The following is a 229,631-nucleotide window of genomic DNA, read 5'->3' as shown; positions in this document are numbered from 1 at the left end:
GCAGGGGAGGTCCTTGAACAACATTCCCAGGGGCTTGATGACCGTCTGGCTCTCACCATGGAGGGTATCCACGACCAGGCCCACCTTGCCCTGCTGGTACTGGACGATGACCATGCTCTCGCGCGGCGGCGCCACCGTGTCGTGGGAGAAGAGGTGGCGCAACCGGAGGAAGGGGATGGGCTCGCCCCGCAGGTTCAGCACGCCATCTCGCTCCCCGGCCCGCTCGTGCGTGCTCTCGGGCAACTCGACACACTCGTGGACGGCATCGAGCGGCACGACGTACGTCTCCGAGCCGACGCCCACCAGGAACCCATCGATGATGGCGAACGTGAGCGGGAGCCGGAGGCTCACCGTGACACCCTGTCCCTCCCTGCTCTGGACGGTGACCTTTCCCCGCAGGGCCTCCACGTTGCGACGCACCACGTCCATCCCCACGCCCCGGCCCGACGTGGGAGTGATCTCCTGAGCGGTGGAGAAGCCCGGCTCGAAGATCAACGCGAAGAGCTCCTCATCGGGTAGCGCCTCGGGCTCGCGCGAGAGACCCAGTGCGCGGGCGCGCTCGATGATCCGCGCCTTGTCCAGGCCCGCCCCGTCGTCGATGACCTCGATGCGGATGCTGCCGGAGTCATGGGAGGCGCGAAGCTTCAGCTGGGCGAGCTCCGGCTTGCCCCTCGCCCGGCGCACGGCCGGAGTCTCGATGCCGTGGTCGATGGCGTTGCGAATCATGTGCAGCAGCGGATCTCGCACGTTGTCGACCACCGTGGTGTCCATCTCCACGTCCTCGCCCTCGAAGACGAGCTCGACCTGCTTGCCCTGCGCCGAGGCCAGGTCCCGCACTGTGCGCACGTACTGGCGGAACGTGGGGCCGAGCGGCACCATCCGCACCTTCATCACCAGCTCCTGGAGCTCGCGCAGCAAGCGCTCGCCCGCGCGGTTCGCCTCGAGCAGCTCCTCGCGCGACCGCCACCTGTCCCCCTCGAGCATCGCGGTCACGCCGCCCTGCGCGATGGAGAGCTCGCCGATGAGGTCCACCATCCGGTCCAGCTTGTTGATGCCCACCCGGAGGTTCCTGGCCCGCTCCTCCTCGGCCAGGGGCTTGCGCCCGGGTTGCTCGGGAAGGGGGCTCGTGGAGGAGTCCCTGGCGTCGACAACCTCTCCACCGGCCACGAGCTCCTTCCGGGCCCATCGGGTCATGAGCGCCATCAAGCCGCGCTGATGCGCCGTCAGCATCACCTGCCCGCCCGGCACCCGCTCCCGCAGCTCCCGCATCGCATCCACGGCCGAGAGCAGGAGTGACACGAGCTCATGCGACACGCCCAGCTCCCCCGTGCGCAGGCGCTCGAGCAGATCCTCGACCACGTGGGCGAACTCCGCGAAGGAGGGAAGCGCCACGCACGTGGCATTGCCCTTGAGGGTATGGGCCGCGCGGAAGATGGTCCGCAGCCGCTCCGGATCCGGCTGCTGCTCCAGGCCCACGAGCTGCTCTTCCATGAGCGCGAAGAGCTCATCGCACTCGACGAGGAAGGCCTTCAGGAGCGCGTCATGATCGATTTCCATCGGGCTCCGTCTCGGACGCGGCCAGGACCAGGCCGGCTTGATTCTCCAACAGCGCGAAGAGCTCCCGGTCCCCGTCCTTCAACGTGGGCTTCTGCGGCAGCAGGCCGAAGATGGCGATGACGCCCCAGACGCGGCTGCCACAGCGCAGCGGGATGCAGGCGGTCAGGTTCGACTCGCTCCCGGTGGCACGGGGGCCCGGGCCTTCACCCGCGACGAAGCGCTCGCCGGTGAGGGCCGTGTAGCCGATGACTCCCTGGTCCAGGGGAATGGACTGGAACCGATCCGGCTCGATGCCCATCGAGTGCACCAGCGACAGCATCGAGCGCTCCGCATCGAGCTCGAAGATGCCCAGCTCCTCCGAGCCGACGATGTTGTTGATGATCTCCCGGATGATGTCGAGCAGGGCGCGGCGATCGGCGGTCTCGTGCAGACGGTGGCTGGCCACGCAGAGGTTCACCAGGTTCGTCATCTGCACATCCGCGCTGGAGAGCTTCTCCTCGAGGCGGACCCGCTCCTGACGCAAGCTGTCCACCTGGGTGCGCAGGGACGCGTTCTCCGCCTCCAGCTCTCCCAGGGATTCTTCGGTGAGCCGGAGCATGTCGTGGGCGGAGTCCTTGGGGTCGCGGGGTGGATCCGAGCTCATGAGGGATGCGGGTGCGGGCGTCCGTCTACTCGCCCAGGTGGTTGCGAAGCTTCTGCATCAGCTCGCCCTTGTCGAACGGCTTGGTGATGTATTCGGTGCAGCCGCTCTCGTAGCCCGCCTGCACGTTGTGCGGCTCTCCACGGGTGGTGACCATGATGATGGGGGTGGACTTCATCTCCGGGCTCTCGCGAATCCGCTTGCAGGCCTGCAGGCCATCCATCTGCGGCATCATGACGTCCATGAAGATGAGATCCGGCCGCTCGCGCAGCGCCAGGTCCACCGCCTCCACACCGTTGCGAGCGATCAGCAACTCGTAGCCCCCACCACTCAGCATCATCCGGTGCATGAGGATGACGGTGTTGGAGTCATCCACGAGGAGGATCTTCTTTCGTGTCATCGTCACGGTTCTCCAGACGGAGCAAGCCACTCAACCCGGCTTGCTCATGGTGGGATCCGCACCGCACAGCTCGCGGAGCAGCGCGAGCCCCTTGGGGCTCATCCCGAGGAATTGCACGCCCATGCCTATTGGATAGGAATAGGCCTTGCGGTCGGCATACGTGTTGGCCCAGGCCACGACCCCCGAGCCCAGCAGCTCCGTGCGGTGGGTGGTCAGGTGGATCTTCAGCTCCACCGCGGAGCCCGGACGGGCCGGAACGAGCGTGCGCAGGAAGATGCCCCCGGGGCTGAGATCGTAGGAGTAGCAGGAGTTCCAGGTGCCAAAGATGTTGCCCGCCTCGCGGTACTCGACGGGACAGAAGAAGGGCACGCGCGACTCGGGCCGAAGGGCATCGCTGGACCTGGAGAACCAGGCATTGGCCTTCTGGACGATGTGCTCCGGGAAGATCTGGTCCATGTCGAGGCCAGCCATCAACCCACCGCCAGAGTGGGAGACGAGGTCACCGGGTCCCCCGGAGCAGATGAGGAACCCCCGCGCTCCCGGGGGCATCCCCGCCGGGAGGTGAAGTCGGAGTGCACGGGCAAGCGCCTCGCGGGAGTCGGTGCAGAAGATGTGGAGGTCGATGCCGGACGCGTCCCGCTGCACGTGCTCATCCCCGATGGAACCGTAGAGCACATGATAGCCGCTGTGCTCGAACAGCTCTCCCGTCCGCCAGGCGAAGCCCTGCCGCCCATGGAGGATGGAGACGACCTTCGGGCCCAGGCGCCCCAGTGAAGAGGGGTTCACGGGGGGCCTGGGTGCGGAGACGACCTCGATGCGTGACTGGAGCTGGTGGGGCCGCAGCGGCTTGAGCAGGCAGTCGTCCGCGCCCACCTGGCTGAGACTCTCAATGAACTCGGTGGGTGTCTCGAGATTGGCCAGGAGGACCAGGGGGACGCCTACCCTCCGCCGCATCTCCTGGAGCTGGGAGAGGGCGCCCTCATCCGCCGGCATGAAGGACGAGCAATCCAGCATGAGCATGAGCGGACGTCCCTTCTTCGCCTCCGCCTCGGCCTCCTCGAGGTCAACGACGGCGACGCACTCACAGTGGATGGCCTGGAGCGCCTGGATGGTCAGCATCCGTGAAGGGCTCGCGCCTTCGATGAGGATGACCCCGCCACGCACACTCATGGCCTCCTCCGCCCCCGTCCAGGACCGAGCCCCATCTTCCAAGGTTCCGCGATACTTCCCTCGCTGATGGCAGGCTTTTTCTTCGGTGTCAAACCAACGTCCTCCCCGACCCCGGTCTGTCCGTATGGCTTTGGTACACCCCTCGCGCGACCGCTCGACGGAGTAGCCGCCCATCAAGCCCGAGGAGCCAGGGCCTCCGCGCGCAGCAGGTCGCGCGTCAGCTCGGCCAGCCGCGCCTGACGTGGGGCCTCTGAATCGAAGGGCACCCGGCCCATGTCCTCCTGGGCGGCGCGAGCGACACGGGCCACGCCATCCCGGGCGATGACACGAGAAGGTCGGAGGTGCGCCGCTCGTCGTGCCGGTCGGTGTGGCCGGTCATCAACGAGCGGAGCATCTGGAGCTCCCGGGCAACGGCGTTCGCGTCCATACGGACAGCCTACCGCGAGCCGCCCTCCTCACCGCCAGCGGTCCCGCTCGGAGCGGGCCCCGCGAAACCACCAGGGCCGCCTGGTCCCGCCAGACTCGCGCTCGGCGCGGGCCCTCCAGGCCCCCCGGGCCCGATGGTGGTGGTGCTCGGCGCGGGCCCTCCAGGCGCCCCGGGCCCGATGAGCCCCGGCAGCGACAGGGAGAGCGGAGCCGCCTGCTGCGGGCCTCCCATGTAGATGTTGATGACCAGGGACTGGGGCGAGAGCGGTGCCCCTCCTCCCGCCGCGGGCGCCGGGCTCGTCACGCCCAGGGGGGCCGCCGTGAGCGTGCTCAACGGAACCTCGGTCAGGTCTCCCGCTTCACCCAGTCGCTCCAACCTCACGGCCGCACCCGTCGCCGAGTCGACCGTCAGCAGGTATCTCGTCTGCTTCGACATCTCCCCTCCCTTTGGTTGTGTCAGTGGGCTCTCGCGAGCCGCTCCATCCTCAAGCCGTCCGGAAGCATCGCCAACGTCACCAGGAGCGAGCCCACGCTGGCGATGATGCCTCGCTCGAGCAGCCGGGCCAGTTCCCGCTCCAGCGCCTCGGGGGCCGAGGCTCCGGTGGCCCCCGCCGCGGTCCTCAGCGCCTGCTCGCGCGAGGTGGGCGCGTCACACGCCAGCAGCAGCGCCACCGTGGCCTCGGCGAGGCGCTCGCTGGCGGGCGTGACGTTGAAGCGGCTGTCGACGAGGACGAAGCCTCCCTGCCAGTGCGGCTTCACGGCCAGCTCGCCGTTGTCGCGCCGGTGGTGGCGCTCCTGCCACTGGGAGATGAAGGACCGGAGCGCCGCGCCCCGTTCGAGCACCTCGTTCCAGCGCGGGTGCTCGTAGTCGAAGTAGTAGGCCAGCTCGTGGAGCGTCTCCTCCGGGAAGGGGAAGACGTGCCGGTAGGCCGGCATGGGCCGGATGCCGGAGAACCCCTGCTCGCGCCAGCTCGCGTGGTTGGGGCTGAAGCGGTCCATCCGGATGGGCGAGCAGATGTCCGGGGGCCTCAGGTGCGCCAGCTTCTGGAGCAGCGCGAGCGTCCGCGCGTAGTCCTCCGGATCCTCGCGCGGAAACCCGTAGATGACGTTCCAGAGCGAGTCCACGCCCAGCTCCTGGCACCAGCGCAGCAGCGCCACGTTCTGCGCACCCGACACGCCCTTGCGCATCACCCTGAGCGTCCCGTCCGCGAGCGTCTCCACGCCGGCCTGCACGCGGGTGATGCCCGCCTCGCGAAGCAGGCGCACCTGGCGGCGCTTGAGGTTGGATTTGATCTCGAAGAACTTCTCCGTCCGCTCGGGCCGGGCCGCCCAGTGGGGGAGCAGGTCCTTGAAGTAGTCCATCGCCAGGATGTTGTCGGCGTACTGCACGGGCGCGGCGCCGTGACGCCGGCCCACCTCCTCCAGCTCGTCCACCACCCGCCGCCAGCTCTTGCGGCGGAAGGTCATCGCCTCGCCGTTGAGGCCGCAGAACGTGCAGTGCGAGTGCTCGCCCCACCAGCAGCCCCGTGAGGCCTCCAGGGGCAGCCACATCCCGGCCGCCAGCTCGGGCGCGCTCGTGCGCACCAGGCGGAAGAAGTCCTCGTAGTCCGGCGTGGGCAGCGCATCCAGGTTCGCGTAGCCCGGCTCCTTGCGCCGGGGGGACTCGCGCACCACACCGCCCTCCCGGTAGAGGAAGCCCGGGGGCACCTCGTCGCGGCCCTCGCGCAGGTTCTCGCACAGCTGGGGGAAGGAGACGTCCGCCTCGCCCGTGGCCACGTAGTCGAGGAACCCGAAGCGCTCCATGTACTGCCGGCCCATCCCCGCCTCGAAGTTGGCGCCACCGGCCACCAGCTTCACCCGGGGGTAGCGCTCGCGAATCATCCGCGCCAGGCACAACGAGGGCATCGTCTGCTCGAAGGTGCTGGTGAAGCCCACCAGGTCGTACTGGCCCCAGTCACAGGACTCGAAGGCCACGCGCAGGAACGCGGGCGCCACCTCCTCCAGCGCCCACACGTGCTCGCGCGAAGCGGGCGACATGCCCCACACCGGATGGTCCAGCACCTCGCGTGCGTAGGCCTCCCGCGCCCCCTCGCGGCGCCCGTGGAAGGCCTGCGCGAAGGCCCACTCCCCCGCCAGCGCCGTCATGGGCGCCTCCTGACAGAAGAAGCGGTAGGACTCCGCGCCCAGCATCTTCCAGAGCGTGACGTTGAAGTATTTGGTGTGGCACTCGTGGCCCCGCGCCTTCACCGCGGCCTGCAACAGACCCGCCGCGAGGCTCGGGCGATGAACCGCCGCCAGCGGCATCACGACCAGGGCGACCCTCATGGGTCGCGCAGCATAGGGGAGCCCTCCGGGACCGCCAATGCGGGTCCCTCTATAGGGGATGAGGGGGATGGAGGCGGGGCCCCACCTCGCCGGTCTCGTTCATCTACTGTGGAATTCCACCCATACCGTTCCTGGATTCCCTTGGAGATGTCGCCCCGGAGGACGAAGGTGAGCCGGTAGCCACCTCGTGACGGCGCGTGTGGCACAATCCGCGCCGCGACCCCCCCGGCGTCCGGAACGACTCCGATGACCCAACCTGGCAGCGAGCGGCTCTTCGTGGGCCGCTACAAGCTCCTGAGGTCCATTGCCCTGGTGGGGCAAGACGAGACGTTCGAGGCGCTGGATGTGCAGCGTGAGCAGCGCGTCACGTTGAAGATCGTCCGGTCGAGCACCCGGGACGCGCGGGCGCTGGAGCGCGTCGAGCGCGAGCTGCACCGGGCCCGGGAGGTGGTGAACCCCCACGTCCAGCGGATCCTCGACGTGGGCCGCCACGCCGAGGACACGTCCGGAGTGGAGCTGCCCTTCCTGACCACGGAGCTGCTCGAGGGGGAGTCCCTGGAGCAGCGGCTCCTCCAACAGGGCCCGCTGACACCCCAGGAGGCCCTCCCGCTGGCGCGGCAGATGTGCGAGGGGCTGGCCGCGCTGCATGACGCGGGGCTCGTCCAGGGAGATCTCCGGAGCGCCCGGGTGATGCTCGTCCCGGCCCCCGAGGGAACGCGCGCCGTGCTCGCCGCCCCCCTGTGCGCGGGGGATGACGGGAGCCCACCGGCCGCCGCTCCGCACCTGGCACCCGAGCAACGCAAGGGCGCCGCCCCCACGACCGCGTCGGACCTCTACTCGCTGGGGCTCGTCCTGCTCGAGCTGCTCGCCGGTGCGCTGTCCTCACCGGACTCCGAGGCGAAGACCCTGTTCACGCAGCTGCGCCGCGGCGCGCTGGCCCCGGCCGTCCATCTGGGCCTGCCCCACCGCTGGGAAGTCGTCATCCGCCGCTGCCTGGACCCGAACCCGCGCAAGCGCTTCACCAGCGCCCGCGAGGTGGTGCGCACACTCGTGCAACCCAGCCGGGTCCCCCGCCCGCTCGACGAGCCGAGCGTCGCGTTGCGCACCGTGCTGCTGCTCGACCTCGTCGAGAGCACCCGGCTCGTCGAGACCCTGGGAGATGCCCGCGCCGCCGAGCTCTTCGCCCGGCATGATCAGCTCGCCCGCGAGCTGCTGCACCTCCACGCCGGACAGGAGATCGACAAGACCGATGGCTTCCTGCTCCTCTTCGAACGGCCGGTGGACGCCGCCCGCTACACGCTCGCCTACCACGAGCGGCTCGCCCTGCTGTCACAGGAGCTGGGGGTACGGCTCGAGGCCCGCGCGGGCATCCACCTGGGCGAGGTGGTGCTGCGCGAGAACCCCCCCCACCTGGTGGCCCAGGGCGCCAAGCCCGTGGACGTGGAGGGGCTCACCAAGCTGATCGCCGCCCGTATCATGCCGCTCGCCCAGGGAGGGCAGACGCTGATGACGCGCGCCGCCTTCGACATCGCCCGCCGCGCCTTCGTGGGAAGCCAGGGAGAGGGAACCGAGCTGGCCTGGCGCGCCCATGGCTTCTACCTGCTGGCCGGGGTGGAGGAGCCGGTGGAGGTGTGCGAGGTGGGTGTGCCGGGCAGGGCGCCGCTGGTGCCGCCCTCGGACACGGCCAAGGCCCGGCGCGTCACCCACTCGAGCCCGTCGCTGCCCTCCGTCTCCACGACGGCGCCCAGGCCCGGGCGGGGCTGGCGGCTGCGCGTGGTGTTGCTGGCGCTGTGCGGGCTCGTGCTGGCGGCGGTGGCGGGCTATTCGCTCCGAGGGGAAAGCCCCTCCCCTTCCTCCGAGGAGGCCCGGCAGGTGAAGCCGCGCCGCTCGGTGGCGGTGCTCGGATTCAAGAACCTGTCCGGGCGGCAGGAGTCGGCGTGGCTCACCACGGCCTTCTCCGAGATGCTCACCGCCGAGCTCGCCGCGGGGGAGGATCTGCGCATGGTGGCGGGCGAGACCGTCGTCCGGATGAAGCGCGAGCTGTCCCTGGCCGACAGCGAGAGCCTGGCGCCGGACACGCTCGCCCGCATCCGCGCGCACCTGGGCGTGGACTACGTGGTGCTCGGCTCCTACCTGGCGCTGCCGGAGGAGACAGGGGGCCAGCTCAGCCTCCTGCTGCGGCTGCAGGACGTCTCCACGGGTGAGGAGATGGCCATCCTCAAGGAGACAGGGACGCAGGCCGGCATCCTCGGGCTCGTCTCGCGCATGGGCGAGCGGCTGCGGGGCAGGCTCGTCACGCACGGCACGGAGGGAACGGGCACCGGGTCTCCCACCACCACCGTGCTGCCCGCCAACGCCACCGCGCTCCGGCTCTACGCCGAGGGCCTCGCCAGACTGCGCGCCTACGAGCCACTCGATGCCCGGGAGTTCTTCACCCAGGCCATCGACGCGGATCCCCGCTTCGCCCTGGCCCACTCCGCGCTGGCGGAGACGTGGGCGGTGCTCGGCTACGACACGCGCGCCCTCGAGCAGGCCCGCAGGGCGCTCGCGCTCGCGGAGGGCCTGTCCCGCGAGGAGCGGCTGTTGGTGGAGGGCCGCGTCCACGAAATGGAGAAGGACTGGGCGAAGGCGGTGAACGACTACCGCACCCTCTCCAGCCTCTTCCCCGACAACCTCGACTACGGCCTGCGGCTCGCCAGCGCCCAGTCCGCCGCGGGACAGGGCCGGGACGCGCTCGCCACGCTCGCCGCGCTCCGCCGCAGGCCGCCGCCGGCCTCGGAGGACGAGCGCATCGACCTGACCGAGGCCCAGGTGCGGCACAGCCTCTCGGACTACCAGGGCGTGCTTCCCCTGGCCACCCGGGCCGAGCAGAAGGGCACCACGCGCGGCTCCCGCCTGCTGGTGGGGAGGGCCCGTCTGGCCCGGTGCAACGCGCTCCTGCGACTGGGGCACCACCAGGAGGCGAGCGCCGCCTGCCAGGAAGCCCGCGGCATCTTCGTCGAGGCCGGGGACCCGGGCTCCGAGGCCGAGGCGCTCAACCGGCTGGCCAACGTCGCCTACGAGGAGGGCAACTACGAGGAGGCCAAGCGCGTCTTCCACGAGGCGCTGCGCATCTGGAAGGACCTCAACCACCGGGGCGGCATGGCCGTGGCGATGCAGAACATCGCCGACACCCTCCTCATGCAGGGCGAGCTGGTGGAGGCGGAGCCCCTCTTCGAGCAGGCGCTGGAGCTCGAGCAGGAAATCAACGACCGGCGCAACGAGGGGCTGACGCGGACCAACCTCGCCCAGCTCCGGCTGATGCGCGGAGAGCCGGCCCGGGCCCGGCCACAGGGTGAGGAGGGCGTGCGCCTGAGCCAGGAGACGGGCTACCGCTACGCCCTCATCATGGGGCTGTGGACGCTGGGCAACATCTCCCTGGCGGAGGGCAACCCCGTCCGGGCGCGGCAACACTACGCGGAGGGGCTCGCCCTGGCGGGGCAGATGAAGGACCACCGCTATGCCGCCTACCACCTGCACGGCGCTGGCACGGTGTCGCTGATGGAGGGAGACCTGACGCGCGCGCGCAGCCAGTACGAGGAGGCGCTGGAGCTGCGCCAGAAGCTGGAGGGCCGCGGCGAGGTGGCCGAGACGCAGATCGCCCTCGGGCTGCTCGCGGTGGAGGAGGGCCAGCCGGAAGCCGGGCTCGAGCCGCTGCACGCGGCGGTGGAGACGCTGCACGGGTTGGGGCTGCCGGACGGAGAGGCCCAGGCCCACACCGCCCTGGCGCAGGTGTACCTGGCGCGGCGCCAGCTCTCGGAGGCCCGCGCGGCGAGTGCCCGGGCGGAAGCGATGGCGGCCCGGAGCCAGAACGCCCAGACGCGGCTCGGCTCGGCGGTGGTGGCGGCCCGGGTGCTCACCGCGGAGGGCAGGTCCCGCGAGGCGGCGAGGCGACTGAATCGGGTCCTCACCGAGACGCGTGACAAGGGGCTCGTCCTCCTGGAGTACGAGACCCGGCTGGCGCTCGCGGAGGCGGAGCTGGCGCTGGGTCGGCTCTCCCTGGCCTGGCAGCGGATGCAGGTGCTGGCGGAGGAGGCGCGGGCCCGGGGACTGGCGGGCTTCGTCCGCAAGGCCGAGTCCCTCAGTGGGGCGGCCCCTCGCGTGGAAGCCCGGCCGTGAACCCGCGTCGGCCCCTCACGCGGCGTCCCCACCCGGAGCGGTACCAGGTGGGGTCCCCGTGGCGATGGGCAGCCCGGAGATGAAGTCCTGGAGATCCGCGGGCAGGGGCGAGTCGAAGGTGACGCGCTCCCCCGAGCCCGGGTGGGGAAAGGAGATGCGCGTGGCGTGGAGGGCGTGTCGGGGCAGGCGCAGGCGGACCCAGGCCTCGGGCTCCAGGCAGCGCTTGCTGAAGCGGTCGAAGTAGCCGGGGTCCGGGCCGTACATCTTGTCGCCCACCAGGGGGAAGCCGGCCTCGCGCAGGTGGATGCGTATCTGATGCTGACGTCCCGTCTCCGGATGGCAGCGCAGCAGGGCGAAGGGCGCGCCGTCGCGGGTGAAGCGCTGGAGCACCTGGAAGCGGGTGCGGCTCTCCTTGCCCGCCACGGGGTCGATGCGCACCGCGATGCGGATGAGCTCGGTGCCCTCGGCGATGGGGGCATCCACGAAGAAGGAGTCCTCGGGGGGATGGCCCTCGCAGACGGCGAGGTACTCCTTGTCCACGTCGCGGGAGACGAAGAGGCGACCGAGGACGCGGCAGGCCTCGGTGGTGCGCCCACAGACGACGAGGCCACTCGTCTCGCGATCCAGACGGTGGGCGGGCTCGGCGAAGGCCTCGCCGAAGCGCTCGCGCAGCAGGGAGACGAGCGTGCCCTTGTGGTAGCGAGCGGTGGGGTGGATGGGGAGTCCCGCGGGCTTGTCGAGCACGAGCAGCCAGTCGTCCTGGAAGAGGACGGGCAGCTCCGTGGGCGTATCCGGCTCCGCGCTGGCGGGGCGGCGGATGCGGAAGGACAGGCCCGGGTAGACGGGGGTGGAGGGCTTGAGACGGCGCTCCTCGCACAGCACGCCCCGCTGGATGATGCCGTGCAGGCGCTCGCGCGTCAGGCGGCGGAGCTTCTCGGCGAGGTAGCGGTCGAGCCGCCAGCCGGCGTAGTTCGGCTCGACGACGAACGGGATGTCGACATAGCCCTCGGGTGCTTCGTCGGAGGGGGTGGGAGTGTCCTCGCGGTGCTCTCTCATGCGGCCGTCTCCGCTTAACACAGCGGGCGGCTGTTGGAATTCGTACACGAGCCTCTTGCCGCCCGAGGGCTCCGCATGGAATCCATCCTCCGTGACCGACGACGAGAAGCACATGAAGGGCCCGACCGCCGAGCCGGGCGAACCGCCACTTGGCTCCGACGAGGAGCTGAGACACCGGCAGTCCCTGCTCGTGGAGACGGACGCCGTGCGCGGGGTGCTCTTCAACGCCGTGCTGGAGGTGGCGAGGAACCAGGGGGGTGATGCCGCGGCGCAGCGGTGTCTGGAAGCGGGTGGGGAGAAGAAGTTCCTGGACTTCTTCAGCTATCCCTCCAGCAAGTACCTCGAGGTGCTCTACACGGCGGCCCGGTTGCGCAGCGAGGGCCAGGAGGACTTCGAGAAGGCGCTGCGGCACCTGGGACGACAGGCCGCGGAGAACTTCCTGCTGTCCGCTGCGGGGAGGACGCTGCTGGTGCTGGTCCAGAAGGATCCGCACCGGTTGATCAACACCCTGCCCTGGGCCATCCAGGTGGGAATCAGTGGCGTGCAGGTCTCCGTGAGGAGGACCGGACCCTGGAGCGGCATCCTCACCGTCCATCGTGACTTCAGCCCCCGCCCCTTCGTGGAGGAAGGAATCCTGGCGACGTTCATGGCCGCCAGCGTGAAGGGCACGAGGATACGCTCGTGGCCCACGGGACCGGGCACCAACGAGTACGAAATCTCCTGGCTGTAGAAGCCCGTCTCACGGCGGGGCGGCTACACGGCCGCGAGCCTGGGCGTATCGCCCACCCCGAGGAACTGCTCGTACACCTGGGCGATGCGCTCGCCGGAGCGCCCGTCCCACAGGTCCGGGATGCGGCCCTTCTTCCCGTGGCCATCGAGGATGCGATCCGCGGTCTGCTGGATGCGGACCGGGTCGGTGCCCACGACGACGTTGGTGCCGATGTCCACGGTGATGGGGCGCTCGGTGTTCTCGCGCACGGTGAGGCAGGGAATGCCGAGCACGGTGGTCTCCTCCTGGAGGCCGCCGGAGTCGGTGAAGGCGAGCCGGGCCTGGGACGTGAGCGCGAGGAACTCCAGGTAGCCCATGGGGTCCACCAGGCGCAGGCCCGGGGTGCGCTCCAGCGTGGGCGCGAGCCCCAGCTCCGAGATGCGCTTGCGGGTGCGCGGGTGGACGGGGAACACCACGGGCAGCCGGCTGGCCACGTGGCCGAGCGCGGACAGCAGCCCGGAGAACACCTTGGCGTCATCCACGTTGGAGGCGCGGTGCAGGGTGCACACGGCGTAGCCACGCGGCTCGAGGCCCAGCTCCGAGAGCGTCGGCAGCCGCAGGGCCTTCTCCCGGGCGGCCAGGAGCGAGTCGATCATCACGTTGCCCACCAACCGGATGCGCGCGGGCTCCAGGCCCTCGCGGATGAGGTTGGCGTCCGCGTCGGCCGAGGGCGTGAGCAGCAGGTCCGAGATACGGTCGGTGAGGACGCGGTTGATCTCCTCGGGCATGGTGCGGTCGAAGCTGCGCAGACCCGCCTCCACGTGGGAGATGGGGATGCCCATCTTCGACACCACGAGCGCGGCGGCGAGGGTGCTGTTGACGTCGCCCACGACGGAGACGAGGTCCGGCTTCTCGCGGGCGAACACCTTCTCCAGCTCGATCATCACCTTCGCCGTCTGTTCCGCGTGGCTGCCCGAACCGATGCCGAGGTGGATGTCCGGAGCGGGCATGCCCAGGTCGGTGAAGAAGACGTCACTCATCTTCACGTCGTAGTGCTGACCGGTGTGGACCAACGTCTGCGTGAGCGAGCCGCGCTCGGAGATGGCCCGATGGATGGGGGCCACCTTCATGAAGTTGGGACGAGCGCCGACGATATGGAGAACCTTCTTCATGGTGGCGGGAAGCTAGGCACTGCCCCCGGGGTGACCAGTGCCCCCTCCCCCCTGGGCTCCCCCTGGTCCCTTGCAGCGTCCTGAATCTGATAGACAGCGCGGCACCATGTCCGCCCCTCGCACCTTCGCCGTCATTCCCGCCCGCTACGCCAGCACGCGGTTTCCCGGCAAGCCGCTGGCCCTCATCGCCGGCCGGCCGATGATCGAGCACGTGTGGCGCCGCTGCCAGGAGGCGCGCGTCTTCGACGAGGTGGTGGTGGCCACCGACGATGTCCGCATCCAGGAGACGGTGATGCGCCTGGGCGGCGTGGCGGTGATGACGTCGCCCGATTGCGCCACGGGGACGGATCGGGCGGCCGAGGTGGCGCGGGCCCGCCCGGAGGTGGACGTCTGGGTGAACGTGCAGGGCGACGAGCCGCTGGTGGACCCGGATTCACTGCGGGTTCTGGCGGGCCTGTTCACGGATCCGGCGGTGGAGATGGGCACGCTGGTGCGCCCGCTCGAGGCGGCCGAGGTGGACAGCCCACACGTGGTGAAGGCGGTGCTGGCGCTGAACGGGGACGCGCTCTACTTCAGCCGCAGCACCGTGCCCTACATCCGCGAGCCGGGTGAGGCGGGGGCGGTGAAGCGCTGGGCGCACCTGGGGCTGTACGGCTACCGGCGCGACACGCTGTTGAGGCTCGCGGGCCTGGGTGCCACGCCGCTGGAGCAGGCGGAGAAGTTGGAGCAACTCCGAGCGCTGGAGCACGGCATCCGCATCCGGTGTGGACGGGTCGAGGGTCGCACGGTGGCGGTGGATGTGCCCGAGGACGTGGCGCGGGTGGAAGCGGCGATGAGAGGCGGCTGAGCCCGCGTCCTCGCCATCCAGGTAGGCATGCGGCGGGACCCATCCCGCGTTAGTCTGCGCGCGTGTCCGACGCCCCCCAGAAGCCCGACGCCCCCAAGAAGCCGAAGTTCTCCCGCGTGACGATGCGCCGCATCATGAGCCTCGCCCGGCCCCAGGCGCGCAGGATCATCGGCGGCACCTTCTTCCTGCTCATCGCCAGTGGCCTGGGCCTGGTGTACCCGAAGGTCATCGGCGACATCATCGATCAGGCGCTCAAGGCGGGGGACCGCACCCGCATCGACAGCATCGCCCTGAGCATGGTGGTCGTCTTCCTGGCGCAGGGCCTGGCCATGGCGATGCGCTACTACCTCTTCACCACCGCGGGAGAACGCGTGGTGACGCGGCTGAGGCAGGATCTCTTCTCCAGCCTCATGTCCCAGGAGGTGGGCTTCTTCGACGAGCGCAAGACGGGTGAGCTCACCAACCGGCTGGCCTCGGACACCACGGTGCTGCAGAACACGGTGAGCGTGAACATCTCCATGGGCCTGCGCAACGCGGCGCAGGCGCTGGGTGGCATCGCGCTGCTCCTCTACACCTCGCCGATGCTCACGGGGTTGATGCTGGCCATCGTGCCCCTGGTGGCGGTGGGGGCCGTGACGTACGGCCGCAAGGTGCGAGGGCTCTCCAAGCAGACACAGGACGCGCTCGCCGCCGCCAACGAGGTCGCCGAGGAGGGCCTCTCCGGCATCCGCACCGTGCGCTCCTTCGCGGCCGAGCGGCACGAGGTGGAGCGCTACCGCTCCGCCACCGAGCGCGCCTATGACATCGCGCGGAACCGGGCGCGGCAGTCCTCGTTCTTCCTGGCCGGGGCCTCCTCCGCCGGCTACCTCTCCTCGGCGGTGGTGCTCTGGTACGGCGGCCGGCTGGTGTTGGACGGCACGCTCACCGTGGGCAACCTCACCTCCTTCCTCATCTATTCGTTGATGGTGGCCATCTCGTTGGGAGCGCTGACGGACCTGTGGGCGGACTTCATGAGGGCCTCCGGCGCCGCCGAGCGCGTCTTCGAGCTCATCGACCGCCAGCCCGCCATCCCCGCCTCGGGTGGCGAGCGCCCGGCATCCGTCCAGGGCCGTGTCGATTTCCAGCAGGTGAGCTTCGCCTATCCCTCGCGCCAGGACGTGCCGGTGCTCCAGGGTGTCGACCTGAAGCTCGCCCCGGGCGAGGTGGTGGCCATCGTCGGCCCCTCGGGCGCGGGCAAGTCGACCATCGCCGCGCTGCTGGCGCGCATGTATGACCCGCAGAACGGGCGCGTGCTGTTGGACGGCAAGGAACTGCGCTCGCTGGACCCCGAGTGGCTGCGGCAGCGGGTGGGCACGGTGGCGCAGGAGCCGATGCTGTTCGCCTCCTCCATCGCGGACAACATCCGTTACGGCCGCATGGACGCCACCGACGCGGAGGTGGAGGCCGCCGCGCGCGCCGCCAACGCGCACGAGTTCATCTCCCGCTTCCCGGAGGGCTACCACACCCTGGTGGGGGAGCGCGGCGTGCAGCTCTCCGGTGGCCAGAAGCAGCGCATCGCCATCGCCCGCGCCGTGCTCAAGGATCCGCGCCTGCTGGTGCTGGACGAGGCCACCAGCGCCCTGGACGCGGAGAGCGAGCACCTGGTGCAGGAGGCCCTGGAGCGCCTGATGCAGGGCCGCACCACGCTCATCATCGCCCACCGCCTGTCCACGGTGATTGGCGCGGACCGGGTGGTGGTGATGGAGGGTGGCAAGGTGGTGCAGAGCGGCGACCACGCCACGCTCATGGGTCAGGAGGGGCTCTACCGCCGCCTGGTGGAGCGCCAGTTCGTGGCCGCCTGAGCAACGCACGTCCTCTCGCCTGCCCTGCCTCCAGGCTCCTCCCGGCACTCACGCGGAGTGGCGCGGCGAAAAACCCGCCATTACGTAAGCCGCCGCAGAAAGGAGGTGATGCCTTGACCGACAGCAAGAGTCAGGCGTCCACCTCCGCTCGTATGGCTCGCTGAAGAAGCACCATGCGGCGGAAGTGTTGACGCTGGCAGTTCTGGCCCGCCCGTTCCGTGCACCCCTCCACGCTGGGGCCACGGAGCGGGCGGGCCTTTTTTTGCCTGCTTCTCGGGAATGCGCGCGCGACAACCCTGTTGCAGCCGCCGGGGGGGGAAGGCCCGTTTCAGCCGCCTGGAGGCCCTGACCTTGTCCATCACACCCTGTCCGAGCCCTCTGCCCTCCGCTCTGCGTGACGAGTCGGCGGTGGAAGGCCAGCGAAACCTGTTCTGCTTCAACTATGACGCCTGCCTGCACCTCGCGGTGAAACGGGGCTGGGAGGGCTGGAGCTGCCGGCACTGCCCGCTGCGCGACCATCGTGAGAGCGAACCCCGGGCCCGGGACTACGCCGAGTCCCGTCCAAGGACCCAGGGGCACGACTGACTTGCGTCCCTTGCTGGACTTCCGGGACCAGGCGGGCATCCGCGCCGTCTGACAGAATCATTGACGCACCCGGGGTCTCTTGGCAGGAAGGGTCATGCGCTCCAAGAAGACCAAGTTCATCTTCGTGACCGGCGGAGTCGTGAGCTCGCTGGGCAAGGGGCTCGCCTCTGCCTCCATTGGCGCCCTGCTCGAGAATCGCGGGCTCGACATCACGCTGCTCAAGCTCGACCCCTACATCAACATCGATCCGGGGACGATGAGCCCGTTCCAGCATGGAGAGGTCTTCGTCACCGATGACGGTGGTGAGACCGACATGGACCTGGGCCATTACGAGCGCTTCACCAACGCGCGGATGTCCCGGCTCAACAACTTCACCTCCGGCCGCATCTACCACTCCGTCATCCAGAAGGAGCGCCGGGGCGAGTACCTGGGCAAGACCGTCCAGGTGATTCCGCACATCACCGATGAGATCAAGTCCTGCATCCGCCAGGCGGCGCAGGGCATGGACGCGGTCATCGTCGAGGTGGGCGGCACCGTGGGTGACATCGAGTCGCTGCCCTTCCTCGAGGCCATCCGCCAGATGCGCTACGACGTGGGCAGCGGCAACGCGGTCTACATGCACCTGACGCTGCTGCCCTATATCGGCGCGGCCGGCGAGGTGAAGACCAAGCCCACGCAGCACTCGGTGATGAAGCTGCGGGAGATCGGCATCCAGCCGGACTTCCTCATCTGCCGCACGGACCGGGAGATCAGCCGCGAGCTCAAGGACAAGATCGCCATGTTCTGCAACGTGGACAACGGCAACGTGTTCACCTCGCCGGACGTGAGGAGCATCTACGAGCTGCCGCTGGAGCTGCACCGCCAGGGCATCGACGAGCGGCTGGCCGAGACGCTCAACATCTGGACGCGCGCCGCCCGGCTGGACCGCTGGGAGGACATCCTCCGCAAGGTGTACTCGCCGGGCCGGGGCGAGGTGAAGGTGGGCATCGTCGGCAAGTACGTGGACCTCACGGAGAGCTACAAGAGCCTCAACGAGGCCCTGCTCCACGGCGGCATCGCCAACAACGTGAAGGTGGACCTGCAGTTCGTGGACTCGCAGGACGTGGAGGAGAAGGGCCCCGAGGCGATGCTCTCCGGGGTGGACGCCATCCTGGTGCCCGGCGGCTTCGGGGTGCGCGGCACCGAGGGCAAGATTGCCGCGGTGCGCTACGCCCGGGAGAAGCGGGTGCCCTTCTTCGGCATCTGCCTGGGTCTGCAGATGGCGGTGGTGGAGTTCAGCCGCAACGTGCTGGGCCTGGCCAACGCCAACTCGCTGGAGTTCAACGAGCACACCCCCCACCCGGTGGTGACGCTCATGGAGAGCCAGGTGAAGGTGCTGGACAAGGGTGGTACCATGCGCCTGGGCAGCTACGCCTGCGCGCTCAAGCCGGGCACGCAGGCGCACAGGCTGTATGGGGAGGACGTCATCCACGAGCGGCACCGCCACCGGTACGAGGTGAACAACGCCTACCGCGGCAGGCTACAGGAGGCGGGCCTGGTCGTGTCCGGCCACAATCCCGAGCTCAACCTCGTGGAGATGATCGAACTGCCGGATCACCCCTACTTCGTGGGTTGTCAGTTCCACCCGGAGTTCAAGAGCAAGCCCTTCGCGCCCCATCCGCTCTTCTCCGGCTTCATCGGCGCGGCCCTCGCGCAGCGTGACGCGGAGAGGACGCAGGCATGAGCCAGACCATCGAGCTGTGCGGCCACAAGGTGGGCCCGGGCCAGAAGCTCTTCGTCATCGCCGGCCCGGACAGCATCGAGTCCGAGGAGATGGCGCTGCGGCACGCGAAGCTCCTCAAGGAGATGACGTCGCGGCTGGGCGTGCCGTATGCCTTCAAGTGCTCCTACGACAAGGCCAACCGCACCAGCGGCAAGTCCTTCCGGGGGCCCGGCCTGAAGGAGGGCCTGCGCATCCTCGCCCGCGTCAAGCGCGAGGTGGGCGTGCCCATCCTCACGGACGTCCACGAGACGAGCCACGTGGGCCCCGCCGCCGAGGTGGTGGACATCATCCAGATTCCCGCCTTCCTGTGCCGCCAGACGGACCTGGTGGAGGCGGTGGCGCGCACCGGCAAGGGCGTCAACCTCAAGAAGGGCCAGTTCGTCGCGCCCAAGGACATCGTCCACTCGGCGCGCAAGGCCGTGGAGACGGGCAACCCCAACGTGCTCGTCACCGAGCGCGGCGCCACCTTCGGCTACAACAACCTGGTGGTGGACATGCGCGGCTTCCTGCAGATGCGCGAGGCCGGGCTCGTCGTGTGCTTCGACGCCACCCACTCCGTGCAGCTGCCCTCGGCCGGCAACGGCGAGACGGCGGGTGAGCGCAAATTCGTCTCCCTGCTGGCCCGGTCCGCCGCCGCCGCCGGAATAGACGCGCTTTTCACGGAAGTGCATGAAGACCCGGATCGTGCCCTGTGCGACGGTCCGTGCTCGCTCAATCCCCAGATGTTCGAGGACGTGCTACGTCAGGTGCTCGCCATCCGGCGGGCGCTGGGACATGAGCCGGCGTAGGAGTCGCGGTACGCAGTGAGGAGAAGTCGTGGGGAGGGAGTACAAGGGGACGCGACATGACGGAGCTGCCGCCCAAACCGAGCAGGGACGAGCTGACGGAGCGCGCGGCACGCGTCCGTCTGCTCGTCTTCGACGTGGACGGAGTGCTCACGGACGGTGGCCTGTACTACGGTGACGGCGGCGAGCTGATGAAACGCTTCGACGTCAAGGACGGCCACGGTCTGGTGATGGCGAGGATGGCGGGGTTGAGCACCTCCATCCTCACCGCGCGCACGTCCTCCATCGTGGAGGTGCGTGGGCTCGAGCTGGGAGTCACCGCCGTCCTCCAGGGTCGCAAGAACAAGGCCGCGGGTTTCCGTGAACTGTTGGCCCAGTTCGAGGTCTCTCCCGAGGAATGCGCGTACATGGGAGACGACGTCAACGACCTGGCCCCCTTGAGCATGGCGGGCCTGTCGGCCTGCCCCGCGGATGCCGCCCCCGAAGTACGTCAGGAAGTGCATTACGTGGCGCGGAGCCGGGGTGGACACGGCGCCGCACGCGAGCTGGTCGAGCTGTGCTTGAAGGCATCGGGACGGTGGGAGGCCACCGTTCAACACATGAGGGACCCTGATGCCCTACAAGCTGTCAAGTTGTGAAATCGAAGAATTTTCGCTTCCCGCTTAGGTGTCTTATCCTATGAAGGCCGGAAGCCAGCAGTGCAGAGTGAGGGGAGTTCGATGACGGATCAGCTCTACACGACCCACGACATCAGCCGGTTGCTCCAGGTGGACCCGTCCACGGTGAGCAAGTGGATCGACCGCGGCATCCTCATGGCGTTCCGGACGCCGGGTGGCCACCGGCGCGTGCGCTCGGCGGATCTCCGCACGTTCCTCATCACCCACCAGATGCCGGTGCCCGAGGAGCTGGGCAGCAGCACCGTGCGGCTGCTGGTGGTGGATGACGAGCGGCAGGTGCTCGATGCCATCAAGCGTGCCTTCAAGCCCTACGCGAATCAGGTGGAGCTGCAGACGACCACCAGCGGCGTCGAGGCGCTGCTGCTGGTGAGCGAGCAGAAGCCGCACGGCATGCTCATCGACCTGAACATGCCGGACATCGACGGTATCGAGGTGTGCCGCCGCATCCGCGCCCGCAAGCAGATGGAGGGCGTGCGGCTCATCACCATGACGTCCGCCCACTCGCCCGAGGTGGTGGAGAGTTCGAAGCAGGCGGGCGCCGTGGCGTGCCTGCCCAAGCCGCTGGACGTGCAGCAGGTGCTCGACCTCTTCCGCGTGCCGCTGGCCCTCGGGGCCAACACCGCCGTCAAGCGCTAGGGCGCCTGAACGACGAAGGCGGCGAAGCGTCTCCAGGGGGCCTGGTTCCGGGGCTCCCATGTGATGGCGCACCGCCGCGCGTGTATCCACGAAGCCCGAAGTGGAAGGGACGCGCCCCCTCTCAGGAGCCCGTCCCCGCCGGGCACTCCGCGCACCGCACTAGCCGTTGTTGACCTTCACCTCGACCACGCGAGGCCGGGCCTCCTCACGCCTCGGCAGCGTCAGGGTGAGCACGCCGTTCTCGTAGCGGGCCTCCACCCTGGACGTGTCCACCGTGCGCGGCAGCACGAAGGAGCGCGTGTACACACCGAAGCTGCGCTCCAGGCGCCGCGCGCCGTCCTTGTCCGGGCGCTCCACCTTGCGCTCCGACTTGAGGGTGAGGGTGTCGTTCTCCACCTTCACCTCGATGGCCTTCGGATCATGTCCCGGCAGGTCCACCTGCAGGGTAATGCCCTCGGCCGTCTCGTAGATATCCGCCGGAGGGACGAGCTCGCGCGCACCGCCCTGGCGCACGGACAGCTCACGGAAGAGCTGGTCGAACTCCTTGAAGGGCCCCAGCGCCACGGCACCATTGCTCATCTCGATGAACGGATTCCAACGGGTCAGCATGGACGTCTCCTTCTCGCGTCGCACTCCTCGCGGAGCAGCGGCGCGTTGGTTGTCTTGAAAGTGATGGGTTGTCTGTCCACGCCGTGCCCTCGCTCGGGGCCCGGCGTCTCTCACAGCCTCAAGAGAACCATGCTTTGGAACGTGTCAAGGCGACGGCTCAGTCGTCCTCGCGCCCCAGGTGGACGAAGACGTCCTCCTCCTCGCGGGAGACGTGCACCACCCACGGCCGGCAGCACACCGGGCAGTCTTCCACGTACGTCTCCGAGGAAGGTCCTCCGGGGTCCACCGTCACCTCCACCTGCTCGCCGCAGTAGGGACACAGGAGCAGAAGCCCATCGGCGAAGGGCTGCATCAGCGCTCTCCTTCCTGCCGGGCCACCAGCCGGGCGAGCAGGGGCCGGGTGCTGTCTCCGCCCTCGCGCCAGCGCGCCACACGGGGGCGCAGGCCCTCCACGTCCACGCCTTCACAGGTGGGGGGGAGGGACTCGAGCCGCTCGAGGGCGCGGGAGAAGAGCGTCCACGCGCCAAGGACATTGCCCGCGTCCCGCTTCAGCCAGCCCGCCGCCACGAGGATGAGACCCTGTAGCAGCAGCCGGCGAGGGCCGCTCTCGCGCCGCCAGGCCTCTTCCCAGACCTCGTGGGCCTCGTAGAACGAGCCGGCGTCGAAGAGCGCCACCCCTTCTTCCAGGCAGGTATCGAATCCGCGCGGCATCGAACGCGACTCCGGGCTCCTTCCTCCGTAGACTGGCGATCATGGCCGCACCTCGCAACCGTATCGGAGAGATTCTCGTCAAGGCCCGCGTCATCGACGAGATGCAGCTGCGCAGCGCCCTGGCCCAGCACGATCAGTGGGGCGGACGCCTGTCACGCATCATCAGCGACATGGGCCTCGCCGCGGAGGACACCATCACCGAGGCCATTGCCCGGGGCCTGGGCGTGCAGCGCGTCCAGCTGGGCACCGCCAAGGACGCTGGCGCCCTCGCGAAGCTGGACGTCGGCTTCGCCGAGCAGAAGAGCATCTTCCCCGTGTCCCTGCGCGACAACGGCAAGACGCTCGTGCTCGCCATGGCGGACCCCACGGACCTGCAGACCATCGACCAGGTGGCCGCGCGCAGCCGTACGCGCGTCATCCCCGTGGTGGCCGGTGACCGGGAGATCCAGAACGCCATCCTGCGCCACTACCGCAACCAGGATCCGGTCTCACACAGCTCCCACGCGGCCACGAGCGGGGGGAGCGGCGGCGCGGGTGACGAGGACGAGTTCAAGATCGTCGACATGAGTGGCAAGACGGTGAGGAAGTCCATCGCCGACATCGCCCCGAACATGGCGAGGGAGGACGCCGCCCGGAAGGCGGGGCCCGCCACCACCCCCGCGCCCGTGCCGCGCTCCGGCGGTGGAGCGAGCGCCGCGGACCTGCTCGATGAGATCCTCAGCGCCGCGCCCTCCCCGGCCGAGGTGTTCTCTCCCGAGGAGATGCAGCGGCTGCAGGCGGTGCAGATCAACCAGGAGAAGAGCTCCAAGATCCTGCGTGCCCTGCTCGAGCTGCTGCTGGAGAAGCGCACCATCCAGCAGCGGGAGCTGGCGGCGCGCATGCGTCCCTCCTGAGCCGCCCTACCCCAACACCTCCTGGACCTCGCGCCGCGTGAGTCCCAGGAGGTAGAGGATGGTGTCCAGGCCGCCGGCGGAGATGGAGGTATCGGCCGCCTGGCGCAGCTTGGGCTTGGCGCGGAAGGCGATGCCCAGACCCGCGCGCTCCAGCATCAACAGGTCATTCGCGCCGTCACCCACGGCGATGACCTGGTCCAGGAGGATGCCCTCCGCCTGGGCGATGCTCTCCAGCAGCTCCGCCTTGCGGCGCGCGTTGACGATGGGCCCCAGCGTGCGGCCGGTGAGCTTGCCGTCCACCTCCTCCAACACGTTGGAGTGGGCGTAGTCGATGCCCAGCCGGTTCTTGAGCGCCTCGGCGGCCACGGAGAAGCCGCCGCTGAGGATGGCGGTGCGGTAGCCCAGCCGCTTGAGCACGCGGATGAGCGTCTCCGCGCCCTCGGTGAGCGGGAGGTTGGCGGCGATGCCGTGCAGCACCTTCGCGTCCAGCCCCTCGAGCAGGGCCACGCGCTGGCGCAGGGACTCGTCGTAGTCCATCTCCCCGTGCATGGCGCGCTCGGTGATGCGCGACACCTTGTCGCCCACACCATAGGCCCGCGCCAGCTCGTCGATGACCTCGATGCGGATGAGCGTGGAGTCCATGTCCATCACCACCAACCGCTTGCTCCGCCGGTAGATGCTCTCGAGCTGCAGCGCCACGTCGAAGGCGTTGGAGGACATGGCCAGCTCCAGCAGCGAGCGCTTGAGCTCCTCCGCGTCCCGCTCCGGCGGCAGGGCGATGTGGACCTCGATGGAACCGAGCTCCGCCTCGGACAGGCGGTTGATGCGCTCGATGTTGGCCGCGTGCCGGGCCAGACGCTCGGCCACGGCGTGCAGCTCGCGCGCGCCCAGGGAGCGGCCCACCACGGTGACGACATGGCGGCTGGGAGCCCGGGCGGCCGGGAGCTTCGGCGAGGCCACGGGCTGGAAGTCCAGCGACACGCCCAGCTCGCGAGCCGCGAAGAGCAGCTCCTTGAGCACACCGCGCGTCTCGGGCAGGCGCACCAGGAGACAGAGGGTGAGCTGCCCCTGCACCACCACCTGCTCGATGTCGAGCAGCGCCGCGCCCATCTCGGCGAGGATGCCGGTGAGGCGGGCGGTGATGCCGGGCTGGTCCCTTCCGGTGACGGTAACGAGGATGGAGTCCTGGGGATTCGGGCTGTCGCTCACGCTACTGGGGCTCCGAGGAGAGGATGAGGTCTCCCTTGGCGAGGAACTGCGCATCGGTGAAGGACTTGTAGAAGTCCTCCAGCATCGCGTCGATATCCGGGTAGCGCTGCTCCACGCGGTCGTGGGTCATCTTGTCGAAGATGGCGTCCAGGCCGGCGGGGGCCTCGGGGTTGACCTCGGAGGGCAGCGGCGAGCGGCGGCCCGGAATCTGTCCGGTGAGCATCTCGTAGAGGAGGATGCCCAGCCCGTAGACGTCGGAGGCGGGGCCGGCGTCCTTCGCGCGCTGCGGCTGGATGAGCTCGGGGGCCAGGTACACCATGCCGCTGGCGCCCACGAAGACCTGGGGCAGGCCCTTGGAGGCATCCTGCTCCACCACGCGGCCGAGGCCGAAGTCCCCCAACTTCGCGTTGCCGTAGATGTCGAAGAGGATGTTCTCCGGCTTGAGGTTGTGGTGGGTGAGGCCCACGGCGTGCGCGGCGCGCAGCGCATAGGCGACCTGCAGGAAGCAGCGCATGGCCACGGGCACGGGCACGCCCTGTCCCCCGCCTTCCTCCAACCTGCCCTTGAGGCTGCCGTGCAGCAGCTCGAGCACGTAGTAGGGCCGGGCCGTCTCGGTGTTCTGGTCCAGCACCTGGATGATGCCCGGGTGGCGCACCTGGGCCTGGGCGCACAGCTCCCTCTTCAGGCGCTTGAGCACCTCGCCACGTTGGAGGAAGGAGAAGTAGCCGAAGATGTCCTTCAGCTCCTTGATGCAGATGTCCAGCCCGAGCGCGTTGAGCCGCCCCTTGTACGCCGTTCCCAGCGGCCCGGACCCGAGGGCCTCGAGCTTCTGGTAGCGCTGGTCCAACAGCTCCCCGGACCTCGAGGGCTCCGCGAGCTTCGAGGAGGTGGTGACCGGCGGCGACACGGACGCGGAGACGGGGGCGGGCATCGGAGTGGGAGGTGCCATGGGGGCGACGGGGGGCACGGGCGCAGCGGGTGGCACGGGCGCCGCGGGTGGCAGGGGGATGGCCTCGTTGCGCACGCTCGCCACCGGGGGAGGCATGGACACCGGCGTCGGCGCGGGAGGCGGCACCTCGAACGGCGCGGACACGCGGGGGCGCGGCAGGGCGGGAGGCTCCGCGTGCCGAACCACCTCCGCCTCATCGAGCAGGATGTCCGGCGGGGGGGGAGGCATCGTGGGGTCGGCCTCCTCCTCACCGCCCTGGACGACGGGCGCGTCTCCGGCGAGCTGCTCGGCGAAGAACTCGTCCACCTCCATGGCGAACTTCTCCTGCAGCTCGCCGTCCACCATCCGCTCGCCCAGCTCGGTGAGGCGCAGCTGCGCTTCCCGGTGGTCCAGCGCGATGTAGAGGTACTTGCGGAGGAAGAGGTAGTAGCTGTCGAACTCCAGCGAGACGGACGGCTCGAGCGCGGCCTTCACATCGGCCAACTTGTTCGAGCGTCCCAGGCGGCTGTTCTCCCTCAGGGTCTGGAGGATGAACAGCGCCTCGCCGCAGACGGTATCGCGGTGGGTGGAGGACTTGGACATGAGCGCCGGACTCTACGCGTCCCAGCGCCCTGCCTCAAATCAACCCCGGGCCGCCTGTCAGGGAATGTGAAGCAGCTGCTTCACCGTCTCCAGCACTTCCTGGAAGCGCACGGGCTTGCGCAGGTAGATGTCCACGCCCAGCTGCATGGCCCGCTCGCGCGCCTCGGGACCGCCCGCGGAGATGGCCACCACCGGAATGGACTTGAGCGACTCCTCGGCGCGGATGCGTTCGATCAGCGCGAAGCCGTCCATCACCGGCATGTACAGGTCCGTCATCACCAGGCTGAAGCGGCCCCGCTTCTCCTGCAGCTGCTGCAGCGCATGGTGGCCATCCGGGGAGAAGTGCACTTCGAGCGGCACCTTGCCCGCCAGCTCGCCGCTCGCCAGCTTCTTGAGCACGTAGCTGTACATCTCGACGATGTGCGGGTTGTCCTCGACGATGAGGACACGGTAGCCCTCGGCGGGGGGAGTCGTCTGGTCCGACGCGCGGGTCTGTCCTGCCGAGCTCAAGATTTCACCCAATCGCTGCCGGTCCTGATCGCGAACCACCCGGATGCCGACACCACCCGGCGCCTCGGCCGACGCTGGCCGTACCCAGGCCACCGTCCCCACGACTTGTACCGGATTCAGGAGCCCCGGGAAAGAAAGTGCCAGGCCCACTTCCTCTCCGGGCGTGAAGGCACGGTCGGTCTGCACGAAGATCCCCCCCTTGGAGAGGTTCTCCGTGACCTCCGTCATCCGGGCCTGATCCGGGAACTGCACTCGCAGCACGAGCGGCACTCGGGGACCGTCTCGCTTGTCGTCTGATCCCCGATTCATAACAAGGGGTTGAAATCGCTCGGCATTTCGCTGATGGAGCGCAGTGTAGCGCCGTGGGTTTATGTTGACAACGTAGCCTTTCGGGCCTTACGAAGCCCCCGCCATGGCGGAGCCCCTGTTCACCCCCGAAGAGCAGAAGAAGTTCGACGCGGAGATCGCGGAAATCCTCTCGCACTACCCCGCGGATCGGAAGAGCGCCGCGATGCTCCCCGCGCTGCGGCTGATGCAGGACCTGAAAGGCTGGCTGCCCCCCGAGGGGCTCAAGCTGGTCGCCAGCCGGTTGGGCGTCACTCCCGAGCGCGCCTACGAGGTGGCGAGCTTCTACGTGATGTACCACCTCAAGAAGCCCGGGAAGTACACCGTCGACGTCTGCACCAACCTCTCCTGTGCCCTCTGGGGCGCGGAGAAGATGCTCGCCTACCTGGAGCAGAAGCTCGGGTTGAAGGCCGGTGAAGCCAACGAGCGCTTCTTCCTGCGCGAGACCGAGTGCCTGGCCTCTTGCGGCACCGCGCCGTGCCTGCAAATCAACGAGGAGCACCACGAGAGCCTGACGAAGGCCAAGGTCGACGCGATCTTCGACAAGCTCCCCTGAACTCCTGCATCAAGGAACCTGATTTCATGGCCACAACGGCATTTGAACCGCTCATCTCGAGCGCCTGGGGAAAGCCCAACTCCTGGACGCTCGATGAGTACCGGAAGCGCGGCGGCTACAAGGGTCTGGAGAAGGCCCTGGAGCTGACGCCGGCGCAGATCATCGACGAGGTGAAGAAGTCCAACCTCCGCGGGCGCGGAGGCGCGGGCTTCCCCACCGGTCTCAAGTGGAGCTTCGTCCCCAAGGACAGCCCCAAGCCGAAGTACCTGGCGGTCAACGGCGACGAGTCCGAGCCGGGCACCTTCAAGGACCGCTACATCCTCGAGAACGACCCGCACATGATGCTGGAGGGCATCGCCATCGCGTCCTACGCGCTCGGCGTGCACACCTGCTACGTGTACCTGCGCGGCGAGTTCAAGTTCCAGGCGGAGCGCGCCAACGCGGCCATCCGAGAGGCCTACGCCGCGGGCATCTTCGGCAAGAAGGTGCTGGGCAAGGACTACCAGCTGGACTGCTACGTGGTGCGCGGCGCGGGCGCCTACATCTGCGGCGAGGAGACGGCGCTGCTGGAGAGCCTCGAGGGCAAGAAGGGCTGGCCCCGCCTCAAGCCGCCGTTCCCCGCGGTGGTGGGCCTGTTCGGCTGCCCCACGGTGGTGAACAACGTGGAGACGCTCGCCAGCGTGCCCCACGTCTTCACCCGCGGCGCGAGCTGGTACGCCGGGCTGGGCACCGACAAGTCGGGTGGAACCCGCCTGGTGTGTCTCTCCGGCACGGTGAACCGGCCGGGCGTCTACGAGGTGTCGCTGGAGACGACCTTCAACCAGCTCATCTTCGACGACAAGTACGGCCGGGGCCTGCCCGCGGGCCGCAAGGTGAAGGCCGTGATTCCGGGTGGCTCGTCGGCGCCCATCCTGAGCCCGGACGAGCTGGACATCGCCATGGAGTTCGAGGCCGTCAAGGTGAAGCAGACCATGGCGGGCTCCGGCGGCGTCATCGTGATGGATGACACCACCTGCATGGTGCGCAGCCTCTGGCGCGTGGCGCGCTTCTACGCCGAGGAGTCGTGCGGCCAGTGCACGCCGTGCCGCGAGGGCACCCCGTGGCAGACGCGCCTCCTGCGGAAGATCGAAGAGGGCCGTGGCGAGCCGGGGGACGTGGAGATCCTGAGCAACGTGGCGTCCTCCATCGCGCCCTATCCGCCCATCGGCCTGGGCAACACCATCTGCGCGCTGGGCGATGCCGCGGCGCTGCCGACCCATTCCTTCCTCATGCGCTTCCGCGACGAGTTCGAGGCGCACATCCGCGAGCACCGCTGCCCGTTCGGCGACAAGCCCTGGGGCGCGTTCGGAGACTGGTCGTGAACATCGAGCTGGTTCTCTTCGGAGCCTTCGCGCTCCTGACGCTGCTGTCGGCCGGTCTGGTCATCTTCGCCAGGAGCCCCATCAGCTCCGCCATGTCGCTGGTGGCCACGTTCTTCTTCCTGGCCGGCATCTACGTGCTGCTGTGGGCCCACACCGTGGCGGTGCTGCAGGTGCTGGTCTACGCGGGCGCCATCATGGTGCTCTTCCTCTTCGTCATCATGCTGCTCAATCTGGGCGAGACGTCCTCGTCCGGGCCGCGGATGACGATCTCGCGCATCGCCGGTGGGGCCGCCGCGGCGGGCCTGCTGGTGGTGCTGGTGATGGCCATCTGGCGGATGCCGACCACCGGGACGTTCACGGGAGCGCAGGCCGTGCAGTCGGGCTTCGGCACGCTGGCGGTCATCGGACAGACCATCTACACCAAGTGGCTGCTGCCCTTCGAGGCGGTGAGCCTGCTGCTACTGGTCGGCATGGTGGGCGCGGTCGTGGTGGCCAAGTCGAGGATCTGAGCACATGGTTCCCATCTCCTACTATCTGATCCTCGCCGCCGCCCTGTTCTGCATGGGCATGTTCGGCGTCCTGGTCCGCCGCAACGCGCTGGTCGTCTTCATGTGCGTGGAGCTGATGCTCAACGCGGCGAACCTGACGTTCCTCGCCTTCGCCAAGGCGAGCGGCGATGTGTCTGGCCACGTGTCCGCCTTCTTCGTGATCGCGGTGGCCGCGGCCGAGGCGTCCATCGGCCTCGCCATCGTCATCGCCGTGTTCCGCAGCCGGGGCACCATCAACATCGAAGAAATCCGGACGATGAAGCACTGACGCTCCGGCCTCCCCTTCCGCCAAGAGAGCCCCCCTTCCCATGGATGCCCTCAAGCAATACTTCATGACCGCGCCGGTGGACCCCGCCATCTTCGCGCAGTCGTTGTGGCTCATCATCGCGCTGCCCCTGTTGGGGGCCTTCGTGTGCGGCGTGTTCGGCAAGATGCTGGGCCGCGGCAACGTCAACCTCATCGCGTGCGCGACGGTGGCCGGCTCGTTCGTGCTGTCGGTGGTGGCCTTCTGGTGCGTCAACCACGCGCCTCCGGGCACCACCCCCGTGGCGATGGAGAGCGCCTTCTCCACCAGCGCCATCCGCTACGCCATCGGCTACGACTACGGGACGTGGTTCTCCGCCGGGACCTTCCGGGTGAACTTCGGCCTGATGGTGGACCACCTGTCGGGGACGCTGCTGCTGGTCATCACCGGCGTGGGCTTCCTCATCCACCTGTACTCCACCAGCTACATGGAGCACGACGAGAGCTACTGGCGGTACTTCGCGTACCTCAACCTCTTCGTCGCCGCGATGCTCACGCTGGTGATGGCCGACAACCTCGTCCTGCTCTTCGTGGGCTGGGAGGGCGTCGGTATGGCCAGCTACCTGCTCATCGGCTTCTGGTACTCGGACACGGCCAAGGCGTGGGCCGGCCGCAAGGCCTTCGTCACCAACCGCATCGGTGACTTCGCGTTCCTCATCGCCTCCTTCCTCATCGTGCTGCTGGTGGGTGCGTTCAACAGCCAGGCGAACACGGGCAACTTCGCCGCGGCGGCCGGCAACGCGGAGACCGCCCAGGTGCGCTACCGCGAGGGCCTGCAGATGAAGGGTCCCCTGGCCTTCCAGGGCCTGGAGGTCATGGCCAACGCGCTGCCCTCGGCGGAGGGGACGCAGGCGGCGGTCAGCCTGGCGACACCCATCAAGGAGGGTCCGCTCGAGGGCCGTACCTTCGGCGGCGTGCTGACGGTGGCGCTGCTGCTGTTCCTGCTGGGCGCGGCGGGCAAGAGCGCCCAGTTCCCGCTGTACGTGTGGCTGCCGGACGCCATGGCCGGCCCGACGCCGGTCTCCGCCCTCATCCACGCGGCGACGATGGTGACCGCGGGTGTCTACCTCTTCAGCCGCATGAGCTACCTGCTGGTGATGAGCCCCACGGCGATGATCACCGTGGCCATCATCGGTGCGATCACCTCGCTGCTCGCGGCGCTCATCGCCTTCGCGCAGGACGACATCAAGAAGGTGCTCGCCTACTCCACGGTGTCCCAGCTGGGCATCATGTTCATGGGCGTGGGCGTGGGCGTGTTCTGGGCGGCGGTGCTGCACCTGGTCACCCACGCCTTCTTCAAGGCCTGCCTCTTCCTCGGCGCCGGTAGCGTGATGCACGGCAACGCGGACGAGACGGACATCAAGAAGCTGGGCGGCCTGCGCCACGAGATGAAGTGGACGTGGGGCACCTTCCTGGTGTCCACGCTGGCCATCACCGGTATCGTCCCGCTCTCCGGCTTCTTCTCCAAGGACGCCATCTTCCACGGCGTGCACGCCAACTACCTGCACGGCTACGAGACGGCCACCCACGTGCTCTACTACGTGGGCCTGGTCATCGCGGCGTGCACGGCCTTCTACATGTCGCGCGTGTACCTGCTCACCTTCGAGGGCAAGCGCTCGCCCGAGGCCAAGATTCCCCACGCGCACGAGAGCGTCTGGCAGATGACGCTGCCGCTGGTCGTCCTGGCGGTGCTCAGCGTGGTGGCGCTGGTGTACGCGCTGCCGCTGATGCCGGGCCGCAATGGCATGCAGCCGGTGATGGAGAACTTCCTGGGCCCGGTGTTCGCCAGCGCCGAGCGCATCGCCGCGCGCGGCGGGCTGGTGAAGCTGGACCACACCCTGCCCACGCTCGGCAGCTACCTGGTGGCATGGGTGGTGGCGGTGTCCGGCGGTGCGGCGGCGGCCTTCATGTACATGAAGTTCTTCCCCTCGCGGGTGGGCCAGCCGGCTCCGGCCTTCGCCCGCTCGGTGCGTCGCTTCACGCAGAACAAGTTCTACGTGGATGAGGCCTACGAGTTCCTGGTCATCCGGCCGGTGAAGAACGTGAGCGCCATCCTCTTCAAGCTGGTGGACAGCCTCCTCATCGACACGGTGGCGGTGCGTGGCACGGCGTGGGTCACGACCCGCCTGGGCAGCGCCCTGCGCTACGTGCAGACGGGAGACGCACAGGCCTATGCCGCGGTGATGGCGCTGGCCCTGCTCGGCGGCGCGGTGTACGCGCTCATCCAGGTGCTGCAATGAGCTTCTTCGAAACCCATCTGCTCAACCTCGTCGTCTACCTGCCGCTGCTGTTCGCGGCGCTCATCTGCCTGCTGCCCTCCGGAGAGCGCGGGCAGATCCGCACCATCACGTTCATCGGCATGCTGGTGGACCTGGTGTTCGGTGTGTGGGCCTACCTGCGCTTCCAGCCGGGCGGCGCCGAGTTCCAGCTCGAGTACCGCACCCGGTGGCTGGAGCAGCTCGGGGTCAGCTACCACATCGGCGTGGATGGCCTGGCCATCAGCCTCATCCTGCTGACCGTCTTCCTGGGGCCCCTGGTGGTGATGGCCTCGCAGACGTACATCACCGAGCGCGTGAAGGAGTTCCACCTCGCGCTGCTCGTGCTGCAGACGGTGATGCTGGGGGCGCTGGTGTCCCTGGACGTGCTGCTCTTCTACATCTTCTGGGAGGCGATGCTCATCCCCATGTACCTGCTGGTGGGCGTGTGGGGCGCCGAGGATCGCCAGATGGCGGCGGTGAAGTTCTTCCTCTACACGCTGGTGGGCTCGCTGCTGATGCTGGTGGCGATCGTCGCGCTCTACTTCATCAGCAGCACGCCGGGGAACCGCTCCTTCGACTACGCCACCATCTACAACAGCCTGCTGGCCGCCAACCGGGAGATCTCCACCTGCATGGGTGACGGGGACTGCTCGCGGCTCACGGGCATGGCCAGCATCCTGTACCGTTGGGGTCCGTGGATGTTCGCCGCCTTCGCCCTGGCCTTCGCCATCAAGGTGCCGATGTGGCCGGTGCACACGTGGTTGCCGGACGCCCACGTCCAGGCGCCCGTGGCGGGCTCGATGATCCTCGCCGGCGTCATGCTGAAGATGGGTACCTTCGGCTTCTGGCGCTTCGCCATCCCGTTCTTCCCGGCGGCCGCGCAGCAGGCCCGGCCCTTCCTGGCCGTGCTGGCGGTGATTGGCATCGTCTACGGCGCGCTCATGTGCCTGGCGCAGCGGGACATCAAGAAGCTCATCGCCTACTCCTCGGTGAGCCACCTGGGTTACTGCATGCTGGGCATGCTCGCCTTCACCGGAGAGGGCGCCACCGGTAGCGCCTACCAGATGCTCAACCACGGCGTGTCCACGGGCGCGCTGTTCCTCCTGTTCGGCTTCCTGTACGAGCGGCGCCACACCCGCCTGATGTCGGACTACGGCGGCATCGCCAAGGTGCTGCCGGTGTTCACGACGGCCTTCCTCATCATCACCTTCTCGTCCGTGGCGGTGCCGGGTACCAACGGCTTCGTGGGTGAGTTCCTGGTGCTGCTGGGTACCTTCAAGAGCAGCCTGGGCCTGGGCTTCGGCGTGTTCGCGGCCCTGGGCGTCATCCTCGGCGCGGCCTACATGCTGTGGATGGTGCAGAAGGTGTTCTTCGGCCCGCTCACCCACCGTGAGAACCAGCACCTGTCGGACCTGAACCTGCGCGAGTTCGCCACGGTGCTGCCCTTCCTCGTCCTGGTGGTGGTGATGGGCCTGATGCCCCAGCCCTTCCTGGACCGAATCAACCCGTCCACCGAGCGTTTCGTCAGCCGCGCCAGCCTCGGCATCCCCCACAGCCGGGTGCAGCCGAGCGACGTGCGGATCACGGTGATGGACCTGCCCCCCTCGGGCATGGCCGCCGCCCCCAACGCCCTGCCGGCGGGTCCCCTCGCCGACCGGCGCTAGTCGAGAGCCTCCAACCATGAACCTGCCCAACCTCACCTCGGCAGACTTCCTCCCGCTCATCCCCGCCATCATCCTGGTGGTGGGCGCGTGCACCCTGCTGATTTCGGAGGTATTCCTCTCCGCCCACGCGTCGCGCGGCTACCAGGCGGTGCTGTCCACCGCCACGTCCGTCATCGCCGGCATCGTGTCGCTGTCGCTGCTCACCGAGCCGGCCCGCGAGGTGTTCCTCGGCTTCGGGGCGCTGGATCCCTTCTCCAGCTTCCTGACGTTCATCGTCTGCGTGGCGCTGGCGCTGGCGTCGCTCACCGCGGCCGGCTTCCTGCGTACGCGCGGAGCCGAGCGCGGTGAGTTCTACGCGCTGATGCTCTTCTCGGGCGCGGGCATGAGCCTGCTGGGACTGTCCAACGAGCTCATCACCCTCTTCGTCAACGTCGAGGTGCTCTCCATCGCCACGTACGCGCTGACGTCCTACCTGCGGCGCGGCACGCGGCCGAGCGAGGCCGGCTTCAAGTACTTCATCCTCGGTGCCTTCTCCTCGGCGGTGCTGCTCTACGGCTCGGCGCTGCTGTACGGGGCCACCGGCACGACGCTGCTGTCGGAGATGGTGCAGCCGCTGCGCAACGCGATGGGCGACAACCGCTCGGCGCTCGTCTACACGGGCGCGGTGCTGGTGGCCGCCGGCTTCGCCTTCAAGGTGGCCGCGGTGCCCTTCCACATGTGGACGCCGGACGTGTACGAGGGCGCGCCCACCCCCGTCACCGCGCTCATGAGCGCGGGCGTGAAGGCCGCCGCCTTCGTCGCCATGGTGCGCGTGTTCGTCACCGTGGGCAGCGGCATCAACGCCAAGCTGCCCTTCGTCATCTTCTCCACCCTGGCGCTGCTCACCATGGTGGGTGGCAACCTGCTGGCCCTCCCGCAGCGCAACGTGAAGCGCATGCTGGCCTACTCCTCCATCGCCCACGCCGGCTACCTGCTGCTGGGCGTGGCGGCCCTCTTCGTGGTGCAGCCGGGCCAGGAGTTCAAGCTGCTCGGCGCCACCGCGCTGGTCGGCGCCAGCCCCGAGGCCATGGCCCGCGTCGAGGCCCTGCGCGGCATCCTCTTCTACCTGCTCGCCTACACCGTCACCGCGGTGGGCGCCTTCGGCATCATCTCCATGCTGGAGCGCCGCGAGGACGAGGAGAAGGGCACCGCGTGGGACCTGGAGCGCTTCAGCGGCCTGGCGCAGCGTCGCCCGGGTTGGGCCTTCGCCATGGCGGCCTTCATGCTGTCGCTGGCCGGCATTCCGCCCACTGTCGGCTTCCTCGGCAAGCTCATCCTCTTCCGCGCCGCCGTCGACGCGGGCCTCGTCGGCCTCACCATCGTCGCGGTGCTCGCCAGCGCGGCCGGCGCCTATTACTACCTGCGCGTGGTCGTCTACATGTACATGCGGCCCGTGCCCGAGGGCGCGAACATCCTGGAGCGCAACTGGATGACCGAGTTCGCCCTGGTGGTCTCCACCGTCGCCGTGGTGGTGCTCGGCATCGTCCCCGGCCCCGTGGCCGAGTGGATCGCCCAGGCCGGCACGCTGCTCAGCCGCTGAAGCACCCACGCTTCCGGATTCACCAACGCCCGGGCGGCTTCCGCCCGGGCGTTTTCGTTTCGTGGGCTCGAGCTTCGCGCTTGCCCGCGGCTCCCGCTCGCGCAGCTCCCGCGCGCTGAATCCACGAGCGCGAAGCCCGGGGCCCCAAAAAGAAGGCGGCCCGGCATCCTCAGGAAGGACACCGGGCCGCAGGTCTTCTCAAAAGCCCACCGGAAGTGCTGAAGAAGGTGGGGGGGAACCTTCTTCAGCCTCACTTCGACGTGCTCCGAGACCATCCTTTAGCACCCGCCATGCCAGCCCGGCCTGCCCCTGAAAGTGCCGTGATTTCAAGCACCTGGCGCGCTGGCCACGTCCAACGGACCTGGCTGCTTTCAGCCCTGCATTGCAGCCCTGAAATCCCCTTGCAGATCTGCAAACCGCCGCATTCTCCAGCCCTACCGGAAGCCAGCGGAGCCCAGGGCCCGAAAAGAAGGAAGCCCGGTACCCTCAGAAAGGGGACCGGGCCTCGGGTTCTTCTCAGGAAGCTCACCGGAAGTGCTGAAGGCGGTGGGGGGGAACCTCCTTCAGCCTCACTTCGACGTGCTCCGACTCCATGCTTTAGCACTCGCCATGCCAGCCCACCCTCGCCCCAATTGCCTCGTGTTTCCGGGCACCTGGCTCCCGGGGCCCTCCCGGGGCCCTCTTCACGGTTTCAGCCCTGCATTGCAGCATTGAAATCCGCTTGCAGATCTGAAGAGGCGAGCGCGAAGCCCGGGGCCCAAAAAGAAGGCGGCCCGGCATCCTCAGGAAGGACACCGGGCCGCAGGTCTTCTCAAAAGCCCACCGGAAGTGCTGAAGAAGGTGGGGGGGAACCTTCTTCAGCCTCACTTCGACGTGCTCCGAGACCATCCTTTAGCACCCGCCATGCCAGCCCGGCCTGCCCCTGAAAGTGCCGTGATTTCAAGCACCTGGCGCGCTGGCCACGTCCAACGGACCTGGCTGCTTTCAGCCCTGCATTGCAGCCCTGAAATCCCCTTGCAGATCTGCAAACCGCCGCATTCTCCAGCCCTACCGGAAGCCAGCGGAGCCCAGGGCCCGAAAAGAAGGAAGCCCGGTACCCTCAGAAAGGGGACCGGGCCTCGGGTTCTTCTCAGGAAGCTCACCGGAAGTGCTGAAGGCGGTGGGGGGGAACCTCCTTCAGCCTCACTTCGACGTGCTCCGACTCCATGCTTTAGCACTCGCCATGCCAGCCCACCCTCGCCCCAATTGCCTCGTGTTTCCGGGCACTTGGCTCCCGGCGCCCTCCTCACGGTTTCAGCCCTGCATTGCAGCATTGAAATCCGCTTGCAGATCTGCAAACCGCCGCATTCTCCAGCCACAGCGGAAGCTGGCGAAACCCAGGGCCCAAAAAGAAGGCGGCCCGGTACCCTCAGGAAGGGACCGGGCCGCGGGTTCTTCTAAATTAAGCTCACCGGAGGCGCTGAAGGGGTGGGGGGGAACCGCCTTCATCGCCACGTCGATGCGCTCCGGGTGTAAGCCTTAGCACTCCCCATGCCACCGCGCCACGAGTCTCAGAGAGCAGTAAATTCAGGCACTTAGCATTCGGGTGCCCCCGGGGGCCGCTCATCCGTGCATTGCAGCCCTGCAATCTCCTTGCAGATGTGAAAATCCGCAATCATTTCAGGCGCTTCTGCTTTTCACGGCTGAATCCACATTGCATTCCTGGCGGGGTGTTCCTCAATCGACAGCCCCCGTACAACCTCAGTCCCGGTGCTCGCCCCCGAGCGGACGGAGGTTGAGACGCTTCATCTTCCGCCACAGCGTGGTCGAGGAAACGCCCAGCTCCTCGGCGACGCGGCCCAGGTCCATGCCGTGCCGCTCCAGGGCCTGGGCAATCGCCCGACGCTCGGCCTCCTCCACCGCTTCGGCCAGTGTGGGTATCTGCGTGCTGGTGTCGGTGTTGGAGGGAGCGGGTGGAGCCCCCAGGGAGCCACTGGCCGCCACGCGAGCGCTGGGGCGCAGGGGGAAGTCCTCGGGCAACAGCTCCTCGCCCTCGGCCAGGGCCGCCGCCTGCTCCACCAGGTTCTCCAGCTCGCGCACGTTGCCGGGGAAGCTGTAGCCCATCAGGTGCTCCACCGCCGCCGCCGACAGGCGCTTGGGATTCGGGCTGCGCGCGTTGGCGCGCTCGAGGAAGTGCTTGGCCAGGGCCGGCACGTCCTCCAGGCGCTCGCGCAGGGGCGGCACGCGCAACGTCACCACGTTGAGCCGGTAGTACAGATCCTGCCGGAAGCGCTTCTCCTGCACCTCCAGCTCGATGTCCCGGTTGGTGGCGGCGACGATTCGCACATCCACCTTCACGGGAGTGGACTCACCCACGCGCCGCACCTCGCCGTCCTGGAGCGTGCGCAGCAGCTTGGACTGGAAGGCGGGCGTCGTCTCCGTCACCTCGTCGATGAAGAGGGTGCCGCCGTCCGCCTCCTCGACGAGACCGCGGCGGGCCCGCACCGCGCCGGTGAAGGCGCCCTTGGCGTGGCCGAACAGCTCGCTCTCCAGCAGCGTCTCGGAGATGGCGGCGCAGTTGACGGGGACGAAGGCCTTGTCCTTGCGCCGGCTGTGCGCGTGCACCGCGCGGGCGACGAGCTCCTTGCCCGTACCGCTCTCGCCCTGCACCAGCACCGTGGCGTCGCTCTGCGCCACGCGCACCAGGCGCGACGTCAGCTCGCGCATGGCCGGACTGCCACCCACCAGCGCGCTCAGGCCGTGGCGCTCGTTGAATTCGCCGGCGAGCATGTCCACCGTCGCCTGCAGCCGGGCCCGCTCCAGCGCGCGCTCCACCCGGTAGCGCAGCTCGCCCTCCTTGAAGGGCTTGGTGACGTAGTCGAACGCCCCCTGGCGCATGGCCTCCACCGCGCTCTCGATGGAGCCGAAGGCCGTCATCATGATGACCTGCAGGCGAGGCGCCACCTCCAGGGCCTTCTTGAGGAGCGTGAGCCCGTCCATGGGCTCCATCTTCAGGTCCGTCAACATCAGGTCCACGCCGCCGCCCGATAGGGTCGTGAGCGCTTCCTCGCCATTGGCGGACTCGGACACGGAGTAGCCCTCGGAACGCAGGAGGAGCGCCGTGGTGGCTCGCATGTTGCGCTGGTCGTCCACGACCAGGATGCGACCGCGAGGGAGAGGAGTGGATGCGTCGTTCACGGCAGACTCGTCGGCTGGGTGAGGGGTAGACGGAAGGTGAAGGTGGTGCCACGGCCCGGAGCACTCTCCAGGGTCATCTCCCCGTGGTGCTCCTCGATGATGCGCTTGACCACGGCGAGGCCCAGGCCCGTGCCCTGGGCCTTGGTGGTGAAGAAGGGCTCGAAGACCCGGTGCACGAGCTCGGTGGGGATGCCGCAGCCCTGGTCCGCCACGTCGATGCGCAGCACGTCCCTGCTCCCCTGGGCCTCGCGGCGGGCGCGCACCTGCACCACCCCGCCCTGTGGCATGGCCTGGATGGAGTTGACCAGCACGTTGACGAGCGCCTGGCGGATGAGGCGTCGGTCCAACGGCACGCGGGGCAGGTCCGGCTCCACCTCGGCGGACAGGGAGATACGGAGGGTGCCGCCCTGCTGGGCCTGCGCGGCATCCACCGCGTCCTGCAGCACGCGGGGCACGTCCTCATGCTGCAGAATGGGTTCGCGCGGGCGGGTGTAGTCCAGCAGATCCCCCACCATGCGGTTGAGCCGGTCACTCTCCTCCGCGAGGATGTCCAGCAGCATGGCCGCGTCGCCGTCGGGCTTGAGCATGCGGCGCAGCGAGGCCACCGCGTTGAAGATGACGCCCAGGGGATTGCGCACCTCGTGGGCGACGATGGCGGACAGCTCGCCGAGCGCGGCCAGGCGCTCGCGCTTGACCATCTCCGCGCGGGCCGCGGCCAGCTCCGCGTAGGAGGCCCAGAGCGACTCGTAGAGGCGGGCGTTGGCGATGGCCAGGGCAATCTGCCCACACGTGGCCTCGGCCAGCTCGACGAAGGCGGGGGTGAAGGCGCGCGGCCGGCGGGTGTCGTCCAGCAGCACCACGCCGATGAGCTCCTCGCGCGAGGTGAGCGGCAGGCCCAGCAGGGCCTTTTCCTCGAAGCGGCGGACGAGCTCCCGGTCCTGCATCTCCGCGACCTTCGACAGGTCCGGAATGGCGACGGGCCGTCGCTCGCGGGCCACGCGCGCGGCGATGCTGATGGGATCGTCCACCGGAATCACCACGCCGCGGAAGAAGTCGCGGTGGGTGACGGAGGCGGCGGCGCCGCGCAGGACGCCCGCGTGCTCGTCGTGCAGCAGGATGAAGCAGTTGGAGACATCCAGCAGCTTGACGAGGAAGTCCGAGGCCACGTCCAGGATGCTGGCCACCTCCAGCGTGGCGGTGGTGGTGCGGGCCAGGTCCAACAGCAGGCGCGTGTCGGAGAGCTGCCGGGCGGACTCGATGCGCAGGCGCCGCTGATCCAACAGCGTCATCAGCAACTCGGACAACGTGCCCAGCAGCCGCAGGTCCGCCCCGACGAAGGGACGCCCCGGCGGACGCAGCACCTGGAGGAACCCTCGCGGATGGCCCCCATGCGTCAGGCGGATCGCCACGCCACAGCCCAGGCGCCCGCCCGTGGCCTCCAACAGCGCGCGCTCCTCGGCCTCGTTGGAGAGCACCGCGCCCCGGGCCGCCATCACGGACGGCGACAGGCCGCCCCGCTGCGCGGCGAGCACGTCCTTCAGCGCGCCGTCCAGGCCCACCTGCGCCGTGAGGACCAGCTCCCCCTCGGGCGACTCGGGCGCGTACAGCAGCACGGCCTCCGCGCCGAGCAACGAGGCCAGACGCGAGAGGAAGTCCTCGGGAGAGGGAGGCTCCGGCTGGGCGACGAAGCGCGCCGCCTCGGCCACGGCCACCATCTCCCACCGGCCCCGCTCCACGTCCGCCAGCAGCCGCGCGTCGGTGAGGGCGGCTCCCACCACCTTGGCGAAGAGCGACAGCACCGAGCCGTACGAGGGAGACAGCCCCGGCCCGGACACCCACAGCACCTCCGACAGCGTGGTGCCCAACGGGAGGTAGACGGGCGTGGACAGGCCCTGGACGGCGCCGAAGACGGGCCGGCCCTCGGACAGCGCCCGCAGCCCCAGCTCCCCGTCTTCCGGCGGTGGCGCTCCGTCCCGGTCGATGAAACGCTCCCCGTCGCGCGCCAGGAAGCGCGCGGAGAGCCCGGCGCCCGCGAGGCCCGCCAGCGCCACCCGCCGCACCGCATCCTCCGAGCGCGCCGCGACGAGCTCCGCGGACGTCTCCACCAGGCGCTCGGCCACCCCCAGCTCCGCCGGACGCTCGCCCAGCACCAGGAGGTTGATGAGCTGGGCCCGGCCACGCTCCTCCAGCTCCACCTCCTGCACGTAGGTCGCCACCTCGAGCATCCCCCCGCCCACCCGAGGCAGCAGGTAGCGCTGGGGGCCCGTCTCCTTCAGCGTCCCCTCCTGGCGTTGGCGGTAGCGCACCTCGAAGCGCGCCCGGTCCTCCGGACGAACGAAGTCCAGGAAGAAGCGGCCCTCCACCTGCTCCCGACCCAGCCCCAGCATCTCCAGGTAGGCCTCGTTCGCCACACGCACCCGGCCCTCGTGGGCCACGTACATGGGGTTACCGAAGGACTCGACGAGGGCCCGCAGGGCCGACTCGCTGTAACGCTTCGTCATCATGCGCGCCGCAGCACCCGCTTCTCTCCGACCCGCAGCGTCACCTTCTCGCGGTCGAAGTACTCCGAGAGGGGAATGACGAACTTCCGGCTCTGCCCGACCATTTCCTTGAAGGCCTGGGTGGAAATCTCCTTCTTCTCGCGAAGGTGGGCAACCAGCCGCTCCTTCAGCCCGGCCAGCGCCCCCACGTCGAAGAAGAGCTCCTCGCTCACCCGGACCACCCTGCCCTCCGCCACCGCCACCTTGAGCAACTCCTGCACCCGGGTGGCCGGCAACCGCAGCCGCTCGGCCAGCTCGTTGAGGGTGGGAGGCGCGAGCCCCGCCGCGGAGAGATCCGCCACCAGCCGGGTGCGCGCCGCGTCCTCGTCCAGCGACAGCGTGCGGCCACGCCCCTTGAGGCGAACCACCTCCTTCTCCACCTCCACCTTCCCTCCGTCCGTCAGCGACTGCACCACCCGGGCGAAGACGCGCGCGTCCAGCTCGCTGGAAAGACGCTGGCGCAGCTCCTCCCGCGACAGGCCCTCCCGCAGCGGCTCGCGCTCGTGGAAGGCCGCGAGCAGCGCCAGGGCACGCGCCCGCAGCCCCTCGAACACCTCGCCCGACAGGTAGAGGCGCCGCTCCCGGTCCACCAGCAGCACCGAGCCCCGCGCGCCGAGCAACTCCAGCGCCCGGGAGAGCACCCGGGGCACCAGCGCCGAGCGGGCGAAGAGCTCCTGTTGCGTGAGACCGCGGTAGCCCGCCTGGCGCAGCAACCACGCCACCTGCCCCTCCGGGCCCGCCTCCAGCAGAGGGGCCACCACCTCGGCACCTCCCTTGCGGCGGCGCGGTGGGGTGATGGACAGCACGCGCCCACCGGCCAGCGTGGCGCCACGGCCCGGCAGCGCGCGCGAGCCCCGGAGGATGAAGCGCTGGCCCGGCAGCGCCGCCATCGGCGCGGAGAGACGCAGCTGCGCGAGCGCCGTCTCACCCGGCTCCAGCTTCTCCAAATCCAACAACGCCACCGTGCACTCCACCTGCGCGGTGCCCAGGTGCAGCAGCAGCTTGCGGCGCCGGGGAAGCGACTCCTCGGCCGCGGGCAGCAGGCTCAACTCCACGTCCAGCATGGACGTCTCGGGCACCTCGCCGGCCTTCACCAGCACCATGCCGCGCGCGATGGCCTCGGGCTCCACTCCCGTCAGGTTCACGGCGGTGCGCTGGCCCGCCGCCACCTTCGGCACCGGCTCGCCATGCATCTGCAGCCCTCGCACGCGCAAGGGACCCGGCAGGCCCGGCAGCAGGGAGACGGCGTCCTCCACCGCCAACGTGCCGGACAGCAGCGTGCCCGTCACCACCGTGCCGAACCCCTTGATGGTGAAGGCCCTGTCCACGGGAAGGAAGGCCGGACCCTCGGAGGGACGCGAGGGCAGCCCCTGGGCGGCCCGGGTGAGCGCGGCGCGCAGCTGGGGCAGCCCCTCCCCCGTCCTCGAGGAGACGGGGACCACCGGCGCGCCCTCCAGGAAGGTGCCGCCCACCAGCGTGGCCAGGTCCGCTTCCACCAGCGCGCGCCACTCGGCGCCCAGCTCCGCCAGCAGGTCCGACTTGGTGAGGGCGATGACGCCGGCCTTCACGCCGAGCAACCGGCAGATGTCCAGGTGCTCGCGCGTCTGGGGCATCACGCCCTCGTCCGCGGCCACCACCAGCACCGCCAGGTCCACCCCGCCAGCGCCCGCCACCATCGCCTTGACGAAGCGCTCGTGCCCGGGCACGTCCACCACGCCCGCCACCGTGCCGTCATCGAGCGCCAGGTGCGCGAAGCCCAGCTCCAGAGTGATTCCCCGACGCTTCTCCTCCTTCAGCCTGTCGGTGTCGATACCGGTGAGCGCCTTGACCAGTGACGTCTTGCCGTGATCGATGTGCCCAGCGGTACCAATGATCATCTCGCCCCCGGTTCTCCCTCGACTAGGCCCCCGCCTTGTCCGGGTCCACGTCGAAGCGCCCGTCCTCGGTGACGGCTTCGTAGTCCCATGGGAACACGACGAGGGCATCGGTGGGCAGCGCGCAGAAGCTCGGGGCGAAGCCCCCCGGACGGGCCACCAGCGCCGCGGTATTCACCTCCCGGGCTCCCACCTTCCGGGCCAGGGCGGTGGCCAATTCCAGCGTGTCGCCGCTGGAGACGACGTCATCCACGATGAGCACGCGCTTGCCCTTGAGCTCGCGCGGCATCTCCCCGGTCAGCTTCGGCTTGGACGCGCCCTTGTCCCGGCTGCGGCGGCTGATGCGTACCGGAAAGAAGTCGCAGCCGAGCGCGCTGGACAGCGCCCCACCCACGAACACGCCCCCGTGCGCCACGCCCACCACGGCCTGGGGCTTGTAGGACAGGCTGATGGTGCGCGCGAGCATCTGCACCGCCCTGTCGAACTCCGCCCAGGACAGTTCCTGGATGCTCGTCTTCGAGCGCGACTGGTCACGCCCGGTGAGGTGACGCGGCGCCTCCACCTGGGGCGCGAGCACCACGTCCGATGGGATGGAGACGAGCTTCTCCACCTGCTTCTTCTGGGAGGGCGTTCCCTTCGCGCCCTTGGGTGGTGCCTTGGTGGGCGGTGCCTTGGGCGTTGCCCGCTTCGTGGCCACGGCGAGGACTCCAGGTCTGGGGTAGCGGTGCCGCGTCATACCCCGGGCGGCGCGCCACCGCCACTCCCGGGGGGACCCGCTCGCCCGCCCCCTGTTCAGCTCGAGGCCTGGGCCATCCCCTTCAGGATTTCTCGGATCTCCTCCCCGGAGACCACGTAATGCGTGGTGCAGAAGTGGCAGTCGGCCTCGGCCTGGCCTTCCTTGGCGAGGATGTCCTCCAATTCCGCGCGGCCCATGGACAACAGCGCCCGCTTCACCCGGTCCTTGCTGCAACTGCACGTGAAGGAAACCGGATAACGTGACATCACCTCCAGGTCCGGCTGGGGCACCAGCGCCTTGAGGAGCGCGGTCGTCCCATGGACGGCATGCGCCCGCACCGCGGGTACGAAGTCCCGGGCCAGCCTGTCGCCGAGCGCTCGGAAGGCGTCCTGGTCCCCGTCGGGCAGCGGCTGCAGCAACATGCCCGCCACGAGGCCCAGCGGCTCCTCGGAGCCGTTGGCCTGCGTCGGCAACACGGTGAGATAGACGCGCGTGGGCAGCTGGTCGGAGATGGAGAAGTAGCGCTCCAGGTCCCCGGCCAGCTCGAAGCTCTCGAGCTCCACCGCCGAGCGGTAGTACTCGCCCCCGCCCAGGTCGCGCAGCACGGAGAGGTAGCCCTTGTTCCCCAGCACCGGACGCCAGTGGTACTCGCCCTCCGAGCCCACGTGCGTCACCAGGGGATTCTTGGCGTAGCCGCGCAGCACGCCCGCCGTGTCCGCGTCCACGAAGAGGCCCCGCAGCGGCCCGTCGCACTCGAGCTGGAGGTTCACCCGCGAGTCGCTCTTCTGCAGGGAGGCGAGCAGGGCGCCCGCCGAGAGGCCCTGCGCCATGAGCGAGGCCGAGGCCGTCGCGGAGCGGTGCAGCTCGCGCGCCTTCCGGGCGAGCTCCGTGGCGGTGACGAGCACCACGCGCAGGTCGGTTTCCTTCAACAATCCACTGACGAGTTCATCAGCCATAAGGTCTGGAACTAGCGTGCCCACCCGCGAGCCGCTCGCCAATGACAATGAGACCCGGGGCTCCCCTGCCCGGGGCGTGGCCGACGGGGCGGGCCCTACGGGGACGCATCACCCGGGCTGATACCTCCATGTGCTCCGGCTCCGTTTCCTGATGGCAGAAAGTCCTACCCACGCCTGGGACGGGCTATAACCCCCTGTCCGTCCGTCCGTCTGTCACTCGACGCGGCCCCCATCCGCGCGATGTCCGGAGTACCGATGAGCACCCAAGCCGCTACCGCTCCTGCCGCCATTTCCCAGAAGACGCCGCTCCTCCAGTCCCGTCTGGGCTCGTTCCTCGCCGTGGTGCCGCTGAGCATCTGGGTGGTGAACCACCTGTGGGACAACCTCGCCGCCTTCTACGGGGGCGCGGCCTGGCAGACGGCGGTCACCCAGTACAAGCACCCGTACGCCCAGGCCCTCACGTTCCTCATCGTGATGCTGCCCCTGCTGTTCCACACCGGCTGGGGCCTGGTGCGCATGTTCAGCTTCAAGCCGAACAACCTCGCCTACCCGTACTACGGCAACCTCAAGTACATCGTTCAGCGCGTGGCCGGCCTGGGCGTGCTCGCCTTCCTGGGCGCCCACATCTGGCTGGCCTTCCTCCAACCGCGGCTGATTCACGGCCAGGCGGAGCCCTTCGCGGCCATCGCCTACGAGATGCACTGGCACGCGCCCACCATCATGGTCTACCTGCTGGGCGTGCTGGGCACGGCGTACCACCTCGCCAACGGCCTGCAGGGCTTCGCCATGGGCTGGGGTCTGCTGGCCACCGAGCGCTCCATGCGCCGCTTCGAGCCCTGGTCCATCGTCATCTTCCTGGTGCTGCTGGCCATGGGTTGGGGCGCCATCTTCGCGCTGTACCAGGCCGGTGGCACCGAAGAGATCATCCGCGCCCGCGAGGAGATCGTCCGGCTGCGCGGCGGCATGCACTGAGCGCGGCGCCCTTCGAGGCCCACAACGACAACGGCCGCCCCGGTCTCCCGGGAGCGGCCGTTTCGTTTTCACTTCATGCGCTCGGGAGGGAGCGGCACGGCCTAGAACGGGATGTCGTCGTCCCCGCCGCCGTTGCCACCGCCACCGCCCTCGTCCATGCCCATCGGGGGAGGGCCGTAGTCGTCGTACCCGCCGCCGCCCTGCTGCTGGCCCCCGCCGCGCTGCTGCGAGTAGCCGCGGCCACCACCGCCACCGCCGCCGCCCGCTCCGGCGCCGTCACGGCCGCCCAGGAAGGTCACCGCGTTGGCCACCACCTCGGTGGTGTAGTTCTTCCTGTTCTCCTTGTCCGTCCACTCGCGCGTCTGCAGGCGACCCTCGACGTAGCACTGGCGGCCCTTCTTCAGGTACTCGCCGCAGAGCTCCGCGAGCTTCCCCCACACGACGATGCGGTGCCACTCCGTGCGCTCCTGCTTCTGGCCGTTCTTGTCGGTCCAGGTATCGCTGGTCGCGATGCGGAAGTTGGCGACCGCCTGGCCACCCGGGGTGAAGCGCACCTCCGGGTCCGCGCCGAGGTTGCCGATGAGGATGACCTTGTTGACTCCTCCAGCCATGACGACGTGTCCTTTCTCCACGAGGACCGGCCCACCACGGGCCAGTCACATGCGTCCGGGGCAGGCCACCGGGCCCACCACCGGACTCGCCCTATAGCATACCGGGTGAGTCCCCACCTGAACAGGGATTCACCCGGTCATGCGTCAACTGTCCGCAGGGAGACCCCTCGAGCGGGCGCTCAGGGGCTCACCCGCCCGGGCGGGTCTCCGCCGTGCGCTCGGCGGAGGTGGGGCCGATGGGCGTGGAGACCGCCGGGGCCACGATCTGCACGGGCACCAGGGGCCTGGGCGCCTTCTCCTCGGCCACCTTGCGTGACAGCGTGCCCTCCAGCGTGCGGGAGAACTCCGCCAGCCTGGTGTCGGTGGAGCCCAGGCTCTTGCGCAGCGCCTTCCAGAAGGGGTGCTCGGCTTCTCCCGCCTGGACGAGCCCACGCGCCAACAGCGTGGTGGTCGCCTCGCGGTCCCTGGCGGAGGCCGTCCTCATCGCCTGCACCAGCTCCTCCGGGGCGGTGCGAGCCACCGCGCCCAGACCCTCGACCATCTCGGACTCGGAGGCGGCGTCACCCGAGGACGCTCCGGCCAGTTCGATGATGCGCGCGAGCGCCTCGGCGTTGCCGCTGGCGGCCAGCTCCACCATGGAGCCCAGGCCGGGCACCTCCACCGACAGCTCACGCGCCACCGAGCGCAGCCGGCCGTACACATCCGTGCCCGCCGAGTAGCTGTCCAGCAGCGTGCGCACCCCGAGGTAGTCCTGCGGGTTGGACTGGTAGAGGCTCTCGGCCACCACCGCCCGCACCGCCGGGTCGCGCTCGCTGCGCCACGCCGTGCGCAGGAAGCCGATGTTGCGCGCGTCGCGCTGACTGCCCAGCGCCAGGTACGTCTTCACCCGGCTCGTCACCTCGGCCATGGGGGTGCTCGACTTCTCCTCGCTGGCCAGCTCCGCCACCGTGCGCCCCGGGCCCATCGTGGAGCCCACCGAGGCCACCGCCGCGCCCAGCGAGTCCAGTCCGCGCACCACCGGCCCGGAGCGGCCCGGGTAGTCATTCACCATCATGGAGAAGATGAACTTCTCCCCGCCCGCCGCCTGCACGTAGCCGCTGAGGGCCGACACGTTCTCCAGCGTGCCCGTCTTGGCGCGCAGCCGGCCCACGGCCTCGGTCCCGTCGAAGCGGTACCTGAGCGTGCCGTCCTTGCCGGCGATGCCCAGCGAGGACAGGTACTCGGGCGCCAGCGGGAAGCGGTCGTACATGTAGCGGAGGACGCGGTCCAGCTGCGTGGCGGAGAAGCGGTTGGCGTCGTTGAGGCCGCTGCCGTTCTTCATCACGTACGTGCCGCGGGGGATGCCCACCTCGCGCGAGAGGAAGTCCTCCACCACGTCGATGCCCTTGGCGAAGGTGCCCGGCACCCCACGCGCCTCGGCCCCCATCGTCTTGAGGAGCGTCTCGGCGATGAAGTTGCTCGACACCTTGTTGAGGCGCTTGAGGATGATGTCGAAGGTGTCCGAGTGGGCCACGTACACCAGCTTCGCCTTCTGCGGCGCGAGGCCCTGCTTCACCTTGCCCTTCACCTTCACGCCCCGCGTGGTCAGCATCTGCTTGAGCGTCTGGCCGAAGTACATGGGCGGGTTGTCGATCTTCTTGTACACGCTCATGTAGGCGCCGCCGTGCGGCACCTGGCCCCGCACGATGATCTTCTGCTGGGCCCCCGCGGCGTCCGAGGCCACCGAGAAGCGCCGGGACCGGGCGTTGCCCGTGGTGAGCGAGTTCTCCACCACGAAGAAGTCGCTCTGCGGCTCGATCTCCACCACGCCCTTGGAGCCCACGGTGTCACCGGGACGCAGGAACACGCCCACCGCGTTCCAGTTGAGGCTCAGCGCGCCGGTGGGCGCCATGTAGGCCCGGTCCGAGTCCTCCTGGTCGAAGCCCGGAGGGGTGCGCTCGGCGTCGAACCACGAGTCGTCCACGACGATGTCCTGCACCTCGCGCAGGCCGGTGTGGAAGAGGTCCGACACGATGCCGTAGAGGCGCTCGGTGGTGATGGACGGGTCGCCCTTGCCACGCACGTAGAGCGTCCTGGCCTTGATACCGTCGGACTCGGTCTCCACGAGGAACTCGGTCTCGAAGCGGTATTCCGGCCCGAGCGTGACGAGCGCCGCCGCCGACGTGACGAGCTTCACGTTGGAGGCGGGGTTGAGCAGCTCGTCGGCGTTGTGGCTGAACACCACGCTGCCGTCATCGAGGCTCATCATGTGGACGCCCACGCGACTGGCGTTGAGGGGCTCGCGTTGCAACACCTGCATCAGCGAAGCCTTGAGCGCCTCGCGCTCGGCGCGCTTCTTGTCGTCCGCGGCGCCGAAGCCGACGCGCGGAAGCATGACGAAAAGGGCGACCGTCACGGCCAAGAGGGGTCTGGCTCGGTGATCCTGCACGTGCTCTCCGGGGAAGATGGCGGCCATTATGTGAGGGGGCTTCCAGGGCGGCAAGGGAGACACTCGACTGGAACCCGCGTCTTGGGTGCCCGGTCTTCCACCAGGCGGCAAAGCGCTGCCCCATCTGTGGACCAGTGCGCGCTTTCCGAGAAGGAGAGACCGGGCAGGCATGCGGACATCGATGGGGAGACCACCCACTCACGCCGACATGGCGGCGGGACTGACTACCAGGGGACGGGCCGACGATCTCGGAAGAGACAGCCCGTGGGGCCCTCGGGGGGTAGTGTCGCGGCCCACACGACGGTGTCCGCGCCCTCCTCCACGCTTCGCGGCGCCCCCGGGCCACCCATTCGCGTCTTCACCCAGCCCGGGCAGACGGCGTTGACGAGCAGATGACGCGGCTTCAGCTCCTCGGCCCACCGCCGTGTCAATGCGTTGAGTCCCAACTTGGAGACACGGTAGGCCGAGCCCGGCCAGCCCTTCTGCTCGTACTGGCCACCGCGCACATCGTCGACGAACGTGCGCAGGAGGGAGCTCAATTCCTCCCTGGACGGGGGAGGATCGATGCGCTGGCGGATGGCGGGAGACAGTCCCTCCAGCGCCCCCATCCCGCTCGACACCATGACGATGCGGCCGTGCTCTTCCATCAACGGCAGCAGGTGCTCCGTGACGTTCATGGCACCGAAGAAGTTCACGGCGAGGGTGCCCTCGGCGACGTGCTCGTCGAAGCCCTTCATGGAGATGCCCGCGTTGTTGACGAGCGCCGCGAGCCGGATGTCCTGGCGCCCGAGCCGATCCGTCAGCTGGAGGATGCTCTCCTGGAACGTGACGTCGAGGGGCTCGAAGTTCACGTCGATGCCCTCGGAGCGCAGCGCGGCGGTGGCCTTCGCGCCCCCGGCGATGTCCCGGGCCGAGAGCAACACCCGCATGCCGCGCCGGCCGAGCTGTCGGCACACCTCGAGCCCAAGCCCTCGATTGCCACCCGTCACGAGCGCCGTTCCCGTCACCTTCTCCATGTGCCTGTCACCTCCGGCCCGGAATAGTCAATGACGCCTCCCTCCTGGCGCTGGCTCCGAGGGAGCCCCTGACGGGACTTTCTTCTCCTGGCCTAGAAGAGGTTGTAGCCCACGCCAGCGGAGATGACGAACACGCCTCCGTTGTACCGGGCGGGCGCATTGACGAGGTACTCGGCGCCGACATCCGCCAACAGGGTGAGCTGGGGCGAGAGCGCCAGCCGTCCTCCCAACGCGCCTCCGATGCCCACCCATGAGCCGTCGGAAGTCTCCACCGTGCCGCGCGGGAACAGGGTTCCCCGCAGGGCCACTCGCGGTTGGAAGGCCCCCGTCCCAAAGAGGTAGCCCGCCTCCAGTTCCCACGCCCAACGCTCACCACCCGGCAGCGCGCGCACGGTGCCCTCCACCGGTCCGCCACCCACGGTGAGGCCCAGGCCCAGGCCAAAGGAGACCTTCCCGCCAGAGAGCGCTCCCGCGGCGTCGCTGTAGCCGGTGAGCTCCGGCCGCAACCGGATGGTGGAGGGAGAGGGTGTGGACGCCGTGCCCTGGAGTTCCCCCGCCGACCCCGGCTCCACGGACGGCGGAAGCTGGGCCTCCTGCTCACGCCTGCGCCGCTCAGCTTCCTCGGCGGCAGCGAGCCTCTCCCGCTCGGCCTGCTCGGCCTCCTCGCGCAGACGCTCGGCTTGCAGTCGGCTGCGCACCACCTTCTCCAATTCCACCAACTCCGGAGGGAAGAGGGCGGAATCCACCCGCTGCTCCGGGTAGAGCAGGGCAAGCTCCTCAAGTTGCTGGCGCGCCTCGTCGGTCTTCTCGAGCGCCAGGAGCGAGGCGGCGAGGTAGACGCGCGCGCGGGCCCGCTCCTTCTCGGAGCGCCGGGGGTTGTTCACCTCCTCCTTCAGTGCGCGACTCGCCCGGACATACTCGCCCCGCGCATAGAGGCGGATGCCTCGCATTTCCGCCGCCCACGTGGACAGGGGAATGAGCAACAGAAGAAGGGACAGCGCACGTAGATGCATGGAAATGGCGGCTCCTGGAGGGGAGAGCGACTCTGACTACCCCGTGGGCTGGCATGGGGCCGGGTATTCGCGCTTTTCCCCCAGGTTGATGGTGATCCGCGCTCGATGATCCTGGATCTTGGGATTGTTGATCAGCTCGAGCTCGTGCTCGCCGGAAGGCAAGGAGATGGGACCCATCGGCGCACGTCCTCGGAGCTTCCCGTCGATGTACACATCGCGCCAACACCTCGACACGAACCGAGGCGCTGGCCCACCAGGATGTCCTTGCGGACGGTGGACACCCACTCTTCCCTCTCCGAGGAGGAAGGAGCTTCCTCCACCGAGGACTCGAGCGCGGCACGCACCACCGTCTTGTCCTCTGAATAGGACAACAGCTCGAAGGCCGTTCCGTCCCGGGGACATTCATTCAAGCCCTCGGGAATGGCCCCCCACAGGTGCGGCAAGGTCGCTGAACAGTCATTTCAGTCGCGCAGTCTATGCCACCCCCCTCCGGCAGGTCATCTCACCCCCTCCGGGGCATCTGCCCGAGGCGGTAGAGGATTTGCCCGGAAGGGTCTCCCACGGATAGGTTCCAGAGGACCCGGCGACCGCAGCCCCGCTCACAAAAAATCGCCGGGCCCCCCCCTCTCCATGAGCACGAGCCGCGAAGCCAACATGGAGGCAGGAGCGACCCGCGACTGGGCAAGGGAGTTGCACGAGAGCAGTCTGCTCGCCACGCCCCAGGACACCGTGCGTGGGCTGTTCTTCACCAGCATGCTGGATTCGATCCGGGGACTCGGGAACGAGGTGGCGGTGGCGCGCTGCCAGGAGGCCCTGGAAGGGCACACCTTCGTGCCCTTCTTCAGCTACCCCACCCCCCTGCTGGTGCGCCTGACAGGGGTGGCGATGCGGGAGCTGAGCGGCCAGTACGGAGGCCCGGAGAACGCGGTGCGGGCCCTGGGACGCAAGGCCACGGCGGACTTCATGGCCTCCGCGGTGGGCAACACGGTGCGCCTGGTGGCCGGCAAGGACATCAAGCTGCTCACGGGCAGCGTCCAGACGCTCTACCGGATGACGTCCTCCTATGGGGAGCGCAGGTTGGAGTGGCCCGGAGAGAAGAGCGGCCGGCTCATCATGCGGCGCACCTTCCTGCCCGTGCCGTATCACGAGGGCGTGGTGGAGGGGCTCGTCACGCAGTATGGAGCGAGGAACGTGAGGGTGCGCGGCAGGCAGACGGCCCCGCTCGACAGCGTGTACGACTTCTCCTGGGAGTGAGCGAGATGAAGGCAGTGGTGCAGCGGGTGCTCGAGGCCTCCGTCACGGTGCAGGGCGAGCGTGTCAGCCAGATGGGGCCCGGGCTGCTGGTGCTGCTCGGCGTCGGCAAGGGCGACACCGAGGCCGACGTGACGTGGATGGCGGAGAAGCTCGCCACCCTGCGCATCTTCGAGGACGCCGCGGGCAAGATGAACCTGTCGCTGGAGGACACCTCCCGGCAGCTCATCGTCGTGAGCCAGTTCACCCTCTATGGGGACGCGCGCAAGGGCCGGCGCCCCAGCTTCATCGACGCCATGGAGCCGGTGGGCGCCAAGGCCCTCTACGAGCGCGTCTGCGACACCCTGCGCGCCCGCGGCCTCACGGTGGGCACCGGCGTCTTCGCCGCGGACATGAAGGTGGCGCTCGTCAACGACGGCCCCGTCACCCTCCTCCTGGAGAGCCCGGGGGCCGCGGCACCTACCGCCGGGCGCTGACCACCAGCGACACCAGGGCGGCCTTCTCGTGAGCCGCCTGGCGCACGTGCGACAGCAGCACGCCGAGCTCCTGTACCCACGAGGACGCCCGCGGCCCCAGTCCGGAGAAGGCCACCGTCAGCGCCGGGGGCTGGGGCGCCCGGCCCAGCCAGTACGCCAGCACCTGCTCCAGCTCCGGCAGATCCACCGGCGCGAGCCGCGCCTTCTCGCGCTCCAGCAGCCGCCGCAGCTTGCGCTCCAGGTGGACGTTCCAGTGCGCCACCGTGCGCGCCGGCCGCCAGGCCCAGTCCGCGAAGGCGTACTGCTCGCGAGGGACGTACTCGCCCCGCCCCTGGGTGGAGAAGACGCGGTCCGGAGGGAAGGAGGGAAAGGGCTCCCACTGGCCACCCATCAGCGAGGCCAGCCCCAGGTCCGCTCCCGGATGCAGCCGGAAGCCCTCGCGCCGCCCGTGCGAGGCCCGTGCATCCCCGTAGGGGTAGGTGGGGTCCTCCAGCATCAGCGCCAGGTGCAGGGCCTCGTCCCAGTCGCCCGCGTAGCCCGCGCGCTGGCCCACCACCGCCCAGCCCGCCGGAGTCGGACCCCAGGGCAGGAAGATCAGACGATCCACCAGGTCCGCCCAGGGCTCCTGCTCCACCCCACTCAACCCGCCGCCCTGGTGGGAGGAGAGCAGCCGCTCGCAGAGCAACCGGGTCTCATCGTCCGCGAGTTGTTCCCGCAACGACACCAGTGCCTGGGACGAGTCACTCATCGCGAGCGACAAGAAGGGCACCACCTGCTCATGGAAGAACCGGTCATCGACCGGCCGAAGGACCAGTTCCATCCCCTTCAGCCTACCACGTGGCCGATCAGGGCCGGGCGTCTTCCTGAACGATGAGGGCGTGGATGTCCGCTGTCGTGGGCGCCTCGAGGATGGAGGCGCGGAAGCGCGGATTCTTGAAGAGGCGGGAGATACGCGCCAGAGCCTTGAGGTGGACGCCGGCGCTGTTCTCCGGGGCCACCAGGGCGAAGAAGAGGTGCGTGGGCTTGCCGTCGATGGCCTCGAAGTCCACCCCCTGGCGCGACACGCCAAAGGCGGCGACCAGCTGCGTCAGCCCGGCCAGCTTCCCATGGGGGATGGCCACCCCCTCGCCGATGCCGGTGGAACCCAGCTTCTCGCGCTCGCGCAGCACCTCCACCAGGCGCTCCTCCTTCAAGGAGGGGTGCGCCCGGGCGAACGCGGCACTCATCTCGCGCAATATCTCCTGTTTGTCACGGGCATGGAGGTCCGCGATGACGGCTTCGGGGCTGAGGAACTCGGAGATTCGCAAGCTGGCGCTCCCAACGCAGTGGCGCTCCCTCCGCGGGCAATTACTCCTGGCCCTCGTTTCGCGCAAGGGTCGCTTGCCCTCCCTGTCCTCCTTCAGGCGTCTTCAACTTCGTTGGCCGGAAGATGGAGGGGCCGGGAGGGCTCGCTTAGGCTGCCTGGCAACGTGTTTCCCCGGCTCCTTCGCGCACTCACCGTCCCGCTCGTCCTGTGCTTCGGGGCCTGCGTCACCACCGAGGGACAACCCGAAGCATCCCGGCCGCACGCCCTGCCCGCCCCTCGAGCGCCGGCCCAGGTCGAGACGGACCCCGGCCCGGCCGCCCCCTCGAGCCCTCGGGTGGACCCGGCGCTCCAGGCCCGGGTGGAGGCTCTCATGGCCCGCCTGTCCGTCGAGGACAAGGTGGGCCAGTTGATGATGGTGGGCTTCGCCGGCACGGAGGTGGACGCGTCCGTGGAGGAGCTGGTGCGCGGCCGCCGGGTGGGCGGGGTGTGCCTCTTCAAGCGCAACATCGAGGACAGCGAGCAGGTGGCCCGGCTCAACGAGGGCCTGCGCCGGCTGCTGGCCAACGGCATTCCCCCCTTCCTCGCCCTGGACCAGGAGGGGGGCAACGTGGTGCGGGTGAGGGACGGCGTGGTCGTGCTGCCGGGCAACATGGCGCTGGGGGCCACCCGCTCGGCGGAGTTGGCCTACGCCGCGGGACACGCCCAGGGGGAAGATCTGAAACGTCTGGGCTTCAACATGAACCTGGCCCCGGTGCTGGACGTCAACCTCAACCCGCGCAACCCCGTCATCGGCATCCGCTCCTATGGGGACTCGGTGCCGCTCGTGTCGGAGCTGGGGCGAGCCTTCGTGCGGGGCCAGCAGGACGCGGGGCTCGTCACCGTGGCCAAGCACTTCCCCGGCCATGGGGCCACCGACGCCGACAGCCACAAGTCCCTGCCCGTCATGAGCGAGTCCCGCGAGGAGGTGCTCGCGCAGATGGAGCCCTTCCGCGTCGTCATCCAGGACGGGCTGGACGGGCTGATGACGGCCCACGTGGCGGTGCCCGGCCTCACCGGGGACGACATGCCGGCCACCATCCACCCCCAGGTGCTCGACGGGCTGCTGCGCCAGCGGCTGGGCTTCGACGGGCTGGTGCTCACCGACGAGTTGGAGATGGACGCCATCGCCCAGCGCTACGGCGTAGGCCGGGCCGCGGTGATGGCGGTGAACGCCGGAGCGGACATGGTGCTCGTCCCCTGGCGGGCGGAGAAGAAGAGGGAGGTGTACGAGGCGCTGAGGGCCGCGGTCTGGAGCGAGGACATTCCCCGGGCGCGCCTGGACGACGCGGTGCGCCGCATCCTCACCGCCAAGGTGCGCCGCGGCCTCTTCGAGCCACTCCTCCCGCTGGAGGAGCGCCTGGCCACCCCGCCTTCTCCGGAGCACGAGGAGGTGGCCCACCGCATCGCCCGCGCCGCCGTCACCCTGCTGCGCGCGGACGGCAAGCACTTCCCCCTCTCCCAGGAGACGCGCCTGGGCGTCATCACCGCGGAGGACTCCCTGGGCGAGGCCATCCGCGCCCGCGTGCCCGAGGCCCAGGTGATGAACGTGCCCGCCTACCCCTCGCGCGCCCGCCGCGCCGTGCTGCGGCAACGGGCCCGCCGGCTGGCGCTCGCCTCGGACGTGGTGGTGGTGGGGATGATCAACTCGCGCCAGCTCGAGCTCGTCACCATGGCCGCCGCCACGGGGCGCCCGGTGCTGGTGGTGTCCATGGGACTGCCCTACCTCGCCGAACAGGCAGACGAGGCCCGGGCCGTGCTGGCCGTCTACTCCTACCAGCCCGCCGCCACCGAGGCCGCCGCCGCCGCCCTCTTCGGGGAGATCGGCACGCCGGGCCGGCTCCCCGTGGGGCTCAATGGGCTCGCCTTCGGTGACGGATTGGACGCGCCCCACCGCGAGCAGCGGAGCGCGCGCTGAGCCTCAGCCCGCGTTGGGCGGAGCGTGCACGCCGATGAGGCCGTACTGCCCATCCTCCTTGCGCCGGTACACCACGCAGACCTCGTGCGTGGTGGTGTGCTGGAAGACGTAGAAGTCCTGGTTCATCAGGTTCATCTGCATCACCGCCTCGTCCACCGACATGGGCTTCACGGTGATCTCCGAGGTGCGAACGATGCGGTGCGCGGGCTGCTCGGGCGCCGCGGGAGCCGGAGCGCTCGGCGCGGGCTGCTGTGCGGCGGGAGCCTCGGCGGCCTCCTCCTGGAGCTCCTCGGGGAGCTCGAAGACCTTGTGGCGCACCTTGAGGTTGTTCACCAGTTCCTGCCGGTGGTGCACCCGCTCGCGCCCGTGATGGTTCTTGATCTTCTCCTTGTACTTGCGGAGCTGCGCTTCGATCTTGTCCATCGCGAGATCGATGGACGCGTACATGTCCGCGCTCTTCTCCCTGCCGCGCAGCACCCAGGAGCCGGAGTGGATGGTGATCTCCGCGTGGTGCAGGTGCCGCTCGAGCGACAGCACCACGTGGGCCTCCCCGGCTCTATCCAGGTACTTGTTCACCCGCTCGACCTTCTCCTTCGCGTACTCCTTGAGGGAATCGGACGAGCCAAACTGGCGGAAGGTGATGTTGAGCTGCATGCGTGACTGCCTCCCATGGGGGCTGGGGTGAAACGACCTGAGCTCCGTGACAGATCAGAAACGTTCCGAGGGCACGAAAGCAACCCACCCACCGCGAAGGACGGCTGATCGCACTCCACTCAACAGGCGGTGTCGCCTTGACTTTCCAGCGCGACTGCATTCCCGGCACGGACAGAGCGAGCGACCAGGCGCCCCGGGAATGAGCGCGAGGGCCGCGCTGTCATCCAAAATCACAGCGGAAGCTCGACCACGAAGGCCGCGCCCCTTCCTCCAGGCCCCGGCTCCACGTGCACGTGGCCCTGATGGCCCTCGACGATCTGCCGCACGATGAAGAGGCCCAGCCCCAGGCCTCCAGCGCGCGCCGCGCCGCGCACCTGCTCGAAGCGCGCGAAGATGCGCTCGCGATCGGCCTCGGGAATGCCCGGCCCCTCGTCCCGCACCACCAGCCGAGCCCCCTTGGGGGTCCGCTCCAGCCGCACCTCCACCGGATTGCCTCCGCCGTGGCGCAGTGCGTTGGACAGCAGGTTCATCAACACCTGCTCGAGCCGGAGCCGATCGAAGCGCCCCACCAACGATGGCTCGACGTGCGAGATGAGGGACACGCCCGCCAGCCGTGCCTCGTCCGCGGTGCGCGCCACCACCTCGGACACCAGCGCCGACAGGTCCCCGGTGGAGAAGAGGAAGTCCAACCTGCCATGCCGGATGCGGCTGACATCCAGCAGGTTGTCCACCAGCAGCCCCAGGCGCCGAAGGGAACGGTCGATGGCCTCCAACCGCGCCCGCACCTTGGAAGACTCCAGCGGCAGGGAGGAATTCTCGGCCTCCAGCCGCCGCAGCAGCTGCATCTGCAGCGACAGGCCGGTGAGCGGCGTCTTGAGCTCGTGACTGGCGAGCGACAGGAAGTCGTCGCGCACGCGCACCGCTTCCTGCAGCGCCAGCTCCGTCTCCTTCAACTGGGTGATGTCGAGGATGGCGCCACGCACCACCATGGGCCGCCCCTCCCCATCGCGCAGCACGCGCGCTCGGCTGGTCAGCCAGTGCCAGGAGCCATCCGACCACCGGGTCCGGAAGGTGGAGGTATAGGACTTCACATCATTGGAGAAGATGCCGGTGACCTGCGCCTCCACCTCCGGGCGATCCTCCGGGTGCAGCGCGGCCAGGAACTTCTCGTGCGTCCATTCCGGCAGCTGCTCGGGGTAGCCATAGAGCCGGTCATGGCCCTCGGAGCGGAATACCTTGCCGGTGATCAGGTTCGTCTCCCAGACGGCCATCTCCGCGGAGTCGAGCGCGACCTGGAAGCGCTCACCCAACAGCCGGAAGCGCTTCTCCGTCTGCTCCACCAGGGCCTCGGCCTCCTCGCGCTGGGTGATGTCGGTGGCGAGCACCCACAGCTCCTCCCGCACGGGGATGACCGACACCTCCAGCCACACGCGCGGCGGCAACGAGGCCAGGAAGCGCGTGGGCCTGGGTGCCTCGAGTGCCGCCAACAGCCGCTCGTGCAACGTCCTGCCCGCCAGCGCCGGCACCGCCGACCAGGGCGCCTGACCTCGCAGCCGCTCGGCGTCCACGCCCAGCAACGACACCGCCCGCGCGTTGCAGTCGAGCACCCGCCCCCGCGAATCCAGCGAGAGGAAGGCCTCGTTCATGTGCGAGAGCAACAACCGCAGCCGCTCGTCGGTGGGGGGCGGGGGGCCGCCGGAATCGGAAGAAGTCGCCTGGCCGGAACCGGGCGCGTTCGGAACGGAGGACGCGCTCACCCTTCCACGGTCGCTGGCCCGGGCCCTTACGTCAAGACCGGGGAATGGTGAGTGAAGGTCCACGGACGAACCACCCCCTGGTTCCAGGCACAGCGGAAGCAGCCGGCAGGGCGAAGCACACGGAGCGCTCCTCGCCACCGCCCTCCCCCGGCTGGGTGTCCTCGAGCCACGCGTCGGGAGACGGGGAGCCCCAGCCCGGGTGGATGGGATTGGCGAGCCACTTCGCCCAGCGACCATTTCCTCGCACGTCCCACGGCGTCGAAGTCGATGCGCATATTCCAGGCGCCCTGATTCCAGCAAGGCCCGCGCCTCTGACACGGGAAGCGCACTCCCGGAGCAAATGTTCCGTGGGGGGGGGCGAACACCGTGAGTCGCGATTGCGGTGATAATGGGGGCGGCCCGCTCACCCCCCTCACCCCGAGGCTCGAGGGAGGGCGAGCCGTGAGCATCCGATGACACCTTCTGAAGACCCCTTCATGCACGCTCCGGCGACTCCGTCACGGGATACGCTCCGCTTGCGTGCGCTCCTGGCGGATACTCGCCGGCTCGTCTGGGCGGTGGACGAGATGGGGAGGATGCAGGAGCCCTCTCCCTCGTGGGCGGCCTTCACGGGCCAGCCGCCCGAGCAGATGAGGGACCGGCGATGGATGGAGCCGATCCATCCCGACGATCAGGGGAAACTGGAGCCGGGCGGGTCCGCCTTCACGAGCGCGCACGCCACCGGCGAGGAGCTCGCCTGCCGCGTGCGCGGGGCGGATGGGACCTGGCGCGAGTTGCACGTGCGCGCGTTGCCCGTGAAGGACGACGCGGGGCGGCGCGTGGAATGGCTCCTGGTCGCCGAGGACGTCACCGAGCGGGCCAATGACAGACAGGAGCAGGCCGAGAAGGCGCTGCACGAGAGCGAGGAGCGGTTCCGCTCGCTCGTGCAGACCTCGACGGCGGCCGTCTGGACCACCGACGCCCAGGGCGTCCCGGTGGAGGACTCCCCTTCCTGGCGGGCCTTCACCGGCTACACGCTCGACAAGTGGCTGGACGGCACCGCCTGGATGGAGAGCATCCATCCCGAGGATCGCGTGCGCGTCGAGGCCGTCTGGCGGAACTGCCTCGCCACGAAGACGCCCTACGAAGTCGAAAGCCGCGTGTGGCACGCGAATGGGAGCTGGCGCTGGGTCCGGGCCCGCGCCGTGCCCGTGTTCAACCTGGACGGCACCGTGCGCGAATGGGTGGGCACCACCACGGACATCTCCGAGCACAAGATCGCCGAGGAGGAGCGCAACATCCTGCTGGCGGAGCTCATGTCCAAGGAACGGCTGCTGTCCGCCGTCCTCGAGCAGATGCCCTCGGGCTTCCTCCTGGCCGGACCTCGCGGCGAGCTGACGTTCGCCAATGCCCAGGTGCAGGCCCTCTCGGGTCATCCCCTCTTCGCTCCGGAAACGGAGCGGGGCGCCGCCGCCTACCACTACCACCGTCTGGATGGCACCGAGTACTCGCCCGAGGAGCTGCCCTTGTCGCGCAGCCTGCGCCATGGCGAGGTGGTGCGTGGCGAGGTGCTCTGGCTGCACGGGAAGGACAACAAGGACAACCGCTTCATCCGGGTGAACTGCGCGCCCATCCGCGACGAGCGCGGCCAGACCATCGCCGCGGTGGCCATCCTCGACAACATCACCGAGGCCCGCCGGGCCGAGGAGCGCGCCGCGCGCCTGCAGTCGGCGACCTCCGCCCTCTCCCAGGCCCTCACCCCGGGTGACGTGGCCCGGACGATCCTCACCGAGGCCCTGGGCGGCATGGACGCCAACGCGGGTGCCGTCTACCGCCGGCGCGCGGATGGTCTGCTCGAGGTCCTCTATGACGTGGGATATCCCGAGAGCTACATCGGCAAGTATCGCCTCGTCTCCCCCGACGCGGACACCCCCGTCACCAACGCGGTGCGCACGGGCAGGGAGAGCTGGCTGCGCTCCAACGCGACCTTGTCCGAGCGCTACCCGGACGTCGCGGCGGCGCGCCCGGAGGTGAATGACCACGCGGCCGTGACACTGCCCATGTGGGTGCACGGCCAGCCCATCGGCGCGATCGTGCTCAGCTTGAACGACCCACGCACCTGCGGCCCCGAGGAGATGCAGTTCCTGCGGATGCTCGCGCAGCAGTGTGGCCAGGCCCTCGAGCGCGCGCGCCTGTACGAGGTGGCGGAGACGGAGCGCCAGCGCGCGGAACAGGCCAGCCGCCTGAAGGATGACTTCCTCGGCGTGCTTTCCCACGAGCTGCGCACGCCGCTGACCGCCATCCTCGGATGGACCCAGATACTGCGCACGTGGGAGCTGGCACCGGAGAAACGCGAGCGCGCCCTGGAGACCATCGAGCGCAACGCACGGGCACAGACCCAGCTCGTCGAGGACCTGCTGGACGTCAACCGCATCGTGAGTGGCAAGCTGCGACTGGACGTGCGCCCCACCCACCTGACGCGGGTCATCGAGAACGCGCTGGACGTGGTGCGCCCGGCCGCCGAGGCCAAGGGCCTCCAGCTCCAGACCCGGATGGACCCCCAGACGCCCCCCCTCCTGGTGGACCCGGACCGACTGCAGCAGGTGGTGTGGAACCTCGTGTCCAACGCGGTGAAGTTCACCCCTCAGGGGGGACGCGTGACGGTGTCCCTCGCCCAGGGGTCCTCGCATGTGGAGCTCCAGGTGAGCGACACCGGGGATGGGCTCGCGGCGAACTTCCTGCCCCACCTCTTCGAGCGGTTCCGCCAGGCGGACGCCTCCTCCACGCGCCGCTACGGCGGGCTGGGGCTGGGGTTGTCCATCGTGCGCCACCTGGTGGAGCTGCACGGCGGCACGATCGAGGCCCAGAGCCCCGGCAAGGGCCTGGGCGCCACCTTCATCGTCCGGTTGCCACGAAAGGCTCCCCGCCCGGACGTGGCCGAGCCGGTGCGTGCGACCACCCCACCTCCGCCGAGCCTCCCCGTCGACTACCCGCAGGAGCTTCGTGAACGCCACATCCTGGTGGTCGACGACGACGCGGACGCGCGCGAGCTGATCGCCACGATGCTGCGGGAAGGAGGAGCCCGGGTCTCCACCGCGGTCAGCGCGGCCGGGGCCCTCGAGCTCCTGGGCCAGGAGCCGCCGGAGCTCCTCATCTCCGACATCGGCATGCCGGAGATGGACGGCTACGCGCTCATGCGGGAGGTCCGCGGAAGACCGCCCGAGCAGGGTGGGCGGGTGCGGTCCTTGGCACTCACCGCGTACGCCCGGGAGGAGGACCAGTACGCGGCCCGGCTCGCGGGCTTCGACGCTCACGTGGCCAAGCCACTGGAGCCCTCGGAGTTGCTGCGGGTGGCCGCCTCGCTGTTGCGCCGGAGTGAGTGAGCCTCAAGGCTCGAGGGGAGGAGGCTTCTTCAGCAACCGGTAGCGGCCGGGGGACACACCCGTCCAGCGCCGGAACGAGCGGCTGAAGCTGCTCACGTCCGAGAAGCCCAGCCGGAAGGCCACGTCGGCCAGCTCGAGGCGCTCGTCGCGGATGAGCGTCCGCGCCTTCTCCGCGCGCACCCGGTCCAACAACTCCTGGAAGGACAGGCCCCCCTCCTCGAGCCTGCGCTGGAGTGTGCGCTTGCTCATGTGCAGCCGGGCGGCGATGTCCTCCGCGCCCGCCCCGGACTCGAGAGCCTCCGCGATGCGCGCGGCCACGGTGGAGGGGAAGTCCCCGGCCGAGGCCCTCGCGCGCAACGCCGAGTCGGCGAACCGCTCGGCCGTGGCGAGCAGGCGTGGGTCCGCGGTGGTCAGCCGGGCCTCCATCCACCCCGCGTCGAATGACAGGCCATTCCCGGCGCGGCCGAAGTCGAGCTCCTCCGTACCGAAGAAGCGATGCAGGGGAGGGAACAGCCAGGCAGGGGAGCGCCACGGCGACCGCCCGCTCAAGTCGGTCGGCGGTGCTCCACGCCCCCAGGACCCGCCACCACCAACTCGGAGGTCAGGCCGATGAACAGGCCATGCGCCACGATGCCGGCCCGCGCATCCAGCCTCGAAGCCAGTTCCTCCGGATGCTCGATGGGACCGAAGGCACAATCGAGGATGAGATTGCCCTGATCCGTCCGAAAGGGCGTGCCGTCCCGTCCCTCCCGCCGGGTGATGCGCGCACCCAGCTTCTCCAGGAAGAGGGCCTGCGAACGCCAGCCGAAGGGCAACACCTCCACCGGCACCGGCCAGTTCGTTCCCAACCGGGGCGACAACTTGCTCGCGTCCACCACGATGAGCACCCGCTGGCTCGCCTGGGCGACGATCTTCTCGCGCATCAACGCCCCGCCCCCGCCCTTGATGAGACGCAGCTCCGGCTCCACCTCGTCCGCTCCGTCGAGGGTGAGGTCCAACACCGGATGCTCTTCCAGCGTGGTGAGGGGCACGCCCAACGAGCGCGCCAGCTGCTCCGTCTCCACCGACGTGGGGACGCCCACCACGTCCATCAGCCGTCCCTCGCCACGCAGGGCTGCCAGCCGACGCACCACGAGCGCCGAGGTGCTGCCCGAGCCGAGCCCCACCACCATGCCCGGCTGGATGGAGTCCACGGCACGCTCGGCGGCCAGTCGCTTGAAACGGACGGCGTCACTCTCGGCGGGTGCGGACATGGAGGCCGGACCTCATCACATGTCGGGGTGCGCCGCCCCCACTTCCTCGCTCTTCTCGGCGATGCACACCATGAGGCTGTTCCACGACTTCACGAAGGAGTCCGCGCCCTCGCGCTGGAGCTGCGTGGCCAGGCCGTCCAACTCCACACCGGCCGTCCTGAACTCCTCCAGCACCTCGTCGCTCTCCCACTCCTCGCGCGTCAGCAACGGCCCCACCCGTCCGTGGTCCGCGAAGGCCAGCAGGGTGGGCTCCGGCATCGTGTTGATGGTGTCCGCGGCGGCGAGCGCCTCCACGTAGAGGGTGTCCCGCGCGGTGGGATCCTTCGTGCCGGTGCTCGCCCACAGCAGCGTCTGCATCGAGGCCCCCTCGGACACCAGCCGGCGGACGCGCGCGCTCTCGCGCAGCTCGCAGTAGGCCCGGTAGGTGCGCTCGCCCACCGCGATGCCCAGCCGGTTGCGCAGCGACTCGGGGACCTGGCCCGCCACGGCCTTGTCCCACCGGCTGATGAAGAGCGAGGCCACGGACGGCACCTCGGGTGACTCCCCCGCCTCCAACCGCCGCTCGATGCCCTTCATGTACGCGTCCGCGGCCGCCAGGTACTGCTCCGTCGAGAAGAGGAGCGTCACGTTGACGGGGACCCCCGCGAAGATGGCCTCCTCGATGGCGCGCAGCCCCATGGGCGTCCCGGGAATCTTGACGAAGAGGTTGGGCAGACCCGCCTCCGCGTGCAGCATGGTCGCCTGCTCCACGGTCAGCTCCGGCTGCTGGAAGGCCAGGAGCGGAGAGACCTCCAACGACACCCAGCCGTCCTGGCCCCGGGTGCGCTGGTGGATGGGCAGGAAGAGCTCCGCCGCTCGCGAGAGGTCCTCCAACGCCACCCGGAAGAAGAGCAGCTCGGGGCTCAAGCCATTCGCCGCCTCCCTGGCGATGGAGGCGTCATAGTCGCGGCTGCGGCGGATGGCGTGGTCGAAGAGGGTGGGATTGGAGGTGAGCCCGGTGACGAACAGGTCGGTGATGTAGTGCTCCAACCGACCCGAATCGAGCAACTCGCGGGTGATGCTATCCAGCCAGAGACGCTGGCCGGCCTCGTGCAGAGCCTGTGTCGCGATCATGGAGTGAAGTTGTGCACCCCACCCCGGGAACGCAGACCCGCACCCTGGCTCGCGGCGAGGCTGGCCAACGAGGGAGCGGCTGGTGCTCCTACTGCTGCGTGAATCGCACGGTGGTCGCGAGCAGGTTGCCCGAGGTGGTCGTCCCGCCCGTCACCACCACCTCCCCCGTATCCAGCAGCGTGGCGGTATGACCGATGCGCGCCTGGGGCATGTAGTCGATCAGGAACCACCGGTTGTACTGCGGGTCATACACCTCGGTGCTGGCCAGGGGACCGGACTCGTCGGATCCGCCCGTCACCATCAACGCGCCCGAGTAGAGCAGGGTCGCGGTGTGGCCCCGGCGCGGCCGGTTCATCGGCGGGGCGGAGAACCACTGGTCGTTGTACGGGTCGTACACGTCCACCGAGCTCAGCACGTTGTTGCTGACATCCTGGCCGCCCACCACCATCACGTAACCCGAGTAGAGCCGTGTCGCGGTGTGGGACTGGCGCAGGGTGGGAAGGGGCTGCACCTGGCGCCACGTGTTGGTGGCCGGGTTGTACACGTCCACCTGGTTGGACATGAGGGGCAGCCCGCCCGTCAGCATCACCTCGCCCGAGTAGAGCTGCGTCGCGGCATGGAAGAAGCGCTCGGTGGACATGGAGCCCGCGGGCGTCCACGTGCCGGTGGCCGGGTCATACAGCTCCGTGCTGCGGGACGCGTCCCCGACCGGCGTCATGCCGCCCGTCACCAGCACCTTGCCCGAGCCGAGCAGCGTGGAGGTGTGGAAGGCGCGCGGCACCCCCATGTTGGCCGTGAGGCTCCACCTGCCGGTGTCCGGGTCGTACAGCTCCGCGGCGCTGGAGTAGGGAGCACCGCTCCCATCCTGGCCACCCGTCGCCAGCACCAGGCCCGAGTCGAGCCGCACGGCGCTGAAGTTCTGGTGCGGCGCGTTCAGGGAGCCCGTGGAGCTCCACGAATCCGTGTAGGGGTTGTACAGCTCGGCGCTCCGGGAGATGACGCCCGAGCCCGTCGTGCCGCCCGCCACCAGCACCAGGCCCGACTCGAGCAACGTCGCCGTGTGCAGGTTGCGCGCGTCATACATGTTCGCGTTCCTGGTCCAGTAGGCGGAGCTGAGCGCCTGCGCCTCGGAGGACCCCACCACCCCTGCGGCCGGCGCTTCCGCGCCACCACACCCGCTCGAAACGGTCACCACGCCCGCCATCAACAAAGACAACCGAATCGTCCTGCTCATGAGTCTCCCCTCTCCCGGATGAATGCCGCTCGTCCGCCGGCTCGGATACGCGAGCGCACGCGGCACATTACACAATGAGCGGCTTTTTCAAACTGATTCTGTAATTCCGGGACCACGCGAGACCATTTTCCGGCGCACGGGGAGCCGAGGCTCCCCTCCATCACGACTGTCACAGGCACGGCGCTCGGGGCTACGGCCGCGAGCCCGCGCCGCCCTGCTCCGCCGTCGCGGCGAACCGGCGGAAGAAGCTGCTCTCGTTCCAGCGCGGGCGCTCGGGGGCGTCCGCCACGGTGCGGGCGAGGTCGGCGAGCATCCGGACGAACTTCGCCGCGCCCTCCTTGTTCACCGGCTGGGCGAGGTCATCCGATGGCGCGTGGTAGCGCTCGCGGTACCACTGCTTCTGGAGCTGCTCCTCCTTGGAGCCCGGCTCGAAGCCGAACTTGAAGGCCATGGCCGGCACGCCCTCGCGGATGAAGGCGTACTGGTCGCTGCGCACGAAGCCCATGCGGTTGGGCTGCGGGTCCGGCTGCACCTTCACGCCATGCGCTCCCGCCACCTGCTTCAGCGTCTCGCCCAGGGTGGACTCCTCCTGCCCATACGCCACCACGTGGGTGAGGGGCATGAGGGGCAGGAACATGTCCAGGTTGAGGTCCGCCACCAGCCCGCGCGCCGGCACGGTGGGACGGGCCGCGAAGTACTTCGCGCCCAGCAGTCCCTTCTCCTCGCCCGTCACCAGGGCGAAGAGCACCGAGCGCTTCGGCTTCGTCTCCGAGGCCTGGAGCGCCCGCGCCACCTCGAGCACCGCCGCCACGCCCGAGGCGTTGTCCATGGCGCCGTTGTAGATGCGGTCCCCCTTCACCGGCGCTCCCACGCCCACGTGGTCCAGGTGCGCGGAGAGGACCACGTACTCGCCCGCGAGCTGGGGATCGCTCCCCGGCAGCACACCCACCACGTTGGCGGACTTCACCGGCGCGGTCTCGAAGGCGACCGTGGCCTTCAGGCGCGCGGGCAGCTCGAACTTCGGCAGCGGCTTGTCCGCGTTGGCCAGGGCGACCAGGGATTCGAAGGAGTGCGGAGCGCCCGCGAACAGCTTCTGGGCGCGCGCCGTGTTGATGACGACGCCCACCTTCAATCCCTGATCATCGTTGAGGGCGGAGTCGGCGAACATCATCGAGGGCATCTTGCGCGCCCCAGCCACGCGCTCCCAGGGGACCTCCACGAGCTTGGGGTTCTGCACGTGAACGATGCCCACCGCCCCCGCCTTCTTCAGCGCCTTCACCCGCTCGCTCGAGGAGCCATGGTGGGCGCGCAGCGCGCCGGAGATCTTCTCGGGCCCGCCCTGGAGGACGACCGCGATCTTCCCCTGGAGCTCCACGCCCGCGAGGTCATCGTGCCCCGCCTCGGGGATGGAGAGCCCGTAGCCCACGAACACCAGGGGCGCGTCGACCGTGCCCGGCTCGCCCATGCGGGAGGAGATGATGGCGTCCTCGCCCAGGACGAGCGGCGTCTCCTTGCCGCCCCGAACCAGCGCCAGGCGCGAGCGCTCCTCCACCAGCCGGCGCGACACCAGGGACACCTCCTGGAGGTAGCCCTCGCCAGCCCCCGGCTTCACCCCAGCGGCGGCGAGCTGCTCGGCGACATAGGCAGCGGCCTTCTGGTAGCCCTCGCTCCCCGTCTCACGCCCCTTCAGCGCATCACTGGCGAGGAACTCCACGTGCTTCCACCAGCTCGCTCCGTCCGGGGAGGGCGCATTGGCGCGGGCGGCGGGCCCGGACAGGAGGGCGAGCGCGGCGAACAGAGAGGCGCGGGAACGACAGGACATGAAGGACTCGCTTTCGACCCGGAGGAGCCCGGGCCCGGAGGACGGAAACGGCGGGCCCCCAACACCCCGCGGCGCGGAACATTTCCGGAGCTCGCCCACTCGCGCCCCCGCCCTCGCACGGACAGAGGAGCCCCAATGAACCAGGAGTCAGGGTGCGAAGCCCCGGGTGAAGACATACACATCCAATGAGACGGAAACCAGGATGATGCCGCCAGGCGAATACGAGGCCCTCACGCCCACGGCAGCATGATTGCCTTTGACCGCCCATCGTCTTCTCGGAGACCGCCAGGACAGGCCCTTTCCTCTTGGGATGCACAGCACCTGTTCACTTCTTCACGTCAACACAGGAGCCACATCCCCCATCCGGGGGATATCTGGATTTTCTCTTCTTGACGGATTTCATGGCCTTATGACAAACGTCACGGCCGTCATTCACACCGAGGAATGACGGAGCGTGGGTCGCTCGTCGCCGGGCAGGTTCGACGCCCTGCGCCACGCTCCCTTTCAGGTTCATCCACCCCACCAGGCCCGACTGCCCCCTCTGGGTGGCCGGGCTGTGCCCGTTCAAGAGACATGTGACCCGATTGAACCGTCACGCGGCTCTTGGCTCGAACCGCTTCATCAACAGGAGGCAGGAGTGAGAAACAGGAACACGCTGGTTTGGACCCGAGCACGAAGCGCCGCGCTGCTGGCGCTCCAGATGCTCATCAGCGCCTGCGGGGCCCAGCCGCCCGTACCGGCGGAAGACCCGGGTGTCGTGGCATCCGCGGTGGACCAGAACGTCGCGCTCGGCAAGAGCATCACGGCCTCTTCGTATACGCAGGTCTACGCCGCGACGAACGCGAACGACGGCAACAGGAGCACCTACTGGGAAGGGGCACCCAACGCCTATCCCAACACGCTGACGGTGAACCTCGGCGGCAACCACAACATCAGCTCGGTCGTGGTGCAGCTCAACCCGGACAGCATCTGGGGCACCCGAACCCAGAACTTCACGGTGCTGGGACACAACGCGAGCACGAGCACCTTCTCCACCCTGGTGGCCGCGGCGACCTACACCTTCAACCCCGCGACGGGCAATCAGGTGACCATTCCCCTGACAGCCACCGTGAGCGAGCTCCGGCTCCAGTTCGCCTCGAACAGTGGCGCCCCGGGCGCGCAGGTCGCCGAGCTCCAGATTTTCGGAACGCCGTCCGGCGGAACGGCGACCTATGCCCTGACCGTCAACGGCGGCACGGGAAGCGGCTCCTACGCGGCCGGCACGGTCGTGAACATCGCGGCCAACGCCGCACCCGCGGGTCAGGTCTTCAATTCCTGGACGGGCGGGGTCGCCTCGAGCTTCGGCAACATCTACGCGGCCTCGACCACGTACACCATGGGCTCGGCGGCTGCGACCCTCACCGCCACGTACTCGGCGAGCACGGGCGGCAACAAATACGAGGCGGAGTCCGCGACCCTGAGCGGCGGCGCGGCGGTGACCACCAACCACGCCAACTACAGCGGCTCGGGCTTCGTGGAGGGCTACTGGACCCAGGGGGCGAGCACCCGCTTCAACGTCTCCGTGGCGAGCGCTGGCTGGTATGACGTGAGCCTGCGCTACGGCAACGGCTTCGCGGATTCCAACATCTCCGTCTACGTGAATGGCACGCGCCTGGTGCAGAGCGCCCTGCCCACGACCGGCAACTGGGACACCTGGGCCAACAAGGCCGAGACCTTCTATCTGAATGCGGGCGGCAATCAGGTGACCTACCAGTACGACGCCGGGGATGGCGCGAACATCAACCTGGACTTCATCACCGTCGCCCCTTCGACCGTGAAGAAGGCCGACCTGCTCGTGACCGACATCCAGTGGACCGCGGCCCACAATCCTCCGCGGGAGGGCGAGGCCATCACCCTCGAGGCCGTCGTCAAGAACAACGGCACCGCCGCGAGCCCGAGCGGCGTCCACAAGGTCTCCTTCCGCGTCAACAACCAGGAGATCGCTACCGCGACCCCCACGACCTCCATCGCGGCCGGTGCGAGCGCGACCCTGACGGCCAATGCCGCCTGGTCCAGCGCCAACGGCACGTATGCGATCACCGCCCTCGTGGACCCGGACAACGCCATCGCCGAGCTCAACGACAGCAACAACGGCTACACCAAGAACATCACGGTGACGCAGCTCCCCGGTCCGGACCTGGTCGTCCGGGGCATCTCCTGGAGCCCGAACACCCCCGCCGCTGGCGCCCCGGTCAACTTCCTGGTGACCCTCGCCAACCAGGGCCTCGATGCGACCAGTAGCGCCGCCGCAGTGAAGCTGGTCATCGATGGTACGACGACCCTCAACGGCGTCTCCACCTCGGCCATCGCCGCGGGCGCGACCTCCGTCGTCGCACTGAGCGGCACCTGGACGGCCACCAACGGCAACCACACCCTGCTCGCGACCGTCGACCCCGCCAACGCCATCTCCGAGGCCGTGGAGGGCAACAACACCTCCGCCTCGAGCTTCCATGTCGGCCGCGGCGCCAACGTGCCGTGGATCGAGTACGAGGCCGAGAACGGGACGACCAACGCCCAGGTCCAGGGCCCCAGCCGCGCGCTCGGCACCATTCCTGGCGAGGCCTCCGGCCGCAAGGCGGTCGTGCTCAGCGCGACCGGCCACTACGTGCAGTGGACCACCACCGCGGTCGCCAACGCCATCGTCGTCCGCAACAGCATCCCCGACGCGCCCGGCGGCGGCGGCATCACGGCGACGCTGAGCCTCTACGTCAATGGCAGCAAGCTCACCACGCTCACCCTCTCCTCCAAGGAGGCGTGGATCTACGGCGGTGATGACACCCAGACCAACAGCCCCTCGGGCGGCGCCCCCCGGCGCATCTACGACGAGGCCAGCAAGCTGCTGAGCACCACCATCCCCGCTGGCGCCACCGTCCGCCTGCAGAAGGACTCGGGCGACACCGCCGCGTACTACGCCATCGACTTCATCGACCTCGAGCTCGTCGGTCCCCCCATCGCGAAGCCCGCCGGCTACATCGACATCACGGAGCCCGGGCACGGATGGGCGCCCGCCGTGCCCAACGATGGCATCTCCGACGACAACGCCATCAATCAGGCCATCTGGGCGGCCATGGCCGGGCAGTACAAGGGCGTCTACTTCCCGCCGGGCGTCTTCGACCAGACCAACAAGTACCAGGTCAAGGGCATCCCCATCCAGGGCGCGGGCATCTGGTACACCCGGCTCTACAACGCCAGCCTGGCGGAGGACCCGGGCTGGGGTCAGACGGGCTTCATCATCACCGGTGACGGCGCGCAGTTCCGGGACTTCGCCATCTTCGGCAACACCGACGGTCTGCGCACCCAGGGCGGCAAGGCCTGGGTGAACTCGGCCTTCAAGAACACGGTCATCGAGAACATGTGGGTCGAGCACGTCCAGTGCGGCTACTGGGTCGGAGGCAACGCCGAGTCGACGAACCTGCGCATCAGCAACGTGCGCTTCCGCAACACCGGCGCGGACGCCGTCAACCTCTGCAACGGCACCCGGGACAGCGTGGTCGAGAACTCCCACGCCCGGAACACCGGCGACGACGCCTTCGCCATCTGGTCCGCGACCGACCTCTACCCCTACCCGGCCACCAACAACGTCATCCGCAACTGCACCGTGCAGATCACCTGGCGCGCCGCGGGCTTCGCCATCTACGGCGGCACGGGCAATCGCATCGAGAACAGCATCGCCTATGACACCCTGACCTATCCCGGTCTGACCCTCAGCTCCGAGTTCCAGCCCTATCCCATGCAGTCCGCGACGGTCGATGGCCTGACGCTCGTCCGGACGGGTGGCACCTACTGGGGCGGGCAGCAGTTCGGCTCCATCTGGCTGCGCGCCGACATGAACCCGACCAACGGAATCACGGTCAGGAACGTCGACATCATCGATCCGACCTACCAGGGCATCAGCATCCAGAGCAACAACGGGGGCGTCTTCACCAACGTCTCCTTCCAGAACATCACCATCTCCAACCCCACGACCTACGGCATCCAGATCCTGTCCACCGCCAGGGGCAGCGGCACCTTCACCGACGTGACGGTGAACAACGCCCCCAGTGGAAAGGTCGTCAACCAGAGCAATGGTGGCTTCACCCTCGTGAACGGCGGCGGCAACAACTGGTAGGCCGAACCCTCCGGTTCTTCCGCGCGAGGCTGCCTACCCTCCTGGTGGGCAGCCTCTTTCATTCTGGCGCGATGACGCACGGCATCAAACGAGCACCACCGGGACGGACGCCTGACACCGATTCTGTTGGAATTGACCCGGAAGTCAGGGATGCTTCCGCACGTTGCGCCCTACCCCCCTAGGAGGCAAATCCAAATGCGTCATGTGCTGATGGCGATGAGCGTCGCCACCACCCTGTTCGTCCCGACCCTGGCCGCCGCGGAGACGGTCGCCATCTCCTGTGGAACCGTGGGTAAGGAGTTCGAGCTCTGCAAGCAGGGCGCGGAGGCCTGGGCCAAGAAGAACGGTCATGAAATCAAGCTGGTCAGCGGCTCCACGGACGCCAGCGAGCAGCTCACGGTGATGCAGCAGCAGCTCGCCGCGGGGTCGACCGACGTCGACATCTACCGGGTGGACATCGTCTGGCCCGGCATCCTCGGCAACCACTTCATCGACTTGAAGCCATACATCCCCGAGGACGTGGTGAAGCAACACTTTCCCGCCATCGTGCAGAACAACACGGTGGATGGAAAGCTCGTGGCGATGCCATGGTTCACCGACGCGGGCGTGCTGTACTACCGCAAGGATCTCCTCGAGAAGCACGGCCAGAAGGTGCCCACCACCTGGCAGGAATTGACCACGGTGGCCAAGGCGGTGCAGGACGCCGAGCGCAAGGCAGGCAACGCGAAGATGGTGGGCTACGTCTTCGAGGCCAAGGCGGCCGAGACCCTGACCTGCAACGCGTTGGAGTGGATCGACTCCTTCGGCGGCGGCAGCATCATCGGGGAGGATGGCAAGGTCACCATCGACAACCCCAAGGCGGTGGAGGCGCTGAAGACGGCGGCCTCGTGGATCAACACCATCTCGCCGGCGGGAGTGCTCAACTACGAGGAAGAGGGCGCGCGCGGCGTCTTCCAGTCGGGCAACGCGGTGTTCATGCGCAACTGGCCGTATGCGTGGGCGCTGGCCAACGCGCCGGACAGCCCGGTGAAGGGCAAGGTGGCGGTGGTGGCCCTGCCCAAGGGCGGCGCGGACGGCAAGTCCACGGGGACGCTGGGTGGCTGGCAGCTCGCGGTGTCGAAGTACTCCAAGCACCCCGCCATCGCCGCGGACCTGGTGAAGTACCTCACGAGCGCCGAGGAGCAGAAGCGCCGCGCCATCCTCGGCTCCTTCAACCCCACCATCGTGAGCCTCTACAAGGACAAGGAGGTGCTCGAGGCCAACCCGTTCTTTGGCACCCTGCTGGACACCTTCACCAACGCGGTGGCGCGTCCGGCGAAAGTGACGGGCAGCAAGTACAGCCGGGTGAGCGCCGAGTTCCGCAACGCCGTGCACGCGGTGCTGTCCGGGAGGGGCAAGCCCGAGCAGAAGCTCAAGGAGTTGTCCCAGAAGCTGGGCCGTATGAACAGGCAGGGCAAGTGGTAGCAGGCAGCAGGTAGCACCGGGTCCTGGGAACAGGAGCTGACAACCGCGGCCATTTCCCCTCTCCCTTCGGGAGAGGGAGTATCTGCCCTGAGGAGGATTAGAGCCGGACCTCCACCCGGCTCCACCCCGCCTCCACCTCCAGCAGGAGCACGCCGTCCTCGAAGCGGTACTCCCGCGCGCCGAGCACCTCGCGTGGCGTGGACAGGGCGTACACGCACAGCGTCTCCGTCTCGCGAGCCAGGGGCAGCTCGCCCTCCGTGCTCCGCTCGAGCACGAAGCGGTCTCCCGCCCATTCACCGCTCAGCCGGGTGAGCCGCGATGCGCCGTAGCCGTCGCCCGCGTCCTCGTACAGGCGTGCCTCCACCCGGGGCGCCGCGTGGATGTGCCAGGTGAGGCGCGCCCAGTTGGCCGAGGTGGTGTGCAGCGCGGGCTCGGTGAGGGCCAGCGCGCCACCGGCTCGCAGCCACATGGGCACCGTGCCCAGTGGCGCCTCGGCGAGCACATGCTGCCGTCCCTCGACGGCCTCTCCCGACTGCCCGAAGTCGGAGAAGGGCAGCCACCGGCCCTCGGGCAGGTACGCATGCCGCCGCGTGCGGGCCTGGCGCACCACGGGGGCCACGAGCAGGTCCTTGCCGAACAGGAACGCGTCGTCCATGCGCAGCGCCTCCGCGTCCCCCGGCGCGTACATGACGAGCGGGCGCAGCGCGGGCAGGCCCTCCTGCGAGGACTCGTGCATGAGCGTGTAGAGCGTGGGCAGCAGCCGGTAGCGCCGCTCGAGCCACTCGCGGGTGAGGGACAGGTAGGGCTCGCCGAAGCGCCAGGGCTCCTGGAACGGAGTGCCCTTGGCGGAGTGGTTGCGCAGCAGCGGGTAGAAGACGCCGAGCTGCGTCCAGCGCACGAGCATCTCCCCGGTCGCGCGCCCCATGAAGCCGGGCACGTCCGAGCCCGCGAAGGAGACGCCGGACAGCCCCAGGCCCAGCAGCATGGAGATGGACAGCTCCAGGTGGGACCAGTAGCTGGAGTTGTCTCCCGTCCACACCGCGGAGTAGCGCTGGATGCCCGCGAAGCCCGCCCGCGTCAGGATGAAGGGCCGCCGCTCCGGTGCGAGCTCACGCAGCCCCTCGAACGCCGCCCGGGCCATGCCGAGCGCGTACACGTTGTGCACCTCGAGGTGGCGCTTGTCGCCATGCCGCGCGTCGTGCGGCAGCGTGGGCCCTTCCACCTTGCCCATGTCCGTCGCGGGCGCCGAGATGATGGAGAAGGTCTCCTGGCCGTTGATGAGGCGGAAGCAGGCCGGCTCGTTCATGTCGTTCCAGAAGCCGGCGATGCCCGCCTCCACGAAGCCCCGGTGCTGCTGGCCCCACCACTTGCGCACCGGCTCGCGCGTGAAGTCCGGGAAGGTGGCGGGCTTCGGCCAGACCTCGCCGAGCAGCACGTTGCCCCGATCGTTGCGCACCAGGTAGTCCCCCGCGAGCGCCTCGTCGTAGACGGGGTAGCCGGGCTCGGCCTTCACCCCGGGGTCGATGATGGTGACCAGCCGCACGCCGTGCGAGGCCGCCTCGCTCGCGAGCCCCGCCGGATTCGGGTAGCGCGTACGGTCCCACGTCCAGACCTTGTAGCCCTCCATGTAGTCGATATCGAGGTACACGCAGTCCAGCGGGAGCTTCCGGGTCCGGTAGCCGTGAATGACGGAGCGGATCTCCTCCGCGTTCTCGTAGCCCCAGCGGGACTGCTGCGCGCCCAGGCTCCACAGCGGAGGGAGCGGCGGGCGTCCGGTGAGGGCGGTGTAGCGCCGCACCACGTCCGCGGGCATGGGTCCGGCGAAGAGGTAGGTGTCCAGCTCGGGCCCGGTGGACTCCCACCGCACGCGCGAGCGGTCCTCGGACGCCACGTCCACCTCCATCCGCCACGACTCGTCGAGGAAGAAGCCCCAGGCGACCCCGTCCCGCAGGCCGAGGCTGAAGGGAATGGACTGGTAGAGCGGATCCGTGTCCGGGTGGTGCGGCACCACGTCCGTGTTCCAGAAGACGAAGTGCATGCCGCGCTTGTCGAGCGCCCCGACCTTCTCGCCGAAGCCCAGCCAGGCCTCGTCCGGCGGGGAGTGCAGGGAAATCCTCGAGCGGAAGCGCGTCACGGGGTAGTCCGTCATCGCCTCACCGGAGAAGCCCTCGCACCGGGTGATTTCCCGGCCGGAGGCGTCGAGCAGGCGCCAGGTGCCCTGGGCGAGCCGCACCTCCAGGGACAGCTCCTCCGTGCCCACCACGGCGACCCGGCCCTCCTCCTCGCGGCGGAAGGAGAGTGGCAGCTCCCGGTGCTCCACGACGGCCCAGGACTGCTTGGGCGGCAGCTCGCGAGGACCGAGCTCCCGGTGGCCGAGGCTCGGGAGGTGGCGCAGCCGGAGGACGCCAGGAAGGGGGCTACGGACCTCCAACGCGGTGCGCGAACCCCAGAAGGTGATGCGGGCGGACTCGATGGAAATGTCGTCGAAGCTCATGGGGGCGTGGAGCCTATGCGCTCCGACGCGCCGGGCACGGCAATTCTTCTTGCGCTAGTGTTGGCAGCGGGTCCCTCATGCCTCGTTCCCTGCCCTGGTCAGCCCCGCGCGTCCTGGTGTCCTTGCTCCTCGGGGTGTGCGCTCCGTCCACCGTGCATGCCGGTGAGCCTGTCTGCACGACAGGCCCCTCCGCCTACGAGGTACGGGAGCAGCAGCGGGCGATGAAGGAGATACGACAGAAGGCGGAGTTCCTCTGCCGCCACCAGCTCCTCCCATGGCCGGTGCTCTCGCGTCTCCCAAAGGCCGCCTCACCCTCCGAGTTCATCCGGCAGGAGGACCTCGACTTCGTCCAACGTCACCCACCCCGGGTACCGCTCACGGAGCTCGACACCCACGGCCTTCACAAGGTGCTGGCCCACTTCGCCCAGTGCCAGGTCAGCGTGTGGCGTCAGGGACAACGGGCCACGGCCTCCATCCGGGAGAGCCGACCCCGCTGGGAGGACCCCTCCCTGCTGACGCCCGAGGTGATCGCTCCCCAGACGCCAACGCGGCGCATGGCGGCCCTGGTGCGCTGGACCCTGCGTCACCCCGACACCGTCACCCGCGAGTATGAGCTGGCATTCCAGCTCACCCCCGCGGGCTGGCGCGCCGCCTACCTGCTTCCTGAAGAGGAGGAGCGGCGCACGCACCCCATCGACGTGAGCCGCTGCTCCGCCCAGCGCGAGGGGATGGCTGGCAGACCTTTCGAGCAGGACATGACCCCACCCAGGCTGCTTTCCGGGGCCATGCCTCCCTGGACACGGGAGGCTGTCGAGGCGCGCATCCAGGGCCTCTTCACCGCCCGGTGCCGCCTCACCCGCGAGGGCGAGCCCCGGGAGTGCTGCGTGCTCAAGTCCCTCCCCTTCATGGACGAAGCCATCCTCCGTGCCCTGTCGAAGATGCGCTTCACGCCCGTGGAGCAGCAGGGCCAGCCCATCGAGGTGACGTACGACTTCAAGTTCCGGATGATGCAGTTTCGCACGGACCCCTGCGAATCACCCGTACCGCCCTACATTGAGCTCGCGGTGCCCGCCGCCTCGAATGCAAGACCTTGACGGTCTGATTCGATCTTCAACCTCTCAGGGAAGCAGGCGGCGATTCGTCTGATCCCCCACCCGGGCACCCCGCCTGCCGCTGGACACCCGGGCCATCAGGTTTTCACCTCATGAAGACGATCGAGTCCTTCATCGAGAGCCTCTGTTCGGACTCATGTGCCGGCCGGGCGCCTGGGAGCGCGGGAGGACTGGCGGCCCGAGCCCTCGTGAAGGAGTCCTTCGAGGAGGCAGGACTCTCGCCCGTGGAGCAACCCGTCCCTGGCTGCTCCGGAGCCAACGTGCTCGCTTCGCTGCCGGGCGACCGGGAGTGATGGGTGCTCGTCGGGGCCCACCATGACCACGTGGGCCACTCGGGCCGGAGCATCTACCGCGGCGCGGACGACAACGCGGCGGCCGTGGGAATCCTCCTGGAGGTGGCCCGGGCGCTGCGGCAGGACGCGCCCAGGGATCGAGGCGTCCTCTTCGCCGCCTTCGATGGAGAGGAGCCGCCGTACTTCCTCTCGGAGGCCATGGGCTCGGAGCATTTCGCCCTCCACCCCACCGTTCCCCTCGACACGATCGACTTGATGGTGTGCATGGACCTGGTCGGCCACGCGTTGGGACCCGACGAGGTGCCGGGCGAGGTGCGCCAGTCGGTGTTCGCTCTCGGGGCGGAGCGGAGCGAGGGAACCGGCGCGTTGGTGGACCGGCTGGCCAGGGCCGAGACACGCCCGAGGACACGCCGGACAAGCTCGACTACGCCAAGATCCACGCCACGGCGCGGTGGTTGGAGCGGCTCGTCCGCGAGGCGTGCGCCCGACCGGAACCGAGCGTCCGATTCCTCCCGGGGGTTCGTGACGACGCATCGACGTTGCGCGGCCTCATCGCGCTCACCCAGACGCTCGAGCAGGTATCGCCCCTGGCCTCCACGGCTCGCCAGACGGCGGAGGGGCTCCTGCGCCGGTGCGATGGAAAGGGACGCCTCGCCGACGGGGAGCGCACCGCGATGCTGATGCTCGTGGCCCAGCTCGAGAACGCGCTGGCCTGAGGTGTCCTCGGAGCGCCCCATACACGGACAGGCGCACCTGGGCCGAGGGCCGGACATCCGCCGAGCCGTCATGCCGGGGCGAGCGCGTGAGACCACGTGATTCTCCCGGGCTGTGACGTCCGTCACAGCGGCCGGGCAGGGAGCATGCGAGGCTTTGCCGCGACGAACGGGTCATGCCACATTCAGCTGGCCCCCCAGCGAATGGGCAGAGGTTGGAGCACGAAGGAGAAGCCGTGGCACACCGGGCGGGGTACACCCTTCATCAGCAGCTCCATGCCAGCCATCGTTCGACGCTCTTCCGGGCCACCCGGCTCAGCGACCAGTGTCCGGTCATCCTCAAGCTGACCACCAGCGACTATCTCGACCGGCGCCGCACCCTCGAGCTGCGCCGCGAGTACGCCGTCGCCCGCCGCGTCGAGGGAGAGGGCATCGTCCGGGTGCTCGGCCTGGAGGAGTTCCCCGACCGGGCGGCGCTCGTCCTGGAGGACTTCGGTGGCATTTCCCTGCGCCAGTTGCTGGACGAGCGCGGTCCCCTGGACGTGACCACCTTCCTCGACTTCGCCGTGCGCATCAGCGCGGCGCTGGGGCACATCCACCACCACGGCGTCATCCACAAGGACATCAAGCCCCAGAACATCATCGTCAACCCCACCACCGGGGTGCTGAAGCTCACCGACTTCTCCCTCGCGGTGGGCCTGTCGCTGGAGGTCGTTCCCCCCGAGATCCCCACACACCTGACGGGCACGCTGGCCTATATGGCGCCCGAGCAGACCGGACGCATGAACCGGGGCGTGGACTACCGCGCGGACCTCTACGCCCTGGGCGCCACCTTCTTCGAGCTGCTCACCGACCGCCGCGTCTTCACCACGAACACGCCCCTGGAGCTGCTCCACGCGCACGTGGCCCTGGCACCGCGCTCACCGCGAGACCTCGTCCCCGAGGTGCCAGAGTGCCTCGCGGCCATCGTCCTCAAGCTGCTGGCGAAGGCCCCGGAGGAGCGCTACCAGAGCGTCTGGGGGCTCATCGCCGACCTGAAGGAGTGCCAACGCCAGCTCCGAGAAGGAAACCCGGCCGGCTCCTTCCCCCTGGGCACCGAGGATCATTCCCACCAGTTCCGCACGCCCCAGGGACTGCATGGACGCGGCTCGGAAATCGCCCTGCTGACCAGGACGTATGCGCGCGCCTCGACCGAACACGGCCAGTTCCTGCTCATCTCCGGCCCGGCGGGCATCGGGAAGTCCTCGCTCGTCAACGAGTTGTATCGGGTGACGGCCGCCAGCCGGGGGCGCATGGCCATCGGCAAGTGTGACCAGCTCCTGCGCAGCGAGCCCTTCGATGCCGTGCGTCAGGCCTTGCAACACCTGGTGCGGCAGACGCTCGGCGAGGGCGAGGAGGAGACAGCCCTCGCGCGTGAGCGCCTCCAGGAGGTACTCGGGGCGAACGCCGCCGTCCTCGTCGAGGCCGTCCCCGAAATCCGCGCGCTGGTGGGCGACCGACCTCCGCCCGCCCCCCTCCCCGCCTCCGAATCCAGGAACCGCCTCAACATGGTGCTCGCGAGGACACTCCAGGCCTTCGCGACTCCCGAACGCCCGCTCGCCCTCTTCCTGGATGACCTGCAATGGACCGACAGCGCCACGCTCACCCTGCTGCAGACACTTGCCAGGGATCCCTCCACCTGGCACCTGCTGCTCGTCGGCGCCTACCGCGATGCGGAGGTCTCCACGACGCATCCCCTCACGCTCGCGCTCGACGAACTGCGTGCCACCGGCATCACTTGGGAGCATCTCCACCTGGCGCCACTCAACATCGAGGAAGTCGCCCGGATGGTGCACGAGGCCATCGCCGCGGAAGCCGGACGCGAGCTGGACCTCGCCCGCCTCATCCACTCGAGAACGGGCGGCAACCCCTTCTCCATCAAGCTCTTCCTCCGCTTCCTGTACGAGCAGGGCCTGCTCCGCTTCGACATGCGGAGCCACCAGTGGGAGTGGGATCTCGCCCACCTGGAGGCCCAGGAGATCCCCGACGACATGGCCGCGCTGAGGGCAACCGAGAGCTATCGGCTGCCTCCGGAGACCCGCGCACTGCTCCGGCTCGCGGCATGCCTGGGCATGACGTTTGGCTTCCGCGATCTCAGGGTGGCCCACGGAACCACGGCCGGGGAGACGGCGCGTATTCTCTGGACCGCCATCGAGCACAGATTCGTGCTCCCGCTCGGCAAGGACTACGTGCTGCTCGATCCTCAAGGCGGCGCGGTGGAATCAACGGACCTGGATGTCCCCTTCCGCTTCCAGCACGACCGGATCCGGCAGGCCGCCTATTCGCTCATTCCCGAAAACGAGCGCGCGGCGTGGCATCTGGAGGTGGGCTTGCGCTTGTACGAGGATGCCCGCGCCACGAAGACGCTCGACGAGCGGATGTTCGCCATCCTGCCGCACCTGGGCCACGCGCCGGAGCGCATCACTTCGGACTCGCTGCGGCTGGAACTGGCCGACCTCTACCTGGCAGCGGGACGCCGGGCGAAGAGCTCGGGCTCGTACCGCACCGCCTGTGAGCTCTTCCGAACGGGCGGCGTGCTCATCCCTCCAGCGGCCCGGGAACGGGAGCACGAGCGGACCTTCGCACTCCAGAAGGAGCTCGCGGAATCCCACTATCTCGCTGGCGACATCGACGCGGCGACTTCCGGCTTCGCCACACTGCTCGCCCAGGTGCGAACCCCGCTCCAGCGAGCCAATGTCCTCTGCCTACAAGCCACCCTGAGCACCCTCGGCGACCGGCATGCCGAGTCGCTGGAGTATGCTCTCGAGGGCCTGCGTCTGCTCGGCATCGATATCCCGACCACACCTGACGACGCCACGCTCGTCAGGGAGCTGCGCACAGTGAAGGAAGCACTGGCGCGCCGCGACACCGCGGAGCTGCTCGCCCTGCCCCGGATGAGCGATCCCTCGGCGCAGCTTGCCTCCGAACTGATGGGCACCATCGCGATCTCCGCCTATTACGCATCCCAGAAGCTCCTCGTTCTCCTGACACTCCAACAGATCAGACTGAGCCTGGAGCACGGTAACAACCGGTTCTTGCCCTATGGCTACACCTCCTTTGGCTTCGTCGTTTCGACGCTTCTCGACGACCCTGTCGTCGGCAGGCGGGTTGGCCTGCTCGGCGTCGAGCTCGCTACACAGTTCAAGGATCCAATGCAGTACGCCCGCACTCTCTGCATCCAAGCGGGCTTCATCGATCACTGGACGCAAAGCGCGCGCGTTGGCATCTCCCAACTCGCCGAGGCCTACAAAATCCTCCTGGAGAGTGGGGACTGGAAGTATGCAGGAGATTGCTTCACCTTGTTGTCTTGGCGGCGCCTCGCCCTGGGAGATCCGCTCCTGGAACTCCTGGCAGAGAACCAGAAGTTCATCAACTCGCTGAGCACCCAGAAAGACCCTGACAACCACTACATGCACTGGGCGTTCCGGCAGACATTGCTGCTGCTGACCGGAGCCCAGGACGTGCCACAGCAGGCCATCCAGCTCTCCCACCTCCAGTGGCCAGCGGCCAAGGCATTCGTAGCGATGGTGCTGCTCGAGCAGCACTACCTGCTCCGCCAGCCATCCCAGGCGATGACACTGGCGGAGGAGGGGACCCCGCTGATGCGTGCCGCTCCCGGGGTCTTCCTGCTGACCACACACGCCTTCTATCACGCGCTGAGCGCGGCCTCGGTGTACCCGGGTGCCAGCGAGAGCCGGAAGCAGGAGCTGCTCGCGGTCATGGAGCAACAGCGCGCGTACCTGGAGAAGTGCGCCCACCGCGCGCCGGAGAACTTCTCGCCCTACCATCTGCTGGTCCGCGCGGAGCTCGCCCGGGTGACGGGACAGCACATCGAGGCGCATACCCTATACGAGCAAGCCATCGCCGCGGCCCGCGCCAGCGGTTTCACCAGCGTGGAGGCCATCGCCTGTGAACAGGCATTCCGCTTCCAGGCGGACCTGAGCCGCCTTCCGCTGGCCGCCGCCTACCTGGTCGAGTCCCTCAACGCCTACGAGCGATGGGGAGCCGCGGGCAAGGTCCATCTCCTGGTGGCCGAGCAGTCCCACCTGCTGCAAACCTATACCGGCACGCTCGGGGCCTGGGAGCACAAGCTCCAGCGAGCCGGCTCCCCGGCGGCACGGCCCCTGGGAGGTGAGTACCCGGAGTTCCAGTCCGGCCCCGACCTGTCCAGCACCGAGTCGCTCAACGAGGCGCTCGACGTGTCCTCGGTGATGAAGGCCTCGCAGACCATCTCCAGCGAGCTGCACTTCCCACAGCTCGCCGCCAACCTCATCGACATCCTCATGAAGAGCACGGGTGCCCAGCGCGGCGTGCTGGTGCTCCAGCGGGAGGACGACTTCTTCGTCGAGGCCACGGGCGAGGTGGGCAGCGGTAGCGGGCCCCTCGATTCCGCGCAGCGCCTGGCTCACAGCGACGCGCTCTGCCAGACCGTCGCCGCGTTCGTCCTGCAGACCGGCAGCCCCCTCCTCATCGACGATGCCTCCGCCCAGGAGCCCTACCGTGACGAGCCCTACATCGCACGGCGCAACGTCCGCTCGGTGCTCTGCGCCCCCATCCTCCACCGCAGGCAGGTCCTCGGCCTCTTCTACCTGGAGAACAACCTCATCGCGGGCGCCTTCAACTCCAACCGCCTCCGGGTCCTCGGAATGCTCTCGGCCCAGGCGGCCATCTCCCTGGAGAACGCCGGGCTCTACCGCAAGCTCGCGGAGTCCAACCGCACGCTGGAGCACCGCGTCCAGGAGCGCACGGAGCAGTTGCACCAAAAGAACGCCGAGCTCCAGCGCGCACTGGAGAGCCTCAAGGCCATGCAGGCGCAGATCATCACCCAGGAGAAGCTCGCCTCCCTGGGCTCGCTCACCGCCGGCATCGCCCACGAGCTGAAGAATCCCCTGAACTTCGTGAAGAACTTCTCCGAGCTGTCGCTCGAGCTGTTGCCCGAGCTGAGCGAAGCGGTGAACCGCGCCCGGGCCACCTCGAAGCGGGAGGAGCTCGACGCCCTGATGAACGAGCTGAAGCAGAACATCTCCAAGGTGAGCGAACACGAGCAACGTGCCAGCGGCATCATCAATGGGATGCTGCGGCACGCGCGCAACAACCGGGGAGAGCCGCAGCCCACCTCCATCAATCAACTGGTGGAGGAGACCCTCCGGCTCGTTCAGCAGGGGCTGCGCGCCCGGAATCCCCCACGTCACGTGACCGTCGACATATCCTTCGACGAGGCCGTGCCACAACTCCGCCTGGTGCCCGAGGACCTCCGCCGCGTCATCCTCAACCTGTTGGACAACGCCTGCTACGCGGCCCAGGAGAAGGCCCGGCGGCCCGAGATGGTCGAGCCGCCGCGGCTGAAGGTGTCCACGCGTTGGACCGGGAGCGAGGTGGAAATCCGCGTGAGGGACAATGGCCAGGGCGTCCCCGCCTCGCTGCGCGACAAGCTCTTCACGCCCTTCTTCACCACCAAGCCCGCGGGTGAAGGAACCGGGCTGGGCCTGTCACTCAGCCACGACATCATCGTCGCACTCGGTGGAAAACTGAGGGTGGAGTCCGAGGAGGGACACTACACGGAGTTCACCGTCGTGCTCCCGGGGAAGCTGGCGCGTCCGTCCGCGTGACGGTCGGGGTGTCGCGAAAAAAAGAGTCGGGGAGGAGCCGCCCCCCAGCAGCTCCCCCCCGACGTGGTTCCCCTGGCACTACCCCCGAAGACTGCACCTACCCGTCGTACTGCCCCCAGTCACAACGCAACTCCAAATCCCCAACCCCCCCACCCCATTCCCACCTACCCGCCCTACCCGACTCCCCGTCCTGCCCCGTCACGTCTACGCGGCGAATACCAAGCATCCCCCGTGCCAGCAGTGAGCCAGGGGCAGGCGCCAGTGATTTCAAGCGCTTATCGGGTAGCGGTGGGAAGGCCCCGCCCTGGAGACGGTAAGACCTACGGTCCAACGGCCTGGGCGCCAAAGGCAGCCACGCGCTCCGAGAGAGCCCATGGAAAGGCCTCATGCAACAGAGCCGCATTTATAGAGGGATTACACCAGACGAGGAGACCGCTGCTGCCCGGGTCTCCCATGCACCTCTCGGCGTGTGTCTAGAGCAGGTCCAGGGAGAGGAGCAGCCGGAGCTCGGAGCCGGGCGGCGAGCGGTGCACCGCGCCATGCCCCTCGTTGCCGGGCCAGGCCTCTCCCTTGAGGAGCCCCACGGCGAATGGAGCCATCCTCCGCGTCACGGCACCCGGGCGCGCGTCCAGCGGGGAGTGCTGCACATCCGCCTCGTCGAGATACTCGGTGCCAGCACCCGTATAGGTACACAGCAGCCGCACGCCCACCCGGTCCACATGGAAGCGGGGGCACATGGGGGCATCCAACGTGCCCAGCCGCACGCCCACCCGCTCCGCACCGAAGAGGTCCGCGTACAGCTCCACCAGCCCCGCCAACTCCTGGCGGAAACGCTCACGTCCCGGTGAATCGGGCAACGGGGCCAGCACGCCGCCCAGCTCCGCGTCTCCCACGCGCGTCTCCCGCACCTGGAGGAAGCGGTGCGTAGCGCACACCTCCTCCAGCCAGTACGACAGCACCGCGTCCGCCGGGCGCTCCCAGACACAGACGTTGAGGTGCTCCTCGAAGATGGCGGTCAGGTCGGCGACCTGCTCCACGGTGACGAAGGAGGGAGGAGGTTGACGGGTGGCGGGCAAGGGCATGGCCTCGACAATTAACGCAACCCTATTGCATCTGCAATTAAGTGAACGAGACTCCGCTCCCAATGCCATACGGCACGGCGGCTCCGTGGACGGCCCGGCAGGCGACGAGCGGCCCAAAAGAATCGGGGAGGAGCCGCCCCCAAGCAGCGCCCCCCCGACCCACTTCCCCTTCACGTCCCCGTACTACCCCCGAAGAGTCCCCCGACTCGTCTGCTTCCCCCCAACCCCCCATCCCCCCAACCACCAACCCCGACCTACCCGCCGCCCTGAAAGCCACCCCAACCGTCTCGAGGCTCCAGCCCCGCCCTGCCCCAACCACCCCGTCCTGCCCCGTTACCTCTACGCGACGGACATAGAGCATCCCGCGTGCCAGCAGGGCCACGGGCGCAAGCGCTTGTGATTCCAGTGGTTTATCGAGCTGCCGTGGGGAGCACCGGACTGGGAAGCGGTAAAACCTACCGCGGTCGCGCTTCAGGCTCGGCCCCACGAAAAGGAGAGCGCCGGGTCACGGGCATGTCACGCGACCCGGCGCCCACGCATGCGACCACTCAGGCGAGCACCTGACCGCCGGTGACGCCGAGGATTTCACCGTTGACGTAGGTCGACTCGTTCGAGGCGAGAAACACGAACGAGGGCGACAGCTCCACCGGCTGCGCGGCCCGGCCCATGGGCGACTGCTGGCCGAACTTCTTCACCTTCTCTGCATCGAAGGACTGCGGGATGAGCGGCGTCCACACGGGGCCCGGGGCCACGGCGTTGACGCGGATGCCGCGTTCGATGAGCTCCTGCGCCAGCCCCTTGGTGAAGGTGACGATGGCGCCCTTCGTGGCCGCGTAGTCGAGGATGCCCGGCGACGGCTGGTAGGCCTGGATGGAGGCCACGTTGATGATGGAGGAGCCGGGCTTCATGTGTGGCAGCGCGTAGCGCACCAGGTGGAACATCGCGAGGATGTTGGTGCGGAAGGCGCGCTCGATGCGCTCGGCCGTGAGCTCCTCGAACTTCTCCACCTTCTCGCCCTGGAAGGCCGCGTTGTTGACGAGCACGTCGATGCGGCCGAAACGCTTCACCGTGTCCTCGATGATGCGCCGGCAGACGCTCTCATCGGTGAGGTCTCCCTTGAGGGAGAGCACCTGGTGTCCCGAGTCCTCCACGACACGCCGGGTCACCTCGGCGTCCGGATCCTCGTTGAGGTAGGCGAAGGCCACGTCGGCGCCCTCGCGAGCGAAGGCCAGGCACACCGCGCGGCCAATGCCGCTGTCTCCACCGGTGACGAGCGCCACCCTGTCCTTCAGCCGGCCGAGCCCCTTGTAGGAAGTGAGGCCGTAGTCCGGCTCGGGCGTCATCTCCGTCTCGAGGCCAGGGTGCGACTGCTCCTGGCCGGGCAGAGGAGGCTTGGGTCCTGCTTCGCGGGGATTCTTCTGAGCCATGGAATGGGTCCTCTCGTGTTGACTACCCTGCCCACGGTGGGGAGAGCATCGGACCCCGGCAACCGCCGGGGTAGGGACCCTTGCCGGGAGGGCTGGCGGGCTCAGTTCGTGACGGAAACCTCCACGTCCTCGGAGTGGAAGAGGGCGCCCGCGCAGCCGGCCACGCCCTCGCAGGTGAGCACCCGTGGGGCGGCGGTGCCACTCAGGCGCAGGACGTATCTGGCCTCGACGGTGCCCGCGGGAACGGTGAGGAGGGCCGCGTTGCCTTCCTGCTTCACGTCGAGGTCGGCCACGGTGGCACTGGCCTCATGGACGAGGCTCGCCTGCACGGTTCCCTCCTGGACGGTATCGGTCTCGGGCAGCCACACGTAGGTATGGGTCTGCCCGCGCCGCAGCGTGCCGGCGGTGCCGCCGCTGCGCAGGAAGCGCCGCTTGGCCTTGGCGTCCTGGAGGACGAGCAGCACGGAGTGGGTGTCGTCCTGGAGGATGACGCGGATGTCCTCGGTGGGCTCGTCGTTCCACTGCGAGGGATCGAAGTCGAAGGTGGCGCTCGGGACCTCGCAGACGTCGCGCCCACCGGCGCCGGTGTCGGGGACACCGCCGAGCGAGAGCTTCATGGGCTGACCGTTGAAGGAGGCGGTGACGCCCTCGGTGAGCCGCGCGCAGGAGGAGCCTTCGGAGAACTTCAAGGTGAAGCGGTAGGCACCGACGGACGAGTCCCGCTCCAGCGAGTCCACGTCCGTGAGGACGAACTGGAGGGTGCGGTCCTTCAGGTCCGCGAGGGTGACGGGCTCGGCCACGGTGCGGCCACAACCGGCGAGGAGCCCCAGCGCGGCGAGCGCGCCCATGACGAAACGAGGAGACGAAGCGGAAGCCATCGAGCACACCCTAACACCCCCCCGGGGAAGGGTCCGCAACCAGGCGGCCGGTCGAGTCCCAACCAACGGTTCGCGCCACACGCCACGACGCTTCCTCACTCGCCCACCAGATGTGGCAAAAGGACGCGCCAGGACGAGACAGCGAGGAGGCAACGTGGCGGGCCGAGTGCTTCATCTGGCGGCGGGAAACCTGTACGGAGGCGTGGAGACCTTCCTCGTCACGCTGGCGCGCTCGCCCCGGCGGCTGGAGCACCGCTTCGCGCTGTTCTTCGAGGGCCGACTGGCCTCGGAGCTGCGGGCCGCGGGAGCCGACGTGGAGGTGCTCGGCGCGGCGCGGCTGGGGCGCCCCTGGACGCTCGTCGGGCCCCAGCTCCGGCTGCGCCGGCTGCTGAGCACGTGGCGCCCGGACCTGGTGCTCTCCCACTCCACGTGGCTGAAGCTCGTCGCGGCTCCGGCGCTGACCGGTTACCGGCAGGCTCTCTTCGTGCACGGGCAGATGGACCGTCACAACCGGCTGGACGCGCTGACGGCCCGCTTCCCTCCGCGAGCCCTCCTGGCCAACTCGGAGTTCTCGGCCGCGTCCGCCTCCGCTCTCATGCCCCGGCTCACGCCGCTCGTCGCCGGCTGCCCCGTCGAGGACCGAACCCCGAAGGAGCCCGGGGTACGTCAGGCGGTCCGCCAGGAGCTGGGTGTGGCCGAGGCAACGACGGTCATCCTCCAGGTGAGTCGGATGGAGCCGGGCAAGGGGCACGCGCTCCTGGTGGAGGCGCTCGCGCGGCTGGAACGTGACGGGGCCTGGGAGTGCTGGCTGGTGGGCGGCGCCCAGCGTCCCGAGGAGCAGTCCTACCTGGAGCGCCTGCGGGCCCAGGTGGCCGAACGTGGACTGACGGAGCGGGTGCGCTTCCTCGGCCAGCGCTCCGACATCCCCCGGCTGCTCACCGGCGCGGACGTGTTCTGCCACCCCAATGTCGTGCCCGAGGGTTTCGGCATCGTCTTCATCGAGGCGATGTACGCGGGCCTCCCCGTGCTGACGACGGACATCGGAGGGGCCCGGGAGATCGTCGACGAGCACTGTGGGGCCCGGGTGCAGCCCCGTGCGGACGCGGTCACCGAGGTGCTCGCGCGCTGGGTGGCTGACCCCGGCGTGAGACAGGCCCTGGGACGCGCGGGACGCCAGCGGGCCGAGCGTCTCTGCCTTCCCTCCATCCGGGTGGGCCTGGTGGAAGACACCCTCGAGCGAGCGATGCGGTCCTGAGGCACGCTCAGCGCTCGGCCAGCATCCGCTCCAGCCGCGCCTTCACCTCGGGCCATTCGCCGTCGATGATGCCGTAGTAGGCCGTATCGCGCACCACGCCGCCACGCACCAGCATGTGCTGGCGGAGGATGCCCTCGAAGCGCGCGCCGAGGCGCTCGATGGCCGCCCGCGAGCGCGCGTTGCGCCGGTCCGTCTTGAGCTGCACCCGCATCACCTTCAGCTCCTCGAAGGCGTGCCGCAGCAGCAGGTACTTGCACTCGGTGTTCACCCGCGAGCGCCAGACCCGCTTCGCCAACCACGTGCTGCCGATCTCCAGCGTGCGGTGCTTGCGCTGGATGTCCAGGTAGCGCGTGCTGCCCACCGGCGAGCCCGTCTGCTTCTCGATGATGACGAAGGGCCGCTCCACTCCGCGCGCCGTCGCCTCCAGCGCGTCGGAGATGTACGACTCCATGTCCTGGAGCGTGCGCAGCACCGTGTTGAAGTTCTCGAAGATGTCGGGCTCGGCCACGGCGGCCAGGGCGGGCGCATGGCTCATCGCCAACGGCTCCAGGCGCACCGCGAGCCCCTCCAGCGTCACCTGCGGGACGAGGAGGGGCGTGGTCTCACGGTAGAGGATGGGATCGGTCTCGGTGCTCATGAAACCGCGATGTGTAATCCCCAGACGTGTCGAAAGTCGCTAGGCTCGAACGCCATCGCTCACATTCTCTCCCATTGCGAGGTCCTCCATGACCGCTGATTCCACTGGCTCCTCGACGCCCCCCATCGCCGCGCTGCGCAACGAACGCTTCGCCAGCCAACCGGACCTGACGGGCGTACTCGCGGGAAAAGCCACACTCGGCACGGGTGCCAAGGGGCCCGGCGTGCGCGCCGTACAGCAGGCCCTGGCCGACATGGGCTTCAGCCTGCATGGAGGCGCGGATGGCGCCTTCGGCCCGCAGTCCGCCAAGGCGGTACGCAACTTCCAGACACACGCCCGCTCGGCCTTCCCCGAAGTGCAACCCACCGGCGTGGTGGATGCCGCCACCCTGCGGGCCCTGGATGCGCTCGCCCCGGCACCGGGACAGCGGAGCCAGACCCAGCACCTCCCGGCGCCGCGCTACAAGGGCACGCCCGTGCGCGTCGTCGTGGTGAAGGACGAGCACCGGACCTACCTCTTCGACCCCCAGGGCCAGCTCCAGGGTCTCTTCGGCAACGCGGTGGGCGCTCGCCACACGAAGACGGACTCCGGATTGAAGAAGGTGACGGGCAAGCTCAACGAGGCGCAGGCGCACGCCCTGGGCAAGAAGTTGTGGGGTGGCCCCGTCTTCGGGCCCCGCCTCATCGACCTCTCGTGGGCGGATGGCTCGCGCTCGGGAGAGGAGCTCCACGGCACCAACGCTCCCGCCCAGCTCGGCCAGGATGTCTCGCACGGGTGCATCCGCCACGATGATGCCGCCATCCTCGCCCTCTACGACGCGCTCCAGGTGGGGGACATGGTCGCCATTGTCGACAGCGTCAACGACCCGCACCTGGGCGCGGCGCCCACGACCCCGACGGAGAAACCCGATCTCTCGGGCGCGGTGGCCGCGCGTAAGTAGTGCCCCATAGGATGAGAAATCCGCGCGCGCTCCTTTTGACACTCCTCGGCCTGACAGGCTGCCTGCCCATCCCGAATCGCGTCCCGCTGCACCCGGACATCCAGGGAAGGGTGATTGCCCAATCGGATGGTCGTCCCATCACCGGCGCGGAGATTGTCATGGAGATCCACTCCGACCGCGAAGCCTCATTCCGAACGAGCACGAATGAAACGGGTGAATTCCACTTCGCGAGACGCACGCAGCTGCGCGCGTGGGTGCGTCTGGCCGACGCGCCGATGTGCTCGACCCGGCTGACGATCTCCGTGCCAGGCCATGAACCCTGGAGCTGTCAGTGGATGAGCAACCCCTCCTCGTCATGGAGTGGAGTCGAAGCGATACGCGGTCTCGTCGATTGAGGCTCGTGTCGAGAACTGCTGACAGAATTTCTTCAACTCAGGGTAGGAGGCAGTCGGCAAGACCTCCCGAAACTCCAGATGGGTCACGAGACAGAAGAGCGTGACCTCCAGATAACTCAGGTCCCGCTGTGGCGGGAGCACGGCGAGAGCGGACCTCGCGTTCTCCTCCAACCACGACATCATGTTGACCAGCCCCTTTCGCATCTTCGCGTGGTGGGCACTGCTGTCGCCGATGCCAGCCAACTTGTCCATGATGAGCGTCACTTCCGCCGCCATGGACTGAAGAACGAGTTCCTGCGCATTGGAGAGCAAGGGTTCGTCGAGGTCCTCCGGCCAGATCACACGGGGCCTGGGGCTCGACCGCCGCCACAGCTCGCGACAGATATTGAGTGCACCGAACCAGGCCCCTCGAGACGTCTGCAAGACCGGTATTCTGAGCGCGGGATTGCCGCCATAGTCCTCCGGATTCGAGGACATGAGATCGCGCACCACCCGGAAGGAATAGTCGATGCGCATCTCCGCGGCGAATATCCGCGCGACGCGCGTGAAGTGTGAGCTCGAGCGTCCGATGAGGACAGGCCTGACGAATTCTTCGATCGCAGCTGACATACTCGTTCCTCCAATCCGGGAAGCTACGCCGCGAAACCGTAGGCGTCTCCCACGCAGCGCACAAGCCAGAGGAGGTCTGGAGCCGCTCCGCGTCCTTCACCACGCCGCGAGTCATGCCTCAGCGTGGCTCGACATCGCGCCAACGCGTTGATTCCCTGGGCTCGGTGAGGCCAGCTATGTACACGGCGGTTTACTTACGACAACGACTGGTTTATGTCCAATGATGTACACGACCGTGTACATGCGCCGCGGCAGTCGAGTCGAAAGGACGTGTTCTGATGAATGCGAAGAACGGTGTGGCCTCCTTTTCTCCGGAGGCGCTGAGGGAGAAGTACCGGATCGAGCGCGAGAAACGGCTGCGTCCTGATGGCAACGCCCAGTACCGCGACTTCAGCGGCGTCTACGCTGATTTCGACAGGGATCCCTACGTCGAGCCCGGCTTCACCCGTCCGGCGTTGACCGAGCAGCTCGACGTGCTGGTCGTCGGCGGTGGCTTTGGCGGCATGTTGGCGGCGGTGCGGCTGCGCCAGGCCGGCGTCCACTCCTTCCGCATCATCGAGAAGGGCGGCGACTTCGGCGGCACCTGGTACTGGAACCGCTATCCGGGCGCCGCCTGCGACGTGGAGTCCTATATCTACATGCCGCTGCTCGAGGAGACCGGCTACATCCCCACGGAGAAGTACGCCAAGGCCCCGGAGATCTTCGCCCACTGCCAGCGGATCGGCCGGCAGTTCGACCTCTACGAGGCGGCGCTGTTCCAGACCCAGGTCGAGCGGATGGACTGGGACGAGAACACCCGGCGCTGGAACGTCACGAGCAGCCGGGGCGACAAGCTCGCGGCGCGGTTCGTCATCATCGCCGGTGGCATCATGCACAAGGCGAAGCTGCCCGGCATCCCTGGCATCGAGACCTTCAAGGGCCACAGCTTCCACACCAGCCGGTGGGACTATGCCTATACCGGCGGCGGCCCCACGAGCCGCATGGACAAGCTGGCGGACAAGCGCGTGGGCATCATCGGCACGGGCGCGACCGCGGTCCAGGCGATCCCCCACCTCGGTGCCACGGCCAAACAGTTGTACGTCTTCCAGCGCACGCCCTCGGGCGTCGGTGTGCGGGCCAACCAGCCCACCGACGAGGCCTGGGTGAAGACGCTCAAGCCCGGCTGGCAGGCGGAGCGCATCCGCAACTTCACCGCGATCGTCTCCGGTCTCGAGCAGGAGGTCGACCTGGTGCGGGACGGGTGGACCTATCTCCTCGATGCTACCGAGAGCCGCCGTGCCGAGACCCCCGAGAAGGCGGCCGAGCTCCACCAGCTCGCCAACTTCCGCAAGATGGAGGAGATCCGCGCGCGGGTGGCCGCCATCGTCAAGGATCCGGTGACGGCCGAGGCGCTCAAGCCCTACTACGACCCGCTGTGCAAGCGGCCCTGCTTCCATGACGAATACCTGGAGACGTTCAACCGCCCCAACGTCCAGCTCGTGGATACCGACGGCAAGGGCGTGGAGCGGATCACGCCCACCGGCGTGGTGGTGAAGGGCAAGGAGTACGAGGTCGACTGCCTCGTCTACGCCTCGGGCTTCGAGGTCACGGGTGACTACACCCGCAAGCTGGGCTTCGACGTCCGCGGGCGCGGCGGCAGGTCCTTGAGCGACGCCTGGGCCGACGGCCCGTCGACGCTCCACGGCGTGACCAGCCGTGGCTATCCGAACCTCCTGATGATCGGTCTCATCCAGAGCAGCTGGGCGATCAACTTCGTCCACATCCTCGGGGAGCTGGCGCGGCACGCCGCCTACATCGTCGATCAGTGCCTGAAGCGGGGCGTCGAGATGGTCGAACCAACGGAGCAGGCGCAGGAGCAGTGGTGGGGGAAAATCCTCGTCAGCCTCCAGAAGGGCCACGTCTTCGGCGGTGCCGAATGCACGCCCGGCTACATCAACAACGAGGGTGCCGCGCCTCACCCGAGCCTGATTCGCAGTGCCGGTTACGGGGGCGGAGCGCTCGAGTTCATCGACATCCTGGAGAACTGGCGAAAGGGCGATGATCTCCCGGGCCTGGAAGTAACGCGGAGCTAGAGCGCGGGAATCGAATAGGGCGCCCAACGGTCCTTCCATGGGCGCGCCTCTTCGAGTTGGTACGCGAGGCCAAGGAGCAGCGCGTCGTCGCCGGGCGCCGCGGCGAAATGGGTGCCAATGGGTAGACCGCCCTCCGGGAAGTGAAGAGGAACGGACATGGCGGGGCAACCCGCGATGTTATGGATCGGCGTGTAACCGAGGGCGCGCGCCGTGCGGCGCAGCAGCTCTTCACGCCCGTGAATCGGCGACAGGTGCCCGATGCGCCATGGCTCGGTGGCGATCGTCGGCGTGAGCACCACGTCGTATCCTCGGGTCGCCTCGAGATAGGCCCGCACCGCCCGCGCGAACACGGCGCGCGCGTGCGGCAGCGCATCGGGACCGCGCTCGAGGAAGGCATCGACCAGCTCCCAGGTGAACGGCTCCAGCTCGTCGTGCTGCACGGGCACGTCACGCGTCTGGTCCACCCTCTCGACGACGCCCGCGATGGCCGCCCCCGTGACGAGGTAGAACGCATCGCCCAGTGCGGAACCGTCGAACAGGGGCGGCGCGATCGGCTCCACCGTGTGACCGAGCCCGGTGAGCAGCGCCACCGACTCGTCGTAGGCCCGGCGAACCGGGGGCTCCGGCTCCGTGCCCATCACCGTACGCGTCCAGGCCGCGATGCGCAGCTTGCGCGCGATTGGAGCGCGCACGAAGCCGACGGGCGTACCACTCGAACGATCCTCGGTGAGCGAGAGGAACAGCGCGCTGTCACGCACCGAGCGGCTGATGCAGTGCTCGCTCGTCATGTCCCCGAAGTCCGAGCTGACGAAGCTCGCGGGCACCGTGCGACCACGGCTCGGCTTGAAGCCGAAGAGACCGCACGCCGACGCGGGAATGCGAATGGAGCCGCCGCCATCACTGGCGTGCGCGAGAGGAACCAGCCCCGCGGCGACGGCGACCGCACTGCCCCCGGACGAGCCCGTGGCCGAGCAGGCGAGGTCCCAGGGGTTGTGCGTCACGCCCTCGAGCAACGTCTCGGTGCTGAAGAGCAATCCGAACTCCGACATCGCGCTCTTGCCCGCGCACACGAGCCCCGCGTCCTCGAGCCGTCTGCCGTACGGAGTCTGCTGCTGGGAGACATTGGACGCGAACAGCCGCGAGCCCATCGACCAACGCAGACCTGGCCACGCCGTGGCGTCCTTCACCAGGAACGGCACTCCGGAGAATGGACCCGGGCCCACCCGACGGGGGCGCTCGCGTGCGACCGTGACGACGGCACGTAACAACGGGTTCAACGCGTCGATGCGCGCCATGCACGCGTCGAACAACTCGTCCGCCGAGACCTCTCCCCGAGCACACAGCTCCGCCTGTGCCACGCCATCGAGGCGGGCGAGAGAAGCCAGGTCCGTCATCGGACAGCCCCGTTCTGGAATGGAAACGAGATGTGCGTGATTGTCATTGCGGTCAAGGTCTCACATTCATACCAGCACCGTTGGTGAGGAGCCGTAGGGAGCCCGACCGACCATGTCCTTCGGCTTGTGCTTCAGGAACGGCCCGAACGAGGGCGGCTCCAACATGACCCCCGTCAGTTCGCCGTCGGCGTCCACCTCGTAGCTGGAGTTCGGCGGGGCGGGGGTCGCCGCGGTCACCCCCACCGAGGCGAAGGCGGTGGAGTTCGCGTAGGCACCATGGCCGGACGCGCTCTCGACGACGATGTTCACCGTGGTCGAGATCCGGTCGAGCTGCTCGAACCCGAGTCGCCGGAGGCCGACTCCGGGGACGAAGCCCAGCAGCGAGGGGGCGAAGTTGACGAAGAAGACCCAGTCGCCAGCGCTCTTCCCCCTGACATGCTCCTTGATCGTGGTGAGCACCTCCTCATACGTCACGCCGTGGCCCGGAGAGCGCAGGTCGACGATGTAGGCGTTCTGGACGCCCGAGAGGGCGTGCGCGTGCGACCGCTCCACCCCCCCCGCGAGGAGCTCGGACCCCGAAAACACGTCGGCTTCGCTCAAGAACTTCCATGCCGTATTGTTGCAAGATTTCATGATGAGCCGCTCTCCCCTCTCTGGAATCACAGTTCACATCGAATTTGCCAGTACGTGTTCAACCGGAGCCGTGTGGCACGGGTGTCACCCACCCTGGCAGATCTTTGTTGAACGGGCTGTGAAGGACCTCATTGCCTCCGGGCGACAGACATGTCCCTTGAGGAGAACGCTGCGGCACGCGCCTGGAATCCTGGGGGGATTCCAGGGAGGGAGACGGACACACGCGCCTCGTGCTCGTGTGCCCTGGCCAGCCGCGTACGCCTCCAGCCCCTACCCGCGCCGCGGCCCCGAGTCGCCCTACGGCGCGGAGCTGGTGCTCGTGCGGCTCTGAGCAATCGCGTACAGGATGGCGTCCCGCAGCTCGCTCACGTTGTCCGCACGGAAGAAGCTGCCCTTGCCCGCCAACGCGATGCTCTGGAGCATGGGGCTGCTGTCTCCGTAGCCGACGACGAACGTGCGCATCGTCTGGTCGCCCGGCATGTCGTCACGCAGATCCACATGCGACAGGAAGAAGGACACGTCATCCATGAAGTTCTTGTTGCCCACACCCAGGCCGGTCGGCCAGTTGTATTCGGTGTAGTCACACGCCGCCTTGGTGGAGCCGACACGATCGCAGTAGTTCACGCCGCCCACGTCCGGGTTCGTCTCGGGGTAGGCCGGGTCGAACCGGAGCCACGAGCCATCGTCGTGCCTGACCCCCCTCGCCATGAGGATCTCCATCATCCGGGTGATGGGCACCGTGTTGTCGGAACGGGGCGTTCCCCCACTCACCACGATGACGGCATTGGTCTGGGACGCGAAGCACGTGGAACGCCGCTGGGCCCAGGGCTCCTCCCAGGGCTGGCCCGGCATATAGGCCCCGGTCGATGGGTCGGTGAAGGGCGGCATCAGCCACTCGTTGTACGCCACACCCCAGTAAATGCCCTCCTTGCCCGTGTACGGATCATCGTAGGTGCCACCGTTGCAGCACCCCGGCCAGCCGAAGTACCCGGGGTTGAGGGGCTGCTTGAACCAGTTCTCCCACTTCAGGTCCATCCGCTGCGAGGAGAAGTAGCCCCCCAGACCGAACAGGGCCTCGCCAATGGAGCGCTCGTTGTTGCGGAACTGCACCCTGTTGACGGCCTTCTTCAGCCCGGGCCGGTCCATCGCCGTCTCGTCGAAGGTGGGATGGGACTGTTCGCAGGTCGGAGCCAGCGGTGCGAGCAGCTCCGGCGGATCGAACCAGCCGTGATCCCTGCCGAAGGTGGCCACGCCCAGGCGCACGTGGGTCACCGAGCTGATGACGTCCTTGATCACCTTGCGCGCGATCACGAACCTGGGCGGACGCACGTTGAGGACCCGGCCACTGACGACCCACCTGCGATACGCCTCGGGAGGAAGCGGTGGCTCACCGGGCTCCGGGAAGGGGCCATCCTGGTGCGAAACGGTCGTGGCGATCACCATCGGACCCCGCCACCAGCCCTTGGTGTTCAGACAGCTCATGCACTCCGCCATGAGCGAGGAGTTGGAGTAGGGATAGGGATAGTCATCGATGTCCCATCTCACCGAGTCGTAGCAGGCGACGAGTGCGTCACCCTTGATGCTGTTCAAATCGAAGTTTGGGTGGAGTGAGTACGGGGATTCCTTCACCTGCCAGGCAATGCGCCGGCCGCGAGTGTGGTAGAACCTGCCCGGATCGAAGAATGGAGAGACGAGGTCGGGGTCGCTGTCATAGACGACGGAGCCGTTCTTCATCCAAGGTCTCCAGGAGCGGGGTTCGTGGGCCTGGGGTAGTAACCGGGCGTGAAGGCCTCGGGCAGATACCGCGGGAAGTCCTGCATGGACTCGCTGTTGTCCAGCAGGAGGATGACATTGGGTGGAATCTCCTGCGCCTGGACCGGGAGGGGCAGCAACCCAGCCAGCCCCGCCGCCATCAGTCCCAAGGTCAAACCTCTACGTGTACCCCATCCACCTGACATTTCGCGTTCTCCAGACGAGCACCCCCCTGCATGGGTGGAGTGCTCGTCTGACGTGGATACACGCAGCCCCTGACAAATACGACTACGGCCCACGAAGGACGGTCAGTCCCAGGTCGGTGAGCACGAGCAGCATGCTCGGCTTCACGGTGGGTTCATAGACGAGCTGCAGGACGCGTTGACCCGACACCTCCTCCACCTGGGTCAGCGTCACGCCGTCCGGCTCCAGCCGCCAGAGGCCCGCGCCATTCGTGCCGATGTAGAGCGCGCCATCGTCCGTCGCCTTGAGCGCGAGGATCTGGTTCGTCGGCAGCCCGGCGAGCTTCGACCAGTCCCCCGCGGAGCGTGACTTCGGCTTCAGCGACCAGACACCGAACTCCGCGCTCCCCAGGTAGTAGTGACCCGAGGTGGTCTGTTCGAAGGCGCGCCAGAAATCATCGGACGCCTGATCATTGAGCACGCCGTTGAAGCCCTTGAACCTCCAGGGCGTGGGACCTTCCCAGGTGTACTCGCGGTCCCACTCCTCGAGCCTCGCGCTCGGGACGAGCACTCCGACCATCTGCTCGTTCGCGACGAGGACATCTCCGTTGCTCGCGAGGCCGAGCCCGTACATCGGCGGGCATTGGAGCGACTCGTCCTTCGTTCCGTCCGGGTTCGTGGTGATGAGGTACCAGCCCGGATGGCGGTGGCTGTTGTACGTGAGCCCCTGGATGCGGGTCACGCCGTGGTTCGTCGTGATGTAGAGGTCGCCGCGATAGGCGCCGCGTGTCACGCGAGCGCAATTCAGGACGCTGCGGTCCTCCTCGTAGTGGAAGTCGTTCGTGTTGTGGATGCCGATCTGCCTGCCCGCGTTCGACGCGCCGGTGGTGCGCCAGATGTGCTCCTCGAGCACGACGGTCCCATCGGGCTGGAGGCGGACCGCGTCGAGATCTCCCTTCTGGTACTCGGCGTATCGCTCGGGCGTGTAGTTCGCCTCGCCCGGTCCGGGGATGTACGTGCGCTGTGAAATGCCTTCCGCCCGCTGCATCTCGGCGGCGCGATACCCCACGTACGCGCGCCCGGCCTCACCGCCGCAGATGACCGTCGAGCCGATCGCGAGCGAATCCCGGCCGAACGGCAGGCGCGCCTGACCGACCCCCGTGGTCCACGTCGGAGCCGTGTCGCCCGGGCGCAGCACGCCGATGCGATTGCCGTCGAGGAACCAGAAGTTCAGCCCTTCATCGAGCCCAACGCTCTGCGGCCTGCCGACGCCAAACACCTGCGTGTAGTCGAGCACCGCCTCCACTGGCCACGGCCCTGCATCTGGCGGCTCGCCTTTGTCGGGCGACGTCCCCCCATCCCCGTCCGGTGTCCCCGCGTCCCCACCCGGTGTGGAAATCGGGGGTGTGCCGGCATCCTCCGAGGGAACGGGCGGGGTGCCCGAGGGAACTTCGTTTCCGTCCGATGGACCGGTCCCCTGATTCTCCCGCGGCTCGAGTGTCTTGTTCCGGTCAGCACAACCTGCCGTGAACAATGAGATGACCGCGAGTCCTGCGCCCACCACGCCTACGCGAATGCCCATCCGTGCCTCCGTCGACAGAGGCTCGTTCGCAAGTCCCGGGCCGACGGAGAGAAGTACACGCTCGAGCGGATGAGAACCGTCCCGGAAGGCCGCGCCCAGGAGAGACGCGGCCACATCGGGCCCGGCTAGAAGTAGCGCTTGCGCTTGCTGCTCGGGAGGATGCCCAGCACCTCGCGGTACTTGGCCACCGTGCGCCGGGCGATCTCCGTGCCCTGCGCCTTGAGCAGCTCGACGATCTTCTGGTCCGAGTACGGATTGCGCGGATCTTCCTGCGACACCAGCTGCTTGATGTGGTGCTTCACCGCCTCGCTCGCCGTGTCCTCACCGGACACGCGGGCGATGGACGAGTTGAAGAAGTACTTCAGCTCGAAGATGCCCTGCGGCGTGTGCACGTACTTGTTCGTCGTCACGCGCGACACCGTGGACTCGTGCATGCCGATGTCCTCGGCCACGTCCCGGAGGATGAGCGGCTTGAGGTGCGCGATGCCCTTGTCCAGGAAGTCCCGCTGGAACTTCACGATGCTCTCGGTGACCTTGTAGATGGTGCGCTGGCGCTGGTGGATGGAGCGGATGAGCCACTGCGCGCTGCGCAGCTTCTCCTGGATGAACTCCTTCGTCTGCCCCGGCCCCACCCCGCCGCTCTTCAGCGCGTTGCGGTACGTGCCGGAAATCCGAAGCTTCGACAGGCCGTCGTCGTTGAGCACCACCGTGTACTCGTCCTCGGCCAGCTTGTAGACGAACACGTCGGGGGTGATGTACTGCGCGTCGTCCCCACTGAAGTTGCGGCCCGGCTTCGGGTCCAGCTTGGGCAGCAGCTTGGAGGCCTCCACCACCTCCTCGAGCGACACCTTCAGGTCCTTGGCGATGGCCGGAAGGTTCTTGCTCTCCAGGTACTTCATGTGCCGCTTGATGATGAGGCCCAGCAGCGGCGCGTGCTTGTCCTTGAGCGCGGCCACCTGGATGAGCAGGCACTCCTGGAGGTCGCGCGCGCCGCAGCCCTTGGGCTCCAGGTTCTGGATGCGGCGCAGCGTGCGCTCGGCCACCGACATGGGCACGTCCGCCTCGTTGGCCAGGCGGATGAGTGGATCTCCCTCCACCTCCTCCAGCGTCAGGTACCCGTCCTGGTCCAGGTTGCCCAGAATGAGCATCCCGATACGCCGCTCGGCGTCATTGAGCCGCAGCGTGCCGAGCTGCTCCTGGAGGTGATCGACCAGGTCCTCCTTCTCCACGAGGTTGGCCTCGAAGGAGGGCATGTCCTCGGTCGCCACGTTGCCCCGGTTGGAGGCCGTCGTGGGCTCGTTGAACTGGTAGCTGTTGAGGTAGGCCTCCCAGTCGATCTCCGGCGGCCCGTCGCCGTCCGCCTTGAACTCGGGCGCGGCATCCGGGGTCCGCAACTCCACTCCCGCCGGAAGCTCGGTATTCGCGGCTTCCAGGGAAGCCTCGCCTGGCTCCTTGTCCGCCGTATCCCCGAAGGGGGCCTCGTCCGGCTGCTCCAGGAGGGGATTCTGGTCCATCTCCTCCCGGACCTGCTCCAGAAGCTCCATCCGCGAGAGTTGCAGCAGCTTGATGGCCTGCTGCAGCTGGGGCGTCATCACCAGCTGCTGCGAAAGCTTCAGGCTCTGCTTGAGTTCCATCGCCATTCTCTGTCTCCCGCCCGTTTCAACACTCGACTCGATGGCGGCCCGCCATCAAGGACCGTGCCAAAGTAGCAAGGCCCCCCGACTTCGTCCAGTGTCCGAGAGTCCGGCCCGTACCTTGCACTTCGTTAAATTCTTCATTTATTCCGCGTACTTGCATTGTCTCGAACGCCGCCGAAGACGTTCAACAATGGACGTGCGGAGGGGGAGCGGCACGCGGGTGCGGTCCGCCCCCGAGCGGCTCACGAAGCCGGTTTTTCGGCGCTCACACCGACTGCAAGCGGAATCGCTCGCCGAGGTACACCGCACGCGCCCGGGCCGAGGAGGCGAGCTGCGCCGGCGTGCCCTCCTCCAGGATCTGCCCCTGTGCGATGATGTAGGCACGGTCACAGATGCCGAGGGTGTCCTGGACGTTGTGGTCGGTGATGAGGACGCCCAGGCCACGGGACTTCAGGTGGGAGATCTGCCGCTGGAGGTCCCCCACGTTGATGGGGTCCACGCCGGCGAAGGGCTCGTCGAAGAGGATGAAGCGGGGGTTGGGGATGAGGGAGCGGGCGATCTCCGCGCGGCGGCGCTCGCCACCGGAGAGCGTCTCGCCGAGCGACTCGGCCACATGGCCCAGGCCGAACTCCTCCAGCAGCTCCCGGGCGCGCTTCTCGCGGGCGGACCGGTCCAGGTTCTTCTGCAGCTCCAGCACGGACAGGAAGTTCTGGCTCACGGTGAGCTTGCGGAAGATGGAGGACTCCTGGGGCAGGTAGCCCAGACCGCGCAGGGTGCGCCGGTGCATGGGCAGGTGGGTGAGCTCCTCGTCGTCCACGCGCACCCGGCCGACATCGGGCCGCACCAGGCCCACCACCATGTTGAAGCTCGTCGTCTTGCCGGCGCCATTGGGCCCGAGCAACCCCACCACCTCTCCCTGGGAGACGTAGAAGGACACGCCCTGCACCACCTTGCGCTTGCGGAAGGTCTTCTGGAGACCCTCGGCGTACAACCGGCTGCTCATGGCTTCGTTCCCCCCGCGCCCGTGTGGCCGGACGCGCTACCTGGATTGCTCCTACCCCCACCCTTGCGCTGCCGCTGCTCGAGCGGCGCCGTCTCCACGGTGATGACGGCGTCCTTCACCTCGAAATTCGATTTGCCCACCGTCATCCGCACCTCGGAGCCCCGGAGGTGCGTGGTGGGATCACGCGCCTCGGGGTTGCCCTTCACCACGAGCAGGCCGGTGGGCACGTCGAAGTCGGCCCGCTCGCCCCGAGCGGAGCGCTCGCCGTCCACCGCACGTACATTGCCCACGCACTCCGCGCGCGTCACCTCTCGTGGACCGTTGTAGTGGGCAATCATCTTGTCGCACCGCAGGTCCATCGTCCGCTGCTTCACCACCACGTCGCCCGTGAAGACGGCCTGGTTGTTCGAGCCGATCACCCGCCGGGCGGAGATCACCGCGGGCTCTCTCGGTGGGGAGGACTCCTTGCCCGAGCCCCTGCGCGACGGCGGCTTCAACGGTGCCGACTGGAGGGTGACGACGGCGTTCTCCACCTGGTACTCGTGGTTCTTGTTGCCCGCCGTCATGCGCAGCTCGGTGCCCTTGAGGTGCGTGGTGGCATCCTGCGCCTCGGGATTGCCCGTCACCACCAGCAGGCCACTGGGTACGTCGAAGCCGGCCCGCTCGCCCCTGGCCGTCCGGTCGCCGTCCACCGCGCGCACGTTGCCCACGCACTCCACGCGCGTCACCTCACGCGGGCCGTTGCCGCTGTAGAAGGCGATCATCTCGTCGCACCGCAGGTCCATCGTCCCCTGCTTCACCACCACGTCGCCCTTGAAGACGGCCTGGTTGCGTGAGCCCAACACCCGTTGGGAGGTGATGACCGTGTTGTTGCGAACCGCCGGAGCCTCCGCCCCGCCGGGCGAGCCGGCGCTGGCCTCGAACGCGGTCGGCTTCACCGGCTGGGCCAGGAAGAAGGCCGTCACGAGATACTCAATCATGCGCGGCTCCCAGGACGGTCCGCACCGAGCCCTCGAAGGCGAAGCTCTCGTCGGGGAAGGACAGGGAGAAGGCGTCCGCCTGGACGTGGTACTCCGGCCCGTCCACCTGCACACCTTCCGTGCCCCGCGCCGTCTGTTGCACCCCGTCGTAGGTGGCCCGGGGCGAGCGAGCCACCATCCCGGAGGCGGTGCGCACCTCCACGTCGCCCGAGGCCACCATCTGTCTCGTGCCCAGGTTGCCCTCCATGAGATTCGCACGCACCAGCGTGCCACCCGGAGGGACCTGCACCTGTGCCTGCGCGCCCTCGTCCTTCGTGCGCGCCTTCTTGCCCGCCGGAGGAGCGTCCGCCAGCGGGCTCCTGCCGAGCATGAGGAGCGTGGCCTTCGAGGCGGTGATGTCACCGTTGCGATCGTAGGTGGCCCGCTCGGCCTGGCCCGTCATGGACAGGGTGCTGCCGTCGAACGAGCGCAGCCGGACCCCGTGCATCACCACGGCGGGCGGCGCTGAGGCATCACCTGGAGCCTGCCTCGGGGAGCAGGCGGCCAGGAGGCAGAAGAGGCTCGAGAAGAGGACGGTACGTGGCACGAGGCCCTTTTGTATCATCGGGTCTGGGTGGTGGGACGGGTCTTCCAACGCTGGTGCATCCACACCCATTGCTCAGGTGCCCGGCGGATGGCTGCCTCTATCCTCTCCGAGAGAGCGGCCGTGAGCGCGACGGCATCGGCCTCCCGGTCCCCGCTCGCCTGCCAGGGCACCTCCTCCATCCACAGCCGGTAGCCCTCGCCCTCCCGCTGGCAGAAGCCCACCACCGCCGCCGCGCCCGTGCGCAGCGCCAGGTCCGCCGCCGCCCGGGGCGTGGCCGCCAGCGCTCCGAAGAAGGGCACGAAGACGGACTGCACCTTCGTGTCCTGGTCGATGAGCAGCCCGAGGATCTCCCCCGCCTTGAGGGCGCGCAGCATGGCTCGCGCCGCGCCCTCCTGGCCGCGCCAGATGCTGCGCACCCCGCCCTGGGCCCGGAAGCGCTCGACGAGCGCGGTGAGCCTCGGGTCCGTGGTCTCCTTGGCGATGCTCTGGCTGGGGTAGCCCGCCCGCGCCACCCGCCGGGCCAACAGCTCCCAGTTGCCCACGTGGCCGGAGACGAAGACGACGCCCCTGCCCCGGGCGAGCGCCGTCTCCAGGACACGCCGGTCCTCCTCCGGCCAGCGGACCAGGCGCTCGAGCTGCCGGTCCATGGAGGCGGTGGCGCCCACCTCGAAGACGGCCATGCCCAGGTGGCGGAAGGAGGCGCGGGCGAGCGCATGCCGCTCCGCGTCGGACTTCTCCGGGAAGGCGAGGGCCAGGGACTTCAACGCCTTGCGTCGCTCCCCGCCGGCCACGGCGAAGGCGAACCGGCCGAAACCCGCCCCCAACACCCGAGCGAGCCCCAGCGGCAGGCTGCTCACGATGGTCAATGCCGCACGGACGAGCAGGTAGCGGAGGAAACGCTTCAGGCGCTTTGCTAAGGGAGGGCGCTCCACGAGCGTTTCCATACCCCATGCGCGAATACAACTTCGACGGCATCGTCGGTCCCACCCACAATTACGGCGGCTTGTCGCCCGGCAACCTGGCGTCCGCCCTCCATGGCGGCGAGGTGAGCCACCCCCGCGAAGCGGCCCTCCAGGGGCTGGAGAAGATGCGCTTCGTGGCGGAGCTGGGCGTGGGCCAGGGTGTGCTGCCTCCCCAGCCGAGGCCCTCGCTGCGGGCGCTGCGCGCCCTGGGCTTCTCCGGTACGGACGAGGAGGTCATCACCCGGGCCGGGCAGGAGGCCGAGCACCTGTTGCGGCTGACCTCCAGCTCCGCCGCCATGTGGACGGCGAACGCGGCCACGGGAGCGCCCTCCGAGGACACGGCGGACGGGCGGATGCACCTGACGCCGGCCAACCTCCAGCAGATGTTCCACCGGGCGCTGGAGGCGGAGACGACGCACTCGGTGCTGCGCTCCATCTTCGCGGACGAGAAGCACTTCGCCGTCCACGCGCCACTGCCCGGCGGTGGGCACTTCGCGGACGAGGGCGCGGCCAACCACACCCGGCTCGCCACCCCGGGGCACAAGGCGGTGCACCTGCTCGCCTGGGGCCGGAGCGCCTGGCGGGATGACGTGCGCCACCCCACCCGCTTCCCCGCACGGCAGACATACGAGGCCAGCCAGGCGCTGGCCCGGTTGCACAAGCTGGATCCGGCGCAGGTGCTGCTGCCGCAGCAGTCCCCCGAGGGCATCGACGCGGGCGCCTTCCACACGGACGTGATGGCGGTGGGCAACCAGAGCTTCCTCATGCTGCACGAGCTGGCCTTCGTGGACCCCCAGGGGTTGCTGAAGACGCTGCGCGAGAAGCTGGGGGATGAGTTCACCTACGTGCTGGCCACCAACGAGGAACTGCCCGCGCGCGACGCGGTGAAGGCCTACCCGTTCAACTCGCAGGTGCTGACGCTGCCGGATGGCACCATGGCCATCATCGCGCCGGAGGAGAGCCGGGAGACGGAGCCGGCGCGGCGCTTCCTGGAGCGCGTGGTGGCCGAGAACAACCCGGTCAAGCGCGTGTATTACCTGGACGTGCGCCAGTCGATGAACAATGGAGGCGGCCCGGCCTGCCTGCGCCAGCGCGTGTGGCTCACCGACACCGAGCGCGCCGCGGTGAAGGCGAACGTCTTCTACACCCCGGAGCTGCACGAGGCGCTCGCTGGCTGGGTGAAGCGGCACTACCGCGAGGACCTGCGCGCCAGGGACCTGGCGGACCCGAAGCTGGCCCGCGAGACGATGACGGCGCTCGACGAGCTCACGCGCATCCTCAACCTGGGCAGCGTCTACGATTTCCAGCGGTGAGACCCGGGGCGCGTGCCCGCCCGCCTGGGAGGCACTCGCCCGGCGCGCCATGGCCGGAGGGACGGGGGCAGTCCACCTTCGAGACAGAGGTGCCGCCCATGATCCCCGTCCCCATCCAGGATTACCTCCGGCAGCAACACGTCCCCTTCCTCCGTCACTGGCACCCACGCGCGATCACGGCGCAGGAGCTGGCCCAGGCGCTCCACGTGACAGGGTACCGCGTGGCCAAGTCGGTCATCGTCCGGGCCGGCCAGCAGCTGTGGATCTGCCTCCCTCCCGCTTCGGAGACACTGGACCTGAAGAAGGTCCGGGAGGCGCTCGGTGTCCGGGAGGTCCAGCTGGCGACCGAGGACGATTTCGCGAACCACTTCCCCGATTGCGAGCTGGGCGCGGAACCGCCCTTCGGTCACCTCTACGGGCTGCCGGTGCTGATGGACGAGAGCCTGGGCGTGGCCGAGGACCTGCTGCTGCGCGCCGGCTCGCACGAGGAGGCGCTGGAGGTGAGCGTCGAGGACTTCATCGCGCTCGAGTCACCCCAGATGGCCGACATCATCCACGAGCGCCCGGGTCGACACGTGGAGCATCACGCCATGCATCCATGACACCCGGAGCCCAGCGGCTCAGGGTGCCTCGTCCTCTTCTCCCCCCGCGTCCTCGTCCGCGCCTACCTCCCACAGGAGCCGGTCCCGCGCGTCCACACCCATTTCACGCACCCGGCGCCGCTCCTCCACGCGCTGGCGCTCCGCGGCCTCCAGGCGATCCACCCACGCCTCCCCCTCGGCGCGCTGCTCCGGGGACTGCAGCCGCAACCCCTCGCGCACGGCCCGCGCCGCCGCGTCGAGCTGGTACAGCGACTCGTGCAGCCGCGCCACCTTGAACCAGACGCCCGCGGAGGGCTGGATGCGCGCCGCGGACTTCCAGGACTCGAGCGCTCGCGCGCGGTGCCCCTCCTTCTCGAAGCTGGAGCCCTCGAGCATGAAGAGCTGGGCGCGCAATCCCAGGTCCGACACGAAGGGGCTCACCTGCTGGAGTGTCTCCCGCGCTCGCCGGGTCAGCCCCGCTTCCACCTCCATCCGCGCGAGCGTGAAGGCCAGCTCCACGCTGCCGGGGAAGCGGGTGCGCAGGGACTCGAGCGACTCGAGCGCCTCGTCCTTGCGCCCCTGGGCATGGAGGACCTCCGCGTGCAGCAGGTACGAGGAGAGCGCGTCCGGGGCCCGGCGGGAGACCTCCGCGCTGGCGGCTTCCGCCTCCGCCAGCTCCTGTCGCTCCAACCGCAACCGCGTCTCGCGCTCCCAGAGCTGGACGGCTTCGGGAGTCGCGTCGAAGTGCTCCCGGGCCCAGGCGAGCCAGGGAAGGGCCACCTCGTGACGCCGGGTGCGCATCAGCTCGGTGGCGAGCAGCACGGCGCTCCGTCCCGACTCCGGCGTGAGGGCCCGCAGCTCCTCCAGGGTGCGCGCCCGCCCGAGCGCCTCGCGCCACAGCACCTCCTGGTCCCCGGCCTCGAAGGCCAGGCGGTACTCGAGGAATGCCTGGGTGCGGCGTCCCAGGGTGAGCAGGGCGCGTGCGGCCACGCGGTGGGCCCGCGCATCCACCGGGTTCAGGAAGAGGGCCCGGTTGACGAAGCCGAGCGCCTCGACCGCTTCCGCGCGCCCCAGGCCCGTATGCGCCAGGCCCATCAGGACCTGCAGGGCATGATCGGCCGGGTGCCGCGCGATGAGGGCGAGCCCACGGGCACGCACCTCGGCCAGGGGGGCCCGCGCGCGGACGAGGTCCCCGAGCTCCTCCTCGGCCTCGGCCAAAGTGCTCCGTCCAGGGATGAGCGCGACCAGCGCCAGCACGGCCAGGACGCCACCCACCGCGAGCACGCGCAAGGGCGCATGACCGCGCCGGGCCACGCAGCGCTCCCGGTCCTCGGGCCGGGCCACGCAGGCCAACGCCACCCACGCCGCCACCGCGCTCGCGGGCAGCTCCAGGCTGAAGTCGAAGAGATCATGCAGCCCGAGCGCCGCCACCCCCGCGAGCACCGCCCATTCCACCGCGCCAAGGCCCTCGCGGCGCACCAACCGGATGAACCCCCACAGCCCCACGGCGAGCAGCAGCAGCCCGGGCACACCGAACTCGGTGGCGAGCTGCAGCACCGCGTTCTCCGGGTGCGTGAGCGTGTTGAGGACGGGCCGCTCCTGGTAGCGGGGGAAGACGGACTCGAAGGCGCCGCGGCCCAGGCCGAGCGGATAGGCCCTCGCGACCGAGGCCAACGCCGGCCACAGCTCCAGCTTGCTGTGGCGCAGCTTCTCCACGCTGTCCGCGGTCTCCAGCTCGGCCAGGAGCTGCTCGGAGGCGATCTGCCCGCCCACCGTGAGCACCGCGAGGAGGCACAGCAGCACGGTGCCGCTGCGACGCCACGTCCGACCCCGCTCCGTCCCCGCCCGGCGCCCGAGCAGCAGGAGCGCGAAGGCGAGCTGTCCGAAGACGAAGAAGGCGACGCCTCCGCGCGAGAGGGACAGCAGCACGCCAGCCCCGCCCAGCAGGGTGGCCACCACGAAGGGCGCCGCGCGCAGCCGCGTCCCACTGGAGAGCGCGAGCCCCAACGACACGGTGGCCGACAGCCCGAGGAAGGCCGCGAGGTGGTTGGGGTTGCCGAAGGGGGTGAGCAGCGGCGGACGCGCGTGGATGAAGGCGATGAAGCCCAGGAGCCGATCGAGGCCGAACAGCGAGTGCAGCAGGCCCAGCACGGCCACCGCCGCTCCCGTGAAGGAGAGGGTGCCCAGCAGCCGTCGGCGCGCGCGCTCCGAGCGGCACACCTGCACCGCGGCGACGAAGGTGAGCAGGTACGCCAGGTGCCTGGCCAGCTCGCGCCAGGTGGCCGGAGGCTCCATCGACAGGGGCCTCGGCCCCTCCAGTCCCAGCGGGACGAGGACGAAGTCACGCAGCCCGGCCGCCTCGGGGCTGAGGACGGCGAGCAACCCCGGCGGCAGCGGGACGAGCTGCAGGAGGCACAGGAGCGCCCCCGCCCCGAGTGGAAGCGAGAGCAGCGGCAGGTGCAGCGACCGGTGCTGCCTCCACGCCCCCAGGCACGCCAACACGAAGGCGAGGCCCGCGAGCACCACCAGCGGCCAGTGCACCCACGTGGGCGCGCCCCCGAGCGACAGAGGCAGCAGCACCAGCAACACCGCCAGCACCGCTTCGGCGCCGAGGGCGTACCGGGACGTGTGCGAACGGGAGTGGGACGCGGGGAGCATGGAGGGTCGCGATTATGTCACGGGTCCACGCGGACGCCTGGAAGTGGACGACCCGGGAAAGTGAACGGGTGGACGCGCCCGCCTGCTCAGAAGACGAGCGAGGCCACCGGGATGAAGCTCTCGCCCCGTCCATCGCGCCAGGCCTGCACGGAGGACTCCGGCCTCGTCCGCTTCAACTCCCGCAGCTCGTCCTCGAGCGCGCCGCGCTGGCGGATGAGCTCCTCCCGCTCGGCCTTGACCCTGCTCGAGGTCTCGAGGCCCGTGACGATCCCCGCGATGAGCAGGGCCACTCCGCCGCCGCCGAGCACCGAGAAGACCGCGCCCACGGCCACGAGCGTGGTCGCGTACGACACGGTCGACGTCAGTCCAATGATGATCATCGGGATGCCGACGAGCAGCAGCGGCGCCAGCACGTAGCCCGAGTAGGCCATCACGAGGGAGCCGATGGGCCAGTTCGCGTCCGTCCGGCGGAGGCGGGCGTTGATGTCCTCCACCTCACGGGTCAGCTGGCGGATGCGCGCCTCGCGGTCATCCGGAGCCGGCGCCTCCAACCGGGAGCCCTCCCCGGCGGGCGCACCTTGCGCGACGAGCAGCCGCGTCGAGGCACGGAGCTCCGTCTGGACGGGCGCCAGCAGCGAGGGCTGGCCGGGCAGGGGCGATACGGCGAGCAGGACGGCGACGAGGGACACCATGGCTGAACGGCCTCCAGGAAAGTGAGCGGCCAGCGAAGCTAGCACCCCCCCTTCGTTCGGCCATTGCTTGCATCCAGGGCGCCATCTGGCATCTTCACCCACCCCATGCGCCGCTCCGCCACCATCACCCTGCTCTTCTCCGCCCTGCTCGCCCTCGCTGGCTGCAAGAACCCGTGCCGGGAGTTGTCGGAGCGGCTCTGCGACTGCGTCGAGTCGTACCAGCGCGACGACTGCGTCCAACTGGTGGCCGAGCGCGAGCGGAACATCGAGCCCACCGACGAGGAGCTGAGCGTCTGCGAGCAGAAGCTGCAGACGTGCACCATCGACGCGAACAGGCCGGAAACCTGCGACATCCTCGAGACGGAAGCGGGCAAGGACGCCTGCGGTCTGTCTCGCTGAACCCGGCGCGTTGAACCCGGCCCGCTGACGGGCCAAGCAGCACCGGGCTCGGGAACGCGATCCCCGGACAGGAGGAGCGCGGTCCCAGGCCGTCCCCGGGGCGGACTACCGACGACCCAGGCCCATGTACGTGAAGCCCATGTCCCTCATCCGGTCCGGGTCGTAGATGTTGCGGCCGTCGAAGATGACCGGGGTCTTCATCAGCGCCTTCATGCGCTCGAAGTCCGGGTGACGGAACTCGTTCCACTCCGTGACGACGAAGAGCGCGTCCGCGCCCTCCAGCGCCTCGTAGGGCACGTTCGTGTAGCGGATGCGGTCGCCCAGCACGCGCCGCGCGGTGTGCTCGGCCACCGGGTCATGCGCCGACACCTTCGCGCCCTTGGCCAGCAGACCCTCGATGACCTCCACGGACGGTGCCTCGCGCATGTCGTCCGTCTTCGGCTTGAAGGCCAGGCCCCACACCGCGAAGGAGCGCCCCTCGAGCGAGCCGAAGTGCTTGAGCGCCTTCTGCACCAGCAGCTTCTTCTGCCGCTCGTTGGTGCGCTCCACCGCGCGCAGCAGATCCAACTCCAACCCCTGCTCACGGCCCTTGGCCACCAGCGCCTTCACGTCCTTGGGGAAGCACGAGCCGCCGTAGCCCACGCCGGGGAAGAGGAACGGATAGCCGATGCGCTTGTCCGCGCCCATGCCCTTGCGCACGAAGTCCACGTCCGCGCCCACCTTCTCGCAGAGCGCGGCGATGTCGTTCATGAACGAGATGCGCGTGGCGAGCATCGCGTTGGCCGCGTACTTCGTCAGCTCGGCCGAGCGCGTGTCCATGTAGAGGATGGGGTTCTCCGTGCGCACGAACGGCGCGTAGAGCTGGCCCATGACCTTGCGCGCCCGCTCCGACTCCGTGCCGATCACCACCCGGTCCGGCTTGAGGAAGTCGTCCAGCGCAGCGCCCTCCTTGAGGAACTCGGGGTTGGAGACGACGTCGAACTCCACCTCCGTCACCCGGGCGATGGTCTCGCGCACCTTGTCCGCGGTGCCCACCGGCACGGTGCTCTTGTCCACCACCACCGTGTACTGACGCATGGCCCGGCCGATCTGCTCCGCCGCGGCCAGCACGTACTGGAGGTCGGCCTCGCCGCTCTCGCCCTCGGGAGTGCCCACGGCGATGAACACCACCTGCGAGCGCGCCACCGCCGACGCCATCTCCGTGGTGAAGGACAGGCGCCGCTCCTTCGTGTTCTTGCGGATGAGCTCTTCCAGTCCCGGCTCGTAGATGGGGACCTCGCCCTGCTGGAGCATCGCGATCTTCCGCGCGTCGATGTCCACGCAGGTCACGTCATTTCCTGAGTCCGCGAAGCAGGTGCCCGCGACAAGCCCTACGTAGCCCGTTCCAATGATGGCGATATGCATGATCGTTCCAGATGCCAGAGGCAGGGATCGCTCATACGCCGGGAACGGCATGGAGGGGAAGGGGGCAGTGGGCGCCCAGGCCCCGTCTCATTGCCCGGTCAGCAACCGGCGCAGACGCTCCGAGCCCCGGACATGGCTCATCTTCCCGGGCTCGCTCGCCGGAAGGACGACCAGCCGATCCAACAACTCCCGCGTGGCGCGGCGCAGCGGGGGAAGTGCGGGCTTCAGATTCTCGGCAATCGAGGGGAAGAGCCGCGTCAGGATGGACAGCGACGTGTAGAGGGCGCGCTCCAGCCGCCACGCCTTCGCCCGCTCCAGCAGGACCGCCACGTCCACGGGGCGCGAATAGACGCTCCCCATCGACGTCGCCCCCGTCATCAGCTCGCGCAGGTCCAGGTAGGACAACCAGGGCATCTGGTAGCCCTCGCGCGCCTGCTCCAGGCACACGAGCAGCACCGCGTCCTCCAGGTCCGGACGGAACATGGACGGGCCGTACATCCTCATGGGCTTGGAGCGCTCGAAGATGCCCTGCACCTCCGCGCGCCGCTCGGCGCCGAGCACATCCGCGTACAGGAAGATGGGGGTGCGTCCGTCCGACACCACCTTCATCGCGCCGTGGGCCGGCTCGTTGGGCTCCGGGCGGAACTGGTGCTGGGCGAGGTAGCCAGCGAAGGCATCCACGTCCATGCGCCGCAGCAACATGGAAATTTCCAACACGGGACGGAAGCCCACGTGCGGATAGAGCGTGTCGGCGAAGGCCGCTCCGCCCGTGAGGAGCAGCTGACGGCCCTCGAGCTCGTCCACGCAGCGCTTGAAGTTGACGAGCTTCATCACGTTGTCGTTGACCGAGCCCGAGTAGATGCTCAGCAGCCGATCCCTCGCCCACTCCGGCGCGTCGGCTCCGCCGGCCAGGCGGTACTCGAGGTTGTAGGAGGCCAGCGGCGCCAGGCCCTGCGCGATGGCCCAGTCCACGTAGTCCTCCCAGGGAGCCCCGCGCAGCGAGCCACGCGGCGGGTCGAACGAAGCAAGGACGCGGAAGGTGTCGATGAGACTGATGGCCATGGCGACGCACCTTTAACGATTTCCACGCACAGGGTGCAATGAAAGCCCGCGACGCCCGGAGCATGGCAGTGGGAGCGACGGAGTTGTCCGGATGTGGCACCGCCCTGTCCGGAGATGGACAGGGGGAGGAGGACTCCGCGTGAAGAGGGAAGGTGCCGAGGGGCGGCCCGCTCGTGAGGAATAGGGGCGGGCTGGCACGGGTTGTGCGCTCTCTTGCGGACATGAGCCCACCGCCCACTCCGCTTCCCGCCCCGCCGTCCGAAGCCCGCCCGATAGACGCCAGCGAGCGACTCGACCTGCTCGACGTGCTGCGCGGCTTCGCGCTGTGCGGCGTCTTCGTCTCCAACGTCTTCGGGTGGTTCTCCGGCCGGGCCTACATGCAGCGCGCGCAGCTGGAGGCCGCCATGGCCTCGGCCTCGTGGTTGGACACCGCCGCCGTGTATGTCTCCGGGACGCTGGTGTCCGGCAAGTTCATCACCCTCTTCTCGTTCCTCTTCGGCCTGGGCTTCTCCGTGCAGATGATCCGCGCCGAGGCACGCGGCGCCGCCATCGCTCCGCTCTACATGCGGCGGCTGTGCGTGATGTTCCTCATTGGCGCCGCGCACCTGTTCGGGCTCTGGCTCGGTGACATCCTCACCACGTACGCGGTGCTGGGCTTCGCGCTGCTGCTGTTCCGCAAGCGCGCCGACAAGACGCTGCTCATCTGGGCCGCCGTCCTCATCTTCGCCATGCCGCTCGTGACGAACGTCCTCATGAAGGTCGTGCCCATGCTCGTGAACGGCGGTGGCGCGGAGGGTGCGGCCGAGGCGGCCAAGGCGGCCATGGAGCGCTCCAACCAGGCCCGGGCCCAGACGCTGGAGGCCTTCACCCACGGCACCTACTTCGAGGTCGTGCGCGCCAATGCCCGCTACTACCTCGGCCACTTCATCCAGGGCATGCTGCCCGTGCTGTTCGCCCTGCTCGGCCGGTTCCTGCTCGGGTTCATGGCCGGACGGCGGCGCCTCTTCCACGACGCGCCCCAGCACCTGGGGTTCTTCCGCAAGCTCCTCGAGTGGAGCCTCGTCCTCGGTGCCATCGGCAGCGCCGCCGGGCTCGTGCTGCAGTACATGATGCGCCAGAAGATGATCGACCCGCAGGCGCAGTGGCTCGTCCTCATGACGCCGGTGCGGCAGCTCAACGAGGTGGGCCTCGCCGCCGTCTACGTCTCGGGCCTCGTGCTCCTCTTCCAACGCGAGACGTGGCGGCGCTTGCTGCTGGTGCTCGCACCCGTGGGCCGCATGGCGCTGACGAACTACCTCGGCGAGACGGTCATCAGCCTCTTCGTGTACTACGGCTTCGGACTGGGGCTCATGGGGAAGCTGGGCCCCACGGCGAGCATCGGGCTCACCCTGGCCATCTTCTGCGTGCAGGTGGCCTTCAGCCACTGGTGGCTGGCGCGCTTCCGCTTCGGCCCCGCCGAGTGGGTGTGGCGCTCGCTGACGTACGGCAAGGCCCAGCCGATGCGCCGGACCGGGGCCCCCGAGGTCGCGACCGCCACGGCGGCCTGACGTGGCGCTCAGTCCACGGGCATCGCCGCGGGCAGGGTCCACTCGAAGTCGCGCACCTGGGCACTCACCCAGGGGCGGGCCTCCGCGACACCGAGCGAGGCCAGGGGACTGTCCGTCGGAATGAACCAGTCCGCGCCCTGGAGCAACCGGGGCGAGAAGCGGAGGTCCGAGTCCTTCGGGGCGTGCACCCGTCCGTTGAGCATCTGCAGGTTCGGCAGGCCGATGGGGATGCGGACGCTCGGCGGCAGCGCGGCGAGTGGCTCGAAGCGGACCCGCGCCAGCAACTTCCCCTGGGTATCCCAGCTCGACCCCGCGAAGGCACCTCCGCCCGGGGGCTGATGGTCGAGCTCGAAGCGCGCCATCACCTTGGGCATGCCCCACAGCGCGCGCCCTCCGCGCAGGGAGCGCTCGCTGTCCACCCACATATGGGTGACCGTCATGCCGAGGCGACCCGAGCCCCGCGTCTTCACACTGATGCCGCCGAAGAGCTCGCCGTAGGTCAGCACGCTCCCCTGCTGGTAGTCCACGAAGCAGGTGATGACGCACGCGCGGCCCGCCAGGGTGAACAGCTCGAAGGCCGGATCCAACTCGAACCGGACGCGCTCGGCGGGCACCATCCAGACGGAGAGGTACATCTGCCCGCGCAAGGTCCAGGGAGCGGGAGGGTAATCGTTCGACACCGAGGGCTCGACAGAGGAAGTGCTCACGCGTGAGTCTCCTTGACGCAAGGCGGCACAGCGTAGCGCCCCAGGGTCGGGACTCAAGACGTGTTCAAGGGGGAGAGGGGATGCGTTTCCCACGCAACGCCGCGAGCCCGTCCTCCCGCAGCCGGCGCACGGTGTAGCGCACCATGGGCAGCAACCGGGGCGCGAGCAGCAGCTTGGCCACCACCCACGCCGGCTTGTGCCGCATCAACTCCGTCCCCAGCAGCCGCTCCGCGCTGAAGAAGCGCGCCGCCATCCGCCGCTGCCACGAGGGCGGCGCCAGGGCGGCCAGCACCTCCTCCGGCACCGGCGCCCCCATCAACCGCCGCGCCGCCTCCAGCGCGTACCAGGCCAGGTGGGGGAAGGCCGAGCCCCGCGCCACCTCCACCACCCGCCCCCAGTCCAGCCCCGGGTGCGCCAGCATCAGCAACTTCAGATCGAACAGCCACGCCAGCCGCTGCAACAGGTGGTTGCTCGCGTGGAGCGCCAGATAGACGAGCTCGTCCTCCGCGCGCAGGTAGCGCACGCGCCGGCCCTCCAGCACCGACTCCTCCGCTCGGGCCAGCAGCGCCCGCGCCTCCAGCGCCTGGCCGTACCCCACGAGCGCCCGGAAGTGCAGCTCCACCATCCCCGCCGCGCCCGTGAAGGTCAGGTGGTGCTCGTGCTCCCGCGCATGCGCCGCCGCCGCCTCGCCGAGCGGCCTCAGCCCCAATCCCACCAGGGCACGCGACGCCACCTCCACCTCCGCGTCCGCCACCAGCAGGTCCACGTCCGTGGTGGCCCGCTGCAGCGGCTCCGGGTAGAGGCGCAGCGCCAGGCCGTACCCCTTCAGCAGCACCGGTACCACGTCCACGGCGGCCAGCGCTTCCAGGCTCCGCAGCAGCAGCGCCTTCACCCGCATGCCCCGCGCGGCCTGCGCCAGGGCCTCGCGGCGCAGCCGGGTGCGCACCGCCTCGTCCGGTGTCCACGCCGAGCGGCCCACCACGTGCTGCATGAAGCCCGCGAGCCCATGCCGGGCCGCCGCGTGCACCAGCGCGTCCACGTCCCCGGGCACGTCGCCCCGAGCGACCTCCGGCCAGGCGCGGAGCACGTCCAGCAGCGCCCGCGCCCCCACGCCGCTCACCGCCGCAACGCGATGACGCGCTGCGGATCCGCCTCGGCCTGGGCCAGCAGCTTCGCGGCCCGGTCTCCCAACGCGTCCGCCACCAACTCCAGCGCCAGCTCCTCGTCGCGGTTGATCTCCGCGCGCCCGTCACTCCAGGCCATCAGGAAGCGGCCGAGCTTCTGGTCCCCGCCCTTCACATCCAGGAACACCTCCAACGGCAGCGCCGAGCCCGCGGGCCGCTGCGTCTCGAAGGTGAGGCCATCCCGGTGATGGCCCTGCTGGCGCTCGAGGCGCAGCTCCAGGCGGGAGGCCTCGAGCGCATCCGCCAGCGGACGCACCGCGGCCCACAGGTCCTTCACCCCGGTGGCCGAGCGCACCGCGTCGGTCACATCCCTCACCAGCGAGCGCAGCCGGATGTTCCTGCGCCGCACCTCGCTCACGCCGCTGGCGCGCCGCAGGTCCAGGTAGCCCAGCTTGCGCATCAGCACCGCCACCACCACGCCCATCCCCATCAGCAGCATGGCGCTCTGGGCGCGGTTGGCCCAGTGCAGGCCGAGCGCCGTCAGGGTGAAGAGGGCGCACAGCCCGTACATCACCAGCACCGCCGAGCGGTGGCTGAGCACCAGCCGGCTCATCAGCCGGTGGTGGATGTGCTCCTTGTCCGCGCTGAACATGGGCCGGCCCACGAGCGTGCGCCGGATCATCGCCAGCAGGGTGTCCATGATGGGCAGGCCCAGCGCCATCACCGGCACCAGCATGGCCACCGCGGTCCCGCTCTTGGCGCTCGTCTTGATGGAGACGGCCGCCAGCACGAAGCCCAGGAACATGCTGCCCGTGTCCCCCATGAAGATGGAGGCCGGGTTGAAGTTGAAGACGAGGAAGCCGAGGATGGCGCCCGCCAGCGCCGCCATCATCAGGCACAGCACCACGTCCCCCCGGCTGAGCGCGAGGATGAAGTTGGTGCCCACCCCGAAGAAGGCCACTCCGCCCGCCAGCCCGTCCAACCCGTCGATGAGGTTGAGCGCGTTGATGACGCCCACCACCCACATCACGGTGAACGGCAGGCCGAGCACCCCCAGCGGCAGCTCCGGCCCGAAGGGGTTGGCGATGTGATCGATGCGGAAGCCGAGCGCGTACAGGCCGAGCGCCAGCACCAGCTGCACGGCGAACTTCAGCTTCGCGCCCGCGCCACGCAGGTCGTCGTAGAGGCCCAGCGCCGCCACGCCCAGGCCCCCACCGAACAGGCCCCACACCAGCGCCGTCTGCGACTGGAAGTGATTGCCCACCCCCGAGTCCACCAGGAAGAGCGCGCACAGCGGCGCGAAGAACCCGCCCACGATGCCGATGCCACCCAGACGGGGAATGGGCTGCACGTGAATCTTGCGGCTCGAATTGGCCTGATCCAACAGACCCCACGCCAGCGCCCGGTTGCGCACCACCAACGTCAACACCATCGCCACCATCAGCGCGACGAGAAAGGCGACCAGATAAGTGATCATCTTGGTGTCTCCAACCTCAATCAGGGCCGCGCATGGTGGCGGGGATGGCGCGGAGCGTCAATGTCGCATAAAGCCACATTTGTGTCGCCTGGATGCTGGGGGTCCCAACGGATAGGGATTCCTCGTTCCATGGTACTCATTGGGTGGGAATTCGAGGCTTTCTGTCATTTGCTATCCCAAGGGATGGGAATTCGGTAAGGGGGGCGCATGCAAAGGGAACGCTCCTCGAGCATGGCCCTGGTGACCGGAGCTCCGGCGGGTGCGGGAGGGATGGGGGTACACGCGGCCACCGTGCTGCGCGCGCTCGCCCACGGAGGGGCGCCGCTCCACGTGCTCGGGCCGCCTCCCACGGATGCTCGCCTGGCCGCTCTCCCTGGCGTCGTGTGGCACACCCCTCCGCGACTCCTGCTCTCGTCGGTGCAGCGCTGGACGCCCTACCGGTGGCTCACGGGAGCCCTCCAGCTGCGGCAGGACGCGCACCTGGGGCAGTGGGCCGCCTCCCGCCTGGAGCAGCTGCGGCCCTCCCGGCTGTACACCTTCACGCAGGTGGGGCTCGAGCCCCTCGAGTGGGCCCGGCGAGCGGGCGTGCCCTCCGTCGTCGACAACCCCAATGGGCACATCGCGGGTTTCCGAGCCATCTACGTCCGGGAGACGTGGCGACAGGCCCGCCGCCCCCACCTGGGACATCCCACGCCCGCGGCGGTCCGCCGCATCGAGCGTGAGTACGCGCTCGCCAACGCCATCCGTGTCGCGTCCCCGTGGTCTCGCGACTCCATGGTCCGCGGCGGCGTGCCCGAGGGGAAGATCGCCGTCATTGATCATCTCATCGACATCGAGCGCTTCCGCCCACCGGCCACGCGGCCTCCCGCGGAGGGACCGCTGCGTGTGTGCTTCGTCGGCTCGCTCGATGTACGCAAGGGCTTCCACTACCTGCTGCGCGCCATCCGTCAGGTGGGCGCCGGGCGCGTCCAGCTCCGCATCGTGGGCGCCACGGGAGACCGCGTGTCCCGCCAACTCTTCCAGAGGGAGAGTCAGGGGCTCGCGCTGGAGGCGGTGCCGGGAGATCCACGCCCGGCCTACGCGAACGCCGAGCTCTTCGTGCTGCCGACGCTGGAGGATGGCTTCGGGCTGGTGGTAGGAGAGGCGATGGCCAGCGGGCTGCCCGTCGTCGTGACAGACCAGTGTGGAGCCGCCGCGTGGGTCGAGCCCGGGCAGACGGGCTGGGTCGTCCCCGCTGCGCGGGAACAGGCGCTCGCGGCCGCGATGGAGAAGGCGTTCCGTCAGCGCGCGGAGCTATCGGGTATGGGAGCGCGAGCCCGGGCCGCCATCGAAGCACGCGCGGCGGCGGACCCGTTGACCCGGCTGCGCACGTGGTTCGAATCCGTCGTTTCATGACTCGAGAGAAGGGAAACGAAAATGGAAGCACTCATTACCCGGCTGCGTCCGCTCGCCCGCTTGTTGCCGGCGGGGCTGAATGACACCCTCCGGGGCGTGGTCCGTGACTGGCAGCTCCGTCGCGCCGTGGAGCGCATCGCCGCGCTGCCGCCCGGCCAGCTGCCCACGCGCCAGATGCTGGAGGAGCTGCGGGCTGGCTGGGGCAACATGGGCTATGCCGCGCGTCCCGAGTACCTGCAGGAGCTGATGAACCGCGCCGTGAACACCTCCGGCCCCATCCTCGAGTGCGGCTCGGGCGTGTCCACCCTGCTGCTGGGGCTGCTGGCGGGCCGGCGCGGCGTGGAGACGTGGACGCTGGAGCACATGCCCGAGTGGCACGCGCGCGTCTCCGGTGCCCTGGAGCGCACCGGCATCCCCAACGTGCACAACTGCCTGGCCCCCATCCAGGACCGCGGTGGCTACTCCTGGTACACGCCCCCGGTGGAGCGCATGCCCCGGGCCTTCCAGCTCATCATCTGTGACGGCCCTCCTGGGAACACCCCCGGCGGACGCTATGGACTGTGGCCGGTGCTCGGCGAGAGGCTGGCTCCGGGCGCGGTCATCCTGCTGGACGACGCGGAGCGGCCCGGCGAGGAGGAGGTCCTGCAGCGCTGGTCCAAGGAAGCGTCGATGCGCGTGGACATGCGCCGGGTGTCCGGCGGCGCCTACGCCGTCATCACCCGCTCCTGAGCACCCGGCGCTCGGCTCACTCCCGCCAGCGCAGCGTGAGATAGCGCCGCACGGCGCCCCGGGCGAGCCGGGTCCGCCAGACCGTGAGGAACAGCTGCCCCTCACGGTACCGGGCCTCGGAGACGAGCCCCCGCTCCCGGCACCGGCGCCACACCGCGAAGGACTCCTCCCGGAGCCCCTGCTCGCGCAGCTGCTCGCCCACGCTGAGGTGGAGCCGGGCCAGCAGCAGCCGCCGCCGCGAGGTGAGACCACCACTCGCCTCCAGGTAGCGCTGCCCGGAGGCCACGGCGCGCTCCACCCCGCGCAGCTGCGCCGGCCCCCGCTTCTTCACGGAGACGGCGACCCGCGCGGGCGTCTGCACCCGATGGAAGAAGCAGGGCCCGTCGGGGAAGCACCGGTAGCGCGCTCCCCGGGCGAGCGCGCGCACGTAGAAGTCCCAGTCCTGCCAGCACGGCAGGGCCTCGTCCCACGGGCCGAGCGCCACCAGGGCCTTCCTCCGCCAGAGGGCCCCGGCCGTCTGCCAGGGAATGTCCACGCGCAGGTAGCGCTCGATGTCGTCCCGATCCGGCTCGGCCGGCGTCACGTGCCGCATGTCCCCGGGCCGCTCGAGGAAGTGCTGGTGGGGGAAGACGCCGAAGTCCAGCTCGGGACTGGCCTCCATCCGCCGCACGCGCTCGCGCAGGCAGCTCGGGGAGAAGGCATCGTCATCGTCGAGGAAGACGAGGTACTCGCCCGTGGAGGCGGCGAAGCCGAGGTTGCGGCAGCGGTTTCCCCCCGCGGGCTCTCCCTCTCGCACCACCCAGCGGATACGAGGGTCGGCATCCGCCCACTCCCGCAGGCGCGCCAGCGTGCCATCCCGGGAGCCATCGTCCACGACGATCGCCTCCCAGTCCGCGTAATCCTGCCGCTGGAGCGACTCCAGCGCCTCGGTGAGCAGCGGCAGACGATCCTTGGTGGGAATCACCACCGAGACCCGGCCCCGGACACCGATGTTCGTTCCGGTGGGCTCTGACATGGCGGCGCATCCTAGACGAAACGCGGCCGATGGCGACGCGTGATTGCACGGGCCTGCTCGCCCCCCGACCAGCAGAGGGAGAATGGGCACTTGCCGCGAGAGAGGGGATGGCCGATGGTGCGCCGGTGACTCGCTCCAGTCGATTCCTGAGCGGCTTCAGCTTCGGACTCGCCAACCAGGTGCTGACCCTGGTGGTGGGCCTGTTCCTCACGCCCTTCCTGCTGCGGCACCTGGGCCAATCCGACCTGGGCATGTGGCTCGTGGCCAGCTCGCTGATGGGCTACCTGGGGCTGCTGGACCTGGGAGTGGCCGCGCTGCTGCCGCGTGAGACGGCCTACGCCGCGGGACGCAACCCCGAGCGGCCCCTGCCCGCCGTGGCGGACGTGTTCGGCCAGGCGCTGCAGATCGCGCTGCTCCAGCTGCCCCTGGTGGCCGTGGGAGCGCTGCTGCTGCTGCCGCTGCTCCCGGAGAGCGGCGAGAAGCTCCTCTACCCCTTCCTGATGGTGCTGGGCACCTTCGTCCTCATCTTCCCGCTGCGCCTCTTCCAGGCGGTGCTCTCGGGCCTGCAGGACCTGCGCTTCCTCGGCATCCTGCAGACGGTGAGCTGGGCCGCGGGCACCGCGGCGAGCATCGGCCTGGTCCTGGCGAACGCGGGCCTGTTCGCGGTGGCCGCCGGTTGGGTGGTGACCCAGGGCCTGTCGGCGCTCGCCTGCCTGTGGCGTCTGCGCACCGCCTACCCGGAAGCCCTGCCCCGCAAGCTGCCCAAGCTCTCGATGGAGGGCATCCGCTCCTGGCTGTCGCGGTCCCTGTGGATCACCGTGTCCAACGTGGCGCAGCTGCTGCGGCTGGGCACCGACGTGGTCATCATCGGCAAGCTGCTCGGGCCCGAGGCGGTGGTGCCCTTCACCTGTACGGCCAAGCTGGTGAGTGTGCTCTCCAACGCGCCGCAGCTGGTGCTGTCCAGCGCCCAGCCCGCCCTGGCCGAGCTGCGCATGAGCAGCAACAAGGAGCGCATCACCGAGGTGGCCAGCGCGCTCGAGCGGCTCACGCTGTTCGTCAGCGGCGCCGTCTTCTGTGGCGTGCTGTCCATCAACGAGGGCTTCGTCCTGGAGTGGGTGGGCGCGGAGCAGTACGGCGGACTGGGCCTGACGCTGCTGTTCCTGACGAGCATGCTGCTGCGTCACTTCTGCCTCTCGGTGAACACGTGCCTGTTCTGCTTCGGCCATGAGCGGAGGCTCGCCCTGACGGCCATCACCGACGGAGCGGTGACGCTGGTGGCGATGTGGACCGGCGTGTACCTGGCCGGGTGGAAGGGCGCCGCGCTCGCGCCCATCATCGGCATCTGCACGGTGTCGCTGCCGATGAACCTGTCCCTCTTCGCCAGGGACACCGGGCGCTCGGTGGGGCAGGTGCTGCGCAACCTCGCGCCCTGGGCCGTGCGGTGCGCGGCGGTGGCCGCGCTGTCGCTGGGCATCACGATGGTGCTGGCGCCGCGAGGCTTCCCCCTGCTGACACTGGCGGGTGCGCTGGTGGGCGGCGTCTACCTGTTCATCATGAGCCCACTGCTGTTCCAGGGGACCCTGGGCACGTACGTCCGCCCCCGCCTGGAGGCGCTGCGCGCCCGGTTCGTCTCCGCCCGGGGAGGCGGCAGGCTGGGCACGGGCTAGCGGAGCTCCACCGTGGATGTCCCCTCTCCCAGGGGGAGAGGGAGCATGGCTCACCTCACGAGGTGCTCGCACAGCGCGTCCACGTGGGCCTCGGCGTTGAAGCGCCGGGCCATGCGCCAGGCCCCCTCGCGTAGCCGGGCATGGTGGCCCACATCGGAGAGCGCCCGGACGATGGCGCCCGCGAGCCCCTGGGACGTGGGCGGATTGCCCGGAGCCAGCTCCCCGGACACGCCCGGCTGGCACCAGTCGGGGATGCCGCCCACCGCGAAGGCCACCGCGGGCAGGCCCACTCCGCCCGCCTCCACCCCCACGAGTCCGAAGGGCTCGGGCCAGACGCTGGGCACCGCGAGCAGGTCCGCCTTCCGCATCAGCTGCTCCCGCGCGGGCCGGTCCACCCAGCCCGCGAAGCGCACCGGCACCCGCCGCGCCGCCGCCTCCTGTTGGATGCGCGGACGCTCCGGACCATCTCCCGCCACCACCAGCTCCAGCTCGCGGCCCAGCGCCGCACGGGCCACGGGCAGCGCGCGCACCAACTCCACGCCGCCCTTCAGCTCCGTGAGCCGCCCCACCATCAGCAGCTGTCCGGAGGGAGGCCGGGGCGCGGGCGGCTCCGCATCCAGCACGCCATCGCCGAAGAGGCTCACGCACACCACCTGGGACTCGGAGAGCCCGTGTCGGAGGTACTCCTCGCGCATGGCCCGGCTGCCCACCAGCACGGTCCCATAGCGGCGCACGAGCGCGAGGCGGCGCTGCTGGTAGTGGTACTCGCGCACGGCCGTGAGGGGACTGCGCCCACCGCAGCGGCGCGGGAGGTAGTGCACCAGGCATCCGGGGCCGAGCACGCGCTCACAGGGAACGGGCCAGGGGAAGGCATGGCGCTTCATCCCGCTGATGCACGTGCCGTAATAGGCATGGAGGAAGAGCAGCGCCGGGTAGCGCTCCAGCAACGCCTCCTCCAGTTCGAGGTCCTGTACACCTTGCTGGTAGACACGCTCGGGCCGCCACGCCGCCACGCCCTCGAGCGCGCCCCGCCGTCCGAGCGCGGCGAGGTTCCACACGGGAAGGTCGAGCCCCTCGTCGACGCGCGTCTGACCCGGGCCGGCGTCGTGCTCGAAGAGGAGCCCGGGGGAATGACCGCGGGCCTGGAGGAGTGGCAGCAACGTGCGCAGGTACGACTCCACTCCACCCACCACCGCGCGGTGCCGCGTGACGAGGAGGATACGAAGGCCGTGGCTCATGAGGGTCTCCCTATACCGCCCCAGCCCCGGCCCCGGGGAACGATCCTTGCCTGCTCAGGCCTTTCCACCCCCGGGCAGCCGGCCAGGCCTTGTCCGACTCCTCGCTGCTTGCATCCGCTTCTTGACCTGGCCAGTCGCCTCTGGTGGTTTGCGCCGGGTGCGTTTGCTCTTCCTGAGTCCCGTGGGCGTGGTCGGTGGTGCGGAGCGGACACTCCTGGACCTGTTGGATTGCCTGCGCCGTGCGCCAGATGCCCCGTGGCTCGGTCTCATCACCGGCGCGGAGGGGCCTCTGACCGAGCAGGCGCACGCCATGGGCGTGAAGACGCTCGCCCTCCCCCTGCCCACCGAGCTCGCCTCGCTCGGGGACTCGCAGCTGCGGGGCGCTGGAGCGGACCGCTTCCTGCGCTTCGGCGCCTCCCTGGCCCGGGCCACTCCGGCCGCGGCGGCCCACCTGCGCTCCCTCCAGCGGGCCCTCCAGGACTTCCGCCCCACCCTCATCCACTCCAACGGCCTCAAGACCCACCTGCTCACCGCCGTCTGCGCCCCGGGGGCACCCGTGGTGTGGCACCTCCATGACTTCCTCGGCGAGCGGCCCCTGGTGCGGCGGTTGCTGCGAGTGGCCGGGGTGCGCGCGTCGGCGGCCATCGCCAACTCGGAGGCGGTGGCCAGGGACGCCCGGCGGGTGCTCGGCCGCGTCCCGGTGCACCCGGTGCACAACGGCGTGGACACGGAGCGTTTCTCGCCCGGTCCGGCCGATGGCGGACACCTGGATGCGCTCGCGGGTCTGCCTCCGGCTCCCGAGAACACGGTGCGGCTCGGGCTGGTGGCCACCTACGCGCGATGGAAGGGACAGGAGGTGTTCCTCCAGGCGGCGGCACGCCTGCGCGCCCGGGTCCCCACCCAGGCGGTGCGCTTCTACGTGGTGGGCAGCCCGGTGTACCGCACGCCCGGCTCTCAATTCTCAGAGGCGGAGCTGCGCGACACCGTGCGGACGCTGGGCCTGGAGGGCCACGTGGGCTTCATCCCCTTCCAGACGGAGCCCGCGCCCATCTACCGGGCCCTCGACGTCATGGTGCATGCCAGTACGCGGCCGGAGCCCTTCGGGATGACCATTGTCGAGGCCATGTCGTGTGCCCGGGCGGTGGTGGTGTCCGCCGCGGGTGGGGCCGCGGAGCTCGTGCGCACCGAGCATGACGCGCTGACCTTCGTGCCCGGGGACGTGGAGGGGCTCGCCCAGGTGATGGCGCGGCTCGTCCGGGAGCCGGAGCCGAGGACGCGGCTGGGAGAGGAAGCCCGGCGCTCGGTGCTCGCGCGCTTCACCCGCGAGCGCTACGCCGCACAGGTGCGGGACATCTACGCGCGGGTGCTGGGAGGGCGGACATGAGCGGACGGTACGCGGATGCACGCGGCGTCTCCTGGCACCTCCTCACGGGCGAGTTCCCCCCGCAACCCGGCGGGGTGAGCGACTACACGTGGCAGGTGGCCGAGGGGCTCGCGCGCGAGGGCTGTGCCGTCCACGTCTGGGCTCCGGGCGAGTCGCGGAGCACGCCGTCTCCCGAGGGGGTCACCGTGCACCGGCTCCCCGAGGGCTTCGGTGTGAGGGGCCTGGCACGGCTGGAGCGCGAGCTGGAGCGGCTGCCCGGCCCGAAACGGCTGGTGGTGCAGTACGTGCCCCACGCCTTCGGCTACCGGGCGATGAACGTCCCCTTCGCGATGTGGCTCGCGCGGCGCCGGCGGGACGAGGTGTGGATGTTCTTCCACGAGGTCTGCTTCCCCTGGGGCTGGAGGCTGCCGTGGCGCCACAACGTGCTGGGAGCCGTCACGCGGGCGATGGCGGCGCTCGTCCTGGCTCGGGCGGACCGCGTCTTCGTCTCCACCCTGTGGTGGAACAGGCTCCTCCACGCGCCGCCGCGCCGGGTGCCCATCGAGTGGCTGCCCGTGCCGAGCAACCTGCCCACGCAGCCACCCGCGAGCGCGGTGGAGGCCATCCGCGGCTCGCTGCGCACGAGCCCGGACACGGTGCTGCTCGGCCACCTGGGGACGTACGGCGATCTCATCGCGGGCATGTTGGAGGAAGTGCTGCCCGCGCTGCTGCGCCAGGACGCGCGCCGGGTGGCCGTCCTCGCGGGCCGGGGAGGCCCACGCTTCGCCGAGCAACTCATCGCCCGTCACCCGGAGCTCACCGGACGCGTGCGCGCGCTGGGCGGGCTGCCGGGAGACGAGCTCTCCGCCACGCTGAAGGCGTGTGACGTGCTCCTGCAACCCTTCCCCGACGGGCTCAGCACGCGCCGCAGCAGCGCCATGGCCGGACTGGCGCTGGGCGTGCCGCTAGTGACCAACGCCGGCCCCGCCACGGAGCCCTCCTGGCACGGCTCCGGCGCGCTCGCGCTGGCCCCCGAGCCCACGAGCACCGCGGTCCGGGAGGCCGCCGAGGCCCTGCTATCCGCGCCGGAGACGTGGCCCGTCCTCGGCCAGCGCGCCGCCGACTTCTACACGGAGAACTTCTCGCTCGCGCACACGCTGAACGTGCTGCTGGACCGCACGAGTGCGCGCGTGGTGGAGGACACATGAGCCACGACGAGAGCCCGCTGCGCCTGGCGTTGCTGATGGACCCGCTCGAGGAGGGGTGGCCGAGCATGGACCTGGCGGGCGAGGCGCTGCACCAGCAATTCCACGGCCCTCTCGCGAATGAGGTGTGGGTGACGTCGGTGCGCCCGAAGATGGTGCCCCTGGCACGCAAGCTGCCCGTGCTGCGCGAGCGCCGGGCCGCGCTCAACGTGGACCGGGTGCTCACGCGCTTCCTCACCTACCCGGCCCGAGCGGCCCTCCGCAACCGGGGGCAGGACGCGTACCACGTCGTGGACCACACGTACGCGCAGCTGGTGCACGCGCTCCCGCCCGAGCGCACGGGCGTGTACTGCCACGACCTGGATGCCTTCCGCAGCATCGTGGAGCCCCAGAAGGAGCCGCGGCCGGCGTGGTTCCGGGCCATGGCGTGGGCCGCGTTGAAGGGGATGCAGCGAGCGGCGGTGGTGTTCCACTCCACCCAGGCGGTGCGCGAGGAGTTGCTGCACCACGGACTGGTGCGCCCGGAGCGGCTGGTACACGCGCCCCTGGGCGTCTCGGCGGAATACGGTCCCGAGCCGCTGCCAGGAGACACGAGTGACGAGGTGCTGCGTCCGCTCGGAGGCCGGCCCTTCGTATTGCACGTGGGCAGTGGGATTCCCCGCAAGCGCGTGGACGTGCTCTTCGAGGTGTTCGCGGCGCTGCGCCGCCAGCACCCGGAGCTGCACCTGGTGCAGCAGGGGGCGGCGCTCAACGAGACACAGCGGGCCCAGGTGGCGCGGCTCGGCCTGGGCGACGCGCTGCTGCAACCGCCGAAGCTCGACAGGGCGACGCTGGCGGGGCTGTACCGCAAGGCCCGGGTGGTGCTCGTGACGAGCGAGTCCGAGGGCTTCGGTCTGCCCGTCATCGAGGCCCTGGCCTGCGGAACACCCGTGGTGGCGAGCGACCTGCCCGTGCTGCGCGAGGTGGGTGGGGACAGCGCCACCTATGCCCCGGTGGGAGACATCGGCGCATGGGCGGAGGCGGTGAACCGCGTCCTGGAGTCGACGGAGCCCGACACGGCGCGGAGCCAACGCGTGACACGCGGGCGCGGCTACTCCTGGACGAACCACGCCCGCATCATCCTCGACACCTACCGCCGGCTCACGGGACGTTGAGCCGTGCTCCTTGGAGACGCATGAAGCTGGCGCTCGTCACCCACAACGTCATTCGCGGCGATGGCCAGGGTCGCGTCAACTACCGCCTGGCCCTCCACGCACTCGCCCGGGGCCACCAGGTGCTGCTGCTGGCCGACCAGGTGGAGCCGGATCTGCTCGAGCGCGGCGCCCGCTGGATGCGCATCCACCCCCGCGTGCAGAAGCCCCACCTGCTGAAGGTGGAGGAGTTCACCCAGCGGGCCTCCGCCCTGGTGCGGCGCGTGCGCGGCGAGGTCGACATCATCCACGCCAACGGCTACGTGCTGGACACGCCGCACCACCTCAACACCTCGCACTTCGTCCACGCGGCGTGGCTGAACTCGAGCGTGCGGGCCTCCGAGGTAACGGGCCGCCTCCAGTCCAGCTACCAGTGGCTGTACACGGCGGCCAACGCGCGTTGGGAGCAGAAGGCCTACCGTCAGGCCCGCCTCGTGGCCGCGGTGTCGGAGCCGGTGCGCGCGGACCTGCTCGCCACGGGCCTGTCCCCCGAGCACGTGGTGACCGTCCCCAACGGCGTGGACCTGGAGGAGTTCCGTCCCGGGAAGGAGTCTCGCGCGCCGTGGGGCCTGCCCGAGGACAAGCCCCTGGCCCTCTTCGTGGGAGGCATCCGCACGGGCCGCAAGAACCTGGACACGGTGCTGACCGCGCTGCGCGAGGTGCCGGGGCTGCACCTGGCCGTCGTGGGAGATGTACGCGGCTCGCCCTTCCCCGCCCTGGCGCAGCGGCTGGGAGTGGCGGACCGGGTGAGCTTCCTCGGCTTCCGTGACGACGTGGCCCGGCTGCTGCGCGCGAGCGATCTCTTCGTGTTCCCCTCGCGCTACGAGACCTTCGCGCTGGTGGTGCTCGAGGCCCTTGCCTCCGGCGTGCCGGTGGTGACGGCGAGTTCGGTAGGGGCCGCGAGCCTCGTGACGCCCGAATGCGGTGTCGTCCTGCGGAACCCGGAGGACGCCGCCGCGCTCGCCCGGGCGATGCGCACCCTGGTGGAGGACGCACCGCTGCGCGAGCGCATGGGACTGAAGGCGCGCGAGGTGGCCCGGGAGCACGGCTGGGAGCAGATGGCCGATTCCTACTTCCGCCTCTACGAGCGGCTCGCCCTCAGCGCATGACCCGCTTGAGCACTTCGCGCACGCGCCCGGCCAGCACCGCGTAGTGTCGTGGCGCGATCGCCAGATTCTCTGGCGGAGGGTTCGATTCCCGCCGCCTCCACTGGCACACCCAGCTTTCACTACCTGGGATTTATCGAGCGCTCTTGAGCCCTGGACGCTGGCGGGGGCGGCGCTGGTGGACTCGACGGGGGAAGAGGTGGAACTTGCCCGGTGGCTAGAGGCGCCCATTCCCCCGGGGCCGACTGGGGGCTTTATCGTGGTAGGCACCGAGAGAGCACCGGAGCAACTCGGCTGCCCCTGCACCCTCAAGCTATGGGAAGCGCAGGGGCCCCGCACCGTCACCCTCGGGAACGTCACGTTCCCGTCTGTAGAGCAAGGAGGCGAGCGCAAGTGAGTAGTGCCGTCGCCCCATGCAGCCCGAGGGAAGCACTACCTACCCGATGTTTTTTTGGCACCTCACCAGACCCGACGGCTTGACCTAGCTATCAGCCGTTTTCTGTAATCGGCGGGTTTTGCTTCCAACTCGGGCGGCTCGCCCGGAGAGGTGCGTAAATGTCTAGGCATGCCGTCGATACTCGCCCAGTGGGCACACGGCGGCCCTTGCGCGTGGGGGTGCTGGCCCTGGCGGCGTTGATGCTGGCTACAGCGTGCGCCACGGGGGCTCCCTCCGGCGGACGGCTGACAGCGTACCGTTCCAGCCTGCCCACTCCCGAGGGCTCCTCCGAAGCGTGGACGCTGGAGGCGGAAGCCTACGAAGAAGACACAGGCGACGGCGAGGCCATCTTTTCCAACCTGCCCACGGACTTTCAGCCGGTGAGGGTCAGTGACTCCGAGCTCAGGGCCGCTCTGGCAACGTTTTGGCTCGAAGTCCCGCTGCGGGTGTCCACCTCATGCCCCCCGTTGTACGTCGGCCGGAAGCTGGCACTAGCGTCTGCGCCTTTGAGCGGCGAGGCGTGGCAATCAGACCTGGCGCAGTCCTATGGGCGATTTTGCGAGCGGCGCGGTACTCCTGGCGACTGTCTAACGTTGTTCGACGATGGACCCCGCCTGCAAGCCAACGATAAGCGCAGCATCGCCCTTGCCCTGGCGGTGGGGCCCGCCCTGGAAGGCGTGGATGCGGAAGTGCGGGCCATGCTCAACCCGACGCGGGTACTTGCTACTCTCAGCTTCACGATTACAGCCTATATGGCTCTATTGCTTGCACCCGAGCCCATCACGAAGGGCGTTGCGCTCGCGTTCTCCGTGCTCATGTGGGGCTATCTCGGATGGGAATTCTTCGAGCTGCTACGAGCCTATGCGCAGCTTTACGAAGATGCGCCGCAAGCTTCTAGTTTTGCGGAGCTGCGGGAGATAGGCGAGCGATTCGGCCGTGTCACCGCCCCCAATAGCGTGCGAATTCTCGTCATGGTGGCGACGGCGGCGATAGGTGAAACGGCCGCGCTCATGTCGAAAGGGCCGAAGCTGCCGGGCTTCGGGCAAGCCTCGCGCACGGTCGAGGCAAACACTGGGCTTCGCCTGATGGATGCGGCAGCCGGTGCCGAGCGAGTCATTCTTTCCGTGAACGAGGGCACGATCCGCATTGTCCTGCCAGTTAATGCCGTGTCCATGACTACGCGGAACGGAGGAGGCGCGCGCCCTGCACTCAAACCCAATGAGCCCACGAAAGGCGGCAGACTTCTCACAGGTGGTTATCGTGCCTTCAAGTCGTTCAGAGCTTTCAAACGTTACATGGGCAAGGCAGGCGACGGGCTGGAATGGCATCATCTTATCGAAAAGCACAAATTCAACCTCAAGCGCTTCGGTGCCGAGGCTCTTCATAACACTGAAAATATTATTCCGCTAAACAAGGATCTGCATGCGAAGGTCAGTGCGTTCTATTCTTCAAAGAGGCCCAGCATTACAAACTCATACGACTTGACCGTGCGAGAGTGGATAAGAACTCAAAGTTATGACAAGCAGCGCTCGTTTGCGCTGCTTGCCATAGAAAAGATCAGAACTGGGGAGTGGTGATGGCGAAGGATCTAGAAAGGATTGTGGAGGAATTTGCGGAGAACGTGGCCGCGCAGACGGAAGCGATAAGGAGAGGAGACGCAAAGACGGGCAACAAGCACGCTAGTCGTTATATATCTGCGCTCAAGAAGCTGCGGTTGGAGGGTGATGCCGGACGTGATGCACTCGCCGTTCTGCTCAAGCATCCTCGCGCGGATGTACGGGTTAGTGCTGCTGCGTTCTTGCTGCGTTATCGAACGGCAGAAGCAAAAGCAGTGCTGGAGGCAGCCGCCTCCGGGGGCGGTGTTGCGGCTATTGATGCGATCATGGCCCTGAAACATTGGGAGGAAGGCACCTGGAACTTGGATCCTGGGTGATCCCCGAAACACGGGCCGGTGGTGGCCATGGCAGCCACCCCAAGGCCGCGAGGAGATGCCCGAAGCTCGGGCCGGTGGAGGCCCCCAGGGCGGCAGGCGAGGCCGGTACTCGGGTCAACGGTGCTCGGGGTGGTGGTGGTCCCCAGGGCGCGGCAGGCGCGGCTCGGGGCGATGGATGCCACCGGGGCCGGGCATTAGTAGGCTAGGGCATCGGCGCCAGAAGTTAGCCCGAGGGACGAAGTGCTCGCCACTTATCGCCCGGCGAGGGGTCCAAGGGGAGTAGAGGGGGGCGGGAGGCGCGGTGCTGCTCGGGTTCGTCGGCGCCAACTGCGAGGGTCCGCTTCCGCTCGCCCTCTCGCCGAGTCTCACCCGCAGCCCGTTTCCTCCTCGCCTCTCATCGAACCGGACGTGCGGATTTCCCGCATCCGGCTCTCGGACAGATTTCACGTGGGGCATTCAGCGTAAGAGGCTTTGCAGTTCCAGCACTCCGAGATCGCGGTGCACCTCGGCGTACGTGAAACGAGCCGTTGACGACGGCAACTTGTGGCGCCTCCTCAGGAGATTCCTCACCCTCTGCGCGACGTGGATGTCCATCACGCGAAAGCTGGGGCGGGGCGTACCATAGGCGAAGTAGCCCGCCCACCCGTGGAGGAACCGGTTGAGCTCATCCCGTATCTCCTCCCAGCGCTCGGTTCTGCCGCGCCAGAGAAGTTGGCTGAGCCGCTTCCGGGCTGCGCTCATTGCCTTCTTCGAGGGCCGGGCCCCCAGGTACCGGTTGCCGGTCTTCTTATGCACCATCGGACCAAACTCGTACCCCAGGAACCGGAAGTGTTCCTTCCGCGCGTCGCGAATGCTCGTCTTCTCCTCATCCCGCCTTATTCACGAGAGGTGCAGGAGGATGACCGGAAAAGGAGGGTGACGCGCCTGACCTCCCGAGTGGTAGAGGGGTGTTGTTCAGACATCCACCACCACAAGGCAGGAGGCGCGTCATGGGTGAAATCCTCAACGACTTCGGGCTGGAGTTCAACGGCTCCGTGAAGCTGGAGGCGAGGGCGGAGCGGTTGACGTCGGAGGCAGGTGCGGTGCTGCTGAGGGAGGTGGACGAGCGGTTGGGGCTGACGCGCTGGCTGGGGGAGATGTTGACGGACACGCGAGACGAGAAGCGGATAACCCACTCGCTGAGGGAGTTGGTGCGCACGGACCTTCTGCTGTTGGGGCAAGGGTGGAGAGACCACGACGACGCGGACGCGCTCAGGAGGGACGCGGCGTTGAGGTTGGCGGTGTCGGACAGCAAGAGCAGCGTGCCGCTGAGGGGGAAAGAGGGGGGAGCGGAGGGGTTGGCCTCACAGCCCACCTTGTCGCGGCTGACGGCCATGTTGGCGCGAGAGGAAAACCGGAAGGTGCTGCACGAGGCGCTGGTGTGGCAGACGGGGCGGAGGCTGAGGCGCAGCAGCCCAAGGGCCAGAAGCTCAAGCAGGTGACGGTGGACGTGGACGGGTTGCCGGTGGAGGTGCATGGGCACCAGGAGGGCAGCGCGTACAACGGGCACTACGGAGTACGCATGTACCACCCGATTGTCGCCAGTCTGGCCGAGACGGGAGACCTGCTGGACGTGAGGTTGCGCGAGGGAAACGTGCACAGCGCCAATGGAGCGCTGGAATTCATCGACGAGTTGCTGGGGCGAGTGGAGAAGGAGGTGTGTGAGGTGGCGGCGGTGCGCTTCGACGCGGGCTTTCCCGAGGAGAAGCTGCTGGCGAAGCTGGAGGAGCGAGGCACGCCCTACGTGGCGCGCGTGCGCAACACCAGCGTGTTGCAGCGGGAGGCGGCGCTGCCGCGCTTCATGAATTCGGGAGTGCCGCAGGGGAGCCGGGCACCCACCTGTACGAATGGGAGTACCAGGCGCAGGGCTGGAGCCGTGCGCGGCGCGTGGTGTTGGTAGTGCTGGAGAGGAAGGACGAGCTCTTCCCGCACGCCTTCTGGCTGGTGACGAGCTGGAGCAAGGAGCAGATGCCGGCCGAGGCGCTGCTGGAGCACTACCGCCAACGCGGCACGGCGGAGGGCCACTTCGGAGAGCTCATGGACGTGCTGGCCCCGGCGCTCTCCTCGGCCAGACGGCCCAAGTCCAAGTACCGGGGGCAGCCGCCCGTCCAGCGCGCGGTGTCCATCGACGCCTTCGCCAACAACGAGGTACGCCTGTTGCTCAATGCCCTGGCCTACAACCTGGTGCACGCCGCGCGCGTGCTGATGGAGCAGGCCACGGGCGAGGGCTGGGGCTGCTCCGTGTGCGCGAGCGGGTGCTCAAAGTAGCCGCGCGGGTGCTGTTACACGCCAGAAGAGTGGTGCTGGTCATTGGCCGGGAGTCGGCCAGCCTCTGGCAGAAGCTGTGGACGAAGCTGGGCTCGCTGAGCACAGCGCAAATCACGTAGCTGCCTGGAGTCAATTGCAGCTCACGTGTCGCACTCTCCCCACTCCCCTCTCCATCTCCTCCTGCTTGCTACCCGCTGCCCCGGGGCGGGCTTCCTCTGCCTTGTGCCCGATAACTCAACCCAACGCGCTCGACCTCAGCCTTCATGCATGTCTTGAGCCAGTCGTCGCGAATATGGTGGGCTCATTCAACTTCAGCTTCATCCCCTCCAACCATCCCCTTACCTGCGCCAGGGCCTGCGCCGCGCCTCTGCTACTCAGCACGACGAAGTCATCCGCGTAGTTGACAAGCACCGCTCCGCTCCGCTTCATCAGGTCGCTCCTCGCAAAGGCCTTCAGCAGCCGGTTGATGTAGATGTTCGCCAGCAGCGGCGAAATCACACCTCCCTGCGGCGTCTCCTGCTTGGACCTCTTGCCTCCGCTGTACCTCGGCCGCCCCAGTTCGTCTCTCTCTTCGATTGGCACCTTCAGCCACATCTTCACCAGATGCAGCACCGCCTTATCCGACACCCTCCTCGCCACGCACTTCATCAACTCGGCGTGGGGAATCGTGTCGAAGTACTTCGAGAGCTCCGCATCGACGACCTCGGTCCTCCCTCTGCCCAGCTCCTGATGGACCTTCCGCACCGCCTGCACGCCGATGCGCTCGGGGCGATACCCGTACGCCGCATCATCCAGGTCAGCTTCGAAGATAGGCTCCAGGATGAGTTTGGCTGCCGTCTGAGTGACTCTATCCTTGATGGTCGGAATCCCCAGCGGCCTCTCTCCTCCTCCTGGCTTTGGAATCAGCACCCTGCGCACTGGCTGAGGCCGTACCGCTTCTCCTGCAACTCGCGTTGCAGCTCTTTGAGCCACCGTTCCTCTCCGTACTCCGCCACCTGCTCGAAGGTCTGCCCATCGACTCCGGCTGCGCCTCGGTTCGCCTTGGCTCGCTTCAGCGCCTCCACCAGGACATCCCAGCGATAGAGCTTGTCGTACAGTTGGTAGAACCGGAACGTCGGCTCCACTTTGGCCTTCACGTAGAGCTTCTCTTGGAACTCTTCAAGCTTCGTAGGGGTTTTCAGGCTCACGCCAATCTCCCGCTCGTCCATTCCTCGAGCAGCAGTCTGAACCAGGGCCCCTTCCCTCCACGGTCGTTACCCGCTTCCCAGGTACTACGAGCCCCTCCGACTCCTGGGCGTGCCACGCCCTTTCGGCGTGTTCGGTCTTCACCCCGCCCGCACAGGTCTCCCGTGTTGCGCACTCCACCTTTTGCACACATGCCGCGCCCATTACCCCGGTGGGTCACCAGGCTTGGTCGATTGCCGCCACCTGGTACCTCGGCCTTCCCCGCTTTTGGGACGGGTCGGCACCCACGCAGTCCTCTCGGGGCCTGCTCAGGCTTCACTCGCGTTGCAGCCTGCGCGCTCGCTCGACCTCCTTTCGGGGCCTTCTTCTTCGGGGCTTCGGCTCAGAGGGTCACCCCTCTTCACCGCCCGATGGCTTCCGAGGTGCATCGACAATTCATCGGGTGGGACTTCCACCCACTGGTGACGTGCACCTTTCACGGCGCACCCAAAAAAGGACCAAACCGAACGGACGCGCCTGGACTCGCCCGGACAGATGGCCGCCCCATTTTCAGAGGGAAAACGGGAGTATGCCTCTGGTCCCGAGTGGGGGCGGATCCGCCCTTGGCGGCTTCGATTCCCGCCGCCTCCAATAGAGGTTGCCCGCCGCTCAGAGCCGAGCCTCCTCCCAACCTGGCCGCTGCCTGGGGCGCCACGCTCGCCACCTCCTCTCCTGCTTGGGGGGAGCCGCAGCGGAGGAGTCGCCTGGTTTTCGTGGGATCCAATCTGGACCCTTGGGTATAACGAGGCTCTGTCAACAGCAACTACATACGAACGGGGTGCGTTATGCCTAAGGGTTCCTGCCTTTGTGGGGCTGTGAGTTTCGAGGTCGCCGGGACTCTGCCCCCGCCCGATGCCTGCCATTGCACGCAATGCCGAAAGCATTCAAGTCATTTCTTCGTATCCACAGACGTTCCCCGCTCCGCCGTGACGATCCACGGCACCGACAAGATCACCTGGTACCGCTCCTCCGAAAAGGCGCAACGAGGTTTCTGTTCCATCTGCGGCTCGTCTCTCTTCTGGGACCCCATCCACAAGGATTGGATCGGCATCGCCATGGGCGCCTTTGAGCTGCCCACTGGCACGCGACTGCGGATCCATATCCACGTGGCCGACAAGGGCGATTACTACGACATCGGGGACGGCTTGCCGCAAAACCAGCATTAAGGAACATGCAATACCCGCGGGCGATGGACTCGATGCGCGCCAGATTCTTCTCGCCCCATTCCCCTAGCCGCGGGGCTGGCCCGCTGCCTGGGCATGCGGGACGAGGCGATGTATGCCCATGACGAGGCACTCCAATCCGCCTGGGAGCATGGCTTCCTCCAGAACGCGGGCCTCGCCGCCGAGCTCGCGGCGCGATTCTGGCGTGAGGGGCGGGTGCCCACCATCGCCCTGCTGTATGCCCGCGCGGCGTACCGGAAGTGGGGCGCCCACGGCAATCTCCAGCACCTGGAGGACCGGTGGCCCCTGCTGAGAGCGAGGGGCCAGGACGGGGGGCCATGGCCCCCCCTGGAGATTCCCCTCACGCCAGACAGGGCCTGAGCACGCCGTGCGGGGAGTTGCTTACTTCTCCAGATTCCTGAGGATCCAATCTGCCGCGTACTCACCGCTCAGCCAGGCCCCGTGCGCGGTGGCGTACTCCTCCTTGGAGGAGCGTAGGGCCTCGCCAGCAAACACGATGCAGCCGTGCACCACGGCCTCTCGCAACGTCTTGCGTTTCTCGCCCCCGTCAGGCCTCGTGTACGAGTACGCGCCGCGGCTGTAGATGTCCTCGCTCCACCGGCTCGTGTGGATCTTGCCGCTCCACGACTCCAGCACGTCGCCTTCCTTCAGCTTGAGCGCGGCGGCGAGCACCTGGAGGGCCACGGTAGCAGTCTCCTGATCGTCGCGCTGATCGAGCTCCTTCGCGTACGCGCCCCCGACGAATCCAACGACCACGTTCAACGCCCGACGGTAGAGGAACTTCCACGGCACCCCGCTCGCCGAGAGCGTGAACAGCGAGGGGTCCGTCTCGCCTTCGGGTGGGACGGTCGCGTCCTCGACCAGGGACTCGAGCGCCGTGGCAAGGGGGGATTCCGCCTTCAGCGGCAGGAAGATCTTCTTGTAGTGCCCCATGGGCACCGCCGCGAAAGCCTCGCGGATGTTCTCGGGAAGCGCGGGGGTGAATTTGATGGCGTTTCGCAGCACGATTTCGGTGGGCACGCACACGACGACTCCGCGCGCGTAGAGCACGCCCTGACCTGTCTCGAGCCGGGCGTAGGTCGTGACCTGGACGTTGGATGGTACCTCGACTTCGGACCTGCCCACCGTGATCTCCGTGACCGGGCACTCGAGCCGTACGCTCAGGTACGTGGGATTCTCTTTGTTGAGCGCTCGGGCATGCTTCTCGATGAGCGCGCCATACCCCTCGCGGGACATCCTGTTGCTCGTCCCGACATCCTCTTTCGCTTCCTCTTCCTCTTCCTCTTCCTCGTCTGCCTCGTATGACGTGAAGTCGGTCGGCTCGATGCCTTCGTCGAGCTCCGCGCTCATCGCGAGCGCCAACGTCAGCAAGGGGTTCTCGAGGAGCTTCTGGATGCGTTCTTCCACCCTTTGCGCGAAGGTTTCTTCCTGGCCGCGGCGGATTTCCTCCTCAAGCCTCTTGTGATGCTTCTCCTTGATGTCCTTACGCGCCAGTTCGAGGAGCGAGGTCTGTACGCCGCCCTTGTTCTCGAGCCACGCATCGGACTGGAACGCTTCGTGTTGCTCCCTGAATTTGTCGAACTCCTTGACCCTGCTCTGTAGCCGGCTTTGCTCTGTCCTCTTGTTACGGTATATCTTGAACTCCTCTGACTTCATATCCTTGGGCTGCTCGGGCAGAACGAAGCCATCGAGCTCCGAACGCGCCTGTTCGGCACATTCCCGCAGCTCGTCGACCTTGTCGGACACCTGCTTCCTATACCGCTGGACGAAGTCATGTTCCTTCGCCAGGGATTGGGCGAGCTGCTCGAGTTCGTTCTTCAGGTTCGCCTCCAGCTCCGTTTTATCTTCATCGCGGACCTGGTCCTCGCAGTACGCCTTCACTTTGCGGTCGAACGCTTGCCGGACACTCTCGTCGGCCTTGGAACGAATCCCCTCTCCATGCGACTCCGCCTCGCGCCAGAGCGGGTGCTCCTCGGTCACGACTTCGTCCTCCAAGGGCACGCGGATCGCCGTGACCTGTTTGTGCCAGAACGCGCTATGCCCATACTGGCCCGCGAGCGGAACGAGGGGGTTGGTCTCCGCGTCCTGCAGGAACTGGCAGCCCAGATCGATGTCGAGCCCCTCCCATTTGATCGTGCGCGCGCGTCCGCCCAGGTAATCGCGGGCTTCCAGGAGCACCACGGACTGCTCCGGGGCTGTTTCGAGGAGCTTCTCCGCGGTGCGGATCCCCGCGATGCCACCGCCCACGATGGCGATGGGGAGCACGTCGAAGTACAGCCGCCGCACCCCCACCGAGACCTTCGTGTTCTCTTTCACCGAGAGGATCCGCAGGCGCGCCAGGTAGGGGCCCTTCTCGAACGTGAAGACCCCATCGGGGAACTCATCACTGGACCGCACGCCGCTCAGCCGGCCCTGGGTGTCGTGGTGGTCCTCGCCCTTCTTGACCTCCACCATGCCGATGGGGCGGTCATCCCCGTGCGGGTAGATGTGGATGTCGGCGGCGGTGACGTGTTCCCAGCCCTCGATCTTCCAGCTCAGCACCAGCGAGCCCTCTCCCGGGACGTGGACGTAGTAGCGCCCCGGCGCGTCATGCGAGAGGTCGTCGTGCTCATCGGGGTGCCCCTCGTGCGGGCTGTTCCCCACGCCGAACCCCGAGATCCTCACCTCGTACATGCCGGACTCGCAGGAGGTGATGAGGTCTTCCTGCGGCTCCAGCGGCTTCCACGCCTTGGCCTGGATGGGTTTCATCTGGAAGTTTCCTCGTCGCACGGCCACGGAGTGGGAGACGACTCCTCGCGGATCCGGGCCCAGGTCTCCGGAGGAGTGCGCACCCACACCGCGTGGATCCGGTGGTCGGGAGCAATCCCCCTGTCCTGGAGGATCGCCTGGACGGAGGGGTGTTTGTCGAAGTCGGGGGAGTGCATCGCCATCGCGACGAAGAACTCCACCAGCGCGAAGGGGTCCGTCATGCCGTACGCCGCCGCACGTTCCCGTGCGTGGGCCACCCGGCGCTCAAGCAGCGCGTCCGGCCATTGCGCGACGAGCGCGGGCTCATGACGTCGCACGTACGCCGCGAGCGAGCGCACGAAATCCTGCTCACGGTGGCGCTGGAGTGACTGCAACTGCGCGTCACGAATCGTGAGCATGGAGGCATCTTCCCCTGGGAGGAGCGAACCTACCACGGCCTTCCCGGTGCCGGGTCCGCAGTAACTGAGCACGAGTCCGGGCTCGCCCCGGTGGGCAGGCCCGTGTCCTTCCGCCGGGCCTTCAGGGCCAACCGGGCGATCGGCCTCGGTTGCGGCCGGTGCCCGGCCCACGTGGCGGAGAAGGCCCCACACGACGGGACAACGTTGCGCAAGGACTGCTGCGACGCGTTGGAGCGGGATGTCCCCGCGCCAGCGCTCGTGGACGTCTCCAACCAGGCCTCCCCGCTCGCGGTCCCGCCGGCCCCGCCGCCGATGTGGCACCCCGTCACGGCTCCCGCGAGTGGTGGCTACCTGTCGCTCGCCCGCTGGGACACGCCCCACGCCCAGGGGCCACCTGTCTTCCTCCGCATCCGCTCGATGCTCATTTGAGCGCTCCCGGCGCGCGCCCCTCCGCCCGTCGAAAGCCCTGAGGGGCCGGGCGCGCCGTTCCGCTCCGGCCAGCCATTCCCCATCGCTCTGGCGTATAGAAGGAAGGATGGGAGGTGTGTTGAGGGAGTGGGCAGGAGCAGAGGGGCCGAGGAGGGCCGCTGACGGGGGCCGCCCGAGCCCACTGTCAGCACCACGCTCGCCGCCCCCGCCTGGACCCAGGGGCTGGCGAAGCGTCCCTTGAAGAGGCGTTTGGTGAGCAGCACCAGCCCCGTGCCGTCGAAGTACAGCACCTTGGCGCGCCGACGGCACCGCCCGACGAAGAGGAAGACGTCACCCTTGAGCAGCTGCCCGCCCAGCTGCTGCTCCCCCCCGCCGCCACGCCTGCAACGTCGGCTCCGACACTCCAAGACTCTCCACCACCGACTTGAGCGTCTCTCCCTTCTCCTGCGCCTGCGCCAGGTAGCGCACCGCGAACGCTCTCAGTGGCTCGGGGAAGGGCCCGAGCCCTTCGCTCGTCCTGCCCTCAGCCTCTGCGCCTCCTGCCGGAACTGCTCCAACTCCTTCTCCACGTGCACCTCCAGGTTCATGGCCTGGACGTCTCACGCCACTGCTTCTCTCGTCACGACGGGGTCCGGCGAGCAGTTACGACCCGCCAAGCCCGGCCAAAAGCCCGACGAGCGCATCGAGACGTTCGTTGCCTACGTCGTTCAGTAGGTTTTGCCACCATTTTCTACGGTGATGACGACATTTCCCTTTTTATGCCCTTGTTCGACATAGCGATGCGCCTCGATGATCTGTTCCAGCGGATACACCCGATCAATGACAGGTCTTACTTTGCCCGCCTCGACCAGTTCCTTGAGCAAGAGCAGGTTTTCAAGCTTGTCGCCGCCGGCCGAGTCGGCATGAACATTGAGGTAGATGCTTGCCTGCTCACGCGCCCTCTTCACCTGAGCAGGTGAGAGCTTGCCCACCGCGTCAAAAATGACGTCATAAGTCTCGCCGCTCTGAGTAAAGTGCTCGCGGCTGTAGTCGATGACCTTGACGGCGCCCAACGATTTCACCAATTCCAGGTTCGCGGCGCTGCATACCCCCGTCACTTCGGCTCCGAAGTGGTTCTTTGCAAGTTGTACCGCGTTCGTGCCCACTGAACCCGAAGCGCCGTAGATCAGAACCTTCTGCCCAGGTTGGATTCTCCCCTTCTTGAGACATTGCAACGCCGTCTGGCCTGCGCCCGGGACGGCGGCTGCTTCCGCGAAGCTGAGATTGGCCGGTTTGTGCGCCAACACCCCGTTTTCGGGCAGGCATTTGTACTCGGCGTAGCCGCCGAAATCTACCCCGAAGGTAGAGGCAAAGACCAGGTCACCAGGCTTGAAGCGGGTCACTTTGTCGCCCACAGCTTCAATAGCCCCAGCCAGCTCCATCCCCAGGATGGTTCGCTTGGGTCTGCGAAACCCCAGATAAAGGCGCGCCAAGAACCGCTGCCAGAACGGGCCAGGGATGTTGAGGCTGCGCATGATGGTATCACCGATGGTGACAGTGGTCGCATGAACTCGGACCAGCACTTCTCTGGCGCTGGGGGTGGGTTTCTCCACCTCTTCGAGCTTTAGAACATGAGACGGTCCATATTCGCGATAGACCACGGCTTTCATTCGTTCGCCTCCAAGCGATCAGGTGTTTTGAAGCGGGAATTCGGGGACGGGGGGAAGGAGAGGAGGAGGTGAAGGGTGTCTGCGGATGGGAGGCCTCGGAAACCATGGTCGCACGAAACGGCCCACCTGCGAGAATGGGCCGAGAAGATTGCCGCCCGGCGCGGCAAGAAGATTGCGGTGGTGGCAATAGAGGTTGCCCACCGCGGTGGAGGGGATGGGACGGCGCGAGCGGCGCCGTGGCCTGGACTGGCCCCCTCTGTTATGGATGATCAGGTATGTCCTTTGATCTGCTTGCCTCAGCAGTCGACAACAATGCAGCGTGGTGCGACGCAGTGTGCCGCGCACATGGCTACCCGGGTGAGTTCTCCCGCTCTCTGTGGCTGAACCGTGCCGGAGTCCTCAAGTTCTACCCGAACGCCATTACGCTCACGCGAGACGACGAGGCTCAACAGCTCGAGCAGATCTCCGCGCTCGACGTGCCTGGGCAATGGGGAGTCAAGGATAGCTTCGCGACGCTCGACCTTGCTCCGAGAGGTTTCACAGAGCTGTTCGCCGCACAGTGGCTCATCCTCTCCCAGGCGGCACCTGCGGCTGCTCCTGCCAGCGGAGTTCGTTGGCTCCCGATTCGGGAGGAGACCTCGCTCGCCGCATGGGAAGTGGCCTGGCGCGGACCCTCGGGTAGCCACCTACCAGAGCAGGAACACGCCCTCTTCCGCCCCACGCTGCTGGACGACGCGAACATCCAGTTCTTCGCCGCTTACGACAACGAGGCCATCGTCGCCGGTGCCATTGCCTACCGGGCCGCGGGTGTCGTGAGCCTGTCGAACACGTTCTTCGTGGAAGGAGCACCCGCCGTGCTCCGCGCGGAGATGCTCGTCCATGCCATGGCGGCATTCCCGGGGCTGCGGCTCGTGGGCTACGAACACGGCGACGAGCTGTCCACGTGGTGCACCCAGGGCTTCGAGCCGGTAGGAGCCCTGCGGGTGTGGCTGAAGCGGGCTGGATAGAAACTGTACACGCCTGCCCAGGCCGTCCTCCCAAGTGGTGCGCGGTAGGAGCCCTGGGCCTCTCTGGCTGACGAGGAGCGCGTCCAGCAGCCGGCCTATCTCCTCGCGCAGTGTTTCCACCGCCTGCCGAAGCGCCACGCCAGGGCCGCGTCGCGCAGGGCCTCGTCGGCGCCATGCAGGGCGAGCTCCTCGCGCAGCCGCAGGAAGGCCCAGACGGAGGCCGCCTCCAGGTGCGCGGCCTGGGAGGAACGTCTCGCGCTCCGAGAGGAGCTCAAAGAGCCTGGGCACCCCATGGAATCCCCAACGGAAGGCTCATTGAACTTCTTTCAGGCCGGGCCGAGGTCACGCTTCCACGCGCGAGCCAGGGCGAAAACCGTTTCCGGTCCTCGCCGGCGCCCACTATCCTACTCCGCCGAGCGGCCCGGCCCATCCCATGTCCGCGAGCCCCTGGCCAGCCGCGCGCCGCTCGCCAAGGAGACGACATGACGCGCGAGTACCCCCAGGAGCAGCTGATGGCGTTCGTCCAGGCCATGGCCAACGTGGCGGCGAGCGATGGCCGCATCACCGAGGACGAGCGCCAGCAGCTCGATGACGTGGTGTTTGGCATCGGCCTGTCGCCCCGCGACGAGCAGGTCGCCGCGCTCATCGAGCAGGAGTTCCAGAAGCCCAGCCGCCTCACCGACATCGTCAGCAAGATCGAGAGCCGCGAGCTGCGCGCCTCCCTGCTGCGCATGATCGTCGAGGTGGCGTGCGCCGACGGCGAGATCGCGAACGAGGAGCGCGCGTCGGTGAAGGAGGCCGCCGGCGCCTTCGGTCTCGACGTGTCGGTCGCCGACGAGCTCATCGACTGGACGCTCGCCTCGATCAAGCTCGAGCAGCGCGAGCGCGAGATCATGGCGAAGCTGCTCTAGACCGGGGCGAAAAGCTGTCGCGGGGCAAGCCCGCTCCCACATGGCCGCAACCCGCCGATGGGACCGGGCTCATCCCGGTCCCATCGTGACGATCACGACTTCGGGGTCAGCTTGCGCAGCGCGCCGTCGCTGCCGCCCTTGACGTACCAGATGCTGCCATCGAACGGCGACACCTTCAGTGCGCGCACCGCACCGGTGTACACGCCGTTCGCATCGCGGCCGTAGCGCTCGACGCCCGTGACGTTGTTGGACGCCGGATCGATCACCACGCGGTACAGCGCGATGGACGAGGTGGAGCCGAGCAGCGCGGAGCCCTTCCACTGCGGGAACAGGTTGCCGTTGTAGAACGCCAGCCCGGACGGCGACATGGAGTTGGTGGTGGAGAACCAGCCCCAGTACGCCGCCGGCTGCGTGAACTGCGGCGCGGTGTCGTGGCGCGGATACGGCTGGCCCGGCATGTAGGCATCGCCGTTGTAGTGGTTGCCGTTGCTCACCAGCGGCCAGCCATAGTTACCGCCCTTGGCGATGAAGTTGAACTCGTCGCCGGAGGCCGGGCCCATCTCCGTTTCCCACAGGTTGCCCTTCGCGTCGAACGCCAGGCCGTACGGGTTGCGGAAGCCGCTGGCCCACACCTGCCCGCGCACGCCGCCGGCCGACGCCTCGGGGTTGTCGGTGGGGGTGCTGCCGTCGAGGTTGAGGCGGATGATCTTGCCCAGTCCGGTGTCCGGCATCTGCGCGGTGACACCGCGATTGCCGTTGGAGTCCGGAATGTCGCCGTCGCCGACGGAGAGGAATACGTACTGGCCATCCGGTGCGAACGCGATGCGCGCGCCCGGCTGGCCGCGCATCGAATAGCTCGACGGTTCCTGCCAGACGATCTCGAGGTCGGCGAGGTTCGCGGCACCGGCACTCTCGTCGAGGCGCGCGGTCGCCAGCGTGAGGCGGTTGTTGCCGTCCGCGGCCTTGGCCACGTAGCTGAACCACAGCGTGCGGTCCTGGGCGAAGGTCGGCGATGCCGCCACGTCGTGGAGGCCGCTCTGGCCGCCACCGCCGTTGGCGCCCACCGAGACCGGCAGGCCGCCGATGGACGTCTTCGCGCCCGCGGACGTCACGATGTACATGCGGTCGCTCTTTTCGGTGACCACGACACGGCCGTCGGGCAGGAAGTCGAGGCCCCACGGGTTGTTGAACGGTGCCACGTCGGTGATGACGAACGGCGCCGCGGGTTCCGTCTGGTTGCCGGAGATGCGCGCGTTGTACGACACGGTGGGCGCCGTGCCCGGCTGCTGATCAGGGGAGTCGCCCGGCCCGCCGCCGCCGCTGGCGCCGTAGACCTCGAACTCGTACAGCGAGTAGCCGTACTGGGTGTTCTTCTCCGTGCCGTACATGGAGACGAAGCGCGCCGAGACGGGATTGAACGTGATGTCTTCCGTGCCGCCCTTGCCGTTGGCGTTCGTGTACACGGTGGTCCAGTTGACGCCGTCGTTGGAGACGTTGAGGGTGTAGACGGTGGCGTGCGCGTTCTCCCAGCGCAGCACCACGCGGCCGATCGACTGCTCACTGCCGAGGTCGATGGTGATCCACGAGGGGCTAACGAACTCCGAGCTCCAGCGGGTGTCCAGACGGCCGTCGTTGGCGTTGGCCGCATTGAACGCCGCGGCGTTCTCGGTGCCGCTGACGCTTACCGGCTGGTTCAGCGCGAGGTTGACCGGCGTGCTCTGCGCGAAGGCGCACGGGGTGGCGGCGAGGCCGGCCAGCAGCAGGAATGAGTGTGGCACGCGACGCATGGCGGAACTCCATGTTTGGGTTGGGCCGAAGGAAACCCAAAACGGACGAGAGCGCCGAATTGGGATGTCGGTCGCAATATCATGAGGTGCGGGTCGTAGGAGGCGCCCAATTCACGAGGCGAATACAGGAGCACGCCTGCGGCGTATGAGAAATTGGGAGGACAGTCGAGGGATTGGGCTGGCTCAGAGACGCTGCAACGGGGGCACGGACTTCGCGCCCGTGCCCTTCGAAGCAGGTCATTGCCTACTCAGGTGTTCTCAACGTCTGAGAGCGGGTGACGGCTACTCCTGAGGCGGCGGGCGGCGGCGGTCGATGACGAGCGACTGCACCGGCTCCTCGCCCGAGGCCAGACGGGACGCCTTCTGCGCGACGCGCTCCTGCTCCATGGGCTGCAGGCCCATCCACGTGCCGAGCTGCTCCACGGCGAAGGCGCGCTCGACCTCCGGCAGGCGGGAGATGGAGGAGTTGTGGTTCCCGCCGGGGACGAAGAACCGGTACGAGTCGTTGCGCTCGCGCACGTCGAAGGCGTTGGTGGACCACGGGTCCAGCTCGCCGTAGATGAACAGCATGCGCTCGCCGCGCGCCTTCACCCACGCCTCGACGAGGGGAATGGACCAGAAGTCGAACCCGTAGGGCTCAATCGCGAAGGGCACCATGGCGGCGGGCGCGTACTGCCGCGGGTAGCGCACGAGCCCGCGCAGGTGCCGCTCGTCGGAGCGGTAGCTGCCCAGCTGTGTGCCCGCCTGGAAGTAGTAGGGCGCGTAGTACTGGATGGACGGGTCGCTGAAGCTGAAGTAGCCGACGATGCCGCTCAGCGCCTCCAGCACCTGCTCCGCCGGCGCGCCGGGCGCGGGGATGGTGGTGCACGTCTCGGGAGGGCTGTACTGCCAGAAGGAGAAGGGCAGCTCGAGGACCATGAACTCGAACGCCTTGTCCGCGCCGAGGAAGTCGAGCGGCGCGCCCTCGGCCGTCGCCGCCGCGGCGACCTGGGGCACCAGTTCCTCGCGGCGCGACAGCGCGTCACGCTGGAAGTCGCGGATGCGCTCGCGGCACGCGGCGTCGCCCACGGTACCGAGGAAGTGGACGTAGCGCGGGTCCCGCGGGCCGTGGCTGCTGGGCGCCACGTAGGCCACGGTGGCGTCCACGTCGTTCGGGTAGAGGGCGCGGTGGTAGACGGACGTCATGCCGCCCTTGCTCGCGCCGGTGCTCACCCACTTCGCGCCATAGAGGGACTTGAAGGCGCTGACGATGCGGTGGTGGTCCGCCGCGGCCTGCCCCAGCGTCAGGTGCGCCCAGTTGGCGGGCTCGGGGATGGAGGGGCCGAAGAAGCGGTGCTCGACGAGGAGTTGGTTCGCCTGGAGGATGGCGGTGGGCTCCGTCTGTCCGGCGCTGGTGCCGATGCCATAGCCCGTGCTGGCCAGCACCATGGGCGCCTGCGTCGAGCGGTGCAGCAGCGTCATGCGCTGCTGGAAGCGTTGGCCCTCCGGGTGCCAGTGGTCCGCCGGCTGGTCATAGGTGAGGATGAAGAAGCGCGTGCCGGGGATGCGCGTCGGGCCCTCCCGCACCGTGAGCCCGGGGATGGACCGCAGCGCGACCAGGATGTCTGGCTCCACGTCCTGCGCGGTGGAGGGGAGCGCCTGGGCGCTCACGGCCGCGGCCTCCGCCGGCGGCGCCTCGCCCTGCTCCGGTGGCGGTCCTTCGCCACACGCCTGGAGTCCCAATGCAATCGCGCACGTCAGCGCGGTGAACGGACGACGAAAGAGCTTCCGCATGGTTCGAGAATCCCTGTCCGAGTACACCCGGAAAATTCCGGGTGGATACTCAAACGCGGAGGACGGGTCGGTATTGCACCCGCAGCGGGATGACTCGCCGGCTGAAGTCATTTTTTCAGCCGGGTGAGACAACTCCCGGCGTCGTGACACTGGACCCTTTTCAGGGCTCCAGCTCGCGGAGCAGCGACTCCATCAAAAGGCCGCGGCTCCTCCTCGCGGCGCCCTTTCGCGCTCGGAGCAACTGCTTCCACTTCTTGCTGGTGCGGTACATGTCCACCAGCGGCGACACCAGCGTCACCCGGGGGCTCCAGGAGGTGCCATCGTCGTCCTCCTGCAAGGATTTCAGGGAAAGAATTTCCGACATACAGGCCAGCGGGGAGTGCTCCCACACCTTCCGCAGGTCCTCGGCCGTCACGTCGCCGATGAGCTCCCCGCGCGACTCGTCCACCACCGGCAGCCAGTCCAGCCCATAGCGCTGCATGAGCGCCAGCGCCCGCATCACCGTGTCATTCGGAAACAGCGTCACCGCCTTCGCCACCAACGCCTTGTGTGCTTCGAACTGCTCCGCCATCGCCCACCTCGCCACCCGATGCTGCCCGGCAGGGCACCTGGCAAAGCGCTCGCCAACGCTCGGCGGCCTCAGGCGTCCTCCTCAGGGGGTGCGGCTCGGCGCCGCGCCCGGGCCGCTCGCTCCCGCCTTCCAACCGCTCGCCCAGGCCAGACCCTGTCTCAGCCCCCTCCTGCGTTACCTCTGCTCCTGCCCGGCATGCCCGCCGGCCGTAAGGAGACGCTCCATTATGAGCACCAGGGGAAGTGCTACTCGCCCGCCTTCAGCGCCAGGCCCCCGCCCCAGTCGCTCGGGCAGTGAGTGGCGTGGGCGCTCGCGGGCTCAGGGAGGGGGTCAGTGGGTGGGTTCAACCGTCCACGCCCAGTCTCGTTCCGGCTCGGGTCTCGCGTTTCGACTCCTTTGACCCAGCGCGAACGCACGGCGCAGCAGCCCCGCCTGATCCAAGCGGGGCGTGCGCTCCTTCCGCGGCTCCTCCACCGTCGCGACCACCAACGGGCTCTCCTCTTCCGGCCGCGGCTCCGCCCTCGCTCGAGGGAGCAGAAATGGCCGCACTTTCGCGCCTGGGGCGAATACGCCGTGGAACCTCGTCAGGTTCGCCCGAGGCAGGCGGAGGCACCAGGGACGCCACACGGACCTCCGCGTCCGGGTGCGGCGCATCGGGCCCATGGAGACCGAGCGGGTATTCTCCTGGAGGCCCCGGCGGGCCTCGACTCATCGACCTTCCAAACGCCGTGGCGCGGTCCCTCCCGCCCTCGCATCACCCCTTCGCACAATGGCGGCGATGTGCTCGGAGATCCGCGCCCAGAGCCCGGGCGGAAGGTTGTGCCCCATCCCGTCGATCAGCACGAGCTCGGCCCCCGGAATCGCGGCAGCCGTGGCACGCCCACCGCTCGGGTCGCACAGTGTGTCAGCGAGCCCGTGCAGCACGAGCGTGGGCACATCGATCGCACGCAGCAGCGGGGTGCGGTCACCCGACGCGACCGACGCCACGGCCTGGCGCGCGATGGCGACCTCGTCGTGAGCGCGATCATACGCAAGCCCCGCGCTCTCGGCCACGGCCGCCGGATCCGCCGGGAACGCCGGCGAGCCAACCACCGCGATGCTGCGCACGGCGCGCGCGACGACCTCCTCACGCGTGCGTGCGGGAGGCCCTCCGAACAACGCCTTCATGGTCGCGGGGTGCGCCTGCCCGACCGACATGTCGCCGGTCGTCGACATCATCGTCGTGAGCGATCGCACCCGTGTCGGATGCTCGATCGCGATCGTCTGCGCGATCGCGCCACCCAACGACGCTCCCACCACGTGCGCGGCGTCGATCTTCAGGGCATCGAGCAGGCCAACCGCGTCAGCAGCCATGTCGGAGAGCGTGTACGACGCCGATGACAGATCGCCCTCGAGCGCCGCGGGCAGCTCGGGAGGCGGGGCATCGCGCATGTGCGTGGAGTGCCCCGAATCACGGTTGTCGAAGCGCACCACGTGGAGCTCGCGCGCGACGAGCGCCCGCAGGAAGCCGAGTGGCCAGTTCACGAGCTGGGCGGCGAGTCCCATCACGAGCAGCACCGTCGGGTGTTTCGGATCGCCGCGTTGCTCCCAGGCGATGTCGAGATGTGCCGGTCCGACGTCCTTCGCGATCTGTTCGTTCAGCATGGTTCGTGCTCCGTCTTGTGAAGGCTGGCCAGTGCCTGGTTGAGGTACCGCATCAGCGCGGGGCTCCACCCGGCGAGGTTCTTCGGGGGCGCGAGCCGGCGAAGGTGCGCGAGCGCCTCCAACGTGGCGCGGTCGCCACCGGCGAACTCAACGATCCGCGCCAGGGCCGCGCGGGCCACGGCGCGAGGGCCCGGGGCCGAGGGGGCCTCTCCCGCCTTCATGCACGCACGAAGCTCGTCGCCCAGCTCCCGCCACCGGGCCTCTGCCTCCTTCGATGCGTTCCCCTTCTTCCGGAGTGCGTCGCCACGGCGAACGACCCGCGACATGGCCTCGATCGTGGCGAGCACGTCGGCGGGGTTAGACGCCACGGTCCGCGTGCTCGCACGCGTGATCGAGGAGCGTCCGAAGCTTCCCGAGCCGCTCGAGCTCGGCCTCGACGCGAGCCCGATGGGCACTCAGGACGTTGGCGAGCTCGGCGCGGTCGTCATCGAGCATGCGACCAATGTCCGCGAGTGAAAGCCCCAGGTCGCGCAGCGCGCGAATGCGGTAGAGGCGCCGCACGTCATTCTCGTCGTAGAGCCGTTGGCGTCCGTCCGTCCGTCCGCGCCGCGGGCGCGAGCAGCCGGATGTGCTCATAGTGGTGGAGGGTACGCACCGTCAGGCCGGTGGCGTCCGCCAGTTCGCCGATACGCCAGCGGCGTCGGCTCGTCGCTCGCTCCTTCATCACCGGCGAACGGTACAACCTGACGCAACGTCAGGTGCAAGCGTGTGCCAGGAGATGACCGCCAGCGGCAGAACGTCTTCCGCTTCGTGGCCCTGGAGCACGGCTGGGTCTACGAGCGGCTCGCGCTCAGCGGATGACCCGCTCGAGCACGTCGCGCACTCGCCCGGCCAGCACGGCGTAGTCGAACTTCTCCCGGGCCACCTTCACCAGGGCCTCGCCCGCGCGCAGCCGCTCGGGCCAGGCGAGCAGCCCCTCCACACGCTCGGCCAGGCGGGCCGGGTAGGCCTTGTCCACCACACCCTCGTATGGCACCCGCATCTCCTCGGGCAGCACCAGCGAGGCCTCGCCCACGTCGGTGGCGAGGATGTAGCGCCCGTTGGCCATGTACAGGGGCAGCTTCCCCGTGGTGCGCACCTGTCCGACGACGTCGTTGCTCTGCGTGGACACCACCACATCGAGCGCGCGGAGGTACTCGGGCACCGACTCGTACGGGATGCGGTCGATGAAGCGCATCTGCTCCTCGATGCCGTAGCGCCGGCACCGCTCGCGCAGGTGGGGCACCCCGCTGCCATCCCCGATGAGCACGCCCTTCACGGGCCGGCCCTTCAGCAGTCGCATCAGCTCGACCAGCTCCCACCCCACCGCCACCTGGAGCCGCTCGCTCCAGAGGGAGGAGCCAAGGATGCCCACCGTCAGCACCCCCTCCAGACCCAGCTTCCGGCGCACCTCCTCGGCGGGACGGGGCAGGAACGCGTCCACGTGCACACCATCCTGGATGACGGTGCTGGCGAGACCCTGCTCGGAGAGCAGCCGCTGGTGGAACGTGCCACGCACCACGATGGCGTCCGCGGTGCGCAGGCCGAACTGCTCGAGGGCCTCGGTGAGCAACTCCCCCACCCGGCCCCGGCCTCCCACCGAACGCGCCAATGCCGCGATGGCGTCCCCGGTGTCCACGACGCGAGGACAGCGCCCGCGCAGCGCATGGAGGGCCGCGGCGGCGACACCCGAGTACCCCAGGTCCATCACGTACATGGCATCCGGCCGCAGGGCGTGCAGCCCGGACACCATCTCGGCGATGGCGCGCACCTTCTGGGGCCGCCGGTGGAGCAGCTCGCAGTCGAAGTCCTGGCCCAGTGCCCGCGCGAAGGATTCGGCGCGGGTGCTCATGGGGCTGCCCGGCGCGCCATTCACCACGAAGGCCACCCGCTTACGCGTGCTCATGCCCGACCTCCCGATCTTCCGGCAACCCGGGCCCCGGTACCGTCATGGGCGGCCTCGGCGTGTGGGTGGCCCTGGACACCGCCGGCCGGGGCCGTGGGACGGTCACGGGCCGCCGCGTCCCGACGATGATGCCCATCCAGAACAGCAGGAAGGTGGTACCTGGAATCGAGGACAGCGTGCCCGTGCCGATGATGGCCGTTGCCCACATGACCAGCACCGTGGCCCACATCATCCGCTCGGCCATGATCGAGCCCCCCCGGCGTCTCGGCGGTAGCCGTGTGAAGAGCCAGCCGAGGAAGCACAGCCACAACAGCAGCCCGATGAGACCCTGCTCCATGGTGATACGGGCGTACTCGTTCTCGAAGCCAACCTGTGGCCGGGCCAGGTGCGACAGGAAGAAGGGAATGCTCGTCCCCGCGGCGCTGCCCAGCCCGTTGCCCAGCGGATAATTCGTGATGACGTCCAGCAGGCTGGTGTTCACACTCATGGCCACCCGGTCCGAGACGTAGCCGCTGTCATCCAACGTGAGGAAGCGCTGGAAACGCGGGTTCTGCAAGACGACCACGCCCACCAGGACAGCGATGCCCGCCAGGCCCGCGATCAGCTTCAGCGACAGCCGGGTGACGAGCAGCAGCCCCCCCACGATGGCCAGGAGTTGCACCACCGGGCTGCGCGCCGCGCAGATGAAGAGACCCAGCACGCTGCCCGCCAACACCAGCCCCGTGAAGAGGCGGTCGCGGAAGGAGGCACGCCGCTCCCAACGGCGCACCAGCAACGGCAGCGACAGCAGCATGGTGCCGCCGTACGCGTGCGCGGTGTTGAAGATGGCCGGGATGCGCAGCGAGCGCTCCTCACCCACGTCATTGGACTTGTAGAGGATGTCGGTGACGGAGTTCCTCGGGAAGAAGGGCTCCACCCCGAAGCGCAGCTGCAACATGGCGAAGACGAACGCCACGGCGTTGAGCCACAACACCCACTCCCCCAGCGAGTCCAGCTCCTCCTCCGTCAGCCGCGAGGCAATGACAATCAACGGCAGCAGGAGGATGGCCATGCGCAAGCCCACCAGCTGGATGAAGAAGTGCTGCGAGTCGAAGAACGGGGAGATGAAGAGGGTGCACAGGGGCCACACCATCAACGCCCGGACGAAGAGCCGCATCACCTGGCCGTCACGGCCGACCCGCATCTTCCGCATGCGGCCCGTGAGGATCGACAGGTAGAGGCCGGCCACGGCACCATCGAACATGAAGTGCGAGAAGCCGTCCGGGTGGCGCGCCCGGAGGATGCCGTAGAAGTAGCCGACCAGCAGCAGCGTGCCCAGCCCATGGCCCAGACCACGCCGCCGCGTGACCTGGAACGTCGCGACGATGGACAGGAGCGTGAGCGCCAGTCCGATCACAGCCGCCGCGCCTCCTTCACCGTCCGATAGACGTCGAGCACGCGCTCGCCCATGCGCGCCTGGGAGAACTCGGATAGCACACGGGCACGGCCCGCCTCGCCCCACGCCCGCCGCTGCTCCGGGTGCGCCAGCATCCGTTGGATGGCCGCGGCCAGCGCCGCCTCGTCGCCCGGCGGCACGGTGAGGCCGCTCTCCTCGTGGCGGCTGACGAAGGGCACCCCCGAGTCCAGCGCGGTGTTGATGACGGGTAGCCCGCACGCCAGGGCCTCCAGTTGCACCAGCGCGAAGGCCTCGGCGCGGGTGACGGAGGAGAGCACGAAGGCATCACACGCGTAGTAGAGCGACACGAGCGCCTCGTCCCCCAGGCGCCCGAGGAAGTGCACGCGCTCGGCCACGCCACAGCTCCGGGCCAGTGACTCCAGCTGGACGCGCAGCGGCCCCTCGCCCACCAGCAGCAGGTGCGCCTCCGGCACTTCGCGCAGCGCGCGGATGGCGTGGTCGAAGCCCTTGTAATAGACGAGCCGCCCCACCCCCATCAGCAGCGGCGCCCCACCGTACCGGGCCTTCACGGCCGCGGCCGCCGCCTCGCGCTCGGGCGTGAGGGCGAAGCGGCTGGCGTCGATGCCGAAGGGCACCACGTGGCACCGGTCCCGGTGCGGGCGCAGCATCTCGGACGTCTCCACGTAGTTGGGCGAGCCCACCAGGATGGCATCCGCGCGCGACAGCACCCGGTGCATGAAGGGCGCGAAGAACTTCAGCAGCCGTTTCTGGCGAACCACGTCGCTGTGGTAGGTGACGACGAGCCCGTGCCGCCGCGGCCGCAGACTCCCCAGGTACCCCATCACCGCCATGGGGTGCGGGAAGTGCATGTGCAGCAGCTCATACCGGCGCCACGACAGCTCCAGCGACAGCGTGGGGTTGAGCGAGGTGGAGGCCACCTTCGCCAGCTCGGCGCACCGGGTGACGCGCACGCCGTCCACCACCTCGCGCATGGTGCGAGGGACCGTGTTGGAGACGAGCACCTCCAGCTCCACGCGGTTCTTGAGCTCCGCGCACAGCCCGGACAGGTGCGTCTCCATGCCGCCCCGGTAGGGGGCGTAGTACTTACCCAGTTGAAGAACCTTCATCACCGGCGCTCTCTAGCTGGCGGTTCGCTGCTCGTCACGCTCGGCGCCATAGCTGCCGTAATATTTGTAGGTCTGATAGTCGTACCGGCCATTCTTGCCATCTGCGTCGTTGAGAAGGGCGCCGATGACCCGGGCCTTCACGTCGCGCAGCGCGCGAATGGCGCGTTTGGCATGGTCGCGGTGGGTGCTCCCCGCCTTGAGCACCAGGAGGATGCCGTCGGTCTGCTTGGAGAGGACGAGCGCATCCGACACGGGCCCCAGGGGCGGGCTGTCCAGCAGGATGCAGTCGAAGCGCTCCCGCAGCTCGTCGAGCAGCTCGGAGAAGGCGCGCGAGTGGAGCAGCTCCGCGGGATTGGGCGGGATCGGCCCGCAGGGCAGCACGAAGAGGTTGGGCACATCCGTGGACTTGATGGCGCGCTCCAGCGAGCCCTCGCCCACCACCAGGGAGCTGACCCCCACGTCGTCGGGGATGCCGAAGGCCTTGTGCAGGCGGGGCCGGCGCATGTCCGTGTCCATCAACAGCACCCGGGTGCCCGTCTGCGCCATCACCATGCCCAGGTTGATGACGACGGTGGACTTGCCCTCGGAGGGCCCCGCCGAGCTCACCACCACCGAGCGGAAGGGCTTGTCCGGCGACATGAAGAGCAGGTTGGTGCGGATGGCCCGGCACATCTCCGCCGCCGGCGAGCGCGGATGGCGGTGGATGAACAGGTCCGTCGAGGTGCCGTCCTCGGCCTTCATCGGGGGCATGGCGCCAATGAAGGCCAGCCCCAGGCGATTCTCCACGTCCGCGCGGGTGGCCACGCTCGCGTCGAGGAACTCCAGCCCCACCACCACCGCCACGCCGCCCAGCAGGCCCAGCAGGAAGAAGAGCAGCACCGCGCTGCGGGTGTTGGGCCGCACCGGCACCGGGTTGGGCAGCGCCGCGTCCAGCACGCGCACGTTGCTGGTGCGCAGCAGGCCCGACAGCTCCAGCTCCTTGAAGCGCTTGAGGACCATGTCGTACAGACGCTGATCGTTCTCCGCCTCGCGCCGGAGCTTCTCGTAGGCCATCTCCTTCTCCGTCACCTGGAAGGCCTCGGCCTTGGCCTCCGCCACCCGCGCGAGCAGGTTGCGCTCGTTGGCCTGGACCGCCGCCAGCTCCGTCTCCGCGCCGCGCACCAGGTTCTCCAGGCTGCGCCGCAGCTCCTGCTGCACCACGGCCAGCTTCCCCTGGCACTCCTGCATCTTCGGATGCTCCGGCAGGTAGCGCTCGGACAGCTCCACGCAGGCGGTGCGCTGCTCCAGCACCTGGGTGCGCAGGTCGCGCAGGGCTCCCTCGTTGGCCTCCGGGAGGCCCTCGGCCCAGTGCTCCGACTCGGAGGTGACGTTCTTGCGAAGCTGGCGCATGGCATCCACCCGAGCCTGGAGGGCGGCCATCTTCGTGCGCACGGTGATGAGCTCGGCCATGTAGGTGTCGTAGGCCTGCTTCGCCGCGCCCGGCTGCTGCCCCGCCTTGCCCTCCGTGGCCAGGGAGAGCACGTCCGCGCTGCGCTTGAACCTGTAGAGGTCCATCTCGCTGCTGCTGGCGCGCGAGCCCAGCTCGCTCAACCGCTCCTCGAGCCACGCGCTGGCGCCCTCGGTCGTCTTGAGCTTGAGGGCCAGGTTCTCCGCGATGTAGGCCTCGGCCACCTCATTGGCCAGCAGCGCCGCGCGCTTGGGGTCCACGTCCTCCACGACGATGCGCACCACGCGCGAGTTCGACGAGGGGATGACGGCGATGCGCGAGCGCACCAGCGCCACCGCGTCGATGGACTCCATGGCCTTCTTGCGCGCCGCCTCGTCCTTGATGCCCTCCACCCCGAGGAAGGCCGGGTCGTTGCGCAGACCCAACCGGTCCGCCACCCGGGAGGCCACCGCGCGCGAGGTGATGACCTCGCTCTGCGTCTGGTAGTACTCCTTGTTGGCCCAGTAGTTGCCACGCTCGTCGCCCATCACCTCCTTGACATCGGTGTCGAGCACGCGGGGCGCGGCGACGTCGATGATGAGGGAGGTGCTGGCCGCGTAGATCCGGGGCTGGCGCAGGGAGTAGAACACGCCCACCAGCATCATCACTACCGTCACACCGAGGATGAGCCACTTGCGGCGCCAGAGCGCGCGGACGTATTGCATCACGTCCAGTGTGGGCTCTTCTGCCTCGGGGGCCTCGGTCGGTGTCACCTCTTCCACGTCGTTCTCCATGCCGGGGCGCGGGTGCGTCCAATCGGTGGCGAAGGGGGCACACTGCACTGGGAGAGCCGGAGGGGTCAATCTTCCTGGACTCGCCCGGAAGTCCTCCGACTACGCCACGGGAACGCATACGAGCACCCGCGCCTTCCGTGTGGTAGTCACGGCGACGTGAACCCGTCGCTCTCGTTCGTCATCCCCTACACCGCCGAGTCCGCTCCGGTCGCCTCGCGCTTCGCCCACGAGCTCGCCCCCCGGGGCGCCGAGGTCATCCTCGCCGGGGACGGTCCGCTCACGGTGCCCCCCATGGCGAACGTGCACGTGCTCCCCGGCCTCCCTGGGAGGGGAGCGGCCATCCGGGCGGCGCTCGGACGGGTGACGGGAGAAATCACCGTGCTCCAGGACGCGGACACGGCCTACGCCCTGGAGGCGTGCGAGGCGCTGTGCCGCCCCATCCGCGAGGACACGGCGGACGCGGTGTTCGGAAACCGACGGTTCCAGGGACTGGCTCCGGAGCTGCTGGCGGACAAGGCCCTGGGGCGCGTCACCCGGTTCGTCACGGACGTATCGCTGGAGGATCCGCTCTGCGGCCAGCGGGCCTTCCGCACCGCGGCGCTCAAGTCGGTGTCGCTCACCAGCGACGATGACGCGGTGGACGCGGAGATCGTGGTGAAGCTGGCGGCGCAGCTCTTCCGGCTGGCGGAGGTCCCGGTGGGAGTGGACACGGCGCCGCGCCGGCCGCTGGCCACGCAGCTGGCGCGGCTGCGCACGCTGATGCGCTACGCCACGGTGCAGAACGACGCGGACAACCAGCACGAGGGCTACACCACGCTGGAGCGCATGGACGGTGCCAGCAACTACAACGCGTGGCTGGGCCAGCGCTTCCGTGAGTACCTGGGCCGGCGCGTGCTGGAGATCGGCGCGGGCATCGGCACCATCACCGAGAAGATAGAGCCGGGGCTGGAGCTGCTCATCGCGCTCGAGGTGGACCGCTTCTACGTGGACCGGCTGAAGAACAAGTTCCGGGGCAAGCCGCACGTGCGGCCGTACCTGTCGGACGTGGCGCTGGCGGACTGGGAGGCGCTGAAGGCCGAGCGGCTGGACACCATCGTGCTGTCCAACGTGCTGGAGCACATCCCGGACGATGCCTCGGCGGTGCGCCGCTTCCGTCAAATCCTCCCGCCGGGCGGGCGGGTGGTGGTGCTGGTACCGGCGCTGCCTCCGCTCTTCGGGTCCATCGACGAGGCGGTGGGACACTACCGGCGCTACACGATGGCCGGCCTGCGCGAGGTGCTGGAGGGCAACGGCTTCGAGGTGGAGAAGCTGGAGTGGATGAACCTGGTGGGCATCCCGGGCTGGTTCATGAACAGCCGGGTGATGCGCCGCCGCTCGGTGCCGAAGCTGCAGCTCAAGGTCTATGACCGGATCGCTCCATTGTTGGCGAAGGCCGAGAGTCGGGTGAAGCTGCCGGTAGGCATGAGCCTCTTCGCGGTGGCTCGCGTCTCGGGAGGTGTCGAATGAAGAAGATCGAAGCCATCATCAAGCCGTTCAAGCTGGATGAAGTGAAGGACGCCCTGAACGAGGTGGGAGTGCAGGGCCTCACCGCGGTGGAGGTGAAGGGATTCGGCCGGCAGCGGGGCCACACGGAGCTCTACAAGGGCGCCGAGTACGTGGTGGACTTCCTGCCCAAGGTGAAGGTGGAGGTGGTGGTGGACGACGACATGGTGACGCGCGTGGTGGACGCCATCGTGCGCGCGGCCCGCTCCGGAAACGAGGGGAAGATCGGCGACGGGAAGATCTTCGTCCTGCCGGTGGACGAGGCCGTGCGCATCCGCACGGGGGAACGCGGCAGCGACGCGCTGTGAGTGTCCCAGGGGTCCCGCCGCGCGCCGTCTACGCTGTGCTGGTGGCGCTGTACGTGTTGCTGTTCCCCTACCACCCCGGTTTGCGCTCGCCCAACGAGCTGTGCCGGCTGTGGCAGACGCGCGCGCTGGTGGAGTACGGCACGCTGGACATCAACCGGGCGCTCCAGGACTTCGGCTACGTCGGGGACCTGTCGGTGAAGGACGGGAAGTACTACCCGTCCAAGGCGCCGCTGCTGTCGTTCGCGGCGGTGCCTGTGTACGCGGCGCTGCGCGCATGGAGCGGTGGCTTCCTCTTCGCGGTGCGCGAGGTGCCGCTCGTCTTCTTCAGCCGGCTCTTCCTCACGGTGCTGCCCACGCTGTTGCTGCTGTGGCTCGTGCGCCGCTTCCTGGGGACGTACCTGTCGCCAGGGGTGGCGGACGCGGTGACGGTGACGTACGGGCTGGGCTCGCTGGCGTTCAGCTACTCGCTGCTCTTCATGAGCCACCAGACGACGGCGGTGCTGCTGTTCGGTGGCTTCTACGCGCTGTGGAGGCTCGCGCGCGACGAGTGGCGTGAGCGGGGCTACCTGGTGGCGGGAGCCTGCGCGGGCGCCACGGTGGCCGCCGAGTACACCGGTGCGCTGGGCGTGCTGGGACTGGTGCTGTACGCGGTGCTGAGCGTGCTGTGGCGCGAGGAGCCGCCGCGCGCGCGGTGGGCGCGCCTGGGACGTGGCACCGGGCTGGCCCTGGTGGGGGCGCTTCCCTTCGTGGTGGGGCTGATGCTGTACCACCAGGCCGCCTTCGGACATCCGCTGGAGAGCGGGTACAAGCACCTCAACGACGCGGCCTACCAACCGTGGCACCTGGGCGGCTTCCTGGGCATCCGCTACCCGGACCCGCGCGCCTTCGCCCTCTCCTTCTTCTCGCCGCTGCGGGGCCTGTTCACCCTGTCGCCCTTCCTCCTGCTCGCGCTCCCCGGCGTGGTGGTGCTGCGGCGCGAGGCGCGTGCCCGCCCGGAGATGCGGGCGCACCTGTGGCTCGTGGTGGCGCTGCTCGCCGGGTACACGTATTTCACCTCGGCCTTCTCCTATGACTCGTGGGGCTGGACGACGGGCCCGCGCCACCTGACGGGGCTGGTGCCCTTCCTGCTGCTGCCCGCGGGCCTGTTGCTGGAGCGGCTGCGGAGCTCGGGCCACCCGGCACTGACGGGCGTGGCCGCGGCGCTGTGCACCGCCTCCATCGCGTTCACGGGCGTGGCCACCTTCGTCAACTACGTCCCCGATGACGTCTCCAACGTGGTCCTCGGGCTGGCCGTGCCGCTGCTGCGCGCGGGCTACCTGCCCCCGAGCGTGCTGAACCTGCTCGGCATCCCCAACCCGGTGGCCGGGGTGCTGCTGCTGGTGCTGCTGCTCGGCCTGGCCGGCTGGGTCTTCGTCCGGCTGGGGCTGCATGGGACGGAGCGGCCCGGTGCCTCGCCCGTGGTCGCGGGACTGGCGATGCTGGCGCTGCTGCTCGGGCTCCAGGCCGCGACGGTGAAGCACCACGCCGCGGACCAGGGCGCGGTGCGCTTCCTCGAGAAGGTCTGGCTCGTGCCGCCTGGCCGCGCCCTGGGCTTCTGAGCAGGCCATCTCTCGCGGTTTCCCTGGCCATCGCCCGCCCTGTCGGTCGACACTGCGCCCCGTTACCGAGCCGTGCCTCACCTGGAGAACCCCCCATGAAGATCCGGTCCGCCCTGCTGCTCTCCCTCACCCTGGCCACCGCCGCCCAGGCCGCCGACGAGGCCGCCGCCGAGCTATGGACCGCCAAGTGCAAGTCCTGCCACGGACCGGATGGCCGCGCGCAGACCCAGATGGGGAAGAAGGAGTCCATCGTCGACATCTCCCAGGCCGCCTGGCAGCAGGCGCAGACCGACGAGGACATCCGCGAGGTCATCGCCGAGGGCTCCCACCGCAACAAGAAGATGAAGGCCTACAAGGACAAGCTGACCCCGCAGCAGATCGACTCGCTCGTCGCCTACATCCGCACGCTCAAGAAGGGCTGATTCCCTTCCGGGCGTGGGGTGAATATCCCCTCCCTGCGTCCCGTCCCCTTCGTGACTGGAGGCATTCCCCCATGCGTACCCTCACCCCCGCCCTCGTCTCCCTGTTCGTCCTCGCCAGCCTCCCAGGCTCGCCCGGCCGCCTGCTCCTCACCGCGGCCCACGCCGGGACCCACATCGTCCCCTCCTCCCTCATCGACGGGGATGGAAAGGGTGGTGGTGGTGACGGCGGCGACAAGGGAGGCGATGACGATGACGACGATGAGGACTTCCGGGTGTTTGGGTGAGTAGGTGGTTGTAGGCCGGGTGCCCTGAGTGACTGTCGCCAACCGGGCCCCTCGCTCTTCCGTTGACCCACACGGGTCCGGCTCCTAATTACCGGTGGGCCCTTCAAGGCGGCCCACGGATGGAAACTCCTTTCAACCAGAAGTTCGAGGCGGAGGCCCTCCGCGCACCTCCCGTGACCGGGGATCCCTTCGCCCGGGTGCTGGAGCTGCTGCGCGTGGGTCAGCGTGTCCGCACGCAAGGTCTCCAGGGGGCCGCCCGCGGCCATGCACTCGCCCGGCTGACACGCACCCTCGAGGCCCCCCTCGTCTGCATCGCCACCGACGAGGAGTCCGCGGATGCGCTCGCCCAGGATCTCGCCTTCTTCCTGGGCGGCAGGGGCACCCCGCGCGAGCCTCGCGTCCTGCGCCTGCCCGCCGACGAGGTGCTCCCCTACGACGAGATCTCCCCGGACCCGGACGCGGTCGCGGACCGGCTCGGGGCGCTCTTCCACCTGTCCCAGGGCACGCGCTTCCCCGCGCTCGTGCTCTCGATGCGCGGCCTCTTCCGCAAGGTGCTGCCGCCGCACGTGATGAAGGAGCTGTCCGAGCGTGTCGGCGTGGGCCAGGACTTCGACCGCGACGAGCTCGCGCGCAAGCTCGCCAACATGGGCTACCAGTCCAGCCCGCTCGTCGAGGACCTGGGCACCTTCTCCGTGCGTGGCGGCCTCATCGACGTCTTCAGCCCGCTCTACGACAAGCCGGTCCGCATCGAGTTCTTCGGCGACACCATCGAGTCCATCCGCGCCTTCGATCCGGAGACGCAGCGCACCGTGGACTCGCTCAAGGAGATCATCCTCCTGCCCGCGCGCGAGGTCATCTTCTCCGAGCAGACGCGCGCGCGTGCCGAGGCCGCCGCCCGCGCCGTGGCGGACCGCATCAACCTGCCCACCTCGAAGCTGCGTGAGCGCCTGGACGCCATCCGCGAGGGGCTCCCCGGCTTCGGCCTGGAGGGCCTGCTGCCCGGCTTCTTCGAGGGAGGACTGGGCACCGTCTTCGACTACCTGCGACTGTGGCACCCGGAGCCGCTCTTCTACCTGGACGATCCCATGGGCCTCGAGCGCGTCGCCGAGGAACTGTGGAACGACGTGGAGCGCTCCGCGCGGGCATCCGATGAGCGCCAGGATCTCTCCGCCCCGGCCGAGGAGCACTTCCTCACCCGCGAGCAGGTGGATCAGAAGCTCGCGGCCTTCCGTGTGATGGAGGGTGGCGGCCTGTCGCTCACCCAGGGCGAGGCGCCGCCCGTGCACTTCCCCTTCGGCACCACCCAGGACGTGAGAGAGGCCATCCTCGCCCACCATGGTGAGGAGGGCGCGCTCACCCCGCTCGTCGAGCGGCTCCAGCGCTGGCGGGACACACGCATCGCCTGCGCCGTGGCCTGCGGCACCCTCAGCCAGGCGGACCGGCTCAAGCGCCTGCTGCTGGACCGCAACGTGATGGTGCGCGTGCACACCGAGCCACTCGCGGATGTGGCGAAGCTCTACGAGCCCTCGGTCTCCGCGCACCTCTTCACGGGCGAGGTGAGCCACGGCTTCGTGGACGGCGCGGGTGGCATCGCCGTGCTCTCGGACGAGGAGATCTTCGGAGCGCGGGCCCGCCGGCGCGTGCGCCGCTCGAAGAGCCTGGACGCCTTCGCCGCGGGCTTCAAGGACCTGAAGGAAGGCGACATCATCGTCCACACCGACTTCGGCCTGGGCCGCTACGCGGGCCTGACGAAGATGCAGGTGAACGGCGTGCCCGGGGACTTCCTCGTCCTGGAGTACGCGGGCAAGGACAAGATCTACCTCCCGGTGGGCCGCATGCGGCTCATCCAGAAGTTCACCGGTGGAGACCCCACCAAGGTGACGCTGGACAAGCTGGGAGGCACGTCCTGGGAGAAGACGAAGAAGCGGGTCAAGGAGCAGCTGCTCAAGATGGCGGCGGACCTGCTCAACATCGCGGCGGCGCGCCGGGCGCACCCGGGCCACGCCTTCAGCCCGCCGGACCGCTACTACGCCCAGTTCGAGGCGGACTTCGAGTTCGAGGAGACGCCGGACCAGGCCAAGGCCATCGAGGACGTGCTCGCCGACATGCAGAAGAGAGAGCCGATGGACCGGCTCGTCTGCGGCGACGTGGGCTACGGCAAGACGGAGGTGGCGATGCGCGCCGCCTTCAAGGCGACGCTGGACCGCAAGCAGGTGGCGGTGCTGGTGCCCACCACCGTGCTGGCGCAGCAGCACTACCTGTCCTTCAAGAAGCGCTTCAAGGACTACCCCGTCACGGTGGAGGTCATCTCCGGGATGAAGAAGCCGCCCGAGGTGCGCGAGATCCTCAAGCGCGCCAAGGAGGGCAAGGTGGACATCCTCATCGGCACGCACAAGCTGCTGGGCGGGGATGTGGCCTTCAAGGATCTGGGGCTGCTCGTGGTGGACGAGGAGCAGCGCTTCGGGGTGAAGCACAAGGAGCAGATAAAGAAGCTGCGCTCGCAGGTGGACGTGCTCACGCTGTCGGCGACGCCGATTCCGCGCACGCTGCACATGGCGATGTCCGGAGTGCGGGAGATGAGCATCATCGCCACCCCGCCGCAGGACCGGCGCGCCATCCGCACCTTCGTGATGAAGTTCGATGAGCAGACCATCAAGGAGGCCATCGAGCGCGAGCTCGCCCGCGGCGGCCAGGTCTTCTTCGTGCACAACCGGGTGGAGTCGCTGCCCGCGATGGAGGAGACGCTCAAGCGGCTGCTGCCGAACGTCAGCATCGGCGTGGCACACGGGCAGATGGGCGAGGGGCAACTCGAGAAGGCGATGCTGGACTTCACCGAGAAGAAGTACCAGGTGCTGCTGTGCACCAGCATCATCGAGAGCGGCATCGACATCTCGAGCGCCAACACGATGATCGTCAACCGGGCGGACACGTTCGGACTGGCGCAGCTCTACCAGCTGCGAGGGCGCGTGGGCCGCTCGAAGGAGCGCGCGTACGCGTACCTGCTGGTGCCGGCGCGCACGGCGATCAGCAAGGACGCGCAGCGGCGCCTGGAAGTGCTGCAGCGCTTCACCGAGCTGGGGGCGGGCTTCTCCATCGCCAGCCACGACCTGGAGATCCGCGGCGCGGGCAACCTGCTGGGTGCCGAGCAGTCGGGCTCCATCGCGGCGATCGGCTTCGACCTGTACGCGCAGCTGATGGAGGAAGCGGTGTCCGAGGTGCGGGGCGAGCCGCCGAGGACGCAGATCGAGCCCGAAATCACCATGCCGATTCCCGCGCTCATCCCGGACGACTACGTGCCGGACGTGCACCAGCGGCTGGTGTTCTACAAGCGCTTCAGCCAGGCCAGCAATCCGGACGAGGTCCAGGACCTGCGCTCCGAGCTGGTGGACCGCTACGGCGAGGCCCCGGACGAGGTGGACAACCTCTCGGAGCAGACGCTGCTGAAGATCGACATGAGGGAGCTGCGGCTGCGCGCGCTGGAGGCAGGTCCGGGCCGGGTGGTGGTGACGCTCGGCGCGGACGCGCTGCTGGACGGGATGAAGGTGGCGACCCTGGTGCAGAAGTCCAAGGGCGTCTACCGGCTCACCCCGGACATGAAGCTGGTGGTGAAGCTGGGCGCCGAAGTGAGGGGCCAGTCGCTCATCGCGGAAGCCAAGAAGGTGCTGCGCGACCTCGGCACCTGCGCCCTGCCCCAGGCGTAGCTCGCCCCTCAGGGGGCCAGCGTCTTGAGCCGCTGCTCGGCGTGGGTCCTCACGTCGAACGGCAACGTCTCGCTGGACGCGAGCAGCTTCCGGAACGCGTCCACGGCGCACGCCTTGTCCCCCCTGGCGTCGCAGGCCCGCGCGAGCGTGTCCAGGTAGCTCGGCCGCTCGCCCCGCGTCTCGATGGCGGCGCGCGCCAGGGTGACGGGCTCCTCGCCCTTGACGCCCCGCTCCACCAACAGGAACGCCAGGTTGTTCTGCGCATCCGCGCGCAGCGCCTTCTCGCGCTCGTGGAAGCCCGGAATGGCCTTCCGGTACTCCTGCTCGGCGCGCGCCTTGTCCCCCTTCTTCGTCAGCAGCTGGGCGAGGTTGTAACGCGCATCCGCGTAGTCCGGGGCCACCTTCACCGCGGCCTCGAACTCGGCGAGGGCCTCATCCATACGGCCCTCGAGCGCCAGCTTCGCGCCCCGCGCGTTGTGGGCCGCGGCTTCCTGGGGCATCCGCGTCGCCGCGTGCCACTGGGCCAGGAACATCCCCAGCGACTCCGTCTGCGCGGCCTTCGGAGCCAGCGCCTTCACGCGCTCGGCCGCGGCGAAGGCCCCGTCGAGCATGCCCAGCCGCGCTCGCAACAGCGCCAGGTCGTACCAGAGCTGGACCGCCCCCTCGTCCAGCACCACCGCGCGCTCCAGGTGCTCCAGCGCCCGCTGAAGCTGCTCCTCTCCCTGGAGCACGCTCGCCAGGATGTAGCGGACGGCGGCGCTGTCCTCCACCGTCACGCTCTTCTCCAGCTCCGCGATGCCCTCCTCCTTCTGGCCCAGCATGATGCTCGCCATCCCCGCGTAGGCCAGCGCCTCCCCATTGTCCGGCTCGCGCCTCGCGAGCTCACGGGAGAGCGACTGGAGGCGCGCCCAATCCTTGCTCTCGCGCGCCTTCTCGCTCCCCGCCTTCAGCTCATCGACGGTAGCCGAGTCCTTCACCCCGGGCCTGGCGGACGCCTCGGGGGCGCCGCTGGAGGTGGACGAGGTGGAGGAGGACGGGGTGGTGGCGCAACCCACCGTCATGCACAACACGCCAAGGAGGAGCTTTCGCATCCGGCCACCTTAACAGGTGGCTAACGGCTGCTCGTGGTGGTCGTCGTCCCCGTCCCCGGAGCCAGGACGATCTCGATGCGGCGGTTGAGGCTGCGGTTGTCCGCCGAGTCGTTGGGAGCGATCGGCTGGTACGGACCGTAGCCCGCGGCGGACAGCACGGTGGGATCCACGCCCGCGTCCTGCAGCGCCCGCACCACCGCCATCGCCCGCGCCAGGCTCAGCTCCCAGTTCGAGGGGAACGGACCCTTCGGATCCGTGGGCACGTCATCCGTGTGTCCCTCCACCCGGATGATCTTCCCCTGCACGCCCTTGAGCGCCTCGGCGATCTTCTTCAGCGCCGCCTCCCCCTCCTTGCCCACCCGCGCCGAGCCCGAGGCGAAGAGGATCTTGTCCTTCAGGTTCACCGTCATCCGGCCCCGGAGCTCCGACAGCTCGATCTTCCCCTCGGAGATCTCCGTCTTCAGGCTCTGGGCGAGGCTCTCGTACTCGGCGCTCTTCTTCTCCAGCGCTTCCTTGGCCTCGGTGAGCTTGCGCTTGGAGGTGGCCAGCTCCTCGTTGAGCGCGGTGAGCTCGGCGATCTTCTGCTCCAGGCCCCGGCGCTCGGCGGCGCTCGAGGTCAGCCGCGCCTCGGAGGTGTTGAGACGCGCCGTCAGCGCCTCCTTCTCCTGCTCCAGGCCCTTCACCTGCTCCTCCAGCTGCCGCACCTTCTCCTCGGCCGCCGCACGAGCGCCCTGCTCCCCCTTCAGCTGCTCGTCGAGCGTCTGGGCCCTTTGCATCGCCGTGTCGTACTTGCCCTGGGTGACGCAACCCGTGGCGAGCGTGAAGGCACAGAGAGAGGTCAGCAGCCGGTTCCGCATGTCGTGTTCTCCTTGAGAAGATGGAATATACTTTGAGTATCAAATACTATTGTTCGAGGGTCGCGGGCGAGTGGGAAGTGCGCGCTCCCGCCGCTCCTTACAGGGGGAAGGCGCTCGTCCGCTCGCCGCTCGACGCTGCCGGCCGGCTCCGCTCTTCTGCGCGGCATGAGCCACACGCGCCGCACCGCCCTCCACCGCCGCACCGTCCTGAAAGCGGGCGCGGCCCTCGCGCTGCCCTTCGTGCTGGGCCGCTGCGCCCGTCCCGAGAACGACGCCGGGCTGCGGCCGGACCCCGACGGCATCCTCGACCTGCCCGAGGGCTTCCGCTACCGCATCCTCGAGCGCCGGGGCGAGCGGATGAGCGATGGGTACCGCGTCCCCGGGCAGCAGGACGGCATGGGCTGCTTCGCCGGACCCGAGGGCAGCAACACCCTCGTGCTGATGCGCAACCACGAGCTGGAGGCGGGCCAGGAGGACATGAGCCCGTACTTCCCGGGACAGGCCGTGCCGGCCCAGGCGTACCGGCCCGGCTCCGGTAGCCCGGGCGGAGTGACGCGCGTGGTGGTGGATGCCACCACCTTCACCCGCGTCTCCAGCAACCTCGTGCTCGCGGGCTCCGCGCGCAATTGCGCCGGAGGGAGCTCTCCGTGGGGCTGGCTCACCTGCGAGGAGACCGTCAAGGAGGGTCACGGCTACGTCTTCCTGTGCGACCCGGAGGCCACCGGGGTGCGGGACGCGGTGCGCATCCCCGCGCTCGGCAGGATGAACCACGAGGCGGCCGTGGTGGATCCGACGAGCTTCCTCACGTACCTCACCGAGGATCGCGACGACAGCTGCTTCTACCGTTTCGTCCCCGAGAACCCTGGCGAGCGGCTCGGGCCCGGGTCGCGCGGCCGACTGCAGGCGCTGCGCATCGAGGCCGAGCCCAGGCGGGACATGAACGTGGGCGTACGGCCGGGCGATACCTTCCAGGTGGACTGGGTGGACCTGCCCCGGCCCGAGGCGGAGGACGACTCACTCCGGGCCCAGGGCGCCGAGCGCGGCGCCGCCCTCTTCCGCCGTGGCGAGGGCCTCTTCTTCCACGACGGCTCCCTCTTCTTCTGCGCCACCACCGGGGGCCCGGCCGCGGGCGGGCAGCTCTGGCGCTACACCCCCTCGGGGAGTCAGGGCGGCACGCTGCGACTGCTCGCGCAGTCGGAGGACCGGAGCCTGCTCGACATGCCGGACAACATCTGCGTCGCCCCCTGGGGCGATGTGGTGATGGCCGAGGACGGAAGCGACCCGCGCTGGCCCGACGAGTTCCTGCGCATCCTCACCCCGTCCGGGCAGGTGAAGAACCTCGCGCGCAACGCCATGAGCCGGGGCGAGCTCGCCGGTGTGTGCCTCTCCCCGGACGGCCGCGCCCTCTTCGTCAACATGCAGAGCGACGGCGTCACCCTGGTCATCACCGGCCCCTTCCAGCAGTACACCGGCACGGGGCTGTAGCCAGAGGGCTCAGGGAACGATCCAGGGACGCGGCCGAGCGGATGCGTGCGCCGCGTCCGGGCCGCTCACCACCAGGCTTCAGCCTGGAGACCCACCGAAGTGCCAGCCTTCTGGTCACCAAACACCTGACGCAGACGCGACGTCGGGTCGAAGCTCAAGCGAGCCGCCTCGTCCCAGATGGCGTGCGTGACGAACAGACGGACCGTCGGGCGGGAGCTGGCCTGATCGCCCGCGGACACCGCCGTCGCCAGGGTGAGCTTGGTCATGTTGCGGGTGTGCCCACCGTTGTCCGGCTTGACCACGTCATGGCCAGCCTCGGCCAGCACGCGGAAGGGACCGATGACATGCGTGTCGGAGCGGACGCCGATGCCAAACCACTTGTTGCCAGCGTTACCAGCGGCCTTGTTGATGCGGTACTCGGCCAGGCCCTCGATGATGGTGCCACCCAGGGAAGCCGACTGCTGAAGCACGACACGGCTGTTGCGCGTGGTGCCGTACCAATCCATCTTCAAGCCGACGAGCGTGTTGCCCCCGAACAGGACGCCGTTCAGGGTCTGGTAGAGACCCACGGCCAGCCCATTCGCGTCCACGGCCGGAGAGTCGGAGGACACCTGGTCATCGCTCCGGAGTTGCACGGACGGAGTGACGTACATGGCAAGTTCGCCACCGGGCAGGTCCTTGATGCCGGTCAGCCGCACGGGCACGCTGATGCGGTTGTTGTTGGCACTCCCGCGAGGGTTCAGCATGGCGGCCACGCTGAGCTTGCCGATGACCACGTTCATGTCCTCGATGCCCGCGCCATCGCCATCGTTGATCTCGAGGAACTGGTCGTTGATGCCCGTCTGGAGGCGGTTGTAGAAGCGCCGGCCCACCCAGATCTTTCCGTTGCCGAGCGCCGCGATGTTGGTCCCATAGGCATAGACCTGGCCGAAGCGGGCCACGAGCTCGTCCGTACCGCTATCTGGAATGACCACCCCTGAGTTGTAGGTTTGAAACTCCTTGCCTCCCCAGGCGCGATAGATTCCGGGCATGAAGTGCACATGCCAGTCAGAGCCCGAGGCCGAGACGAGCCTGGCATTGAGGCTCGGCTCGATGACGTAGTCACACTCATTGCCCAGACGCCATTTGGTGTCGGCACCGGGCAGGCCGGCGCAAACTTGCGTACCACCCCGAACGTTGATGCCAGTCCCGGCGCGCATGTAGCCCGAGAAGATGATGGGGATGGGGAGCGGGTCGGCATGGGCCGTCACGGCGGCACAGGTGGCGGTGATGGCCGCGAGCAAAGCCTTGTTCGTCATCTGGGTTCTCCTCACTAGGTGTTGGGTGATGGCTACGGCGGACGCGATTGAAGAACGGAGTCTGTTTTTAGAAACACGAGGACCGCTCATGCCCACTGCCGCCAGGAAGAGGCGAAGTAGTTGGACATGCAATTAAATTCCGAGATAGGAGGCAGTGGCGTACGGAGGGGCGTGACAGTAACAAGGGACGAGCCTCGTCCGTCAAGTACGCGATGGAACAATTGTGACACCGGCAGTGATTGACTCCACGCGTCACATCGCGGGTCGAGACCCCGAGCACCGGGCGCAATTGAAATTTTCAACGAGTATGTGATCCAGAGCATCTCGGCGGGGCCGAGGGCGCCCGGTCCCATGACAAGCTCGTGGGGAGCCGAACCAGTTGGGCGCCTCACCCACCAATGTTGCCCCATCCGGATGGAATCATTGCCGCGAAGCCGGGATGATAAGCCCTGGCGATGAAGCCTCTGCGGGCCCTCCTCCAGGCAGGCGAGGGCTCGCTGTGCGGCATATCGGTGGCCAGTAGAATGGGAACTGGCGCGTCACCCTCCCAGGTGTTCGCACGGATGAGGTTCTCATGGATTACCCGCCTGCCTCCTCGCCAGGTGCGTCGGACGCACTGCTTGGAGACCTGGAGGCACTCAACGGGATAACGAATGGCAAGACCGACGAGCGCAGCCAGGTGGAAGCGCGCCTGGCCATGCAGAACCGGCTGCTGGAGCTGGTGGCGCGTGGCACGCCACTGCCGGACATGCTGCATTCCATCACCCGCGCCATCGAGCTCTTGAGTCCGGGAATGATGGCCTCGGTGCTGTGGGTGGATGACGCCGGCCTCCTCCACGTGGGCGCTGGAGCGAGCCTCCCGCCGGACTACAACGCCCTCGTCGAGGGGCTGGCGATCGGCCCCACCGTTGGCTCCTGTGGCGCAGCCGCGTATTCGAAGCGGATGGTGGTGGTGACGGACATCGGCACGCACCCCAATTGGGCCCCCTACCGGGACTTGATGAAGGCGTTCCGGCTGCAGGCGTGCTGGTCCGGCCCCATCCTCTCCTCGGAGGATCGGGTCATGGGGACGCTGGCCATGTATTACAACGAGCCGCGGGCCCCCACGGAGCACGAGCTGCACCTCATCGAGACCATGGCCCACATCGCCTCCGTGGCGATGGAGAAGGCAAAGGCCGAACAGGAGCGTGAGCGCCTGCTGGCCCGTGAGCGTCAGGCCCGCCAGGAAGCCGAGGCCGCCAGCCGGATGAAGGACGAATTCCTCTCCACGCTGTCCCACGAGCTGCGCACGCCCCTCACCGCCATCCTCGGGTGGGCCCAGTTGCTGCGCACGCGCGACATGCCGGAGGACAAGCGCCAGCGGGCCCTGGAGACCATCGAGCGCAACGCGCGGGCCCAGACACAGCTCATCGAGGATCTGCTGGACATCAGTCGCATCGTCGCGGGGAAGCTGCGGCTGGACGTACGTCCGTTGGAGCCACTGCCCATCCTGGAGGCGGCACTCGACGCGGTCCGCCCGGCGGCCGAGGCGAGGGGCGTGCGGCTGGCGCTGCGGGTCGCCCCCGACGTGGGGCTCCTGCCCGTGGATTCCGAGCGCCTGCTCCAGGTGGTGTGGAACCTGCTCACCAACGCCATCAAGTTCACGCCAGCGGGAGGTCAGGTGGTGGTACGGCTGGAGCGTGGAGAGAGAGAGGCCCGGCTGGAAGTGGAGGACACGGGCCAGGGCATCCCCCGGGCATTCCTGCCACATGTCTTCGAGCGCTTCCGCCAGGCCGACAGCAGCACCACGCGCTCCCATGGAGGCCTGGGCCTGGGGCTGGCCATCGTGCGCCACGTCGTGGAGATGCACGGGGGCAGTGTGTCGGCGCACAGCGAGGGACCGGGCCGGGGCTCCACTTTTCGTGTCACCCTGCCGCTGACGCCGTCGCGCGCATCGGAGCCGCTCCCGGCCAGTCAGGACCGGGCACAGCAGGACACCCGCCCCCCGGTGGCTGAATCGTCTTCCCTGGAAGGGCTTCGCATCCTCGTGGTGGAGGACGCGCCAGATACCCTGGCCCTCGTCACCGAGGTGCTGGAAGGCTGTCGCGCTCAGGTGGTGTGCGCGGCGAGTACGCAGGAGGCGCTGGCGCACCTCGGCACCGTCCGGCCCGACGTACTCATCTCGGACATCGGCCTGGCAGGAGAGGACGGCTACAGCTTGATTCGTTGGATCCGCGCCCAGGAGCACAACGGGGAGCGGCTCCCCGCCGTGGCGCTCACGGCCTTTGCCCGGAGCGAGGATCGGCGGCGCGCCCTGGCCGCGGGCTTCGATGTGCACGTCGCCAAGCCGCTGAACGCCTCCACGCTCATCTCCGTGGTGGCCTCGCTCGTCCCCACCCGAAGCTCCTGACGGAATGGGCCGCCGCCTCGGTCCCTTTTCGTGGTACGGACGGAGGGAAGGATCCAATGGATCGGAGCCAATGCGCGGCAGCGACTTCGCGGATCTCAAGGCCCTGGCGACCATCGTCCAGGAGGGGAGTTTCTCTCGGGCTGCGGCCCGGCTACGCGTCTCGCGCTCGGCCCTGAGCCAGACCATCCGGAATCTGGAGGAACGCCTCGGCGTCCTCCTGTTGAAACGCACCACCCGCAGCGTGGCCCCCACCGAGGCTGGAGAACGCCTGCTGTCGCGGTTCCAGCCGGCGCTGGCCGAGATGGAGGCCGCCATCGCCGATGCCCAGGACCTGAACCGGAAGCCGACGGGGACCATCCGGATCCACGCCCAGCGGCTGGCTTCCGAGACCTTCCTGGAGCCCATCTTCGCGGAGTTCGCCGAGCAGCATCCCGACGTCACGCTCGACGTGAAGATCGACGATGCCGTGGTCGACATCGTGGCGGGCGGCTTCGACGCGGGAATCCGGCTGGGCGAGCTGCTCGACCAGGACATGGTCGCGGTACCTCTCGGCGGAGAGATCCGCCAACTGGCGGTCGCCTCCCCCGATTACGTGGCGAAGCATGGGGCGCCAGCGACGCCGAAGGATCTGCACGCGCATCGGTGCATCGCCTTCCGGTGGCCGGGAGCCGACGCGATCTACAATTGGGAGTTCAAGCGGGACGCCAACTGGTTCTCCGTGGCTGTCAAAGGGCCGCTGATCGTCAGTGATCAGCGCGTGGCCGTGCGCGCCGCGGTGGCTGGCGTCGGGATCGCGTTCTGGGTCGAGAGCGAGGTGCGACCCCTGATCGACGCCGGGAAGCTCATCCCCCTGCTGGAGGACTGGTCACCGCTGTTCCCTGGCTTCTTCCTGTATCTGCCACGGCAACGGCACCGCTCGCGGGCACTGCAGGCCTTCGTCGAGCACCTGCGCCGCCGGTTTGGTCAGCGCTCCCAGGCTCGCCCGATGACCCTCCGACCGTCCTGAAGCGTGACAGGCGGTCGAGAGGCTCCGGCAGGCGCCTTGGGAGGGTGCCCGTGGATTGTGCAGTCGTGGCTTAACAAGCCATCCACATCATGGCGCATTATCGCCACAGTGGTGGCGACTACCTTCCGATGCGAGGCCACGAATGAGCGTGGCCGCCCTGAGGAAGGACAAGTCATGACGCTCAATGCAAACCCCGTGAAGGAATTGGAAGGCAAGGTCGCCATCGTCACCGGCGCCGCTGGTGGCATCGGCCGCGCGACCGCGACGCTGCTGCGCGCGCGCGGAGCCCTCGTGGTCGCCGAGGACATCAAGCCCGAGGTGGAAGAGCTCGCGTCGCTGGGCGGCATCGCTCCGTTGGTTGGCGACGTGTCGAAAGAAGAGACCGCCCGGCGCGCGGTGGCCCTCGCCATCGAACGCTTCGGCAAGGTCGACATCCTCGTGAACAACGCCGCCCGGATCCTGAACAAGCTCGCGGTCGACATGACCGTCGAGGAGTGGGACTCGATCATGGCGGTCAACGCCCGCGGGATGTTCGTCCATGCGCGCGAGGCGCTGCGGGTGATGATCCCCAAGGGAAGCGGGTCGATCGTGAACGTCGGCTCCTACGCCTGCTACTACGCCCTGCCGACGATCGCCGCCTACGCGGCGTCGAAGGGCGCCGTCGCCCAACTCACCAAGGTGCTCGCCATCGAGAATGCCGCCCATGGCGTGCGGGTGAACGCGGTCGCTCCGGGCGACGTGGAGACTGGAATCCTGGATGACGTCCGGCCGGACGGCCGCCAGTTCCTGGTCGAGCATGGGAAGGGCGCACCCATCGGGCGCGTCGCCCAGCCGGCGGAAATCGCGGAGGTCATCGCCTTCCTGGCTTCTGACCGCGCGAGCTTCGTCACCGGCTCCGTCGTGATGGCCGATGGCGGCTACACCGCTGTCTGAGTGATACCGGTCCGCTGACAGCACACCAGAAAGGAAAAGCCATGGAACAGAACCACTCACCGGTCTGGCTCGTCACCGGGTGCTCGACGGGCTTTGGCCGGCACATCGCAAGCCACCTGCTCGAGAACGGTTACCGGGTGGTCGTTACCGCCCGGAAGACCGAGCAGGTCCAGGATCTCGCCCGACGCGGCACGGCACTCGTCCTCGAACTGGACGTCGCCGACCCGGTGCAGGCCAGGGCCGCGATCAAGGCGGCCGAGGAAGCCTTCGGGGGCATCGACGTCCTCGTCAACAACGCGGGCATTGGCTATTTCGCCGCCGTCGAGGAGAGCGACCCGGCTCAGGTCCGCAAGTTGTTCGAGGTGAACTTCTTCGGCGTCGCCAACATGATCCAGGCCGTGCTTCCGGGCATGCGCCGCCGTCGGCGAGGCTTCATCGTCAACCTCACCTCGATTGGCGGCCTTTGCGGCTTCCCCGCGGTGGGGTACTACTGCGCGACCAAGTTCGCGGTCGAAGGCCTCTCCGAATCGCTCCGGAAGGAAGTCGAGCCCCTCGGTATCAAGGTCCTCACCGTGCAGCCCAGTGCCTTTCGCACGGATTGGGCCAGTTCCTCGCGCGAGACCCAGGAGCCCATCGCGGACTACGACGCGACCGCCGGCGCGGCCCGTCGCGCCTACCATGAATCCGTCGGCCGCCAGGCCGGAGATCCAGCACGCGCCGCCGCGGCCCTGGTCAAGGCGGTGGAAGCGTCCAAGCCGCCCCGCCGGCTGCTCCTGGGCAACGAGGCCTACGAGGCCGCGACCGCCAGGCTCGATGAACTGCGCGAAGAATTCACGCGCTGGGAGGCGACCACCCGCGGTGCCGATTTCCCCGAGGCCACGACGCAACGCGCCCACTGAGCCGAGGGATTGATGTCATCCCACCCGAGCGGGCTTCCGGTGGAGGCCCGCTCCTGCCTCGCTCAGGACTTCAGCTTCTGCTGGAACTGCTTGAAGATCTGGAAGGCTTTGTCCAGTCACCGCGCCTGTCTCATGTGGCGTGGGGCAGCAGGACGTGTTTGGCGGACGCGTCACCCTTCGCAACAGCCTCGTAGGCCTCGGTGGCCTGGGCCAACGACCACGTCTTGACGGTGGGCGGTTGAAGCTTGCCCTCCTCGAAGCCCGCGCGCAGGCCATCCATGATCTTCGCGATCTCGGCGCCGGAGAGCTTCGCCGTGTCGACCCCCAGCAACCGTTGGCGATTGTGGTAGAAGTCCGTGAGGTCGAACTCGACGCGCTTCCCGCCGACGCTGGTGATGACCACCTGCCGACCATCGAGCCCCAGCGACTTCAAGGCCGGCTCGAACACCGGGCCTCCCACGGCATCGAGGACCACGTCGACGCCCTTGCCGCCCGTCAGCGCCTTGACCTCGGTCGGCAGGTCCTTGTGAGTGGTATTGATGAAAGCATCGGCATCATTCGCTCTCTCGGAAGTGCCGGCGCCGATGACCCGGGCCTTCCGCCAATGCGCGATCTGCGTCGCGGCCCGGCCGACAGCTCCCAATGCGCCCGTGATCAGGACGGTCTCGCCCGCCTGGACGTTCGCCGCGACGACCAGCGCGGACCAGGCCGTGACATAGGGCGCCCCGACCCCCGCCGCATGCGGCATCGTCATGTTCGCTGGCTTCTCCGAGAGCCAGTCCGACGGCAACACCACGTACTGAGCATGCGCCCCGTCGCGGACCACACCGAACCCGGCGCCGCTCCCCCAGACCTCCTTGCCTTTCATCCGTTCGTCGCCGGCGACGACCACCCCCGCGAAATCCCGTCCCGGAACCCGTGGAAGTGACGAGTTGAACGCCCCACTGACGATCTTCACATCGCTCGGGTTGATGGCGGCGGCGTGCAGTTCGACCAGGACCTCACCGGGACCAAGGTCCGGAACAGCCACCTCGCGAAGCGAAAGAACCGACGGCGGTCCATACTTGTCGAAGCGCAAGGCTTTCATGGTCTTCATTTTCGTTCTCCCCTTCGAGCGCGGAATTCCTTCCGCTGCGGCACAACCCCCAGGAGCGCCGCGGACGGATGAAATCTGGCACTCGAAGGCTTGACGGAACAGTCGAATAATCTCGACACGTAGGTTCGAGTAAATCGAACACCACCAGGACGGACCCCCTCTGTTCTGCCTACCTCCAGACGTGATGAAATGTGCGTGGAAGGATGAAGACTCGAATGAAACGGTAGCGCGTGAAGCCGGATTGGAAAGCGCAGCAAGTCAGGTCGGCAGGTCACCATGAATCCCTCATCCCGTCCCCGAGCCCCCCTGGCCCGCTCGACGCTCCTGAAGATGGGAGCGCGGATCGCCATCGTCATCGCCCTCTCCACGCTCTCCAGCTACCTCCACATGCGCCACACCCTGCGCACCGAGGCCCTGGCGCATCTGCAGCGGCATGTCGCCGAGCGCAGCCAGCGGGAGCAGGCCATCTTCGCCCTGGCCGAGGACAACCATGCCTTCCTCAAGAAAGCCCTGGAGGAGAGGATCCGGGAGCTGCAACGCGAGGAGGTGAGCGCCCGCTTCGACAGCCTGTTCAAGCGGCTGCCCGATGGCACGGTCCGCAACCGGCCCGAGCTCCCGGAGTCCCAGAGGACGGTGCATGTCTTCATTCCCCGGGACGTGACGCTCGACACCTGGTTCCGCACCCGGCTCCTGGCCGCGTACGACGTGCTCTCCAGGTACGGGCCCGCCTTCCATGTCCGCTTCAAGACGACCTACATCACCTTCCCGGAAGGGGTGATCGCGGGCTTCAGTCCATGGACTCCCAACTGGAGCCTCGGACTCGCGTCGGACTTCTCGCTCGCCGACTTCGAGGACTTCATCCTCAGCCAGCCCAGGAACAACCCACGACGGCAGACCACCTGGACGGGTATCTACAAGGATCCCGTCTCCAACGAGTGGATGGCCTCGGGCGCCACGCCACTGGATCTGGACGGCCACCATGTCGCGACCATCGGTCACGATGTCCTGCTCGACGAGTTGATGGACCGAACCAGGAACGACCACCTGTCCGGTGCCTACAACGTGCTCTTCCGCGACAATGGCCAGCTCATCGCCCACCCCGGGCTGAGGATGGAGAACGCCAGCGGCGCCTACAACATCCTGAGCGCCGCCGAGCAGACCGACGTCGCGGTCAACCTCCTCGGCTCCCAGGAGAACGCCACCCACCTGCGACGCATCTTCGAGCGGGTGGAGAAGCGAGACCCCGGCCAGACCCTCCTGGAGCTCCCGGAATACGACGAGTACATCGCCGTGACGCGGCTGAGAGGCCCCGGTTGGAATCTCGCCACGGTGTTGCCCGAAAGCGTGGTGACCCAGCCCGCCATCCTCTCGGCACGCTACGTCCTGCTGCTCGGCATCCTGTCGCTGCTGGTGGAGCTGGTCATCATGTACCGGGTGCTCCAGCAGCAGATCACGCTCCCGCTGATGTCCTTGAGCCTGGCCACCGACAAGGTGGCCTCCGGTGAGTTCCACGTCGAGCTGGACACCTCACGCGGCGACGAGTTGGGGCAACTGGCGCGCTCCTTCCGGCTCATGGCCGATCAGGTGCAACGGCGCGAGGAGGAGCTGCGTCACGCCAATGAGGGCCTCGAGCAGCGCGTCGAGGAGCGCACCCGCGAGCTCAAGGACATCCACCTGCAGCTGGTGCAGACGGCCCGGCGCGCGGGCATGGCGGAGATCGCCACCAATGTGCTGCACAACGTGGGCAACGTCCTCAACAGCGTCTACACCTCCGCCCAGCTCGCCAAGGAGCGCATGGCCAACATGCGGTTGGAACACGTGGGTCGCGTCGCCGGCATGCTCCAGGAGAACCAGTCCGATATCGGCAGCTTCCTCACCCAGGACGCGCGTGGACGCAACGTGATGCCCTTCATGAGCAAGCTGGGGCAGAACCTGCTCGAGGAGCAACAAGAGATCGTCTCGCTGCTCGATGACGTGGGCCGCTACACCGAGCACATCGGTGACATCGTCAAGCTGCAGCAGAATTACGCTCGCACACCCCGGATTCACGAGCCCGTCGATCTGGCGGCACTGATGGAGGACGCCTTGCGCATCAACTCGGCCGGGCTCTCCCGCCATCAGGTGAAGGTACAGCGGCACCTGACGCCCCTGCCGCCCGTGATGACCGACAAGCACAAGACGTTGATGATCCTCGTCAACCTCGTCAGCAATGCCAAATACGCCCTGGACCCGATGCCACCGAGCGAAAGGCTTCTCCAGATGAGGCTGGAGAAGGCCCCCGCGGACCGCGTCCGCATCGTCATCCACGACAACGGAACGGGCATCGGGCCGGAGATGCTCACCCGTATCTTCCAGTATGGATTCACCACGCGCGACGACGGGCATGGCTTCGGCCTGCACTCCAGCGCCCTGGCGGCCCAGGAGTTGGGCGGCACGTTGACCGTCCACAGCGATGGACCCGGGCGTGGAGCCACGTTCACCCTGGAGCTGCCCTACCACCCGGTCCAACAGACAGCCTGAGGAGGAGCGCTCCGCCCCTGGCACCGCGAGCGAGTGCATCCAGGCCAGCCGCACCTTTTTGAATCCCGCCCCGTGGACTGCCGCCCGCGAAACCGCGTACTGCGATGATTTGAAGATTCACCTGCCCGTACGGGCTCGGCAACAAACACAAACAGGCGGGTGGCTACATGTCGTTTCACATACGGGGGCCTCGCCTGGAGTGGGTGTTGCCCATTCGCTCACCCCACCCGGGTTGACTCGAAATCGACCCATTGACTCGACACGCCGCTTTTTCCATGAAAATCACTTTTCCTGGAAGGCGAGAGGATAGAGCGCGAGACTGCTCCGCGATGTCCTCCCATCGTTTGAGAGTTGTAGAAGACTCTCGAAATCCTTGTTTCTCTCGAGCGTCGGTCGGTAAATAGACATGCGTCCCCCCCACGCATTTCATCAAGGAGAAAAGACATTGAAGATCCGCCCCCCATCCACCGGGAGAGAGCGTGCGCTCATGCGGCCACGCCCGGTCACCGCCCTGCCCGCGTTGTTCGCCGCCCTTCTGTCGCTCACCGCATGCAGCGGCGGCGCCGACTCGAAAACCAGCGATACCCCGTCGCAGGCCGATCCCGCGCCCGCTACACCCACCGGCGCCGCGCCCATCTCGGAGCCCGCGCCAGTGCCACTGGAGACACCCGGGCTGGGAGCGACGGACTATGTACCCCTCCATGCGGCCGGCACGCAGGTGTTCGAGCAGATTCAGTACAAGGAGGCTGACGGAACACTGGTCACCCTCGCTGGCTTCCGTCCGACCAACCGGCATGCCCGCGAGCGAGGCGAGCCCTGGTTCGAGCCCGATATCGGCCCGGGCAACTACTTCACCTTTCCGACGTGGTACTTCCAGAACCGGACCTTCGGCCTCTTGATTCGTGACCAGGTCCCCGCCGGGCGTTCGCGCATCGAGATCTCCCTGCGCGTGAACGACGGGACCTTCATCAACACGGGCCTCAGCGCGTTCCGGCGTGATGATGCCGACATCCGGGATTACGGCTGGAAGATGAACGTCGGCTTCCAGAATCCCAAGGAGGGAGGCAAGAACATCTGTCACGCGACCTCGGCCCGCGAGGACTGCATGGTCGTGATCACCGACAACTGGCGCGCCCCGCAGCCCGGCACCCCGTTCAAGGTGGGCGACGTGATCGAACTGGCCCCCGCGCCGTTCCTCCCGCATACGCCCGACAACAAGGCCCTGATCGATGGCGGTGGCAGCCGTTACTACTCCTTCGAGCAGCTGTACCAGGTGGGCGTGGGCATGCGTCCGTGGTACGGCGTTGCCCCCATCCTCGACTCCGTCCCCCTGCCCGACAGCACGCTGCTGGGTGGCGAGGCCAGCGTCTCCTACAACTACTCCGAGGAGCCGCACCGGGTGTTCCAGCAGATGGCCAACAACATCGGTATCGAGAACACCAGGCGATTCGTCGAGGGCCGACGGCTGTTCCACACCTCGTTCGTCGACGGGAAGCACTCCGAGAGCCCGGACATCAACCCCGCCTTCACCCAGCACGCCCATCAACTGGGGCCGCGCTTCAACAACATCCGGTGCATCGCGTGCCACGCGCTCAATGGCCGCAGCGCCGTTCCGGCCCTGGGCAGCCGGCTGGACACGATGACCATCGAAACCGCCGCGGCGAGCTCCACCTCGGGTGTGACGCCAGATCCCACCTACGGCTTGAATGTGCAGCAACAGGCCCTGGCCGTGGGCGCGCCGGACTACTCGGTCTCCGTGCAATCGTATACGAAGACCGTGCACACCCTGCCCGATGGCGAGACGGTCGAATTGCAGACCCCCGTCTATGCCTTCAAGGGGCCCGTGCCCGCGCAATACTCCGTGCGGCAGGCGCCACAGGTCATCGGACTGGGACTGCTCGAGGCCGTGGACGAGTCGACGATCCTGAAGCTGGCCGACCCGGATGATGCGAACGGTGACGGCGTGCGGGGTGTGCCGAACTGGGCCATCAACCCGGAGACCGGAAGCCGGCACCTCGGCCGTTTTGGCTGGAAGGCGGGCAAGGCGACCCTGCGCCAGCAGTCGGGTAGCGCGCTCCTCAAGGACCTGGGCGTCACCTCGCCTGTCTATAAAACGCTCGATTGCCAGCGGGGCGTGGCCAATTGCAATGCGTCGACGGCCGAGACAGCCATCTCCGAGACGGAGCTCGAGCGGCTCGCCGCCTACATCTCGCTGCTCGGAGTCCCGGCCCAGCGCAGCCTGCGCAGCGGCTACCCCGACGGCATGCGTGTCTCGCCCGAGCATGACGTGGACCCCACGCTGATCAGCCGCGGCAGCACGTTGTTCGCCCAGGTTCAGTGTGTGGCCTGCCACACCGCCCAGATGAAGACCGGCGCGAACCATCCGTTCGCCGAGCTGCGCAACCAGACCATTCATCCGTACACCGACCTGCTGCTCCACGACATGGGGCCAGGGCTGGCCGATACGTTGACCGAGGGACAGGCCGGACCGAGCATGTGGCGCACCCCGCCGCTCTGGGGCATCGGTTCGCTCGAGTACGTCCAGGGGGGTGCGCAGAACGTGCGCTACCTGCATGATGGGCGTGCGCGCACGCTGATGGAGGCCATCGCCTGGCACGGCGGCGAGGCGACCCACAGCCGCAACCAGTTCGAGGCGCTGAGCAAGAACGATCGGACCGCGGTGCTCGCGTTCCTCGAGTCACTCTGAGACCAGGACACGCCGGCCCAGGCGGCGGAGGGCACGCGCCACACGCCGCCTGGGTCGTAGGTCCGACGTCCGTCAGGCCGCCGCCATGTGGACCTTGGCCCGGCTCATGACGTGGTCCACGGCCGTGAGGTGCCAGGCCACCTGATCGATGCGAGCCAGGTTCTGGGGCTCGGCGCTCAGGGCGGCGACCACCTCTTCCACCGGCAGTCCGGAGGCCCTGGCCTCGTCCAGGATGATCTTCTCCACCTTCTCGCGGCTCGGGGTCAGCCCATCCCGCTTGCTGATGGCGCCCAGGGCCAGGGCGATGCGCAGCCGCAGCTCCACCTCGGCCCGCGTCGACGCGTCCCGCAGCCACGCGCGGAGCGACTCCTCCCGGAGAGCCTCGTCGAAGCCCAGCTCGCTCATCGTGCGGCCCTCGCTGGCGCTCCAACGGCGGCGGATCTCCTCATCGATGAGCGCGGCGGGGACCTTCACCCGGGTGCGCGAGGCCACCGTGGCCAGCACCTGCCGCTGGACCTGGCACAGCAACAGCTGTTTGGCCTCCGCCTCCATCTGACGGAGGACGGCACGCGTGGCCTCCGCGAGCGTGTCGCCGTAGCCGAAGGCCCGGAGGAAGGCGGGGCTGCTCAGCTCGGGGTAGGTCACCTCACGCGCCCCCTTGAGCTGGATGGTGAAGCGCGCGGGCGCCCCCCGCAGGGACTCCACGGGGTAGTCGGCGGGCAGGGTGAGCTCCACGGTGATGTTCTCCCGGGGCGAGCGGCCCACGAGCGACTCGTAGAGCCCGGGCAGCAGGGGCTCGGGCGCCAGGGTCATCCACACGTCGGTGCGCAGGCTGAAGGGGATGAGCTTGCCGTGGCTGTAGCCCACGATGTCGAACAGGATCTCATCCCTCCACGCCAGCTTCTCGCTGGGATAGCGGTAGCGCTCGGTGGCCAGGGGACGCGCCAGCTCCAGGAAGCGCTCCTGGACCTGCTCCGGGGTGAACGCCTCCGGGGGGGAGATCGTGACGGAGAGCCCCTCGAGCGAGGGCGCCTCCACCTGGGGAAGGGACATCAACACCGACGAATCGTCCTGCTCGTACGACGCGGCCAGCTGCGGAATCACGATGGAGCTCATGGAGTGACCCTCGGGAACGCGGAGGTGGAACTACCAGCCCTTGAAGAAGTCCTTGATGCCCTTGCCGACCTTCTCGGCGGTGTCCTTGATGCCCTTGCCGACCTTCTCGGCGGTGTCCTTGATGCCCTCGCCGACCTTCTCGGCGGCATGCTTGATGCCCTCGCCGACCTTCTTGGCGCCATCCTTGATGGCGCCTCCGAAGTTCTTCACCACCTCGCCCGCGACGGAGGCGCCCGTCGAGATGGCTCCACCAATCTGGGAGACGATGGGGATGTTGGTCGCGGCGAGCGCCGAGCCTCCGGCGACGATGCCCGAGGTGATCTTGTCGCCGAGGCTCGCATTGGGGTCCTTGATGGTCTTGACGGCGTTGGCGATGTCGAGGCCCGCCATGGCGACATTGAGGCCCGGGACGAACCTGCTGGCGGCCTTGCCACCCGTCTTGAGCAGGCTCTTGGCGAGGTCATCGGCCTTGCCCGCCGCGGAGGAGGGCTTGGCGTCCGGGGCGGAGGGCTTCTCGGCGGAGGGCTTGGACTCCGGCGCGGAGGGCTTCGCGGAGGGCTTGGACTCCGGCGCGGAGGGCTTGGCGTCCGGGGCGGAGGGCTTCGCGGAGGGCTTGGACTCCGGCGCGGAGGGCTTGGAGCTCGGCTTCCTGAACGCATCACCCAGGTCGGCCACGCCGCTGGCCAGGTCGGCCACGCCGCCGGCCAGGTCGGCCACGCCGCCGAACTGGCTCATCGGGTCGACGGTCTCACCGTAGCCGCCGTAGTCACCGTAGCTGCCCTGGTCGCCGTACTGCCCCAACTGGTCGGCGCTGTACTGGCCCGCCTCGAGGTTGCCCGCGGCCAGGGGACCCTGGGTATGAGCGATGCCCTGGAGGACATCGAGCTGGCGCAGATCCGTACCGCTGTTGATGGCGCCAGCGACGCTGTTGGCGATGTCCAGGGGCATCCGGGCCGACAATCCCGAGAGGGCGCCCGCGGCCTCGTTCCGCAGGCCGGCGAACTGCTGCGAGGCGATGCCCGCCGCGAGCTCGAAGCCCGCCTGGGCGGTGGCCAGGGCTTTGGCGGCCACCTCGAGGTGGGTGTTGATGAGGGTCTGCTTCCCCAGGCTCTTCTGGAGGGGGTTGTCCGCAACGCTTCCGAGCAGGGCGGGCATGGCGCCGCGCGCGGACCCGCCGGACATCTGCTCGAACGCCGTGATGTCCTGCGGCATCGCCAGCCGCTTCTTCGCCTCGACAGGCGCGGACTGCTGCTCGAGAGCCAGGGGCAGGACGGCCTTCTGGGCGACAACGTCAGACGTCGTCTGGCTCTGGGGGAGCATGATGGGACGGTTACCGGAGATAGGGGCGGTCATGGGGGCCTCGAAGAGAAGGAACGGACACGACCCACAGCAGGTCTCGTGCCAACCCTTCCCGAGAGGGAAGAGCCACGGCTTCCCTCTGGAGCCTCCCGGCGAAAGCCCCGGCCGGCCCCGCTGCCCCTGGTGACTGCCGTTCGAGGTGGTGACAGCTGTCACCACCAGTAGACTCGGCGGGGCGAGGCGGTCGCGATCCAGCGCCGCGAAAGCAAGGAGGAGACATGGAGCGGCTGCGGGAGGCGCTCGAGGCGTGGCGACGGGAGCTGGGCGAGGACCACGTGCTCACCGACGAGTCGACGCTCGTCCGGGCGCGCACGGCGACCTTCGCCACCACCCAGGATGTGGGTGCGGTGCTGCGTCCCGGAAGCACCGAGGAGGTGCGCGCCTGCCTGCGCATCGCCCAGGAGATGCGCATCCCCGTCACCCCGGTGAGCGCCGGGCGCAACCAGGGCTATGGCTCGCGGGTGCCGGCGCGCAGCGGCGTGCTGCTGGAACTGGGCCGGATGAATCGCGTGCTCGAGTTCGACGAGGAGCTGGGGTACCTCACCGTGGAGCCGGGCGTCACGTTCGAACAGGCGCATGCCTTCCTGGAGGAGAGGGGCTCGCGGCTGCAGCTGGCCACCATCGGCGGGCCACCCCAGTCGAGCCTCATCGGCAACGCGCTCGAGCGGGGAGACGGGACGGGGCCTCACGGGGACATCTTCCAGTACGTGTGTGGCCTGGAGGTGGTGCTGCCCACGGGCGAGTGCCTTCGCACCGGGCCCGGGCGCTACCCCCATGCCCAGGCGGCGTCCGTGCTGCGCTGGGGCGCGGGCCCCGGCCTGGATGGGCTCTTCAGCCAGTCGAACCTGGGGGTCGTGACGCGGATGACCTTCTGGCTGGCGCCGCGAGCGGCCTGCCTCCGGCTGGTGTCGGGCGTGCTGGAGGACCCCGCCCAGCTGGGCCCGGTGGTGGAGCGGCTGCGGCTGCTTCGGATGGAGGGCACCCTGCGCGAGGCCTTCTCGCTGTGGAACGACTACAAGGTGATGTCCGTGCTCGGCCAGTACCCGTGGGAGGAGACCCGGGGGCTCACGCCGCTGCCGGAGTCGCACCGCGCGAAGCTGCGCGCCAGGTTGAACGTCTCGCCCTGGCACCTGAGCTTCGTGCTCGAGGCCCCGAGCGAGGCCCAGGCCCAGGCGGCGCAGGAGCGGGTGGAGCACGTCCTGGGGGAGGCCATGCCCACCCTCTCTTGTATGCGAGAAGAGGAGGTGGGGCCGGGGACGCTCCGGCAGGTGCCCTCGGCGCGCAACCTTCGGATGATGTACTGGCGCAAGCGCTCGCCCCCACCCGAGGTACCGGAGCCGGAGCGCGACGGATGCGGCTTCATCTGGCTGTCGTGCGCCGTGCCGATGACGGGCTCCCACGTGGAGACGGCGCTGGCGCTCGCCGAGCCCCTGCCGCTCCGGTTCGGCTTCGAGCCCAACCTGTGTGTGCTGGGCGTCTCGGCGCGGTGTGCCTACCTGGTGGTGGCGATCATCTATGACCGGGAGGTGGAGGGAGAGGACGCTCGCGCGATGGCGTGCCACCATGCGCTGCAGCAGGCCCTGGGTGAAGCGGGCTACTACCCGGCGCGGTTGGGCATCCAGTCGCCCGTGCTCCCCATCGCTCCGGAGGATGACTCGCCGAGGGTGCTGAGGACGCTCAAGGCCGCGTTGGATCCCCACGGCATCCTCGCCCCCGGGCGCTACCTGCCGTGACTGGTGACAGCAGATATCACTGGTGACTGCGCACCCCAGGGGGCTCCGGTGACGGCGGTCACCACCCGGGCCCTCGCGCGGCCCTGCCTCCGCGGAACCCCCCGGAATCACGTTCATCTCCGAGTTCGCCAACCCTGGCACGGGCGCTGCAATAACGCCTTCCCGTCAAGGCGTTCCCCGCACTCTCTCGGCACCAAGCCCCGTCTTCTCAGGAGATATGTCCATGCGTATCGGCAAAGGCTTCAAGTTCCCCAAGCTCGACCTCCCCGACATCAAGGGTCCCAAGAAGCCCGACATCAAGCCCGGCAACGGGCCCACGCCCTCGCCCCGCCCGGACATCAACGGCAACATCCCGGGCAAGAAGCCCGACACCAAGCTCGACAGCGGGCCCAAGCCCTCGCCCCGCCCGGACATCAACGGCAACATCCCGGGCAAGAAGCCCGACACCAGGCTCGACAGCGGGCCCAAGCCCTCGCCCCGCCCGGACATCAACGGCAACTTCCCGGGCAAGAAGCCCGACTTCAACCTCGACGGCTTCAAGCCGGGCAACCCGCTGGACAACCTCAAGAAGCCCAACGGCTTCGGCGGCTTCGGCAACGGCTTTGGCGGCATCGGCAACGGTATCGGCAATGGCCTCGGGGCCGTGGGTGACGTTGTCGGCGGCGTGGCGAGCGGCGCGGCCGGAGTCCTTGGCGCGGGCCTCGAGGCGGCCACCATGCTGCCTGGCGCCCTGGGCATGATGGACCCGTACGCCATGGCCGGCGCCCCGCCCATGGACCCGTACGCCGCTGCCGGCATGGACCCGTACGCCGCTGCTGGCATGGACCCGTACGCCGCTGCTGGCATGGACCCGTACGCCATGGCCGGCGCCCCGATGATGGACCCGTACGCCATGGCCGGCGCCCCGATGATGGACCCGTACGCCGCTGCTGGCCTGCCCCCGGCTCTCGCCGGTGGGCCGGTGATGGACCCGTACGCCGCCGGTGGCCTGCCCCCTGACCTGGGCTCCCTGACGTCGCCGGACGCCTCCCTGCAGTCGGGCCTTGGCAACATCCTCAACTCGGTGGCCAACGCCATCAACACCGCGACCCAGGCCCTCGAGACCGTGAAGGGGCTCGTGGACGGGGGCACCGCCACGGCGACCGACACCCTGAAGAAGGTTGCCGCCGAGGCCGAGCCCCAGCTGATGAAGGCCCTCAAGCCCGCCGAGACCGTGCTGTCGCAGGCCCGGAGCGGACTCGCGGGCGCCTCCAACACCGAGCAGGCCTGAGCCCCAGGCGAAGAGGGCCCTGGAGAAGGTGCCCTCGCAGGACCCAAGCGCACCCCGCCCGATGAACGATCTCGGGCGGGGCTGCGCCATTTCCAGACAAACAGGCTCAATAGATGAACAGAACGGGCTGCTGCTGGTTCGGCCCGAAGAAGCCAGGGTAGAAGGCGGCGAAGTGAGTGCCCTCACCGAACCGATAGGGTGAGTAGCTGGGATACACGCCGAACAGGTTCCCGTTCCGCGTGCCCGTCACTTCAACGTGGGAAGGGTAGATGGTGATCTGATCCACCTCCGCGGTCCCCGGCCCTCCGGCGGTTCCAGGGGCCGACGTCCAACCCGCCGCCAGCTCCGCCAGCCGCAGGGTCCGCAGCGTGCTCGGGCTCAGGCGATGAACATGGGTGACGGCCCATCTTCCGATCCCGAACTTGACGTATTCGCCTCCGGAATAGGCGGCCACGAGTCCCTGGGCAGTGGCCGCGATCGCGATCGTCGGCTCGAGTATCGAGGTCCCCAGTTCGACGGTCGTGGGCACCAACGAGCACGTATCGGGCGAAACGACCGCACTCTGAACGGAGACCCTGTAGAGGGGCCGCGGCATGGGCTCATCAACGTCCTGCAACACCTTGATCGTGTAATCGCAGCCCTGCCAGGACGCCTGCGCCGTCTTGACGACGGGCAGATCCGCATGAGCCGCTGGACCGAGCAACGCGACCACTCAAACAGCAATCGTTCCGAGGATGCGCATGAATGAGACCTCGATGGAGGTGAGACCCTGAGCCCAACAGGGGCGGGAAGGATACACGGCGCGGTGACATGAACCCGGCAGGAGTCCGAGAGGGTGGCCGGTGAGCGGGTGTCAAAAACCTCGGGTTCCGAGAGGGCGGCAAACGACCCGGTGTCCCGCGGTGACTGGTGACAACAGACATCACTGGTGACTGCGCTCTCCAGGGAGCTCCGATGTCGGCGGTCACCACCCGGGCCTTCACGCGGGTCCTCCTCCACGTAAGCCCTCGGAATCACGTTCGTCTCCGAGTTCGCCAACCCTGGCACGGGCGCTGCAATAACGCCTTCCCGTCAAGGCGTTCCCCGCACTCTCTCGGCACCAAGCCCCCCGTCTTCTCAGGAGATATGTCCATGCGTATCGGCAAAGGCTTCAAGTTCCCCAAGCTCGACCTCCCCGACATCAAGGGTCCCAAGAAGCCCGACATCAAGCCCGGCAACGGGCCCACGCCCTCGCCCCGCCCGGACATCAACGGCAACATCCCGGGCAAGAAGCCCGACATCAAGCCCGACAGCGGACCCAAGCCCTCTCCCCGCCCGGACATCAACGGCAACATCCCGGGCAAGAAGCCCGACATCAAGCCCGACAGCGGGCCCAAGCCCTCGCCCCGCCCGGACATCAACGGCAACTTCCCGGGCAAGAAGCCCGACTTCAACCTCGACGGCTTCAAGCCGGGCAACCCGCTGGACAACCTCAAGAAGCCCAACGGCTTCGGCGGCTTCGGCAACGGCTTTGGCGGCATCGGCAACGGTATCGGCAATGGCCTCGGGGCCGTGGGTGACGTTGTCGGCGGCGTGGCGAGCGGCGCGGCCGGAGTCCTTGGCGCGGGCCTCGAGGCGGCCACCATGCTGCCTGGCGCCCTGGGCATGATGGACCCGTACGCCATGGCCGGCGCCCCGCCCATGGACCCGTACGCCGCTGCCGGCATGGACCCGTACGCCATGACCGGTGGCCCGGCGATGGACCCGTACGCCGCTGCTGGCATGGACCCGTACGCGGCTGCTGGCATGGACCCGTACGCCATGGCCGGCGCCCCGATGATGGACCCGTACGCCATGGCCGGCGCCCCGATGATGGACCCGTACGCCATGGCCGGCGCCCCGATGATGGACCCGTACGCGGCTGCTGGCCTGCCCCCGGCTCTCGCCGGTGGGCCGGTGATGGACCCGTACGCCGCCGGTGGCCTGCCCCCTGACCTCGGCTCCCTGACGTCGCCGGACGCCTCCCTGCAGTCGGGCCTTGGCAACATCCTCAACTCGGTGGCCAACGCCATCAACACCGCGACCCAGGCCCTCGAGACCGTGAAGGGGCTCGTGAACGAGGGCACCGCCACGGCGAGCAAGATCCTGAACCCGGTGGACGCCGGGCACGTTGCGCCGAAGATGCTCAGCAGGCCCTCGGAGCCCGTGTCCCTGATGGAGAAGAGCCTCAAGACCGCTGAGGCCGAGCCCCTTCTGGAGAAGGCTCGGGTCGGACTCGCGGGCGCCGTTCAGGAGTCCATGACCAGGGCCACGGAGGTCTGAGTCCCAGGGCCGAAGCACCGAACAAGGGGGCCACACCCGGCCCCCTATCTCGAGCGGTCGATCTCCAGGTATGGGATCGGCCGCTCACGCTTTCGTGGGTAGGGAGGATGCAACACCATGCCCGGCGAGACGAACCTGGGCGTACTGCTGAGGTCGATGAGGCCGGTGCTGAGAGAGGGCGAGTTCGTCTTCCTCACCACCCGGCGCTCCCTGCTCGAGGTCGCCCCCCTCGAGCCCCTCGGGCTCTTCCACGAGGAGGAAGGGCTCACCCTCATCCTCTCCCGTGAGAAGGCCGAGGCCGCCGGACTCCCCTACACCGCCGTCTTCCGGATGGTGACCCTCTCCGTCCACTCCAGCCTCGAGGCCGTGGGATTCCTCGCCGCCATCACGAATCGGCTGGCCGCCCGGGGCATCAGCGTGAACCCCGTCTCGGCGTACTTCCACGATCACCTCTTCGTGCCCTCCGCTCGGGCCGAGGAGTCCCTGGCGCTGCTCCTCGAGCTCGCGCGCGGCGACGCGTCCCCGGGCTGACCCGGCGTGGGCCCGGCGCCCGCCTGGTGACAGCGGACATCACCGGTGACCCCGCTCACCAGGGGACTCCGGTGACGGCGGTCACCACACGGGCCCTCTCGCGGGTCCGCCTGCATGTAAACCCGCGCAATCCCGTTCATCTCCGGGCCCACCCGCCCTGGCACGGGCGCTGCACTGCTGCCTTCACATCTCCGAACAACGGTGCCCCCATGACCATCCGCTTCCGGCCGCCCCGAGTGAACCTCACCCAGACGCCGAGCATCCGGCCCAGCTCCACTCCGGACAGGACTCCGGCGAGCCCCAACCCCCTCCGGAGCCCGAGCGGGCCCCAGACCCACGGCATTCCGAAGAGCGCCGACAGCTTCGAACGCCCGCCGCGGCCCCTGGCACCCAACCCACGCCCGGAGCTGGCGGGAACCCTGGCGGAGCCGCGCATCCCGGTGGAGCAGGCCATGGGTCCGGCCCTGTCGTCGGGCAAGCACAGCACCACCGCGGCCCAGGTGCTCGACCTGAATTCACCCCTCTCGCACCCCGACGCACCGGCGTTCCAGAAGGCCTTCTCCGCGCTCGGCATGAGCGATGCGAAGAGCGCGGAGGTCTGGGGCGACATCCTCCACGGCGTGAAGCGCCAGGAGCAGATCCGGGCCGACGTGAAGGAGAGCCGGACCACGCCCTTCACCCCGGACAAGCCCAGGCCGGACACCTCCAACCCGCACTACGAGAAGGTCGCCCAGGAGATGGGACCCTACCTGCGCATCGAGCAGGGCCAGGGACCGCTGGCGCTCTGGTCGGGCGGCTACGACGTGAGCAAGCACGCCCAGCTGAAGGGGTACACCACGCTGGAGAGCACACCGGCCGGCCGGGCGCTCTCGGGGTTGGAGATCTACAAGGACCCCAAGGCCGTCACGCCGATGTGGAACCACCTCTCCGAGGAGTTCGTGAGGCAGAACCCGCAGGGGCCGGCGCACGCCTTCATGCGGACCCATGATCCGAAGAGCGTGCTCTATCGCCAGGAGCTCCAGACCATCGAGCAGTTCTCGCCCAATCGCCCCGTGGTCTTCCATCCGCTCGTGGGGGACAAGCTGCAGGATTTCCAGGCCGTCCGGCCGGACAAGACGCTCGGCCCCGACTCGGCGTATACGAGCGAGGCGGAGGCGCGCAAGGCGCTCAAGGACTACCTCTCCCAATCGGGGACCGAGAACTTCGCGGCCCACTCCATGAAGATCCTCTGAGGGACCTCGAGACGCCCGAAACAGGGGCGGCACGACGGAGTTGCCAACGAAAGGGAGTGGTTGGCTCACTCCGCTTGGGAGTGGCCGAGGTGCCAGATGCGCACCTGCCCGGTGCCCGGGTTGTACCAGAGCACGCTGGCATGGCCGTCACCCCGAGGGAAACGTGGCCCGGGTCCCCGTCTCCCTACGCCATGCGGACACCGAAGCGCTCGGTGTAGGCGCGGAAGCGCTCGGCGACCCGCTGGGCATCGAGCCCGTAATATTCCAGCGAGTACTGGTGAACACCGTGCTTGTTGCGCGGGTTCTCCGCGAGCCACGACTGGACCACCCCGGAGGCGGCCTCCTCGCCGCCCAGTCCGGCCCAGCGGTGGATGCGCTGCACCTGCCCCGCGGGGTCCGCCATCAGCTCCTCGTAGTGCACGTCGAGGAACTGCTCGGGAGATGCCCTGGCGCGCACCGCCATCGCCCGATCCATGGCCTGGCCCCAGGTGTCGAGCCACTGCCGTCCCAGCTCCACCGGCTCGTGGTCGCGTGCCGCCGCGACGCGTGCGGTCTCGTACAAACTACATCCAGAGGCCACCACCGCGCGCGGATCCCGGTGGGTCTGGATGATGCGCGCATCCGGAAAGACGGTCAGCAGCGCGTCCAGGCTGTAGAGGTGCAGGGGGCTCTTGAGCACCAGATGCCGTGCGCGCGCCTTCCAGGTGAGGAGCTGGAGAACCTCGCGGTAATGGCGGTAGGCCGGCACCATCACGTCCGCGCTCATGAGCCAGTTCATGTAGCCCGGCACGTGCGCACGGCTCTCGGCGGTGAAGTCGGTGAAGCTCTGCGCGAGCGCGAAGATGCACTCCTCGGGCGCGGTGGCCACCAGCGGGTGGATGGTTTTCAGCGCGGGCATCGCCTTCTGCGCCTGTTCGGTGAAGCGGCGGGTCCTCTCGATGCGCGGGTCCGAGCCCTCCGTCGCGGGGTCCGGCGGCGGCGAGGGCCACAGGAGCTCCCACAGCTTCGGCGCCCAGGCTCCGGGCATCCTCGCGAGCAGGTTGTAGAGCAACGTCGTGCCCGTCCGCATGAAGCCAAGGATGAACAGGGGCCGCTGGATGGGCACCTCGCGGATCTCCGGGTGGCGCCTGAAGTCCTCGGCGATGTGCAGCCGCTGAACCAGATGCCTCATCACATCCCGGTGGATGGCGATCCGCCCCACGAGTGACAGGTCCGCCTCTTCCTCGTAGGCGCGGGTCAACCTGCGCAGGGGCTCGATGAAGCTCTCGTCACCGAAGTCGTGCAGGCCCGTCTGCTTGCGCGCCTCCGCCATGAACCGGTCCGCGTTCAGCGCGAGGACCCTACGGCCCACGCCACTACCGAGCTGATTGAGCAGCCGGATGAACAGGGGGAGTTGTATCGCCGTCACGGTGTTCTTGCCGTCCATGGTCGTCACCCTCCTCGGAGTGGAACCGTGGAACTCGAAAGTGGCCAGGGGATTCCCGGGAAGCCGTTCGATTTTCTCGAACGATTCGAACCATCTTTTGCCCGTTTCGTCGTAACGACTGTCGCTGTACATCTTCCTCATCAACCCGACGCGAGGTTCCGGGCGACGGGCTGACGAGTCTTTTCCCTGTCACACCTTTCTCATGGAGGTAGTTCCCAATGCGCACCACCCTTTTCGCTGCCCTGCTCTCGCTTTCCCTCTCCGCCTGTGGTGAGGACATCACGGACCTCTCCACCCCGAACCTCTCCGGCGAGGTCATCTCCGAGTCCGCCGCGCTGCTCGACACCGCCGCCAGCTTCGACGCCACGTACCAGACGCCCTTCTGCTCCGACCCGGGCTCCGCCTGTGACTCCGGCTCCCTGCTCAACGGCCGCTCCGACTCGGCTCCCGAGGTGAACGGTCCCAATACGCTCTTCTCCTCCTGCGCCGACGGCACCTGGGGTGGCTACTTCTCCAAGCGCGCCATCGAGCACCTCTCCGTGAGCACCTCGGATGGCTCCACCCTCGCCGCTGGCAAGACGGTGACGCTCGAGGCCACCGTGTATGCCTACTCCCTCGTCCAGGACAAACTCGACCTCTACTACTCGGCCAGCGTCGACAGCCCTTCGTGGACGTATCTCGGCACCTATGCCCCGAGCCGCAGCGGCCTCAACACCGTCTCCGTCTCCTACACCCTTCCCGCCGGCAGCGTTCAGGCCGTTCGCGCCAACTTCCGCTTCGTCGACTCCTCCAACACCAACAGCCCCGCCTCCTTCTGCAGCACCGGCAACTACGACGACCACGATGACCTGGTCTTCACCGTGCAGTCTTCGGCGGCCTCCCTCTGACTCACTTCCACCCGGCGACGCATGGGCGCGGCGATAGCGCCCATGTCGCGCCAGCAGGTCCTCGTCTCCATGCCCACAAGGCAGATCTCCGGAGAGGACCTGGAATGGCTCAACCTAGCGCTTGCGCTCCGAGAGCTCCAACCGCCCTGCCCGGGCCTCGAGCTTCATCTCGAAGCGCGCCAGGAAGCCGAGCCCCAGCAGCCCATCCACGTCTGGAGGCAGGGTGGACATGACGGCCACCTCGACGTTCTCGGCCCGGGCCCCCTGGAGCGCGATGCTCGGGACGCGAACCACCGGGGCCTTGATGAGGCCATTGGCCGTGTGGAACGACAGCGTCCGGGCGCCCTCGAGCTTCAACCCGAGTTGGTCCGCGAACGCCTGAGAGACAGCCACCGTGTTCGCTCCCGTGTCCAGGATGAACCGGCCACGCTTGCCATTGACCAGCGGCTCCACCCACATGGGGCCCGTCTTGCTGACGGGGACCACCGCCTTGCCCTTCCCGAGGTCGCACCCCATGGCCGCCAGCTGTGCGATCCGCTTCGTCACCTCGGGCCGTCCGAGGGACTCGCGGTTGGACTGCTGATGCTCCAGCATCACGAACTGGGCGTCACACGGCCGGTCCAGCCGCTCGTAGGCGGTGGCCAGCTGGTTGGCCACCTGGAACTGCTCCGGCTGGAGGCGGAAGGCCTGCTGGAAATCGCCCAGGGCCTGCTCGGACTGCTCCCGGGACTGATGGGCCATGGCGCGCCAGACCCAATACCCGGCATTGCCCGGCGCGCTGTCGATGAGCTCCGTGGCATCCCGGATGGCGAGGTCGAACTCGCTCAGCTGCATGTGTGCCGAGTAGGTGATGGACCGGAGCTGGGGAAACTTCCCGCACCGCGCGATGAAGTCGTCGGCGAACTGGATGCTCCCCCGCCAGTCCCCGGCGGAGAACACGGTCTGGGTGTACTGCACCGCCTTGGTCCGGTCGCAGGGCTCCTTCTCGAGCGCATTCCGTAGCTGCGTGACGAGCCCGCGCTTGGGTCCGTAGTCGAACGAGGGCTCCGTCTTCGCCTGCTCACAACCCCACAGGCAAGCACTGCTCATCAAGGCAACGAGGACGCGGGCGGAGGATGGCATGGGGCGGGATTTCTATCCCGCTCCTTCGTCCTGGGCAAATCAGACATCTCCCTCGTGGCCGCGTGGCTTGCCGTGCGTGGGTGGCAGCCGCACCACGTGCTGCGACCCCGTAGACGAGCAGCAAGCTTCGTCAACGGCACCGAGCTCTTCGTCGACGGTGGCATGGCGTAGCGCTGAGAGGTCCCCTCCCCCTCGAGCGCCAGTGGCTCCGCTGATGACCCCGGACACCAGGGGGTGACAGGGGCCACTGGGGCAGCGCGCTCGGGTGGCGCAACTGCATGGAACCACGAGGGCGCCAGGGCTGGCACGACGGACGCAGGGGGCCCGTCATGTTCATCATGCCCCTGTCCAGGCAGCCTCCCATCCACCGGCCCTCCCCTCTCCAGGCAAACCCCGTGGCCGTGGAGAAGCCAGGAAGTGTCCTTCGATGGGCTCTCCGCAGGTGCACGCCCTGTCGCGCATCGCTCGCCACGAAGGGCTGCAGGAGGCCTTCCACGCCTTCCTCCTGCTGCCCCACGCACGCTCTTTGTCGGACGAGCGCGAGGACACGCGGGCATTGCTTTCGGTGTTGATGCGCAACGCGGCGCGCAACATGCGCCGACGCCACCACCTCGCGATGCCCCATGACGATGTGGACTCGGCGCAGGAGCTCTCCGCGGGAAGACGACGGTGCCGAAGCCGGGTAGGTGTCGAAGGAGTCCTTCGACACCGCGCCCCATGACGAATCGTCAGCACCCCGGCCCAAGACATTTCGTACGGGACACTTCGTCCGGAGATCGAGCGAGCACCTGGCGGGTAGGACGCCCCGAAGGCACCGAGTAGCTCCTGGAAGAAGGGCTCGGCTCCATGCGAACAAGCGCCTCGGGCTTCAAGCAGCCGGGGAGGCCAGAAAGGGGCACGCGTGGACGAGAAGAAGGCCGAGGCGAGCAGCGAGGAGGAACTGGAGCAACTGGGGCCGTACCGGCTCGAGGAGCAGGTGCCGCAGTCCGCAGACAGTCAGGGAGAGCTCTACCTGGCCTCGCACGAGGCGAGCGGAGCCACGGCCCTGGTGCTCAAGCCCTCCGAGGAGGACAAAGTCCCCCTGAAGGACTGGCGGGTGCTCATCAGTTCTTCGGACTCGGCGCGCTATGTCGCCATGCAGGTGGAGCAGACTCCCTGGGCCGTGTCCCCCGAGAAGCAATCGGTGGAGTCACTGGTGTTCACCTTCGAGGGGATGCTCGAGGGCGTTCGCCGCATGGCCCGCGCCATTCCCTCTCCCTACGAGCCCCGCCCTCTCTTGCGCTTGGGGCTGAGCCTGGCGAGCGCCGCCGCGGTGTGTGCCCTGGTGTTCGCGCTGGTGCATCTGGCCTCCGTGCCTCAACCGCCGAGCGGCCCGGAGCCCCTTGCAAGCACCTCGCCCGCCCCCATGAGCGACGAGGTGTCCACGGTAGCCGGGACTCCGGACCCCTTCGATATCGGGACGCTCGTGGACACCTCGGACGCTGGAGAATCATCCGTGCTCGCCCGTCCGCTGCCGCGCGAGCCCTTCAAAGGCCAGAAGCGCCCTCCCTGCACCCGCTACGCCGAGGTGGAGCTCATCGGTGCTTGCTGGACGCCGCACAAGCTCAAGGCCCCGTGCCCGGACGTCCTCTACGAGTACCAAGGAGAGTGCTACGTGCCCGCCTTCAGCGCGAAGCCGCCGCCTCAGTCGCTCGGACTGTGATTGGCGCGGAGCCCCTCGCCGACGACCAGGTCCGTCTAAAACGAATCGTTTGACACCTTCGGTCGGCATTCCCGCGGACACGTCTCGTTTTCGTTCCTCCATGTGCGGCCCGGCTCGGGTAGGGTGTCCGGGTGATGAAGCGGTGTGGCGACGATCTGTGGTGGGTAGACGGCTCCCGGCTGCTCATCCAGTGCGAGCGCAAGCGGTCGAGGCTCATCCGCGGCGGCTTTCTCCTGTTCACCGCCGCGGCGTCGGGCGCGTGGCTGGTGGCCCGGCCCGGCGAGTTCCTCTCGCCGCTGCTCGTCCTGGTGCTCTCGCTCACCAGCGGCCTCGAGCAGCTGCTGGGTGTCCGGCGGATCGTCCTGGAGCGTGGGGAACATGGCCGGATCACCTGGGGCAGGGGTCTCGGCATTCCCTTCTACCGGAGCGAGCGGCCACTCGCGGCGTTCACGCATGTGCGGCTCCTCACCTCGGAAAGCCAGTCGCAGCGAACTCCTCCTGGCAAGGTTTTGCTCCACGGGCCCGGAGGGGCGGCCCTGCCTCTGTCCAGCACCCGTGACGACGACGAGGCGCTCGCCCTGGCCGAAGCCGTGGCCCGCCACGCAGGCCTGGGACTGCAGGTGGACGGTGGGCGCGTGCGTTCCTTCGAGGAGACGACCGCTCGCGAGGGCTCCCGGTTCCGCTCGTGGAAGGAGGAGCGCTCCACGAGCTCCGAGCCCGAGGCTCCGGCGAGTGCGCGCATCCAGGTCGCCGAGCAGGAGGGCCGGCTCGTGGCGACGCTGTCTGCTCCCGGGTGGCGCGGGTGTGGGTGGCGGCTGGGCACCGAAATAGGCGTGCTGGGGCTGGGTCTGGTCCCGTGCTACCTGGTGATCGACTCCTTCAGGTCGCTCGCCCCGGGCGTTGTGCTCTCCCTGCTGGGGGGCGCGGCGTTCATCCTGGGCATGGGTTTCATGTCGCTGCGGAAGACCCTGGATGCGATGCGCACCACCTGCCGGCTCACCGTGTCGCGGCAGGGATTGGAGGTGGCATGGGCCGGGGGCAGGGCTCGGGAGCCGATCCGGATCGCCGCGCACCTCATCCGGGACATCGACGTACGCGTGCACCGGCCGCAAGGCGAGCAGCGCGCCCTGCCCATGCTCGTCATCGAGCGGGAGGGTGGAGAGCTGCTCGCGCTTGGAGCGGAGCTGCCTCGCGAGGCGCTGACGGAGTTGGCGGGACGGTTGCGCCAGCGATTGGCCGAGGTACTCGAGACCCGTCGTCGAGAGCAAGGAGATGAATCACGGCAGGCACAGGTGCGGCGGTCACCGGTGAGGGGACGATGCCACGAAGGCTGCTGATGCTGGTTGCGCTGCTCGTGCTGGAGACGGGTTGCCCTCATGCCTGGGGGCGAGGGGGGAACCCTCGACGAGGCCCTGGCCAAGGACATGCGGGAGTACCTGTCGAATCGGAGCTGCACGCTCGAGGATGAGGAGTGGTGGGCTCAATGCGGCGAGGATTTCTGGAGCAGACCGCGCATCGAGCAGAACGAATGTCCGCTGGAGTGCCACCCCCCCAGGCCGAAGCAATGAGGGCGAGCGGATGAAATGGCGCACGGTTCTCCCGGGCCTGCTCGGCATCCTGCTGCTGCTGCTGCCCTTACTGGGGCTTGTCTACCTCGCCATGTCCCGCCACGGCGCACGGCCCTCCCCACCCGCGGGACACCACCTCGTGCCCATGCTCGCGCCGCAGGTGCGCCAGGGCCTTCGTACCTACGAGCAGGACTGCCGCACGGATGCGGATTGCGAGTCGCAGCTCCGCTGCTTCTACAACAAGCGGACGGGACGCCAATACTGCACGGACAGTACGTGCGGGACAGACGAGGACTGTCCGGAGGACTTCGCCTGCCGAACCCTGAGAGCCAACAACCATGAGGACTTCATCCGCGCCTGTTCGCTGCAAGGCAGTCGCAAGGAGGGCGAGCTCTGCGAGGAGCTTCCCGCCCTTCTCGTGGACGGTTGTGAGAAGGGCCTCATCTGCTCGGGCTTCTGTGGCCGGCCCTGTCGTCTGGATGAGCCCTCCAGTTGTCCCGAAGGGTACGTCTGCAAGGAGGGGGACCACGCCCCCTCCTGCGTGCCCACCTGCGAGGGCCGCTCCTGCCCCGTGGGCCAGCGTTGCGTCTCCTTGATGGGAGGGCATGGCTCCGTCTGCATGACGGTCTACGGCCAGGACTGCGAGCTGAATCCTTGTCCCCAGGGGCTGCACTGCACCCGGAATACCTCTCCGGCAACCCCGGGACGCATCTGGATGCAGTGTCTGCGCCGATGTGGCCGGAGTACGCCTCCCTGCCCCGAAGACTCGGTCTGCTCCCTGTTCCAGTGCCGCAAGGCGTGCTCGCCAGAGGGACCTCCGGTCTGTGAGCCGGGCTTCGCGTGTGGGCGCAACCAACCTGACCAGCCGTGGGTGTGTCTACCGAGCACGAGGTCCGAGTAGCAGGGCGAGGTTGAACGCGGGCTCAGGGGCTCTTCGCCAGGCACCTGGAAGGTGTCGAGGTGCACGGACATTACTGACGCCAGCGCGACGCCCCCCGTGCGAGCCCGGCCTTGTAATCCCCTCCGCAGCACGCGATGGCACCTCCGTGCCATGGTGAAGCTCCGGAAGTGGGGCGTGTGGGACCGGAGCAACGCGACTCAAGTGCCCGGCAGGGCCGGGGCCTTGGGCCAGTCGAGCTCGGTCTGGGCGACGACGGCCACGGCATTGGTGAAGCTCCTGAGGGTGACCGCGGCGATGACGTCCACCACCTCGGCATCCGAGAGGCCCGCCTCGCGCGCGCGGACGAGCTCGCCCCCCGCGCCGTGCCCGCCGGTGCGCACCACGCGGCGCGCCAGGGCCAGGGAAGGGCAGCAGGAGGCCTTCCACACCTTCCTCCTGCTGCCCCACGCACGCTCTTTGTCGGACAAGCGCGAGGACACGCGGGCATTGCTTTCGGTGTTGGTGCGCAACGCGGCGCGCAACATGCGCCGACGCCACCACCTCGCGATGCCCCATGACGATGTGGACTCGGCGCAGGAGCTCTCCGCGGGAAGACGACGGTGCCGAAGCCGGGTAGGTGTCGAAGGAGTCCTTCGACACCGCCCCTGCCCAATCAAACGAATCGTCAGCACCCCGGCCCAAGACATTTCGTACGGGACACTTCGTCCGGAGATCGAGCGAGCACCTGGCGGGCAGGACGCCCCGAAGGCACCGAGTAGCTCCTGGAAGAAGGGCTCGGCTCCATGCGAACAAGCGCCTCGGGCTTCAAGCAGGCAGAGAGGCCAGAGAGGAGCACGCGTGGACGACTCGTAGGTTCCCCGTTTGCACCAGCGCTTCGTCCAGTTGAACCACCGGAACAACCAACCACCGTGCTGGTCCCAGCAACTGCGGCGGACACGTGAGACCCGGCCACTCGGCGCACCTCACCAACAGGCCTGCCTTTACTCCATGGGCAAGCACGTAGCGCAACCGGCCCACCAGCGACTCGTCCGACGACTGCGCGGGTGAGCATCCGCTCGCTTCCCAGGGGATGAAGCCGCCCTCTGCGAAGCAGTGGCCGAATACGCATCTACATGACGACCCACGGCACCCTCTCCAGGACCGCGCGCAGCTCCTCGGGCGTCGTGTCGAACTGCGCCGCCTCCGAGGGAGCATGGTCTGTTAGAGCCACAATGCTCTGGTCCTGTCTTTTCAGACCCTCGATCACCACCCGCCCGTACGTGCCGGGCCACTCCACGCGAGCCAGTTCCTCTGCACGGCGGACTGGGTCCAGGATGGTGAAGCACGGCCAGCGCGGCAGTCGAATCGTGCTCATGTCGCAGTTGTAGAACCGGCAGGCGTCGAGCCGCGCCTCCGAGAAGTCGCAGTCAGCAATCCCACCGATCCGCCACTTATCGAGATCGTCCTCGCGAAAACCGAAGTCATTGCCGGTAAACCGGCCCTTGAAGCGGCACCCCCTGAAATTCATCCGAGCCCAGCGCTTGTTCTTCAACTCGCCCTTCGCCTCGATGGTGCAGTCGATGAACTGCCCCGACATCAAGGTGAGCCAGCGCGAGGCCACGCTGATGACAAGGGTACAGTTGCGCAGCGTGAGGTTGGGCCCGAGCCAGTAAAGCGCGCCCTTTGGCAGTTCCAATCGCTCGCCTACGATCTCTCGATCCTTGTAATGAATGTTCGGAGTCACGCGGCCCTCAGAAGAAGATCATGCGAAAGAAGGTGCTCGCCATCCGGCGCCCGTGCAGGGCGAAGTTGGACTCCGTACCAGACATGATCTCGTAGTGATAGCTCTGACCTGCCGGGCCCGTGATGTCGACCCCTCGGTCATTCCAGGACAGACCCGGGAACCGCTCCTTCAACCGGGCCTCGACCCATCGGCCTCGAGCCTGCCGCTCCAGCAGATTCGCCCGGTGCTCCTTGCCCAGGCGCCGCATCTCGTCGATAGCCTTGAACTCCGCCTGAGAGAGATCTCTTACTGACCACCTAGCTGCCTCCTCCTTCGCCGCTGCCTGCAGTTCATCCCCCAGCCGGTCCTCGGCCGGAATGTCCTTGTAGCTCTTGCCCCGTGGGAGGTGCCATCGCTCCCCATTGCCGAGGACGACCTGCTTGTTCCCGCCACGGTGCTGGATGGCCACGGTGCCCGAGGGACCTCCAGCAGTTCCCCCGCTGCCGCTCTTGGCCAGGACGCTGATGGCCACCGGCGCCTGCGGGGAGGTGAGGACGACGAACGCGCGGCTCTCCTCCATCACCACCTCCACCGCGGCCACCTCCTCCATTGCCACCGCCACCGAGCCCTCCATGCCCTGGGCCGCCCACTGCGCCTGCACCTGGTTGAACCTCGGTAGCGAGCGCACGTGCACTGCCACCTCGCCGAGCATCCGCCCGCTGAGGGAGGCCACCGCGAGAATGAGGGCCCGGGCCGCGTCCACCCCTATTCCCCTGCCGAAGGCCTCGCCTGCCTCTCGCAGCTCGTCGAACGTGGTGGCTTCGTGGGCCCGGTGCGCCATGCTGGCCCACCCATCCAAGAGACCCCACATGGCATCCACGCCAAGCCATGCAAGCAGCACAACCGAGAGCGAGGCCGCAAGACCCTTCGATAACGGCTCGGGAAGCAACCAGAGCGACAGGTACAGGCCCACGGCCCACACGAGTGACGAGAGAATCGCCTTCGGGCTCAACTCCCGCCCCAGGGCGGCCTGCGTCTCGTCGAGCACCGTGCCGAAGGCCAGAGCAAGCGCCAGGGTGCGCCTGTCGTCCGTACGCAGGTAGGGCCCATCCGAGAAGAGGTCCAGGCAGTCACCGCCGCCGCGCCGCTCGCACCAGCGCAGGTATTTCTCTTTCAACGCCGCCTCGGCCTCCGGCACGATCGGGCCCTTGTCGTTGAGGGGCACCAGCGTGAGCACCCTGTCGCGGTACACCTCGGCGAGTAGCTCCTCCTCCGGCATGGCCTGGAGCAGCATCTGGGCCGTCTCCTGGGGCGACCCCTTCACCTGGAAGCGGTGGCCGAGCTGCCGCACTGCGCGCTGGTACTCTGCCGCCGTGAGGGCTACCACGCGGGTATTGCGGTGCGCCTGGGGACTGTCCGCGAAGACGACAACGACGGGCTCGAGCTGGCGCGGAGCCGTGCGGACATCCTTCGCTGGAGACGGCCGCCAGCGATTCACCCCGGCGAGCTGCTCCCCCATGGGCGCCTGCGTGGCGCATGCCGCATGGAGGAAGAGAACGATGAGCCCGAAAGCCCCTGCGGGTGCCCACCGCGGCGGGCCCCTCGTGGTTCCTCTCCGAGCCTCTTGCTGCGTACCGCCGCCCTCCCCCACCCGTGGACTCCGGTACTCATTCGCCATGACGCGGGCCTTTCCCCCTGGCGCAACAGCCCTGAAGAATAGGAGGCGGGATGGCCAACCACCTAGGGGAGGATGCCGCTCTCCTCCTCGCTGGTGCTCGGCGCCATCCTCACGGCCGCCGGGGCCTCGGGGAGATGAAAGAGTCGTACTCGATTCCCAGCTGTCGGGTGGAGCGGGTAGTGCGGAGCGGTTCCGCGCAGCCGGGTAGTAGGTGTCGAAGGAGTTCTTCGACACCGCGCCCCATGACGAAGCGTCCGTCCCCCTGCCCAGGACATTTCGTACGGGACACTTCGTCCGGAGGTCGAACGTGCACCTGGCGGGTAGGACACCCCGAAGGCACCGAGCACCTCCTGGAAGAAGGGCTCGGCTCCATGCGAACAAGCGCCTCGGGCTTCTGGCAGCCGGGGAGGCCAGAGAGGAGCACGCGTGGACAAGAAGAAGACCGAGGCGAGCAGCGAGGAGGAATTGGAGCAGCTGGGGCCGTACCGGCTCGAGGAGCAAGTGCCGCAGTCCGATGACGGTCAGGGAGAACTCTACCTGGCCTCGCACGAGACGAGCGGAGCCACGGCCCTGGTGCTCAAGCCCTCCGAGGAGGACAAAGTCCCCCTGAAGGACTGGCGGGTGCTCTTCAGTTCTTCGGACTCGGCACGCTATGTCGCCATGCAAGTGGAGCAGACTCCCTGGGCCGTGTCCCCCGAGAAGCAATCGGTGGAGTCACTGGTGTTCACCTTCGAGGGGATGCTCGAGGGCGTTCGCCGCATGGCCCGAGCCCTTCCCTCTCCCTACGAGCCCCGCCCTCTCTTGCGCTTGGGGCTGAGCCTGTTGAGCGCCGCCGCGGTGTGTGCCCTGCTGTTCGCGTTGGTGCGTCTGGCCCCCGTGTCCCAACCCCCGAGCGGCCCGGAGCCCCTGGCGAGCACCTCGCCCGCCCCTACCAGCGACGAGGTGTCCACGGTAGCCGGGACTCCAGACCCCTTCGACATCGGGACGCTCGTGGACACCTCGGACGCTGGAGAATCATCCGTGATCGCCCGTCCACTGCCGCGCGAGCCATTCAAAGGCCAGAAGCGCCCTCCCTGCACCCGCTACGCCGAGGTGGAGCTCATCGGTGCTTGCTGGACGCCTCACGAGTTGAAAGCCCCATGTCCGGACGTGCTCTACGAATACCAGGGCAAGTGCTACGTGCCCGCCTTCAGCGCGAAGCCACCGCCCCAGTCGCTCGGGCAGTGAGTGGCCCGGACCCCCTCGCCGACAACCAAGTCCATTTCAAACGAATCGTTTGACTCCTTCGGTCGGTTTGGGCGTAGGCCAGCCCAAACCCGTCAAGGCAGCGGGTGGGAGCCGAGGGACCGAGGAGGGACGCCGACGGGTCCGGCTGGCACCATGCATCTGTGAAGCAGGACAGGGGGTGCTGGTAACGCGAAAGTGGCGGCGTATCCTCATGACCGCTGCGTTGCTTCCCACCATTGTCGCCACTGCGCCATGGCTTGACGCTGGCGGCTGACGAGCCAGCCCGGTTGAAAGGGCACTTGTCGGCCAGAATGGATGCACAGTTCCAGGGACGCACGGGCGCGCGTATCGAACGAGGCGCGCGAATGCATCAGTTCCTCGATGCACAAGCCCAGGCCATGGGGCTGGCCGAGCCGTATCCGTGTCTTGCCCTCCAAATGAGAGCGATGCTCTCGCAACCATGCGCGCCACACGGCCGCATCGACGCTGGGCCGCACTACCTTCCGCCCGGACACCTCCGAGGAGTCATCGTCCGAGGAGTCCTCATCAAGAACCTGGGCCTCTTCCATGAGTTCCGCCCCCGTCATGAGGGCCAGTGCGGAAGCCGCAGCCGCCTTTACCTCCGGAGCGCCATGGCCCAAATGCTCCAGCAGAAGCGGTATGGCCGCGGGAATCCCAAGCAGGCCCAACGCCTCGAGCACCACTGCCGTCAGCTCCAGCCACCCGTGGAGCCGGCTCAACGGGGCGAAGTCCTGGGCGTCTCCAGCCAACCCCAGAAGCCATGGAAGACGTGGAGGAACCGGCCCCAGGGTACGGCAGGCCTGACGACAGGCCTGCAGCGCCCGGGGAGAGCCGAGCCGCAGCGCCGCGAGTACCCACGCACTCCATTCGTCCGCTGCCGTGTGGAGCAGACCGCGCTCCAGCAACGGGAGCGCGGGCCGGTAGCCCATCTCCGCTACTGCCATCGCCGCCGCGGCGCGAACCTCTGGCACTGCATCCTCGAGCAAAGGAAGGAGTGGCTCCGCCGCGCCATCACAGCGGTGCCCGAGTACGCGCGCGGCAACAACCCGAACCTCTGGGCGCTTGGAATCGAGCAGTGTTCCGAGCCTCTCGGAAAGTTGGGAATGATGCGCCAGCATGAGCGCCTCGCCGAGGCAAGGCAGCAGCACCGCGTCGGCTTCTGCCATGCGGGCTAGTACTTCAGCGATCCCCTCACCGCCGGGGGCCGCGAACACGAGGGCATGGGCTGCCGCGGCAAGCTCATCCGGCGCCTCGCTGGAGAGCATCTCCCGTGCACACGAGAGCGCCATGTCCCCACCCTCCCGCATCGCCCCGACATGGGCGAGGATACGCACCTCCAGCGGCTCCACCTCGGGCCACTCCACCTCGGGGTCGTGCAGGTATTGCTGACGCCGCGCGAGAAGGAAGGCCAGTTCCGACAAGTGCTCCTCCTGAAACCCACGGAGGAACTCCGAAGCCGAAGGGTGCTCCAGCAGGTTGCGAATCATGGGAGAAAACCTCACCCCTCGATGAGGGGCGTGTTCGAGCAGAGAACGGAGACCAGATGCTTCAGCTCGCGCTCGCTCTCGGCCGCCAACTCGAAGCAGATTCCTCCACGGACCGGCGCCCTCGTCCCCAAGATGGCCGCATCCTTCCGCTCATACATGGGGCGCAGGGGCAGCGAGAACGGTAGCTTCTTGAAGCCCAATTTCAACGCCCTCTCCTCAACTACGGCCATCATATCAGTCGAAGCGGCCGGCCGGACGGACAATCTCGACAGAGAGGGACTGATGAGCGTTTCATGGGGAAAATTCTCCATTCTTTTCACACGGAACGCATTGGCGAAAAAGAATCCCTTCATCAACGCAATCGTGCTCCACGGGTCCTCGACGAACCCCCCGTCGTTCGAAAATCGAAGCACTTTATAGTCCCCATCCACCAACTCATCGAGGTCCAGGTAGTAATCCAGGTATGGATCCTGCTCGTGCTCCGCGATGAAGAGATAGCGCTCAGGAGGGACCCAATCGTTGGCGCCATAGATGGCGGTGACTACGTCAATGCTGAAGTTGGCGTCGGCGATCTGGAAGTCCCCCATGCTCCTTCCCATGTACCGAAGGAACTCTTTGTATGGAGCGGGGAGTTCACGACCCACCAGATTCTGGAGACGAGCGATCTCCTCCTCAGTAGCTCCATGGAGCTTCTTGGCATAACCAGGATCGTATGTCTCTATCAATTCAATGAGTTCCTTCATCATGACGGCTTCTCCGCGCATCGCATGGACGGCAACTGTTCTTCAGCCTCAGCTGCAAGGATGCTTCTTGTTACCGCACAGCATGGGAGTCACGAGCTTCTTGCACGTATCGCACGAAGGAACGGTGTCTCCATTCCGGAACACATGGGTCACGATGGCGTCTTTCCGAATCCGTTTCGAATTCAATCTTCGATATGTAATCTTGACCCGTCCCGAGCCTTGAGGGTCGAAATACTCCTCAGTCATGAAGGCAGGCCGGTGCCCTTCTCTCTGGGCTTGTTGGATGAGTTTCTGCGCGGCACAGACGCCGGGTTTGTTGTAGCCCGGCATATCCACCGGAATTCCCGTAGCCGGGTTCGACAACAACCGGCTTTCCGTCCGCCCACTGCTATCAAGCACGGCACTGAAATCCACGGGGCCACAAGTGCTGAACCCGAGCTTCTTCGCCGCCTTCTCGAAGCCCCTCGTCATTCCTCCTTCCCCAGACATGGCGGCGTACTTCTTCTTGCCACATTTGCAGAGGAGCACCCCAATCATGTACGGCCGTCGAGGCCTTCCCCTGCGAGCTGGTGGTTTGAGCACTTCGTTCTTGTCCTCGACCGGGTCGTAGAGGCTCATCAACTCCGCAGCGAGTCCCTGAGCAGTGGCCTTGGTCTCAGGAGTCTCGATGATGCGATGGGTCCGCTTGGGCTTCTCACAGCGGGGACACTCCTGGAGGGGAGACGCATCATCTCCGTAGGCCCACCCCGTTCCGCCCGCTTGGATGAATACGGAATTGAAGGTATTGCCGTTGTGTTGGGTGACATCCAAGAATCGGACGACCCCCTTCCCCTCGAACTTCACATCCGGGCTGTAGCTTCCCCAGGTCAGCTTTCCCTTGGTCTTCGAAGAAATGAGACCCCCTCCGGCGGTGCCTGGCTCGTCACCCGAGCTGGTACTCAGACACGAACTCTGGACCGCCACCGGATTTCCCTCGATGGAAACCTTCGTGGTGCCTTTGGACAGGTCTCCATCACGCGCGGAATTGACGTATGGAACCGGGACAGGCCCACCGGGTGACGGTGTCTTGCAGACATCCGGTGTCGCACACAGATTCGTCCGGCCGTCCCCCTTGTGGACCACCGACCGTCCATTGACATAGACTTTGCTCATACTCCCCCCCTCGATGATGCAGGCTCCCACCTGCCCGGTATCCGAACAGCCATAGAGCAGCGCACGCGGTGCACTCCGGCCTGCCCGAGTACATCGCTTCAGGTGCGCCAACGCCAGCCCGAGTTGGACCACACCAGCGCCCGCCCCAACGTCTCCCAGACTGTCGGAGACGAGACTCACATGAAGAGGCTCCGGCATGAGACTCGCGTTGCGCAGGTAGGCCATGGAGAACTCCCACGCCCAGAAATATCCATTGGGTTGACATGAGAGGACGATGTCCGTCCGCCGCTCGTTCATCCCCGGATGCTGGCGCAGGCTCTTGAAAGCCTCGGCGAGGCCCACCGCCGATCGCGGAGAATCACCGCGGAACGGGTGGGGCTCCTTCGCTAGAGCCACAACGGGAATGATGGCTCGAACGCTGAGACCCAACCGGCGAGCGGTCTCCACCTGAGCCAGGAGGACAAAGCCGGCCCCCTCACCCGGAATGACGCCATCCGGGTTGGAGGGTCCCAACACCTTGTCCTCCTCCGCGAGTCGCCGCAGGGACTCCACATCGCACATCGAATCCACCGCGCCCACCAGTGCCAAGGAGGCCTGTCCCGATTTCAGCAAGGAAACGGCGGACTTCAACGCCAGGAAGAAGCCCGCTCGTCCTTCCTCAAGACGGAGTGTCGGCACGGAATCCCATTGGACGGCGGGAGCCGCGAACTCGCGAAGAGCCTTCTCGAGCACATCCACATCAACGGGAGCCTTACTGTCCACTTCTGGAAGCGCCAGGACCATTCTCACGCGATGCAACGGGGCCGCAGCCATACCTCCGAGGCATTCGAGCAGGGCCGTCACGGCCATCGGCAGCATCCGCTCCGTTCGCGAGCCCACTGGATCCAACAAGGTGAGCATCGAGGCCCGAATGGACTCACCTTCCTGATCCATCACCGGGGTCCGAAAGAAACGGACCGTGCCAGCCTCACACTCGGCCACGGTGTTCCGGGCCGCCAGCCCGAGAGGTGTACACAGGCCCAACCCAACGACGGCGATTTCCGTCGATGCGTATCGCGGTGTCATTTCGGGAGTTCCTCCCATGACTCCATGAGGCGTACCTGTGTGTAGGGATGATCAAAAGGGTTCCCATTCAGGGGAATCGCCGCGCGCCACATCATCGTGAACGTTCCCGCGTCAGGTTCGAGCAGGAGCGCATCCAGGCGCATCACCCGTTGCTCCTGACGATCCGAGAAGATGCTCCTCACCAACAGGCGGTATTGAGGAAGCGCGAAGGCGAGGGGACCGTCGTGATGCATCCCCTCCAACAGGACCCGCTCTCCACCCTGGAGGTAGGAGCCCGTGTTGAGACCAGGAGTTGCCGCCTGGAAGAAGCGCGGATCGAGATCCTTCGGCCAGAGGGGAGCGCGATTCTCGACCCAGGCCGCATCGTAGGTGCCCGCATACCCAAGCCGCGGCTGCCATCCACGAGAAACCGGGCCGAAGCCCGCGGGTGGAGGCCGATCCGACCACGAAGTCACCAGCGCCTGAGGATCCTCAATGTTCGGCAGGAGCTGCTCCCGCGCCTGCTTGCGCGAAACATAGAAACCGCGCCCTACCGGATTCCTCGCCTCGAACGTCTCACCCCCCTCCTCATCCCGGGCCGTTCCTCCAAAGGCGCGCTCATAGACGAGCGGCATGGACTCGAAGGGTAGTGGAGAAGACGGACTGAGCCCTACCATTCCAGACATCCAGAGCCGCTCCCCAAAAACCCGGACGGTCTTGTGGCAATGTCCTACCGCCAGGCTGACGTCCATGGCCTTGACAGGATGGCCACGCTGCGCACGGGCATGCCCATTCAGGTAGATATCCGTGCCTGGGCGGAAGTATGCGTTCTGGCCCTCGTAACGCAGGCTGGAGCAGGCTGGAGCCCCCCAATAGGAGTCTTCGAGCTTCGGGGGAAGCTGCTCATCGCGCAAGACGGGGGCTCGGGATGCTCCACAGGGACGAGGCAAGGTGAAGGTCCCCGCGACGACCACAAGAAGAACCTCCCGGTCCTCTCGAGTCACCGAGTGCAGCGTTTCCGCCGTGAAGGGAGTAATGTTATCAACATCGGTCGTTTCGATGCTCAAGCGAGTCCCCCCCGCGCTCCTCGGACTGATGTGCTGGTACCATAGTTCAGTCCGTCTCGATCGGCAGGGTGTTCTTGGGTGACCCGTCCACCTCGACTCGGAGCCGTGGCCTTGAAACCCCGCTGCAGTGCGCGTGACCTGAGGGCAACTGCTGCCTGGATTTATTCAGGCCCTCAAGGATGCAACTCACCGCCCAAGCTTGCGCGCGCCAGGCCAGCACCCCCTCATCCTGCCGCCGTACCTCACGTACATGATGTCCAAAAGCTCCGTGGCTAGTACGCCCACCGTCCCACGGCGTAGCCCCTCGCCGTCGCGAGGTTCAGCGCGAGCAGGGCCACGAGCACGAGACCCTGGAGCCAGACCGGACGTCTGGCACACCGGTCTCCCAGGAAGAAGAACAGCGGGAAGACGACGGTGCCGAAGCGGAACACGTTGGCCACCTCGCCCTGGAGCAGCATCACGCCCAGCGAGAGCCCTGAATAGAGCCCCAGCACGGGCTGCCGGCGCGCCAGCAGGAACGTTCCTATCAGCAAGAGCCAGAACACGGCGTAGCGCAGCAGGTAGGGGCTGCGCGTGCTCTGCCAGGGATTGCCGAACACGAACGTCTTGAAGACGGCCGCCACCGAGTCCGCGCGGTGCCACCCGCTCTGCGCGTGGAGGAACGCCAGCGGCGAGCCCGAGGCCAGGTACTCGAACGCGAGGAAGCTCAGCGCCCCGAGCGCCCCGAGCGCTCCCACGACGAGCAAGGCGCGCAGCCGCCGCGTCCCGCCCTCTTCCCGCGAGGCGGCCAGCAGGGCCGTGGCCACCACCACGAAGGCCCCCTGGTTGCGCGTCAGCACGCACAGCCCCGCGAACAGGCCTCCCCACCCGGGCCGCCGGCTCGCACCGGAGAACAGCGCGAGCGCGGACAGCAGCAGGAAGAGTGACTCCGTGTGGTGCGAGTGGAAGACGTAGCTCGCCGGGGCGAGGAGGAAGAAGAGCCACCCGAGCCGCGTCCGGGGCACCAACCCCTCCGGCAGGTCCTCCCTCTCCCGGGCCTGTGCGACGAGCACGGCGAAGCAGAGGAAGGCGGCACTCGAGAACACCATCCCCAGCACCTGCACCCGCTCCACGCCGAGCACGCTCGCCAGCGCCCGCACCGTCATCGGGTAGAGCGGGAAGAACGCCCACAGCATGCCGCTGTATCCGTCACGGATGATGGTGCTGTAGTGGTTCGAGTCCCAGCGGTTGAGCAGGTCCGTGAACGCCAGTCCCCTGCTCCACGACACCCACAGCCAGAGCGTCAGGTGGGCGGCGAATACCACCGCGGTGCTCCAGAGCAGGAACGCGCGTGACGCGGGGGCCTCTTCCTCGAGCGGAGCGGCCACTTCCAGGGACGGTCTCACTTGTGCTCGTTACGGACCGCTCCCGTCCGGCCCGCCTCGAGGATGGCCCGGGAGAGGTCATCCATCACCCGCAGCAGCTCCTGCCGGACCTCCTCGGAGGATTGGTGGAGCTGCGAGGTGAGCATGTGCAGCGTGTCGCCCGGCTGCGAGGCCTGGTGCAGCATGCGCGCGGCCGTGCGCGTGGCGGTGAGCGGACCTTCCAGGTCCTCCGCCACGAGCCGGCGCAGCCGCTCCAGCACCCCCGAGGTCCCCATGTTGGGAACGGTGGCGGCGGCCGGGCTCGCGGGCGCCGGGGCCTCCTGGCTGAGCGAGACGGGACACACCCGGTTTCGGCCCGTGCGCTTAGCGTTGTAGAGCGCCGCGTCGGTGAGCTCGACGAGCTCCGTGATGGAGGTGGAGTGCACGGGGAAGCACCCCACTCCGGCGCTGATGGTCAGCGTGCGACTGCCTCCCCTGGCGCCCCTCACCAGGGCTCCGTCCACCGCGGCCCGGAAGCGCTCGGCGGCGATCAGCCCGTGCTCCAGGTCCGTCTCGGGGAGGATCATCGCGAACTCCTCGCCTCCGTGGCGGGCGACCACGTCCGTCGAGCGCGCCGTCTGGCGCAGCCGCTTGGACACCTCGCGCAGGGCCTCGTCTCCCGCGGTGTGGCCCAGGGTGTCGTTCACCTGCTTGAAGTGGTCCAGATCCAACAGCACCAGGCTCATCGGGTGCTTGTAGCGCTGGGCCCGGCGGAACTCGACGCCGAGCGCCTCGTGGAAGTAGGCGCGGTTGTAGAGCCCGGTGAGCGGGTCCGTCACCGCCACCAGCATGGCGCGGTCGCGAGAGGTGCGCAGCTGACGCTGGCGGCGCTGGCGGCGCAGGGCGCTGCCCAGGCGGGCGGCCAGCTCGGCCATGGGCGTCTGCAGCGTGAGGTAGTCGTCGGCGCCGGCATCGAATGCGATGACTCGCCGCGAGGTGGACTCGGTCTCGTCCACCACGAGAACGGCGGGCGCCTCCTCGTCGAAGCCGAAACGCTTGAGCAGCGGCTGATCCCCCTCGAGCGCGATCGGGTAGCTGACGACGAGCAGGTCGGCGTCCGAGGTGAGCATGCGCTGCTCGGGGGAGCGCTGGGTGAGCTGGAACTCGCCGCCCACGGGCGAGCCACGCAGGGCCCGTGCGAGCCGCTCGCTCACCACCGGCATGTGGTGGATGATCTCCACCCGGGCCAGGGGCGGAGTGGGAGCCTCCGGCTCGCGCATGACGCGGGCCATGGCCTCGTGCTGCGCCTGCAGCTGGGCGCGCATCTTCCCGAGCGAGATGAACGAGCGCACGCGCGCCAGCATCTCCGCGTCGGGCGCTGTCTTCGTGAAGAAGTCGTCGGCGCCCGACACCAGGCCGTTCACCCGGTCGTCCGTGGAGTCGAGCGAGGTGAGCAGGAGGATGGGCGTGTTGCTGGTCCGCGAGTTGCCACGCAGGCGGCGCGTCAGCTCGTGGCCATTCATCTCCGGCATCATCACGTCGAGGATGAGCAGGTCGAACGGCTGGGACCCGTCGGTGGCCAGGCCGAGCGCCTCCCGTGGCGACGTCGTCATCACCACGTCCAGTCCGCTCTCCTGCAGCCGGGAGCCGATGGCCTCGAGAGCAATGGGGCTGTCGTCCACGAGGAGGACGCGGCCGGTGGTGCCGATGGAATTGAGCGCTGCCATGGTCCGATCTGACCTCGGGCTTCAGGCTATCAGGAGGAAGGGGCGGAAAGGCGAGAGGGGGGACGAACTATCTGCTCCCTCCAGGACACCCGGAGCGCGAGCCATACCGAGAGTCCGTGGAGCGCTCGCGGGAGGGCGCGGGTGCTCACCAGCTGATGAGGTAGCCGCAGCGGTCGCCCCGCACCTTGCGACACGAGCTGGCGCTGTCATGCGTCACGCGCGCGTTGGACGCGTAGCGCTGGGCCATGGCCGTGAGCAGCCCCTGGTCGAACGCGCAGGGGTAGGGGGTATTACACAGACTGAAGATCTTCCGCTGTCCGGGCACCGGCTCGTAGCCGTAGTGACCGATGCCCTCTTCCATCCGCCGGGTCCGCGAATCCCACATGACCCGGCCGTTCTTGCGGTGGTTCAGGTGTTGACCTCGATGCCCTCTTCGAAGGGGACGAATTGCATGCCGCGGCCACCTCCCCCTGGCCCTGGCGACCCACTCGGGCCGCTGCACGGCCCTGCCTAGAATGACTGTACCCCTCAGGTCAAATGCGCCGACAGGATTGACGCGCTCCCGCTCAACGTCCGGAGTCGGGTACCGCCGCTCCACAAAAGTGCGCGATGGCGCGTGAGAGGTACGCCTCGCATCGCACCAGGTCCTCCATGGGTACGAACTCACCCGTCTGGTGCGCCACGCGGATGTCCCCCGGGCCGAACACCACCGCCTCCGCGCCCAGCTCCGTGAGCTGCGGGGCCTCCGTGCCGAAGGGCACCGTGATGGGCGCGTTGCCGGACAGCTCCGCCAGCACCCGAACCACCTCCGCGTCCGCCCACGTGTCCACCGCCGGCTCGGCCCGCAGCAGCCGGATGCGCGCCTCGTAGCCGGGCTCGTCCCGCACCAACTCCCGCCGGATGGACTCCAACAGCTCCATCACCCGCTCCTGGGGCTGCCGGGGAATGGGGCGCCACTCCACCGTGAAGCGGCACGCTCCGGAGATGACGTTGGGCGCCTTGCCCCCACCAATGAGGCCCACGTTCACCGTGGTGAAGGGCGGCTCGAAGGACTCGTCCCGCTCCTCGCGCAGCCGCGTGCGCGCCAGCGTCTCCAGCTTCTGCAGGAAGCGCCCCGCGCGGAAGATGGCCGAGGCGCCCTCGTCCGGGTACGCGCTGTGCCCCTCCCGGCCCAGCACCTCCACCTCCGCCAGGCAGTAGCCCTTGTGCGCGCGCACCGGCACCAACCGCGTGGGCTCGCCCACGATGGCGTGCCTCGCCCGCCCCTTGCCCTGCGCCACCAGGTGCTTGGCGCCCTCGCAGCCCAGCTCCTCGTCCGCCGTCAGCAGCACCATCAACGGCGAGCGCAGGGGCCCCGCGTAGTGCGTCGCCGCGTGCAACGCGCAGGCGATGAAGCCCTTCGTGTCGCACGCGCCCCGGCCATACAAATTCCCGTCCCGCTCCGTCAGCCGCAGCGCGTCCGTCCACGCCGCGTCGTACGGCACGCAGTCCGTGTGCCCCACCAGCACCAGCCCCGCGCGCTCGCCGGCACCGCCGCCCTTCACCGCGATGAGGTTGACCTTCTCAACCCCGGCCGCGTCACGGTACGGCACCCGCTCCACCTGGAAGCCCGCCGCCTCCAACCATCCCCTCGCCAGCTCCACCAGCGGCGCGTTGGGACGGGAAGACGTCGTGTCCAGGGCGACCAGCTCCGACAGCGTGGCCCGCAGCGCGGGCAGGGTGTCACTCACGGGATGGGCCTCCAGGGCTCGGGCTACCGCGCTTCGCGCGGGATGTGTCCCCACCGAATGTAGACCCTCACCCCCGCCCTCTCCCAGGGCTTACGCCCGCGCCTCGGCTTCCTCGGCCACCCACGGACGCTGGCGCACCGCTTCCTTGATCCACGTGATGTGCCGCTCCTCGTCCCGGCGGTTCTTCTCGATGAGCGAGCGCACCTCGGGGCTCCACTCGAAGCTCAGCGCCAGCTCGTAGGCCCGGTTCGAGAACTCCTCGTTGCCGAGCATCGCCACCAGCGCGGCCTCCGTCCCCATCATGCTCGTCATCGCCGTCAGGCCCTTCATCGCCGCGCCCTTCAGATCCGGCCGCAGCTCCACCGGCTCCCCTCCGAACCGGAGGATGAACGCGTTGAGATCCTGAACGTGCCGCACGTGGTCCACCCGGAAGTCGTTCAGCCGCTCGCGCACCAGCGGCTCCTTCACCCGGGCAATGGCCGCGTCGTAGGCCCCCACGGCGTCCACATCCAGCTGGGCCAGGCTCCGCAGCTTCTCCACCTCGGACTTACGTGACATCAGAAGTTCCTCCCCCCGCCCTTCCGGCAAAAAAGACCCAGGCAATCTGAGGGGGCCTGCCCGCACGGCCAACCCCACCGCCACCGAGCCCGCCCGGATAGCGGGCAGGGAAGCGCGACCCCGCGCCCCGCCCCTCCGTGCGCACCTTCCATTCACACCTCTCACCAACGGAGGCATCGGAACACATGAAGAACGAAGACACGGTCACCACCAATGTCGAGCTGCAGACGCGGCGCATTCCCTCCATCAGCTTCCTCGGAGTCGCCGTGGGGTGCATGGCCGTCAGCGCCGTGCTGATGATCACCGGCCGCAAGACGTGGGCGAACTTCGTCGGCCAGTGGGCACCGACCATCCTCATCCTCGGCACCTACAACAAGATCGCCAAGACGTTCTCCCCGCCCATCAACGAGGAGCAGCGCGTCCAGCACGGCGGCAACGCCTCCCTGCTGAAGTCCCCGGAGGAGCTCTCCCGCCAGATGTCTCCGCAGACCGTGAGCTGATCCCAACGGAGCGGCGGACCCCGGGCCTCCGTGTCTCCCTCGGGAGTCATGGGGGCCTTCGTGTTTCCGGAGGTGAGGCAGGCAGGAGGGTAGGCACCCGAGCACGAATCCCGGCACGGAATTTCACGGCAGCGGCGCCGAGGCGGACACACCCTTCCTCCGTAGCAACCACTCGCAAGCCACGAGGTCGTCCCATGAAGGTTCGTGACGTGATGACTCCGGACGCCGTCGCCGCCCACCCCGAGACGACGCTGATGGCCGCCGCCGAGATGATGCGCCTGCTCAACGTGGGCTCCCTACCGGTCGTGGAGGGCGAGCGCGTCGTGGGCATCCTCACCGACCGGGACATCGTCGTGCGCGGCCTGGCCATGGGCTTCAACCCACGCACCGTCTCCGTCGCCGATGTGATGACCCGCAACGTGCAGACGTGCTCCGTGGACGATGACGTCGAGGACGTCGCTCACCAGATGCGCGACCTGCAGGTGCGCCGTCTGCTCGTCGTGGACGAGCAGGAGCGGCTCATCGGCATCGTCTCCCTGGGGGACCTGGCCATGGAGATGGAGGATCAGCGGCTCGCCGGACGCGTGCTCGAAGGCATCTCCGAGCCGTCCACGTCCCTGGCGCACTAGGCGCGCTCAGAAGCCGAGCGGCACCACGAAGGCCGTGCCGTTCTGCGTGCCCGTGCGGTAGCTCAGCGGCGCGCCGATGACGAGGGTCGGCGGGTAGCTCGTCCCCGCCGCCGTCCCTCCCGCCATCAGCGCCAGGTCGTTGCCGAAGCCCGAGCGCTCCGCCACGTCTCCCGTCAGCGTGAGCATCGGCGAGAGCGCTCCGGTCATCCCCGCTCCGCCCTTGTACACGAACACCGCGCCCCCTCCATCCGAGGCCACCGACGCGCCCGGCGCGCTCACCACCAGCTCCGGCACGCTGTCACCCGTCAGGTCCACCCCGCCCGCCAGCGCCGTGCCGAAGCCCACCGCCCGCGAGCGATGCACCAGCACCCGGGGCTGCAAGGAGATCTCCAGCGCGCCCACCAACGCCTCGCCGGAGGCGGGCAGACGCTTCACCAGCTCCGCCGTGTTGAAGAGCAGCACCGCGGGCTGCGTCACGCCATCGTAGGGCACGCTCGACGCACTCACCGCCAGATAGTCCGCGCCCGTCTTGCCCAGCACCTGGCCCACTCGCGCCATCGACACGCCCAGGCCCATGAAGTTGATGCCCACCTCCGGGTCCGCCGCCAGCCGTATCGTCGTCGGCACCTTGCGCCCCTTACACTTCGCCCCGCTCGTGTCGTATCCGAACAGCACCACGATGCCGGACCGGGCGTTGTTGTCCGAGTAGCGCCACGCCACCTCGGCACACCCATCCCCGTTCAGGTCTCCCAACGCGGTGGGAGCCGAGGTCGTCTGCGGGGTATTGGAAGACGTCGCGAAGTAGGGCGACGAGTAGACGGGGTCGCACACCATGGTCCGCTTCGCCAGCGAGGCATCGTCCGGAGCCCGCCCCAGGAACAGCTCGAAGCCGCTGTTGCGCAGCGCCCCGATGTCCTGCTTGCCATCCCCGTTGAAGTCGAAGCCGCCCACCACCCCGCGCCCGATGCCCGCGCGCGAACAGACACCATTCGAGGTGATGCAGTTCTCCGTGATGTTGCCCAGCGCCCACAACCGGTAGGCGGGCTTGTAGCTCCCGTCCGCCTGGGCCAGCGACACCAGCACTCCGCCCGCGTTCAGCTCCGCGCTGGGGAGGCACTCGCGCCGGACCTCTTGATAGGCGTCCCCGAGCTCCGAGGCGGACGCGGTGGACTTCGGAACGAGGAGGGTCGGCGCGCCCAGCACCAGGTCCGCCTTCCCGTCTCCGTTGAAGTCCGTGAAGGCCACGTCCGAGCCCACGCTGCGCCCGCTGTGCAGCGGCGAGGGGGCCCCCTCGGCCACGAGCGTGCCCGTGCCGCCCTGCGCGCCATACGTCCAGGCCCGGCCCGCCGACAGGGCGTTGCCGTCGTCGTTCGGCCCTGGACCGGACCAGCCCGGCGAGCCCACCAACACCAACGGGTTCCCCTTCGCGTCCTTGCCCAGCGCCACCGACTCGCCGAAGCGCTCCACGCTCGGCTTCGCCGGCAACAGGTAGCTGGTGCGCGACCACTGCGCGAGCGAGTCACCCGCCTTCACGAAGGCGTCCACCCGCCCGGTGAAGGCGCGCCCCTGCGTCGAGGCCCGCCCCGCGAAGACCACCAGGCCCGAGCTCCCCGGCAGCGGCCACGGCGCGATCCCCGCGCCAAAGGCGTCCGACTTCGCCAGCCCCGGCAGGAAGGCCAACGCCTTGTTGATGGAGATGCCCTTCTTCAGGTCCTTGAGCGGGTACACCAGCACCTTGCCGCCGTAGCGCAGCGACGTGGTCCCCGAGGGGATGCTCGCATAGGGAGCGCCCAGGAGCAGCTCCGGGCCCGGCGTCCCGTCCACGTCGGCCACGGCCCAGCTCCGCCCCGCGTAGATGTCCTTCGCGTCCCCGTAGAACCGGGCGAAAGCATCCGCGAGCTTCAGTTGTGCCGGCTTGTCCGCGGGCTCACCCGTGGGCTTGTACGCGCTCAGGTCGAAGAGCAGCGCCCCGCCCGCGTCCGTCATCTTGTCCTGCCCGCCGCTGGCGCGCAGATCCGGCGAGTCCGCCCGGTCCAGCAGCACCATCAGCAGCGGCAGCCGAGACCCCTCGGCCGGCACGCTGCCCAGCCGCCAGCTCCCCTCGTTGCCGTTGGCGTCCGAGGTGTTCATGGGCAGCACGAAGACATCCGGCGTGGCACGGAAGCGTGGCGCCTCGGCGCGCGCGAAGAACACGGACACCGAGGGCTGCACCACGCCCAGGGAGGTGCCATTGTCCCTGAAGCGAGAGGCCCTGCCCAGTGCCGCCAGGTCCGGCAGCCCATCGCCATTGAAGTCCTCCACCACCACCCCCAGCCCCAACCCCGTCCTGGCGCGGGGCTCGATGGCGCCGCTCAGCCCCAGATCGCTCCCGCCCAGACGGACGGACGGCAGATCCGGCACGGCCTTCCCGCGGTCGAGCTGGAAGATGTCCACGATGCCCCGGTTGAAGAGCTCACGGGTGGCGGCCAGGTCACCGTTCGGCGAGCCCACGAGCAGGTCCAGGTCCCCGTCGCCGTCCACGTCTTTGAGGTGCAGGCCCGAGCCGAAGGCGCCCCGTCCCAACGCGGAGAGCGGCGAGCGCAGGGGCTCCGGCCCGTTCGCCCCGAAGCGGTACAGGTACACCGCGCCCGAGCCGTCGATCGTGACGTCCGCACCCGGTGCGGAGACCACCAGCTCCGGCCTCCCATCCCCATCCAGGTCGCCCGCCGCCAGGCTGTCGCCGAAACGGGCCGTGTCCGTCGCGCCGGTGAGCATCCACGTGGGCTCCGAGGGCAGCCCCGCCGTGCTTCCCTTGAAGATGAACACCACGCCGCCCTGGGGCCGGGTGAGATCGCTCTCGGGCCGACCCACCGCCACGTCCGGCACCCCGTCCCCGTCGAAGTCCGCCGTCACCATCCCGGCCGTGTCCGTGATCTGCCCGTGCGCGATCGTCTCGCGCTTCAGCTCCGTCAGCACGCGCACGGACACCGTCGCCGTCTGGTTCGTGAAGGGGTCCGACGCCTTCAGCACCGTCGCGCCCGTCGCGTCCGGCGCGATCGAGAAGCGCCCTCCCTCCACCGTGCCCGGACCGGACTCCACCGTCCAGGTGATGCGATCACTCCCCCCCACCGTCGCCAGCGCCACCGACGAGCCCGCCGGCAGCGCCAGCCGCTCCGGGTCCCCGCGCAGCACCGCGTCCGCGCGCACCTCGTACTGGAGGAGGACCTCGTCGCCCGTGCGGCTGTCGCGCACCCGCACCAGGTCCTCGCCCTGCGCCTTGCCCGCCGTGTACAGGCCCGAGGCCGTCAGCGTGCCGCCCGAGGCGCTGCGCTCCAGCGTGAAGACGGGCTCGCCCAGGAGCCCCGCCACCTCGATCTGGAAGGACGTGCCCGGCTTCAGCAAGGCCCGCCCGGGGGCCACGTCGAAGGCCGCCACCACGGTGACCTGCGCCCGCGCATCCCCGGGGCAGCGCAGGTCCTCCACCACCAGCGTGTCCGTGGCCGGCGTGAGTCCCGCGATGAAGCGCGAGCCCCGCATCTCCCCCGAGGAGCCTCCGGGCTCGACGCGGTAGCTGTAGTAGCCACTGCCTCCCGAGGCCGTGAGCGACACGGGGTCCTTCACGCGCACCTTCGCGTGACTCGTGGTGAGGGAGAGGGGCGGCAGGCCCGCGCAAGCGTCCACCGCGGGAATCTCCGGCTCCTCTGGGTTGCAGGCCGCGGACAGGAGCGCGAGCGCGAGCGACGCGCGGAAGACTCGGGTCATGGTGAGACGCCTCAGGGATTCGCGCCGGTGGCAGCCCAGCGCTGGATGAGGGAGATGAGCTGCGGGTCCAACGGGCCATCCGCCGGCATGCGCTGCTCGCGTACCGCGGCGATGATGAGCGAGGCGTTCTCCTTCCACAGCTCATACGTGGCCAGCGGCCGGCCCGGCCCAGAAACATGGCAGTTCGCACAGCGCGACTCGTGGATGGGGCGGATGTCCTTGTCCCAGCCGAGCGCCACCGTGGAGAGGGGCTGGTAGTCGAACACCACCGAGCGCCGGGCTTCCGTGCCGTCCGCGTAGAGCGCCACGGCGCTCAGCGTGTGCGGCCCTGGCTCCAGCCCCACGAAGGAATAGGGCCTGGGCGTCCCATCCGCCTCCGCGCCCCCGAGGCTGTACTCGGGCCCGCGCACCGGCACCTGCACGCCCGCCACCTCGAAGGTGAGGCTCAGCGGCGCCACGCCCGGCGCCACGCGCGCGCGCACCACCAGCGTGTCCTCCACCACCTGCATGCCCTCGAGCAGGCCGAGCACCCGCGGCACCGGCCCCCGGCTGAGCGCCACCGTCTCCGCGCCCAGCTGCACCCACGCACAGCCACTCTCGTCGGCCGCCAGGAAGCGGAACTCGCGCGTGTCCACGCCCGTGGCCTCGCCCCACCTGTCCGCGTCCGCGTCATAGGAGAGGAGCTTGTCGCCCGCCCTCACCCAGACGAAGCGCCCCGCCGCCAGCACCTGCGTGGGCGTCTGCGCCAGCGCCACCTGCCGCCACCCGTCCGCCGCTCGCCGCAGCAGCCGCTCCGACGTCAGCACCCACGCCTCCGCCTTGCCCTTCTCCGAGGCCCCCAGCCCCACCACCACCAGCGGGCGCTCCTTCTCCACGAGCGGGGCCTCGGCCTGCTTCACCTGCCAGGTCCCCGGAGCCGTCCGCACCGCGGTCCACAGCGTCTCCTGACGGAGGAACCACAGGGCCTCGGTCCCATTCTCGCTCGCCGCCGCCAGGCTGGTGATGCCATCCAGCGGCTTTCCGTCCACCCGCAGCGAGGACATCGCGCCGTCCTGCAGCCGGTAGAGGCCCGAGTCATGTCCGAGCCACACCGCGCCATCCGCCGTCGCCGCCGTGGCCCTCAGCCCCGTCCCCAACACCTCGCGCCAGGGTGGCGCGATGAGCCAGCCCGACTGCGCCAGGAAGAGACCGTTGTCGGCCTCCACCAGCGCCGAGCCCGCCCCCATCCGGAAGACGGCGTGGACGCGCCCCGGCGCCACGGTGTTCCCCGGGTGGTTCTCCAACGCGCCCCGCGTCCCGTCCAACCGCAGCCGCAGGGCCTCGCCCGTCGCCGTCGCGAAGATGCCTCCGCCCGTCTGGTCCGCGAACCCCGACGCCGCCGCCAGCGAAGCATCCGTCTTCGTCTGCACCGGCTTGAAGGGCTCGGGACTCGGGTGGTCCGAAGGGAGTGATGGCGAGCCGCAGGCGGACAACAGGCCCCCCAGCAGGAGAGAACATACCCTCACCCCAACCCTCTCCCGGAGGGAGAGGGGGCGTACACGGAACACGGCTCGAGTCTTCATCACGTCGCCAGGAGGGCCTTGAGGGGTTCGACTCGCGTGATGCTGTAGTCCAGTCCGGCCGACGCCAGCACCGTCGCGATGATGTGCTCGGGGAGGATGTTGGTCCCGTTGTTCGGATCCGCCGCACCCGTCTTCAGGTCCACCACCGCCGGCGCCATGGCGATGTCGCCCGTGTAGCCGAACACCTTGTTGTGCTTCAGCCCCGCCCCCATCAGCAGGCAGCTGTTCGCCAGGTGGTGGTCCCGCCCGTTCGTGGAGTTGATGAGCGGCGTGCGGGCGAACTCGGAGTACACCAGGATGGTGGTGTGATCCATGAAGTTGCCCCCGGACGGATGCGGGCTGGCGCGCAGGTCATCCACCAGCTTGCCCAGCGCGTCGAAGCCCGCGAACAGGTTGTTCGCGTGCGTCAACTGCGAGCCGAAGTGCGTGTCCAGGCCTCCCACCAGGTTGATGGACACGCACTGGCTGATGCCCTCCTTCAGCGCCGTGGCCACCAGCGCCGCCCGTCCCGACGGGTTGTCGTAGGACCCGCTCCTCGTCGTGCCCGTGGCGGACAGTCCGTAGTGGTCGATGACCGCCCGGTTCTTCTCGAACGTGAACTTCTCGTTCAGCTTGCCCGACAGCACCTGCTGCATCTGCCCACGGCTCGTCGCGTACGTGGTACCCACGCCGCCCGCGCCGTACGCCGCCTGCTCGCAGGTGATGGGCTGACCGCGGAAGTCCACGAGCTGCTTCTCCAGCTCGCTGTCGAGCACGGTGGTGCTCGCCGACAGCGTGAGCAACAGGTCGTTCAGCTTGCTCACCTTCAGCGCGTTGGCGCTCCCCGGGTAGCCCTCGTTGTACGACTCCACGTTGTACGCGATGGACGGGATGGGCTGGGTGGGCACCATCTGCCCCACGATCTCCGTCGCCGTGGACGAGCCACGGGCCGCGGCGCCGATGGGACGCTTGCCCGTGATGAAGTAGCGCATGCCCTCCTCATGCGCGAGCGTGGTCATGTTGATGCCACGCACCACCGTCATGAGATCATAGTGGGCCGCCAGCCGCTTGCTCATCGCCGGACCGAAGGTGATGTTGGAGCGGGCCGCCCCCGGGCGCGTCGCCGGCACGAAGGGCCGCTCGTCGGGGAAGAGCGAGGGGCTGTTGATGAGATCGTAACCCGGGAGGATGCGCGTCTCCGCCACCCGCTCGGGGGTGAAGATGTCGGGGTCCCTCGGATCGAGGGCGAGCAGTTGGTCCCACCCTCCGCTGAAGTAGACGAAGACGAAGCAGCGGTCCGCGGGCTTGAGCGCGGCCGTCTGCGCGAAGGCGCGAAAGGGCAGGCCCCCGAACAGGGTGGAGCCCATGAAGCCCGCGGCGGCCTTCAGGAAGGTGCGGCGCCCGATGGAGGTCTCGTGGTTCTTTTTCATGGCTGCATCTCCCGGAGCCGTCAGTAGGTGAGGAAGCGCGAGTCCGTCATCAGGCTGATGCACACGGCGGCCAGGGCCTGGTCCCGCTTCTTGATGACCTCCCCGCGTGCCGCCGCCTTCTTGAAGAAGCCCACCCAGCGCGTCAGCTCCTCGCCCTCCAGCGGCACGCCCCAGAAGCGGGTGGACAGGTACACGAGCAGCTCACCCACCTGGGCATCGGTGAGCTTGCTCAAATCCCCCACCGCGCCGGAGGGAAGGGTCCGGCTGAGCACGCGCGTCCGGGGATCCGTCGACTTCACTTCGGCGCTCGCCTGGGCCAGGCACACCTTGCGAGCCCCGTCGTCGAGGAACTTGGCGAAGACGAGGTTGGGCTCGGTGCTCTCCGAGTTGACGAGCGCGTAGTCCGCGCGCCCCAGCGTGGCCGCCACGCTGTCGATATCCGTCCAGGACCTGCCCACCGCGACCTCGATGGAGCGGGCGAGCTGATTGACGGTGAGGCGGCGCGGAGCGCGTCCCACCCGGCCGTCCTGCAGCTCCGGGTCCGGCAGCGGAGTGGCCATGTCCCCGTGCGGGTTGCCCACGGGCTCGAGCTGGCCATCCACCGGGGGCGGAGTGGGTTGGGTGTTCTCGCAGCCGGCGGCGCCGAGCGCGAGGAGCGCGAACAAGAGCAGGCGTCGCATCAGTCGATCCTCCGGTAGGCGTCGGACATCACCACGCGCTCGATGAGCGCCTTGAAGCGGTGGCCGTCGCGCGCGAACTCCTGGGCGAACGGCTCGAGGTACATGCGCTGCTCCTCCGCCGACATGGGCCGGCCGAGGAACTCCTGCCAGACGCGCCGCACCGTGCAGCGCTCCAGGTCTCCCGTCTGCAGCATGCGCTCCACCAGCAGCTCGGGGCCGCCGTCGATGTTCTCCTCCTCGTCCGCGGTGCGGTAGAGGTACGTCTTGAGCATGCCCAGCGATTGGGCCCCATCGCCGTCATAGGCCTGCATCACGTACTGGCCACACTCGTTGTTGCACGAGGTGTTGCCGGAGAGCGCGCAGTCGCGGCACTTGGGATCGTAGCGGGGGAAGTGCTCCGGATCGAGGAACTGCGCGGAGCGCTCGGCGAAGCGGCCCCAGTGGGCGCCGGTGGGCTCGATGGTGGCGTGGCAGTAACTGCAGCCGCAGCGCTTGGCCAGGTTGTTCTCCCGGTTGCACGCGTCCTCTGCGGCCGGCTGGCGGGCGTTGTCCGGCGGAGCGAAGCTCTTGCAGAGGAAGGCCGCGTAGAAGTGGTTGACGCGCGCGCGCTGGGTGGGGAAGCGGTAGAGGAAGGAGGGCGTGGTGAGCACGCCCGAGTGCTCGGGCCCGCGCACGTACTCCTTCCAGGAGTCCGTCTCCGCGTAGGGGACTTCCGGCACCACGCTCGGGTCCTTCGGGCGCGCCACGTTGAAGACACCCAGGCCCTGCTGCGGATCCCGATAGAGCGCGGCCAGCGGACCGTTGACGAAGGAGCGGCGCGTGGTGAGGAGGTTGAAGTAGGGCTCGTCGCGGCGCACCACCGACTCGGCGATGAGCTCGGGCTCGGTGTTGATGGCCGCCACGCGGGCCTTGTGGGTGGAGCCATTGTTGTCGGAAGACTCGCAGCGGGCCATGCCCTCGCCGCAGCCGCACGAGCGGTCCCCGTTGAAGCGCGAGGTGGTGCAGGGCTCCATCGTCCACGGGTTGGCCGTACGCGTCTGCGCCTCGATGGCGCACACCCTCACGTCCGGGCCTCCGGCGTTCCAGAAGGGCGCGGGCCGCGTCACGTAGCCCTCGCGCTGGATGCAGCCGACCTGCGGCGTGTAGGAGCCCTTGATGCCGTTCTTGAAGGAGAGGTTCAGGGTGCACCGGTCGAGCCGCTTGACCGACACATTGGACGGAGCATTGGGGTACTCGAAGGCCACCACCCTGCCCGCCCCATCCAGCACCTCGGAGGAGAAGTTGGCCGACGTGGGCTTGCACACGTACGGCTTCAGCTTGCCCGCGTCCGCGCCACTGGTCGCCCGCCGCATGTCGCAGAAGTAGAGGTACTTCGCGTCACTGCCCAGGGCCGTCGCGGAGCACCCGGTCGCGTTCAGCGGAGTACAGGTGTAGTAGTTGGTGCTGTAGTCCCAGCTCACCGGCTTGGGCACGCCGCGCTCGTCGTAGCGCTCCTTGGCGCAGGCGTCCGCGGTCGTGGGAAGCGCGGGGTCCGCATGCGGATCCTGCCGGGCGTCGCACACGTCCTGGGCGAGGTAACTGTCACAGCCCTGGCCGTTGCCGCCCCGCAGCGGGACGCTGCTGTTGCTGCGCAGCGACAGCGCTTCCGTGGCCGAGCCATTGCCGTACAGGCGTGAGTTGTTGTTGTTGTTGATGCTGGAGTTGATGTTGCTCCAGAGGAGCGCGCGGTGGTAGGCGCGGATGCGCGTGTAGAACTCCTCCTGCTCCATCAGCGCCCGGACGTCCTCGACCGTCACCTCGCCCTTGGCGCGAACGGCCTCGTACTCTTCATAGGTGGGCGGGCGGCCGAGCAGATCCAGCGAGAGCTGGCGCAGGTGGCGCTCGAGGGGAACCTTCGTCACCGGGGCACACACCGGCCCATCCGCGAGGACGGGGGACGCCGCGAGGGCGGCGACGGTGGCCAGGGGAGCGAGGAAGCGTCGTGCGAGGCGCACGTGAACCTCCGGAAATGCAGCGGGGGGGACACTACACGTCTCCTTATGCCAGGAATTCCTGTTAATGGCTATACGCTTGCTCCTGCAATTGTGCAGCGGGAGTTGACGGGTTGCGTGCGGGCCCGGGTCAGGACAGAAAGGGGCGCCATGTCCGACGCCGCACACGCTCCCCTCCCCCGGGTAAGTGACCGGAGTTTCTACATTTTCACGGCGGTGGTGTCCGCCGCCGCTCTCTCATTTCTTGGGTATATCCTTCTCATACGCCGAGGAGGGCCGGTGGGAGGGTTGGATTTGCGCTTCCTGCCGGCGGTGAACGCGAGCCTCAACGCGCTGGCGGCGGTGTTCCTCGCCGCGGGCTGGGTGGCCATCCGGCGCAAGGCGCGGCGCGTGCACCAGTACCTGATGGTGTCGGCGTTCGCGTCCTCGGCTCTCTTCCTGGTGTGCTATCTCGCCTACCACTTCGTGCACGGCGACACGCGCTACGCCGGGGGCGGGGTGTTGAAGGCGGTGTACCTCACCATCCTCGCCAGCCACGTGTTGCTGTCGATGTTCGTGGTGCCGGGCGCGCTGCTGTCCTTCTACTTCGCGTGGCGCAACGCCTTCGAGCGGCACCGGAAGGTGACGCGATGGCTGGCGCCCATCTGGCTCTACGTGTCGGTGACGGGCGTGGTCATCTTCTTCATGCTGCGCGGCAGCCTGCCCTCGTCGCCCTGAGCGGCGGCCCGGGCGGGGAGCGCGTCAGGCGGACTGCTCCGAGGAGGCCTCGCGCACGCCCACCCCTCGGGGCAGGCGCACGATGAAGGTCGAGCCCCTGCCCTCCTCACTCTCCACGGTGAGGGTTCCGCCGTTGAGCGCCACCAACCGGTGCGCGCTGGCGAGCCCCACGCCGCTGCCGGAGATGACCGGCGCCACATTCCGGCCCCGGCGGAAGCGCTCGAAGATGTGGGGCAGGTCCGCGGCCGGAATGCCCATGCCCTGGTCCTGCACGCACAGGCGGATCCACCCCTCGGGTCCTGGGGACTCCTCGCTCAGCCACACATCGATGGAGCCGCCCCGGGGGCTGTACTTCACGGCGTTGCCCAGCAGGTTGTCCAGCACCCGCTCCAGGCTCGCCACGTCCCAGCGGCCCAGGAAGTTCGCGCCGTCGATGTGCATGTGCACCGGGTGCGTGGACCCCAGCGGCCCCAGCTCGCGCACCTTCGCCCTCACCAGCGCGAATAGATCCATCGGCTCGCGCCGCAAGGGGCGCTCCCCTCCGCGCGTCACCTCCAGGAAGTGGTCGATGAGCTCGCCCATGCGCCGCGCCCCGCGAAGGATCTGCTCCAATCGGGACTCCACCTCGGGCGTGCGCGCTTCCGCGGGCAGATGACGGCGCAGCAGCCGGGTACTCAGGAGCATGCTCTGCAGCGGCCCCTTCAGGTCGTGGGTGGCGATGGCGAAGAATTCGTCACGCACCGCGAGCGCCTCGCGCGCCGCCCGCTCGGCGCGCTCCGTCTGGCGGCGGCCCTCCTCCAGCTCGCGCGCCATGCGCACCGCATCCACCGCGTTGCGCAGGCTGTGACGCAGGCGCTCCGGCGAGAAGGAATCCTTGAGGAGGTAGTCGTGGGCGCCGGACTTCATCGCCTCCACCGCCACGCGCTCGCTGCCGCTGCCGGTGAACACCACCACCGCCGGCATCCGCTCACCGCACTGCTCACGCAGCGTGCGCAGCAGCGTCACCCCATCCATGCCCGGCAGGTGGAAGTCGAGCACGAGCGCGTCCGGCAGCGGAGGGTTCCGCAGACGCTCCAGGGCCTCCTCGGCGGAGCTGACCTGCTCCACCTCCCACCGAGCCTCCGGGTCCTTCTCGAGCGCCCGTCGCAGCGCCCGCAGATCCGCGAGGCTGTCGTCGACGAGGAGCACGCGCAGGCTCATCCCGACGCGTCCTCCGGACCGGGCAGCAGCGCGGCGCTGAACCAGAAGCGCTCGAGCGCGTGCGCGGCCTCCTGGAGCTCGGCGGGACCGTCCGGCTTGAAGAGATAGCTGTTGGCGCCACCGGCGTACGCCGCGCTCACGTCCGACTTGTGCGAGGAGTTGGAGAAGATGATGACGGGCAGGGAGCGCAAGGCCGGGTCGGCCCGGAGCTGGGAGAGGACCTCCTGGCCTCCGATGCCGGGCAGGTGCAGATCCAACAGCACGAGCACGGGCCGGGGTGCCCCCACGTACTCGCCCCGCAGGAAGAGGTAGTCGAGCGCGGACTCTCCGTCCCGCACCCGCACCACGGGCGCGGAGAGCGGCAGCTTGCGAGCCACCCGCAGCAGCGCCTCCGCGTCCGGGTCACTGTCCTCCACGAGCAGCAGGGGGCGCTCCGACGTCATCTCATCACCGCCGCCTCTCGCCCAGGGTGAAGAAGAAGGTGGAGCCCTGGCCGGGCGCCGACTCCACCCACAGCTCGCCGCCATGCAGCTGGACGAGCCGCCGGGCGATCGCCAACCCGGCCCCACTCCCTCCGCCATAGGAATGAGCGGGGTGCAGCCGGCGGAACATCTCGAAGATGTCCTCATGGAACCGCGCGGGGATGCCGATGCCGTTGTCTCGCACGTAGAAGACGTATTCATCCGGCCGCCGTCGCGCTGGGGTGGGGCGGGGCTCTCCCGGAGCGTGGAAACCCACCTCCATCCAACGCGGCTCACCTGGCTGGTGATACTTGGCGGCATTGGTGAAGAGGTTGGCCCAGACCTGCTGGATGCGAACCCCGTCACACTCCACCTGGGGCAGACGCCGGGGGATGCCGACCTCCACCCGGTTCTCCTGCAAGCGAGCGGACACGGAGAGCAGCACCTCGTCCACCAGGGACTGCATGTCCACCTGTCCCCAGGCCAGCTCCACGCGCCCCACCCGGCTGTACTCGAAGAGGGCATCCATCTGGCCCTGGGTGCGCCCGGCGAGCCACCGCACCTCCTCGAGCTGCTGGCGCCCGTCGGCCCCCAGCTCGTTGCCATGGTCCTCCAGGAGGAAGCCCACGTACTGCTGGATGCCGCGCAGCGGCTCCTTGAGGTCGTGCGCCACAGTGCCACCGAAGGCATCCAGCTCCGCGTTGGAACGAGCGAGGGCGGCGGCGTGGCGCAACAGCACGCTCACCAGCGCGCCGCGGAAGCTCACGGCGGTGGCCAGGTCTTCCGGAGTCCAGGGGCTGCTCGCCCCGCGCACCGTCTCCTGCCAGGCTTCGAAGGACGCACGCGGATGGAGACGGTTGGCACCGGGCCCGGGCACCACCGGCTTCTGGGGATTGCCCGCCCAGGTGACGGTCCGGGCCACCTCGGGGCGGAACCAGAGGATGAAACGCGGGGCGTGCTCATCCAACCGGACCGCGAGCAGGCCACTGGCGAGGTCCGTGTACTCGGCGGCTGGCGGGTGGAGCGCGCCGAGGCGCTCCGTGTGGAAGGTGCCGTCGAATCGCCGCCCGGCGAGCCAATCGGCCAGCGCCGTCACCTCCTCGACGGGGGGCGTGGCGCCCACGAGGATGGGAGCATCGCCGAGCAGCAGCGCCGCACCACCCGCGCCGGTGAGGCCGAGCAACAGGTCCCCCTGCTTCGAGAGGGCCGAGGACAAGGAGCCCGACTCCGAGGAGAGCCGCTCCACCATCTGGAATTGGAGGTGGGCGCGGCGAGCGACCTCGGAGGCCATGCTGGCGCGCTCCTCGGACGCGAGCTGCAGCGACACCAGCCGGGCCAACACGTCACAGGCGCGGCGCGTGGAGGCCGGCACCAGCAGGGGCGCGCGGTGGTGACACGCGATGAGGCCCCACAGCCGCCCGTCCCGCAGCAGCGAGATGGACATGGAGGCCCCCACCCGCATGTTGGCGAGGTACTCCAGGTGCACCGGGGACACGCTGCGCAGGGCCGCGTCCGACAGGTCCAACGGGCGCCCCAGGGACGGGAGCACGGCGGGGACCAGGGGCACGGGTCGGGCACGCGCGTCGGCGATGAGGCGCAGGGTACTGCGCGTGTAGAGGGCGCGGGCCTGCGCGGGGATGTCACTGGCGGGGAAGTGCAGGCCCAAGAAGCCGTCCATCTCCGGCTCTCGACTCTCCGCCACCACCTCGCCGTGCCAGTCCGCGTCGAAGCGGTACACCATCACCCGGTCGAAGCGGGTGAGCGCGCGCACCGCCTCGGCAGCCGCCTGGAGCAGCCCCTTCGCGCCCTGGGCACCCGCAAGCGGCGAGAGGAGCTGGTCCACCCTGGCCAGCGCCTCCTCCTCACTGGTGGACTCCGAGGCGGGCTCCAGCTCCAGCACCCCCAGTCCGTCACGGCGGTGCAGGAGGCCGACGAAGAAGCGGCCCGCGGCCTCGATGCGCAGGTTCCCCAGGGCGGACGAGGACAGGGCCCGGTTGAGGATGACGAGCGACGAGGGGTGCAGCACCTCCTCCAGTGACCGGCCCAGGAGCGTCTCTGGCGCACGCCCCAACAGCTCCCCGGTGTTGGCGCTCACCACCTTCAAGGAAAGGTCAGGCTCCGAGAAGGCCAGCAGCACCCCGTGGGGCTGGATGCCCCCCAACAGGTGGATGGGCTCGCGCTCGCACTGCGAAAGGTCCACGTCAGAGAGGGGAGGGGACATCGACATGAACCTCGCGCAGCCATGCCTCGAAGGCATCGAAGGTGTCCTGGGCTCCCCGCACCACCCGGGGCGCGAGCGCCGGATCCGGGCACAGGCGGAGCAGGGCCTCGCCAAAGGCCTTCCACATGGGACCCACGGCCTCGCCATAGGCCCGGAAGTACACGAACCGGCCCGCGGACACGCCCTCGAAGTGGCGCGTGAGGTGACGCAGGATGAGCTGGCCGCCGAGGGTGGAGCCCTCCAGCACATAGAGGGCGCCGAGCGCCTCGGGCACCCCTGGCAGGGACGGCGGATGCGCGAGCCGGGGCAGGCGGGCCAGCGAAGCCTCGTCGTGACCGAGCGCCCGGAGGTCCTCCTCCAGCCAGGGCAGCTTCCATCGCTCGGCGAGGCGCAGCTCGGAGGCGAGTCCCTCCAGCCGCTCGGCGAGGACCGCCTCCAGCGGGGCATGGAGACCGTGGAGCGCCTCCAGATGGCGCCTGTATCCGGAAAGGGTGAGGTCCGGGGACATGAGGCGCACCACGCGCTCGGCACGCTCGTGGTGTGGGCGGGTTTCCGCCTTCAGTGTCTGCAACAGGGTGCGGGGTTCTAGGGAGAACAAGGCTCCATCCAGCTTGTGCACGAGCCCCGCGCCGGGGAACACTCTCTTGAGTCCAAGTGTCAACCTTCCGCCAGCCCGGAGGGGAGGGAGGCACGACGCGCGCGGTCATGGGAATGGGTACAACCGTGCTGGACCGGACACGAACCCTCTCCCTACGATGCGCGCCGCGGTCACTCACGGCGTAACACACATCGAGGGGATACACCGGGTGAAGCATGGCATCGAGTTGGACAGGGTCACTCGCGTCGTGGACGGCGAGTTACACCTCGCGGACATCAACCTGAAGCTCGAACCCGGAGCCTTCATCGTCCTGCTGGGTCGCACGCGTGCCGGGAAGACGTCGTTGCTGCGGCTCATGGCGGGGCTCGACAAACCCACCTCGGGGCGGCTGCTCGCGGACGGGGCCGACGTGACGCACGTGGACGTGCGCCGCCGCGACGTGGCCATGGTGTACCAGCAGTTCGTCAACTACCCCTCGCTCACCGTCTACGAGAACATCGCCTCGCCCCTGCGGCTGGCCGGGAAGCTCGGCAAGCAGGACATCGATCGGCGCGTGCGCGAGACGGCCGCCGCGCTCCGCCTGGAGCCCTTCCTGCAACGGCTTCCCGCGGAGCTGAGCGGTGGTCAGCAACAGCGCACGGCCATGGCGCGCGCGCTGGCGAAGGACGCCTCGCTGCTGCTGCTCGACGAGCCCCTGGCGAACCTCGACTACAAGCTGCGCGAGGAGCTCCGCGCGGAGATGCGGCAGCTCTTCCGCGACCGCCCCGCCGTCGTGGTGTACGCCACCACCGAGCCCACCGAGGCGCTGCTGCTCGGCGGGAAGACCGTGGTGCTCGACGAGGGGCGGCTGCTGCAACAGGGCCCGACGCTCGAGGTGTACCAGGCCCCCGCCACCGAGCGCGTGGGCCAGGTCTTCAGCGATCCGCAGATGAACCTGTGGGACGTCGAAATCACCGCGGACGCGGGAGCGCGCCTCTCGCCCGAGGTGAGCTTCCCGCTGTCCGGGCACCTGCGAGGCCTGGCGCCCGGCCGCTACCGCCTGGGAGTCCGCGCCCACCACGTGCGGCTCACCCGGGTCTCCCCCGAGGATGTCCGCATCCTCGCGCACGTGGAGGTGGAGGAGATCAGCGGCTCCGAGACGCTCGTCCACGCGGCGCACGCGGGGCTCGCGATCGGCGCGCAGGTGGAGGGCGTGCACCGGCACCCGTACGGCGCGCCGGTGGAGCTGTTCGTCCCTCCATCGAAGATGTTCGTGTTCGGACCCGAGGGCCGGCTGGTGGCCGCGCCCCCCTTCACCCCCGAGGAGCCCGCGAATGGCCAGGATTGAGCTCCGCGGCATCGCCCACGCCTATGTCCCCGCACCGGCGTCCGAGAAGGACTACGCCCTGCGGCCCCTGGAGCTCGTCTGGGAGGACGGCGGCGCCTACGCGCTGCTGGGGCCCTCGGGGTGCGGGAAGACGACGCTGCTCAACATCATCTCCGGCCTGCTGCGGCCCACGCGCGGGCAGGTGCTCTTCAACGGCGTGGACGTCACCGAGGCCCCGCCGCAGCACCGCAACATCGCCCAGGTGTTCCAGTTCCCCGTCATCTACGACACGATGACCGTCTTCGAGAACCTGGCCTTCCCGCTGCGCAACCGGGGCGCGGGGCGGGACGAGTCGCGGAAGCGGGTGGAAGAGGTCGCGGAGCTGCTGGAGCTCACCCCGGACCTGCGCAAGAGAGCGAGCGGGCTCTCCGCGGACATGAGGCAGCGGATTTCGCTGGGACGAGGGCTGGTGCGCCGGGACGTGGCGGCCATCCTCCTGGACGAGCCCCTGACGGTCATCGATCCGCACGTGAAGTGGTTGCTGCGCCGCAACCTGAAGAAGGTGCACGAGCAGCTGAAGATGACGCTCGTGTACGTGACGCACGATCAGGTGGAGGCGCTGACGCTCGCGGACCGGGTAGTGGTGATGAACCATGGCCGGGTGGTGCAGGTGGGAACGCCGCAGGAGCTCTTCGAGCGCCCGGAGGACACCTTCGTCGGCTACTTCATCGGCAGCCCGGGGATGAACCTCCTGCCGTGCACCGTGGAGGATGGCGCGGTGGTGGTGGAGGGACAGCGGCTGCCCCTGGACGCGGGCGTGTGCGCGAGGGCGAAGTCGGCCGGAGGCGAGCTGCTGCTCGGCATCCGCCCCGAGTTCCCGCGGCGCGTGCGCGAGGGCACTCCCTCCTCGGTGCGCGTGGAGGTGACACAGGTGGAGGACCTGGGGCGGCACAAGCTGGCCACCACGCGCCTGGGAGCGCAGACATTGAAGGTGCGGCTGCCCGAGGAGGAGCGGCTCGCCCCTGGCGAGGTGTGCTGGCTGGAGCTGCCGCCCCGTTGGACGACGCTGTACGCCGGAGGCCGTGCCATCTCATGAGCAAACCCACCCAACAACGCGCCTGGCTGCTGGTGCTGCCCGTGCTGGTGGCCGTCGCGTTCAGCGCCGTCATCCCCCTGATGACGGTGGTGAACTACTCGGTGCAGGACATCCTCGGACCGGACCAGCGTGTCTTCGTGGGCACGGAGTGGTTCCGCAAGGTGCTGAGGGACCCCGAGCTGCACGGCGCCCTGCGGCGGCAGCTCGGCTTCTCGCTGGCGGTGCTGGCGCTGGAGCTTCCCCTCGGCGTGGCACTGGCGCTCGTGCTGCCGAAGCAGGGACGCGCCGCGTCCGTGTGCCTGGTGCTCATGGGCCTGCCGCTGCTCATCCCCTTCAACGTGGTGGGCACCATCTGGCAGATCTTCGCCCGGGGTGACATCGGCCTGCTGGGCGTGGCCGTCAACGCGCTCGGCCTCGAGTACAACTACACGGCCAACGCGCTGGACGCCTGGCTCACGGTGCTGCTCATGGACGTGTGGCACTGGACGCCGCTGGTGGCGCTGCTGTGCTACTCGGGCCTGCGCGCCATCCCCGAGGCCTACTACCAGGCCGCCCGCATCGACGGCGCCTCCGCCTGGGCCACGTTCCGCTACATCCAACTGCCCCGGCTCAAGGGCGTGCTCACCATCGCGGTGCTGCTGCGCTTCATGGACAGCTTCATGATCTACACCGAGCCCTTCGTCCTCACCGGAGGCGGGCCCGGCAACGCCACCACGTTCCTGAGCCAATACCTGACGCGGCTCGCGGTGGGACAGTTCGACCTGGGACCGGCGGCGGCCTTCTCGCTCGTCTACTTCCTGGTCATCCTGCTGTTCAGCTACGTCTTCTACACCGCCATGACGAGCACCCAGGAGGCGAAATGAAACGCCTCGCCGTCCCCCTCTACCTGCTGCTGAGCTTCGTCCCCATCTACTGGCTGGTGGGCATGTCGTTGAAGACGACCGAGGAGATCCTCGGCGGCTTCTCGCCCTGGCCGCGCAACCCCACGCTGGCCAACTACGTCATCATCTTCACCGACCCGGCCTGGCGCGATGGCTACATCAACTCGCTCACGTACGTGGGCATCAACACGGTGCTCTCCGTGCTGCTGGCGCTGCCCGCGGCCTATGCCTTCTCGCGCTACCGCTTCCTCGGGGACAAGCACCTCTTCTTCTGGCTGCTGAGCAACCGCATGTCGCCCCCGGCCGTGTTCCTCCTGCCCTTCTTCCAGCTCTACTCGAGCATCGGCCTGTTCGACACGCCGTGGGCCGTGGCCCTGTCCCACATGCTCTTCACCGTGCCGCTGTCGGTGTGGATTCTGGAAGGCTTCATGTCCGGCGTGCCGCGCGAAATCGACGAGACCGCGTACATCGACGGCTACAGCTTCCCCCGCTTCTTCCTGCGCATCTTCCTGCCCCTCATCCGCGCGGGCGTGGGCGTGACGGCGTTCTTCTGCTTCATGTTCAGCTGGGTGGAGTTGCTGCTGGCGCGCACGCTCACGTCCGTGGACGCCAAACCCATCGTGGCCACCATGACGCGCACGGTGAGCGCCGCCGGCATGGACTGGGGCCTGCTCGCCGCCGCCGGCGTGCTGACGCTCGTGCCGGGCGCCGTCGTCATCTACTTCGTCCGCAACTACATCGCCAAGGGCTTCGCCCTGGGAAGGGTCTGAGCTCCCATGGACATGGAATGGATGGCCTGGACGGCACCGACGGCCAGCTTCTTCGTGGTCATCGTGATGCTGCTCGCGGTCTACACCGTCTGGGGGATTCGCTCCCCTTCCCTCCCCCGCCGGGGCCTGCTGCCCATGACCACCACCCGCGGAGACCGCCTCTTCGTCGGGCTGATGGGCAGCGCGTTCATCCACCTCTCGTGGGTGGGACTGACGGACGCATCTGTCTGGTTCGCCGTAGGTCTGTCGTTGTTGTTCATGCTTGTCATCGCACGCTGGGGGTAGCCCTTTGAAGAACACGTTGAGATGGACACTGGCCCTGGCCCTGGCAGTCCCCGTG

Annotated in this window: 196 protein-coding genes and 1 pseudogene (2 of these 197 only partly in view); 89 read left to right on the top strand and 108 right to left on the bottom strand. The window is 68.6% G+C overall.

Annotated elements, in window-relative coordinates; translation table 11 throughout:
- The 7 genes from JQX13_RS23865 to JQX13_RS23840 form a co-directional block, all read right to left on the bottom strand.
- Window positions 1–1,557 carry the 5' portion of a chemotaxis protein CheA gene (locus JQX13_RS23865; protein ID WP_203411226.1) on the bottom strand. The gene continues 105 nt to the left of window position 1, outside the view, so the window shows 1,557 of its 1,662 coding nt (coding positions 1–1,557); its start codon is at window positions 1,555–1,557; the stop codon falls past the left edge of the window.
- A complete protein-coding gene (locus JQX13_RS23860; protein ID WP_203411225.1) occupies window positions 1,541–2,200 on the bottom strand; it encodes a GAF domain-containing protein in 660 nt (219 codons plus the stop codon). The genes JQX13_RS23865 and JQX13_RS23860 overlap by 17 nt, the downstream gene beginning before the upstream one ends.
- 25 nt (window positions 2,201–2,225) lie before the next feature.
- A complete protein-coding gene (locus JQX13_RS23855; RefSeq protein ID WP_203411224.1) occupies window positions 2,226–2,597 on the bottom strand; it encodes a response regulator in 372 nt (123 codons plus the stop codon).
- A 30-nt stretch (window positions 2,598–2,627) separates the two neighbouring features.
- Window positions 2,628–3,767, bottom strand: coding sequence for a PilZ domain-containing protein (locus JQX13_RS23850; RefSeq protein WP_203411223.1), 1,140 nt, complete (start codon window positions 3,765–3,767; stop codon window positions 2,628–2,630).
- A gap of 173 nt (window positions 3,768–3,940) precedes the next feature.
- A complete protein-coding gene (locus JQX13_RS55510; RefSeq protein ID WP_275425011.1) occupies window positions 3,941–4,075 on the bottom strand; it encodes a hypothetical protein in 135 nt (44 codons plus the stop codon).
- A 128-nt stretch (window positions 4,076–4,203) separates the two neighbouring features.
- Window positions 4,204–4,629, bottom strand: a complete 426-nt coding sequence (locus JQX13_RS23845) for a hypothetical protein (RefSeq protein ID WP_203411222.1) — start codon at window positions 4,627–4,629, stop codon at window positions 4,204–4,206.
- 20 nt (window positions 4,630–4,649) lie between these two features.
- A complete protein-coding gene (locus JQX13_RS23840) occupies window positions 4,650–6,518 on the bottom strand; it encodes a RiPP maturation radical SAM C-methyltransferase (RefSeq protein WP_203411221.1) in 1,869 nt (622 codons plus the stop codon).
- A gap of 246 nt (window positions 6,519–6,764) precedes the next feature.
- Here JQX13_RS23840 and JQX13_RS23835 point away from each other — a divergent pair, with 246 nt between their 5' ends.
- The gene (locus JQX13_RS23835) at window positions 6,765–10,676 is read left to right on the top strand and encodes a tetratricopeptide repeat protein (protein ID WP_203411220.1); all 3,912 of its coding nucleotides are present in this window, start codon (window positions 6,765–6,767) and stop codon (window positions 10,674–10,676) included.
- Window positions 10,677–10,691: 15 nt separating this feature from the next.
- On the opposite strand, the gene JQX13_RS23830 is transcribed toward JQX13_RS23835, so the two are convergent.
- Window positions 10,692–11,732: an RluA family pseudouridine synthase gene (locus JQX13_RS23830; protein WP_203411219.1), complete on the bottom strand. Its 1,041-nt coding sequence runs from the start codon at window positions 11,730–11,732 to the stop codon at window positions 10,692–10,694.
- 112 nt (window positions 11,733–11,844) lie between these two features.
- On the opposite strand from JQX13_RS23830, the gene JQX13_RS23825 reads away from it, so the two are divergent.
- The gene (locus JQX13_RS23825; RefSeq protein ID WP_203411218.1) at window positions 11,845–12,462 is read left to right on the top strand and encodes a TIGR02265 family protein; all 618 of its coding nucleotides are present in this window, start codon (window positions 11,845–11,847) and stop codon (window positions 12,460–12,462) included.
- Between the two features lie 23 nt (window positions 12,463–12,485).
- On the opposite strand, the gene wecB is transcribed toward JQX13_RS23825, so the two are convergent.
- On the bottom strand, window positions 12,486–13,613 hold the full coding sequence (gene wecB, locus JQX13_RS23820; protein ID WP_203411217.1) for a non-hydrolyzing UDP-N-acetylglucosamine 2-epimerase: 1,128 nt from the start codon (window positions 13,611–13,613) through the stop codon (window positions 12,486–12,488).
- A gap of 106 nt (window positions 13,614–13,719) precedes the next feature.
- On the opposite strand from wecB, the gene kdsB reads away from it, so the two are divergent.
- The 7 genes from kdsB to JQX13_RS23785 all read left to right on the top strand — a co-directional run bounded on the left by kdsB (window position 13,720) and on the right by JQX13_RS23785 (window position 20,746).
- Window positions 13,720–14,460 carry a 3-deoxy-manno-octulosonate cytidylyltransferase gene (kdsB, locus tag JQX13_RS23815; RefSeq protein ID WP_203411216.1) on the top strand — a complete coding sequence of 247 codons (741 nt, stop codon included), beginning with the start codon at window positions 13,720–13,722 and terminating at the stop codon, window positions 14,458–14,460.
- 122 nt (window positions 14,461–14,582) lie between these two features.
- Window positions 14,583–16,301 (top strand): ABC transporter ATP-binding protein, encoded by a 1,719-nt coding sequence (locus JQX13_RS23810; RefSeq protein ID WP_203412182.1) that lies wholly within the window; start codon window positions 14,583–14,585, stop codon window positions 16,299–16,301.
- 351 nt (window positions 16,302–16,652) lie between these two features.
- A complete protein-coding gene (locus JQX13_RS23805) occupies window positions 16,653–16,886 on the top strand; it encodes a hypothetical protein (RefSeq protein ID WP_203411215.1) in 234 nt (77 codons plus the stop codon).
- A gap of 94 nt (window positions 16,887–16,980) precedes the next feature.
- Window positions 16,981–18,609, top strand: a complete 1,629-nt coding sequence (locus JQX13_RS23800; protein WP_203411214.1) for a CTP synthase — start codon at window positions 16,981–16,983, stop codon at window positions 18,607–18,609.
- The gene (gene kdsA, locus JQX13_RS23795) at window positions 18,606–19,436 is read left to right on the top strand and encodes a 3-deoxy-8-phosphooctulonate synthase (RefSeq protein ID WP_203411213.1); all 831 of its coding nucleotides are present in this window, start codon (window positions 18,606–18,608) and stop codon (window positions 19,434–19,436) included. Before JQX13_RS23800 ends, kdsA begins: the two co-directional genes overlap by 4 nt.
- Before the next feature lie 56 nt (window positions 19,437–19,492).
- Window positions 19,493–20,071, top strand: a complete 579-nt coding sequence (locus tag JQX13_RS23790) for a KdsC family phosphatase (protein ID WP_203411212.1) — start codon at window positions 19,493–19,495, stop codon at window positions 20,069–20,071.
- An 81-nt stretch (window positions 20,072–20,152) separates the two neighbouring features.
- The gene (locus JQX13_RS23785) at window positions 20,153–20,746 is read left to right on the top strand and encodes a response regulator (protein ID WP_108076405.1); all 594 of its coding nucleotides are present in this window, start codon (window positions 20,153–20,155) and stop codon (window positions 20,744–20,746) included.
- A gap of 159 nt (window positions 20,747–20,905) precedes the next feature.
- On the opposite strand, the gene JQX13_RS23780 is transcribed toward JQX13_RS23785, so the two are convergent.
- The 3 genes from JQX13_RS23780 to JQX13_RS23770 all read right to left on the bottom strand — a co-directional run bounded on the left by JQX13_RS23780 (window position 20,906) and on the right by JQX13_RS23770 (window position 22,066).
- Window positions 20,906–21,355: an Hsp20/alpha crystallin family protein gene (locus JQX13_RS23780; RefSeq protein ID WP_203411211.1), complete on the bottom strand. Its 450-nt coding sequence runs from the start codon at window positions 21,353–21,355 to the stop codon at window positions 20,906–20,908.
- Between the two features lie 157 nt (window positions 21,356–21,512).
- Window positions 21,513–21,707 carry a CPXCG motif-containing cysteine-rich protein gene (locus tag JQX13_RS23775; RefSeq protein ID WP_203411210.1) on the bottom strand — a complete coding sequence of 65 codons (195 nt, stop codon included), beginning with the start codon at window positions 21,705–21,707 and terminating at the stop codon, window positions 21,513–21,515.
- Window positions 21,707–22,066, bottom strand: a complete 360-nt coding sequence (locus tag JQX13_RS23770; RefSeq protein WP_203411209.1) for a DUF309 domain-containing protein — start codon at window positions 22,064–22,066, stop codon at window positions 21,707–21,709. The genes JQX13_RS23775 and JQX13_RS23770 overlap by 1 nt, the downstream gene beginning before the upstream one ends.
- A gap of 41 nt (window positions 22,067–22,107) precedes the next feature.
- Between JQX13_RS23770 and JQX13_RS23765 the strand changes: the two genes are divergently transcribed.
- Entirely contained in the window at window positions 22,108–22,959 is an 852-nt protein-coding gene (locus JQX13_RS23765; protein ID WP_203411208.1) for a general secretion pathway protein GspE, read from the top strand.
- 6 nt (window positions 22,960–22,965) lie between these two features.
- On the opposite strand, the gene serB is transcribed toward JQX13_RS23765, so the two are convergent.
- From serB to JQX13_RS23750, 3 genes are read right to left on the bottom strand one after another with little or no spacing between them, the layout of a single operon-like run.
- Window positions 22,966–24,168, bottom strand: a complete 1,203-nt coding sequence (gene serB / locus JQX13_RS23760) for a phosphoserine phosphatase SerB (RefSeq protein ID WP_239015089.1) — start codon at window positions 24,166–24,168, stop codon at window positions 22,966–22,968.
- A gap of 1 nt (window position 24,169) precedes the next feature.
- On the bottom strand, window positions 24,170–25,699 hold the full coding sequence (locus tag JQX13_RS23755) for a serine/threonine-protein kinase (RefSeq protein ID WP_203411206.1): 1,530 nt from the start codon (window positions 25,697–25,699) through the stop codon (window positions 24,170–24,172).
- 57 nt (window positions 25,700–25,756) lie between these two features.
- On the bottom strand, window positions 25,757–26,518 hold the full coding sequence (locus JQX13_RS23750; RefSeq protein ID WP_203411205.1) for a TIGR02266 family protein: 762 nt from the start codon (window positions 26,516–26,518) through the stop codon (window positions 25,757–25,759).
- A gap of 103 nt (window positions 26,519–26,621) precedes the next feature.
- Here JQX13_RS23750 and nuoE point away from each other — a divergent pair, with 103 nt between their 5' ends.
- From nuoE to JQX13_RS23715, 7 genes are read left to right on the top strand one after another with little or no spacing between them, the layout of a single operon-like run.
- Complete coding sequence (gene nuoE, locus JQX13_RS23745) at window positions 26,622–27,110, top strand: complex I 24 kDa subunit family protein (RefSeq protein WP_203411204.1); 489 nt, start codon at window positions 26,622–26,624, stop codon at window positions 27,108–27,110.
- Between the two features lie 26 nt (window positions 27,111–27,136).
- Window positions 27,137–28,471, top strand: coding sequence for an NADH-quinone oxidoreductase subunit NuoF (gene nuoF, locus JQX13_RS23740; RefSeq protein WP_203411203.1), 1,335 nt, complete (start codon window positions 27,137–27,139; stop codon window positions 28,469–28,471).
- The gene (locus JQX13_RS23735) at window positions 28,468–28,980 is read left to right on the top strand and encodes an NADH-quinone oxidoreductase subunit J (RefSeq protein ID WP_203411202.1); all 513 of its coding nucleotides are present in this window, start codon (window positions 28,468–28,470) and stop codon (window positions 28,978–28,980) included. Before nuoF ends, JQX13_RS23735 begins: the two co-directional genes overlap by 4 nt.
- A 4-nt stretch (window positions 28,981–28,984) precedes the next feature.
- Window positions 28,985–29,287, top strand: coding sequence for an NADH-quinone oxidoreductase subunit NuoK (nuoK, locus tag JQX13_RS23730; RefSeq protein ID WP_203411201.1), 303 nt, complete (start codon window positions 28,985–28,987; stop codon window positions 29,285–29,287).
- 40 nt (window positions 29,288–29,327) lie between these two features.
- Window positions 29,328–31,562, top strand: coding sequence for an NADH-quinone oxidoreductase subunit L (nuoL, locus tag JQX13_RS23725; RefSeq protein ID WP_203411200.1), 2,235 nt, complete (start codon window positions 29,328–29,330; stop codon window positions 31,560–31,562).
- Entirely contained in the window at window positions 31,559–33,244 is a 1,686-nt protein-coding gene (locus JQX13_RS23720) for a complex I subunit 4 family protein (protein WP_203411199.1), read from the top strand. Before nuoL ends, JQX13_RS23720 begins: the two co-directional genes overlap by 4 nt.
- A 16-nt stretch (window positions 33,245–33,260) precedes the next feature.
- A complete protein-coding gene (locus JQX13_RS23715) occupies window positions 33,261–34,823 on the top strand; it encodes an NADH-quinone oxidoreductase subunit N (protein WP_203411198.1) in 1,563 nt (520 codons plus the stop codon).
- 1,740 nt (window positions 34,824–36,563) lie between these two features.
- Here JQX13_RS23715 and JQX13_RS23710 read toward each other — a convergent pair.
- The 5 genes from JQX13_RS23710 to JQX13_RS23690 all read right to left on the bottom strand — a co-directional run bounded on the left by JQX13_RS23710 (window position 36,564) and on the right by JQX13_RS23690 (window position 44,106).
- Window positions 36,564–37,955 (bottom strand): sigma-54-dependent transcriptional regulator, encoded by a 1,392-nt coding sequence (locus JQX13_RS23710; RefSeq protein ID WP_203412181.1) that lies wholly within the window; start codon window positions 37,953–37,955, stop codon window positions 36,564–36,566.
- A gap of 41 nt (window positions 37,956–37,996) precedes the next feature.
- Complete coding sequence (locus JQX13_RS55505; protein WP_203411197.1) at window positions 37,997–40,504, bottom strand: ATP-binding protein; 2,508 nt, start codon at window positions 40,502–40,504, stop codon at window positions 37,997–37,999.
- Window positions 40,501–42,417, bottom strand: a complete 1,917-nt coding sequence (gene selB / locus JQX13_RS23700; protein WP_203411196.1) for a selenocysteine-specific translation elongation factor — start codon at window positions 42,415–42,417, stop codon at window positions 40,501–40,503. Before selB ends, JQX13_RS55505 begins: the two co-directional genes overlap by 4 nt.
- Window positions 42,418–42,439: 22 nt before the next feature.
- Window positions 42,440–43,111 (bottom strand): phosphoribosyltransferase, encoded by a 672-nt coding sequence (locus JQX13_RS23695; RefSeq protein WP_430384190.1) that lies wholly within the window; start codon window positions 43,109–43,111, stop codon window positions 42,440–42,442.
- Between the two features lie 95 nt (window positions 43,112–43,206).
- Window positions 43,207–44,106 carry an Hsp33 family molecular chaperone HslO gene (locus JQX13_RS23690; RefSeq protein WP_203411194.1) on the bottom strand — a complete coding sequence of 300 codons (900 nt, stop codon included), beginning with the start codon at window positions 44,104–44,106 and terminating at the stop codon, window positions 43,207–43,209.
- Between the two features lie 255 nt (window positions 44,107–44,361).
- Between JQX13_RS23690 and JQX13_RS23685 the strand changes: the two genes are divergently transcribed.
- Window positions 44,362–45,078, top strand: a complete 717-nt coding sequence (locus JQX13_RS23685) for a succinate dehydrogenase (protein WP_203411193.1) — start codon at window positions 44,362–44,364, stop codon at window positions 45,076–45,078.
- 101 nt (window positions 45,079–45,179) lie between these two features.
- Here JQX13_RS23685 and JQX13_RS23680 read toward each other — a convergent pair whose 3' ends face one another.
- The 5 genes from JQX13_RS23680 to JQX13_RS23660 all read right to left on the bottom strand — a co-directional run bounded on the left by JQX13_RS23680 (window position 45,180) and on the right by JQX13_RS23660 (window position 50,323).
- On the bottom strand, window positions 45,180–45,689 hold the full coding sequence (locus tag JQX13_RS23680) for a single-stranded DNA-binding protein (protein ID WP_203411192.1): 510 nt from the start codon (window positions 45,687–45,689) through the stop codon (window positions 45,180–45,182).
- Between the two features lie 187 nt (window positions 45,690–45,876).
- Window positions 45,877–48,117, bottom strand: coding sequence for a D-alanyl-D-alanine carboxypeptidase/D-alanyl-D-alanine endopeptidase (dacB, locus tag JQX13_RS23675; protein ID WP_203412180.1), 2,241 nt, complete (start codon window positions 48,115–48,117; stop codon window positions 45,877–45,879).
- A gap of 224 nt (window positions 48,118–48,341) precedes the next feature.
- Entirely contained in the window at window positions 48,342–49,133 is a 792-nt protein-coding gene (locus tag JQX13_RS23670; protein ID WP_203411191.1) for an SDR family oxidoreductase, read from the bottom strand.
- A 92-nt stretch (window positions 49,134–49,225) separates the two neighbouring features.
- Window positions 49,226–50,146, bottom strand: coding sequence for a tetratricopeptide repeat protein (locus JQX13_RS23665; RefSeq protein WP_203411190.1), 921 nt, complete (start codon window positions 50,144–50,146; stop codon window positions 49,226–49,228).
- A 36-nt stretch (window positions 50,147–50,182) separates the two neighbouring features.
- A complete protein-coding gene (locus JQX13_RS23660; protein WP_203411189.1) occupies window positions 50,183–50,323 on the bottom strand; it encodes a hypothetical protein in 141 nt (46 codons plus the stop codon).
- 477 nt (window positions 50,324–50,800) lie between these two features.
- Between JQX13_RS23660 and JQX13_RS23655 the strand changes: the two genes are divergently transcribed.
- Complete coding sequence (locus JQX13_RS23655; RefSeq protein WP_203411188.1) at window positions 50,801–51,400, top strand: TIGR02265 family protein; 600 nt, start codon at window positions 50,801–50,803, stop codon at window positions 51,398–51,400.
- A gap of 5 nt (window positions 51,401–51,405) precedes the next feature.
- Window positions 51,406–51,873, top strand: a complete 468-nt coding sequence (gene dtd / locus JQX13_RS23650) for a D-aminoacyl-tRNA deacylase (protein ID WP_203411187.1) — start codon at window positions 51,406–51,408, stop codon at window positions 51,871–51,873.
- Here the strand turns inward: dtd and JQX13_RS23645 are convergent.
- Window positions 51,857–52,693 carry a hypothetical protein gene (locus tag JQX13_RS23645; protein ID WP_203411186.1) on the bottom strand — a complete coding sequence of 279 codons (837 nt, stop codon included), beginning with the start codon at window positions 52,691–52,693 and terminating at the stop codon, window positions 51,857–51,859. The genes dtd and JQX13_RS23645 overlap by 17 nt on opposite strands.
- Window positions 52,694–52,718: 25 nt before the next feature.
- On the bottom strand, window positions 52,719–53,180 hold the full coding sequence (locus JQX13_RS23640) for a PTS sugar transporter subunit IIA (protein WP_203411185.1): 462 nt from the start codon (window positions 53,178–53,180) through the stop codon (window positions 52,719–52,721).
- Between the two features lie 162 nt (window positions 53,181–53,342).
- Between JQX13_RS23640 and nagZ the strand changes: the two genes are divergently transcribed.
- Window positions 53,343–55,133 carry a beta-N-acetylhexosaminidase gene (nagZ, locus tag JQX13_RS23635; protein WP_239015087.1) on the top strand — a complete coding sequence of 597 codons (1,791 nt, stop codon included), beginning with the start codon at window positions 53,343–53,345 and terminating at the stop codon, window positions 55,131–55,133.
- Between the two features lie 3 nt (window positions 55,134–55,136).
- Here nagZ and hpf read toward each other — a convergent pair whose 3' ends face one another.
- Window positions 55,137–55,787: a ribosome hibernation-promoting factor, HPF/YfiA family gene (gene hpf, locus JQX13_RS23630; protein ID WP_203411184.1), complete on the bottom strand. Its 651-nt coding sequence runs from the start codon at window positions 55,785–55,787 to the stop codon at window positions 55,137–55,139.
- A gap of 230 nt (window positions 55,788–56,017) precedes the next feature.
- Window positions 56,018–57,544 carry a PAS domain-containing sensor histidine kinase gene (locus JQX13_RS23625; RefSeq protein WP_343211128.1) on the bottom strand — a complete coding sequence of 509 codons (1,527 nt, stop codon included), beginning with the start codon at window positions 57,542–57,544 and terminating at the stop codon, window positions 56,018–56,020.
- 515 nt (window positions 57,545–58,059) lie between these two features.
- Between JQX13_RS23625 and JQX13_RS23620 the strand changes: the two genes are divergently transcribed.
- A complete protein-coding gene (locus JQX13_RS23620; RefSeq protein ID WP_203411183.1) occupies window positions 58,060–60,906 on the top strand; it encodes a PAS domain S-box protein in 2,847 nt (948 codons plus the stop codon).
- A gap of 3 nt (window positions 60,907–60,909) precedes the next feature.
- Here the strand turns inward: JQX13_RS23620 and JQX13_RS23615 are convergent, their stop codons facing one another.
- From JQX13_RS23615 to JQX13_RS23595, 5 genes are all read right to left on the bottom strand, one after another.
- Window positions 60,910–61,455, bottom strand: a complete 546-nt coding sequence (locus JQX13_RS23615; protein ID WP_203411182.1) for a helix-turn-helix transcriptional regulator — start codon at window positions 61,453–61,455, stop codon at window positions 60,910–60,912.
- Complete coding sequence (rpiA, locus tag JQX13_RS23610) at window positions 61,452–62,159, bottom strand: ribose-5-phosphate isomerase RpiA (protein ID WP_203411181.1); 708 nt, start codon at window positions 62,157–62,159, stop codon at window positions 61,452–61,454. The genes JQX13_RS23615 and rpiA overlap by 4 nt, the downstream gene beginning before the upstream one ends.
- Before the next feature lie 15 nt (window positions 62,160–62,174).
- Window positions 62,175–63,272 carry a transaldolase gene (tal, locus tag JQX13_RS23605; RefSeq protein ID WP_203411180.1) on the bottom strand — a complete coding sequence of 366 codons (1,098 nt, stop codon included), beginning with the start codon at window positions 63,270–63,272 and terminating at the stop codon, window positions 62,175–62,177.
- 88 nt (window positions 63,273–63,360) lie between these two features.
- Window positions 63,361–64,506, bottom strand: coding sequence for a Kelch repeat-containing protein (locus JQX13_RS23600; RefSeq protein WP_203411179.1), 1,146 nt, complete (start codon window positions 64,504–64,506; stop codon window positions 63,361–63,363).
- Window positions 64,507–64,696: 190 nt separating this feature from the next.
- Entirely contained in the window at window positions 64,697–66,328 is a 1,632-nt protein-coding gene (locus tag JQX13_RS23595; protein ID WP_203411178.1) for a M28 family metallopeptidase, read from the bottom strand.
- Between the two features lie 637 nt (window positions 66,329–66,965).
- Between JQX13_RS23595 and JQX13_RS23590 the strand changes: the two genes are divergently transcribed.
- Together JQX13_RS23590 and JQX13_RS23585 are read left to right on the top strand one after the other, a co-directional pair.
- Window positions 66,966–70,475, top strand: coding sequence for a CARDB domain-containing protein (locus JQX13_RS23590; RefSeq protein ID WP_239015086.1), 3,510 nt, complete (start codon window positions 66,966–66,968; stop codon window positions 70,473–70,475).
- A gap of 195 nt (window positions 70,476–70,670) precedes the next feature.
- On the top strand, window positions 70,671–71,939 hold the full coding sequence (locus JQX13_RS23585; RefSeq protein ID WP_203411177.1) for an ABC transporter substrate-binding protein: 1,269 nt from the start codon (window positions 70,671–70,673) through the stop codon (window positions 71,937–71,939).
- Window positions 71,940–72,036: 97 nt separating this feature from the next.
- Here the strand turns inward: JQX13_RS23585 and JQX13_RS23580 are convergent, their stop codons facing one another.
- Complete coding sequence (locus JQX13_RS23580) at window positions 72,037–74,433, bottom strand: glycoside hydrolase family 31 protein (RefSeq protein WP_203411176.1); 2,397 nt, start codon at window positions 74,431–74,433, stop codon at window positions 72,037–72,039.
- Window positions 74,434–74,510: 77 nt separating this feature from the next.
- Between JQX13_RS23580 and JQX13_RS23575 the strand changes: the two genes are divergently transcribed.
- From JQX13_RS23575 to JQX13_RS23560, 5 genes and pseudogenes are all read left to right on the top strand, one after another.
- The gene (locus JQX13_RS23575) at window positions 74,511–75,527 is read left to right on the top strand and encodes an energy transducer TonB (RefSeq protein ID WP_203411175.1); all 1,017 of its coding nucleotides are present in this window, start codon (window positions 74,511–74,513) and stop codon (window positions 75,525–75,527) included.
- Between the two features lie 110 nt (window positions 75,528–75,637).
- The gene (locus JQX13_RS23570) at window positions 75,638–75,838 is read left to right on the top strand and encodes a hypothetical protein (RefSeq protein ID WP_203411174.1); all 201 of its coding nucleotides are present in this window, start codon (window positions 75,638–75,640) and stop codon (window positions 75,836–75,838) included.
- Window positions 75,839–75,841: 3 nt separating this feature from the next.
- Window positions 75,842–76,060 (top strand): annotated as a pseudogene (locus JQX13_RS56445) (M28 family peptidase); the annotation flags it as partial.
- 317 nt (window positions 76,061–76,377) lie between these two features.
- Complete coding sequence (locus JQX13_RS54370; RefSeq protein ID WP_239015085.1) at window positions 76,378–76,554, top strand: hypothetical protein; 177 nt, start codon at window positions 76,378–76,380, stop codon at window positions 76,552–76,554.
- 233 nt (window positions 76,555–76,787) lie between these two features.
- Entirely contained in the window at window positions 76,788–82,199 is a 5,412-nt protein-coding gene (locus JQX13_RS23560; RefSeq protein WP_203411172.1) for a trifunctional serine/threonine-protein kinase/ATP-binding protein/sensor histidine kinase, read from the top strand.
- A 473-nt stretch (window positions 82,200–82,672) separates the two neighbouring features.
- Here the strand turns inward: JQX13_RS23560 and JQX13_RS23555 are convergent, their stop codons facing one another.
- The 3 genes from JQX13_RS23555 to JQX13_RS23545 form a co-directional block, all read right to left on the bottom strand.
- Entirely contained in the window at window positions 82,673–83,281 is a 609-nt protein-coding gene (locus JQX13_RS23555; protein WP_203411171.1) for a DUF1826 domain-containing protein, read from the bottom strand.
- Window positions 83,282–83,829: 548 nt separating this feature from the next.
- Window positions 83,830–84,708 carry an SDR family oxidoreductase gene (locus JQX13_RS23550; RefSeq protein WP_203411170.1) on the bottom strand — a complete coding sequence of 293 codons (879 nt, stop codon included), beginning with the start codon at window positions 84,706–84,708 and terminating at the stop codon, window positions 83,830–83,832.
- Between the two features lie 101 nt (window positions 84,709–84,809).
- Window positions 84,810–85,586: a hypothetical protein gene (locus JQX13_RS23545; protein WP_203411169.1), complete on the bottom strand. Its 777-nt coding sequence runs from the start codon at window positions 85,584–85,586 to the stop codon at window positions 84,810–84,812.
- Between the two features lie 154 nt (window positions 85,587–85,740).
- Between JQX13_RS23545 and JQX13_RS23540 the strand changes: the two genes are divergently transcribed.
- A complete protein-coding gene (locus JQX13_RS23540; protein WP_203411168.1) occupies window positions 85,741–86,841 on the top strand; it encodes a glycosyltransferase in 1,101 nt (366 codons plus the stop codon).
- A 7-nt stretch (window positions 86,842–86,848) separates the two neighbouring features.
- On the opposite strand, the gene JQX13_RS23535 is transcribed toward JQX13_RS23540, so the two are convergent.
- Entirely contained in the window at window positions 86,849–87,478 is a 630-nt protein-coding gene (locus JQX13_RS23535; protein WP_203411167.1) for a GNAT family N-acetyltransferase, read from the bottom strand.
- Between the two features lie 88 nt (window positions 87,479–87,566).
- On the opposite strand from JQX13_RS23535, the gene JQX13_RS23530 reads away from it, so the two are divergent.
- Window positions 87,567–88,418, top strand: coding sequence for a L,D-transpeptidase family protein (locus JQX13_RS23530; RefSeq protein ID WP_203411166.1), 852 nt, complete (start codon window positions 87,567–87,569; stop codon window positions 88,416–88,418).
- 11 nt (window positions 88,419–88,429) lie between these two features.
- Entirely contained in the window at window positions 88,430–88,813 is a 384-nt protein-coding gene (locus JQX13_RS23525; protein WP_203411165.1) for a carboxypeptidase-like regulatory domain-containing protein, read from the top strand.
- Here JQX13_RS23525 and JQX13_RS23520 read toward each other — a convergent pair.
- Window positions 88,772–89,422, bottom strand: a complete 651-nt coding sequence (locus tag JQX13_RS23520) for a glutathione S-transferase N-terminal domain-containing protein (RefSeq protein ID WP_203411164.1) — start codon at window positions 89,420–89,422, stop codon at window positions 88,772–88,774. The two genes, JQX13_RS23525 and JQX13_RS23520, sit on opposite strands and share 42 nt — an antisense overlap.
- Before the next feature lie 278 nt (window positions 89,423–89,700).
- On the opposite strand from JQX13_RS23520, the gene JQX13_RS23515 reads away from it, so the two are divergent.
- The gene (locus JQX13_RS23515; RefSeq protein WP_203411163.1) at window positions 89,701–91,494 is read left to right on the top strand and encodes a flavin-containing monooxygenase; all 1,794 of its coding nucleotides are present in this window, start codon (window positions 89,701–89,703) and stop codon (window positions 91,492–91,494) included.
- On the opposite strand, the gene JQX13_RS23510 is transcribed toward JQX13_RS23515, so the two are convergent.
- From JQX13_RS23510 to JQX13_RS23465, 10 genes are all read right to left on the bottom strand, one after another.
- Window positions 91,491–92,888, bottom strand: coding sequence for an amidase (locus tag JQX13_RS23510; RefSeq protein WP_203411162.1), 1,398 nt, complete (start codon window positions 92,886–92,888; stop codon window positions 91,491–91,493). The genes JQX13_RS23515 and JQX13_RS23510 overlap by 4 nt on opposite strands.
- Window positions 92,889–92,954: 66 nt before the next feature.
- Entirely contained in the window at window positions 92,955–93,521 is a 567-nt protein-coding gene (locus JQX13_RS23505) for an amidohydrolase family protein (RefSeq protein WP_203411161.1), read from the bottom strand.
- Between the two features lie 297 nt (window positions 93,522–93,818).
- Entirely contained in the window at window positions 93,819–95,255 is a 1,437-nt protein-coding gene (locus JQX13_RS23500) for a vWA domain-containing protein (protein ID WP_203411160.1), read from the bottom strand.
- The gene (locus tag JQX13_RS23495) at window positions 95,252–95,449 is read right to left on the bottom strand and encodes a hypothetical protein (protein WP_203411159.1); all 198 of its coding nucleotides are present in this window, start codon (window positions 95,447–95,449) and stop codon (window positions 95,252–95,254) included. Before JQX13_RS23495 ends, JQX13_RS23500 begins: the two co-directional genes overlap by 4 nt.
- A gap of 112 nt (window positions 95,450–95,561) precedes the next feature.
- Window positions 95,562–96,752: a hypothetical protein gene (locus JQX13_RS23490; protein WP_239015083.1), complete on the bottom strand. Its 1,191-nt coding sequence runs from the start codon at window positions 96,750–96,752 to the stop codon at window positions 95,562–95,564.
- A gap of 410 nt (window positions 96,753–97,162) precedes the next feature.
- A complete protein-coding gene (gene rpoN, locus JQX13_RS23485; protein ID WP_203411157.1) occupies window positions 97,163–98,677 on the bottom strand; it encodes an RNA polymerase factor sigma-54 in 1,515 nt (504 codons plus the stop codon).
- A 262-nt stretch (window positions 98,678–98,939) separates the two neighbouring features.
- Window positions 98,940–99,677, bottom strand: a complete 738-nt coding sequence (gene lptB / locus JQX13_RS23480) for an LPS export ABC transporter ATP-binding protein (RefSeq protein ID WP_203411156.1) — start codon at window positions 99,675–99,677, stop codon at window positions 98,940–98,942.
- A complete protein-coding gene (locus JQX13_RS23475; protein WP_203411155.1) occupies window positions 99,674–100,657 on the bottom strand; it encodes an LptA/OstA family protein in 984 nt (327 codons plus the stop codon). Before JQX13_RS23475 ends, lptB begins: the two co-directional genes overlap by 4 nt.
- Window positions 100,650–101,243: a hypothetical protein gene (locus JQX13_RS23470; protein ID WP_239015075.1), complete on the bottom strand. Its 594-nt coding sequence runs from the start codon at window positions 101,241–101,243 to the stop codon at window positions 100,650–100,652. The genes JQX13_RS23475 and JQX13_RS23470 overlap by 8 nt, the downstream gene beginning before the upstream one ends.
- Window positions 101,244–101,257: 14 nt before the next feature.
- Window positions 101,258–102,175: a lysophospholipid acyltransferase family protein gene (locus tag JQX13_RS23465; protein ID WP_430384189.1), complete on the bottom strand. Its 918-nt coding sequence runs from the start codon at window positions 102,173–102,175 to the stop codon at window positions 101,258–101,260.
- Between the two features lie 17 nt (window positions 102,176–102,192).
- On the opposite strand from JQX13_RS23465, the gene astB reads away from it, so the two are divergent.
- Both astB and JQX13_RS23455 read left to right on the top strand, forming a co-directional pair.
- Window positions 102,193–103,518, top strand: coding sequence for an N-succinylarginine dihydrolase (gene astB, locus JQX13_RS23460; RefSeq protein WP_203411152.1), 1,326 nt, complete (start codon window positions 102,193–102,195; stop codon window positions 103,516–103,518).
- A 98-nt stretch (window positions 103,519–103,616) separates the two neighbouring features.
- The gene (locus JQX13_RS23455; protein WP_203411151.1) at window positions 103,617–104,120 is read left to right on the top strand and encodes an aminoacyl-tRNA deacylase; all 504 of its coding nucleotides are present in this window, start codon (window positions 103,617–103,619) and stop codon (window positions 104,118–104,120) included.
- An 18-nt stretch (window positions 104,121–104,138) separates the two neighbouring features.
- On the opposite strand, the gene JQX13_RS23450 is transcribed toward JQX13_RS23455, so the two are convergent.
- Window positions 104,139–106,757, bottom strand: coding sequence for an O-antigen ligase family protein (locus JQX13_RS23450; protein ID WP_203411150.1), 2,619 nt, complete (start codon window positions 106,755–106,757; stop codon window positions 104,139–104,141).
- 86 nt (window positions 106,758–106,843) lie between these two features.
- Window positions 106,844–107,449, bottom strand: coding sequence for a hypothetical protein (locus JQX13_RS23445; RefSeq protein WP_203411149.1), 606 nt, complete (start codon window positions 107,447–107,449; stop codon window positions 106,844–106,846).
- A 105-nt stretch (window positions 107,450–107,554) separates the two neighbouring features.
- Between JQX13_RS23445 and JQX13_RS23440 the strand changes: the two genes are divergently transcribed.
- Window positions 107,555–107,848 carry a hypothetical protein gene (locus tag JQX13_RS23440; protein ID WP_203411148.1) on the top strand — a complete coding sequence of 98 codons (294 nt, stop codon included), beginning with the start codon at window positions 107,555–107,557 and terminating at the stop codon, window positions 107,846–107,848.
- 105 nt (window positions 107,849–107,953) lie between these two features.
- On the opposite strand, the gene JQX13_RS23435 is transcribed toward JQX13_RS23440, so the two are convergent.
- On the bottom strand, window positions 107,954–109,252 hold the full coding sequence (locus tag JQX13_RS23435; RefSeq protein WP_203411147.1) for a UDP-glucose dehydrogenase family protein: 1,299 nt from the start codon (window positions 109,250–109,252) through the stop codon (window positions 107,954–107,956).
- Between the two features lie 87 nt (window positions 109,253–109,339).
- Window positions 109,340–110,314 (bottom strand): nucleotidyltransferase family protein, encoded by a 975-nt coding sequence (locus JQX13_RS23430; protein WP_203411146.1) that lies wholly within the window; start codon window positions 110,312–110,314, stop codon window positions 109,340–109,342.
- A gap of 221 nt (window positions 110,315–110,535) precedes the next feature.
- Between JQX13_RS23430 and JQX13_RS23425 the strand changes: the two genes are divergently transcribed.
- Window positions 110,536–111,861 (top strand): DUF418 domain-containing protein, encoded by a 1,326-nt coding sequence (locus JQX13_RS23425; protein WP_203411145.1) that lies wholly within the window; start codon window positions 110,536–110,538, stop codon window positions 111,859–111,861.
- An 8-nt stretch (window positions 111,862–111,869) separates the two neighbouring features.
- Here the strand turns inward: JQX13_RS23425 and JQX13_RS23420 are convergent, their stop codons facing one another.
- The 3 genes from JQX13_RS23420 to JQX13_RS23410 all read right to left on the bottom strand — a co-directional run bounded on the left by JQX13_RS23420 (window position 111,870) and on the right by JQX13_RS23410 (window position 115,169).
- Window positions 111,870–112,568, bottom strand: coding sequence for an acetoacetate decarboxylase family protein (locus JQX13_RS23420; protein WP_203411144.1), 699 nt, complete (start codon window positions 112,566–112,568; stop codon window positions 111,870–111,872).
- A 64-nt stretch (window positions 112,569–112,632) separates the two neighbouring features.
- A complete protein-coding gene (locus JQX13_RS23415) occupies window positions 112,633–113,688 on the bottom strand; it encodes a nucleotidyltransferase family protein (RefSeq protein ID WP_239015073.1) in 1,056 nt (351 codons plus the stop codon).
- On the bottom strand, window positions 113,685–115,169 hold the full coding sequence (locus JQX13_RS23410) for an MraY family glycosyltransferase (protein ID WP_203411143.1): 1,485 nt from the start codon (window positions 115,167–115,169) through the stop codon (window positions 113,685–113,687). The genes JQX13_RS23415 and JQX13_RS23410 overlap by 4 nt, the downstream gene beginning before the upstream one ends.
- Window positions 115,170–115,376: 207 nt before the next feature.
- Between JQX13_RS23410 and JQX13_RS23405 the strand changes: the two genes are divergently transcribed.
- Window positions 115,377–116,564 (top strand): glycosyltransferase family 4 protein, encoded by a 1,188-nt coding sequence (locus tag JQX13_RS23405; RefSeq protein ID WP_203411142.1) that lies wholly within the window; start codon window positions 115,377–115,379, stop codon window positions 116,562–116,564.
- Between the two features lie 21 nt (window positions 116,565–116,585).
- Window positions 116,586–117,293 (top strand): class I SAM-dependent methyltransferase, encoded by a 708-nt coding sequence (locus JQX13_RS23400; RefSeq protein WP_203411141.1) that lies wholly within the window; start codon window positions 116,586–116,588, stop codon window positions 117,291–117,293.
- Between the two features lie 16 nt (window positions 117,294–117,309).
- Here the strand turns inward: JQX13_RS23400 and JQX13_RS23395 are convergent, their stop codons facing one another.
- A complete protein-coding gene (locus tag JQX13_RS23395) occupies window positions 117,310–118,308 on the bottom strand; it encodes a glycosyltransferase family 2 protein (protein WP_203411140.1) in 999 nt (332 codons plus the stop codon).
- A gap of 107 nt (window positions 118,309–118,415) precedes the next feature.
- Between JQX13_RS23395 and JQX13_RS23390 the strand changes: the two genes are divergently transcribed.
- A complete protein-coding gene (locus JQX13_RS23390; RefSeq protein WP_203411139.1) occupies window positions 118,416–119,975 on the top strand; it encodes a lipopolysaccharide biosynthesis protein in 1,560 nt (519 codons plus the stop codon).
- Window positions 119,976–120,025: 50 nt separating this feature from the next.
- Here the strand turns inward: JQX13_RS23390 and JQX13_RS23385 are convergent, their stop codons facing one another.
- Window positions 120,026–121,213 (bottom strand): glycosyltransferase family 4 protein, encoded by a 1,188-nt coding sequence (locus tag JQX13_RS23385; protein WP_203411138.1) that lies wholly within the window; start codon window positions 121,211–121,213, stop codon window positions 120,026–120,028.
- 157 nt (window positions 121,214–121,370) lie between these two features.
- Between JQX13_RS23385 and JQX13_RS23380 the strand changes: the two genes are divergently transcribed.
- The 6 genes from JQX13_RS23380 (at window position 121,371) to JQX13_RS23350 (ending at window position 128,446) form a co-directional block, all read left to right on the top strand.
- The gene (locus JQX13_RS23380; RefSeq protein WP_203411137.1) at window positions 121,371–122,597 is read left to right on the top strand and encodes a glycosyltransferase family 4 protein; all 1,227 of its coding nucleotides are present in this window, start codon (window positions 121,371–121,373) and stop codon (window positions 122,595–122,597) included.
- Entirely contained in the window at window positions 122,594–123,784 is a 1,191-nt protein-coding gene (locus JQX13_RS23375; RefSeq protein ID WP_203411136.1) for a glycosyltransferase family 4 protein, read from the top strand. The genes JQX13_RS23380 and JQX13_RS23375 overlap by 4 nt, the downstream gene beginning before the upstream one ends.
- Window positions 123,781–124,935, top strand: coding sequence for a glycosyltransferase family 4 protein (locus JQX13_RS23370; protein WP_239015071.1), 1,155 nt, complete (start codon window positions 123,781–123,783; stop codon window positions 124,933–124,935). The genes JQX13_RS23375 and JQX13_RS23370 overlap by 4 nt, the downstream gene beginning before the upstream one ends.
- Window positions 124,936–124,955: 20 nt before the next feature.
- Complete coding sequence (locus JQX13_RS23365) at window positions 124,956–126,080, top strand: glycosyltransferase family 4 protein (RefSeq protein ID WP_203411135.1); 1,125 nt, start codon at window positions 124,956–124,958, stop codon at window positions 126,078–126,080.
- A 552-nt stretch (window positions 126,081–126,632) separates the two neighbouring features.
- Window positions 126,633–128,090, top strand: a complete 1,458-nt coding sequence (sitA5, locus tag JQX13_RS23355) for a SitA5 family polymorphic toxin (RefSeq protein WP_430384188.1) — start codon at window positions 126,633–126,635, stop codon at window positions 128,088–128,090.
- On the top strand, window positions 128,090–128,446 hold the full coding sequence (locus JQX13_RS23350) for a DUF2019 domain-containing protein (protein ID WP_203411132.1): 357 nt from the start codon (window positions 128,090–128,092) through the stop codon (window positions 128,444–128,446). Before sitA5 (JQX13_RS23355) ends, JQX13_RS23350 begins: the two co-directional genes overlap by 1 nt.
- A 456-nt stretch (window positions 128,447–128,902) precedes the next feature.
- Here the strand turns inward: JQX13_RS23350 and JQX13_RS23345 are convergent, their stop codons facing one another.
- Entirely contained in the window at window positions 128,903–129,244 is a 342-nt protein-coding gene (locus JQX13_RS23345; RefSeq protein ID WP_203411131.1) for a group II intron maturase-specific domain-containing protein, read from the bottom strand.
- A 191-nt stretch (window positions 129,245–129,435) separates the two neighbouring features.
- Between JQX13_RS23345 and JQX13_RS23340 the strand changes: the two genes are divergently transcribed.
- Genes JQX13_RS23340 through JQX13_RS55500 form a run of 4 tightly spaced genes read left to right on the top strand, consistent with a single transcriptional unit; the run spans window position 129,436 to window position 130,872 of the window.
- Window positions 129,436–129,927 carry a transposase gene (locus JQX13_RS23340; RefSeq protein ID WP_203403352.1) on the top strand — a complete coding sequence of 164 codons (492 nt, stop codon included), beginning with the start codon at window positions 129,436–129,438 and terminating at the stop codon, window positions 129,925–129,927.
- A complete protein-coding gene (locus JQX13_RS23335; RefSeq protein ID WP_203403353.1) occupies window positions 129,867–130,385 on the top strand; it encodes a transposase in 519 nt (172 codons plus the stop codon). Before JQX13_RS23340 ends, JQX13_RS23335 begins: the two co-directional genes overlap by 61 nt.
- Window positions 130,373–130,753 (top strand): hypothetical protein, encoded by a 381-nt coding sequence (locus JQX13_RS23330; protein ID WP_239013989.1) that lies wholly within the window; start codon window positions 130,373–130,375, stop codon window positions 130,751–130,753. The genes JQX13_RS23335 and JQX13_RS23330 overlap by 13 nt, the downstream gene beginning before the upstream one ends.
- Window positions 130,741–130,872 carry a hypothetical protein gene (locus JQX13_RS55500; protein WP_275424884.1) on the top strand — a complete coding sequence of 44 codons (132 nt, stop codon included), beginning with the start codon at window positions 130,741–130,743 and terminating at the stop codon, window positions 130,870–130,872. The genes JQX13_RS23330 and JQX13_RS55500 overlap by 13 nt, the downstream gene beginning before the upstream one ends.
- A 142-nt stretch (window positions 130,873–131,014) precedes the next feature.
- On the opposite strand, the gene JQX13_RS23325 is transcribed toward JQX13_RS55500, so the two are convergent.
- Both JQX13_RS23325 and JQX13_RS23320 read right to left on the bottom strand, forming a co-directional pair.
- On the bottom strand, window positions 131,015–131,662 hold the full coding sequence (locus JQX13_RS23325) for a reverse transcriptase domain-containing protein (RefSeq protein WP_203411130.1): 648 nt from the start codon (window positions 131,660–131,662) through the stop codon (window positions 131,015–131,017).
- A complete protein-coding gene (locus JQX13_RS23320) occupies window positions 131,656–131,940 on the bottom strand; it encodes a hypothetical protein (protein ID WP_203411129.1) in 285 nt (94 codons plus the stop codon). Before JQX13_RS23320 ends, JQX13_RS23325 begins: the two co-directional genes overlap by 7 nt.
- Before the next feature lie 822 nt (window positions 131,941–132,762).
- On the opposite strand from JQX13_RS23320, the gene JQX13_RS23315 reads away from it, so the two are divergent.
- Together JQX13_RS23315 and JQX13_RS23310 are read left to right on the top strand one after the other, a co-directional pair.
- A complete protein-coding gene (locus JQX13_RS23315) occupies window positions 132,763–133,143 on the top strand; it encodes a GFA family protein (RefSeq protein ID WP_203411128.1) in 381 nt (126 codons plus the stop codon).
- Window positions 133,144–133,251: 108 nt separating this feature from the next.
- Window positions 133,252–133,521: a hypothetical protein gene (locus JQX13_RS23310; protein ID WP_203411127.1), complete on the top strand. Its 270-nt coding sequence runs from the start codon at window positions 133,252–133,254 to the stop codon at window positions 133,519–133,521.
- Between the two features lie 21 nt (window positions 133,522–133,542).
- Here JQX13_RS23310 and JQX13_RS23305 read toward each other — a convergent pair whose 3' ends face one another.
- Entirely contained in the window at window positions 133,543–135,909 is a 2,367-nt protein-coding gene (locus tag JQX13_RS23305; RefSeq protein WP_203411126.1) for a flavin monoamine oxidase family protein, read from the bottom strand.
- A complete protein-coding gene (locus JQX13_RS23300; RefSeq protein ID WP_203411125.1) occupies window positions 135,906–136,307 on the bottom strand; it encodes a hypothetical protein in 402 nt (133 codons plus the stop codon). The genes JQX13_RS23305 and JQX13_RS23300 overlap by 4 nt, the downstream gene beginning before the upstream one ends.
- A gap of 102 nt (window positions 136,308–136,409) precedes the next feature.
- Between JQX13_RS23300 and JQX13_RS23295 the strand changes: the two genes are divergently transcribed.
- Window positions 136,410–136,736 carry a hypothetical protein gene (locus JQX13_RS23295; RefSeq protein ID WP_203412668.1) on the top strand — a complete coding sequence of 109 codons (327 nt, stop codon included), beginning with the start codon at window positions 136,410–136,412 and terminating at the stop codon, window positions 136,734–136,736.
- Here JQX13_RS23295 and tnpB read toward each other — a convergent pair.
- Together tnpB and JQX13_RS23285 are read right to left on the bottom strand one after the other, a co-directional pair.
- Window positions 136,655–137,143, bottom strand: a complete 489-nt coding sequence (gene tnpB, locus JQX13_RS56440) for an IS66 family insertion sequence element accessory protein TnpB (RefSeq protein ID WP_203411124.1) — start codon at window positions 137,141–137,143, stop codon at window positions 136,655–136,657. The two genes, JQX13_RS23295 and tnpB, sit on opposite strands and share 82 nt — an antisense overlap.
- Window positions 137,144–137,443: 300 nt before the next feature.
- Window positions 137,444–138,385 carry an NAD(P)-dependent alcohol dehydrogenase gene (locus tag JQX13_RS23285; RefSeq protein WP_203411123.1) on the bottom strand — a complete coding sequence of 314 codons (942 nt, stop codon included), beginning with the start codon at window positions 138,383–138,385 and terminating at the stop codon, window positions 137,444–137,446.
- A 332-nt stretch (window positions 138,386–138,717) separates the two neighbouring features.
- Between JQX13_RS23285 and JQX13_RS23280 the strand changes: the two genes are divergently transcribed.
- Window positions 138,718–139,392 (top strand): hypothetical protein, encoded by a 675-nt coding sequence (locus JQX13_RS23280; RefSeq protein ID WP_203411122.1) that lies wholly within the window; start codon window positions 138,718–138,720, stop codon window positions 139,390–139,392.
- Window positions 139,393–139,487: 95 nt separating this feature from the next.
- On the opposite strand, the gene JQX13_RS23275 is transcribed toward JQX13_RS23280, so the two are convergent.
- A complete protein-coding gene (locus JQX13_RS23275) occupies window positions 139,488–139,667 on the bottom strand; it encodes a hypothetical protein (protein WP_203412667.1) in 180 nt (59 codons plus the stop codon).
- 207 nt (window positions 139,668–139,874) lie between these two features.
- Between JQX13_RS23275 and JQX13_RS23270 the strand changes: the two genes are divergently transcribed.
- Window positions 139,875–140,303 (top strand): tellurite resistance TerB family protein, encoded by a 429-nt coding sequence (locus tag JQX13_RS23270; RefSeq protein ID WP_203411121.1) that lies wholly within the window; start codon window positions 139,875–139,877, stop codon window positions 140,301–140,303.
- A 92-nt stretch (window positions 140,304–140,395) separates the two neighbouring features.
- Here JQX13_RS23270 and JQX13_RS23265 read toward each other — a convergent pair whose 3' ends face one another.
- The 11 genes from JQX13_RS23265 to JQX13_RS23215 all read right to left on the bottom strand — a co-directional run bounded on the left by JQX13_RS23265 (window position 140,396) and on the right by JQX13_RS23215 (window position 152,754).
- Window positions 140,396–142,090, bottom strand: a complete 1,695-nt coding sequence (locus JQX13_RS23265) for a PQQ-dependent sugar dehydrogenase (protein WP_203411120.1) — start codon at window positions 142,088–142,090, stop codon at window positions 140,396–140,398.
- A gap of 282 nt (window positions 142,091–142,372) precedes the next feature.
- Window positions 142,373–143,863 (bottom strand): S28 family serine protease, encoded by a 1,491-nt coding sequence (locus JQX13_RS23260; RefSeq protein ID WP_203411119.1) that lies wholly within the window; start codon window positions 143,861–143,863, stop codon window positions 142,373–142,375.
- Window positions 143,864–144,023: 160 nt separating this feature from the next.
- Window positions 144,024–144,434 carry a CBS domain-containing protein gene (locus tag JQX13_RS23255; protein ID WP_239015069.1) on the bottom strand — a complete coding sequence of 137 codons (411 nt, stop codon included), beginning with the start codon at window positions 144,432–144,434 and terminating at the stop codon, window positions 144,024–144,026.
- A 708-nt stretch (window positions 144,435–145,142) separates the two neighbouring features.
- Complete coding sequence (locus JQX13_RS23250) at window positions 145,143–146,078, bottom strand: alpha/beta fold hydrolase (protein WP_203411117.1); 936 nt, start codon at window positions 146,076–146,078, stop codon at window positions 145,143–145,145.
- The gene (locus JQX13_RS23245; RefSeq protein ID WP_203411116.1) at window positions 146,072–146,446 is read right to left on the bottom strand and encodes a hypothetical protein; all 375 of its coding nucleotides are present in this window, start codon (window positions 146,444–146,446) and stop codon (window positions 146,072–146,074) included. The genes JQX13_RS23250 and JQX13_RS23245 overlap by 7 nt, the downstream gene beginning before the upstream one ends.
- A complete protein-coding gene (locus JQX13_RS23240; protein WP_203411115.1) occupies window positions 146,436–146,639 on the bottom strand; it encodes a MerR family DNA-binding protein in 204 nt (67 codons plus the stop codon). Before JQX13_RS23240 ends, JQX13_RS23245 begins: the two co-directional genes overlap by 11 nt.
- Before the next feature lies 1 nt (window position 146,640).
- On the bottom strand, window positions 146,641–146,802 hold the full coding sequence (locus JQX13_RS56435) for a MerR family DNA-binding transcriptional regulator (protein WP_430384216.1): 162 nt from the start codon (window positions 146,800–146,802) through the stop codon (window positions 146,641–146,643).
- Between the two features lie 126 nt (window positions 146,803–146,928).
- Window positions 146,929–148,023 carry a glycosyltransferase gene (locus tag JQX13_RS23230; protein WP_203411113.1) on the bottom strand — a complete coding sequence of 365 codons (1,095 nt, stop codon included), beginning with the start codon at window positions 148,021–148,023 and terminating at the stop codon, window positions 146,929–146,931.
- Window positions 148,010–149,419, bottom strand: a complete 1,410-nt coding sequence (locus JQX13_RS23225) for an O-antigen ligase family protein (RefSeq protein WP_203411112.1) — start codon at window positions 149,417–149,419, stop codon at window positions 148,010–148,012. The genes JQX13_RS23230 and JQX13_RS23225 overlap by 14 nt, the downstream gene beginning before the upstream one ends.
- On the bottom strand, window positions 149,416–150,546 hold the full coding sequence (locus tag JQX13_RS23220; RefSeq protein ID WP_203411111.1) for a glycosyltransferase: 1,131 nt from the start codon (window positions 150,544–150,546) through the stop codon (window positions 149,416–149,418). Before JQX13_RS23220 ends, JQX13_RS23225 begins: the two co-directional genes overlap by 4 nt.
- Before the next feature lie 12 nt (window positions 150,547–150,558).
- Window positions 150,559–152,754 carry a GumC family protein gene (locus tag JQX13_RS23215; protein WP_239015067.1) on the bottom strand — a complete coding sequence of 732 codons (2,196 nt, stop codon included), beginning with the start codon at window positions 152,752–152,754 and terminating at the stop codon, window positions 150,559–150,561.
- Between the two features lie 168 nt (window positions 152,755–152,922).
- On the opposite strand from JQX13_RS23215, the gene JQX13_RS23210 reads away from it, so the two are divergent.
- The 6 genes from JQX13_RS23210 (at window position 152,923) to mfd (ending at window position 160,621) form a co-directional block, all read left to right on the top strand.
- Window positions 152,923–154,272 carry a bifunctional glycosyltransferase/class I SAM-dependent methyltransferase gene (locus JQX13_RS23210; protein ID WP_203411110.1) on the top strand — a complete coding sequence of 450 codons (1,350 nt, stop codon included), beginning with the start codon at window positions 152,923–152,925 and terminating at the stop codon, window positions 154,270–154,272.
- The gene (locus JQX13_RS23205; RefSeq protein ID WP_203411109.1) at window positions 154,269–154,616 is read left to right on the top strand and encodes a P-II family nitrogen regulator; all 348 of its coding nucleotides are present in this window, start codon (window positions 154,269–154,271) and stop codon (window positions 154,614–154,616) included. The genes JQX13_RS23210 and JQX13_RS23205 overlap by 4 nt, the downstream gene beginning before the upstream one ends.
- On the top strand, window positions 154,613–156,214 hold the full coding sequence (locus JQX13_RS23200) for a hypothetical protein (RefSeq protein WP_203411108.1): 1,602 nt from the start codon (window positions 154,613–154,615) through the stop codon (window positions 156,212–156,214). Before JQX13_RS23205 ends, JQX13_RS23200 begins: the two co-directional genes overlap by 4 nt.
- A 95-nt stretch (window positions 156,215–156,309) precedes the next feature.
- Complete coding sequence (locus tag JQX13_RS23195) at window positions 156,310–156,636, top strand: c-type cytochrome (protein ID WP_203411107.1); 327 nt, start codon at window positions 156,310–156,312, stop codon at window positions 156,634–156,636.
- A 71-nt stretch (window positions 156,637–156,707) separates the two neighbouring features.
- On the top strand, window positions 156,708–156,920 hold the full coding sequence (locus JQX13_RS23190) for a hypothetical protein (protein WP_203411106.1): 213 nt from the start codon (window positions 156,708–156,710) through the stop codon (window positions 156,918–156,920).
- A 119-nt stretch (window positions 156,921–157,039) separates the two neighbouring features.
- Window positions 157,040–160,621 (top strand): transcription-repair coupling factor, encoded by a 3,582-nt coding sequence (gene mfd, locus JQX13_RS23185; protein ID WP_203411105.1) that lies wholly within the window; start codon window positions 157,040–157,042, stop codon window positions 160,619–160,621.
- Between the two features lie 8 nt (window positions 160,622–160,629).
- Here the strand turns inward: mfd and JQX13_RS23180 are convergent, their stop codons facing one another.
- Together JQX13_RS23180 and JQX13_RS23175 are read right to left on the bottom strand one after the other, a co-directional pair.
- Window positions 160,630–161,712, bottom strand: coding sequence for a tetratricopeptide repeat protein (locus tag JQX13_RS23180; protein ID WP_203411104.1), 1,083 nt, complete (start codon window positions 161,710–161,712; stop codon window positions 160,630–160,632).
- A gap of 20 nt (window positions 161,713–161,732) precedes the next feature.
- On the bottom strand, window positions 161,733–162,569 hold the full coding sequence (locus JQX13_RS23175) for an OmpA/MotB family protein (RefSeq protein WP_203411103.1): 837 nt from the start codon (window positions 162,567–162,569) through the stop codon (window positions 161,733–161,735).
- 165 nt (window positions 162,570–162,734) lie between these two features.
- On the opposite strand from JQX13_RS23175, the gene JQX13_RS23170 reads away from it, so the two are divergent.
- On the top strand, window positions 162,735–164,054 hold the full coding sequence (locus tag JQX13_RS23170) for an alkaline phosphatase PhoX (protein ID WP_203411102.1): 1,320 nt from the start codon (window positions 162,735–162,737) through the stop codon (window positions 164,052–164,054).
- Window positions 164,055–164,119: 65 nt separating this feature from the next.
- Here the strand turns inward: JQX13_RS23170 and JQX13_RS23165 are convergent, their stop codons facing one another.
- Window positions 164,120–165,352, bottom strand: a complete 1,233-nt coding sequence (locus JQX13_RS23165; RefSeq protein WP_203411101.1) for a carbohydrate porin — start codon at window positions 165,350–165,352, stop codon at window positions 164,120–164,122.
- A gap of 574 nt (window positions 165,353–165,926) precedes the next feature.
- On the opposite strand from JQX13_RS23165, the gene JQX13_RS23160 reads away from it, so the two are divergent.
- The 4 genes from JQX13_RS23160 (at window position 165,927) to JQX13_RS23145 (ending at window position 170,579) form a co-directional block, all read left to right on the top strand.
- Entirely contained in the window at window positions 165,927–167,741 is a 1,815-nt protein-coding gene (locus JQX13_RS23160) for a hybrid sensor histidine kinase/response regulator (protein WP_239015065.1), read from the top strand.
- Window positions 167,742–167,811: 70 nt separating this feature from the next.
- Window positions 167,812–168,747, top strand: coding sequence for a LysR family transcriptional regulator (locus JQX13_RS23155; protein WP_203411100.1), 936 nt, complete (start codon window positions 167,812–167,814; stop codon window positions 168,745–168,747).
- Window positions 168,748–168,921: 174 nt separating this feature from the next.
- Complete coding sequence (locus tag JQX13_RS23150) at window positions 168,922–169,680, top strand: SDR family NAD(P)-dependent oxidoreductase (protein ID WP_203411099.1); 759 nt, start codon at window positions 168,922–168,924, stop codon at window positions 169,678–169,680.
- 41 nt (window positions 169,681–169,721) lie between these two features.
- Window positions 169,722–170,579, top strand: coding sequence for an oxidoreductase (locus JQX13_RS23145; RefSeq protein ID WP_203411098.1), 858 nt, complete (start codon window positions 169,722–169,724; stop codon window positions 170,577–170,579).
- A 130-nt stretch (window positions 170,580–170,709) separates the two neighbouring features.
- On the opposite strand, the gene JQX13_RS23140 is transcribed toward JQX13_RS23145, so the two are convergent.
- On the bottom strand, window positions 170,710–171,675 hold the full coding sequence (locus tag JQX13_RS23140; protein WP_203411097.1) for a quinone oxidoreductase family protein: 966 nt from the start codon (window positions 171,673–171,675) through the stop codon (window positions 170,710–170,712).
- 276 nt (window positions 171,676–171,951) lie between these two features.
- Between JQX13_RS23140 and JQX13_RS23135 the strand changes: the two genes are divergently transcribed.
- Both JQX13_RS23135 and JQX13_RS23130 read left to right on the top strand, forming a co-directional pair.
- The gene (locus tag JQX13_RS23135; protein WP_430384187.1) at window positions 171,952–174,195 is read left to right on the top strand and encodes a sensor histidine kinase; all 2,244 of its coding nucleotides are present in this window, start codon (window positions 171,952–171,954) and stop codon (window positions 174,193–174,195) included.
- Window positions 174,196–174,682: 487 nt separating this feature from the next.
- On the top strand, window positions 174,683–176,902 hold the full coding sequence (locus tag JQX13_RS23130) for a di-heme oxidoredictase family protein (protein ID WP_239015058.1): 2,220 nt from the start codon (window positions 174,683–174,685) through the stop codon (window positions 176,900–176,902).
- Between the two features lie 72 nt (window positions 176,903–176,974).
- Here JQX13_RS23130 and JQX13_RS23125 read toward each other — a convergent pair whose 3' ends face one another.
- Together JQX13_RS23125 and JQX13_RS23120 are read right to left on the bottom strand one after the other, a co-directional pair.
- The gene (locus JQX13_RS23125) at window positions 176,975–178,018 is read right to left on the bottom strand and encodes a peptidylprolyl isomerase (protein ID WP_239015056.1); all 1,044 of its coding nucleotides are present in this window, start codon (window positions 178,016–178,018) and stop codon (window positions 176,975–176,977) included.
- 30 nt (window positions 178,019–178,048) lie between these two features.
- Entirely contained in the window at window positions 178,049–179,371 is a 1,323-nt protein-coding gene (locus JQX13_RS23120; protein WP_203411095.1) for a hypothetical protein, read from the bottom strand.
- Window positions 179,372–179,595: 224 nt separating this feature from the next.
- On the opposite strand from JQX13_RS23120, the gene JQX13_RS23115 reads away from it, so the two are divergent.
- A complete protein-coding gene (locus tag JQX13_RS23115; RefSeq protein ID WP_203411094.1) occupies window positions 179,596–181,110 on the top strand; it encodes an FAD-binding oxidoreductase in 1,515 nt (504 codons plus the stop codon).
- A gap of 223 nt (window positions 181,111–181,333) precedes the next feature.
- Entirely contained in the window at window positions 181,334–182,380 is a 1,047-nt protein-coding gene (locus JQX13_RS23110; RefSeq protein ID WP_203411093.1) for a hypothetical protein, read from the top strand.
- Window positions 182,381–182,486: 106 nt separating this feature from the next.
- Here the strand turns inward: JQX13_RS23110 and JQX13_RS23105 are convergent, their stop codons facing one another.
- On the bottom strand, window positions 182,487–183,092 hold the full coding sequence (locus tag JQX13_RS23105) for a hypothetical protein (protein ID WP_203411092.1): 606 nt from the start codon (window positions 183,090–183,092) through the stop codon (window positions 182,487–182,489).
- A 419-nt stretch (window positions 183,093–183,511) separates the two neighbouring features.
- Here JQX13_RS23105 and JQX13_RS23100 point away from each other — a divergent pair, with 419 nt between their 5' ends.
- The 3 genes from JQX13_RS23100 (at window position 183,512) to JQX13_RS23090 (ending at window position 186,444) form a co-directional block, all read left to right on the top strand.
- Entirely contained in the window at window positions 183,512–184,681 is a 1,170-nt protein-coding gene (locus tag JQX13_RS23100) for a hypothetical protein (RefSeq protein ID WP_203411091.1), read from the top strand.
- A 117-nt stretch (window positions 184,682–184,798) separates the two neighbouring features.
- Window positions 184,799–185,212, top strand: coding sequence for an ACT domain-containing protein (locus JQX13_RS23095; RefSeq protein ID WP_203411090.1), 414 nt, complete (start codon window positions 184,799–184,801; stop codon window positions 185,210–185,212).
- A gap of 209 nt (window positions 185,213–185,421) precedes the next feature.
- A complete protein-coding gene (locus JQX13_RS23090) occupies window positions 185,422–186,444 on the top strand; it encodes a hypothetical protein (RefSeq protein ID WP_203411089.1) in 1,023 nt (340 codons plus the stop codon).
- Between the two features lie 184 nt (window positions 186,445–186,628).
- Here the strand turns inward: JQX13_RS23090 and JQX13_RS23085 are convergent, their stop codons facing one another.
- Window positions 186,629–187,870, bottom strand: coding sequence for a sulfotransferase family protein (locus JQX13_RS23085; protein WP_203411088.1), 1,242 nt, complete (start codon window positions 187,868–187,870; stop codon window positions 186,629–186,631).
- Between the two features lie 218 nt (window positions 187,871–188,088).
- Here JQX13_RS23085 and JQX13_RS23080 point away from each other — a divergent pair, with 218 nt between their 5' ends.
- Window positions 188,089–188,757 carry a hypothetical protein gene (locus JQX13_RS23080; protein WP_203411087.1) on the top strand — a complete coding sequence of 223 codons (669 nt, stop codon included), beginning with the start codon at window positions 188,089–188,091 and terminating at the stop codon, window positions 188,755–188,757.
- 114 nt (window positions 188,758–188,871) lie between these two features.
- On the opposite strand, the gene JQX13_RS23075 is transcribed toward JQX13_RS23080, so the two are convergent.
- Window positions 188,872–189,879, bottom strand: a complete 1,008-nt coding sequence (locus JQX13_RS23075) for a retropepsin-like aspartic protease (protein WP_203411086.1) — start codon at window positions 189,877–189,879, stop codon at window positions 188,872–188,874.
- 427 nt (window positions 189,880–190,306) lie between these two features.
- Here JQX13_RS23075 and JQX13_RS23070 point away from each other — a divergent pair, with 427 nt between their 5' ends.
- From JQX13_RS23070 to JQX13_RS23050, 5 genes are all read left to right on the top strand, one after another.
- Window positions 190,307–190,600: a hypothetical protein gene (locus JQX13_RS23070; RefSeq protein WP_203411085.1), complete on the top strand. Its 294-nt coding sequence runs from the start codon at window positions 190,307–190,309 to the stop codon at window positions 190,598–190,600.
- 180 nt (window positions 190,601–190,780) lie between these two features.
- Window positions 190,781–191,581 (top strand): hypothetical protein, encoded by an 801-nt coding sequence (locus JQX13_RS23065; RefSeq protein WP_203411084.1) that lies wholly within the window; start codon window positions 190,781–190,783, stop codon window positions 191,579–191,581.
- 134 nt (window positions 191,582–191,715) lie between these two features.
- Window positions 191,716–192,918 (top strand): hypothetical protein, encoded by a 1,203-nt coding sequence (locus JQX13_RS23060; protein WP_203411083.1) that lies wholly within the window; start codon window positions 191,716–191,718, stop codon window positions 192,916–192,918.
- Window positions 192,919–192,957: 39 nt separating this feature from the next.
- Window positions 192,958–193,149 carry a hypothetical protein gene (locus tag JQX13_RS23055; protein WP_203411082.1) on the top strand — a complete coding sequence of 64 codons (192 nt, stop codon included), beginning with the start codon at window positions 192,958–192,960 and terminating at the stop codon, window positions 193,147–193,149.
- Window positions 193,150–193,159: 10 nt separating this feature from the next.
- Complete coding sequence (locus JQX13_RS23050) at window positions 193,160–194,050, top strand: hypothetical protein (RefSeq protein ID WP_203411081.1); 891 nt, start codon at window positions 193,160–193,162, stop codon at window positions 194,048–194,050.
- Between the two features lie 197 nt (window positions 194,051–194,247).
- Here the strand turns inward: JQX13_RS23050 and JQX13_RS23045 are convergent, their stop codons facing one another.
- The 3 genes from JQX13_RS23045 to sitA5 (JQX13_RS23035) all read right to left on the bottom strand — a co-directional run bounded on the left by JQX13_RS23045 (window position 194,248) and on the right by sitA5 (JQX13_RS23035) (window position 197,313).
- Window positions 194,248–194,574, bottom strand: a complete 327-nt coding sequence (locus JQX13_RS23045; protein WP_203411080.1) for a hypothetical protein — start codon at window positions 194,572–194,574, stop codon at window positions 194,248–194,250.
- 584 nt (window positions 194,575–195,158) lie between these two features.
- On the bottom strand, window positions 195,159–195,773 hold the full coding sequence (locus JQX13_RS23040; RefSeq protein ID WP_203411079.1) for a hypothetical protein: 615 nt from the start codon (window positions 195,771–195,773) through the stop codon (window positions 195,159–195,161).
- 7 nt (window positions 195,774–195,780) lie between these two features.
- A complete protein-coding gene (sitA5, locus tag JQX13_RS23035; RefSeq protein WP_430384215.1) occupies window positions 195,781–197,313 on the bottom strand; it encodes a SitA5 family polymorphic toxin in 1,533 nt (510 codons plus the stop codon).
- Between the two features lie 543 nt (window positions 197,314–197,856).
- On the opposite strand from sitA5 (JQX13_RS23035), the gene JQX13_RS23030 reads away from it, so the two are divergent.
- Complete coding sequence (locus tag JQX13_RS23030) at window positions 197,857–198,657, top strand: hypothetical protein (protein ID WP_203411078.1); 801 nt, start codon at window positions 197,857–197,859, stop codon at window positions 198,655–198,657.
- Between the two features lie 209 nt (window positions 198,658–198,866).
- Here JQX13_RS23030 and JQX13_RS23025 read toward each other — a convergent pair whose 3' ends face one another.
- From JQX13_RS23025 to JQX13_RS22985, 9 genes are all read right to left on the bottom strand, one after another.
- Window positions 198,867–200,165 carry a HEAT repeat domain-containing protein gene (locus JQX13_RS23025; protein WP_203411077.1) on the bottom strand — a complete coding sequence of 433 codons (1,299 nt, stop codon included), beginning with the start codon at window positions 200,163–200,165 and terminating at the stop codon, window positions 198,867–198,869.
- A gap of 11 nt (window positions 200,166–200,176) precedes the next feature.
- Window positions 200,177–200,911: an SMI1/KNR4 family protein gene (locus JQX13_RS23020; RefSeq protein ID WP_203411076.1), complete on the bottom strand. Its 735-nt coding sequence runs from the start codon at window positions 200,909–200,911 to the stop codon at window positions 200,177–200,179.
- Window positions 200,912–200,956: 45 nt separating this feature from the next.
- Window positions 200,957–203,125: a PAAR-like domain-containing protein gene (locus JQX13_RS23015; RefSeq protein ID WP_203411075.1), complete on the bottom strand. Its 2,169-nt coding sequence runs from the start codon at window positions 203,123–203,125 to the stop codon at window positions 200,957–200,959.
- Window positions 203,122–204,171, bottom strand: coding sequence for a DUF2169 family type VI secretion system accessory protein (locus tag JQX13_RS23010; RefSeq protein WP_203411074.1), 1,050 nt, complete (start codon window positions 204,169–204,171; stop codon window positions 203,122–203,124). Before JQX13_RS23010 ends, JQX13_RS23015 begins: the two co-directional genes overlap by 4 nt.
- Window positions 204,172–204,443: 272 nt before the next feature.
- Window positions 204,444–205,556 (bottom strand): hypothetical protein, encoded by a 1,113-nt coding sequence (locus JQX13_RS23005; RefSeq protein WP_203411073.1) that lies wholly within the window; start codon window positions 205,554–205,556, stop codon window positions 204,444–204,446.
- Window positions 205,553–207,241 carry a diguanylate cyclase gene (locus tag JQX13_RS23000; protein WP_203411072.1) on the bottom strand — a complete coding sequence of 563 codons (1,689 nt, stop codon included), beginning with the start codon at window positions 207,239–207,241 and terminating at the stop codon, window positions 205,553–205,555. The genes JQX13_RS23005 and JQX13_RS23000 overlap by 4 nt, the downstream gene beginning before the upstream one ends.
- Before the next feature lie 145 nt (window positions 207,242–207,386).
- A complete protein-coding gene (locus JQX13_RS22995; RefSeq protein WP_203411071.1) occupies window positions 207,387–207,626 on the bottom strand; it encodes a hypothetical protein in 240 nt (79 codons plus the stop codon).
- 181 nt (window positions 207,627–207,807) lie between these two features.
- Window positions 207,808–208,971, bottom strand: coding sequence for an acetylornithine deacetylase (gene argE / locus JQX13_RS22990; protein ID WP_203411070.1), 1,164 nt, complete (start codon window positions 208,969–208,971; stop codon window positions 207,808–207,810).
- Between the two features lie 90 nt (window positions 208,972–209,061).
- Complete coding sequence (locus JQX13_RS22985; protein ID WP_203411069.1) at window positions 209,062–209,529, bottom strand: ferritin-like domain-containing protein; 468 nt, start codon at window positions 209,527–209,529, stop codon at window positions 209,062–209,064.
- Window positions 209,530–209,714: 185 nt separating this feature from the next.
- Here JQX13_RS22985 and JQX13_RS22980 point away from each other — a divergent pair, with 185 nt between their 5' ends.
- The gene (locus JQX13_RS22980) at window positions 209,715–210,029 is read left to right on the top strand and encodes a hypothetical protein (protein WP_203411068.1); all 315 of its coding nucleotides are present in this window, start codon (window positions 209,715–209,717) and stop codon (window positions 210,027–210,029) included.
- A 194-nt stretch (window positions 210,030–210,223) separates the two neighbouring features.
- Entirely contained in the window at window positions 210,224–210,658 is a 435-nt protein-coding gene (locus tag JQX13_RS22975; protein WP_203411067.1) for a CBS domain-containing protein, read from the top strand.
- 6 nt (window positions 210,659–210,664) lie between these two features.
- Here JQX13_RS22975 and JQX13_RS22970 read toward each other — a convergent pair whose 3' ends face one another.
- From JQX13_RS22970 to JQX13_RS22950, 5 genes are read right to left on the bottom strand one after another with little or no spacing between them, the layout of a single operon-like run.
- On the bottom strand, window positions 210,665–214,399 hold the full coding sequence (locus tag JQX13_RS22970; protein WP_203411066.1) for an FG-GAP-like repeat-containing protein: 3,735 nt from the start codon (window positions 214,397–214,399) through the stop codon (window positions 210,665–210,667).
- 11 nt (window positions 214,400–214,410) lie between these two features.
- Entirely contained in the window at window positions 214,411–215,904 is a 1,494-nt protein-coding gene (locus JQX13_RS22965) for a hypothetical protein (protein WP_203411065.1), read from the bottom strand.
- Window positions 215,905–215,960: 56 nt separating this feature from the next.
- Window positions 215,961–217,370: a DUF1501 domain-containing protein gene (locus JQX13_RS22960; RefSeq protein ID WP_203411064.1), complete on the bottom strand. Its 1,410-nt coding sequence runs from the start codon at window positions 217,368–217,370 to the stop codon at window positions 215,961–215,963.
- A 20-nt stretch (window positions 217,371–217,390) separates the two neighbouring features.
- Window positions 217,391–218,050 (bottom strand): hypothetical protein, encoded by a 660-nt coding sequence (locus JQX13_RS22955; protein ID WP_203411063.1) that lies wholly within the window; start codon window positions 218,048–218,050, stop codon window positions 217,391–217,393.
- Window positions 218,050–220,044 (bottom strand): DUF1585 domain-containing protein, encoded by a 1,995-nt coding sequence (locus JQX13_RS22950; protein WP_203411062.1) that lies wholly within the window; start codon window positions 220,042–220,044, stop codon window positions 218,050–218,052. Before JQX13_RS22950 ends, JQX13_RS22955 begins: the two co-directional genes overlap by 1 nt.
- Window positions 220,045–220,191: 147 nt before the next feature.
- Here JQX13_RS22950 and JQX13_RS22945 point away from each other — a divergent pair, with 147 nt between their 5' ends.
- Window positions 220,192–220,758: a DUF420 domain-containing protein gene (locus JQX13_RS22945; RefSeq protein WP_203411061.1), complete on the top strand. Its 567-nt coding sequence runs from the start codon at window positions 220,192–220,194 to the stop codon at window positions 220,756–220,758.
- Between the two features lie 24 nt (window positions 220,759–220,782).
- Here JQX13_RS22945 and JQX13_RS22940 read toward each other — a convergent pair whose 3' ends face one another.
- Genes JQX13_RS22940 through JQX13_RS22925 form a run of 4 tightly spaced genes read right to left on the bottom strand, consistent with a single transcriptional unit; the run spans window position 220,783 to window position 225,238 of the window.
- On the bottom strand, window positions 220,783–221,958 hold the full coding sequence (locus JQX13_RS22940) for a hybrid sensor histidine kinase/response regulator (RefSeq protein WP_203411060.1): 1,176 nt from the start codon (window positions 221,956–221,958) through the stop codon (window positions 220,783–220,785).
- A complete protein-coding gene (locus JQX13_RS22935) occupies window positions 221,955–222,401 on the bottom strand; it encodes a response regulator (protein WP_203411059.1) in 447 nt (148 codons plus the stop codon). The genes JQX13_RS22940 and JQX13_RS22935 overlap by 4 nt, the downstream gene beginning before the upstream one ends.
- A gap of 4 nt (window positions 222,402–222,405) precedes the next feature.
- The gene (locus JQX13_RS22930; RefSeq protein ID WP_203411058.1) at window positions 222,406–224,640 is read right to left on the bottom strand and encodes an ATP-binding protein; all 2,235 of its coding nucleotides are present in this window, start codon (window positions 224,638–224,640) and stop codon (window positions 222,406–222,408) included.
- Complete coding sequence (locus JQX13_RS22925; RefSeq protein WP_203411056.1) at window positions 224,621–225,238, bottom strand: biliverdin-producing heme oxygenase; 618 nt, start codon at window positions 225,236–225,238, stop codon at window positions 224,621–224,623. The genes JQX13_RS22930 and JQX13_RS22925 overlap by 20 nt, the downstream gene beginning before the upstream one ends.
- 208 nt (window positions 225,239–225,446) lie before the next feature.
- Between JQX13_RS22925 and JQX13_RS22920 the strand changes: the two genes are divergently transcribed.
- The 6 genes in view from JQX13_RS22920 to JQX13_RS22895 are tightly spaced (at most 16 nt apart) and all read left to right on the top strand, a layout consistent with a single transcriptional unit that may run on beyond the window.
- Window positions 225,447–226,565, top strand: a complete 1,119-nt coding sequence (locus JQX13_RS22920) for an ABC transporter ATP-binding protein (protein ID WP_239015037.1) — start codon at window positions 225,447–225,449, stop codon at window positions 226,563–226,565.
- The gene (locus JQX13_RS22915) at window positions 226,552–227,640 is read left to right on the top strand and encodes an ABC transporter ATP-binding protein (protein WP_203411052.1); all 1,089 of its coding nucleotides are present in this window, start codon (window positions 226,552–226,554) and stop codon (window positions 227,638–227,640) included. The genes JQX13_RS22920 and JQX13_RS22915 overlap by 14 nt, the downstream gene beginning before the upstream one ends.
- The gene (locus tag JQX13_RS22910) at window positions 227,637–228,503 is read left to right on the top strand and encodes a carbohydrate ABC transporter permease (RefSeq protein ID WP_203411050.1); all 867 of its coding nucleotides are present in this window, start codon (window positions 227,637–227,639) and stop codon (window positions 228,501–228,503) included. The genes JQX13_RS22915 and JQX13_RS22910 overlap by 4 nt, the downstream gene beginning before the upstream one ends.
- On the top strand, window positions 228,500–229,291 hold the full coding sequence (locus tag JQX13_RS22905) for a carbohydrate ABC transporter permease (protein WP_203411049.1): 792 nt from the start codon (window positions 228,500–228,502) through the stop codon (window positions 229,289–229,291). Before JQX13_RS22910 ends, JQX13_RS22905 begins: the two co-directional genes overlap by 4 nt.
- A gap of 6 nt (window positions 229,292–229,297) precedes the next feature.
- A complete protein-coding gene (locus tag JQX13_RS22900) occupies window positions 229,298–229,576 on the top strand; it encodes a DUF2160 domain-containing protein (protein WP_203411048.1) in 279 nt (92 codons plus the stop codon).
- A 16-nt stretch (window positions 229,577–229,592) separates the two neighbouring features.
- Window positions 229,593–229,631, top strand: partial view of an ABC transporter substrate-binding protein gene (locus JQX13_RS22895; RefSeq protein WP_239015035.1) — the 5' portion only. The gene runs 1,731 nt beyond the window's last position; the window shows 39 of its 1,770 coding nt (coding positions 1–39); its start codon is at window positions 229,593–229,595; its stop codon lies beyond the right edge, outside the window.

Origin of the sequence: Archangium violaceum, assembly GCF_016859125.1 — a bacterium.
Taxonomy (GTDB): domain Bacteria; phylum Myxococcota; class Myxococcia; order Myxococcales; family Myxococcaceae; genus Archangium; species Archangium violaceum_A.
This window is presented reverse-complemented; position numbering and strand designations above follow the sequence as displayed.

Coding starts and splice junctions, on each gene's coding strand:
- JQX13_RS23660 (WP_203411189.1), bottom strand. CDS start 50,323: ATGGGTCCCATCTCCTTGCCTTCCGGCGAGCACGAGCTCGAGCTGATC.
- astB (WP_203411152.1), top strand. CDS start 102,193: ATGCGCGAATACAACTTCGACGGCATCGTCGGTCCCACCCACAATTAC.
- nuoK (WP_203411201.1), top strand. CDS start 28,985: ATGGTTCCCATCTCCTACTATCTGATCCTCGCCGCCGCCCTGTTCTGC.
- JQX13_RS23300 (WP_203411125.1), bottom strand. CDS start 136,307: ATGCTCACGATTCGTGACGCGCAGTTGCAGTCACTCCAGCGCCACCGT.
- JQX13_RS23190 (WP_203411106.1), top strand. CDS start 156,708: ATGCGTACCCTCACCCCCGCCCTCGTCTCCCTGTTCGTCCTCGCCAGC.
- JQX13_RS23205 (WP_203411109.1), top strand. CDS start 154,269: ATGAAGAAGATCGAAGCCATCATCAAGCCGTTCAAGCTGGATGAAGTG.
- JQX13_RS23165 (WP_203411101.1), bottom strand. CDS start 165,352: ATGACGAACAAGGCTTTGCTCGCGGCCATCACCGCCACCTGTGCCGCC.
- JQX13_RS23160 (WP_239015065.1), top strand. CDS start 165,927: ATGGATTACCCGCCTGCCTCCTCGCCAGGTGCGTCGGACGCACTGCTT.
- JQX13_RS23665 (WP_203411190.1), bottom strand. CDS start 50,146: ATGCATCTACGTGCGCTGTCCCTTCTTCTGTTGCTCATTCCCCTGTCC.
- JQX13_RS23515 (WP_203411163.1), top strand. CDS start 89,701: ATGAATGCGAAGAACGGTGTGGCCTCCTTTTCTCCGGAGGCGCTGAGG.
- JQX13_RS23310 (WP_203411127.1), top strand. CDS start 133,252: ATGTATGCCCATGACGAGGCACTCCAATCCGCCTGGGAGCATGGCTTC.
- JQX13_RS23315 (WP_203411128.1), top strand. CDS start 132,763: ATGCCTAAGGGTTCCTGCCTTTGTGGGGCTGTGAGTTTCGAGGTCGCC.
- JQX13_RS22980 (WP_203411068.1), top strand. CDS start 209,715: ATGAAGAACGAAGACACGGTCACCACCAATGTCGAGCTGCAGACGCGG.
- JQX13_RS23825 (WP_203411218.1), top strand. CDS start 11,845: ATGAAGGGCCCGACCGCCGAGCCGGGCGAACCGCCACTTGGCTCCGAC.
- JQX13_RS23680 (WP_203411192.1), bottom strand. CDS start 45,689: ATGGCTGGAGGAGTCAACAAGGTCATCCTCATCGGCAACCTCGGCGCG.
- JQX13_RS23545 (WP_203411169.1), bottom strand. CDS start 85,586: ATGGCTTCCGCTTCGTCTCCTCGTTTCGTCATGGGCGCGCTCGCCGCG.
- JQX13_RS23385 (WP_203411138.1), bottom strand. CDS start 121,213: ATGAGCCACGGCCTTCGTATCCTCCTCGTCACGCGGCACCGCGCGGTG.
- JQX13_RS23755 (WP_203411206.1), bottom strand. CDS start 25,699: ATGTCCAAGTCCTCCACCCACCGCGATACCGTCTGCGGCGAGGCGCTG.
- JQX13_RS23100 (WP_203411091.1), top strand. CDS start 183,512: ATGCGTATCGGCAAAGGCTTCAAGTTCCCCAAGCTCGACCTCCCCGAC.
- rpoN (WP_203411157.1), bottom strand. CDS start 98,677: ATGGCGATGGAACTCAAGCAGAGCCTGAAGCTTTCGCAGCAGCTGGTG.
- JQX13_RS23785 (WP_108076405.1), top strand. CDS start 20,153: ATGACGGATCAGCTCTACACGACCCACGACATCAGCCGGTTGCTCCAG.
- JQX13_RS23855 (WP_203411224.1), bottom strand. CDS start 2,597: ATGACACGAAAGAAGATCCTCCTCGTGGATGACTCCAACACCGTCATC.
- JQX13_RS23835 (WP_203411220.1), top strand. CDS start 6,765: ATGACCCAACCTGGCAGCGAGCGGCTCTTCGTGGGCCGCTACAAGCTC.
- JQX13_RS23595 (WP_203411178.1), bottom strand. CDS start 66,328: ATGTCCTGTCGTTCCCGCGCCTCTCTGTTCGCCGCGCTCGCCCTCCTG.
- JQX13_RS23810 (WP_203412182.1), top strand. CDS start 14,583: ATGCGCCGCATCATGAGCCTCGCCCGGCCCCAGGCGCGCAGGATCATC.
- JQX13_RS23375 (WP_203411136.1), top strand. CDS start 122,594: ATGAGCGGACGGTACGCGGATGCACGCGGCGTCTCCTGGCACCTCCTC.
- JQX13_RS23405 (WP_203411142.1), top strand. CDS start 115,377: ATGCAAAGGGAACGCTCCTCGAGCATGGCCCTGGTGACCGGAGCTCCG.
- JQX13_RS22930 (WP_203411058.1), bottom strand. CDS start 224,640: ATGTCCCCTCCCCTCTCTGACGTGGACCTTTCGCAGTGCGAGCGCGAG.
- dtd (WP_203411187.1), top strand. CDS start 51,406: ATGAAGGCAGTGGTGCAGCGGGTGCTCGAGGCCTCCGTCACGGTGCAG.
- JQX13_RS23270 (WP_203411121.1), top strand. CDS start 139,875: ATGACGCGCGAGTACCCCCAGGAGCAGCTGATGGCGTTCGTCCAGGCC.
- nuoE (WP_203411204.1), top strand. CDS start 26,622: ATGGCGGAGCCCCTGTTCACCCCCGAAGAGCAGAAGAAGTTCGACGCG.
- JQX13_RS23370 (WP_239015071.1), top strand. CDS start 123,781: ATGAGCCACGACGAGAGCCCGCTGCGCCTGGCGTTGCTGATGGACCCG.
- JQX13_RS23510 (WP_203411162.1), bottom strand. CDS start 92,888: ATGACGGACCTGGCTTCTCTCGCCCGCCTCGATGGCGTGGCACAGGCG.
- JQX13_RS23120 (WP_203411095.1), bottom strand. CDS start 179,371: ATGACCGCCCCTATCTCCGGTAACCGTCCCATCATGCTCCCCCAGAGC.
- JQX13_RS23230 (WP_203411113.1), bottom strand. CDS start 148,023: ATGAGCACGCGTAAGCGGGTGGCCTTCGTGGTGAATGGCGCGCCGGGC.
- JQX13_RS22910 (WP_203411050.1), top strand. CDS start 227,637: ATGAGCAAACCCACCCAACAACGCGCCTGGCTGCTGGTGCTGCCCGTG.
- JQX13_RS22940 (WP_203411060.1), bottom strand. CDS start 221,958: ATGAGCCTGCGCGTGCTCCTCGTCGACGACAGCCTCGCGGATCTGCGG.
- wecB (WP_203411217.1), bottom strand. CDS start 13,613: ATGAAGAAGGTTCTCCATATCGTCGGCGCTCGTCCCAACTTCATGAAG.
- JQX13_RS22975 (WP_203411067.1), top strand. CDS start 210,224: ATGAAGGTTCGTGACGTGATGACTCCGGACGCCGTCGCCGCCCACCCC.
- JQX13_RS23860 (WP_203411225.1), bottom strand. CDS start 2,200: ATGAGCTCGGATCCACCCCGCGACCCCAAGGACTCCGCCCACGACATG.
- JQX13_RS23800 (WP_203411214.1), top strand. CDS start 16,981: ATGCGCTCCAAGAAGACCAAGTTCATCTTCGTGACCGGCGGAGTCGTG.
- JQX13_RS23775 (WP_203411210.1), bottom strand. CDS start 21,707: ATGCAGCCCTTCGCCGATGGGCTTCTGCTCCTGTGTCCCTACTGCGGC.
- JQX13_RS23015 (WP_203411075.1), bottom strand. CDS start 203,125: ATGACACCGCGATACGCATCGACGGAAATCGCCGTCGTTGGGTTGGGC.
- JQX13_RS23125 (WP_239015056.1), bottom strand. CDS start 178,018: ATGAGCTCCATCGTGATTCCGCAGCTGGCCGCGTCGTACGAGCAGGAC.
- JQX13_RS23655 (WP_203411188.1), top strand. CDS start 50,801: ATGGAGGCAGGAGCGACCCGCGACTGGGCAAGGGAGTTGCACGAGAGC.
- JQX13_RS23340 (WP_203403352.1), top strand. CDS start 129,436: ATGGGTGAAATCCTCAACGACTTCGGGCTGGAGTTCAACGGCTCCGTG.
- sitA5 (WP_430384188.1), top strand. CDS start 126,633: ATGTCTAGGCATGCCGTCGATACTCGCCCAGTGGGCACACGGCGGCCC.
- JQX13_RS23600 (WP_203411179.1), bottom strand. CDS start 64,506: ATGAGCAGGACGATTCGGTTGTCTTTGTTGATGGCGGGCGTGGTGACC.
- JQX13_RS23090 (WP_203411089.1), top strand. CDS start 185,422: ATGACCATCCGCTTCCGGCCGCCCCGAGTGAACCTCACCCAGACGCCG.
- JQX13_RS23365 (WP_203411135.1), top strand. CDS start 124,956: ATGAAGCTGGCGCTCGTCACCCACAACGTCATTCGCGGCGATGGCCAG.
- JQX13_RS23050 (WP_203411081.1), top strand. CDS start 193,160: ATGAAATGGCGCACGGTTCTCCCGGGCCTGCTCGGCATCCTGCTGCTG.
- rpiA (WP_203411181.1), bottom strand. CDS start 62,159: ATGTCCGCACCCGCCGAGAGTGACGCCGTCCGTTTCAAGCGACTGGCC.
- JQX13_RS22905 (WP_203411049.1), top strand. CDS start 228,500: ATGAAACGCCTCGCCGTCCCCCTCTACCTGCTGCTGAGCTTCGTCCCC.
- JQX13_RS23285 (WP_203411123.1), bottom strand. CDS start 138,385: ATGAAAGCCGTGGTCTATCGCGAATATGGACCGTCTCATGTTCTAAAG.
- JQX13_RS23685 (WP_203411193.1), top strand. CDS start 44,362: ATGAGCACCCAAGCCGCTACCGCTCCTGCCGCCATTTCCCAGAAGACG.
- JQX13_RS23530 (WP_203411166.1), top strand. CDS start 87,567: ATGACCGCTGATTCCACTGGCTCCTCGACGCCCCCCATCGCCGCGCTG.
- JQX13_RS23670 (WP_203411191.1), bottom strand. CDS start 49,133: ATGGAGAAGGTGACGGGAACGGCGCTCGTGACGGGTGGCAATCGAGGG.
- JQX13_RS23115 (WP_203411094.1), top strand. CDS start 179,596: ATGGAGCGGCTGCGGGAGGCGCTCGAGGCGTGGCGACGGGAGCTGGGC.
- JQX13_RS23715 (WP_203411198.1), top strand. CDS start 33,261: ATGAACCTGCCCAACCTCACCTCGGCAGACTTCCTCCCGCTCATCCCC.
- JQX13_RS23345 (WP_203411131.1), bottom strand. CDS start 129,244: ATGGTGCATAAGAAGACCGGCAACCGGTACCTGGGGGCCCGGCCCTCG.
- JQX13_RS23550 (WP_203411170.1), bottom strand. CDS start 84,708: ATGGCTCAGAAGAATCCCCGCGAAGCAGGACCCAAGCCTCCTCTGCCC.
- JQX13_RS23850 (WP_203411223.1), bottom strand. CDS start 3,767: ATGAGTGTGCGTGGCGGGGTCATCCTCATCGAAGGCGCGAGCCCTTCA.
- tal (WP_203411180.1), bottom strand. CDS start 63,272: ATGATCGCGACACAGGCTCTGCACGAGGCCGGCCAGCGTCTCTGGCTG.
- kdsB (WP_203411216.1), top strand. CDS start 13,720: ATGTCCGCCCCTCGCACCTTCGCCGTCATTCCCGCCCGCTACGCCAGC.
- JQX13_RS23720 (WP_203411199.1), top strand. CDS start 31,559: ATGAGCTTCTTCGAAACCCATCTGCTCAACCTCGTCGTCTACCTGCCG.
- JQX13_RS23840 (WP_203411221.1), bottom strand. CDS start 6,518: ATGAGGGTCGCCCTGGTCGTGATGCCGCTGGCGGCGGTTCATCGCCCG.
- JQX13_RS22985 (WP_203411069.1), bottom strand. CDS start 209,529: ATGTCACGTAAGTCCGAGGTGGAGAAGCTGCGGAGCCTGGCCCAGCTG.
- JQX13_RS23535 (WP_203411167.1), bottom strand. CDS start 87,478: ATGAGCACCGAGACCGATCCCATCCTCTACCGTGAGACCACGCCCCTC.
- JQX13_RS23780 (WP_203411211.1), bottom strand. CDS start 21,355: ATGCTGACCCGTTGGAATCCGTTCATCGAGATGAGCAATGGTGCCGTG.
- JQX13_RS23145 (WP_203411098.1), top strand. CDS start 169,722: ATGGAACAGAACCACTCACCGGTCTGGCTCGTCACCGGGTGCTCGACG.
- JQX13_RS23060 (WP_203411083.1), top strand. CDS start 191,716: ATGAAGCGGTGTGGCGACGATCTGTGGTGGGTAGACGGCTCCCGGCTG.
- JQX13_RS23055 (WP_203411082.1), top strand. CDS start 192,958: ATGCCTGGGGGCGAGGGGGGAACCCTCGACGAGGCCCTGGCCAAGGAC.
- JQX13_RS23255 (WP_239015069.1), bottom strand. CDS start 144,434: ATGGCGGAGCAGTTCGAAGCACACAAGGCGTTGGTGGCGAAGGCGGTG.
- JQX13_RS22960 (WP_203411064.1), bottom strand. CDS start 217,370: ATGAAAAAGAACCACGAGACCTCCATCGGGCGCCGCACCTTCCTGAAG.
- JQX13_RS23135 (WP_430384187.1), top strand. CDS start 171,952: ATGAATCCCTCATCCCGTCCCCGAGCCCCCCTGGCCCGCTCGACGCTC.
- JQX13_RS23070 (WP_203411085.1), top strand. CDS start 190,307: ATGGGCTCTCCGCAGGTGCACGCCCTGTCGCGCATCGCTCGCCACGAA.
- JQX13_RS22955 (WP_203411063.1), bottom strand. CDS start 218,050: ATGCGACGCCTGCTCTTGTTCGCGCTCCTCGCGCTCGGCGCCGCCGGC.
- JQX13_RS22945 (WP_203411061.1), top strand. CDS start 220,192: ATGTCCGACGCCGCACACGCTCCCCTCCCCCGGGTAAGTGACCGGAGT.
- JQX13_RS23025 (WP_203411077.1), bottom strand. CDS start 200,165: ATGATTCGCAACCTGCTGGAGCACCCTTCGGCTTCGGAGTTCCTCCGT.
- JQX13_RS23830 (WP_203411219.1), bottom strand. CDS start 11,732: ATGAGAGAGCACCGCGAGGACACTCCCACCCCCTCCGACGAAGCACCC.
- JQX13_RS55505 (WP_203411197.1), bottom strand. CDS start 40,504: ATGATGACGAAGCGTTACAGCGAGTCGGCCCTGCGGGCCCTCGTCGAG.
- JQX13_RS23155 (WP_203411100.1), top strand. CDS start 167,812: ATGCGCGGCAGCGACTTCGCGGATCTCAAGGCCCTGGCGACCATCGTC.
- JQX13_RS23770 (WP_203411209.1), bottom strand. CDS start 22,066: ATGCCGCGCGGATTCGATACCTGCCTGGAAGAAGGGGTGGCGCTCTTC.
- hpf (WP_203411184.1), bottom strand. CDS start 55,787: ATGCAGCTCAACATCACCTTCCGCCAGTTTGGCTCGTCCGATTCCCTC.
- selB (WP_203411196.1), bottom strand. CDS start 42,417: ATGATCATTGGTACCGCTGGGCACATCGATCACGGCAAGACGTCACTG.
- JQX13_RS23130 (WP_239015058.1), top strand. CDS start 174,683: ATGCGGCCACGCCCGGTCACCGCCCTGCCCGCGTTGTTCGCCGCCCTT.
- JQX13_RS23140 (WP_203411097.1), bottom strand. CDS start 171,675: ATGAAGACCATGAAAGCCTTGCGCTTCGACAAGTATGGACCGCCGTCG.
- nuoL (WP_203411200.1), top strand. CDS start 29,328: ATGGATGCCCTCAAGCAATACTTCATGACCGCGCCGGTGGACCCCGCC.
- JQX13_RS23455 (WP_203411151.1), top strand. CDS start 103,617: ATGATCCCCGTCCCCATCCAGGATTACCTCCGGCAGCAACACGTCCCC.
- JQX13_RS23110 (WP_203411093.1), top strand. CDS start 181,334: ATGCGTATCGGCAAAGGCTTCAAGTTCCCCAAGCTCGACCTCCCCGAC.
- JQX13_RS23525 (WP_203411165.1), top strand. CDS start 88,430: ATGAGAAATCCGCGCGCGCTCCTTTTGACACTCCTCGGCCTGACAGGC.
- JQX13_RS23195 (WP_203411107.1), top strand. CDS start 156,310: ATGAAGATCCGGTCCGCCCTGCTGCTCTCCCTCACCCTGGCCACCGCC.
- JQX13_RS23790 (WP_203411212.1), top strand. CDS start 19,493: ATGACGGAGCTGCCGCCCAAACCGAGCAGGGACGAGCTGACGGAGCGC.
- JQX13_RS23505 (WP_203411161.1), bottom strand. CDS start 93,521: ATGAAATCTTGCAACAATACGGCATGGAAGTTCTTGAGCGAAGCCGAC.
- JQX13_RS23410 (WP_203411143.1), bottom strand. CDS start 115,169: ATGATCACTTATCTGGTCGCCTTTCTCGTCGCGCTGATGGTGGCGATG.
- JQX13_RS23570 (WP_203411174.1), top strand. CDS start 75,638: ATGAAGACGATCGAGTCCTTCATCGAGAGCCTCTGTTCGGACTCATGT.
- JQX13_RS56435 (WP_430384216.1), bottom strand. CDS start 146,802: ATGAAGGAGCGAGCGACGAGCCGACGCCGCTGGCGTATCGGCGAACTG.
- JQX13_RS23645 (WP_203411186.1), bottom strand. CDS start 52,693: ATGGAACTGGTCCTTCGGCCGGTCGATGACCGGTTCTTCCATGAGCAG.
- JQX13_RS23390 (WP_203411139.1), top strand. CDS start 118,416: ATGGCCGATGGTGCGCCGGTGACTCGCTCCAGTCGATTCCTGAGCGGC.
- JQX13_RS23220 (WP_203411111.1), bottom strand. CDS start 150,546: ATGAAGGTTCTTCAACTGGGTAAGTACTACGCCCCCTACCGGGGCGGC.
- JQX13_RS23475 (WP_203411155.1), bottom strand. CDS start 100,657: ATGATTGAGTATCTCGTGACGGCCTTCTTCCTGGCCCAGCCGGTGAAG.
- JQX13_RS23080 (WP_203411087.1), top strand. CDS start 188,089: ATGCGCACCACCCTTTTCGCTGCCCTGCTCTCGCTTTCCCTCTCCGCC.
- JQX13_RS23750 (WP_203411205.1), bottom strand. CDS start 26,518: ATGAATCGGGGATCAGACGACAAGCGAGACGGTCCCCGAGTGCCGCTC.
- JQX13_RS23400 (WP_203411141.1), top strand. CDS start 116,586: ATGGAAGCACTCATTACCCGGCTGCGTCCGCTCGCCCGCTTGTTGCCG.
- JQX13_RS23265 (WP_203411120.1), bottom strand. CDS start 142,090: ATGCGTCGCGTGCCACACTCATTCCTGCTGCTGGCCGGCCTCGCCGCC.
- JQX13_RS23450 (WP_203411150.1), bottom strand. CDS start 106,757: ATGCTCCCCGCGTCCCACTCCCGTTCGCACACGTCCCGGTACGCCCTC.
- kdsA (WP_203411213.1), top strand. CDS start 18,606: ATGAGCCAGACCATCGAGCTGTGCGGCCACAAGGTGGGCCCGGGCCAG.
- JQX13_RS23260 (WP_203411119.1), bottom strand. CDS start 143,863: ATGCGGAAGCTCTTTCGTCGTCCGTTCACCGCGCTGACGTGCGCGATT.
- lptB (WP_203411156.1), bottom strand. CDS start 99,677: ATGAGCAGCCGGTTGTACGCCGAGGGTCTCCAGAAGACCTTCCGCAAG.
- JQX13_RS23440 (WP_203411148.1), top strand. CDS start 107,555: ATGCGCCGCTCCGCCACCATCACCCTGCTCTTCTCCGCCCTGCTCGCC.
- JQX13_RS23305 (WP_203411126.1), bottom strand. CDS start 135,909: ATGAAACCCATCCAGGCCAAGGCGTGGAAGCCGCTGGAGCCGCAGGAA.
- JQX13_RS23575 (WP_203411175.1), top strand. CDS start 74,511: ATGCCTCGTTCCCTGCCCTGGTCAGCCCCGCGCGTCCTGGTGTCCTTG.
- JQX13_RS23585 (WP_203411177.1), top strand. CDS start 70,671: ATGCGTCATGTGCTGATGGCGATGAGCGTCGCCACCACCCTGTTCGTC.
- JQX13_RS23000 (WP_203411072.1), bottom strand. CDS start 207,241: ATGGCAGCGCTCAATTCCATCGGCACCACCGGCCGCGTCCTCCTCGTG.
- JQX13_RS23150 (WP_203411099.1), top strand. CDS start 168,922: ATGACGCTCAATGCAAACCCCGTGAAGGAATTGGAAGGCAAGGTCGCC.
- JQX13_RS23500 (WP_203411160.1), bottom strand. CDS start 95,255: ATGAAGAACGGCTCCGTCGTCTATGACAGCGACCCCGACCTCGTCTCT.
- JQX13_RS23435 (WP_203411147.1), bottom strand. CDS start 109,252: ATGCATATCGCCATCATTGGAACGGGCTACGTAGGGCTTGTCGCGGGC.
- JQX13_RS23445 (WP_203411149.1), bottom strand. CDS start 107,449: ATGGTGTCCCTCGTCGCCGTCCTGCTCGCCGTATCGCCCCTGCCCGGC.
- JQX13_RS22995 (WP_203411071.1), bottom strand. CDS start 207,626: ATGTGGGATTCGCGGACCCGGCGGATGGAAGAGGGCATCGGTCACTAC.
- JQX13_RS23095 (WP_203411090.1), top strand. CDS start 184,799: ATGCCCGGCGAGACGAACCTGGGCGTACTGCTGAGGTCGATGAGGCCG.
- JQX13_RS23580 (WP_203411176.1), bottom strand. CDS start 74,433: ATGAGCTTCGACGACATTTCCATCGAGTCCGCCCGCATCACCTTCTGG.
- JQX13_RS22935 (WP_203411059.1), bottom strand. CDS start 222,401: ATGACGTCGGAGCGCCCCCTGCTGCTCGTGGAGGACAGTGACCCGGAC.
- JQX13_RS23845 (WP_203411222.1), bottom strand. CDS start 4,629: ATGTCGAAGCAGACGAGATACCTGCTGACGGTCGACTCGGCGACGGGT.
- JQX13_RS23180 (WP_203411104.1), bottom strand. CDS start 161,712: ATGCGAAAGCTCCTCCTTGGCGTGTTGTGCATGACGGTGGGTTGCGCC.
- JQX13_RS23250 (WP_203411117.1), bottom strand. CDS start 146,078: ATGCTGAACGAACAGATCGCGAAGGACGTCGGACCGGCACATCTCGAC.
- JQX13_RS23175 (WP_203411103.1), bottom strand. CDS start 162,569: ATGCGGAACCGGCTGCTGACCTCTCTCTGTGCCTTCACGCTCGCCACG.
- JQX13_RS23170 (WP_203411102.1), top strand. CDS start 162,735: ATGAGCCACACGCGCCGCACCGCCCTCCACCGCCGCACCGTCCTGAAA.
- nuoF (WP_203411203.1), top strand. CDS start 27,137: ATGGCCACAACGGCATTTGAACCGCTCATCTCGAGCGCCTGGGGAAAG.
- JQX13_RS23425 (WP_203411145.1), top strand. CDS start 110,536: ATGAGCCCACCGCCCACTCCGCTTCCCGCCCCGCCGTCCGAAGCCCGC.
- JQX13_RS23020 (WP_203411076.1), bottom strand. CDS start 200,911: ATGATGAAGGAACTCATTGAATTGATAGAGACATACGATCCTGGTTAT.
- JQX13_RS22970 (WP_203411066.1), bottom strand. CDS start 214,399: ATGACCCGAGTCTTCCGCGCGTCGCTCGCGCTCGCGCTCCTGTCCGCG.
- JQX13_RS23085 (WP_203411088.1), bottom strand. CDS start 187,870: ATGGACGGCAAGAACACCGTGACGGCGATACAACTCCCCCTGTTCATC.
- JQX13_RS23430 (WP_203411146.1), bottom strand. CDS start 110,314: ATGGCCATCAGTCTCATCGACACCTTCCGCGTCCTTGCTTCGTTCGAC.
- mfd (WP_203411105.1), top strand. CDS start 157,040: ATGGAAACTCCTTTCAACCAGAAGTTCGAGGCGGAGGCCCTCCGCGCA.
- JQX13_RS22900 (WP_203411048.1), top strand. CDS start 229,298: ATGGACATGGAATGGATGGCCTGGACGGCACCGACGGCCAGCTTCTTC.
- JQX13_RS23690 (WP_203411194.1), bottom strand. CDS start 44,106: ATGGCTGATGAACTCGTCAGTGGATTGTTGAAGGAAACCGACCTGCGC.
- JQX13_RS23395 (WP_203411140.1), bottom strand. CDS start 118,308: ATGTCAGAGCCCACCGGAACGAACATCGGTGTCCGGGGCCGGGTCTCG.
- JQX13_RS22915 (WP_203411052.1), top strand. CDS start 226,552: ATGGCCAGGATTGAGCTCCGCGGCATCGCCCACGCCTATGTCCCCGCA.
- JQX13_RS23045 (WP_203411080.1), bottom strand. CDS start 194,574: ATGTTGCGCGCCGCGTTGCGCACCAACACCGAAAGCAATGCCCGCGTG.
- JQX13_RS23350 (WP_203411132.1), top strand. CDS start 128,090: ATGGCGAAGGATCTAGAAAGGATTGTGGAGGAATTTGCGGAGAACGTG.
- JQX13_RS23555 (WP_203411171.1), bottom strand. CDS start 83,281: ATGCCCTTGCCCGCCACCCGTCAACCTCCTCCCTCCTTCGTCACCGTG.
- JQX13_RS23765 (WP_203411208.1), top strand. CDS start 22,108: ATGGCCGCACCTCGCAACCGTATCGGAGAGATTCTCGTCAAGGCCCGC.
- JQX13_RS23075 (WP_203411086.1), bottom strand. CDS start 189,879: ATGCCATCCTCCGCCCGCGTCCTCGTTGCCTTGATGAGCAGTGCTTGC.
- JQX13_RS23520 (WP_203411164.1), bottom strand. CDS start 89,422: ATGTCAGCTGCGATCGAAGAATTCGTCAGGCCTGTCCTCATCGGACGC.